Origin of the sequence: Sphingobacterium thermophilum, from assembly GCF_039541675.1 — a bacterium.
Lineage (GTDB): Bacteria > Bacteroidota > Bacteroidia > Sphingobacteriales > Sphingobacteriaceae > Sphingobacterium > Sphingobacterium thermophilum.
This window is the reverse complement of the sequence record NZ_BAABGR010000015.1, coordinates 403701-634386: the sequence shown is the minus strand read 5'-3', so window position 1 is coordinate 634386 and position 230686 is coordinate 403701. Positions and strand designations below refer to the sequence as shown.

197 protein-coding genes, 10 tRNA genes and 1 other RNA gene (2 of these 208 only partly in view) are annotated in these 230686 nt (G+C 41.8%); 107 read left to right on the top strand and 101 right to left on the bottom strand.

Annotated elements, in window-relative coordinates; translation table 11 throughout:
• The 5 genes from pncB to ABD873_RS08690 form a co-directional block, all read left to right on the top strand.
• A protein-coding gene (gene pncB, locus ABD873_RS08710; RefSeq protein ID WP_345067360.1) for a nicotinate phosphoribosyltransferase crosses the window boundary here: on the top strand, positions 1 to 927 show its 3' portion. Its footprint begins 252 nt before the window's first position; the window shows 927 of its 1179 coding nt (coding positions 253-1179); the start codon falls outside the window, past its left edge; it ends in the stop codon at positions 925 to 927.
• Positions 920 to 1627 carry a class I SAM-dependent methyltransferase gene (locus ABD873_RS08705; RefSeq protein ID WP_039052737.1) on the top strand — a complete coding sequence of 236 codons (708 nt, stop codon included), beginning with the start codon at positions 920 to 922 and terminating at the stop codon, positions 1625 to 1627. The genes pncB and ABD873_RS08705 overlap by 8 nt, the downstream gene beginning before the upstream one ends.
• Before the next feature lie 58 nt (positions 1628 to 1685).
• The gene (locus tag ABD873_RS08700; RefSeq protein ID WP_039052733.1) at positions 1686 to 2543 is read left to right on the top strand and encodes a bifunctional transcriptional activator/DNA repair enzyme AdaA; all 858 of its coding nucleotides are present in this window, start codon (positions 1686 to 1688) and stop codon (positions 2541 to 2543) included.
• Positions 2530 to 3129, top strand: coding sequence for an alpha-ketoglutarate-dependent dioxygenase AlkB family protein (locus ABD873_RS08695; RefSeq protein WP_345067354.1), 600 nt, complete (start codon positions 2530 to 2532; stop codon positions 3127 to 3129). Before ABD873_RS08700 ends, ABD873_RS08695 begins: the two co-directional genes overlap by 14 nt.
• A gap of 93 nt (positions 3130 to 3222) precedes the next feature.
• Complete coding sequence (locus ABD873_RS08690) at positions 3223 to 5856, top strand: M14 family metallopeptidase (RefSeq protein ID WP_345067351.1); 2634 nt, start codon at positions 3223 to 3225, stop codon at positions 5854 to 5856.
• 55 nt (positions 5857 to 5911) lie between these two features.
• Here the strand turns inward: ABD873_RS08690 and ABD873_RS08685 are convergent, their stop codons facing one another.
• Positions 5912 to 6916: a D-alanine--D-alanine ligase gene (locus tag ABD873_RS08685; protein ID WP_345067348.1), complete on the bottom strand. Its 1005-nt coding sequence runs from the start codon at positions 6914 to 6916 to the stop codon at positions 5912 to 5914.
• 132 nt (positions 6917 to 7048) lie between these two features.
• Here ABD873_RS08685 and ABD873_RS08680 point away from each other — a divergent pair, with 132 nt between their 5' ends.
• From ABD873_RS08680 to ABD873_RS08640, 9 genes are all read left to right on the top strand, one after another.
• Positions 7049 to 7828: a PASTA domain-containing protein gene (locus tag ABD873_RS08680; RefSeq protein ID WP_345067345.1), complete on the top strand. Its 780-nt coding sequence runs from the start codon at positions 7049 to 7051 to the stop codon at positions 7826 to 7828.
• A 1-nt stretch (position 7829) separates the two neighbouring features.
• On the top strand, positions 7830 to 8867 hold the full coding sequence (gene mltG / locus ABD873_RS08675) for an endolytic transglycosylase MltG (protein WP_345067342.1): 1038 nt from the start codon (positions 7830 to 7832) through the stop codon (positions 8865 to 8867).
• 7 nt (positions 8868 to 8874) lie between these two features.
• On the top strand, positions 8875 to 9282 hold the full coding sequence (locus tag ABD873_RS08670; RefSeq protein ID WP_039053394.1) for an acyl-CoA thioesterase: 408 nt from the start codon (positions 8875 to 8877) through the stop codon (positions 9280 to 9282).
• Positions 9283 to 9288: 6 nt separating this feature from the next.
• The gene (locus ABD873_RS08665) at positions 9289 to 10260 is read left to right on the top strand and encodes a YihY/virulence factor BrkB family protein (protein ID WP_345067338.1); all 972 of its coding nucleotides are present in this window, start codon (positions 9289 to 9291) and stop codon (positions 10258 to 10260) included.
• A gap of 179 nt (positions 10261 to 10439) precedes the next feature.
• A complete protein-coding gene (gene rpsA / locus ABD873_RS08660) occupies positions 10440 to 12368 on the top strand; it encodes a 30S ribosomal protein S1 (RefSeq protein WP_345067335.1) in 1929 nt (642 codons plus the stop codon).
• Positions 12369 to 12459: 91 nt separating this feature from the next.
• On the top strand, positions 12460 to 13293 hold the full coding sequence (locus ABD873_RS08655; protein ID WP_345067332.1) for a sulfurtransferase: 834 nt from the start codon (positions 12460 to 12462) through the stop codon (positions 13291 to 13293).
• A 68-nt stretch (positions 13294 to 13361) separates the two neighbouring features.
• Positions 13362 to 17099 carry an ATP-binding protein gene (locus ABD873_RS08650; protein ID WP_345067329.1) on the top strand — a complete coding sequence of 1246 codons (3738 nt, stop codon included), beginning with the start codon at positions 13362 to 13364 and terminating at the stop codon, positions 17097 to 17099.
• 67 nt (positions 17100 to 17166) lie between these two features.
• Positions 17167 to 18363, top strand: a complete 1197-nt coding sequence (locus ABD873_RS08645) for a C1 family peptidase (protein ID WP_345067325.1) — start codon at positions 17167 to 17169, stop codon at positions 18361 to 18363.
• 168 nt (positions 18364 to 18531) lie between these two features.
• On the top strand, positions 18532 to 19323 hold the full coding sequence (locus ABD873_RS08640) for an META domain-containing protein (RefSeq protein ID WP_039053397.1): 792 nt from the start codon (positions 18532 to 18534) through the stop codon (positions 19321 to 19323).
• A 103-nt stretch (positions 19324 to 19426) separates the two neighbouring features.
• On the opposite strand, the gene rpoC is transcribed toward ABD873_RS08640, so the two are convergent.
• The 14 genes from rpoC to ABD873_RS08570 all read right to left on the bottom strand — a co-directional run bounded on the left by rpoC (position 19427) and on the right by ABD873_RS08570 (position 32913).
• Positions 19427 to 23701, bottom strand: a complete 4275-nt coding sequence (gene rpoC / locus ABD873_RS08635; protein WP_345067320.1) for a DNA-directed RNA polymerase subunit beta' — start codon at positions 23699 to 23701, stop codon at positions 19427 to 19429.
• Positions 23702 to 23772: 71 nt separating this feature from the next.
• Positions 23773 to 27582, bottom strand: coding sequence for a DNA-directed RNA polymerase subunit beta (rpoB, locus tag ABD873_RS08630; RefSeq protein WP_345067317.1), 3810 nt, complete (start codon positions 27580 to 27582; stop codon positions 23773 to 23775).
• A 163-nt stretch (positions 27583 to 27745) separates the two neighbouring features.
• Positions 27746 to 28123 (bottom strand): 50S ribosomal protein L7/L12, encoded by a 378-nt coding sequence (gene rplL / locus ABD873_RS08625; RefSeq protein WP_345067314.1) that lies wholly within the window; start codon positions 28121 to 28123, stop codon positions 27746 to 27748.
• An 85-nt stretch (positions 28124 to 28208) separates the two neighbouring features.
• A complete protein-coding gene (gene rplJ / locus ABD873_RS08620; RefSeq protein ID WP_345067311.1) occupies positions 28209 to 28727 on the bottom strand; it encodes a 50S ribosomal protein L10 in 519 nt (172 codons plus the stop codon).
• A 2-nt stretch (positions 28728 to 28729) separates the two neighbouring features.
• Positions 28730 to 29428, bottom strand: a complete 699-nt coding sequence (gene rplA, locus ABD873_RS08615) for a 50S ribosomal protein L1 (RefSeq protein ID WP_039052763.1) — start codon at positions 29426 to 29428, stop codon at positions 28730 to 28732.
• Between the two features lie 22 nt (positions 29429 to 29450).
• On the bottom strand, positions 29451 to 29894 hold the full coding sequence (gene rplK, locus ABD873_RS08610; RefSeq protein ID WP_345067307.1) for a 50S ribosomal protein L11: 444 nt from the start codon (positions 29892 to 29894) through the stop codon (positions 29451 to 29453).
• A 272-nt stretch (positions 29895 to 30166) separates the two neighbouring features.
• Entirely contained in the window at positions 30167 to 30712 is a 546-nt protein-coding gene (nusG, locus tag ABD873_RS08605) for a transcription termination/antitermination protein NusG (protein ID WP_345067304.1), read from the bottom strand.
• Between the two features lie 22 nt (positions 30713 to 30734).
• A complete protein-coding gene (gene secE, locus ABD873_RS08600; RefSeq protein WP_039052760.1) occupies positions 30735 to 30926 on the bottom strand; it encodes a preprotein translocase subunit SecE in 192 nt (63 codons plus the stop codon).
• A 23-nt stretch (positions 30927 to 30949) separates the two neighbouring features.
• Positions 30950 to 31020, bottom strand: a tRNA-Trp gene (locus ABD873_RS08595).
• A 168-nt stretch (positions 31021 to 31188) separates the two neighbouring features.
• Entirely contained in the window at positions 31189 to 32376 is a 1188-nt protein-coding gene (tuf, locus tag ABD873_RS08590) for an elongation factor Tu (RefSeq protein ID WP_345067302.1), read from the bottom strand.
• A 70-nt stretch (positions 32377 to 32446) separates the two neighbouring features.
• Positions 32447 to 32518: transfer RNA gene (locus tag ABD873_RS08585), tRNA-Thr, on the bottom strand.
• Between the two features lie 92 nt (positions 32519 to 32610).
• A tRNA-Gly gene (locus ABD873_RS08580) sits at positions 32611 to 32683 on the bottom strand.
• Positions 32684 to 32736: 53 nt separating this feature from the next.
• A tRNA-Tyr gene (locus tag ABD873_RS08575) sits at positions 32737 to 32817 on the bottom strand.
• A 23-nt stretch (positions 32818 to 32840) separates the two neighbouring features.
• Positions 32841 to 32913: transfer RNA gene (locus tag ABD873_RS08570), tRNA-Thr, on the bottom strand.
• A 353-nt stretch (positions 32914 to 33266) separates the two neighbouring features.
• On the opposite strand from ABD873_RS08570, the gene ABD873_RS08565 reads away from it, so the two are divergent.
• Positions 33267 to 34406, top strand: a complete 1140-nt coding sequence (locus ABD873_RS08565) for a BamA/TamA family outer membrane protein (protein ID WP_345067299.1) — start codon at positions 33267 to 33269, stop codon at positions 34404 to 34406.
• On the opposite strand, the gene ABD873_RS08560 is transcribed toward ABD873_RS08565, so the two are convergent.
• On the bottom strand, positions 34403 to 34828 hold the full coding sequence (locus ABD873_RS08560) for a hypothetical protein (RefSeq protein WP_345067296.1): 426 nt from the start codon (positions 34826 to 34828) through the stop codon (positions 34403 to 34405). The genes ABD873_RS08565 and ABD873_RS08560 overlap by 4 nt on opposite strands.
• Positions 34829 to 34920: 92 nt before the next feature.
• Here ABD873_RS08560 and ABD873_RS08555 point away from each other — a divergent pair, with 92 nt between their 5' ends.
• A complete protein-coding gene (locus tag ABD873_RS08555; protein WP_345067293.1) occupies positions 34921 to 35763 on the top strand; it encodes a transglutaminase-like domain-containing protein in 843 nt (280 codons plus the stop codon).
• Here the strand turns inward: ABD873_RS08555 and ABD873_RS08550 are convergent.
• The gene (locus tag ABD873_RS08550; RefSeq protein ID WP_156138130.1) at positions 35760 to 36851 is read right to left on the bottom strand and encodes a YncE family protein; all 1092 of its coding nucleotides are present in this window, start codon (positions 36849 to 36851) and stop codon (positions 35760 to 35762) included. The genes ABD873_RS08555 and ABD873_RS08550 overlap by 4 nt on opposite strands.
• 161 nt (positions 36852 to 37012) lie before the next feature.
• Between ABD873_RS08550 and ABD873_RS08545 the strand changes: the two genes are divergently transcribed.
• The 10 genes from ABD873_RS08545 (at position 37013) to ABD873_RS08500 (ending at position 45551) form a co-directional block, all read left to right on the top strand.
• On the top strand, positions 37013 to 37690 hold the full coding sequence (locus ABD873_RS08545; RefSeq protein WP_345067287.1) for an epoxyqueuosine reductase QueH: 678 nt from the start codon (positions 37013 to 37015) through the stop codon (positions 37688 to 37690).
• 66 nt (positions 37691 to 37756) lie between these two features.
• The gene (locus ABD873_RS08540) at positions 37757 to 38299 is read left to right on the top strand and encodes a YceD family protein (RefSeq protein ID WP_345067284.1); all 543 of its coding nucleotides are present in this window, start codon (positions 37757 to 37759) and stop codon (positions 38297 to 38299) included.
• Between the two features lie 15 nt (positions 38300 to 38314).
• Positions 38315 to 38506 carry a 50S ribosomal protein L32 gene (gene rpmF / locus ABD873_RS08535; RefSeq protein ID WP_345067281.1) on the top strand — a complete coding sequence of 64 codons (192 nt, stop codon included), beginning with the start codon at positions 38315 to 38317 and terminating at the stop codon, positions 38504 to 38506.
• A 101-nt stretch (positions 38507 to 38607) separates the two neighbouring features.
• The gene (plsX, locus tag ABD873_RS08530) at positions 38608 to 39546 is read left to right on the top strand and encodes a phosphate acyltransferase PlsX (protein ID WP_345067278.1); all 939 of its coding nucleotides are present in this window, start codon (positions 38608 to 38610) and stop codon (positions 39544 to 39546) included.
• Between the two features lie 6 nt (positions 39547 to 39552).
• On the top strand, positions 39553 to 40542 hold the full coding sequence (locus ABD873_RS08525; RefSeq protein WP_345067275.1) for a beta-ketoacyl-ACP synthase III: 990 nt from the start codon (positions 39553 to 39555) through the stop codon (positions 40540 to 40542).
• A gap of 80 nt (positions 40543 to 40622) precedes the next feature.
• Positions 40623 to 41111 carry an acetyl-CoA carboxylase biotin carboxyl carrier protein gene (gene accB / locus ABD873_RS08520; protein ID WP_039052755.1) on the top strand — a complete coding sequence of 163 codons (489 nt, stop codon included), beginning with the start codon at positions 40623 to 40625 and terminating at the stop codon, positions 41109 to 41111.
• Positions 41112 to 41197: 86 nt separating this feature from the next.
• On the top strand, positions 41198 to 42559 hold the full coding sequence (gene accC, locus ABD873_RS08515) for an acetyl-CoA carboxylase biotin carboxylase subunit (RefSeq protein WP_039052754.1): 1362 nt from the start codon (positions 41198 to 41200) through the stop codon (positions 42557 to 42559).
• A 79-nt stretch (positions 42560 to 42638) separates the two neighbouring features.
• Entirely contained in the window at positions 42639 to 43508 is an 870-nt protein-coding gene (tatC, locus tag ABD873_RS08510) for a twin-arginine translocase subunit TatC (protein ID WP_345067270.1), read from the top strand.
• 7 nt (positions 43509 to 43515) lie between these two features.
• Entirely contained in the window at positions 43516 to 43947 is a 432-nt protein-coding gene (rpiB, locus tag ABD873_RS08505) for a ribose 5-phosphate isomerase B (protein WP_345067266.1), read from the top strand.
• Between the two features lie 17 nt (positions 43948 to 43964).
• Positions 43965 to 45551 (top strand): M28 family peptidase, encoded by a 1587-nt coding sequence (locus ABD873_RS08500; protein WP_345067263.1) that lies wholly within the window; start codon positions 43965 to 43967, stop codon positions 45549 to 45551.
• A gap of 288 nt (positions 45552 to 45839) precedes the next feature.
• Here ABD873_RS08500 and ABD873_RS08495 read toward each other — a convergent pair whose 3' ends face one another.
• The gene (locus ABD873_RS08495) at positions 45840 to 46109 is read right to left on the bottom strand and encodes a hypothetical protein (protein WP_345067260.1); all 270 of its coding nucleotides are present in this window, start codon (positions 46107 to 46109) and stop codon (positions 45840 to 45842) included.
• 380 nt (positions 46110 to 46489) lie between these two features.
• On the bottom strand, positions 46490 to 46897 hold the full coding sequence (arfB, locus tag ABD873_RS08490; RefSeq protein WP_345067257.1) for an alternative ribosome rescue aminoacyl-tRNA hydrolase ArfB: 408 nt from the start codon (positions 46895 to 46897) through the stop codon (positions 46490 to 46492).
• A gap of 84 nt (positions 46898 to 46981) precedes the next feature.
• Between arfB and bshA the strand changes: the two genes are divergently transcribed.
• The 4 genes from bshA (at position 46982) to ABD873_RS08470 (ending at position 50585) form a co-directional block, all read left to right on the top strand.
• The gene (gene bshA, locus ABD873_RS08485; protein ID WP_345067253.1) at positions 46982 to 48115 is read left to right on the top strand and encodes an N-acetyl-alpha-D-glucosaminyl L-malate synthase BshA; all 1134 of its coding nucleotides are present in this window, start codon (positions 46982 to 46984) and stop codon (positions 48113 to 48115) included.
• A 78-nt stretch (positions 48116 to 48193) separates the two neighbouring features.
• Positions 48194 to 48898, top strand: a complete 705-nt coding sequence (gene pyrH, locus ABD873_RS08480; RefSeq protein WP_345067250.1) for a UMP kinase — start codon at positions 48194 to 48196, stop codon at positions 48896 to 48898.
• Positions 48899 to 48918: 20 nt separating this feature from the next.
• Positions 48919 to 49482 (top strand): ribosome recycling factor, encoded by a 564-nt coding sequence (gene frr, locus ABD873_RS08475; RefSeq protein ID WP_345067247.1) that lies wholly within the window; start codon positions 48919 to 48921, stop codon positions 49480 to 49482.
• Positions 49483 to 49601: 119 nt separating this feature from the next.
• Positions 49602 to 50585, top strand: a complete 984-nt coding sequence (locus ABD873_RS08470) for a sugar phosphate isomerase/epimerase family protein (RefSeq protein WP_345067244.1) — start codon at positions 49602 to 49604, stop codon at positions 50583 to 50585.
• A 27-nt stretch (positions 50586 to 50612) separates the two neighbouring features.
• On the opposite strand, the gene purE is transcribed toward ABD873_RS08470, so the two are convergent.
• The 9 genes from purE to ABD873_RS08425 form a co-directional block, all read right to left on the bottom strand.
• Positions 50613 to 51119, bottom strand: a complete 507-nt coding sequence (gene purE, locus ABD873_RS08465) for a 5-(carboxyamino)imidazole ribonucleotide mutase (protein ID WP_039052748.1) — start codon at positions 51117 to 51119, stop codon at positions 50613 to 50615.
• A gap of 4 nt (positions 51120 to 51123) precedes the next feature.
• Positions 51124 to 52266: a 5-(carboxyamino)imidazole ribonucleotide synthase gene (locus ABD873_RS08460; protein ID WP_345067239.1), complete on the bottom strand. Its 1143-nt coding sequence runs from the start codon at positions 52264 to 52266 to the stop codon at positions 51124 to 51126.
• Between the two features lie 15 nt (positions 52267 to 52281).
• The gene (locus ABD873_RS08455) at positions 52282 to 52788 is read right to left on the bottom strand and encodes an NADH-quinone oxidoreductase subunit B (protein WP_039052746.1); all 507 of its coding nucleotides are present in this window, start codon (positions 52786 to 52788) and stop codon (positions 52282 to 52284) included.
• The gene (locus ABD873_RS08450; protein ID WP_039052745.1) at positions 52785 to 53375 is read right to left on the bottom strand and encodes an NADH-quinone oxidoreductase subunit A; all 591 of its coding nucleotides are present in this window, start codon (positions 53373 to 53375) and stop codon (positions 52785 to 52787) included. Before ABD873_RS08450 ends, ABD873_RS08455 begins: the two co-directional genes overlap by 4 nt.
• A gap of 118 nt (positions 53376 to 53493) precedes the next feature.
• Positions 53494 to 54837, bottom strand: coding sequence for a signal recognition particle protein (gene ffh, locus ABD873_RS08445; protein WP_345067233.1), 1344 nt, complete (start codon positions 54835 to 54837; stop codon positions 53494 to 53496).
• 135 nt (positions 54838 to 54972) lie between these two features.
• Positions 54973 to 55662 (bottom strand): zinc metallopeptidase, encoded by a 690-nt coding sequence (locus ABD873_RS08440; protein ID WP_039052744.1) that lies wholly within the window; start codon positions 55660 to 55662, stop codon positions 54973 to 54975.
• A 136-nt stretch (positions 55663 to 55798) separates the two neighbouring features.
• On the bottom strand, positions 55799 to 56392 hold the full coding sequence (locus ABD873_RS08435; protein ID WP_345067228.1) for an RNA polymerase sigma factor: 594 nt from the start codon (positions 56390 to 56392) through the stop codon (positions 55799 to 55801).
• A 249-nt stretch (positions 56393 to 56641) separates the two neighbouring features.
• Positions 56642 to 57913, bottom strand: coding sequence for a serine hydroxymethyltransferase (locus tag ABD873_RS08430; protein ID WP_345067224.1), 1272 nt, complete (start codon positions 57911 to 57913; stop codon positions 56642 to 56644).
• 166 nt (positions 57914 to 58079) lie between these two features.
• Positions 58080 to 58598 (bottom strand): DUF7935 family protein, encoded by a 519-nt coding sequence (locus ABD873_RS08425; RefSeq protein ID WP_039052742.1) that lies wholly within the window; start codon positions 58596 to 58598, stop codon positions 58080 to 58082.
• A 90-nt stretch (positions 58599 to 58688) separates the two neighbouring features.
• On the opposite strand from ABD873_RS08425, the gene ABD873_RS08420 reads away from it, so the two are divergent.
• The 7 genes from ABD873_RS08420 to ABD873_RS08390 all read left to right on the top strand — a co-directional run bounded on the left by ABD873_RS08420 (position 58689) and on the right by ABD873_RS08390 (position 66495).
• The gene (locus ABD873_RS08420) at positions 58689 to 59042 is read left to right on the top strand and encodes a HesB/IscA family protein (protein ID WP_039052741.1); all 354 of its coding nucleotides are present in this window, start codon (positions 58689 to 58691) and stop codon (positions 59040 to 59042) included.
• Between the two features lie 225 nt (positions 59043 to 59267).
• Entirely contained in the window at positions 59268 to 62681 is a 3414-nt protein-coding gene (ileS, locus tag ABD873_RS08415; RefSeq protein ID WP_345067219.1) for an isoleucine--tRNA ligase, read from the top strand.
• 3 nt (positions 62682 to 62684) lie between these two features.
• Complete coding sequence (locus ABD873_RS08410) at positions 62685 to 63071, top strand: TraR/DksA family transcriptional regulator (protein WP_039054421.1); 387 nt, start codon at positions 62685 to 62687, stop codon at positions 63069 to 63071.
• Positions 63072 to 63138: 67 nt separating this feature from the next.
• Positions 63139 to 63789: a lipoprotein signal peptidase gene (locus tag ABD873_RS08405; protein ID WP_345067214.1), complete on the top strand. Its 651-nt coding sequence runs from the start codon at positions 63139 to 63141 to the stop codon at positions 63787 to 63789.
• Positions 63790 to 63855: 66 nt separating this feature from the next.
• On the top strand, positions 63856 to 64800 hold the full coding sequence (locus ABD873_RS08400) for a M20/M25/M40 family metallo-hydrolase (protein WP_345067211.1): 945 nt from the start codon (positions 63856 to 63858) through the stop codon (positions 64798 to 64800).
• A gap of 1 nt (position 64801) precedes the next feature.
• Entirely contained in the window at positions 64802 to 65713 is a 912-nt protein-coding gene (locus ABD873_RS08395; protein WP_345067208.1) for an SDR family oxidoreductase, read from the top strand.
• Positions 65714 to 65967: 254 nt separating this feature from the next.
• Complete coding sequence (locus tag ABD873_RS08390) at positions 65968 to 66495, top strand: acyl-CoA thioesterase (RefSeq protein ID WP_345067205.1); 528 nt, start codon at positions 65968 to 65970, stop codon at positions 66493 to 66495.
• A 199-nt stretch (positions 66496 to 66694) separates the two neighbouring features.
• Here ABD873_RS08390 and ABD873_RS08385 read toward each other — a convergent pair whose 3' ends face one another.
• The 4 genes from ABD873_RS08385 to ABD873_RS08370 are packed head-to-tail and all read right to left on the bottom strand — an operon-like array spanning position 66695 to position 69084.
• Complete coding sequence (locus ABD873_RS08385) at positions 66695 to 67102, bottom strand: EVE domain-containing protein (protein WP_345067202.1); 408 nt, start codon at positions 67100 to 67102, stop codon at positions 66695 to 66697.
• A 28-nt stretch (positions 67103 to 67130) separates the two neighbouring features.
• Entirely contained in the window at positions 67131 to 67481 is a 351-nt protein-coding gene (gene gldC, locus ABD873_RS08380; RefSeq protein ID WP_039054419.1) for a gliding motility protein GldC, read from the bottom strand.
• On the bottom strand, positions 67482 to 67721 hold the full coding sequence (locus ABD873_RS08375) for a hypothetical protein (protein WP_345067198.1): 240 nt from the start codon (positions 67719 to 67721) through the stop codon (positions 67482 to 67484).
• 1 nt (position 67722) lies between these two features.
• On the bottom strand, positions 67723 to 69084 hold the full coding sequence (locus tag ABD873_RS08370) for a DEAD/DEAH box helicase (RefSeq protein WP_039054417.1): 1362 nt from the start codon (positions 69082 to 69084) through the stop codon (positions 67723 to 67725).
• Between the two features lie 127 nt (positions 69085 to 69211).
• Here ABD873_RS08370 and ABD873_RS08365 point away from each other — a divergent pair, with 127 nt between their 5' ends.
• Positions 69212 to 71353 carry a S46 family peptidase gene (locus ABD873_RS08365; RefSeq protein WP_345067195.1) on the top strand — a complete coding sequence of 714 codons (2142 nt, stop codon included), beginning with the start codon at positions 69212 to 69214 and terminating at the stop codon, positions 71351 to 71353.
• A gap of 128 nt (positions 71354 to 71481) precedes the next feature.
• Positions 71482 to 71664, top strand: coding sequence for a histone H1 (locus tag ABD873_RS08360; RefSeq protein WP_345067192.1), 183 nt, complete (start codon positions 71482 to 71484; stop codon positions 71662 to 71664).
• 85 nt (positions 71665 to 71749) lie between these two features.
• On the opposite strand, the gene ABD873_RS08355 is transcribed toward ABD873_RS08360, so the two are convergent.
• Both ABD873_RS08355 and ABD873_RS08350 read right to left on the bottom strand, forming a co-directional pair.
• The gene (locus tag ABD873_RS08355; RefSeq protein ID WP_345067189.1) at positions 71750 to 72544 is read right to left on the bottom strand and encodes a GLPGLI family protein; all 795 of its coding nucleotides are present in this window, start codon (positions 72542 to 72544) and stop codon (positions 71750 to 71752) included.
• A 19-nt stretch (positions 72545 to 72563) separates the two neighbouring features.
• The gene (locus ABD873_RS08350; RefSeq protein WP_345067186.1) at positions 72564 to 75278 is read right to left on the bottom strand and encodes an outer membrane beta-barrel protein; all 2715 of its coding nucleotides are present in this window, start codon (positions 75276 to 75278) and stop codon (positions 72564 to 72566) included.
• A 241-nt stretch (positions 75279 to 75519) separates the two neighbouring features.
• On the opposite strand from ABD873_RS08350, the gene ABD873_RS08345 reads away from it, so the two are divergent.
• The 10 genes from ABD873_RS08345 to ABD873_RS08300 all read left to right on the top strand — a co-directional run bounded on the left by ABD873_RS08345 (position 75520) and on the right by ABD873_RS08300 (position 84505).
• Positions 75520 to 76890: a dipeptidase gene (locus tag ABD873_RS08345; RefSeq protein WP_345067183.1), complete on the top strand. Its 1371-nt coding sequence runs from the start codon at positions 75520 to 75522 to the stop codon at positions 76888 to 76890.
• A 96-nt stretch (positions 76891 to 76986) separates the two neighbouring features.
• Positions 76987 to 77721, top strand: coding sequence for a lysophospholipid acyltransferase family protein (locus ABD873_RS08340; RefSeq protein ID WP_345067180.1), 735 nt, complete (start codon positions 76987 to 76989; stop codon positions 77719 to 77721).
• Positions 77722 to 77840: 119 nt separating this feature from the next.
• Entirely contained in the window at positions 77841 to 78062 is a 222-nt protein-coding gene (locus ABD873_RS08335) for a DUF2795 domain-containing protein (protein ID WP_002996718.1), read from the top strand.
• Positions 78063 to 78172: 110 nt separating this feature from the next.
• A complete protein-coding gene (locus tag ABD873_RS08330) occupies positions 78173 to 79105 on the top strand; it encodes a hypothetical protein (protein ID WP_345067177.1) in 933 nt (310 codons plus the stop codon).
• A 41-nt stretch (positions 79106 to 79146) separates the two neighbouring features.
• Entirely contained in the window at positions 79147 to 79599 is a 453-nt protein-coding gene (locus ABD873_RS08325) for a hypothetical protein (protein ID WP_156138268.1), read from the top strand.
• Between the two features lie 340 nt (positions 79600 to 79939).
• Positions 79940 to 80929, top strand: a complete 990-nt coding sequence (gene trpD / locus ABD873_RS08320) for an anthranilate phosphoribosyltransferase (protein WP_039053702.1) — start codon at positions 79940 to 79942, stop codon at positions 80927 to 80929.
• A gap of 62 nt (positions 80930 to 80991) precedes the next feature.
• Positions 80992 to 81612: a phosphoribosylanthranilate isomerase gene (locus ABD873_RS08315; RefSeq protein WP_039053701.1), complete on the top strand. Its 621-nt coding sequence runs from the start codon at positions 80992 to 80994 to the stop codon at positions 81610 to 81612.
• Positions 81609 to 82793 (top strand): tryptophan synthase subunit beta, encoded by a 1185-nt coding sequence (gene trpB / locus ABD873_RS08310; RefSeq protein WP_345067169.1) that lies wholly within the window; start codon positions 81609 to 81611, stop codon positions 82791 to 82793. Before ABD873_RS08315 ends, trpB begins: the two co-directional genes overlap by 4 nt.
• An 81-nt stretch (positions 82794 to 82874) precedes the next feature.
• Positions 82875 to 83630, top strand: coding sequence for a tryptophan synthase subunit alpha (trpA, locus tag ABD873_RS08305; protein ID WP_345067166.1), 756 nt, complete (start codon positions 82875 to 82877; stop codon positions 83628 to 83630).
• 131 nt (positions 83631 to 83761) lie between these two features.
• Complete coding sequence (locus ABD873_RS08300; RefSeq protein WP_039053699.1) at positions 83762 to 84505, top strand: SDR family NAD(P)-dependent oxidoreductase; 744 nt, start codon at positions 83762 to 83764, stop codon at positions 84503 to 84505.
• 89 nt (positions 84506 to 84594) lie between these two features.
• Here the strand turns inward: ABD873_RS08300 and ABD873_RS08295 are convergent, their stop codons facing one another.
• Positions 84595 to 85662 (bottom strand): endonuclease/exonuclease/phosphatase family protein, encoded by a 1068-nt coding sequence (locus tag ABD873_RS08295; RefSeq protein WP_345067160.1) that lies wholly within the window; start codon positions 85660 to 85662, stop codon positions 84595 to 84597.
• 206 nt (positions 85663 to 85868) lie between these two features.
• On the opposite strand from ABD873_RS08295, the gene asnS reads away from it, so the two are divergent.
• Together asnS and ABD873_RS08285 are read left to right on the top strand one after the other, a co-directional pair.
• Entirely contained in the window at positions 85869 to 87314 is a 1446-nt protein-coding gene (asnS, locus tag ABD873_RS08290) for an asparagine--tRNA ligase (RefSeq protein WP_345067157.1), read from the top strand.
• A gap of 87 nt (positions 87315 to 87401) precedes the next feature.
• The gene (locus ABD873_RS08285; protein WP_039053697.1) at positions 87402 to 88022 is read left to right on the top strand and encodes an L-threonylcarbamoyladenylate synthase; all 621 of its coding nucleotides are present in this window, start codon (positions 87402 to 87404) and stop codon (positions 88020 to 88022) included.
• A gap of 29 nt (positions 88023 to 88051) precedes the next feature.
• Here ABD873_RS08285 and ABD873_RS08280 read toward each other — a convergent pair whose 3' ends face one another.
• The 7 genes from ABD873_RS08280 to tilS form a co-directional block, all read right to left on the bottom strand.
• Positions 88052 to 89173, bottom strand: a complete 1122-nt coding sequence (locus ABD873_RS08280; RefSeq protein ID WP_345067153.1) for a lipid II:glycine glycyltransferase FemX — start codon at positions 89171 to 89173, stop codon at positions 88052 to 88054.
• Between the two features lie 121 nt (positions 89174 to 89294).
• Complete coding sequence (locus ABD873_RS08275; protein ID WP_345067150.1) at positions 89295 to 90206, bottom strand: EamA family transporter; 912 nt, start codon at positions 90204 to 90206, stop codon at positions 89295 to 89297.
• A gap of 11 nt (positions 90207 to 90217) precedes the next feature.
• Positions 90218 to 90535 (bottom strand): DciA family protein, encoded by a 318-nt coding sequence (locus tag ABD873_RS08270; RefSeq protein WP_345067147.1) that lies wholly within the window; start codon positions 90533 to 90535, stop codon positions 90218 to 90220.
• Positions 90525 to 91631, bottom strand: coding sequence for a DNA replication/repair protein RecF (recF, locus tag ABD873_RS08265; protein WP_345067144.1), 1107 nt, complete (start codon positions 91629 to 91631; stop codon positions 90525 to 90527). The genes ABD873_RS08270 and recF overlap by 11 nt, the downstream gene beginning before the upstream one ends.
• 93 nt (positions 91632 to 91724) lie before the next feature.
• A complete protein-coding gene (locus ABD873_RS08260) occupies positions 91725 to 92033 on the bottom strand; it encodes a DUF4834 family protein (protein WP_345067140.1) in 309 nt (102 codons plus the stop codon).
• Between the two features lie 85 nt (positions 92034 to 92118).
• The gene (locus ABD873_RS08255; protein ID WP_345067137.1) at positions 92119 to 92598 is read right to left on the bottom strand and encodes a hypothetical protein; all 480 of its coding nucleotides are present in this window, start codon (positions 92596 to 92598) and stop codon (positions 92119 to 92121) included.
• Positions 92595 to 93932, bottom strand: a complete 1338-nt coding sequence (gene tilS, locus ABD873_RS08250; protein ID WP_345067134.1) for a tRNA lysidine(34) synthetase TilS — start codon at positions 93930 to 93932, stop codon at positions 92595 to 92597. Before tilS ends, ABD873_RS08255 begins: the two co-directional genes overlap by 4 nt.
• A 93-nt stretch (positions 93933 to 94025) precedes the next feature.
• Between tilS and ABD873_RS08245 the strand changes: the two genes are divergently transcribed.
• Positions 94026 to 96224 carry an OstA-like protein gene (locus tag ABD873_RS08245; protein ID WP_345067131.1) on the top strand — a complete coding sequence of 733 codons (2199 nt, stop codon included), beginning with the start codon at positions 94026 to 94028 and terminating at the stop codon, positions 96222 to 96224.
• A 36-nt stretch (positions 96225 to 96260) separates the two neighbouring features.
• On the opposite strand, the gene ABD873_RS08240 is transcribed toward ABD873_RS08245, so the two are convergent.
• From ABD873_RS08240 to ABD873_RS08210, 7 genes are all read right to left on the bottom strand, one after another.
• Complete coding sequence (locus ABD873_RS08240) at positions 96261 to 96842, bottom strand: non-canonical purine NTP diphosphatase (protein ID WP_345067128.1); 582 nt, start codon at positions 96840 to 96842, stop codon at positions 96261 to 96263.
• A 143-nt stretch (positions 96843 to 96985) separates the two neighbouring features.
• Entirely contained in the window at positions 96986 to 97522 is a 537-nt protein-coding gene (locus ABD873_RS08235) for a hypothetical protein (protein ID WP_345067125.1), read from the bottom strand.
• 57 nt (positions 97523 to 97579) lie between these two features.
• Positions 97580 to 98560, bottom strand: coding sequence for a deoxyhypusine synthase family protein (locus ABD873_RS08230; RefSeq protein ID WP_039053319.1), 981 nt, complete (start codon positions 98558 to 98560; stop codon positions 97580 to 97582).
• Positions 98561 to 98940: 380 nt separating this feature from the next.
• Positions 98941 to 99903 (bottom strand): cadherin repeat domain-containing protein, encoded by a 963-nt coding sequence (locus ABD873_RS08225; RefSeq protein ID WP_082021821.1) that lies wholly within the window; start codon positions 99901 to 99903, stop codon positions 98941 to 98943.
• A gap of 6 nt (positions 99904 to 99909) precedes the next feature.
• Positions 99910 to 101469 (bottom strand): RagB/SusD family nutrient uptake outer membrane protein, encoded by a 1560-nt coding sequence (locus ABD873_RS08220; RefSeq protein ID WP_345067120.1) that lies wholly within the window; start codon positions 101467 to 101469, stop codon positions 99910 to 99912.
• Positions 101470 to 101480: 11 nt separating this feature from the next.
• A complete protein-coding gene (locus ABD873_RS08215) occupies positions 101481 to 104489 on the bottom strand; it encodes a SusC/RagA family TonB-linked outer membrane protein (RefSeq protein WP_345067117.1) in 3009 nt (1002 codons plus the stop codon).
• Positions 104490 to 104700: 211 nt separating this feature from the next.
• Positions 104701 to 105798: a mandelate racemase/muconate lactonizing enzyme family protein gene (locus ABD873_RS08210; RefSeq protein ID WP_345067114.1), complete on the bottom strand. Its 1098-nt coding sequence runs from the start codon at positions 105796 to 105798 to the stop codon at positions 104701 to 104703.
• 211 nt (positions 105799 to 106009) lie between these two features.
• On the opposite strand from ABD873_RS08210, the gene gltB reads away from it, so the two are divergent.
• From gltB to ABD873_RS08145, 13 genes are all read left to right on the top strand, one after another.
• A complete protein-coding gene (gene gltB / locus ABD873_RS08205; RefSeq protein ID WP_345067111.1) occupies positions 106010 to 110509 on the top strand; it encodes a glutamate synthase large subunit in 4500 nt (1499 codons plus the stop codon).
• A 17-nt stretch (positions 110510 to 110526) separates the two neighbouring features.
• Positions 110527 to 111993, top strand: coding sequence for a glutamate synthase subunit beta (locus ABD873_RS08200; protein WP_345067108.1), 1467 nt, complete (start codon positions 110527 to 110529; stop codon positions 111991 to 111993).
• A gap of 177 nt (positions 111994 to 112170) precedes the next feature.
• Positions 112171 to 113691 (top strand): sulfatase family protein, encoded by a 1521-nt coding sequence (locus ABD873_RS08195; protein WP_345067105.1) that lies wholly within the window; start codon positions 112171 to 112173, stop codon positions 113689 to 113691.
• Positions 113692 to 113902: 211 nt separating this feature from the next.
• The gene (locus tag ABD873_RS08190) at positions 113903 to 114976 is read left to right on the top strand and encodes a complex I subunit 1/NuoH family protein (protein WP_345067102.1); all 1074 of its coding nucleotides are present in this window, start codon (positions 113903 to 113905) and stop codon (positions 114974 to 114976) included.
• Between the two features lie 4 nt (positions 114977 to 114980).
• Positions 114981 to 115541 (top strand): 4Fe-4S binding protein, encoded by a 561-nt coding sequence (locus ABD873_RS08185; RefSeq protein ID WP_345067390.1) that lies wholly within the window; start codon positions 114981 to 114983, stop codon positions 115539 to 115541.
• Positions 115542 to 115544: 3 nt separating this feature from the next.
• The gene (locus tag ABD873_RS08180; protein WP_345067099.1) at positions 115545 to 116090 is read left to right on the top strand and encodes an NADH-quinone oxidoreductase subunit J family protein; all 546 of its coding nucleotides are present in this window, start codon (positions 115545 to 115547) and stop codon (positions 116088 to 116090) included.
• Positions 116087 to 116392, top strand: coding sequence for an NADH-quinone oxidoreductase subunit NuoK (gene nuoK / locus ABD873_RS08175; RefSeq protein WP_039052782.1), 306 nt, complete (start codon positions 116087 to 116089; stop codon positions 116390 to 116392). The genes ABD873_RS08180 and nuoK overlap by 4 nt, the downstream gene beginning before the upstream one ends.
• Positions 116393 to 116406: 14 nt before the next feature.
• On the top strand, positions 116407 to 118404 hold the full coding sequence (locus ABD873_RS08170; protein ID WP_345067095.1) for an NADH-quinone oxidoreductase subunit 5 family protein: 1998 nt from the start codon (positions 116407 to 116409) through the stop codon (positions 118402 to 118404).
• Position 118405: 1 nt separating this feature from the next.
• Positions 118406 to 120010 (top strand): complex I subunit 4 family protein, encoded by a 1605-nt coding sequence (locus ABD873_RS08165; RefSeq protein ID WP_345067092.1) that lies wholly within the window; start codon positions 118406 to 118408, stop codon positions 120008 to 120010.
• Positions 120010 to 121503: an NADH-quinone oxidoreductase subunit N gene (locus tag ABD873_RS08160; RefSeq protein ID WP_345067088.1), complete on the top strand. Its 1494-nt coding sequence runs from the start codon at positions 120010 to 120012 to the stop codon at positions 121501 to 121503. Before ABD873_RS08165 ends, ABD873_RS08160 begins: the two co-directional genes overlap by 1 nt.
• A gap of 36 nt (positions 121504 to 121539) precedes the next feature.
• The gene (locus ABD873_RS08155; RefSeq protein WP_039052781.1) at positions 121540 to 122145 is read left to right on the top strand and encodes a DUF4254 domain-containing protein; all 606 of its coding nucleotides are present in this window, start codon (positions 121540 to 121542) and stop codon (positions 122143 to 122145) included.
• Positions 122146 to 122150: 5 nt separating this feature from the next.
• Positions 122151 to 123170 carry a glycosyltransferase family 9 protein gene (locus ABD873_RS08150; protein WP_345067083.1) on the top strand — a complete coding sequence of 340 codons (1020 nt, stop codon included), beginning with the start codon at positions 122151 to 122153 and terminating at the stop codon, positions 123168 to 123170.
• Positions 123161 to 124255 (top strand): glycosyltransferase family 4 protein, encoded by a 1095-nt coding sequence (locus ABD873_RS08145; RefSeq protein WP_345067080.1) that lies wholly within the window; start codon positions 123161 to 123163, stop codon positions 124253 to 124255. Before ABD873_RS08150 ends, ABD873_RS08145 begins: the two co-directional genes overlap by 10 nt.
• On the opposite strand, the gene ABD873_RS08140 is transcribed toward ABD873_RS08145, so the two are convergent.
• From ABD873_RS08140 to ABD873_RS08130, 3 genes are read right to left on the bottom strand one after another with little or no spacing between them, the layout of a single operon-like run.
• Positions 124240 to 125193, bottom strand: a complete 954-nt coding sequence (locus tag ABD873_RS08140) for a glycosyl transferase family 90 (protein ID WP_345067077.1) — start codon at positions 125191 to 125193, stop codon at positions 124240 to 124242. The genes ABD873_RS08145 and ABD873_RS08140 overlap by 16 nt on opposite strands.
• The gene (locus ABD873_RS08135) at positions 125190 to 126020 is read right to left on the bottom strand and encodes a glycosyltransferase family 2 protein (protein ID WP_345067073.1); all 831 of its coding nucleotides are present in this window, start codon (positions 126018 to 126020) and stop codon (positions 125190 to 125192) included. Before ABD873_RS08135 ends, ABD873_RS08140 begins: the two co-directional genes overlap by 4 nt.
• An 8-nt stretch (positions 126021 to 126028) precedes the next feature.
• On the bottom strand, positions 126029 to 126835 hold the full coding sequence (locus ABD873_RS08130) for a glycosyltransferase family 2 protein (protein WP_345067070.1): 807 nt from the start codon (positions 126833 to 126835) through the stop codon (positions 126029 to 126031).
• 196 nt (positions 126836 to 127031) lie between these two features.
• Here ABD873_RS08130 and ABD873_RS08125 point away from each other — a divergent pair, with 196 nt between their 5' ends.
• The 3 genes from ABD873_RS08125 to ABD873_RS08115 are packed head-to-tail and all read left to right on the top strand — an operon-like array spanning position 127032 to position 129842.
• Positions 127032 to 128042: a glycosyltransferase gene (locus tag ABD873_RS08125; protein ID WP_345067067.1), complete on the top strand. Its 1011-nt coding sequence runs from the start codon at positions 127032 to 127034 to the stop codon at positions 128040 to 128042.
• Between the two features lie 7 nt (positions 128043 to 128049).
• Positions 128050 to 128910 (top strand): alpha-1,2-fucosyltransferase, encoded by an 861-nt coding sequence (locus ABD873_RS08120; RefSeq protein ID WP_345067064.1) that lies wholly within the window; start codon positions 128050 to 128052, stop codon positions 128908 to 128910.
• The gene (locus ABD873_RS08115) at positions 128907 to 129842 is read left to right on the top strand and encodes a DUF6492 family protein (RefSeq protein WP_345067061.1); all 936 of its coding nucleotides are present in this window, start codon (positions 128907 to 128909) and stop codon (positions 129840 to 129842) included. The genes ABD873_RS08120 and ABD873_RS08115 overlap by 4 nt, the downstream gene beginning before the upstream one ends.
• 12 nt (positions 129843 to 129854) lie before the next feature.
• On the opposite strand, the gene ABD873_RS08110 is transcribed toward ABD873_RS08115, so the two are convergent.
• Both ABD873_RS08110 and ABD873_RS08105 read right to left on the bottom strand, forming a co-directional pair.
• Positions 129855 to 130328, bottom strand: coding sequence for a VOC family protein (locus ABD873_RS08110; protein ID WP_345067058.1), 474 nt, complete (start codon positions 130326 to 130328; stop codon positions 129855 to 129857).
• A 412-nt stretch (positions 130329 to 130740) separates the two neighbouring features.
• Positions 130741 to 130827: transfer RNA gene (locus ABD873_RS08105), tRNA-Ser, on the bottom strand.
• Positions 130828 to 130912: 85 nt separating this feature from the next.
• On the opposite strand from ABD873_RS08105, the gene ABD873_RS08100 reads away from it, so the two are divergent.
• The 3 genes from ABD873_RS08100 to ABD873_RS08090 are packed head-to-tail and all read left to right on the top strand — an operon-like array spanning position 130913 to position 133960.
• Entirely contained in the window at positions 130913 to 131404 is a 492-nt protein-coding gene (locus ABD873_RS08100) for a SixA phosphatase family protein (protein ID WP_345067056.1), read from the top strand.
• Positions 131405 to 131425: 21 nt separating this feature from the next.
• Complete coding sequence (locus tag ABD873_RS08095; RefSeq protein ID WP_345067053.1) at positions 131426 to 133426, top strand: thioredoxin domain-containing protein; 2001 nt, start codon at positions 131426 to 131428, stop codon at positions 133424 to 133426.
• A gap of 33 nt (positions 133427 to 133459) precedes the next feature.
• Entirely contained in the window at positions 133460 to 133960 is a 501-nt protein-coding gene (locus ABD873_RS08090) for an FKBP-type peptidyl-prolyl cis-trans isomerase (protein ID WP_039052775.1), read from the top strand.
• A gap of 38 nt (positions 133961 to 133998) precedes the next feature.
• On the opposite strand, the gene mnmC2 is transcribed toward ABD873_RS08090, so the two are convergent.
• Complete coding sequence (mnmC2, locus tag ABD873_RS08085) at positions 133999 to 134667, bottom strand: tRNA (5-methylaminomethyl-2-thiouridine)(34)-methyltransferase MnmC2 (protein WP_039052774.1); 669 nt, start codon at positions 134665 to 134667, stop codon at positions 133999 to 134001.
• Between the two features lie 64 nt (positions 134668 to 134731).
• On the opposite strand from mnmC2, the gene ABD873_RS08080 reads away from it, so the two are divergent.
• The 5 genes from ABD873_RS08080 (at position 134732) to ABD873_RS08060 (ending at position 141505) form a co-directional block, all read left to right on the top strand.
• Positions 134732 to 135970 carry a dicarboxylate/amino acid:cation symporter gene (locus tag ABD873_RS08080; protein WP_345067048.1) on the top strand — a complete coding sequence of 413 codons (1239 nt, stop codon included), beginning with the start codon at positions 134732 to 134734 and terminating at the stop codon, positions 135968 to 135970.
• 175 nt (positions 135971 to 136145) lie between these two features.
• The gene (locus tag ABD873_RS08075) at positions 136146 to 136556 is read left to right on the top strand and encodes a cytochrome c maturation protein CcmE domain-containing protein (protein ID WP_039052773.1); all 411 of its coding nucleotides are present in this window, start codon (positions 136146 to 136148) and stop codon (positions 136554 to 136556) included.
• A 22-nt stretch (positions 136557 to 136578) separates the two neighbouring features.
• Positions 136579 to 139047 (top strand): cytochrome c biogenesis protein CcsA, encoded by a 2469-nt coding sequence (ccsA, locus tag ABD873_RS08070; RefSeq protein WP_345067043.1) that lies wholly within the window; start codon positions 136579 to 136581, stop codon positions 139045 to 139047.
• 10 nt (positions 139048 to 139057) lie between these two features.
• Entirely contained in the window at positions 139058 to 139825 is a 768-nt protein-coding gene (locus tag ABD873_RS08065) for a Rossmann-like and DUF2520 domain-containing protein (protein WP_345067040.1), read from the top strand.
• A gap of 117 nt (positions 139826 to 139942) precedes the next feature.
• Positions 139943 to 141505 carry an FMN-binding glutamate synthase family protein gene (locus ABD873_RS08060; protein ID WP_052258508.1) on the top strand — a complete coding sequence of 521 codons (1563 nt, stop codon included), beginning with the start codon at positions 139943 to 139945 and terminating at the stop codon, positions 141503 to 141505.
• A gap of 38 nt (positions 141506 to 141543) precedes the next feature.
• On the opposite strand, the gene ABD873_RS08055 is transcribed toward ABD873_RS08060, so the two are convergent.
• Entirely contained in the window at positions 141544 to 141984 is a 441-nt protein-coding gene (locus tag ABD873_RS08055) for a MarR family winged helix-turn-helix transcriptional regulator (RefSeq protein WP_039052772.1), read from the bottom strand.
• Positions 141985 to 142082: 98 nt separating this feature from the next.
• Here ABD873_RS08055 and ABD873_RS08050 point away from each other — a divergent pair, with 98 nt between their 5' ends.
• Positions 142083 to 142487, top strand: a complete 405-nt coding sequence (locus tag ABD873_RS08050) for a hypothetical protein (protein WP_345067035.1) — start codon at positions 142083 to 142085, stop codon at positions 142485 to 142487.
• A 7-nt stretch (positions 142488 to 142494) separates the two neighbouring features.
• Here ABD873_RS08050 and ABD873_RS08045 read toward each other — a convergent pair whose 3' ends face one another.
• Positions 142495 to 143271 (bottom strand): amidohydrolase, encoded by a 777-nt coding sequence (locus tag ABD873_RS08045; protein WP_345067032.1) that lies wholly within the window; start codon positions 143269 to 143271, stop codon positions 142495 to 142497.
• A gap of 76 nt (positions 143272 to 143347) precedes the next feature.
• Positions 143348 to 144346, bottom strand: coding sequence for a polyprenyl synthetase family protein (locus ABD873_RS08040; protein WP_345067029.1), 999 nt, complete (start codon positions 144344 to 144346; stop codon positions 143348 to 143350).
• Positions 144347 to 144435: 89 nt separating this feature from the next.
• On the opposite strand from ABD873_RS08040, the gene ABD873_RS08035 reads away from it, so the two are divergent.
• Together ABD873_RS08035 and ABD873_RS08030 are read left to right on the top strand one after the other, a co-directional pair.
• Positions 144436 to 145599 carry a glycosyltransferase family 4 protein gene (locus ABD873_RS08035; protein WP_345067027.1) on the top strand — a complete coding sequence of 388 codons (1164 nt, stop codon included), beginning with the start codon at positions 144436 to 144438 and terminating at the stop codon, positions 145597 to 145599.
• Positions 145600 to 145610: 11 nt separating this feature from the next.
• Entirely contained in the window at positions 145611 to 145943 is a 333-nt protein-coding gene (locus ABD873_RS08030) for a metal-sulfur cluster assembly factor (protein WP_052258504.1), read from the top strand.
• Here the strand turns inward: ABD873_RS08030 and ABD873_RS08025 are convergent.
• The 3 genes from ABD873_RS08025 to ABD873_RS08015 are packed head-to-tail and all read right to left on the bottom strand — an operon-like array spanning position 145935 to position 148578.
• Positions 145935 to 147245 (bottom strand): cation:proton antiporter, encoded by a 1311-nt coding sequence (locus ABD873_RS08025; protein WP_345067024.1) that lies wholly within the window; start codon positions 147243 to 147245, stop codon positions 145935 to 145937. The genes ABD873_RS08030 and ABD873_RS08025 overlap by 9 nt on opposite strands.
• 9 nt (positions 147246 to 147254) lie before the next feature.
• Positions 147255 to 147734, bottom strand: a complete 480-nt coding sequence (locus tag ABD873_RS08020) for a cation:proton antiporter regulatory subunit (protein ID WP_345067021.1) — start codon at positions 147732 to 147734, stop codon at positions 147255 to 147257.
• Positions 147735 to 147792: 58 nt separating this feature from the next.
• A complete protein-coding gene (locus tag ABD873_RS08015; protein WP_345067018.1) occupies positions 147793 to 148578 on the bottom strand; it encodes an MBL fold metallo-hydrolase in 786 nt (261 codons plus the stop codon).
• Positions 148579 to 148694: 116 nt separating this feature from the next.
• Here ABD873_RS08015 and recJ point away from each other — a divergent pair, with 116 nt between their 5' ends.
• From recJ to ABD873_RS08000, 3 genes are read left to right on the top strand one after another with little or no spacing between them, the layout of a single operon-like run.
• Positions 148695 to 150395 (top strand): single-stranded-DNA-specific exonuclease RecJ, encoded by a 1701-nt coding sequence (recJ, locus tag ABD873_RS08010; RefSeq protein WP_345067015.1) that lies wholly within the window; start codon positions 148695 to 148697, stop codon positions 150393 to 150395.
• Positions 150396 to 150426: 31 nt separating this feature from the next.
• Complete coding sequence (gene lptB, locus ABD873_RS08005) at positions 150427 to 151161, top strand: LPS export ABC transporter ATP-binding protein (protein WP_039053724.1); 735 nt, start codon at positions 150427 to 150429, stop codon at positions 151159 to 151161.
• Positions 151162 to 151186: 25 nt separating this feature from the next.
• Positions 151187 to 152704, top strand: a complete 1518-nt coding sequence (locus ABD873_RS08000) for a GH3 auxin-responsive promoter family protein (RefSeq protein ID WP_345067010.1) — start codon at positions 151187 to 151189, stop codon at positions 152702 to 152704.
• On the opposite strand, the gene ABD873_RS07995 is transcribed toward ABD873_RS08000, so the two are convergent.
• Positions 152701 to 153420: a hypothetical protein gene (locus ABD873_RS07995; RefSeq protein ID WP_345067007.1), complete on the bottom strand. Its 720-nt coding sequence runs from the start codon at positions 153418 to 153420 to the stop codon at positions 152701 to 152703. The genes ABD873_RS08000 and ABD873_RS07995 overlap by 4 nt on opposite strands.
• An 11-nt stretch (positions 153421 to 153431) precedes the next feature.
• Entirely contained in the window at positions 153432 to 153986 is a 555-nt protein-coding gene (locus ABD873_RS07990; protein WP_039053727.1) for an RNA polymerase sigma factor, read from the bottom strand.
• Positions 153987 to 154057: 71 nt separating this feature from the next.
• Between ABD873_RS07990 and ABD873_RS07985 the strand changes: the two genes are divergently transcribed.
• Together ABD873_RS07985 and ABD873_RS07980 are read left to right on the top strand one after the other, a co-directional pair.
• Positions 154058 to 156070: a DUF7849 domain-containing protein gene (locus tag ABD873_RS07985; RefSeq protein WP_345067003.1), complete on the top strand. Its 2013-nt coding sequence runs from the start codon at positions 154058 to 154060 to the stop codon at positions 156068 to 156070.
• Positions 156071 to 156076: 6 nt separating this feature from the next.
• Complete coding sequence (locus ABD873_RS07980) at positions 156077 to 158611, top strand: CHAT domain-containing protein (protein WP_345067000.1); 2535 nt, start codon at positions 156077 to 156079, stop codon at positions 158609 to 158611.
• A gap of 134 nt (positions 158612 to 158745) precedes the next feature.
• Here ABD873_RS07980 and ABD873_RS07975 read toward each other — a convergent pair whose 3' ends face one another.
• Entirely contained in the window at positions 158746 to 160500 is a 1755-nt protein-coding gene (locus tag ABD873_RS07975) for an OmpA family protein (protein ID WP_345066997.1), read from the bottom strand.
• A gap of 145 nt (positions 160501 to 160645) precedes the next feature.
• On the opposite strand from ABD873_RS07975, the gene ABD873_RS07970 reads away from it, so the two are divergent.
• Entirely contained in the window at positions 160646 to 161713 is a 1068-nt protein-coding gene (locus tag ABD873_RS07970; protein WP_345066994.1) for a branched-chain amino acid aminotransferase, read from the top strand.
• Between the two features lie 28 nt (positions 161714 to 161741).
• Here the strand turns inward: ABD873_RS07970 and miaA are convergent, their stop codons facing one another.
• From miaA to pdxA, 4 genes are all read right to left on the bottom strand, one after another.
• Complete coding sequence (gene miaA / locus ABD873_RS07965; protein ID WP_345066991.1) at positions 161742 to 162677, bottom strand: tRNA (adenosine(37)-N6)-dimethylallyltransferase MiaA; 936 nt, start codon at positions 162675 to 162677, stop codon at positions 161742 to 161744.
• Between the two features lie 6 nt (positions 162678 to 162683).
• The gene (locus ABD873_RS07960) at positions 162684 to 163265 is read right to left on the bottom strand and encodes an IS1096 element passenger TnpR family protein (RefSeq protein WP_345066989.1); all 582 of its coding nucleotides are present in this window, start codon (positions 163263 to 163265) and stop codon (positions 162684 to 162686) included.
• 51 nt (positions 163266 to 163316) lie between these two features.
• Positions 163317 to 164747 carry a CCA tRNA nucleotidyltransferase gene (locus ABD873_RS07955; protein WP_039052666.1) on the bottom strand — a complete coding sequence of 477 codons (1431 nt, stop codon included), beginning with the start codon at positions 164745 to 164747 and terminating at the stop codon, positions 163317 to 163319.
• Positions 164748 to 164840: 93 nt separating this feature from the next.
• Positions 164841 to 165896: a 4-hydroxythreonine-4-phosphate dehydrogenase PdxA gene (pdxA, locus tag ABD873_RS07950; RefSeq protein ID WP_039052665.1), complete on the bottom strand. Its 1056-nt coding sequence runs from the start codon at positions 165894 to 165896 to the stop codon at positions 164841 to 164843.
• 149 nt (positions 165897 to 166045) lie between these two features.
• On the opposite strand from pdxA, the gene rsmA reads away from it, so the two are divergent.
• A complete protein-coding gene (gene rsmA / locus ABD873_RS07945; protein ID WP_345066984.1) occupies positions 166046 to 166825 on the top strand; it encodes a 16S rRNA (adenine(1518)-N(6)/adenine(1519)-N(6))-dimethyltransferase RsmA in 780 nt (259 codons plus the stop codon).
• A gap of 22 nt (positions 166826 to 166847) precedes the next feature.
• Entirely contained in the window at positions 166848 to 167777 is a 930-nt protein-coding gene (locus tag ABD873_RS07940) for an NAD(P)-dependent oxidoreductase (protein WP_345066981.1), read from the top strand.
• Here the strand turns inward: ABD873_RS07940 and ABD873_RS07935 are convergent.
• Complete coding sequence (locus ABD873_RS07935) at positions 167739 to 168623, bottom strand: UbiA prenyltransferase family protein (protein WP_345066978.1); 885 nt, start codon at positions 168621 to 168623, stop codon at positions 167739 to 167741. The two genes, ABD873_RS07940 and ABD873_RS07935, sit on opposite strands and share 39 nt — an antisense overlap.
• A 178-nt stretch (positions 168624 to 168801) precedes the next feature.
• Here ABD873_RS07935 and acs point away from each other — a divergent pair, with 178 nt between their 5' ends.
• The 8 genes from acs (at position 168802) to mnhG (ending at position 176659) form a co-directional block, all read left to right on the top strand.
• Positions 168802 to 170718, top strand: coding sequence for an acetate--CoA ligase (gene acs / locus ABD873_RS07930; RefSeq protein WP_345066975.1), 1917 nt, complete (start codon positions 168802 to 168804; stop codon positions 170716 to 170718).
• A 181-nt stretch (positions 170719 to 170899) separates the two neighbouring features.
• Positions 170900 to 173215, top strand: coding sequence for a hydrogen gas-evolving membrane-bound hydrogenase subunit E (mbhE, locus tag ABD873_RS07925; protein WP_345066972.1), 2316 nt, complete (start codon positions 170900 to 170902; stop codon positions 173213 to 173215).
• A 1-nt stretch (position 173216) separates the two neighbouring features.
• On the top strand, positions 173217 to 173642 hold the full coding sequence (locus ABD873_RS07920; protein ID WP_345066969.1) for a Na+/H+ antiporter subunit B: 426 nt from the start codon (positions 173217 to 173219) through the stop codon (positions 173640 to 173642).
• On the top strand, positions 173642 to 173998 hold the full coding sequence (locus ABD873_RS07915) for an NADH-quinone oxidoreductase subunit K (protein ID WP_345066966.1): 357 nt from the start codon (positions 173642 to 173644) through the stop codon (positions 173996 to 173998). The genes ABD873_RS07920 and ABD873_RS07915 overlap by 1 nt, the downstream gene beginning before the upstream one ends.
• Positions 173995 to 175500 carry a proton-conducting transporter transmembrane domain-containing protein gene (locus ABD873_RS07910; RefSeq protein WP_345066963.1) on the top strand — a complete coding sequence of 502 codons (1506 nt, stop codon included), beginning with the start codon at positions 173995 to 173997 and terminating at the stop codon, positions 175498 to 175500. The genes ABD873_RS07915 and ABD873_RS07910 overlap by 4 nt, the downstream gene beginning before the upstream one ends.
• Before the next feature lie 4 nt (positions 175501 to 175504).
• A complete protein-coding gene (locus ABD873_RS07905; RefSeq protein ID WP_345066960.1) occupies positions 175505 to 175981 on the top strand; it encodes a Na+/H+ antiporter subunit E in 477 nt (158 codons plus the stop codon).
• Positions 175978 to 176250 carry a monovalent cation/H+ antiporter complex subunit F gene (locus ABD873_RS07900; RefSeq protein WP_345066957.1) on the top strand — a complete coding sequence of 91 codons (273 nt, stop codon included), beginning with the start codon at positions 175978 to 175980 and terminating at the stop codon, positions 176248 to 176250. The genes ABD873_RS07905 and ABD873_RS07900 overlap by 4 nt, the downstream gene beginning before the upstream one ends.
• The gene (gene mnhG, locus ABD873_RS07895) at positions 176243 to 176659 is read left to right on the top strand and encodes a monovalent cation/H(+) antiporter subunit G (protein WP_345066954.1); all 417 of its coding nucleotides are present in this window, start codon (positions 176243 to 176245) and stop codon (positions 176657 to 176659) included. Before ABD873_RS07900 ends, mnhG begins: the two co-directional genes overlap by 8 nt.
• 6 nt (positions 176660 to 176665) lie before the next feature.
• On the opposite strand, the gene ABD873_RS07890 is transcribed toward mnhG, so the two are convergent.
• The 3 genes from ABD873_RS07890 to tgt are packed head-to-tail and all read right to left on the bottom strand — an operon-like array spanning position 176666 to position 179803.
• Positions 176666 to 177544: a DMT family transporter gene (locus ABD873_RS07890; RefSeq protein WP_345066951.1), complete on the bottom strand. Its 879-nt coding sequence runs from the start codon at positions 177542 to 177544 to the stop codon at positions 176666 to 176668.
• Between the two features lie 7 nt (positions 177545 to 177551).
• Positions 177552 to 178634 (bottom strand): LptF/LptG family permease, encoded by a 1083-nt coding sequence (locus ABD873_RS07885; RefSeq protein WP_039052657.1) that lies wholly within the window; start codon positions 178632 to 178634, stop codon positions 177552 to 177554.
• Between the two features lie 38 nt (positions 178635 to 178672).
• On the bottom strand, positions 178673 to 179803 hold the full coding sequence (gene tgt, locus ABD873_RS07880) for a tRNA guanosine(34) transglycosylase Tgt (RefSeq protein WP_345066946.1): 1131 nt from the start codon (positions 179801 to 179803) through the stop codon (positions 178673 to 178675).
• Between the two features lie 129 nt (positions 179804 to 179932).
• On the opposite strand from tgt, the gene ABD873_RS07875 reads away from it, so the two are divergent.
• Complete coding sequence (locus ABD873_RS07875) at positions 179933 to 181075, top strand: glycosyltransferase (protein ID WP_345066941.1); 1143 nt, start codon at positions 179933 to 179935, stop codon at positions 181073 to 181075.
• Positions 181076 to 181118: 43 nt separating this feature from the next.
• Entirely contained in the window at positions 181119 to 181754 is a 636-nt protein-coding gene (gene rsmG, locus ABD873_RS07870) for a 16S rRNA (guanine(527)-N(7))-methyltransferase RsmG (protein ID WP_345066938.1), read from the top strand.
• 71 nt (positions 181755 to 181825) lie between these two features.
• Here rsmG and ABD873_RS07865 read toward each other — a convergent pair whose 3' ends face one another.
• The 6 genes from ABD873_RS07865 to ABD873_RS07840 all read right to left on the bottom strand — a co-directional run bounded on the left by ABD873_RS07865 (position 181826) and on the right by ABD873_RS07840 (position 194526).
• Positions 181826 to 184531 (bottom strand): M14 family metallopeptidase, encoded by a 2706-nt coding sequence (locus ABD873_RS07865; RefSeq protein WP_345066935.1) that lies wholly within the window; start codon positions 184529 to 184531, stop codon positions 181826 to 181828.
• A gap of 130 nt (positions 184532 to 184661) precedes the next feature.
• Positions 184662 to 187082 carry an alpha/beta hydrolase family protein gene (locus tag ABD873_RS07860; protein ID WP_345066932.1) on the bottom strand — a complete coding sequence of 807 codons (2421 nt, stop codon included), beginning with the start codon at positions 187080 to 187082 and terminating at the stop codon, positions 184662 to 184664.
• Positions 187060 to 188610, bottom strand: a complete 1551-nt coding sequence (locus ABD873_RS07855) for a S10 family peptidase (RefSeq protein WP_345066929.1) — start codon at positions 188608 to 188610, stop codon at positions 187060 to 187062. Before ABD873_RS07855 ends, ABD873_RS07860 begins: the two co-directional genes overlap by 23 nt.
• 11 nt (positions 188611 to 188621) lie before the next feature.
• Positions 188622 to 190109, bottom strand: a complete 1488-nt coding sequence (locus ABD873_RS07850; protein ID WP_345066926.1) for a RagB/SusD family nutrient uptake outer membrane protein — start codon at positions 190107 to 190109, stop codon at positions 188622 to 188624.
• Positions 190110 to 190134: 25 nt separating this feature from the next.
• Positions 190135 to 193407, bottom strand: a complete 3273-nt coding sequence (locus ABD873_RS07845; protein WP_345066923.1) for a SusC/RagA family TonB-linked outer membrane protein — start codon at positions 193405 to 193407, stop codon at positions 190135 to 190137.
• A gap of 855 nt (positions 193408 to 194262) precedes the next feature.
• Positions 194263 to 194526: a hypothetical protein gene (locus tag ABD873_RS07840; protein WP_345066920.1), complete on the bottom strand. Its 264-nt coding sequence runs from the start codon at positions 194524 to 194526 to the stop codon at positions 194263 to 194265.
• A gap of 102 nt (positions 194527 to 194628) precedes the next feature.
• Between ABD873_RS07840 and dprA the strand changes: the two genes are divergently transcribed.
• The 5 genes from dprA to accD all read left to right on the top strand — a co-directional run bounded on the left by dprA (position 194629) and on the right by accD (position 198632).
• Positions 194629 to 195729 (top strand): DNA-processing protein DprA, encoded by a 1101-nt coding sequence (gene dprA, locus ABD873_RS07835; RefSeq protein ID WP_039054318.1) that lies wholly within the window; start codon positions 194629 to 194631, stop codon positions 195727 to 195729.
• Positions 195730 to 195747: 18 nt separating this feature from the next.
• Positions 195748 to 197265 carry an MFS transporter gene (locus ABD873_RS07830; RefSeq protein WP_345066916.1) on the top strand — a complete coding sequence of 506 codons (1518 nt, stop codon included), beginning with the start codon at positions 195748 to 195750 and terminating at the stop codon, positions 197263 to 197265.
• Between the two features lie 2 nt (positions 197266 to 197267).
• Positions 197268 to 197495 (top strand): DUF6814 family protein, encoded by a 228-nt coding sequence (locus ABD873_RS07825; RefSeq protein ID WP_197053691.1) that lies wholly within the window; start codon positions 197268 to 197270, stop codon positions 197493 to 197495.
• An 83-nt stretch (positions 197496 to 197578) separates the two neighbouring features.
• Positions 197579 to 197676: signal recognition particle sRNA small type (ffs, locus tag ABD873_RS07820), an RNA gene on the top strand.
• Between the two features lie 113 nt (positions 197677 to 197789).
• A complete protein-coding gene (gene accD / locus ABD873_RS07815; RefSeq protein WP_039054319.1) occupies positions 197790 to 198632 on the top strand; it encodes an acetyl-CoA carboxylase, carboxyltransferase subunit beta in 843 nt (280 codons plus the stop codon).
• A gap of 40 nt (positions 198633 to 198672) precedes the next feature.
• On the opposite strand, the gene ABD873_RS07810 is transcribed toward accD, so the two are convergent.
• Positions 198673 to 199017, bottom strand: coding sequence for a hypothetical protein (locus ABD873_RS07810; RefSeq protein WP_345066910.1), 345 nt, complete (start codon positions 199015 to 199017; stop codon positions 198673 to 198675).
• Between the two features lie 101 nt (positions 199018 to 199118).
• Here ABD873_RS07810 and ABD873_RS07805 point away from each other — a divergent pair, with 101 nt between their 5' ends.
• The gene (locus ABD873_RS07805; RefSeq protein WP_039054321.1) at positions 199119 to 199454 is read left to right on the top strand and encodes a MerR family transcriptional regulator; all 336 of its coding nucleotides are present in this window, start codon (positions 199119 to 199121) and stop codon (positions 199452 to 199454) included.
• 1 nt (position 199455) lies between these two features.
• Here the strand turns inward: ABD873_RS07805 and fbp are convergent, their stop codons facing one another.
• The 3 genes from fbp to ABD873_RS07790 are packed head-to-tail and all read right to left on the bottom strand — an operon-like array spanning position 199456 to position 201709.
• A complete protein-coding gene (fbp, locus tag ABD873_RS07800) occupies positions 199456 to 200457 on the bottom strand; it encodes a class 1 fructose-bisphosphatase (RefSeq protein ID WP_039054322.1) in 1002 nt (333 codons plus the stop codon).
• A 37-nt stretch (positions 200458 to 200494) separates the two neighbouring features.
• The gene (locus tag ABD873_RS07795) at positions 200495 to 200989 is read right to left on the bottom strand and encodes a metallophosphoesterase family protein (RefSeq protein ID WP_039054323.1); all 495 of its coding nucleotides are present in this window, start codon (positions 200987 to 200989) and stop codon (positions 200495 to 200497) included.
• Positions 200990 to 200992: 3 nt separating this feature from the next.
• A complete protein-coding gene (locus tag ABD873_RS07790) occupies positions 200993 to 201709 on the bottom strand; it encodes a tRNA1(Val) (adenine(37)-N6)-methyltransferase (protein WP_345066903.1) in 717 nt (238 codons plus the stop codon).
• A 70-nt stretch (positions 201710 to 201779) separates the two neighbouring features.
• Here ABD873_RS07790 and ABD873_RS07785 point away from each other — a divergent pair, with 70 nt between their 5' ends.
• Entirely contained in the window at positions 201780 to 202898 is a 1119-nt protein-coding gene (locus ABD873_RS07785) for a hypothetical protein (protein WP_345066900.1), read from the top strand.
• Here ABD873_RS07785 and mutS read toward each other — a convergent pair.
• Positions 202888 to 205464 (bottom strand): DNA mismatch repair protein MutS, encoded by a 2577-nt coding sequence (mutS, locus tag ABD873_RS07780; protein ID WP_345066897.1) that lies wholly within the window; start codon positions 205462 to 205464, stop codon positions 202888 to 202890. The genes ABD873_RS07785 and mutS overlap by 11 nt on opposite strands.
• 135 nt (positions 205465 to 205599) lie before the next feature.
• Positions 205600 to 205974 (bottom strand): DUF2200 domain-containing protein, encoded by a 375-nt coding sequence (locus tag ABD873_RS07775; protein ID WP_345066894.1) that lies wholly within the window; start codon positions 205972 to 205974, stop codon positions 205600 to 205602.
• A gap of 127 nt (positions 205975 to 206101) precedes the next feature.
• Here ABD873_RS07775 and mtgA point away from each other — a divergent pair, with 127 nt between their 5' ends.
• Positions 206102 to 206848 carry a monofunctional biosynthetic peptidoglycan transglycosylase gene (gene mtgA / locus ABD873_RS07770; RefSeq protein WP_345066891.1) on the top strand — a complete coding sequence of 249 codons (747 nt, stop codon included), beginning with the start codon at positions 206102 to 206104 and terminating at the stop codon, positions 206846 to 206848.
• A 42-nt stretch (positions 206849 to 206890) separates the two neighbouring features.
• Here mtgA and ABD873_RS07765 read toward each other — a convergent pair whose 3' ends face one another.
• The 7 genes from ABD873_RS07765 to ABD873_RS07735 all read right to left on the bottom strand — a co-directional run bounded on the left by ABD873_RS07765 (position 206891) and on the right by ABD873_RS07735 (position 217889).
• The gene (locus ABD873_RS07765; protein WP_345066887.1) at positions 206891 to 208207 is read right to left on the bottom strand and encodes a DUF4302 domain-containing protein; all 1317 of its coding nucleotides are present in this window, start codon (positions 208205 to 208207) and stop codon (positions 206891 to 206893) included.
• Positions 208208 to 208218: 11 nt separating this feature from the next.
• Entirely contained in the window at positions 208219 to 209607 is a 1389-nt protein-coding gene (locus ABD873_RS07760) for a substrate import-associated zinc metallohydrolase lipoprotein (RefSeq protein ID WP_345066884.1), read from the bottom strand.
• Positions 209608 to 209614: 7 nt separating this feature from the next.
• Positions 209615 to 211096, bottom strand: coding sequence for a RagB/SusD family nutrient uptake outer membrane protein (locus ABD873_RS07755; RefSeq protein WP_345066882.1), 1482 nt, complete (start codon positions 211094 to 211096; stop codon positions 209615 to 209617).
• Between the two features lie 11 nt (positions 211097 to 211107).
• The gene (locus ABD873_RS07750) at positions 211108 to 214794 is read right to left on the bottom strand and encodes a SusC/RagA family TonB-linked outer membrane protein (protein WP_345066880.1); all 3687 of its coding nucleotides are present in this window, start codon (positions 214792 to 214794) and stop codon (positions 211108 to 211110) included.
• Between the two features lie 175 nt (positions 214795 to 214969).
• Positions 214970 to 216142 carry a FecR family protein gene (locus ABD873_RS07745; protein ID WP_345066878.1) on the bottom strand — a complete coding sequence of 391 codons (1173 nt, stop codon included), beginning with the start codon at positions 216140 to 216142 and terminating at the stop codon, positions 214970 to 214972.
• Positions 216143 to 216191: 49 nt separating this feature from the next.
• Positions 216192 to 216731 (bottom strand): RNA polymerase sigma factor, encoded by a 540-nt coding sequence (locus ABD873_RS07740; protein WP_345066876.1) that lies wholly within the window; start codon positions 216729 to 216731, stop codon positions 216192 to 216194.
• 69 nt (positions 216732 to 216800) lie between these two features.
• Entirely contained in the window at positions 216801 to 217889 is a 1089-nt protein-coding gene (locus tag ABD873_RS07735) for a lactonase family protein (protein ID WP_345066873.1), read from the bottom strand.
• A 175-nt stretch (positions 217890 to 218064) separates the two neighbouring features.
• Here ABD873_RS07735 and ABD873_RS07730 point away from each other — a divergent pair, with 175 nt between their 5' ends.
• Positions 218065 to 219420 carry a peptidylprolyl isomerase gene (locus tag ABD873_RS07730; protein ID WP_345066868.1) on the top strand — a complete coding sequence of 452 codons (1356 nt, stop codon included), beginning with the start codon at positions 218065 to 218067 and terminating at the stop codon, positions 219418 to 219420.
• Between the two features lie 80 nt (positions 219421 to 219500).
• Here ABD873_RS07730 and ABD873_RS07725 read toward each other — a convergent pair whose 3' ends face one another.
• The 9 genes from ABD873_RS07725 to ABD873_RS07685 all read right to left on the bottom strand — a co-directional run bounded on the left by ABD873_RS07725 (position 219501) and on the right by ABD873_RS07685 (position 228838).
• A complete protein-coding gene (locus ABD873_RS07725; protein ID WP_039053714.1) occupies positions 219501 to 220370 on the bottom strand; it encodes a nuclear transport factor 2 family protein in 870 nt (289 codons plus the stop codon).
• Between the two features lie 24 nt (positions 220371 to 220394).
• Positions 220395 to 221867 (bottom strand): cysteine--tRNA ligase, encoded by a 1473-nt coding sequence (cysS, locus tag ABD873_RS07720; RefSeq protein WP_345066865.1) that lies wholly within the window; start codon positions 221865 to 221867, stop codon positions 220395 to 220397.
• Positions 221868 to 221897: 30 nt separating this feature from the next.
• Positions 221898 to 223205, bottom strand: a complete 1308-nt coding sequence (der, locus tag ABD873_RS07715) for a ribosome biogenesis GTPase Der (RefSeq protein WP_345066862.1) — start codon at positions 223203 to 223205, stop codon at positions 221898 to 221900.
• 321 nt (positions 223206 to 223526) lie between these two features.
• Entirely contained in the window at positions 223527 to 225167 is a 1641-nt protein-coding gene (locus ABD873_RS07710) for a RagB/SusD family nutrient uptake outer membrane protein (protein ID WP_039054579.1), read from the bottom strand.
• A 5-nt stretch (positions 225168 to 225172) separates the two neighbouring features.
• Positions 225173 to 228199 (bottom strand): SusC/RagA family TonB-linked outer membrane protein, encoded by a 3027-nt coding sequence (locus ABD873_RS07705; protein ID WP_345066858.1) that lies wholly within the window; start codon positions 228197 to 228199, stop codon positions 225173 to 225175.
• A gap of 210 nt (positions 228200 to 228409) precedes the next feature.
• Positions 228410 to 228481: transfer RNA gene (locus ABD873_RS07700), tRNA-Met, on the bottom strand.
• 47 nt (positions 228482 to 228528) lie between these two features.
• Positions 228529 to 228600 (bottom strand) — tRNA-Met (locus tag ABD873_RS07695).
• A gap of 47 nt (positions 228601 to 228647) precedes the next feature.
• Positions 228648 to 228719, bottom strand: a tRNA-Met gene (locus tag ABD873_RS07690).
• 47 nt (positions 228720 to 228766) lie between these two features.
• A tRNA-Met gene (locus ABD873_RS07685) sits at positions 228767 to 228838 on the bottom strand.
• A gap of 115 nt (positions 228839 to 228953) precedes the next feature.
• On the opposite strand from ABD873_RS07685, the gene era reads away from it, so the two are divergent.
• On the top strand, positions 228954 to 229832 hold the full coding sequence (gene era, locus ABD873_RS07680; protein ID WP_345066855.1) for a GTPase Era: 879 nt from the start codon (positions 228954 to 228956) through the stop codon (positions 229830 to 229832).
• Positions 229833 to 229855: 23 nt separating this feature from the next.
• On the opposite strand, the gene uvrC is transcribed toward era, so the two are convergent.
• Positions 229856 to 230686, bottom strand: partial view of an excinuclease ABC subunit UvrC gene (uvrC, locus tag ABD873_RS07675; protein WP_345066852.1) — the end only. 969 nt of this gene lie beyond the right edge of the window; only the last 831 of its 1800 coding nucleotides appear in the window; its start codon lies off the right edge, out of view; the stop codon is at positions 229856 to 229858.

Sequence of the window (230686 nt, the reverse complement as noted above, 5' to 3'; positions counted from 1 at the left end):
CTACAGGGTTATCAATACGATCCAGAAGAAGTGACGATAAAACAAGACGGGACCGACTTATCTGTAACCGTGGAAGGCTACTGGTACCGCACCATTCTATGGGAAGTACCCATCATGTCATTGATATGCGAATTGTATTATGAGGTTACAGGACAGCATCGCTTCGCCGACGAGAAAGTTGTTCAGATCGTAGAGGATAAGATGCAGAAATACGACAAGCTGGACATCACCATTGCCGATTTCGGCACGAGAAGGCGCCATTCGTTCAAAGTTCATGACCTTGTAATACGCACACTGAAGAACCATCAATCCCCCACATTCATCGGCACGAGCAACGTCTATTTGGCCATGAAATACCAAACCAAACCTATCGGCACACATGCACACGAATGGTTTATGTTCCACGCCGCAAAATACGGTTACAAAATGGCCAACCTTCTAGGATTGGAAAATTGGGCCAATGTGTATCGCGGAGATTTGGGAATAGCCCTTTCGGACACCTATACAACCGAGGCTTTCTTCCAACAGTTTGATAAAAAACTTTCTAAGCTCTTCGACGGCGTACGTCATGACTCCGGGGACGCCATAGAGTTTGCCCAGAAAACCATCAACCACTACAAAAACAAAGGGATAGACCCTCTCTCCAAGACCATTATCTTCTCCGACGGATTGGATTATGCAAAAGTGGAGAAGATAACCAACTTTTGTAAAGGGAAAATAGGTACATCCTTTGGCATTGGAACGGACTTCACCAACGATGTGGGGCTGGAACGCATGAATATCGTCATCAAGATGTTCGAAGCATTGCCGGACGAAGGGGAGTGGACTCCTGTCATTAAGCTTTCCGATGAGGCGATGAAACATACCGGAGATCCACAAGAAATCGAAATGGCCATAAGATATTTACAACTAGATGAACATGCATAGAGACGTTTACGGTGAAGCGCTGGTAGAGTATTTTGAGAAACAGCAGCTTGCTTCCCCCTTATATTTACATAGCAGTTACGGTGATATTGAAGAAATGCCCGTTGAGGTGTTTTTTCGAGATGAAGAAGACTTTCCTGAACTTGAATTTATCGCCTTGTCACTCTGCGACGGCAAGGTGCTGGATGTAGGTGCGGGCGTAGGCTCTCACGTCTTATACCTACAACAAAGAGATTTTGATGTTACGGCTTTGGAGAAGTCCGAAACGGCCTGCAGGATTATGCAGCAACGGGGCGTCCAAAAGATTATTACCGAAGATTTTTTCAATCTGAAAAACCAACAGTTCGACACCCTTCTCTTCTTGATGAACGGCATAGGTCTGGCCGGAACCCTTGAAGGCTTTCGCAAGCTGCTAGCTCATAGCAAGACCTTACTGACAGACAGAGGACAACTCCTGTTTGACAGCTCGGACATATCCTACCTTTACGAACAATACCGCATACCCAGACCAGACCATTATTTTGGAGAGATAGGCTATCAATACGAGTTCAAAGGCGCCAAAGGTGAACCTTTCAAATGGTTATATATCGATCAAGACACCCTAATAAAAATCGGACGTGAAGAAGGATGGGTCGTTCAGATACTTTTTGAAGACGACAATGACCAGTATCTTGTACGTATGGAGCCGAGGAAATCTTTTTAATCTGCAAGTCCGCAATTTTCGGATTGTATTCTTCCCAAAATAGAGGGACTTTTGTAATATGAAGACCTCAGAGATGTATTTGAACTACAATCGAATAGAAAAAGCTATTGCTTTCATTCAAGCTAACTTCAAAAAACAACCTAGCTTGGAGGAGATTGCTGCTCACGTACACCTGAGTCCTTTTCATTTTCAGCGTCTTTTCCAAGAGTGGGCAGGCACTACTCCCAAAAAATTCCTTCAATACATCAGTCTGCAACATGCTAAGCACCTCCTCAAAGAAACTCAATCCATTGCTGAGGCTACTTATATGACAGGGCTTAGCAGCTCAAGTAGGCTGCACGACCTTTTCGTTAAGGTGGAAAGCATGACCCCGGCAGAGTATAAAAATGGAGGAGCTAAACTTACAATCTATTACAGTACACACCTCTCTCCTTTTGGTCCTATCTGTATTGCTTCCACCGAAAAAGGAATCTGTCATATCGCCTTTGTAGATCCTCAAAAGGCTTTGTCAAACATTCGTGAACAATATCCACTGGCGAATGTTATTCGCAAGGAGCTACCACGCCACATTGAGGTACTCCACATTTTCGATGACAGTGCTCAGCTAAAGAATCCTTTGCATCTGCATCTAAAAGGAACACCTTTCCAGCTTAAAGTGTGGGAGGCTTTATTGAAAGTTCCCAAAGGTTGCTTGACAACCTATGCGCATCTTGCAGAAGCCATAGGACATCCGAAAGCTTCCCGTGCTGTGGGCACAGCCATTGGCAGCAACCCCATAGCTTACCTTATTCCCTGCCATAGGGTGATACAATCTTCCGGCATTTTCGGCGGCTATATGTGGGGACCTATCCGTAAAGCTGCAATAATAGGATGGGAACAAGCTCAGGTAAAAGACATAACAGATGAAACTTTTTGAATTAGCTGATCCACAAAAGAACCTACTCCCCTATGATGGAGAGGTAAACTACTATGGTACTGTGCTACAGAATCCACAAAGCTATTATGAGCGGCTTATGGAAGAAGTGGCGTGGCAAAATGACCAGACCTTAATCTTCGGAAGGCTCATCACCACCAAAAGAATGGTAGCTTGGTATGGAGATGAAGCCTTGGAATACACCTATTCGGGGATGAAGAAGGTGGCTTCCCCGTGGAACACTACCCTGCTAGAGCTCAAGCGGATTGTAGAACATCTAACTCACGAAACATTCAACTCCTGTCTCCTCAACCTCTACCACGATGGTAATGAAGGTATGGGCTGGCATAGCGATGCTGAAAAGGATCTAAAAGAAAATGGCACTATAGCCTCGTTAAGTCTAGGTGCCGAACGCAAATTCTCTTTCCGACATAAACAGAGTAAAGAAAGAATAGACCTGACGCTGGAAAATGGTTCCCTTCTACTAATGCGCGGCACCACTCAAAAATACTGGCTTCACCAACTACCCAAAAGCAAGAAAATCACCAGAGGAAGGATAAACCTGACCTTCCGAACCATAGTATTCTAAAGCATATTGTAACAATTCTATCAACTACTGTTATACTCGATATTAAAACCAGCTTTCTTCATTATATTTATTGCAACAACCAAAACTAAATTAATGAAGAAGCTATTCGCATCCATCCTACTTTTTGTGTCTTTTCTGGGGGTAAAGGCACAAATTACCACACCCAAAGAGCATTTCGGATTTAACATTGGCGACGACTACCATTTGGCGAACTTCTCCCAAACGGAAGCCTATTTCAAAAAGCTCGCCCAGCAGTCCGACAGAATCCTATATCAGGTTATCGGCAAGACCGAAGAAGGTAGAGATCAGCCTATGCTTATCGTATCCTCTCCGGAAAATCTCGCTAAGCTGAGTCATTACAAGAACATTTCACAAAGACTGGCGAGAGCAGAACTCGCAGAACAGGAAGCCAAGCAACTGGCTAAAGAAGGTAAATCCGTAGTGTGGATTGACGGAGGCTTACACGCCACCGAAACCGTAGGCATGCATCAGCTTATAGAAATAGCATACCTTCTTGCAAGCCGCAACGATGAGGAGACCCTGAACATCCTCAATAATTGTATAGTCCTTCTTACTCATGCTAATCCCGACGGCCAAGAATTAGTAAGTAACTGGTATATGAGGGAATCCACACCGGAAAAACGGTCCCTAAGCTACCTGCCAAAACTTTACCAAAAATATGCCGGCCATGACAACAACAGGGACTTTTTCATGCTCAACCTCAAAGAATCCCAAAACATAGCGAGACAGCTTTTCATCGAATGGAACCCACAGATTATGTATAACCACCACCAGACGGCACCAGCAGGTGCCGTAGTAGCCGGAGCTCCATACCGCGATCCATTTAACTATGTTTTCGATCCGCTAGTCATCACCGGTATCGAATCCATAGGAGCTGCCATGGCCACTCGCCTTTATGCGGAAAATAAACCAGGCTATACACAACGGGGAGGTTCTGTATTCTCAACCTGGTACAACGGAGGCCTTCGCACCACAACTTACTTTCACAATACCATAGGACTTCTTACCGAAATTATCGGAGGTCCAAATCCTTTTGAAATACCACTAGTACCTTCTAGACTTTTACCTAACAGTAATACCCACTATCCGGTTATACCACAAACTTGGCATTTCAAACAGTCTATAGACTATTCCACATCACTGAACTATGCTGTGCTGAACTATGCCGCTAAATATAAAGATGAGGTGTTGTTCAATATTTACCGAATGGGAAGAAATTCCATAGAAAAAGGAAGCAAGGACACTTGGTCATTATCTCCAAGCAAAGTAGCTGTGGTAGAACAGGCCATAGAAAACTTAAAGAAACAAAATAAAGAGTTGAGAAATCAACGTCAAAATCCTAAACAAGCACTAGATTCACTTCTTAAAAATCCTAAGTACCGTGATCCGCGAGTATATATCATCTCGGCACATCAAGACAACCCAGTTACTACGGTGAAATTTTTGAATGCTTTATCAGCTAATGGAATCCGCATCGAACAGGCAAAAGAAGCATTCACACATAACGGCAAGCAATATCCTGCCAAAAGCTTTATCATACGCACAAACCAAGCTTTCCGCCCTCATATCTTGGATATGTTCGAAGCACAAGATCATCCCAACGACTTCGAATATGCGGGAGGTCCTCCAATTCCACCTTACGATGCTGCCGGCTGGACATTGGCTTATCTGATGCACATCAATTTCGATAGAGCCTATGATGATGTAAAAGGTAATTTCGAAACACTCCCTTATGGTGAGCCGGTAAACGTTATTGTACAGACCTTACCTAATAACAAGTTTTTCCTGCTTAGCAATAAAGAAAACGAAGCTTTCCGACTGGTAAATGAACTTCTAAGCAAGAAAGAGAAGGTGTACCGCACCGTCGAGGGTAATTTTATAATAGCCAACAATTCCGTTTCCAAACAAATACTATCTGCATCAGGTGTTGTCGTAGCGGGAGTAGACAAGCTTCCTAAAGAAACGAAAGTACTAAAACCTCTACGCATAGCACTTTGGGACACCTACGGAGGCAGCATGCCTTCAGGTTGGACACGCTTCCTCTTTGAGAAGTATGGATTCAATTTCGAATTGGTTTTCGCTCCAGACTTGGACAAAGGAAATCTCAATGCGAAATATGATGTCATCGTATTGCCTAGCAATGCTATAATCCGTCCAGAAAGTAACTTACCAAACAACAAGCCGAACAATATTCCAGAGCCTTACGCTTCACAGTGGGGAAGTATGACTATAGAAAAGACCCTTCCACAACTGGAACAGTTCATCAAAAACGGTGGACATATTATTGCGGTGGGCAACAGCGCCAAAATTGCCGAGGATCTGAAAATAGGCGTGACAAACCACCTTGTAGATGCCCAAGGCAAACCGTTGAAACGTGAAATATTCTATACTCCAGGTTCTGTGCTTACGGCAGCTATAGACATCAATACAGTATCTGGCAAAGGTTACCCTCAACAAATAGACCTATACTTCAGTAACAATAACGTCTATAAAATCAACGACCCACATATCAAACCTATACTTTGGTTCTCTTCGGAAAAAGTATTGAAGAGTGGCTGGTCATGGGGTGAAAAATACCTCAAAGATGGCGTCATAGGTTTTGAGAAACAGATCGAAAAAGGAAAGTTGACGATTTTCACGCCGGACATCACCTTCCGGGCTCAGACACATGGCACATTTAAGCTGCTTTTCAACAATCTATATTAACACAAAAAAGAGCAAGTCTTTCGACTTGCTCTTTTATTAATAGAAAAATTAATTCCTATTTCACTAACGCTGCTTCAATCAATTCAGCATAGAAATCAGTTTCTTTCATACCATAAGCCCGTACTTGCTGAGGGATGAAACTTTGTGCAGTTTGCCCAGGAATAGTGTTGATTTCTATGAAGAAGAACTTGTCAGTGCCGTTTTCCAAGAAGAAATCTACACGGACCATCCCCTTACAATTCAGCCGAATATAGATTTCCTTGATGATTCGTGCTGCACGTTCTTTCTGCTCTTGCGTAAGATCTGCAGGGGTGATTTCCTCGGTAAGGCCAGGTACATATTTAGCTTCAAAGTCGAAAAACTCACGTGTTGTTTTTACCTCAGTGGCAGGCAATACGATAAGCTCGCCTTTGGCGTTACGGAAAATCCCTTGCGAGAATTCCCTCCCCGAAACAAATTCTTCCACTAACACTTGAGCTCCTGTATTTTCGGCAGCATAGGCTTTATCTAAAGCTTCCTGCAACGCATCCTTTGTCTTCACCTTACTCATGCCGATGCTGGAACCTCCTGCATTTGGCTTCACAAAGTAAGGAAGCTGCAGCTTCGATTGAACAATCTCTGCTGCCTCAGCTCGATGATTTTCAAACAAAAGCACAGACTTAGCCACATTAAGCTCCGGGATATCTGCAAGAATAGCTTTCGTGTATCCCTTATTCATAGTCAGCGCCGATGTCAAGGCATTGCATGAGGTGTAAGGCAGTCCTATCATGTCAAAATAGCCCTGTAACCTTCCATCTTCTCCCGGCGTACCATGAAGAATGATGAAAGCCACGTCAAACTTAATTTTAACATTATTTAACGATACCGAAAAATCGTCCTTATCGATGGCATACTTATTGCCCTGTTCATCTTTATAATACCACCCGTCAGTAGTGATATCAATAAGGTAGACATCATATTTTTCTTTGTCTAACTGACTGTAAACGAATGCAGAACTTTTATAAGAAACTTCAGCTTCTCCCGTATATCCACCTGTGACTAATGCTACTTTTGTTTTCATACTGATTATTTAAGTAGCACAAATATAATTTGTGAACCACGGAAAAACGAATATTTTTGTTGAATATTAAATTGTAATTATCGTGCAGCTTTATCGTAAATTTGCACTTAAGGAAAACTAATACATTTCAGAATGTCCAAATTGTTATTATATCTTAAAACCCAAGAATTTAGAAAAAATCTTATCTATGCCCTTATCACACTTGCTGTGTTCTTCTTAGCGGTGTATATCGGCTTGAGAATATATACCAAACATGGCGACGCACAGGAGGTGCCTTTGCTGAAAGGCTTAACCATCAGTGAAGCCAAAGCAATTTTGGACAAAGCGGGATTGGAATATCAAATCGATTCGGTATATCAGATGGATGCTCAGCCGGGATTGGTTATCGAACAAGACCCTTCTCCAAAAGCTTTGGTGAAAAGCGGTCGTACGATTTACCTGACCATCATCACCGAGGTAGCTCCAGACGTAGAATTTCCGAACATCATTGATAAAAACCTCATCGAAGCTAGCGCAATATTGAACAATTATTCCTTAAAAATCGGAGACACAGTATACGTTAACGATATAGCGCGGGATGTGGTATTAGATGCAAAATTTGCTGGACAATCCATTAAGCCCGGGCGCATCATCACCAAAGGTTCTAGGATCACGCTGGTACTCGGTAATGGTCAGGGAGCTAATGAAGTGGAAATCCCTACGTTGACCAACCTCACCTTGGCGGAAGCCAAATTTGCCCTGAAAGGATTAGGCCTTACCGTAGGTAAAATAACAGGAGATATCACGGATTCGGCTACGGCAAGAGTCATCAAGCAGTATCCTGACTCTACCGCACGCTTCATCAGTATAGGATCTCCTATCGATCTAACCTTATCCAACGGTACTGCGGAAAACAACATTCCAATTCAATAACATGACTAGAAGAAAATTACCAAAATGGTTGCTATACACCTTAGGTGCGATTATCCTTGTCGGCCTAGGGATTGCTGTTTATGTTTACAAAATATTTTTAGGGCCTTCCGTAACAGATTCGCAGCCTTATTTTTACGTATATACCAACGATACCTACGAAAATGTGCTGCGCCGCATCCGTACCGACAATATCGTTTCGGATGTGAAAGCCTTCGACTATGCCGCCAAGGCCATGAAATATCCTAATAGCGTGAAGGCCGGCCGTTATAAACTCGAAAAGGGCATGAGTAACAGAAGGTTTATAGGCAATCTTCGCGGCGGCTATCAAGAACCAGTAAAGCTGCAATTTGCCAACATACGCCTGAAAGAAGATTTCGCCGGCTTCCTAGGAAGAAATTTCGAAGCTGACTCTCTACAGTTTATCTCCATCCTCAACAATGAAGCTATAGCCGAAAAATATGGTTTCACCACAGAAAATTTCTATACGATGTTTATCCCCAACACGTATCAGTTTTATTGGAATACATCGGCAGATAAAGTTATAGACCGTTTTTACGAAGAATACAAAAAATTCTGGAACGAAGAGCGCCTAGCGAAAGCCAAACAACTCAACCTATCTCCTATTGAAGTGTCTATACTCGCTTCTATCGTGCGGGGTGAAGCATTGCATAACGATGAGATGCCTATGATTGCAGGTCTTTATCTTAACAGACTGAAGAAAGGTATACTTTTGCAGGCCGACCCAACGGTAATCTTTGCGCATCAGGATTTCACCATACGTAGAGTATTAAACCGTCATCTTAACATAGACAATCCGTATAATACATACCGATACAAAGGTCTCCCTCCAGGACCTATCAACATGCCGCCTATCGTAGCTATCGACGCGGTACTGAATCCGGCACAACACAACTATATCTACATGTGTGCCAAAGACGACTTTTCAGGATATCACGCCTTTGCCGAAACGGTAGCCGAACATCAAATCAACGCTCGCAAATTCCAAAAAGCCTTAGACGAAAGAAACATCAAAAAATAGAATTCCCATGTTTGTACACGAAGAAAAAGTAAGAGTGAGATATGCCGAGACGGATCAGATGGGATACGTTTATTATGGAAATTACGCCACTTATTACGAAGTAGCTCGTACCGAGATGCTCCGCAAGACAGGTTTTTCCTACAAAGAGCTCGAAGAAATGGGAGTCATGATGCCTGTGCTGGAAATGAACATCAAATATCACCAACCGGCAAAGTACGACGATCTGCTGACCATTCGCGTCATCATCAAAGAAAAACCTTCCGTGCGTATAAAATTCGATTATGAAGTGTACAACGAACAGGGAGTGCTGTTAAATACAGGCATGACACAACTCGTCTTTGTGGACATGAAACGTAACCGTCCTTGCCGCGCGCCGGAAGTCTTCATGAAAAAGATGGAACCCTACTTCGATTAACGAAGGATGAAAAAACTTCACCACAGACTACTGTTGCTGAAACCTTATGATAATATGGTCGAATGGAGTAAGTCGGCCATCATTCCGGGTTTGGGAAAGCTCCCGCTGTATACCGTAATGAAATTTTTCGTACAGGAAATAAGTCGTGAATCCATCTTAAATAAAGCATCTAGCCTAGCGTACAACTTCATGTTGGCAATATTTCCGGGAATCATCTTCCTTTTCACCTTGATCCCTTACATTCCGGTAGAGAATTTTCAAGACAAGCTGTTGGGATTCTTAGAACTTGTAATCCCTGCCGACGCATTTAAAGTGGCAAAAAATACATTGGAAGATATCATCCAAAACCAAAATGGGGGACTGCTTTCTTTTGGATTTCTCTTGGCAGCCTTCTTCGCCACCAACGGCATGACCAGTCTGATGATGGCCTTTAATAAATCTTCCCTGACACGAGAAAACAGAAAGTGGATTGTAAGAAGGTTGGTAGCCTTAGCCTTATCTTTTGCCATCATCACTGCCTTAGTCTTAGGGATAGCAGTCTTTACGGGTGTGGGTATAGCCATCAACTATCTCAAAAAAAGTATTGACTATGACCTTGCTTGGCTTTGGACATTACTCCTTAAAATATCGAGATGGCTAATCCTCTTTTTCATCTATTTCATTACGGTAGGTATGCTCTACAAATATGGGCCCTCTCAATCCAAATACTGGAAAATCTTTAGTCCCGGCGCCATGCTTGCCACCATCCTTGCCATATTAGCATTTTCCGGCTTTGCTTTCTATATCAACAATTTCAATGCCTACAACAAGCTGTATGGCTCCATTGGTACTATGATCGTCATCATGATATGGATGTATCTCAACTCACTCATTCTGTTGGTAGGATTTGAGCTGAACACCAGCATTGCCCTGTCCAAGCAGAGCATCAAGATTGTCAAGCCGAAAAAGAAAAATACCTTTCGCCCAACGAGCACGTAACTTTTGAGCTCTTTCGGAACGTGGGAAATTCAAAATAATCTTTTTCCGTCCTGATGTAAAAGTATTTTTCGACAATAAAATCATTTTTTTCGATATTTTTTTCTGATAAAATGTTGTAAATAAAAGTTTTTCGTATCTTTGCACTTCCTGCAATGCAGGAAAAAGGAGAAAATTAATTAATGGCAAAAAAACAAGAAGCAGAAAAAGAGTTAGCGGCGAAAAACGCAGAGCTACAAGGTGCTGACACTAAAGTAGTGAAAGACACCGAGAAAATTGAATCTGAAGCAGATTCAACTTTAATCGACCAAATCAAATCTAGCGCTTGGAGTACTCCAGAAGAAGATTTCGACTGGGATGCTGACGAAAAAGCTTTCGGTAACTACAGCGAAGCTGAACGTGCTAAATTTGAAGAGCTTTATGCTGGCACTTTCAACCAAATCAACCAAGGTGAGATCGTGCAAGCTACAGTTGTTTCTATCAACAACAAAGATGTTGTTCTTAACGTTGGTTTCAAATCTGACGGTCTTGTAGCAAAAACTGAGTTTCGTGACATGCCTGACTTAAAAGTTGGGGACGTTGTTGACGTGTTTGTGGAATCACAAGAAGACGCAAACGGTCAATTAGTGTTGTCACGTAAGCGTGCAAAAACTCAAAAATCGTGGGAAGCTATCAACGAAGCTTTAGAAAACGATACTATCATCGCTGGTTACGTTAAATCACGTACTAAAGGTGGTTTGATCGTAGACATCCAAGGTGTAGAAGCTTTCTTACCAGGATCTCAAATCGACATCAAACCTATCCGTGACTACGATGTTTACGTAGGTAAAACTATGGAATTCAAAGTGGTAAAAATCAACCACGAATTCAAAAACGTTGTAGTATCTCACAAAGTGTTGATTGAAGACGATTTAGAAAACCAAAAATCTGAAATCGTTGCTAAACTAGAAAAAGGACAAGTATTAGAAGGTACTGTTAAAAATATCACTGACTTCGGTGTATTCATCGACTTAGGTGGTGTTGACGGTTTACTTCACATTACAGATATTTCCTGGGGCCGTATCGAGCATCCAAAAGAAGTATTATCATTAGATCAAACAATCAACGTGGTTGTTTTGGACTTCGACGACGAGAAAAAACGTATCGCTCTAGGTTTGAAACAATTAACTCCACACCCTTGGGAATCTTTAGATCCAGCTTTACAAGTAGGTTCTAAAGTGAAAGGTAAAATCGTAACAGTTGCTGATTACGGTGCTTTCTTAGAAATCATCCCTGGTGTTGAAGGATTGATCCACGTTTCAGAAATGTCTTGGTCTCAAAACTTACGTTCTCCACAAGAGTTCTTGAAAGTAGGTGACGAAGTTGAGGCTGTTATCTTGACTTTGGACCGCGAAGAGCGTAAGATGAGCTTAGGTATCAAACAATTGACACCTGACCCATGGAAAAACATCACTGAGCGCTACCCTGTAGGTTCAAAACAAAAAGCTGTAGTTAAAAACATGACTAACTTCGGTGTTTTTGTTGAACTAGAAGACGGTGTAGACGGTTTGATCCACATCTCAGACTTATCTTGGTCTAAGAAAATCAACCACCCTAATGAATTCACTAAAATCGGTGAAACATTAGAAGTAGTAGTATTGGAATTAGACGAAGAAAACCGCAAATTATCTTTAGGTCACAAACAACTTGAAGAAAACCCTTGGGATACTTTCGAAACAATCTTCACTGAAGGTTCTATCCACGAAGGTACTGTAATCAAAGTTGGTGACAAAGGTGATATCGTAGCATTACAATACGGTGTTGAGGGTTTCTGCCCTTCTAAACACTCTGTAAAAGAAGATGGTACTTCGTTGAAAGTTGATGATACTGCTCAATTCAAAATCATCGAGTTCAACAAAGAAAACAAACGTTTAGTAATCTCTCACTCTCGCATCTGGGAAGACGCGAAAGAAGAAGCTCGCAAAGAAGAAGTTAGCGCTCGTAAAAAAGAAGCTAAATTAACTTCTAGCGCAGTGAAAAAAGTGAAAGATTCTGTAGAGAAATCTACATTAGGTGATCTAGACGTTTTAGCTCAATTGAAAGAGCAAATGGAAGGTGGCGACAAAAAATAATTGTCTCCCCCTAACCATTTAACATATAAAAGCCCTAATCATTCGATTAGGGCTTTTTGTTTTTGTAGCGCAGCATTCGTAATTTTAAGCTATGGAATTTTCTTCTTCTCTCATAGAACCTCAAGAATTGTATGAAGCACTCCAAGATGAGGCTTTGATAATATTGGACTGTACTATCGATAAAGTAGGCAAATCGCTCAAAGGAACACCCTTGGAACTTATCCCTAATTCCTTATTTTTTGATATAGAGGGTAAACTCTCCGATCCAAAATCCAAACTGCCGCACACGCTGATAAAGCCTCAACAATATGAGGAAGAAATGCAACAACTAGGCATTAACCAAGACAGCACGGTGGTATTGTACGACCGGTGGGGCGTGTATTCCAGCCCTCGCGCATGGTGGATGTTTAAGGTAATGGGCTTCGATAGCGTATATATCCTCAATGGAGGATTGCCCCTATGGAAGAAAAATAAATATCCTCTTGTCAAAGAATATGCTCATGCAAAAGTCAAAGGCAACTTCATGGCTACCTTTAGAGAAGAATATTATGCCGACAAGGAGTATGTGTTGGCACATTACAAAAACAAAGAAGTAGATATCTTCGACGCAAGAAGCAAAGGTAGATTTACCGGCCTTGTGCCTGAGCCGCGCAAAGGCCTCAAAGGTGGCCACATTCCACATTCTAAAAATATTCCATTCGAAGAGGTACTGGATGGTGAAACATATAAAAGCAAAGAAGAGATTGCTTCTATTTTCCAACACCACCTGAATGGAAATGAACAAATATTCACTTGTGGGTCAGGAATAACGGCTTCGATATTGGCATTTGCCAGTCACCTTATAGGACAGCAGAAACTTCGTGTATATGATGGCTCTTGGGCCGAATGGGGTATAGAAGAGTTAAATCTTCCTACAGAATTATAATCGGCAGCAAAATTGCACGTAACTTAAAACATATTATATTGAATCATTGATTGCTTAAGTCGTAAAATATGAACAACAAGCTCCGGATACTTTTATTTGTCCTCACTCTACTCTTTTTTGCGACTGCCTTCTCCGTTAAGAAAGCAATTAATGACATAGATATTCTCGAACTAGAAAGCAAATCTTTGGGAGAAAAGCTGCAACGCAAAGAGCAGCTTATTGACGAACTTTTCAGTGATTCCTTAGTCATCAAAACCTTTATCAACAGCGAAAGATATCCTTTGCAGGTTCGGGAAATCTCAAACTCATATCAGCATCATCAGATATACATCTATATCTATAAAGATAATAAGCCGATATTCTGGTCTACTAACGTGTACGTCCCAGAAACGGATGCAGGCATTAAACCGGAAGCATCTTTTATCAATGCAGAAAATTACTCTTTCTTTGTCAAGAAAAAACAAATTACCGGTAGCCTAAATATCCTTGCATTAATTCCTATACAACGGAACTTTAACCCCAACTATCAAGCTCGTGGCAACCCTTCATTCCGCACATTAATTAGTAACACTCAACTTCAGGTGGCGGACTTCGGTGACAACGACAATATCAAGAATATTTACACGAAGGACAAGGTATATCTCTTTTCCGTAAAGCTCAAAAGTAGCAAGTACAGCAATATCTATTTAAATATACAACTTCTCTGCTGGGGACTGGGGACACTTTGTAGTGTCGTCCTTATCACTACCATCTGTTTCGGCATGGCCAAGGCAGGGAGAGCACTATGGTCTATACTTCTGCTCATCGCTACCTTCGTCGTGGTACGCTATATCGATCTAGAAACAAACTGGCTCTCACAAATTTCCAACTATAAGTTATTTTCACCTAAAGTATATGCATATAACTACATCTCTCCTAACCTTTGGTCTTTCCTCATAAACTCCATCGTTCTACTATGGATACTTTGCTATATTCTTTCCATACGGAAATATATAGTCATTCCCGAGTTTTTCTTACGTCAGAAACACCGCCCTATATGCTATTATCTGGTCCTACTATGTACATACTTCCTTTATAGTGAAATTCTCAACCAGCTTTCGACACTGATTACACATTCCTCATTCGAAAACGAAGAGCTCATCACCCTATTCTTCTCTTACGACTTCACAATATACCATATACTGATTTTTACGATAAATATAGTTTCCATCATACTGATAGCCAACATAGTAGTTATATTGGGAAGAAAGCTATCGCCAAAGATCATCAACAACATCAACCTTCAGCTAATGGCGTTAGTCACTGTACTTATCATCAGTGGCTTTTACCAGGATTTTACGGTCATCTATATCCTTCTAGGGCTATTAATCTTGACAAGTTCATTCGAAAAATCTTTATTGAAAAACGATATATATACCCAGGTTATCACCTTCATTACACTTTCCATTCTTTCGACAATTCTTTACGCCGAGGCAATAAAGGTTAATACGAAAGAGCACATGAAGATGATCTTGCTTAACTTGGAGTCGGATGACGATGTGCAGGCGGTATCCTTGTTCTCAAAAATAGAACACGACATCTCCAAAGATGCACAACTCAAAAGATTGATTCAGATTGCTAGTACTAATCCCAACCCGGAAATCATCAACTTTTACATACAGAAAAATTATCTTTCGGGCTATCTCTCGAATTACAACTTCACGGCATATTATTACTTCAACGGCATGCCGATCAATAATTACAGCAGAGACCAACTACAGGTGTACCGCGAAAAGGTCATTAACCATTCGTCCAAAGTCAATCACACACAGAATTTCTATAAGCTTAAAACAGAAATCGGTCATTACGATTATTTTGCGTTGATCAACAGCTCGGATGTTAGTGGTAACGACTATTCTATTATCCTTAATCTGAAGAAAAATATCAACTCGCTGACTGCCGGAATTCCTTTCCTGAGTGGAAATATCAACAGTCAAAACTTCAACCATTTTAGTCTCAAGAACTTCAATTTCGCTATTTACAAAAAGGGAGTGCTTATCAGCCAAAACGGCAAATACACATATCCCAATACGGACAAATATGTAGATAAACCTATAGATGAATTTATCGCTATCGACGATGTCAACGAACACAATCATCTTATTCTACGTCCTAATAACGAAACTACGCTGATAGTCAGCACCCCTACTCAATCCTATTGGCAGTACTTGACCGTAATTTCTGTCACTTTCCTTTATCTATACATCACTTTGGGACTGTTACAGCTGCTATTTCAGTTTATCCCCATCTACATCAAACGCAAATTCACGCTGAAGAACCTTTACCAGCAGCTACGCTATATCTTTAGCCGCATACGATACAGTACACGCATACAAACTCTTGTTATCGCATCGGTATTGATAGCTATAGTCATATCCGGTATCATCAGCTTCTTCAGCATCAAAATACAGACCGAAAAAAGCCGTAAAGACCAGAAGCTGGAATATATCGCCAGCGTAGTTCACAACCTAGAACAGATCAGTTCCTTAGACTCTACCAATAACCTGATTGAAGCCTTGTACACGAAGATGTCAAACCTCAACGATGTGATGGTCACCAACTTCAATCTGTACGACAAAAATGGAAAGCTGTTTTTCACTACTCAGCCTAGTATCTATAACCATAATCTGATATCTTCTTATATCAATCCAAATGCTTATCTAGAGCTGAATGTGTTGAAGAAAAACGAATCACTGATATACGAGCAGATTGTAGACTTCAAGTATGAAAGTGCTTATGCTGCTATCAAAGATTCTAACTATAAGACTATAGCTTACCTGGGAATTCCTTACTTCGATTACGAAATCGCTGAATCAGAGAATATCAACATACTCTTAAAAACGATTTTAAATATCTATACAATCATTCTGATCATTTTCGCCTTCTTGGCTGTGTATATTTCCAACAAGATTACAGAACCTTTGCAGATTATACGTAAGAAACTATCTCAAACTAATCTTTCTGACAAGCCTAACGAATCCTTATATTGGGAAAAAGATGATGAAATAGGGCTTTTGGTGAAAGAATATAACTACATGCTTGTGAAACTGGAAGAAAATGCCAAACAACTTCGTAATGCAGAGAGGGAAAGTGTATGGCGGGAGATGGCCCAACAGGTAGCTCATGAGATCAAAAATCCGTTGACGCCGATGAAGCTAGGCATACAGCAGCTTACCCGATCTTTCAGAGATCAGGATGAACGCTTCCCGGAACGCTTTGAGAAGATCTCCAACTCCTTCATCGAACAGATAGAAACGCTATCGCGTATAGCCTCCGAATTTTCGGCCTTCGCCAAACTGCCAGAAGCCAAATTTGAGGCTATTGAGCTTATACCTAAAATCAACAAGTCCATTCATGTATATAACAACACGCCTAACGTAAAAATTGAACTTATCAATGAGAATACTTCGGAAGACAATATTAAGGTTTACGGCGACAGAGGTCAGATGATAAGAACTTTCAACAACCTCCTGAAAAATGCTATAGAAGCTACCACTGGGCGGCGTAAACCACATGTCACCATCACAATAAAAAATAAGGACCAAGACAATATCCTTATCGAAATATCAGACAACGGCTACGGAATACCGGAACATGTAATTCCGAAAATCTTTAAGCCTAACTTCACGACCAAAAGTTCAGGCACAGGACTAGGTTTGGCTTTCGTCAAGCAGAGTATTACCGGAATGGGAGGCTCCATAGATTTCAAGACCAAACTCAATCACGGAACCACATTCTTCATCACATTGCCAATCTATAAAGGCTAATACTATATAATTTTTACAATTTTAAAGAGTACAAACTGCTATATTCGCATAGTAAAAATTAAATCAAATGAACTGGAGAAAATCTCTTTTTATAGCTGCCGCCCTCTTGGCGACTACTACAACTCAAACCTTCGCACAAGATAATCTTATTAATGCACTGAAAGATAATGTAAGTGACAAGAGCAAAGAAGGTTTTGTCTTCACACCTATTATTAATTTAGGAACTACTTCCATTAAAGATCAGGGCTCATCAGGAACTTGCTGGTCGTATTCCGGCAACTCATTCCTTGAATCCGAAATGATCCGCATGGGTAAGCAACCGGTAGAAATTTCTCAAATCTTCACCGCCTACTATACTTACCTCGAAAAAGCAAAAACATATGTTCAACTTCATGGCGGACAAAGTCAAGGTCAAGGTGGACAGCTTCACGATGTGCTGACCATCTTCCGTAAGTACGGTGCCGTACCGCGTGAAGCATATACAGGTCTTATCAATGGCAAGACAAGAAATGACTTCTCTCAGATGAGCAAGACCATTGAGAAAATGAATGCTGACCTAGTAAAAAATAGAAAGATCGATCCGAATTGGCAACAAGCTCTATTGAACACCATGAACGAACATCTTGGCGTTCCTCCTCAATCGTTCCAATACAACGGCAAAACGTACACACCACGCACCTGGGCTGATGAGGTGGTAGGTATCAATCCTGATGACTACGTAGCTATATCATCCTTCAAAGCTCATCCTTACTACAAGCCTTTCATCCTTTTGATTCCAGACAACTGGTCATATGAAAGCTTTTACAACGTACGCATGGATGACATGATCGACATTATCGACAATGCACTTAAAAAAGGATTTACCGTAGCATGGGCTGCCGATGTTTCGGAAAAATATTTCTCTTGGAAAAACGGTGTAGCTTTCGTGCCGGAAAATGAAAAAGAAATTGACTCCATGACAGCAGAACAACGCGCTACCCTTTTCAATGGACCAAAACCGGAAGCTAAAATTACAGAAGAAATCCGTCAAGCAGCGTACGATGACTACTCCACTACGGATGATCATGGTATGCATATTGTAGGTTTGGCCAAAGACCAAAACGGTAAAGAATATTATATCGTAAAAAATTCTTGGGGCGAGTCTAACGACTATAAAGGATATATCTACGTAACTAAAGAATACGTAAAATATAAAACTATTTCCCTATTACTTCATAAAAAAGCCTTACCAAAGAACATCAAGTCTAAGCTTCGCATAAAATAATCTTAGCAGTAGTATATTAATATTTACAAAAATCCGAAGAATGTGCTTTCTTCGGATTTTTGTATTTTAAAAACAAAGCATTAAACCGTTTGTCAATAATTATATCTAATATTTTATCAGACAAAGAATAAATAATATATTTACCCGAACAATTCAGACCTATTGACAATGAAAAATAAACTTATCCTCGCTGGGATGTTTACACTGCTGTTTGGCAGCTGCAGCCTGCTTGAAAAAAAACATACTGCTCAACATAACCCCGTGGAATTGAACGGAAAATGGCATATTCTAGAACTAGATAAAAAGCGTATTCCGACAAGTGTCAACGGCAAGGAACCATTATTGGTTGTCAACCATTCGGAAAACACATATACAGTCTTTACAGGTTGTAACAACCTAGGAGGGGAACTTATCTTCGGTAAAGGCAATAGTATCCAATTCGAGCGAGGAATCTCGACCATGATGGCTTGTGACAATATGGAGGTGGAACACACCTTTGCTTCCCTTATTCCCTCCATCAATAAATACGCTTTAGTAAAGGATACGCTAGTATTACTAAGCGCTAAGAATCAAGTGTTGGGCAAGTTTCTTGCAAAAAAAGAAGATATAAATGCAGCAAAACAGCTTTCTGGAAAATGGCAGCTGAATAAAGTGTTTGGTCCAGACAGCCCAGCAAAAGAGATATTTGCCAATGATATTCCTACAATAGAATTTAATACAGAAGAAGAAACCGTAAGCGGAAAAGGTACTTGCAACCATTATTCGGGAACATACTCTACCGAAGGTCAGAAGATCAAATTTGGCGCTTTAGCCTCCACAAAGATGGGATGTGCCAAACTTAAAGAAGAAGCTCTATATTTTCAAAAATTGGAAAAAACAAACTCTTTTATAGTAGATGCTAATAAGCTGACATTCTATTCTGAAGGACAGAAACAACTTCAGTTTACTAAAATTAAATAATCACTTTGCGGCTTATTGAAAATAAAGGTTAGCTTATTATTATATACAACAAAAGCCTCCGTAGGGAGGCTTTTGTTGTATATAGGCTATCTTGCGATAGCTATTAATCTTCTTCTTTCGAAGCAAGCAATTGATCGTACTCTTCACGAGACCCCACGATGATGTTGCTGTATTCACGTAAACCGGTACCTGAAGGAATCAAGTGACCAACGATAACGTTTTCTTTCAAGCCTAACAAGTCATCACGTTTACCTGCGATAGCTGCCTCATTCAATACTTTAGTAGTTTCCTGGAAGGAAGCTGCCGAGATGAATGACTTAGTACCCAATGAAGCTCTTGTGATACCTTGTAATAGAGGACTTGAAGTAGCAGGGACAGCATCGCGCACCTGAACAAGTTTCAAATCTTGACGTTTCAAGGCAGAGTTCTCTTCACGTAATCTACGCAAAGTAACGATCTGACCTGGACGCAATGTTTTCGAGTCTCCTGCATCTACAACAACCTTCTTGTCGTACAAAGAGTCGTTTTCTTCTATGAAGTCCCATTTGTTTACAGCTTCTTTCTCTAAGAAACGTGTATCTCCTGGATCTTCGATGGTAACTTTTTGCATCATTTGGTGTACGATAACTTCAAAGTGTTTATCGTTGATTTTCACACCTTGTAGACGATACACCTCTTGGATACCGTTAACGATATACTCTTGTACGGCTGCAGGACCTTTAATCGACAAGATGTCGCTTGGTGAAATCTGACCGTCTGACAATGGCACACCAGCTTTCACGAAGTCGTTGTCCTGTACAAGGATGTGTTTTGAAAGAGGTACAAGATATTTCTTGATTGTACCGTCACGACCTTCGATAGTGATTTCTCTGTTACCACGTTTCACACCTCCCAAGGTCACCACACCATCGATTTCAGTTACTACAGCAGGGTTCGACGGGTTACGAGCCTCGAACAACTCTGTTACACGAGGAAGACCACCCGTAATGTCTCGGGTCTTACCTGTAGAACGAGGAATCTTAGCTAATACCGCACCTTCTTTCAATTTCTGACCATCAGAAACAGCAACGTGAGCACCTACTGGAATGTTGTACGAACGGATAACTTCGCCTTTGTTATCAACAATCTTGATAGTAGGGTTTTTCGTCTTGTCACGTGTTTCGATAATAACTTTTTCTTTGTGACCAGTCTGCTCATCTGATTCTTCACGGTAAGTAACCCCTTCGATGATGGCATCAAATTCTACTTTACCCGCAAATTCAGAGATGATCACGGCGTTATATGGATCCCACTCAACAAGCTTAGCACCTTTTTCTACCTTATCTCCTTCCTTCACATATAAGTTTGATCCGTAAGGAATGATTTGTTGGTAAAGCACTTTGCCGTTATTTACGATCTTAATCTCTCCCGAACGACCTATAACTACTTGGTATGGTCCTTCTTCCCCTTCTTTCTCAACAGCACGAACATTTTCGAATTCTATAGTACCTTCGTATTTGGCTATGATAGATGAGTCGGAAGCAATATTTGATGCCGTACCACCGACGTGGAACGTACGAAGTGTCAACTGAGTACCTGGCTCACCAATAGACTGTGCCGCAATAACTCCGACAGCTTCACCTAGCTGAACACGCTTACCAGAAGCTAAGTTACGGCCGTAACAGCAAGCACATACCCCACGACGAGATTCACAAGTCAATACCGAACGGATTTCAATACCTTCGATACCAGCCTTTTCGATGGCTACTGCAATCTCTTCTGTGATATCTTCGTTCGCTTTAACGATAAGTTCGTTAGTCTCAGGGTGATAAACATCGTTCAATGGTGTACGACCTAAAATACGATCATATAGTGGTTCCACAATATCGTCGTTGTCTTTCAAGGCTGTAGTGTAGATACCTCTCAAAGTACCACAATCTTCCTCTACAACAACCATATCTTGGGCCACATCATGTAGACGACGTGTCAGATAACCTGCGTCAGCAGTTTTCAACGCTGTATCGGCAAGACCTTTACGAGCACCGTGGGTAGAGATAAAGTATTCCAATACCGAAAGTCCTTCTTTAAAGTTTGACAAGATAGGGTTTTCGATAATCTCACCACCCGAAGTACCGGACTTCTGAGGTTTAGCCATCAAACCACGCATACCACACAACTGACGGATCTGCTCTTTAGAACCACGTGCTCCTGAATCCAACATCATGTACACAGAGTTGAATCCTTGATTGTCGTTCGAAAGGATATCCATCACGTGTGCTGTCAAGCGGTTATTGATACGTGTCCAAATATCGATGATCTGGTTGTAACGCTCGTTGTTGGTAATGAAACCCATGTTATAGTTGTTCATCACCTCTTCTACTTCTTTAGTAGCTTGAGCGATTAAGTCTGCCTTAGCGGCAGGAATGTTCAAGTCTTGAAGGTTGAACGAAAGACCACCCTTGAATGCGGTTTGGAAACCTAATTCTTTAATATCATCCAAGAATTTTGCGGCGCGAGCCATACCGGTCTTCTTCACTACATCACCAATGATGTTACGTAATGACTTTTTAGTCAACAACTCATTGATAAATCCTACTTCTTCCGGTACAACTTGGTTGAAAATCACACGACCTACTGTAGTGTCGATAATCTTTGTTACCAATTCGCCTTTTTCGTTCAAATCTTTGGTACGTACTTTTATCCACGCGTGAACATCTATCTTACCTTCGTTCAAGGCGATGATTACTTCTTCTGGTGAATAGAAAATACTACCTTCCCCTCTCATCTTACGGTTTTCATCCGATTTGCGGCCTTTAGTCAAGTAGTAAAGACCCAATACCATGTCTTGCGAAGGCACGGTAATCGGAGAACCGTTGGCAGGGTTAAGAATGTTATGTGAAGCCAACATCAAAATCTGAGCTTCCAAGATTGCGGCATTACCTAGTGGTAAGTGTACCGCCATCTGGTCACCGTCGAAGTCGGCGTTGAACGCTGTACACACTAATGGGTGCAACTGAATCGCTTTACCCTCTACCAATGTAGGTTGGAAAGCTTGGATACCCAAACGGTGAAGTGTAGGAGCACGGTTTAACAATACCGGGTGACCTTTCAACACGTTTTCCAGGATATCCCACACAATAGGGTCTTTACGATCTACGATTTTTTTCGCTGACTTAACAGTCTTTACTACACCGCGCTCGATCATCTTACGGATGATGAACGGTTTGTATAGCTCTGCAGCCATGTCTTTTGGAAGACCACACTCGTGCAATTTCAAGTGAGGACCTACCACAATTACCGAACGTGCAGAGTAGTCAACACGCTTACCCAATAAGTTTTGACGGAAACGTCCCTGCTTACCTTTAAGGATATCCGACAACGATTTCAACGCGCGGTTACCTTCTGTTTTCACAGCGTTAACCTTACGTGAGTTGTCGAACAACGAGTCAACAGCCTCCTGAAGCATGCGTTTTTCGTTACGTAAAATCACTTCCGGCGCTTTGATCTCGATAAGACGTTTCAAACGGTTGTTACGGATAATCACACGACGGTAAAGGTCATTCAAGTCTGAGGTAGCGAAACGACCACCGTCCAATGGTACCAAAGGACGTAACTCAGGCGGAATGATAGGCACAATCTTGATGATCATCCATTCCGGTCTGTTTTCGATACGCTCATTGGCACTACGGAAAGCTTCTACTACATGAAGACGTTTCAAAGCTTCATTTTTACGTTGTTGAGAAGTTTCGTTAGCCGCTTGGTGACGCAAGTCGTATGATAATTGGTCTAAGTCAAGACGTTTTAACAAGTCTTCCAACGCCTCAGCACCCATCTTAGCGATGAACTTGCGAGGATCGCTGTCGTCTAAATATTGGTTTTCTTTCGGTAAGGTATCTAAAATGTCAAGATACTCTTCTTCTGTCAAGAAATCCATGTAAGATATGCCATCTTCTTCTTTGATACCTGGTTGGATAACCACATATCTTTCATAGTAGATGATCATATCCAATTTCTTGGTAGGAAGACCTAAAAGGTAACCTATTTTATTTGGAAGAGAACGGAAGTACCAGATGTGAGCTACCGGAACAACAAGGTTGATGTGTCCCATACGCTCACGACGTACTTTCTTCTCCGTAACTTCAACACCACAACGGTCGCAGACAATACCTTTGTAACGAATACGTTTGTATTTACCACAGTGACATTCATAATCCTTTACAGGACCGAAGATACGCTCACAGAACAGACCGTCACGCTCAGGTTTGTACGTACGATAGTTGATAGTTTCCGGCTTAGTAACTTCACCGCTTGAGCGCTCCAAAATTGTTTCCGGAGAAGCTAAGCTAATCGTAATGGAAGTAAAGTTACTTTTAATTTTATTATCTTTTTTGTAAGACATACTTTGTATAACTTAAAGATGTATGTTATAGCATAAGAGGCTTAACACCTCTTATGCTTGAATTTACTGGATTAATCTAATGTGATATCTAAACCTAAACCACGCAATTCGTGAACTAATACGTTGAATGATTCAGGTACTGATGGTGTAGGTAAGTTGTTACCTTTTACGATAGCTTCATAAGTCTTCGCACGACCTACCACATCATCCGATTTCACAGTTAAGATCTCTTGTAAGATGTTTGCTGCACCAAATGCTTCAAGTGCCCATACCTCCATCTCTCCGAAACGCTGACCACCAAACTGAGCTTTACCTCCTAATGGCTGTTGCGTGATCAAGGAGTAAGGACCTATAGAACGAGCGTGCATTTTGTCATCCACCATGTGTCCTAATTTCAACATGTAGATTACCCCTACTGTTGTAGGCTGGTCGAAACGCTCTCCCGTCAAACCGTTATACAAGTAGGTACGACCTGACTTAGGTAATCCAGCTTTGGCAACCCATTCTTCTACCTGATCCATCTCTGCACCATCGAAGATTGGTGTTGCGAATTTAACACCTAACTTCTGGCCTGCCCATCCAAGAACGGTTTCGTAGATCTGTCCCAAGTTCATACGTGAAGGCACCCCTAGAGGGTTCAACACGATATCTACAGGAGTACCATCTTCCAAGAACGGCATATCTTCGTCACGAACGATCTTAGCCACAATACCTTTGTTACCGTGACGTCCTGCCATCTTATCCCCTACTCTCAACTTACGCTTCTTAGCGATGTAAACTTTAGCCATCTGTACGATACCAGATGGAAGTTCATCACCCACAGAAATCGCAAATTTCTCACGCTTGAACGCACCTAACTCCTCGTTAAGCTTAATATTGTAGTTGTGAAGAGCTAATTTGATAAGTTCATTTTTATCCTCATCTGTAGTCCATCCTAATGGGTTAACATTAGTATAGTCTAGATCAGACAAGATTTTTTGAGTGAACTTAGCACCTTTTGGTACTAACAGCTCTTTATATACGTTGTAAACACCTTGGCTTGTTTTTCCGTTCACGATAGTGAATAACTTCTCTACCAAACGGTCTTTCAACGCCTTTTTGTTTTTCTCGTGCTCTAATTCTAACTTCTCTAAAGCTTTTCTTTCCGCTTCTTTAGACATTTTCTTCGCACGAGAGAACAGTTTAGTATCGATAACCACACCGCTTATTGAAGGAGGAGTTTTCAATGAAGCATCCTTAACATCTCCAGCTTTATCACCGAAAATCGCACGTAACAATTTTTCTTCTGGAGAAGGATCAGACTCTCCTTTTGGAGTAATCTTACCAATCAAGATATCTCCTTCTTTAACTTCAGCACCTACACGGATAATACCGTTTTCGTCCAAGTCTTTAGTAGCCTCTTCCGAAACGTTTGGAATATCCGCAGTAAGCTCTTCCTCTCCACGTTTTGTATCTCTCACTTCCAATTCGAACTCTTCAATGTGTATCGAAGTAAAGATATCTTGAGATACTACACGTTCAGAGATTACGATCGCATCCTCAAAGTTGTATCCTTGCCATGGCATGAACGCTACTTTCAAGTTGCGACCTAATGCTAACTCACCATTTTGAGTAGCGTAACCTTCACACAATACCTGTCCTTTTGACACTCGTTGCCCTTTCTTAACGATAGGCTTCAAGTTGATACAAGTATTCTGGTTGGTTTTCTTAAACTTGATTAATTTATATGTTTTTACCTCGTCATCGAAAGATACAAGACGTTCTTCCTCCGTACGATCGTAACGGATTTTAATCACCTCAGCATCAACATATTCAACTACGCCATCACCTTCCGCATTAATCAAGGCACGAGAGTCTGATGCTACGCGCGCTTCAAGACCTGTACCTACGATAGGTGCTTCAGGACGCAATAGAGGAACAGCTTGACGTTGCATGTTCGATCCCATCAACGCACGGTTCGCATCGTCGTGCTCCAAGAAAGGAATCAATGAAGCCGCGATAGAAGTAATCTGGTTTGGCGCAACGTCCATATAGTCCAATTTCTCAGGCTCGATAATAGGGAAGTCACCCTCAAATCTGGCCTTTACTTTTTCATCCAAGAAGTTTCCTTCATCGTCGTACTGCGCATTAGCTTGAGCGATAGTTTTACCATCTTCATCTTCTGCTGACAAGTAAACTACAGGCTCATCTACTACTACTTTTCCGTTTTTAACCTTACGATAAGGGGTTTCGATGAAGCCTAAACTGTTGATCTTAGCATGAACAGACAATGAAGAAATCAAACCGATGTTCGGACCTTCCGGTGTTTCGATGGTACACAAACGACCGTAGTGCGTATAGTGAACGTCACGCACCTCGAAACCGGCACGCTCACGAGAAAGACCACCAGGACCTAACGCCGAAAGACGACGCTTGTGCGTAATCTCAGCCAATGGGTTGGTTTGATCCATGAACTGAGAAAGCTGGTTGGTTCCGAAGAAGGAATTGATCACTGAAGAAAGTGTACGTGCATTGATCAAATCAGTTGGTGTAAACACTTCGTTGTCGCGGATATTCATACGCTCACGAATAGTACGTGCCATACGAGCCAAACCAACACCGAACTGTGCATACAACTGCTCACCTACAGTACGTACACGACGGTTTGACAAGTGGTCAATATCATCTACTTCCGCTTTTGAGTTGATCAAGTCGATCAAGTACTTCACGATAGCGATGATATCTTCACGTGTCAACACACGAATATCAGGATCAATATCCAAGTTTAATTTGCGGTTGATACGGTAACGACCTACATCACCCAAATCGTAACGCTTATCTGAGAAGAACAAACGGTCGATAATACCGCGTGCAGTTTCTTCATCAGGTGGTTCGGCGTTACGCAACTGGCGATAGATGTGTTCTACCGCTTCTTTTTCCGAGTTAGAAGTATCCTTCTGTAATGTGTTATATATAATCGAATAGTCCACATCGTTGTTGTCATCTTCCTTCGCTAAGATGATAGACTTAACGCCGGCTTCAAGAATCAAATCGATGTGATCTTCTTCTAGTATAGTCTCACGCTCAAGGATAATTTCGTTACGGTCGATAGATACTACCTCCCCTGTATCTTCGTCCACGAAATCTTCCGTCCATTTGTTTAATACTCTGGCCGCAAGACGACGACCTACGTATTTCTTAAGACCGGTTTTACTAACTTTAACTTCATCTGCTAAGCCGAATAATTCTAAGATATCTTTATCTGAGTCGTATCCGATAGCACGCAATAAAGTAGTAACCGGGAATTTTTTCTTACGATCGATATATGCGTACATCACGTTGTTAACGTCTGTAGCAAACTCGATCCAAGATCCTTTAAAAGGAATTACCCTTGCCGAATAAAGTTTTGTACCGTTTGTGTGTCTACTCTGACCGAAGAAAACACCAGGAGAACGATGCAACTGAGATACAATTACACGCTCGGCACCATTGATAACGAAAGTACCTTTTGGTGTCATGTATGGAATTGTACCTAAATAAACATCCTGTACTATGGTTTCGAAATCTTCGTGTTCTTCGTCATTACAAGACAACTTCAATTTTGCTTTTAAAGGCACGCTATAAGTTAACCCACGCTCAATACACTCTTGTATGTCATAACGTGGTGGATCAATATAATAATCCAAAAACTCTAGCACGAATATGTTTCTTGAATCAGTAATAGGGAAGTTTTCAGCGAAAACCTTGTACAACCCTTCCTGATGGCGGTTATCAGAAGTAGTTTCTAATTGAAAAAACTCCTTGAAAGATTGCAATTGCACATCCAAGAAATCAGGATAATCGATAACCTTCTTACTTGTTGCAAAATTTATTCTTTCGTTTTGAATATTATTGTTTGCCAAGGGAATAAGATTTTTAGTTTAAAAAAACTGAACTTTATTTTGCTGTTTAAGCATGACAAAAAGACGCCAGCAAACGTCTGTCCTGTCGGATTTAATGTATTAAAACGGGAATAGACTCTGATAAAACTATCAGAGTCTAACCTCGTTTTGACGATATTTGAAATTACTTAATTTCAACTACAGCACCAGCTTCTTCTAATTGTTTTTTCAAAGCTTCAGCTTCGTCTTTAGAAACGCCAGTTTTTAATTCTTTAGGAGCACCGTCAACTAAATCTTTAGCTTCTTTTAAGCCTAAACCAGCTAAGTCTTTAACTAATTTAACTACAGCTAATTTTTGGCCACCAGCGTCTTTCAAGATAACGTCGAATGAAGTTTTCTCCTCAGCAGCACCAGCGCCACCGTCAGCTGGAGCAGCAGCAACTGCAACTGCAGCAGCAGCAGGCTCGATACCGTACTCGTCTTTTAAGATATCAGCTAATTCTTTAACTTCTTTTACTGTTAAGTTAACTAACTGTTCAGCAAGTTGTTTTAAATCTGCCATTTTATTTTGATTTTTTGAATGTTCTTAAAAAATATTGTTAATTAATCCACGAACTTAATTCAACCTTTTTGATAGAGGACGTTCGTTATCCTCTTTGTTCTAAAGCTTTAAGCACACCTGAAATGGTATTTCCACCCGATGAAAGAGCAGAGATAACATTTTTCGCTGGCGATTGAAGTGCCAAGATAATATCGCCGATAAGCTCTTCTTTCGATTTCAAGCTTACTAATGCGTCGATTTGTTTGTCGCCTACGAAAACAGTCTCTTGGATATAAGCTGCTTTCAAGATAGGTTTATCGTTCTCTTTACGCAATTGCTTGATCAATTTCGCTGGAGCATTACCAGTCGAAGAGAATAAAATAGTAGAAGCACCTTTAAGTACACCAACAAGTTCTGGTGCGTCTATTCCTGCTTCGATTAAAGCCTTCTCAAACAAAGTGTTTTTAGCCACTTGCATTTTGATGCCAGCATCGAAACATTTACGGCGTATTACGTTGACTTTTTCAACAGTTAAATCAGCAGTATCAGTAATGTAGAAGTTACCGTAAGATTTAATCTGTTCGGCCAAAGCTTGAACAATTTCTTGTTTTTCTTCTTTTCTCATGATTAAATTCCTGCTACTGATTTAGTTTCAACTGGAATACCTGGACTCATTGTTGATGAGATATGGATACTCTTGAAGTATGTTCCCTTAGCTGCTGAAGGCTTTAACTTTGCAATAGTCTGTAATACTTCTAATGCATTCTCATAAATCTTCTCTGCAGGGAAAGACACTTTTCCAATTGATGTATGGATGATACCGTTTTTGTCAACTTTAAAATCGATTTTACCACCTTTTACATCTGCTACAGCTTTTCCTACTTCAGTAGTTACTGTACCAGTTTTAGGGTTAGGCATTAAGTTTCTTGGACCTAAGATACGACCCAATTTACCAACTTTAGCCATTACCGAAGGCATAGTGATAATAATGTCAACGTCAGTCCAACCACCTTCAATTTTGCTGATATACTCATCTAGACCTACGTAGTCTGCACCGGCAGCTTTAGCTTCTTCTTCCTTATCAGGAGTTACTAAAGCCAAAACACGTACAGTTTTACCAGTTCCGTGAGGTAATGTCGCAATACCACGAACCATTTGATTCGCTTTACGTGGATCTACGCCTAAACGCACGTCGATATCCACAGAAGCATCAAACTTAGTTGTAGTAATGTCTTTAACTAAAGCCGCAGCTTCTGCTAAAGTATACGCCTTACCAGCTTCAATTTTGGATAGTGCCGCTTTTTGATTTTTTGTTAATCTAGCCACTTTCTTAAACTGATTTCGTTAATTAATTTTTCCAAGGAGCGTCACCTGTAACAGTGATACCCATACTACGAGCTGTACCAGCTACCATACGCATTGCTGATTCTAAAGTAAACGCGTTCAAGTCTGGCATTTTATCTTTGGCGATAGCCTCCACTTGCTCCCATGTAATAGAAGCAACTTTCTTACGGTTAGGCTCACCAGATCCACTCTTAATTTTAGTAACCTCTTTCAACTGAACAGCTACCGGTGGAGTTTTGATGATAAAATCAAAAGACTTGTCGGCATAAACAGTAATCACAACAGGCAATACTTGTCCTGGTTTGTCTTGCGTACGAGCGTTGAACTGTTTACAGAAATCCATAATATTCACACCCTTAGCACCCAAAGCCGGGCCCACTGGAGGTGATGGATTTGCTGCACCGCCCTTCACTTGTAATTTTACTAACGCACTGACTTCTTTTGCCATTTTTTTTGTGTTTTAATTTGTTAAATGTTTGTTAGTAAGTTGGAAGCAATAACGTAACATTTTTTATCGTATAGTGGAAAACCGAAGTTTACACATCTAAACGAGGTGCAAAGATAACAAGAAGTTCTGAATTCCAAAAGGTTTCAACGAAAAATTTTCCACATTTTGCGTCAAAAAAATTTTCATTAAACCTTTTACCCGAATACCATGTATTAAGAAAGGGCTTAATCCGAAAATTAAGCCCTTTGAATATCTTCTATGCACCTACGCTTTTATTCTTTTTCCACTTGCATATAATTCAGCTCCAAAGGAGTCTTACGACCGAATACTTTAACCATTACGGTCAATTTCTTCTTATCCTCATGAACCTCTTCGATCTCTCCGGTGAAGCCATTGAAAGGACCATCGATAACTTTCACCGATTCACCAACGTAATATGCTACATTAATCGACTCACCTTGCTCTGCCATCTCATCCACTTTACCCAAGATTCTATTTACTTCAGATGGACGCAAAGGAATCGCATTACCTTCTTTATCTCCCAAGAAACCGATTACGCTATTTAAATTTTTTATAGCGTGCTCAATCTCACCGTTCAATGCTGCTTCTATAAGCACATATCCTGGATAGTAGTTACGTTCTTTGGCAATCTTCTTGCCATCGCGCATCTGGTAATACTTTTCCATCGGAATTAAAACCTGAGGTACCAAGTGTTGGATACCCAGACGATTTACTTCCGCTTCCACGTATTGCTTCACCTTCTTCTCTTTACCACTTACAGCACGAACTACGTACCACTTTAAATTTTGATCAGCCATAATATTATCTTTTCGATAAACTTTACTTAGTACCGTACAACAACTCCAGAATATTGCTTGAAGCTTTATCCATAACCAGTACTACTAAAGCTATGATCACCGAGGCTACAAGTACCACAACCGCATGATTTTGCAATTGAGCCCAAGTAGGCCAAGTAACCTTTCCTGTCACCTCTTGATAAGACTCCTTAATAAAATCCAGTACTTTAGCCATTTGATTGTTTATTTAAGTTTTAGCACGGGCACCAGGACTCGAACCCAGACCAAAGGTTTTGGAGACCTTCGTTCTACCTTTAAACTATGCCCGTGTGTTTTGTTGTTTTGTGATGCAAATATAGCGTTCTGATAGCATTAGACCAAATATTTTTTGCTTTTTTTTGCCTTTCAGAGCACTTTTTTTAATCTGAAAAAAATAAGCTAATCAGCCTCAGCTAATTAGCTTATTTTATTATATTTCGCCAATCTATCCGAATAGATTAAGCAATGATTTCAGTTACCTGACCAGCACCTACTGTACGGCCACCTTCGCGGATCGCGAAACGTAAACCTTTTTCCATTGCGATAGCGCTAATCAATTTAACAGTGATTGTAACGTTATCACCTGGCATAACCATTTCAGTACCTTCTGGTAAAGTGATCTCACCAGTTACGTCAGTAGTACGGAAATAGAATTGAGGGCGGTATTTGTTGAAGAATGGAGTGTGACGACCACCTTCAGCTTTTGATAATACGTAAACCTCAGCTTTGAACTCAGTGTGAGGAGTTACAGTACCTGGTTTACAGATTACCATACCACGTTTGATATCAGTTTTTTCGATACCACGTAACAATAAACCTACGTTATCACCGGCTTCACCGTAATCCAAGATTTTACGGAACATTTCCACACCAGTTACAGTAGATTTTAAGTTTTCAGCACCCATACCCAAGATTTCAACTGGGTCACCAGTGTTGATTACACCTCTTTCGATACGACCTGTTGCTACTGTACCACGACCAGTGATTGAGAATACGTCCTCGATAGGCATCAAGAATGGAAGATCATTCAAACGTGGAGGAATTGGAATGTAGCTATCTACAGCAGCCATCAAGTCTACGATAGATTGTACCCATTTCTCTTCACCGTTCAACGCACCTAAAGCAGAACCACGAATTACTGGAACTTCATCACCAGGGAATTCGTAGAAGTTCAACAATTCACGAACTTCCATTTCTACTAACTCCAACAACTCAGGGTCGTCTACTAAGTCAACTTTATTTAAGAACACTACAAGAGCAGGTACACCTACTTGACGTGCTAACAAGATGTGCTCACGAGTTTGAGGCATCGGACCGTCAGTAGCAGCAACAACGATGATAGCACCGTCCATTTGCGCAGCACCAGTTACCATGTTTTTCACATAGTCGGCGTGACCTGGACAGTCAACGTGTGCATAGTGACGATTTTCTGTTTGATATTCTACGTGAGATGTATTGATAGTGATACCACGTTCTTTTTCTTCAGGAGCTGAGTCGATAGAGTCAAATGAACGAGCTTCTGATAAACCTCTATCAGCTAATACTTTAGTGATAGCTGCAGTTGTAGTAGTTTTACCGTGGTCAACGTGACCGATTGTACCTATGTTTAAGTGCGGTTTACTACGGTCAAATTTCTCTTTTGCCATGTTTATGCGAATTAGTAATTATTAAATATTTCCTATTAAATTCTTTACAAAAATAAAAAAAATTTTGTAGAGCCAAAGATGGGATTTGAACCCACGACCTCTTCCTTACCAAGGAAGTGCTCTACCCCTGAGCTACTTCGGCTTATGATCAAAAGTTTACTTACGACATAATGCCTCCACCTTACACACTATTTCTTATGAAAGATAGAGACTGAAAAACCTTTGAAAAATTAGAGCGGAAGACGAGGTTCGAACTCGCGACCTATAGCTTGGAAGGCTATCGCTCTACCAACTGAGCTACTTCCGCTTATTTTGTTTACAACCTCTAGTATCGACTAATTGTAAACTACAACTTTCGTGTGGAGGGAGAAGGATTCGAACCTTCGAAGCCGAAGCAACGGATTTACAGTCCGTCCCATTTGACCGCTCTGGAACCCCTCCAAACCAGTGATTTCTCACTTTAGAGCCTCCTATCGGGATCGAACCAATGACCTACTGATTACAAGTCAGTTGCTCTACCAGCTGAGCTAAGGAGGCTTTTATTTTAGTATTTTATCAAACTCTCGAAGAACTCCTACTCTTTCGAGTAGCTGGTGCAAAGATAGAAAAATTCATTCCAAATTTGCAAGAGAATTTTTTAAAATATTTTCTTTATTTTCTTTCTTAAAGAACTCACTCAAAAACGCCTTATTTGTATCACTTAGTTCGTTTTTGATGATGCAAAGATAGACAGCAGATTGACATTTCAAAAATTTTTGGAGTAAAAATTTTAGGCTTTAAAGCCATAATGCTGATATGCAGCACAATAATTTTTATCCGCCAAACAATTATCCGTATTTGCAAGTTTATTAATCTATATTTGCACCGTTGACTTTTGACAAATTTTACTAATGAGATTACCGGTTTTAGTTCTGTTATTTTGCTGTTTCATATCCGCACAAGCACAACAACCGAAAGGTTTAATCAAAAGACTTATTCATAAAACATTTTCCACCGAGGTAGACTCTTCCGGCAATGGCAACAGTTTTTTTGTCGTTCCGGCCTTTGGCTATGCTCAAGAAACGGGAGCCGAAATAGGCGTTGCGGCTACCTACAACTTTTTCCTAGACAAAACATCTTCCTCTCGAAAAACTTCTACCCTCACTCTGATAAGTACTTTCACTACAAAAGGACAAAAGAAAATTAACACTAACGCCGAACTGTGGACAAAAGATAATGATTATCATATCCTCTTAGAGCTACGAGCTAGAGACTGGCCATTCAACTTTTATGGCATAGGAAACAAAACCAGAAAGGCGGATGAAGACCTACTGGATCACACTTTGTACAGGGTAAAAGTAGAAGTAGAGAAAAAGATTGCAAACCACATTTACCTGGGACTCAACAGCAGCTACGACCACTTCAAATTTGCAGATCAGGAAGCTGATGGAATCTTTGACACTCTCCCACTTTACGGTAAGGATGGAGGGCAATATGTTACATTTGGCTTTTCCGCGCTTTATGACAGCAGAGACTTACCAACCTATAGTAACACAGGCATCTATCTACGCATTAAAGGAACTTATGCCCCCCGTTTCTTTACATCCAAAGATTATAAAGGAACTATGGTCGAGGCCGACCTGCGTGGATTCAAGAAATTATACCGGAATGTAAACTTAGCTGCACAAATTCTTTACAGGGGAACATACGGGCATAATTTACCTTTTTATACCCTAAGAGATTTGGGAGGAGACATGACTATGCGGGGCTATTATCTCGGAAGATACCGCGACAAAAACTATATAGCCACGCAAGCCGAAATCCGCTACCGCTTTCATCCGCGTCTTGGCATCAATGCCTTTGCCGGCACAGGAACTACCTTCTCGAAAACCTTCTCCGCACGTCTTGTTCCTTCCTACGGCATCGGGGGAAGATATTTTTATAGCTTGAAGCATGCCAGCAGTATCAGATTGGACTACGCTATCGGCGAACAAAGACATGGAGAAAAAAGACAGTCCGGCATCTATCTAAGCATTGCCGAAGCATTTTAATACAGCCAATAAGGATAGCGCAGCTTAAAATATTCTTTACGCTGCTCTTTCCTTTTGCATATTATCCCTAGCTCGAAAAGATCTATAAGCACAACAAATCGGGAGTCCCTCTGAAGCTGTTGCCACAGCGGTTCAGAGGCATGACGATGTGGCAGCTCCACGAAAAGCATAAAATATTTTTCTTGTAGCGCCACAAGCTCCTCCACCGTATAATCAATAAGAGAAAGTGTGAAGAATTGCTCTTGAGTGTAGCCTTGTTTTTCAAAGTAGCGGACAATGGCTGCCTGCAGGGATTCTTTATTTCGCTTATATTTTCTGCTATAGATTATCTGCTCCGCCAAACTATAAACGAATGGGGAGTGCGTTCCATGACGAGAATTGGAAGTGAGGAAGTGCAGGATTTTCTTAGCAAAATAAAGCATAAGCAAAAATAACAATACATTAACATTCGAATAGAGAAAATAAACTTTATTTGTACACAATAAATGTGAACGATTTTTGCTAATTTATTACCATGAATGATAGAGAACTTAGGGCATTGATCTCATTACTTGATGATCCGGATGAAGAGATTTTCAAGCAACTGGAGCAGCAGCTTATCACCTGCGGTCCAGAGGTCATCCCTTTGCTGGAAGAAAACTGGGAGTCCACATTCGATCCTTTACCACAATCAAGGATTGAAAACATCATTCATAAGATACAGTTTGACCAGATTGTCAACGACCTACAGTTATGGGATTTAAAAAATAGCGAAGACCTTTTAGAAGGATTGCTCATCGTCAACCGTTATCAATATCCCAATCTAGACGAAAGCTTGGTGAGCCTCACCATAGCCGAATTAAAAAGAAGCATATGGCTTCAGCTTATGTATGATATGAATCCTATCGAAAAGGTAAAGCTTCTCAACAATGTTATCTTCCGCGAATTCGGTCTTGCGGGCAACACCGCCAACTACCATGACCCACAAAACTCTTTTATCCATAAAGTTTTGGAAACCAAACGAGGCAATCCCATCTCATTGACCTGCATTTATTGTCTTATTGCACAACAGCTGGACATCCCTATTTATGGAGTGAACCTACCAAAACATTTTGTTGCCGCTTATATGGAAGATCCGGATAGTACCCCACTATTTTACATTAACACTTTCAATCGGGGACAAATTATGAGTCAGAACGACATCTATTTTTTCCTTCGTCAGCTCAATCTTCCCGCTAGTGACGAATACACTATGCCATGTACAAATAAAGCCATTATCAAACGCGTATTACGCAATTTAATAACGGCTTATGAGCAAGCGGGAAATCCTCAGAAAAGAGAGGAAATCACAATATTACTTCAAATTTTAGAGGGTTAACGGGCATCCAACGAAAGGCTCATCGGTGTCCTATTGTTAAAGTTCAACACACCCGTTGGTGCCACATTCCCTTGGTCGCTGATCAAAAACCTTAACACTCTTTTAGTTTCTATATCCGCCACATAAAGATATTTTCCATCTTCCCGAGGATCTATAGCGATATCCATAGGCTGCTTCAACATCGTGGCATTACCGCTGATGACACGGGTAGGTGTCAGTGTCTGAGTTGAAGTATGCGACGAGAAGTTTTCAAAAATCAACACCCTTCCCTCGAAGGTCGTACCCTGCACCACAGTATAGTCCGTCAGCACCAAAATATCCTTCGATGGTGAATAAGAAATCCCTCTCAGGTTGCGTGAGCCGTCAACCGTCAACGTAAAGGTCGGATTGACATTTAAAACAGAATCCACCCTATCGTTTAGTGCAGGCAGGAAGTTTTTATACACCACCACACCTCCCTGATCTCCCGTTTTCACGATAAACAGGTCATTCTCATGTCCTGTTATTCCCCATGGAACATAGTTGAGTGTTGTCTGGAATCGTGGCTTAGAATAAAACCCCGAGCTTGTAGGTCGCAAAAAAGCATACAAGTGTGCATCCGGAATAGTGTCCGACTTATTCAAAGCCAGTAAGAAGGCATTGCTCGTATTTGTGCCACTATTTACCACCGTATAATACATCCCCCTCACATTATCTAACTTACGGTTCGAAAGTTTGGCACGCGAGCCTATGGTACCTCGTATATCTACTGACAGCACGTTGATGGTTGTATCCATAGTGCCTGGTGTATTCATGCTAGACTGAAAAATCAGTCCATCCGAAAGGGGAGAAAAGTGAATGGTCTTACCTCCTTTAGCGGCAGAAACATATTTTTTAAAGGTGCTCTCACTAGGCAGCTGATCCTCATCCACCGGATCCACTACCCACACATTCTCGAAATTTGTAGAAGCGCCGGCCTGATAATCAGACGTAGAAACATACAAACGGGAAAAAGATTTGATATCACGTATCGGTGGTTCATCATCGTCTCTCATACACGACACTACCGTCACCAGAAGAGGAATAAGACAAATCAGGAATCTATGCATATAAAAGTTTCTTATCAACATGTTACAATTATACAAATGTATAAATTTTTTGATGTTATCTAATCAAACGAAAGCGGCCGAACAAAGGCTACATGTGTGAAGAGACTTTTAAAAGTAGGATTTATTGTGTAAAATTGCGGTGCAATACCACTTTGGGTGATATGGACAACAAGAAAGAGTTTAAACGTGAAAAACTTGTCTTACCTAACGAAGGCAAAAAATTGCTTCTTCATTCGTGCTGCGCACCTTGTTCGGGAGAAGTGATGGAAGCTTTGATTGCGTCGGATATAGACTTCACAATATATTTTTACAATCCGAATATTCATCCTCGCAAGGAATACGAAATCCGTAAGGAGGAGAACAAGCGCTTTGCGGAAAAGCACAACATTCCGTTTATTGATGCCGACTACGATGTAGACCATTGGTTTGAACTAGCCAAAGGTATGGAATTTGAACCTGAACGAGGCATACGCTGCACTATGTGCTTCGACATGCGCTTTGAAAAAACCGCCGAATACGCGGCGGCCAATGGCTTTGATGTCATCACCAGCTCCTTGGGTATTTCGCGCTGGAAAAATATGGAACAAATCAACGACTGTGGCTTGCGAGCAGCATCCCGCTATCCAGGACTGGAATACTGGACCTTCAACTGGCGCAAAAAAGGAGGTTCCGCCAGAATGCTGGAAATCAGCAAGCGAGAGAAATTCTACATGCAGGAATACTGCGGATGCGCCTATTCTCTGCGAGACACCAACAAATGGCGTGTAGCCAACGGCAGAGAAAAAATAAAAATAGGTGTCAAATATTACGGAGAAGAAGAGAAGGATGAAAACAAATAAAAATTATCAAAAATAATTGCATCCTTCATATAAAAAGATTAATTTTGCAGGCTCAAATACAAGATTGTGAACTATCTAAAACAATATAGAATCCCATTTTCAGGATTAGCCGCAGGCAATCACGATTTTGAATTTGAAATTGGTGATAAGTTCTTTGACTGCTATGAGCATTCGTTGGTGAAGAAAGGTAATCTTAACGCGCAGGTTTCTCTTCAGAAACAAGAGACCATGCTTATCGTTACCTTCCATATCCAAGGAACAATCCAGTTGACGTGTGACGTCTGCCTGAATGATTTTGACGCCCCTACCGATTTTGAGGAAAGGGTAATTGTCAAATTTGTTCAGGAGGAGTGGGCTGACGACAGTGAAGATGACGATGTCATCGTGCTGAAAAAGACCGACTACGAATTGGATATAGCAACTTTGTTGTACGATTACATCAATGTGCGTGTTCCTTATTACACCAAATGTAGCGAACAAGGATTGAACATTACGTGTGATCCAGAGATGCTGGCAAGAATCAGCAACGAAGAACAACAATCATCGGAAATTACTGAAGAAACTATAGACCCACGTTGGGCAGCATTAATGAATATTAAAAACAATTAAAAAACATAATACGAGATGGCACATCCAAAACGTAAGACTTCGAAATCAAGAAGAGACAAAAGAAGAACGCACTATAAGGCTGAAAGACCTACTTTAACAGTATGTAAAGAGACTGGGGCTGTACACGTACCTCACAGAGCGTACGAAGTTGATGGCAACTTATATTACAACGGTAAACTGATCGTTGAAAACGCTAAAGCAGTCTAAAAATATCTTTATATAAAACATCCCAAACGAAGTAAAAAAATATTTTTTTACTTTATTTTGGGATGTTTTTGCGTATTATTGAAGTAGAAAAATAATAACGGATGAAGATAGGATTAGACGTTCTTGGTGGGGATTACGCCCCAAAATCAACTATTTTAGGGGCTATTGAAGCCCAGAAAGTTCTTTCAGCGGATCAACGCATCGTGTTGATCGGTGACGAAGAAGAAACTAAAAAAAGTATAGAAGCAGCCGGAGTAGACACATCCTTATTTGACTATGTTCATGCTCCCGATGCCATATCTATGCACGAGCATCCGACAAAAGCTATTACCCAAAAGCCAAACTCCAGTATTGCAAGAGGCTTTGAGCTACTAAAAAATGGGGAAATAGACTCCTTCTCTTCAGCTGGAAACACGGGAGCCATGCTTGTTGGCGCTATGTTCAGCGTAAAACCCATCCCAGGAGTGTTACGACCAGCTATTGCCACCAATGTTCCAAAACTAAAAAGTGGATTCGGCATCCTTCTAGATGTGGGCGCCAATGCAGACTGTAAGCCCGAAATGCTAAACCAGTTCGCCATTTTAGGAAGTCTGTACGCAGAATACGTCTATGGAATCGAAAACCCTAAAGTAGGTTTGCTCAACATTGGCGAAGAAGAAGAAAAAGGAAATGCATTGACAACCTCAACCTATCCTCTACTTAAAACTAATTCCAAAATTAATTTCATAGGCAACGCCGAAGGTCGTGATTTGTTTACAGATCACGCAGATGTATATGTATGTGATGGATTTACAGGCAATGTGGTATTGAAGCTTGCTGAATCTTTTTATGTAGTTACTTTGAAAAAAGGTTTTAAGGATGATTTCTTTGATAGGTTCAACTATGAGCAATATGGAGGCAGTCCTATTTTAGGGGTGAATGCACCTGTCATCATCGGACATGGCATCTCCTCTCCTACTGCTATCAAAAACATGATATTACTATCTAAGGATATGATCGAGTCGAGATTTATCGACAAGATGAAAAATGCTTTTAACTAACATTATATGTCTAAAATTCACGCAGCTATTACGGCGGTAAACGGATATGTTCCTGATTACATTCTAACAAACAAGGAACTGGAAACAATGGTTGATACCAACGATGAATGGATTGTAACACGTACGGGTATCAAAGAACGTCGTATTCTAAAAGGAAAAGGATTAGCGACATCAGATCTTGCTGTTCCGGCAGTAAAAGGATTATTGGAAAAAAGAGGCATCTCAGCTGAAGAAATTGAGCTTATCATCTTCTGTACCAGTACTCCCGACATGCTTTTCCCTGCTACAGCAAACATCTTAGCTGACAAAATCGGAGCAAAAAATGCATGGGGTTATGACCTTCAAGCAGCATGTTCCGGATTTTTATTCGGATTGACTACAGGCGCTCAGTTCATCGAATCGGGCAAACATAAAAAAGTATTGGTAGTAGGTGCCGACAAAATGTCTTCGGTAGTGAACTACAATGACCGTAACACCTGCATCCTTTTTGGAGATGGTTGTGGCGCAGTATTGTTAGAGCCAAACACCGAAGGAATGGGTATTCTAGACTCTCTCTTAAAAACTGACGGCTCCGGTGGCCAATACCTAAATATCAAAGGTGGAGGCTCCTTGAACCCTGCCACCCACGAAACGGTAGACGCCGGCATGCACTATGCATACCAAGAAGGCCGTACCGTATTCAAGTTTGCTGTTACAAATATGGCAGAGGTTACCCATGAAATCATGGTACGTAACAACCTAACAGCAGAAAATGTGGATTGGTTAGTACCACATCAAGCCAACAAAAGGATTATCGACGCTACCGCTGAACGCGCCGGCCTTCCTGAAGAAAAGGTGATGATCAACATCCATAGATACGGTAATACAACCAGTGCAACCATTCCATTATGTCTATGGGAGTGGGAAGATAAGCTGAAAAAAGGAGACAACTTAGTGTTGGCAGCCTTTGGAGGCGGATTCACCTGGGGATCGGTATACCTAAAATGGGCTTACTAATTATTTGACTAAGACACATTTTTGCTATATTTACCGACTACTTGTAATAATTAACTTTAACTTTTAAAAAACGTACTATCATGGGTATGGACATTAAGCAAATTCAAGACTTGATTAAGTTTGTTTCAAAATCAGGTGTGAATGAAGTATCAATCGAAGAAAAAGATTTCAAAATTACCATAAAAACCAATCAAGAGCCAACTATTGTTACGGCAAATATTCCTGCTGCTCCGGTAGCGGCCGCTCCTACGCAGGCTCTTCCAGCTGCTCCTGCACCTGCACCAGCAGCTCCTACAGCACCGGCAGCACCTGTTGAGGACAGCTCAAAATACATCACCGTAAAATCACCGATGATCGGTACATTCTACCGTGCACCAGGACCAGACAAAGCTCCTTTCGTCAATGTAGGTGATGAAATTTCTGTAGGAAAAGTATTATGTATCATTGAAGCAATGAAATTGTTCAATGAGATTGAATCGGAAGTTTCTGGTAAAATTGTAAAAATCTTAGTAGACGACGCACAACCAGTTGAATACGATCAACCATTATTCTTAGTTGATCCTAGATAAGCTAAAAGCTGCTTCATAGCAGCTCTTTTTGCATTTACTACAGTGTCTATACAGAAACTGATTCAATTGGTATAATAAGTCATTTTATGTTCAAAAAAATATTAATAGCGAATAGAGGCGAAATCGCTTTACGCATCATCCGCACATGCCGTGAGATGGGCATTAAGAGTGTAGCCGTATACTCTACAGCAGATAAGGACAGTTTGCATGTACGTTTTGCTGATGAAGCGGTATGTATAGGACCTCCAGCAAGTAAAGATTCTTATCTCAATATTCCTAATATCATTGCGGCAGCAGAATTAACAAATGCTGACGCCATTCACCCGGGATATGGTTTCCTTTCCGAAAATGCTAAATTCTCGGCCATCTGTGCTGAATACGGCATCAAATTTATTGGTGCTACGGCAGAGCAGATCGAAAAAATGGGGGACAAAGCTGCGGCTAAGGAAACTATGAAAAAAGCGGGCGTACCTACCGTACCGGGATCAGACGGTATAGTTCCGAACATCAAAGAAGGTATCAAGATAGCCAACGAGATTGGATACCCTGTCATCATCAAGGCTACTGCCGGAGGTGGTGGACGTGGTATGCGTATCGTATGGAAAGACGAAGATTTCGAAGCTAACTGGGAGTCGGCACGTCAAGAAGCCGGTGCAGCATTCGGTAACGATGGTCTTTACATAGAGAAATATGTGGAAGAGCCTCGTCACATCGAAATCCAAATCATCGGAGACCAATACGGCAAAGTATGTCACCTGTCGGAACGTGACTGCTCTATCCAGCGCCGTCACCAAAAGCTTGTTGAGGAATCTCCTTCTCCGTTTATCACACCGGAGTTGCGTGCAAAGATGGGAGAAGCCGCAATACGCGGTGCAAAAGCCGTAAACTACGAAGGTGCCGGAACTATCGAATTTTTAGTAGACAAACACGGCAACTTCTACTTTATGGAAATGAACACCCGTATCCAGGTGGAGCACCCAGTGACCGAAGAGGTTATTAACTTCGACTTAATCAAAGAACAGATAAAAGTCGCTGCCGGTATTCCTATCTCGGGTAAAAACTACGAGCCAACAATGCACGCCATCGAATGTCGTATCAACGCGGAAGATCCGTTCAACAACTTCAGACCTTCTCCGGGAAAAATCACCAACTTTCATTCTCCGGGAGGCCATGGAGTACGGGTGGACACACACGTATATTCTGGATATACCATCCCGCCAAACTATGATTCTATGATTGCGAAGCTTATCTGTGTGGCACAAACACGTGAAGAAGCTATCGCGACAATGGAAAGAGCATTAAGCGAGTTCGTGATTGAAGGGGTGAAAACCACCATTCCATTGCACCGTCGTTTGATGCGCGACCCTAACTTCCGAGCAGGAAACTTTACAACAAAATTTATGGAATCTTTCGACCTTTCGGAATATCCGGAAGAGGACGAAGCGTAAAATTTTTGTTTTCATGCATAAAAAATACCATTCTTAGGGTTAAGAATGGTATTTTTGTTTTTGACACTTACAGTTTTCTATGTCTAGCAAAAAATTAATCGACTCGATAAAGAACAAAGGAAAGAATCTAGAAGCCGAAATGTCCTTCTTCGAACATTTGGAAGTTCTGAGATGGCATCTTATCCGTTCCGTAATAGCTATAGCAGTCTTTGCAATCCTAGCGTTTGCTTACAACGACTTTATTATCAACCAAGTCATATTAGGTCCCAAACGTCTTGATTTTTGGACCTACCGCATGATGTGTAAACTTGGCGAAGTCTTAAGTTTAGACGAACTGTGTGTAAAAAGAATTCCTTTTAATCTTATCAGTACGGAGTTAACTTCACAGTTCATGTTGCAAATCAATTCCAGCTTGCTGACAGCACTGGTCTTGGGATTTCCTTACCTGCTGTTCGAGATATGGTTGTTCGTTAAGCCCGCCTTAACAGAGGTAGAGCGCAAGTCGGCACAGGGATTCATCTTCTATGCCTCTGCCCTATTCCTTATCGGCGCCTTATTCGGGTACTATATCGTAGTGCCTCTGTCCATTAACTTTTTAGCCAACGTAGATCTCAGCGTCGAAATCAACAATCAAATTACCATAGACAATTACTTATCCACCATAGCCACCTTGACAATAGGATGTGGGGTTGTATTTTTATTACCTATCATCATCTTTATCTTATCGAAATTAGGATTGATGACACCAGCCTTTTTACGTGCGAGCCGTCGATATGCTACCGTAATTATCTTGGTGCTGGCGGCAGTGATTACCCCTTCGGCCGATGTCATCACCATGCTTACAGTGGCAGCTCCTATGTTTATCTTATATGAGGTGAGTATCATGGTGTCAGCACGTGTGCACAAACGTAAAGAACAACGGGAAAAAGAATTTTATAACACTAAATAATCTTATTATGAAAATAGCAATAGGTAGCGATCACGCAGGATTTGAGTACAAAGAGGAAATTATCAAGTTTCTACAAGAATTAGGACATGATGTGAAGGATTTTGGACCTGCTTCAGCGGACTCCGTAGACTATCCGGACTATGCACATCCTGTTGCTTCGGCGGTAGAGGACAAGGAGCAAGAATTGGGTATTTTGATCTGCGGCAGTGCCAACGGGGTGGCCATCACCGCTAACAAACATCAAGGCATTCGTGCTGCCATAGCATGGCAAAATGAAATAGCTGCTTTGGCACGTCAGCACAACAACGCCAACATTGTATGTATACCTGCCAGATTTATTGACTTAGATTTGGCAAAAAAAATCACACATACCTTCCTCACTACCGACTTTGAAGGAGGAAGACACGCAAACCGTGTAAATAAAATCGCTTGTTCTTAACTAATTATAAATCGATTATGAGAAAACTGTTTTCATTATTATTCATTCTGCCTTATGCATACAGCTGTTCGTTGGCACAGGCGCCATCGAAATACGCTAACTTAATTACGGAAGAATCTTCCAAGGCTCATCTGACTATCCTTGCCAGCAAAGAATTTGAGGGACGCGGCACAGGCCAAGAAGGAGGCAAAAAAACGGTAAAATATATTACCGAACAGTTCCAGTCGTATGGATTAAAGCCCATCGTGAATGGCTCCTACCACCAGCCCGTATCATTGGTACGTGTAGCCTATAATGTGGAATCTTTCCGCTTAGGTGACCAGAACTTTGTCTATGGTCAAGATTTTTTCGTACAAGGAGACAATTCCGCTCAGTCTATCCAAGCTGACGAAATCATCTTTGTAGGTTATGGCATCCAGGATGAAAAATATAATGAATTGAAAGGTGTTGATGTAACAGGAAAGGTTATTCTATTGGTAAATGAGGGAGAGCCTGTAGATGCTTCGGGCAATTCGATAATCACAGGAACCTCAACCAAATCTACATGGACGTCAAGCCGCTTCAAAAGAATTCAGGAGCTAACCAAGCTGAACCCTAAATTAATATTGGCTGCAAGTTCTCAAAATGATGAAATGATAAAAAGAATAGGCGGCCGTAGTCTGATGGGACGTGTGCAGCTAGATAAGGGTACTGCAGCAAACAACAGCACGCAAGCTGCCCCAGTAGTGCTTGTCAATACGGCTATGGCAAATCAGCTATTGGCCAAAATCGGCACCAGTCTGGAGCAGTTTAAAGCGAAAACCCTTACTTCACCAGAACCTGCCAAAACCATCAAAGTAGGTATCAACGCCGAAATGGGAGTAAAAAGAGAGAAACTGGATGATCCTAACGTATTGGGGTATCTTGAAGGTTCCGACTTGAAAGATGAAGTGATTGTCGTATGCGGACACTGGGACCACGACGGTATCCTTCCTAACGGCACTATTTTCCCTGGAGCTGACGATAACGGCTCTGGTACCGTAGCGGTTGTAGAGTTGGCAAAAGCTTTCGCTAAAGCGAAAAAAGATGGTAAAGGCCCTCGCCGCAGCATACTTTTCATCGCTTTGGCGGCAGAAGAAAAAGGTCTTTTAGGATCACAGTTCTATGTAGAGAATCCTATCATTCCTTTGGAAAAAACCGTAGCATGTATCAACATCGATATGCTAGGCCGAATTGACGATAAGCACCTGAACGGTGACCACAATTATGTGCACGTTATCGGAACAAACAAATTGAGTACCGACTTAAAACCTATCGTCGAAAAGGCTAACAAAGACATAAATCTTATCTTGGACTACGATTATGATCGTCCGGACGAGCCTATGCGCTTATATTACCGCTCAGACCACTACAACTTTGCGAAAAACGGCATCCCTTCGCTGTTCTTCTTCTCAGGATTACATCCACACTATCACACTCCGGAAGATACCGTAGATAAGATTGATTTTCCAATGATGGTAAAACGAGAAAGATTGATTTTCAATGTAGCTTGGGATCTTGCCAACAGAGATACAAAACCTGTAGTAGACCTTCCTTTGGAAGATGCTAAAGGCACAGGAAGATAATTCATTCTTCTCTGTGAATAATGAATAAATCCCGCTTTAAACTCTTAAAAAGCGGGATTTATTATTAGAAAATAAATGTTCGTTGCAAGCCAAGGTATGTAGCAAGTGCTACATCTCCAATTCATATTTTACTTGTATAGTATCTCGGTGAATAGTATTGAATTTTTTCTCAGCGAACTTTTAAGACCTGCAACCTTATTATTAGAAATAAAAGAGATCCCCTCTTCTGGCTTATATACACCTAATATATTCACTGTTTTATTTGCTTTAGAAACAGACTTGCTGCAATTAGAACCAATTGTCATTCATAATATAATAATAACTTCCTTTAGCTTTAACCGGAGAACAACTTCCTGAACCCTGATTACAAGTGCATGTTACCTCTACTTCATCTTCAGGAGGTAACATTCTAGAAGTACTCTCTTCTGATAAAATAAATTGATATCCCTCAGGCAATTTTATTGTAACACTCACATCTTTATTTTCAAATGCTTTAGAGCCCACAGGAAAAGGTATGCCTTTATCCCCAGTTTGAGTTATTATTTCAAGTAGATGCATGTATGTCATTATTTGAGTCATGTTCCTCCAATACAAAAAACACCACCAGTCTTAAAAAGATAAATTTTAAACTTTTCATATTTTTTAACTAAAACAATTAAATTAAAAAAAGTTTTATCTTCTGGAGCCTCATGAGTGTTTATGTTGCTGTGTTCGTTCTTTTTCTCTCGTTATTTTTTCATCTGCTCAAGCCGGCTTAATTTATTTACCTGTCTATCAGGGCTATTATCTATTGTAGTCATACTTTTTACAGCATTATCAATGTAATTTTCAAGCAGTCCTTTACGTTCTTGACAAGGCTCTTTTACTGGATGCTGCGTAATCCTCTTTTCTTCTCCACAAATCGGACCTCAACTCCTACACTAAATATTCGAAAAAAATTATTCGGGTCTCCATCTGCGATTGGATTTTTTTTCAGATTGTTTACGCTTTCTATCCAAGCGTTGGAGCACGACTGCACGTGGAACTTTTGTCGGAATCCGCTTTTTGGAGGGTCTTAAAGCTTCCGACACCAAGACAATAAGCTTTTGGAATGCTATTTCCTTATTTTGAAGCTGGCTTCTACTTTCACTACTTTCCACCTGAAGAAGGCCCTCACTTTGCAGTCGAGTTGCTAATTTCTCTTTAAGTATTCTTTTCTGTTCTTCTTCAAGAAGAGGGGACTGCTGAAAATCCCACAGCAACATTACTTTGGTCTCTACTTTATTGACATTCTGTCCTCCTGCTCCTGAAGAACGGGATGTTTTATACTGAAGTTCCTTTTTAAGCTGTTCCCAATCCATAATCATAACATAAAGATTACGCTTTTATTGCAAAACGAATGCAAAACCTTCCTTAACTTTGCTTGTTATAAAGATATTAATTTAAATTACATGAAGATAGGTATTGTTTGCTATCCAACGTTTGGTGGTTCGGGGGTTGTGGCTACTGAATTAGGTAAAGGTTTGGCGTCTAAAGGTCATCAAGTACATTTCATCACCTATAATAAACCTGCTCGACTAGACTTCTTCTCTGAAAATTTATTTTATCACGAGGTTGCAATTTCCCAGTATCCTTTATTCGATTTTCCTCCTTATGAATCAGCGTTGGCCAGTAAGCTGGTAGATGTAGTACGCTTTGAAGAGCTGGATATCTTACACGTACACTACGCAATACCTCACGCCTCAGCAGCCTATCTAGCCAAACAGATATTGAAAAGCTACGGCATCAACATTCCGGTCATTACGACGTTGCACGGCACGGATATCACATTGGTCGGAAGGGACAAAAGCTTTAAGCCAGTGGTAACCTTCTCCATCAACCAGTCGGACGGCGTTACTACCGTATCAGAAAGTCTAAAACAACAAACCAAAGAATATTTCGACATCCAACGCGAAATCAAAGTAATCCCAAACTTTATCGACCCTGACAGGTTTGTCAACAAAAAAAGAGAACATTTTAAAAAAGCCATTGCTCCCGGCAACGAACGTATCCTCGTCCATACCTCCAACTTCCGAAAAGTTAAGAATACAGAAGATGTAGTCCGCATTTTCCACCGTGTCATGCAGGAAGTGCCAAGCAAGCTGCTCATGGTGGGCGACGGCCCAGAAAGAAGCAATGCCGAAGAGCTGGCCAGACAGCTAGGCATAGCTAATTCGGTGCGTTTTTTAGGAAAACAGGATGCTATAGAGGAAATACTCTCTGTGTCGGATCTCTTCCTGATGCCTTCGTCTTCTGAAAGCTTCGGATTGGCGGCCTTGGAAGCTATGGCTTGTCGCGTTCCTGTCGTGTCATCCAACATCGGTGGACTTCCGGAATTAAACGTCCATGGCGAAACAGGATTTCTAAGCGATGTAGGCAACATAGAAGAAATGGCCCAACACGCAATTTATATCCTAGAAGACTGTGATCGTCTAGAGAAGTTTAAGCAGGCTGCTTATGATCACGCTAAAAATTTTGAAATTAATCAGATTTTACCACTTTATGAAGCGTACTACCAAGAAGCTATAGCTAATGCAAAAAAATAAAACAAAATATTATAGTACGTAATATAGCAGCAAAAAAATTATATCTTTGTCTTTTGGAAATCCTCCAAGAAATAATTTATGAAATATAAAAGAATCCTACTAAAACTTAGCGGCGAAGCTCTCATGGGCGAGCAGAATTACGGTATCGATATCAATCGTGTCAATCAATACGCTAACGAAATCAAAGAAATTCACGCTTTAGGCATAGAAATCGCAATCGTCATCGGCGGAGGCAACATCTACAGAGGACTTAGTGCAGAAAAAGCTGGAATGGACAGAGTTCAAGCCGACTATATGGGAATGCTTGCTACCGTCATCAACAGTATGGCACTCCAGGATGCTTTGGAGAAAGTAGGATTAAAAACAAGATTGTTGACAGCGATAAAAATGGAACAGATCTGTGAGCCATTTATCCGCAGAAGAGCTGTACGCCACCTGGAAAAAGGCCGAATAGTAATATTTGGAGCAGGAACAGGTAATCCATACTTCACTACCGATACGGCAGCCTCTCTTAGAGCGATTGAAATCAATGCTGATGCCGTACTTAAAGGAACACGTGTGGATGGTATCTATACTGCAGACCCAGAAAAAGATGCTACGGCAACAAAATACGAGCATATATCCTTCTCCGAAGTGTATGAAAAAGGACTGAACGTAATGGATATGACTGCCTTCACCTTGTGTCAAGAAAATAATCTACCCATCATTGTTTTTGATATGAACAAACCTGGAAACCTCAAAAAATTAGCATCAGGCGAACATATCGGAACAATTGTTAGTTAAGTATAAAACATTTAAAACATATGAACGAACTGATTTCAATGGAACTGGACGACTGCAAGGAAAAGATGACCAAAGCAGTTGCTCATACGGAGTCAGAACTCACAAAAATCCGCGCCGGTAAGGCCACTCCTTCCATGTTGGATGGTATCAGCGTAGATTATTACGGTTCTAGTACTCCTCTTTCACAGGTAAGCAATATTAACACTACGGACGCACGTACTTTAGTAATTCAACCATGGGAAAAATCGATGCTAAGTGTTATCGAAAAAGCTATTATCGACTCTAACATCGGTCTTAACCCACAAAACGACGGAATGGTTATCCGTCTTATCGTACCTCCGTTGACAGAAGAAAGAAGACGTGATCTTGTAAAAAAAGCTAAAGAAGAAGCTGAAAAAGGTCGCGTAGCGGTTCGCAACATCCGTAAAGAGGCTAACGAAGCTATCAAAAAACTGAAAAGCGAAGGTGTATCTGAAGATGAAATCAAAAGCGGTGAAGCTGAAGTTCAAAAACTTACTGACAAATTTATCGCTCAGGTAGACCAGCTTGCAGAAGCAAAAGAAAAAGATATCATGACTATCTAAGGATATAAAATCCAACAAGACTCAAAGGCTTTCATATTTATGAAAGCCTTTTCTTTTACCGTTAATTTATTATATTTATACAACCAATCTTTAAATCCAATTATAAAATATTTCAGCTTATGCATACTTCAAGAAGAGCTTTTATCAAGCAAGCCGGATTAGGTGCTGTGGGGGCACTGCTAAGCAATTCATTGCTGTCCGCTTGTTCAGGTTCTAAGTCCATTAAAGGTGATAACCCACTTGCCAATATAGGCCTACAACTCTTCACCCTTAGGGACCTGCTGTTTAGCGACGCCAAAACCACATTAGAAACCATATCCAAAATTGGTTATTCGCATATCGAAACTTTTGGTCTGGATCTCAACAGCAATTCGTTCTGGGGCCTAGAATTATTGGATCTGAAAAAGATCATGGACGATAATAACCTCAAAACTTATTCTGGTCATTATGACATGAGCAAATACTTAAGCAAGAACCATAGCGACAAAGAAAGCATAGAAAAATATGTGGAAGTGGCTGCAACCTTAGGACAAAAATATATTATAGCGCCTACCAATCCCATGTTTGACCTGAACGCTTTGACTTCTGACGATTATAAGTATGCAGCGGAGCAACTTAACAAGGCTGGGGAAGTCGCTAAGAAAGCCGGTATTAAAGTTGGCTATCACAACCATTTTTGGGAATTGAGACAGTTCGGCAACACGACAAGAGGGTTAGACATCCTTTTAGCCTTCACCGAAAAAGATCTTGTCGCTTTCGAATTGGATATCTTCTGGTTGGAAAAAGCTGGATTCAGTGCATTGACCTATTTTGAAAAATATCCGGGACGTTTTGAGCTTTGGCATGTAAAAGATATGGACCGCAACTTCACCAAGCCTATCGTCGGCGGTGATTATGACGACATGCCATTGGATTCCATTTTCAAGGAAGTGCGTTATACAGAAGTAGGTACAGGCACGATAGATTATTTAAATATTACGCAAGAAAAAACAAAAGCGGGACTTCAATATGCTTTTGTGGAACAGGATGATATCTATGTGGCTAATAAATTCGAAAGTGTGAAAAAGAGCTATGACTATGTGCAGAAATTTTTGACAAAATAAAAGGGGGATAAATCCCCCTTAATTTATTTAGAATGTCATATTTTCTACCTCTTTGGCCGTCTCTTCGACTTTTTCTTTAAGACCTTTCTTGAAGTTCAGAAGATTTTCAGCAACCTTAGCATCTTGAGTAGCGATAATCTGTGCGGCCAAAATTCCTGCATTCTTCGCGGCATTAAGGGCTACCGTCGCCACCGGAATACCGTTTGGCATCTGCAGAATAGACAGCACAGAATCCCATCCATCGATGGAATTGGAAGATTTCACAGGAACGCCGATCACCGGTAGATGGGTAATGGAAGCCACCATCCCAGGTAGGTGAGCAGCACCTCCGGCGCCTGCAATAATAACTTTCAATCCTCTTTCCGCAGCCTTCTCCGCATATTCAAACATACGATGAGGTGTACGGTGTGCAGACACTATCGTCACCTCAAAGGCAACACCCAATTCTTTTAATACATTTACAGCATCCTGCATCACGGGAAGATCTGACTTGCTTCCCATGATAATGCCTACCTGAGCAGTTTGTGAACTCATAAATCTATGCGATAACTTTTAATATTTTCTGAACTTTACGTGCGTTGCTTATAGCCACTTCTCTATCCGCATGGATGATACACACATGTCCCATCTTGCGGAAAGGCTTGGTGTATTTCTTTCCGTACAAATGTACATAAACCCCTTCTATGGCCAAAACTTCTTCTACTCCTTCGTATTTGGCAAGTCCTTCGTATCCTTCTTCTCCCAGCAGGTTAATCATCACAGCATTGGTACGAGCACTGGTATCTCCCAAAGGAAGATTAAAAATAGCACGCAGATGCTGACCAAACTGAGAAGTGAAATTTCCTTCTATCGTTTGATGTCCCGAATTGTGTGGTCGTGGAGCCAGCTCGTTAACCAGAATTTCGCCTTCTTTGGTCAAGAACATCTCTACAGCCAGCAGCCCTACAATCTGTAAATCGTTTGCTATCTTCTTCGTCAGTTCTTCTGCCTTCTGCTGAATCTCAAAGCTATATGTAGAAGGAGAAATTAAAAATTCTACCAAGTTGGCTTCAGGATTGAACTCCATTTCTACCATAGGGAAGGTCTTCACCTCTCCTCTGTCATTGCGGGCTACGATAACAGCAATTTCTTTCTCAAAATCAACAATCTCTTCTATGATGGAAGGTTCATTGAATGCATTATCTAAATCTGCCTCTGTGCGTATCATCTTGACGCCCTTCCCATCATACCCATCTCTACGGAGTTTCTGCACATAAGGAATAGAAAGATTTGCCGATTTTAAGGATTCCTTATTTGAAATGAACTGAAATGCCGGCGTGGGAATTCCGTTTTGCTTGAAAAACTGCTTTTGTAATCCTTTATCCTGAATAAGGCGTATCACACGCGACTGAGGATATACAAGCACTCCTTCTTCTTCCAAGGCTTCCAAAGCATCAACATTTACTTTTTCTATTTCTATAGTGATCATGTCCAACTCCTTACCGAAGTTGTAAACAGTATCATAATCACTCAATGAGCCACATTCAAAATGATTACACAATTTGCGGCACGGCGCATTTTTGTCCGGATCCAGCACATGGATGTTCACATTGAAATTTATAGCTTCTTGGATGAGCATACGTCCCAGCTGCCCGCCTCCAAGAATACCTAACTGCAACTCACCATAAAAATCTTTTACCATATATTTATAATACTATTAAACGCTCTCTTCAAAATATTTGTCGTGAAGGATTTGCTCCTTCTCTATCTTCTTTTGTAGCTCCAAAAACGCCCCTATTAATGCTTCCGGACGTGGAGGGCATCCCTGCACGTATACATCCACCGGAATAACCTTGTCCACACCTTTCACGACGTGATAGCCATGTTGCCAATATGGTCCTCCACAATTTGAACAAGACCCCATGGAGATGACATAGCGAGGCTCTGGCATCTGCTCATACAGACGCTTGATACGGTCTGCCATCTTAAAGGTTACTGTACCCGCGATTATCATCACATCGGCCTGCCGCGGCGATGGACGAGGGAACACTCCAATCCGATCCAAATCATAGGTGGAAGCCATAGCGCCCATCATCTCTATAGCACAACACGCAATACCGAAACTTACCGGCCACATGGACGAAAGACGGGCCCAATTCAGTAGGTCATCGATCTTGGCGACGATAACCCCATCTGATCTCAACTGTTGTTCTATATTTGTCATGCGTTCGGCTTTTTAAATCGAGGTTTGAAACCTAAAGAAGTCTGTGGTTTAGCTTCTTCTTGTTTTTCTTCTACCGGTTCCTGTACCGTAGCTCTATAGTCTCTTACCTCATAAGACTTATTGTTTAATGCGTTGTATGCTGATTTAGGGATAGCTACATCTACAGTAGGAGTAACATGTTGTGGTTTGACCCAGCGCAGATCCCCTCTTTTCCATACATAGATCAAGCCTAGGATAAGTATCCCCAAAAAGATGGCCATCTCGATTAAAGTAAACCATCCCCATCTGGAATCCATCTGAATAAGTTCGGCCTGTCCATAGACCGTTGCCCAAGGGAAAACAAAGATGAGCTCTACGTCAAAAAGAAGAAATATCAATGCAATGACATAGAAACGCGGATTGAACTGCACCCAAGAAGTGCCGGTCGGCTCTTCTCCACATTCATAAGTACTCAGCTTGATAGGATTAGGTTTATTGGGCGACAAGATTTTCGCCAGAAACATGGTCACACACACCAATAATATCCCTGCTAATCCTAAGAGAAGGATTGTACCGTAAGAAGATAACTGTGTGGGGTAATCGTCCATATAGTACAAAATTAACAATTAATTCTATACCTATAAAATTACATAACAAAATTGATTTTTAAAAACAAAAGCAAGCTATTAATAGCTTGCCTTGTATGCTGACTGATGTTGTACTTTCTTAAAATGGTCTACCCGGCATTTTAGGCATATTACGCATCATCTTAGCCATCATTCCTGGGTTTGACATCTGCTTCATCACTTTGCGCATGTCCATAAACTGCTTGATGAGCTTGTTTACCTCTTCGATACTTGTTCCAGAACCTTTGGCGATACGCATCCTTCTACGTTGGTCTATGATATCCGGATTCTCACGTTCTTTCGGTGTCATCGAATCAATGATAGCTTCGATAGGTTTGAAAGCATTGTCGTCGATTTCCACATCTTTCAACACTTTGGAAGCGCCTGGAATCATACCCACCAAATCTTTCATATTGCCCATCTTCTTGATTTGCTGTATCTGCGCACGGAAGTCGTTGAAATCGAACTGGTTCTTACGTATTTTCTTCTGCAATTCGGCAGCCTGCTTTTCGTCAAACTGCTGCTGAGCACGTTCTACCAAGGATACCACGTCCCCCATACCTAAGATACGGGAAGCCATACGATCCGGGTGGAACACATCCAAAGCATCCATCTTCTCTCCTGTACCTATAAATTTGATAGGCTTATTGACAACAGATTTGATAGATAAGGCTGCACCACCACGTGTATCACCATCCAATTTGGTCAATACAACGCCGGTAAAGTCAAGACGGTCGTTGAACGCTTTGGCCGTATTCACAGCATCCTGACCGGTCATGGCGTCCACGACGAATAAGATTTCATGCGGCTGCGTTGCTTCCTTTACCGCAGATATTTCCACCATCAGAGGCTCATCTACAGCTAGGCGACCTGCCGTATCGATAATGATTACGTTATTTCCGTTTTTCTTTCCTTCTTCTACCCCCGCTTTGGCAATGGCAATAGGATCCGTGGATGTTCTATCCGTATAAACCGGAACTCCTACCTGATTTCCCAACACCTCCAATTGGTCAATAGCTGCAGGACGGTAAACGTCACCCGCTACCAACAAAGGCTTTTTCCCCTTCTTCTCTTTCAGATAATTGGCCAACTTACCTGAAAAGGTAGTTTTACCGGCACCATTCAAACCTGCAATAAGGATGATAGTAGGATTTTTAGAAAGGTCTAACTCCGAAGTTGTACCTCCCATCAAGGCGGTCAACTCGTCGTTCATAATCTTAGTCAACAGCTGTCCCGGCGAAATGCTGTTGATTACATTTTGACCTAAAGCTTTTTGTTTTACTTGGTCGGTAAAAGTCTTGGCTGTTTTATAATTCACATCGGCATCCAACAATGCCTTGCGAATTTCTTTCATCGTCTCAGCGACGTTGATTTCTGTAATATTTCCTTGTCCCTTTAAGACTTTAAAGGCTCTTTCTAATTTATCCTGAAGATTTGAAAACATAGTTAATCTTTTGAAATTCTTATGCTAAACCACAAAGTTACAAAATTGCCATGAAAGGACATCTATGCTTTGTCACTAAACACAAAAAAGGGAGATAAGTCTATCTCCCTTTCACGTAGTTCCTAGCTATATCAATTAGTCATCTCTTCTTCCTGCTAGCATTTGGGCATAGTACAATAATGTCACCAGAGCCGATAATGCTGCTATCACATATGTCATAGCTGCCCATTTCAGTGCATCTTTAGCACCATCATGTTCTGTTTTACTATGTGTCACATTGGATGTATCCAACCACGCCAAGGCACGCTTGGAGGCATCAAATTCTACCGGCAGCGTGATAAAGCTGAATAATGTTGTTACAGCTAAGGCTGCCACGCCAATCTGTAGCAACAGATATACATGCGAAAATACGGCTAACATCACACCAATCATCAGTGTAAATTGGGTGATACGTGATGCCACATTTACTATAGGTACCATCGCCGAACGAAACTGCAGCCAGGAATAGGCTGTAGCGTGCTGCACGGCATGACCACATTCGTGGGCTGCTACAGCAGCGGCTGCCACACTGCGTCCGTGATAAACTTCCGGACTTAGATTTACTGTTTTATTTGTTGGATTATAATGATCTGTCAATTGTCCTTCTACCGAAATTACCTGTACATCGTAGATGCCATTCTCATGCAACATTTTTTGTGCTATTTCAGCACCTGATAATCCCGAAGACAATGGCTGTTCAGAATAAGTCGTAAACTTACTCTTGAATCTCCATTGCACCATCATACCAAGAATACCAATCGCTATTAATAAAAACCAAATTGTCATATCTTAAAATTATAGTTGTTTATGCTCACTAAGATAATTACAATTTTGATTCCAAAGCAAGACTATTTCCACATTCTTACGAAGGAAATGCCATTATGTCTTTTTCTGACGACGGGAAAGGTCAATGTTGCAGTCCTCAATAAAGCTGAAAGCTGATATTATGTTCTTCGATAAGGCGTCGCAGGTTACTTAGTGCATAGCGCATCCTGCCTAATGCCGTGTTGATACTTACATTGGTAATGTCTGCAATTTCTTTGAAGCTCATATCACAGAAATGACGCATGATGAGCACTTCCTTCTGGTCATCCGGCAGGAGCTGTATAATCTTCTGTAGGTCTGCGCTTATCTGTGAACGCACCATCTTCTTTTCGGCATCGTCTTCGGCAAACCGCAACACCTCGAAGATATCAAAGCCGTCGCTGCTCACCACATTAGGGAGGCGCTTCTCTTTGCGGAAGTGGTCAATAATCATATTGTAAGCAATGCGCAACACCCAAGGAAGAAATTTGCCTTCCTCATTATATCCTCCCGTCTTAATCGTATTGATTACCTTGATAAAGGTTTCCTGGAAAATATCTTCTGCCAGAAACTCGTCCCTCACTTTGGTATAGATGAAGGTATAAATCTTACTCTTATAGCGGTCTATCAGTTCTTTTAATCCACTTTCGTCGCCTCCTTGATACAGATGGATAAGTTCCTGATCGCTCAAGGCATTTAAAGTTGTCTTCATATAATAATATTTTATGAATCAGCAAGAATCATTTATTAAGAGTAAGCGTGTTTCTATAGGCGATGTTTTTATAGGTTTAACATTTAAGCAATATCTATTTCTCTCGAGTCAAAAATAGCTTAAAAAACTTTACTAATACAAGAAAGGAAAAGAGTTTTAACATTAATTCACATTCTATATCTATAAAACAAAAGAGGCTTCAAAAATGTTTGAAGCCTCCTCTATTTTGAATTCCTTAGGGAATAAATCTTAGCGATATAGCGGGAATTTAGCCATCATTTCTTTTACTTTCCCATGGATAGTAGCCAACTTCGCTGCATCCGATTTAGCTTTCAATGCTTCATCGATCAATTCTCCGATTTGAATCATTTCGGCTTCTTTGATACCGCGAGTAGTGATAGCTGCAGTACCGAATCTCACTCCTGAAGTTACGAAAGGTGAACGTGTATCAAAAGGAACCATATTTTTGTTGGTAGTGATACCTGCCTGACCCAACACCGCTTCAGCTTCCTTACCTGAGATATCTTTGTTGCGTAGGTCTACCAACATGAGGTGGTTGTCAGTACCTCCCGAGATGATTTTGTAGTCACGTTCCATGAAGAACTTCGCCAAGGTCTGAGCATTTGCTCTCACTTGTTTTACATACTCTAGATATTCATCAGAAAGAGCCTCTCCGAAGGCTACCGCTTTGGCCGCGATAGTATGTTCAAGAGGACCACCTTGAGTACCTGGGAATACCGCCAAATCTAACAATTGGGTAATCGTGCGCACTTCCCCCTTAGGTGTAGTGATACCCCATGGATTTTCGAAATCTTTACCTACCATGATCATACCGCCACGAGGACCACGTAATGTTTTGTGGGTAGTTGTCGTTACGATGTGACAGTGTTTTAGAGGGTCGTTCAACAAGCCTTTAGCAATAAGACCTGCAGGATGTGAGATGTCCGCCAATACAAGGGCACCGATTTCATCCGCAACCTTACGGATACGTGCATAATCCCAGTCACGTGAATATGCTGAAGCACCACAGATAATCATCTTAGGTTTTTCACGTAGTGCTGTTTCTTCTAATCCTTCGTAATCGATTAATCCGGTTTCTTCTTTTACACCGTAAAATAATGGTTGATAGATTTTTCCGGACAGGTTGGCAGGAGAACCGTGAGTCAAGTGACCACCGTGCGATAAGTCAAGACCTAAAATTTTGTCTCCCGGCTTAAGGGTAGCTAAAAATACCGCTGCATTAGCTTGCGCTCCAGAGTGAGGTTGTACGTTAACCCATTCTGCCCCGAAAAGTTTTTTCGCTCTTTCGATAGCAATAGATTCTATTTGGTCAACAACTTCACAGCCTCCGTAGTAACGCTTTCCTGGAAGTCCTTCCGCATATTTGTTGGTCAATACCGAACCTGCGGCTTCCATCACTTGTTTACTCACGAAGTTCTCCGAGGCGATTAATTCTATACCTTCTTCTTGGCGCTTTAGCTCTTCAGCGATAAGATTAAAGATGGCTTGATCTCTTTCCATTATTCTTAATTATTGAGGGATGTGGATTATTTATTTTCGTTGCAAATATACGATTCTCTAAACTTTTCGGGGCACCCTTTGCTATTTCTTTTCAAAAAGTAAGTCGGAAATAAAAATTCGTTAATTTTCACATCCCCAAAGGACGCTTACAAAAATTTTATTGGGTTTATACTTCTTTTTTTAGAATAATCTGGGCCGCCTCATAGGGATTAACCTCTAATTCCGCCACATATTTAATGACTGCAGCCACATAGTTATCTACTGTTGTAGCAGACGCCTCTTTTTGTATGTTGGTGAGCATAGTGATGGTGGTGTCTTTAAGATTTTTCACTACTGTCCATGCTGCATCCGACACATATAGCTGCTGCGTAATGTTATGCTGAAATTCTTGTTCGATATCGCTTACCAAGGCTGCCTTGAACTGCTCCACCGTCAGGCCAGCATCGTGGTTTCTTAACATCACCTGATAAGGCGAGATACGATGACAGTACAATATAAGCCGTTCGTATGCTGCCAGCCGCAGCTGAGCCTTTTCCCTTCTGTTTTCCCTGCCGGACGCTATAGTTTGCACTTTCAATACTAAACGCTCCACTTTCGGCCACAAGATATATAATACCGCCAACAAAGCCACAAATACGCCCACGCCTATGCTCAAGGTATCCAACAGAAAATTATAGATATTCATATGTTTAAAAATTGTCAAAAATTATAAGTCTAAAGATTAATGGCTAAAAATATGTAATTTTGTTAAACTATCAATTCAGTGTAGAAAACTATGAGTACAGACAATATAATCAATACGGCACCTATAACCTTTACGCCGGGAGCTGTAGCAGAATTGAAAAAACTGATAGACCAACAAGAGTTGGGACCTGAATTTGGCTTACGCATAGGTGTTCAGGGTGGTGGATGTTCAGGTTTGAGCTATGTTCTTGGCTTCGACCAAAAACAAGATGGTGACAACGAATACACCTACGAAGGAATCCGTATTTTCATGAATAAAGCTCACGGCATGTATCTTGCCGGAATGGAAGTAGACTTCAAAAACGGATTGGACGCCAGAGGATTTACATTTAACAATCCAAATGCGACTAGTACTTGTGGTTGCGGGTCAAGTTTCTCTGCATAAAAGCTGATTCAATTTTCATAAAAAAAGCACCATAAAAGGTGCTTTTTTATTTTCTATCCATTATCCATCGCTCGAGCAGGCAGCTCTTTTGGGTCGCATATTTTATTAAACAATAAATCAAAAAGAAGAAATTTGCCCCTCTCTCTTATCCTATTTTTTCACCTTCCATTTTTAAAGTTATTTCGTTAAATTAGCGACCTTTGAAATTTTGATATAAAATACGTGATGTACAAGGAATATAAGCAGTTAAATTTACCGGAGATCGGCAAGGAAGTTTTAAAACGTTGGAAAGCAGAAAACATCTTCGCAAAGAGCATTTCGAACCGTCCTTCAAGTAAACCATATACTTTTTATGAGGGGCCACCATCGGCAAACGGTATGCCGGGTATCCACCACGTTATGGCACGTACCATCAAAGATATTTTCTGCCGCTACAAAACCTTAAAAGGTTATCAGGTAAAACGTAAAGGAGGCTGGGACACTCACGGACTTCCTATAGAATTGGCTGTAGAAAAATCTTTGGGTATCACAAAAGAAGATATTGGCGTAAAAATCTCTGTGGAAGAATATAACAATGCCTGCCGCAGAGAGGTAATGAAATATACCGATGTATGGAACGACCTTACTGAAAAGATGGGTTACTGGGTTGACCTTGAAAATCCGTACATCACCTATCAAAACGAATACATAGAGACCTTATGGTTTTTGCTTAAAGATTTATATAATAAAGGACTACTATATAAAGGATATACGATTCAGCCATATTCTCCTGCTGCAGGTACAGGATTGAGCTCTCACGAGCTTAACCAACCGGGAACATACAAAAATGTTAAGGATACGACAATCGTAGCACAGTTTCGTCTGGACAAAGGTCAGATCCATCCTTTGATGAATGTATTGGTAGAATCTTCCGAAGAAGATGTAGCCTTTTTGGCATGGACGACAACCCCTTGGACCTTACCAGGAAACTCAGCCTTGGCTGTAGGACCTAAGATTGAATATGTTAAAATAAAGACCTTCAACCAATATACAGGATTACCTGTTTCAGTAATCTTAGCCAAAAATCTTGTTAATAAATATTTCAAAGCGGAAGCGGAAAACGCTTCTTTCCAAGATTATAAGTTAGGCGACAAGCTGATTCCTTGGCAGTGTGTAGCTGAATTCAAGGGAGAAGAAATGATAGGTCTTCGCTACCATCAGCTGATGCCGTATGTAACCTCAGAAGAACTGTTGGAAAAGGCATTCCGCGTAATTCCGGGCGACTACGTAAGTACAGAAGACGGTACGGGTATTGTGCACATCGCTCCTACTTACGGAGCAGACGACTTCCGTGTAGCCAAAGAGGCTGGTGTTCCGGCAATTTTGGTGAAGGATGAAAACGGAAAGGAAGTGCCTACCGTAGATCGTACAGGGCGTTTTGTGAAGGAAATCACTGATTTTGCTGGACGTTTTGTGAAAGAAGAATATTATTCTGCTGAAGAACGTGCCGATAAAGATTTCCGACCTACCGACGTTCTTATCGCCATTAAGCTGAAAGAAGAAAACAAAGCCTTTGAGGTCAAAAAATACGAGCACTCCTATCCACACTGCTGGCGTACAGACAAACCTGTATTATATTACCCATTAGACAGCTGGTTTATCCGTACCACAGCCGTTAAGGAACAGTTGGTAGAGTTAAATAAAACCATCAACTGGAAGCCGGAAACTACCGGATCGGGCCGTTTCGGTAACTGGTTGGAAAACCTTGTGGACTGGAACCTTTCCCGTTCAAGATATTGGGGGACACCTCTACCAATCTGGCGCACAGAAGATGAGTCCGAAGAGATTTGTATCGGCTCATTGCCTGAGTTGAAGAGCTATCTGGAAGCTTCTTTAGCCGCTGATGTGCTCAGCGAAGAAGAAAAAGCTACCAACAGAGCCTTTTTAGAAAAATTCGGCACAGAAAGGCTAGACCTTCACCGTCCGTACGTAGACCATATCGTTCTTGTGTCTAATTCAGGCAAAAAGATGTACCGCGAACCGGACTTAATAGATGTATGGTTTGACTCGGGTGCTATGCCTTACGCACAATGGGGATTGGATTACGATAAGCTTGCTTCCGGCGACCCTCTTCCTTTCAAAGATGAGTACAATTCATCGTTCCCGGCAGACTTCATCGCTGAAGGGGTAGATCAAACACGCGGATGGTTCTTCACACTTCACGCTATCTCTACGATGGTTCGTGGTTCTGTAGCGTTTAAAAATGTCGTATCTAATGGTCTTGTTCTCGACAAAAATGGAAACAAGATGTCCAAACGTTTGGGCAATGCCGTAGATCCATTCGATACCATAGAAAAATATTCGGCAGATGCTACACGCTGGTACATGATCAGCAATGCTTCGCCTTGGGATAACCTTAAATTCAATGAAGAAGGCTTAGATGAGGTACGACGTAAATTCTTCGGTACCTTATATAATACTTATGCTTTCTTTGCATTATATGCCAATATCGACAAATTCTCGTATGCCGAGCCTGAAATCGCTATCGAGAAACGCCCTGAGATCGACAGATGGATTATCTCGTTGTTGAACAGCTTAACCAAAGAGGTAGACTCCTACTATGAAGACTACGAGCCTACGAAAGCTGCCCGCGCTATCCAAAACTTTGTCGATGAGCACTTAAGTAACTGGTATGTACGTCTATGTCGTCGTCGTTTCTGGAAGGGTGAATACACCGAAGACAAGATTTCAGCATACCAAACTTTGTACACCTGTCTTATCACTGTAGCGAAGCTGATGTCACCTATCGCACCATTCTTCGCCGACCAGCTATACACAGACCTAAACAACGGAACGAAGAAAGAAAATTTCGAATCCGTGCATCTTGCAGACTACCCTGCCTATAATACGGCATTGGTAGACAAAGCGTTGGAAGAAAGAATGGCCTTAGCTCAAGACATCTCTTCATTAACCTTATCGCTACGTAAAAAAGTAGGTATCAATGTTCGTCAACCATTGAGCAAGATATTGGTTCCTGTATTGGATTCCACCTTCCAAGAGAAGGTAGAACGTGTTAAGGATTTGATCTTGTCGGAAACAAACATCAAAACCATAGAATTTATCACTGACACGACAGGAATTATTAAGAAGAAAATAAAACCAAACTTCAAATCCTTGGGAGCCAAAGTCGGTAAGGACATGAAGATCGTGACAGCAGCTATCCAAGCTTTGGGTGCGGAAGATATTGACACCTTAGAAAAGAACGGTACTATCGCTTTGGCTAATACCGGATATACTATTGGCTTGGAAGATGTGGAAATCATCGCTGAAGATGTGGCGGGATGGCAAGTGGCCAACTTAGGCAACCTTACCGTAGCCTTAGACATCCATATTACGGAAGAGCTGAAAAAGGAAGGTATCGCCAGAGAGCTTATCAACCGTATCCAAAATCTGCGTAAAGACAAAGATTTCGAAGTTACAGATAGAATAAAAGTTACAATAAGCCAAAATAAAGCTATCGAAGAAGCAGCCAAAGATAATTTGTCGTATATTTGCACCGAAATACTAGCTGATTCTATTGATTTTGTGGATGTTGTCCCTCACGGAGACATCGTAGAAATCAACGATAGTAAACTAGAAATATTAATCGAAAAAAACTAGGTTATGGGAGAACAAAAGGAAAAAACACGCTACAGCGACGCTGAGTTGCAAGAGTTCAAAGCTATCATACTGGAGAAGTTGAGGATTGCAAGGCAGGAGCTGGAAGAGCTTACAAAAACTTTAAGTGGAGACAATGCCAACGGCACAGACGATACTGCCGGAACATATAAAACTTTGGAAGACGGTTCTGCAACTTTGGAAAAAGAGCAAATCAACCAACTTGCTGCACGTCAGAAGAAGTTTATCGAGAATCTTGAAGCAGCTTTGGTGCGTATCGAAAACAAAACGTACGGCATCTGCAGAGAAACCGGCAAGCTTATCCAGAAAGAACGTCTGAAAGCCGTTCCTCACACAACTCTAAGTATAGAAGCGAAAAACAAACAGTACTAAAAGAACTAAACTCTAAGAAAATAGCCTTTGCAATTTTCTGTTGTAAAGGCTATTTTATAAAATACTTATGAAAGGCTATACGAAACCCATTACATTAATCGTCATTATTCTTCTCATAGATCAACTATCGAAGTTTTGGGTAAAACTGAATATGACCATAGGTCAGAGTTTCCATGTGCTGGGTGAAAAATTTCAAATCCACTTTATCGAAAATCCCGGCATGGCTTATGGCATGGAATTCGGCGGCGAATATGGAAAGCTCATACTGACCCTCTTCCGTATTATTGCCGTATGCGGGATAGGTTATGGCCTCCATTATATGATCCAAAACAAATATAATCGAGGTTTTATTCTTAACGTAGCCTTAATATTTGCTGGCGCATTGGGCAATATCCTAGACTCTGTATTTTATGGAGTTATCTTCACCGAAAGTACCATGTTTGAAACGGCGAAGCTTTTCCCTGAAGGTGGTGGCTACGCTCCTTTTCTACACGGAAAGGTGGTAGACATGCTATACTTCCCTCTTATTGAAGGGACCTTCCCTTCTTGGTTTCCCGTATGGGGAGGAGAAGAATTTCTGTTTTTCCGCCCTGTATTCAACATTGCGGACTCCGCTATCACTGTAGGAGTATTTTTAATTCTCATATTCCAAAAAAGATATTTCAAAGAAGAACATAAAGAAAAAGATACGCCACACAGCGAGATCATAGAAGACTAAAAATAAAAAGGCTGGAATCAAAATCCGGCCTTTATTTTTATCTTTACTATAAAACAAAACCATATTATGAAAAATCGTTTAACCTTAATAATTACACTACTTTTCTGTTGTGCTGGGTTCCCGCTGTCCGCACAAAACATAGAAATAAAAAAATTAAAAAAACATATCTACTTCCTTGCGGATGACAAGCTCCAAGGAAGAGCTACAGGTTCTGCAGAGTTGGAGAAAGCTGCCAAATACATAGAAAAGGAATTTAAAAAATATAAGCTGAAGCCTCTAGGTACCCAAGGCTTCCGGCAGCCGTTTGAGGCTAAGGTGCGCCGAGTGACAGTCGCAGACAGCATCCGAAAAGCTGAAAACATTATCGGCTTTCTGGACAACGGTGCACTATACACTATCGTCATTGGGGCCCACTACGACCATCTAGGATTGGGTAACTTTGGTGGTACGCGCGAGCCCGCCCACATAGGACAAATTCACAATGGTGCGGACGACAATGCTTCAGGAGTGGCGGGATTGCTGGAAATAGCAAGATATTACAGCTCTAACAAGGTAAAAGAAAAGTACAATCTACTTTTTATTGCCTTTTCGGCTGAAGAGTTGGGGCTGATAGGTTCCAAATACTGGACCGAACATCCTACTCTTCCGCTTGACAATATACATTGGATGCTCAACATGGATATGATTGGACGCTACAATCCGGAAAACGGATTGGCTGTCATAGGATACGGTACAAGTTCCAAATTCCCTACTATATTTGAGAATATCTCCACTCCTATCAAAATCAATAAAAGCCGCGACGGCAACGGTGGATCAGATCAAACCTCCTTCTACCGTAAGCATATCCCTGTTCTCTTCTTCCATACCGGAGGACATGATGACTACCACAAGGCTACCGACGATGCGGACAAAATCAATTATGAAGCGTTAAAAGCTATCTTGGAATTGGAAATTAAAGTATTAGACAATTCCATGATGCAAGAAAAAATGGATTTCATCTGGACAAATTAATATGCGTGTATTACTGACTGGTTCTAACGGTTTTCTAGGACAGAAATTTTCGGAAAAATTATCCCATTATTCATTGGTAGAAAATCTCTTAGGGATTTCAAAATCAGTAAACCGAAACCCCTACCTTAGTCCAGATCAATTCCGTCAGGTGGACCTCGAAAATACCGAAGAAATGGTCGCTACGCTGGAAGCGTTTAAGCCTACCCATATCCTACATACCGCAGCAATGACCAGTGTGGAAGCCTGTGAACAGGACAAAGAGGCGGCATACAGGATTAATGTCGGTGTCACTAAAGCATTAGCAGCCTATTGCAAGCGGAAGGGTATACATCTTACCTTCCTTTCTACGGACTTCGTATTTGACGGAAAAAATGGGCCTTATAGGGAAAGTGATCCAACAAAGGCCGTAAACTTTTATGGCCAGACCAAAATCGAAGCGGAAGAAGCCATAGTACAATCTGCAGCCGACGCCGCCATCTTACGAACTATACTAGTATACGGAGTCATTCCAGACAAGGGGCGCAGCAACCTAGTATTATGGGCAAAAAATCAACTTGAGCAAGGCAAGGAAATAACAGTCGTGGTAGATCAATGGCGTATGCCTACCTGGGTGGACGACCTAGCAGATGCCTGCTACTTAGCGATGCAGCAACGTGCAAGCGGCATATTTCATATCTCTGGAGAGGAGATGATGTCTATAATGGAGGCCGTTAAACTGGTTGCGGATACGTGGAACCTCGACACATCTAAAATACATCCTATCACTGCTGAAGCTATAGGTCAACATCGTAACAGACCTCGCACAACAGGTTTTGTCCTAGACAAAGCCAAGAGCTTTTTGAAATACCAACCCACTCCTTTTGTTGCTTCTCTACATGCCATCAAGAAACAACTGGAAGAATACAAACAGTAAGTAAAAAGCTGTTCCTTATCTGTTATGGGTCGACAAATAGGAACAGCTTAATTTACACAACTAAACAAGATGGATACTTTGATGAATAGGTATGTAAAAATAGTGTGATATCTCTACTTTTGAAATAGTGATAAATCATCAAACACCCCCTATAAGTATAACCCTCTCCTTATTTTATTTCCTAAAAGTAAACTGCACTATCTTTTATTGTATCTTTGTAGCTCTAACATATATACATATTTAAATTAAGGTAGATGGAAGCAAAAAAGGCAAGCGAATCTTACACGGAAATGAATGAGTTGGTGTTACCCAACGACACCAATACTTTTGGAAACCTTATGGGAGGCAGACTACTCTACTGGATGGATATCTGTGCCGCTATGGCTGCACAAAAACATTGCAGCAACGTCGTCGTAACTGCCTCCGTGGACAATGTATCTTTCAAAAGATCCATCAAGCTAGGAGAAGTAGTGACCATACAAGCAAAAGTGACTAGAGCCTTCAACTCTTCTGTGGAAGTCCGAATGGAAATTTTTGCTCAACATTTACCTCAAGGCACGAAAGTAAAAAGTAACGAAGCTTATTACACTTTTGTTGCCATAGATCCTGATGGCAAGCCAAAAACCGTACCTCAGCTTATTCCTGAAACAGAAGAAGAGAAGAAGTTGTATAATGAAGCACTGAAACGTAGAGAACTAAGGCTTATTCTTGCCGGCAAGCTAAAACCTGAAGATGCTACCGAAATTAAAAACTTCGTAAATCTTTTTATACACAAAGGATAAGGGAGAAGCTTTAAGTTTCTCCTTTACCTTTCATATCAGATTTTCTGCAAAAGATAATGGATATCTTTCATTTTAGGAGCCTACAAAGGGCAATAGGGTTGTCCCCTTTTGTGGTCAACGTAAGCAGCATATATTCAAAACGAGTAAAACGGTTAAGAAAAGAATAAACAAAAAACTCCTTAGCGGATTGCTAAGGAGTTTACGAGTTTCCCAATTCTACTATTCGGTCAAATTCTTCTCTTTGGAGAGGCATCACAGATAGGCGCCCCTGTCGTACCAACGCTATATTTTGCAACAGCGGATCTTGTTTGATCATCTCCAAGGTTACTGGCTTCTTCAGCGTCTCCACAGGAGCCAGATCCACCACCACCCATTTAGGATCATCCGTTGTTGGATCCTGATAATATTCTTTGACGACTTTAGCGATACCTACTACCTCTTTTCCTTCATTACTATGGTAAAAGAGAACAAGATCGCCTTTCTTCATGGCTTTGAGGTTGTTGCGTGCCTGATAGTTGCGAACGCCATCCCAAAAGGTTTGCCCATCTTTGTTGAACTGTTCCCAACTATATTTGAAAGGTTCGGACTTAACCAAAAAATAGTTCATACGCTTAATCTTTTATTGTACTACCAATTTAGCTTTTTGGCTGGACAACTTCCATTTTTTCGGCAAAATGTGCACAGTAGTCTCGCAGATCGCCAATGACTTTATCAGCCATAGGATCTCCTCCGGCCGCTCTTATGAAAGAGTCACCCAATGTCTGCAAAGTCTCATAGAAAAAACGCTTCATCTCGTCATATGGCATGTCCTTAGTCCAAAGGTCTATGCGCAACGAGTTTTTATACTGTCCATCCCATAACGCCAGGAACATAGCTTTGGCAGGGAGAGGTTCCTCATTCTGACCATCTGTTGAAGACCATTCAATAGCCTCAGGAATGTTTTTCGCGTCTAAGCTTACTTTTAATTTTATCTCTGCTGTTTTCATTTACTGTAATTTCAATAATATAATCAATATACCCACAAGTAGCATAAATACCACCTGCATAATCCACAATCTGCTTAAGTCTTCAAATACCAAGCGAAATCCCAAATCTATGAGGCTGATTACAATAATCCACACCACGAGCCATCCCCATGACACTAACATTTCCTGCCCGGATTGCCACTCGGAAATCACCCATAACAACACTACTGCCAATGTAATATTTAGCGGTGTAAGCTTCATATTATCTGCGTTTACCGGATTTGGCTTTCATCTTCGGCTTTGCTGAAGACTTTTTAGCGTTAGACTTTCTATTATATGCAAAACCTCCAGACTTTTTTCGCTCTTTCTCTTTCAGCACGTGCTTCTTCTCATGGAATGCCCCTTTAAAGTCCGGATTTTCTTTTCTCTTCTGATTGTCAATTTCCCGTGCCATTTCCTGTCTTTCGTGGAAGGAAGTTTCTTCTACGAGCACCTCATCGGGTACCGGTGCCACGGGAATCTGCTGACGGATCAGCTTTTCTATTTTTTCAATATAATACATCTCTGCCGGATTGGCAAAGGTTATGGCATCCCCCTTGTTGAAAGCCCTTCCGGTACGTCCTATGCGGTGTACATAGTCCTCAATGACGATAGGCACATCAAAATTGATGACATGACTTACGTTAGAGATGTCGAGCCCGCGGGCTGCTACATCTGTAGCCACCAAGAAGCGTATTTCTCCCGCTTTGAAAGCATTGATAGAGTTAATCCGAGTATTCTGCCCTTTGTTGGCATGTATCACCCGTACGTTTTCTATACCATATTTGCGCTCCAAGAAACTATATACATTATCTGCTGCCTCACGGGTTTTACAGAAGATGATGACTCTTCGGAAGGTCTCATCATCCTTAAAAAGATACTGGAGCAGGTTGATCTTGGTCTTCAGGTTAGGCACATGGTAAAGCACCTGCGTCACTGTCTTTGCCGGCGTAGCCTGCTCCGACACCTCTACCACTGTCGGGAACTCCAAGAAATCTCCTGCAATTTTATGCACCAGCTCACTCATCGTTGCCGAAAAGAGCAGGTTCTGACGCTTGCGTGGCACCACTTCTAAAATACGATGGATCTTAGAGATAAACCCCATGTCCATCATCTTATCGGCCTCGTCCATCACCAAGAATTTCAAGGTCTTCGTGTTGATATAGCCTTCCAGATAAAGATCCAAAAATCTTCCAGGGGTAGCGACGATGATGTCGCAGCCCTTTTCCAGCTGTTCTTTCTGCGTTTTGGGACCTATGCCGCCATACAGCACCACCGTACGTAAATCCAGATAGGTAGAGAACATACGTATATTCTCTTCGATCTGTAGTGCAAGCTCGCGCGTAGGCGTTAGGATCAGCGCCCGCGGATCATTGCCCTGTGCATATTTCAACTTCATCAAAATAGGCAGCACAAAAGCTGCTGTTTTCCCCGTACCGGTCTGAGCGATACCCATCACATCCTGTCCCGCCAGAATAGGCGTTATGGCCTTCTGTTGGATTTCTGTAGGATGCTGATAGCCTGCCTCAGCTATCGCAGTAAGGATCTGCTTGTTGAATTTGAAATCTTCGAATGATGCTTGCATTTGACAAAGATAGACAAAACTAAGGACTTATCTTGCCTGAGCTATGTCACAAAAAGCAAACTTAAATGGGCAAAATGTTGTTTTCTGTGTGAATAATATCCATTTTTGTTAGAAATAAGAAAATATAATGATGAAAAAAGTAGCGTTACTATTTGTTTTTTGTGCTGCCACCCTCTTTGCGATGGCAGACGAAGGCATGTGGTTTCTGATGCACATAAAGCGTCTTAACGAAGCCGACATGCAGAAAAAAGGACTTCAGCTCACCGCTGAAGAGATCTATAGCATCAACCATTCAAGTCTTAAGGATGCCATCGTACAATTCAACGGTGGATGCACGGCAGAGATTGTCTCTCCTAATGGACTTGTATTTACCAACCACCACTGTGGCTATGGTGCTATTGCCGAGCTGTCAACGAAAGAAAATGACTATCTGACTAACGGTTTTTGGGCTAAAAACTACAACGAAGAGCTTAAACCAAAATCCCTATATGTACGCTTTTTTGTACGTATGGACGACGTTACCAAACGTATCCTAAGCTTGGTAAACGACAAGATGTCCGAAAAAGAACGTAACGCCATTATCCAAAAGGAGATTGCTAAAATCGAAAAAGAAAATTCGGAAAACGGCAAATATGTAGTAAACGTAAAATCTTTCTACAATGGAAATGAATACTACTATTTTGTTTACCAAGATTATCACGATGTACGTCTTGTAGGCACGCCTCCAAGTAGCATCGGTAAGTTCGGAGGCGACACCGACAACTGGGAATGGCCAAGACATACGGGCGACTTCTCCATCTTCCGTGTATATGGAGATAAAGACGGTAATCCGGCTCCTTACTCCAAAGACAACGTGCCTTTAAAACCTAAACATTATTTACCTATCAGCCTTAAAGGTTTCCAAGAAGGAGACTTCTCGATGATTTTAGGTTATCCGGGCCGCACAAACCGCTGGATGCCAGCAGCAGGTATTGACCAAAACGTATTCTACGCCTACCCTGCTTGGGTGGAAGCCTCTAAAGTAGGCATGGACGCCATGAAACGTCACATGGACAAAGACCAAGAAGTGAATATCAATTACGCTTCAAAATACTCTAGCGTGGCAAACTACTGGAAAAACCGCCAAGGAATGATTGACGCCTTGACAAAACACAAAACCTCTGCTACAAAACGTAAAGCAGAGAAAAAATTCCTCAAATGGGCTTCCAAACCTGCAAACAAAGAGCAGTATGGCGATGTCATTCAAATCATCAATGACTATTATGCTTCCACAAATCTGAAGGCAAGACACGACAACTACCTTACGGGAATGTTACGTTCTTCAACCTTTGCTACCTTACCTTATTCCTTAGGTAACGGATTAAAGCAATATCCCGCCAACGAAAACAACAGAAAAGAGTTAAGACCTCGTCTAGAGGCTTTCATTGCCGACAACTATGAAAAGCTATACCTTCCACTGGAAATCGACGTCTTGGCAGAAGAACTAAACCTTTATGTAGCCAAGGCAGGTGATGACATAGCACCTTATATCGCTGATCTTGCTAAGCAAAACAAGAAGCAGTTTTCCGGCACAATCAAAGAGGCCTTCGATAAGAGTATTTTTAGCAGTAAAGAGAGACTGGAAGCTTTCTTAGCAAATCCTTCGGTAGAACAAGTCGACAATGATCCTTTGTTCAAAATATCGACAGCTATAGCCAACAAATACCGCGAAAGAACCCCTCAACAGGAAGAGGCGGAAGATAAATTCCAAGCTGCATACCGCAAATATATTGCGGGCTTCTTAGCGATGAACCCTAAAGGAAAATACTATCCTGATGCCAACAGTACCCTTCGTCTGACATATGGTACCGTACGCGCACTTCCAAAAGACAAACGCAATGACGCTAAAGTAAATTACTATACTACGTTGGATGGAACCATCGCCAAGTATAAGCCTAATGACGAGGAGTTTGACCTTCCTGCCAAATTGCTGGAATTACACAAAAACAAAGATTATGGCCGCTATGCCGACAAAAACGGCTATATGCCTGTCAACTTCTTAACCGACCAAGACATCACAGGAGGCAACTCTGGTTCACCGGTGTTGAACGGTAAAGGTGAACTTATAGGACTCGCCTTCGATGGCAACATAGAAGCAATGGCTGGTGATGTAATTTTCGATCCGAAATTACAGCGAACCATCAACGTGGATATCCGCTACGTCTTATTTATCATTGACAAATTTGCAGGAGCGCAAAACATTATAGAAGAGCTTAAAATTATAGAGTAATTAAAGACAAAATAGCACTTTTTCCTTAAAAAAAGTGCTATTTTGTTGTTTTTATGATTTTTGTTTTTGTATATTTATTACATCATAGAAATTAACTTATATAGAATAACTTAATTATAATTAATAACATGGAAAACTACACTAAATTAAAAGAACTAGTAGCTTCTATCGAAGCAGATGCGCAAAAATTTTACAACAATGGTAACTCAGCTGCGGGTACACGTGTTCGTAAAGGTTTACAAGAAATTAAAACCTTAGCACAAGAAATTCGTAATGAAATTACTGCTATAAAAAATGCAGCAAAAAAATAGTCTTTTTATATAATTTAGAAAGAGACTTTCACAAAAAAGGCTCACCATTTTTGGTGAGCCTTTTTTGTGGTATAAATGCATATCATTAAAGCAATGTAAGACGAAGGATGTAGTTCAACATATCCTCATTCAGGAAATTACCTAAATTTTGTTTTAACATTGCTTTGAGCTCATTTCTTGTCATACGTTTGGTTTTCGGATTTTCGAAAGCCTTTTTGTCCAGCTCTGTTCCTCCTGTAAGCTCCACCTTTGTAGCGAAGTAGGACACGTGCTGGCTAGGAACCACCATACCTAGAATCATTCCCGGCAGACCATGAATAGATTCAGGGCCTCCATCTACAGGAATTTCTACGGTATAATATGCCACTACATAGACTGAGTCCTGTGTCAAGCCATTGGCACGACGGCAGTTATAGCCTGCGATTTCGCGGTATTCATCGGTAATTTTCCATTTGATATTCTTTATAGAATCTTTGATGATAAACTTTTCACCAGCGAAATCATTGAAACGCTGATAATCTTTCGTCTTAAGATTAGAGTATGTTGTTGCCTCCATGTCCAGTCCAAGCTGCATGATAATCATCTTCAACTGCTGATCAATCTCTTGTTTTGGATGCACGAACATCGTCTCACTGCCGTTGAACTTAAGCTCTTTCTTCAGCACCATATTCTCCGGCAGTTGCGGCAACATAGACTCCAGATACGTTTTGAAGGTGTTGTCCGACCTTTCTATAAACTGTTTACGAACAATGTTCTTTATGTACATGGTTTTGTCGAAATACACCGTACCTGATTCTCCGAACAAGGTGTATTGAGCTTTGGCACTGCTCATACTTATTAGTAACAGTACCAAAGCACATATATATCTTAACTGTATCATACTTCTCTTTATCATTTTTTTATTTAATAAACATTTTGTTGAAGTCCCACGACAATTTCAGCATTACATAGCGACGGATGGTATCATATCTACGTTGCATGAATACGGAATTGGATTGACTTCTTGAATAGCCCACATTTTGGTTCAATAAATCATATACAGCCAAATCTAGCACCAATGACTCGTCTTTTAGGAACTTTTTACTCACTCCCGGATCGATCAACAGACGTGATAAACTTTGGTCGAACGCATCCGTAGGTGCTTCGTAAGTGTAAGAGTAGTTGGTATAAATCTTAAATCCTTTAGGGAAGAAATATTCCACTTTACCTGAAGATTTGAATACAAATCCACTGTTATCTTGATCAGGACTTAAATTGGATGTCATCTTACGATACTGCGGATTCAAGGAGATATTAAAGTTCAGACCTGTCTTTGTATCACGGCCAATATCATAAGAAAAGCTGTAGCTATCCGATTTAATAAGGTTTTCCTGACCATTGAAAAAGTTGTTGTACTGGGAGTTGAGTAATGTCAGCTGGATGGTATTGGTCAGCCCAAGTTTATTGCTTAGCTTGAAGTAACGACCTGCCCAGCCGCTAAAGGTTTTATCCGTCTTTCCATCAATGTTGGCCCAACGGTAATAGTTCACCCCATTTTCATTGGTAATATTCTGCGAAATAGGGTCATTCACAAAGCTCACATTTCCTCCTATATAAAGGTATGTTCCTGACAACGCTTGGAAAGAATAATACCCTAAAGATCCACTATTATTAAATGAAGGTTTTAGTGACTCATTTCCTTCGTAGAAATTCAACGGATCATTATTGTTACGCAACGGTTGAATCTGACTCAATGAAGGCAATTGATTTTTACCACTGTACTGGAACCACATGTGCTTGCTCTTAGTAATTGCCCAGCTTCCTGTAATCATAGGATTATACGTGAAGAAAGAGCGTTTCAAGGTCGCAGAAGTGTAGTTGTTCGTTTGGTCCAAGGCGTCATCACTTAAGATGTTATTGAATCTAACCTTTAAGCTTTCTCCAGCATAATTAAGACCTACACTTACGTTTTGGCTCAAGCGGTTGTAATCATAGTTGTTACTGAATGTCGAATCCAACATATTTCCTTGTGTATTGAAAGATTCCATCAAGGAAGTGTTGTCCACCTTTTCCACATTATATCCTACAGAAAGGTTTAACTTCTTGGTCAGTGGTTCTGTATAAGTCACCCCTGCGATAAGATTGTTAACTTTCTGATTGTGATTTTTATATTGATCGGTGATGGTATCTGCAGCATTTGCTCTGCTAAGGGTAGAGTACAGTGTTCCTCCACCTGTATTCTCTTCTCTCTTCACTTCGGCATTCAACGATATGGAGCGTCCTTTTTTCATAAATTTCTTAGTATACAGTAAGTAAGCACCATAGTTGTTGATCTCGCTGTCGCTCACCTGACGACTTACATTTTCTGCAACAGGAGAGCTCAAATCGTTTCCGAAGTTTTTAGAGTTAGTTTGATCCTCTGACCAAAGATTCTTACGCGACACATTCCCTCTCAGCAAGATACTGTTCAGTGAATCCAATTTAAGGTCGTATCGCAGATTCACCCTATGCTGATCGTTTTTGGTATCTACCATTTTACGGGTCTCACTGTTGATAATTCCGGACATGAGGGTTTCATCCACACCATCACTCTTAATGTTGCCGTACTTATAACTTAAGTTGACAGTATGCTTATCTCCGTTAAACTTGTCGTTATAATTAATACCGCTATTTATGGCACGAGGGATACCTACTACGCCCTGACCGGAGAATGGATCCACCTGGCTTTCCACAAAGGTTATACCTTCATCCGACACGGTGGAGCCGGAATCTCCTCCGTATTTTTGTGCATCTTCCCAGTTCATCGAAGTTGTAGCATTGTTACCTAACAAGCCGTAGGCCGAAATCTTTTGTGAGCCCTTGAACTTGTTAAACATCAATTGCCCCATATAGTAGCCATCTGTACCACCACCGGCCAAGGCCTTACCGAAGATACCATTCTTCGCATCTTCTTTCAATTTCAGGTTTATTGTCTGCTCTCGCACACCATCATCCACGCCCGTTCTTTCAGCTTGGTCGGACATCTTCTCATATACCTGAACTTTATCCACCATATCCGAGCGGATATTGCGCGTAGCCAGCGTAGGGTCATCCCCAAAGAATTCCTCTCCATCCACCAACACTTTTTTTACGGTCTTTCCCTGCGCGGTAATATTTCCTGAAGCGTCCACTGTAATCCCTGGCAGCACTTTCAGAAGATCTTCGACCTTCGCATTTTTCTCCATCTTAAATTGGGAGGCATCATATTCAGTAGTATCGCCCTTAATCGTGATGGCAGCACGTCGTTTTACCACCACCTCCTCAATAAGGTGGGCAACACTGGTCAACAATACTTCTCCCAGATCAGATTCAGGTTCTGTTTCTTTGATTTCTTTAAAAAAATCGGCATACTTAGGGTAAGAAACGACTACCAAAAAGTCTCCCGACTTAGGTTTGTTTAACGAAAAATCACCCTTTTCATCCGCTCTGGTGTAGCCCACAAGTATAGAATCTTGGGCCTGTAACAACATTACCGAAGCATTCTTCAAAGGGATTTTCTCAGAAAGGTCCAAAATACGACCGGAAATCTTATCCTGCGCCATACTCTGAACCACACAAAACAATAAAGCGATTAAGCTAATAAAGGTTGTTCTCATATTGGGGTTTGTTAATAAATTCCTTAAACTTAAAATATTTTTGCTAAAACAAAGAAAATAGCTTCTATATAAAATTCATAGAAGATTACCGTTAATGAAACGTTAACATCGGTAAACACCGCATTTTTGTCGGTAAAAGTCTGTCGAAAAATCTTCAAATTACGTTCTGTTATGGAGGAATGTGAAATAAACTACTATTATCCATAATAATGTCTATTTTTGTAAAAAACACATACTTAAAATGCAAAAGATCAAACAATATGTAGAAGCAAATAAAGACCGCTTCTTAGAAGAGTTATTTGAATTATTGCGCTTTCCATCAGTAAGTGCTGACCCTCAATATAAAGAAGGCGTGTTGAGTACCGCCGAATTTGTAGCTCAAAAGCTAAAGGATGCCGGAGCCGACAATGTGGAGATCTGTCCTACGGCAGGCTATCCTATCGTTTACGGCGAGAAAATCATAGACCCTTCATTACCGACAGTGTTGGTTTACGGTCACTATGACGTACAACCAGCCGATCCTTTGGAATTGTGGGAGACCCCTCCTTTTGAGCCTACCGTCCGCGATGGCAAGATTTACGCACGTGGTGCCGCTGATGACAAAGGTCAGTTCTACATGCATGTGAAAGCCTTCGAATATATGGTCAGAGAAAACGAGCTGGCATGTAACGTGAAGTTCATGATAGAAGGAGAAGAAGAAGTAGGATCAGCAAACTTGGGTACTTTCGTTAAAGAAAACAAAGAACGCCTTAAAGCAGATATCATCCTGATTTCTGACACCTCCATGATCAGCATGGAAACCCCTTCTATAGAGACAGGACTTCGTGGTCTCTCTTACGTAGAGGTGGAAGTTACAGGCCCTAACCGTGACCTGCACTCTGGTGTTTATGGAGGTGCGGTAGCTAACCCAGCGACTATATTAGCTAAAATGATTGCCTCCCTACACGATGAAAACAACCACATCACTATCCCAGGCTTCTACGATGACGTCGTAGAGCTGTCGGCAGAAGAAAGAAAAGCACTCAACGAAGCTCCTTTTGATGCTGAAGAATACAAAAAAGATCTTGGCGTGGAAGAACTTTGGGGAGAAGAAGGCTTCACCACAATAGAACGTACGGGAATCCGTCCTACATTGGAAGTTAACGGTATCTGGGGAGGATATATTGGTGAGGGCGCCAAAACCGTATTGCCTTCAAAAGCTTACGCTAAAATTTCTATGCGCCTAGTTCCGAATCAAAACTCGGACCGTATCACCGAACTGTTTAAAAAACACTTCGAATCTATCGCCCCTAAATCGGTGAAGGTAGAAGTGAAGCCACACCATGGTGGAGAACCAGTCGTAACGCCTACAGATAGCATCGCTTACAAAGCGGCAGAAAAGGCGTTGGAAGAAACTTTCAACAAAAAACCTATCCCTACACGCGGTGGCGGCTCTATTCCTATCGTAGCTTTGTTCGAAAAAGAATTGGGCATCAAGACTGTATTATTAGGTTTCGGATTGGACAGCGACAACCTTCACTCGCCAAATGAAAAATATGGCATAGAAAACTACCTCAAAGGAATCGAAACCATTCCTTTGTTCCACAAATATTACGCTGAATTAAGCAAGTAAGAAAAACAGCATATTTTTAATAATAGGTCTATAGCTTTATAGACCTATTATTTTTTTATCTTCGTACAAGCAAATCTAAACTAGATAGAACTTTTTATGATCAAACTTCTCAGGAAAATACATACTCTACTATACTTTGCCGCTGTACTTTTATTTTTCATTCCGTTCTACCCTATCCTCTATTTCTTCACCAGACAGCCTCAAAAATATTATAAGCAGATCGTATGGTGCCGCAAATGGATCAGTATCATGGCTATCCATCTGGTAGGAATACGATTTAAAGTCACCTACGAAGATAATATTGACTGGAGCAGACCTTTTGTTATTTGCCCCAACCACACATCCATTCTGGATATTACCGTATTGACCTATCTGTGTCCCCAGCCTTTCTCCTTCATGGGGAAGATTGAACTACTCAAAAATCCGGTGACACGCATCTTTTTCAAAAGCATAGATATTCCTGTGGATCGAAAGAGTAAAATGTCTTCCTTCCGTGCCTATAAGAAAGCAGATGAGTACCTTAAAGAAGGTAAATCCATTGTCATCTTCCCCGAAGGAAGAATCAACGATATCTATCCACCAAAACTTAGCGAATTCAAATCCGGATCTTTCCGACTGGCCATAGACAATAAGGTATGTATCCTTCCTATCGTCATTCAGGATGCTTGGAAGGTTCTATGGGATGACGGACAAAAGTATGGTTCCAGACCAGGCACAATACATATCAAGGTACTAAAACCTATTGACACACAAACCCTTACACAAGGAGAGTTTGATGATCTGCAAAATTACGTTTACAACAAAATGAACGAACATTGGACGCAGGAATAAAACGTTTTAACCTTATAAATAACTGTATAACAGAGAAATGTAAATTACATTTCATTTAACTTGCAATTATTAAATAATATATTATTTTTGCGAAAATTGAAAACTAAAATTGTAAGACTATGTATTGGACTCTAGAATTAGCATCGCATTTAGAAGATGCACCATGGCCTGCTACAAAAGATGAGTTAATCGATTACGCAATTCGTTCTGGTGCTCCTGTTGAAGTAATAGAGAATCTTCAAGCTTTAGAGGATGATGGTGAGCCTTACGAAAACATCGAAGAAATTTGGCCAGACTATCCAACTAAAGATGATTTCTTTTTCAATGAAGACGAATACTAATTTCAAATAAAAATCGCACTCCTACTATAGAGTGCGATTTTTATTTACAAGAAACCCTAAATTGAATTAAACGAAATTCGCTTACCTTTGTCTTTATTGAAAAGACATGTATGCGACAATTTTTCCTTATAGCATTTTTTCTGTGCTTTAGCACCAAAATTTTCGGGCAAGTCCCCTCCGTAGAGAATGAAAGCCCTACCACTCTTATCATCCAGCCCAAAATAGGATATTCTTTTTCCAAGACTACCTTTAACATTGCTGGCAACGAACGCGGCACCAGTCCCAATATACTTTCCGAACTAATATGGGATCCTACCAACCAGATAGACTTGGGCGCCGACATACGTTTGGCACATAGAAGCTTTTATCTAAGAACAAGCCTTTCGGTCAACAGCACCTTCATGGGTAACGTTGCCGATACCGACTACGATGGTGACAACAGAACCTTGGCGTATAACCAGTCACATCACAGCAACCACAAAGGTTGGGGCTATTCCCTGTGTCTCCAACCGGGTTATTTTTGGGTGAGAAACTCTACGTTGTCGCTCGCTACGTACCTTTCTGTCGACTATTCGATGAAGCAGCTTTACCTACTCAACGACAAAAATTGGACTGCTTCGCATCCTAACTATATTTCGAATCTAAATTCCTATTACAAATACCGTTTTCCGAGCTATGGTCTTGGAATAAACTTATCCTATAACCTTTCAACGCAATGGACTATGGAGGTGGATATGGAAGGATATCGGGCTAATTACAATGCGTATGGACACTGGAACTTACGGGACCTTTTCGAGCAACCTAAAAGCTATGAACACCAAGGAATCGGCACACGCCTTCTATCATCTTTGGGACTGTACTACGTGCTCTCTACGAGGACAGCAGTAGGTTTAAGTTATACATTTAATCATTACTCCATACAAGACGGCAAAGACTTTGCTTATACTACCACCCAAGGCGTTTTAAGAACAAAACTGAATGACGCTAATGAAAGCAAACATTCATTTCTTCTAAATTTGCGTTACTATCTTCCGTTACGTTAATCTTTTGTGGATTCCTACAGTCGTATATAAAAATCATAATCATGAGACTTCTATTTACTTTTCTTCTCTTCTTGCAAAGCATCACACTCTTCGGACAGGATACCGTGAGCAACAAACTGGACGACCTGCAACTTATTAAACAGTTTATTGCCGAACTGGCGAATGAAAACAAACGTGCAGACGTAGTGCTCAGTCAGTATGTACAGGTAAACAACCCTGGAGAGGAATTATACGACTATCTAGAGGCTAGCTTAGAAGAAATACGCATCAACCTTATGACCAAAAATATAGAAGACATACAATATATTCCTTACGCGCAGATGCCGCGAAAAGAAATTAAAGATATTGATCTCGAAGGCCTGAACAGCGATAATATCTATTTCTTAAAATATAGAGGGCGTCACCTATTAGCATTATACGTCGAAAAAGACAAAATAGCCTCCTTCACCCTCGTCTCCAAGGGTTATAACAAAGCACATTTCGTGTTATATTAAAAAAACTCTTCTATCCCAATCTATACCTTTTATAGAACACTAACTTGTAGTGTGATTTATTTTTCAAAAAGCAACACAACGCTATGTTGACCAAAAGAAATAAAAAATAACATCTCATTAATTTTTTATAAAAACCCTTGACATTTTTAAAAAGATAATTGATATTTGTTAACAACAATTTAGAGATGAACGCATTTGTATCAAATAACGCTTGGTGGTGGCACAACAGTTGATGTTGTGGCAATCCCTATTGCTGAGTTTGATTACAATCACAATATAAGAGGCTTGCCAATAAAATGGTGAGCCTTTTTGTTTGGCATCCTATCAATCGATTTTTATTATGAAAGAAATTCTTAGACATTTATTTGAATATAAATCCTTCAGTCGCAAGGAGGCTTATGAAATCTTGACGAATATTGCTACAGGCAAATACGATTCGCACCAGATTGCAGCCTTTATGACAGCGTATGGCATGCGCAGCATACGGGTGGAAGAGCTGGGTGGCTTTCGTGATGCCATGTACGACCTGTGCTTGAAGATGGATTTCGACGGCTACGACCTTATTGACATGTGTGGCACAGGTGGTGACGGCAAAAATACGTTTAACATATCCACTTTAGCATCATTTGTCGTGGCCGGTGCTGGATACAAGGTTGCCAAGCACGGCAATGTGGGAGTCTCTTCCGGATGTGGATCCTCAAATGTCATGGAGTACCTAGGCTATCAATTTACCAACGACAAACCAACATTACAAAGGCAGCTCGATGAAGCCAACATATGTTTCTTGCATGCTCCTCTCTTCCATCCTGCTATGAAGACCGTAGCGCCTATCCGTCGCGCTTTAGGTGTAAAGACATTCTTCAACATGCTGGGGCCGTTGACCAACCCCGCCAATCCACGCTTTCAGTCCGTAGGCGTTTTCTCTCTAGAACTTGCCCGTCTTTACGGCTATCTCTATCAGAATACTGACAAGCAATATAGCATTATACATGCATTGGATGGATATGACGAAATCTCGCTCACCGGAGATTTCAAAGTTATCACTAATCAGGGCGAACATTATTTTACCGTGGAAGATTTAGGCTTCACACCTGTACGTGCAGAAGAGTTGGCCGGCGGCGACAACGTGGAAGAGGCGGCAAAAATTTTCAAAACCATCATCGAAGGTAAGGGGAATGACACCCAAAACAACGTCGTACTCACCAATGCGGCATTTGCCATTAAGACATTCCATCTAGAGAAGTCATTTGGTGACTGTTATTACGAAGCCGAAGCCTCTCTGCTAGGGTTAAAAGCATTAGATAGTTTGAAGAAATTGATAAAAATATAACCATTTGGGTTTGCCACCTGAAGAATCAAAAATTGGAACTAGTAATGACTTTTTAACGACTGATGAATAGGAAACGCAAAATAAAGGTCTGTGGAATGCGCGAGGCTAACAACATAGAGGAGCTTGGTGCATTACCTATAGATTACGTAGGTTTTATCTTCTACCCTAAGTCGCCGCGATATGTTGCACAACGGCCAAGCTGCACCCTTCCTTCTTCTATACAAAAAGTAGGTGTATTTGTCAATGCCACCAAAGAAGAAATCCTTAATAAAGTCAAGGATTTCGACTTACAGGTAGTACAGCTTCATGGCAATGAATCGCCAGAGTTCTGTGCACAAATAGGGCAAGCGGGACTCTGCACCTTCAAAGCTTTCGGCATTGACGAAGATTTCGACTGGGCCGCCGTGGCTCCTTATATAGGCAAGGTGGATTATTTTCTTTTTGACACCAAGAGCAAGCACTACGGTGGAACAGGCCTTTCCTTCGACTGGGAGGTTCTCAAAAGCTATCCTTACCATACTCCTTATTGGCTGAGCGGAGGTCTGTCCACGGACAGCCTAGTGGAAGCCTGCCGTTTTGAAGATGAAAGATTATATGGCTTTGATTTGAATTCAAAATTTGAAATAGAGCCGGGAATTAAAAATATAGATTTGTTAACACAAGCAATCACGATCATAAAATGAGCAAGTATCAAGTAGACAGCAGAGGCTATTACGGACCATTCGGTGGAGCTTACATCCCCGAAATGCTGTACCCAAACGTTGAAGAGCTGCAAAAAAATTATTTGCAGATTATGGAAGACCCTTCTTTTAAGGAAGAGTTCGAACAACTGCTAAAAGACTATGTGGGCAGACCTTCTCCCCTGTATCATGCCAAACGTCTGTCTGAACGCTATGGCGCCAACATATATTTGAAACGTGAAGACCTCAACCATACGGGAGCACATAAAATTAACAACACTATAGGACAGATTTTATTAGCCAAACGTCTTGGTAAAAAACGTATCATCGCCGAAACGGGAGCAGGACAGCATGGTGTGGCCACAGCTACAGTATGTGCGCTGATGGGACTGGAATGTGTAGTGTATATGGGAGAAATAGATATCAAGCGGCAGGCACCCAATGTGGCACGTATGAAGATGATGGGAGCTACGGTAGTGCCAGCAACATCGGGCAGTAAAACCCTGAAAGATGCTACCAATGAGGCACTTCGCGACTGGATCAACAATCCTGTGGATACCCACTACATCATCGGCTCTGTAGTAGGCCCCCACCCATATCCGGACATGGTAGCACGTTTCCAATCCATCATCTCTGCGGAAACGAGAAAGCAACTATTGGAAAAGACCGGCAAAGAAACGCCAGATATTGTGATGGCTTGTGTAGGAGGAGGTTCCAATGCAGCAGGCATGTTCTATCATTTTTTGGATGATGAGCAGGTAAAAATCATTGCCGTAGAAGCAGCAGGATTAGGCGTACACTCAGGCAAAAGTGCCGCCACCACCGTCCTAGGCAAAGAAGGAGTGCTCCACGGAAGCCGGCAGATTGTGATGCAGACCGATGACGGACAGGTGATAGAACCATACTCCATCTCTGCAGGGCTGGATTATCCTGGCATAGGCCCACAGCACGCATGGCTGTTTAAATCGGGACGTGGAGAATATGTATCCGCCACGGACGACGAAGCTATGCAGGCAGGTCTGCGTCTTACACAGCTGGAAGGAATCATCCCGGCCATAGAAAGTTCCCACGCCTTAGCGCATCTGGAAAAGATGGAGTTTACGGGTGGAGAGACGGTAGTAATTTGTCTTTCCGGACGTGGTGACAAAGATTTGGATAATTACATGAAGTATTTTGGTCTGTAAGTGATGATGGACAAAAGTTATCAGATCAAACCTTGATACGCTCTTACCCTCATCACTGAAAACGTTTACATCTTAAAGACAATGAGAATAAATAAACATTCAAACGGATTATTGTCCATATATTTTACGGCGGGCTATCCTACACTGGACAGTACAGTACGTATTGCCAAAGCCTTGGAAGATGCTGGTGCTGATTTTTTGGAAATAGGATTTCCTTATTCTGATCCGGTGGCCGATGGCCCTACCATACAGCATGCTTCGGAAATAGCCTTGAAAAATGGAATGACACTAAAAGTTCTGTTCGAACAACTTAAAGACTTACGCAAGCAGGTAAGCATCCCTGTCTACCTGATGGGCTATGTCAATCCTGTTTTACAGTATGGCGTGGAAAACTTCTGTAAAGCCTGCAAAGAAGTAGGGGTAAACGGAACTATCATCCCCGACCTACCGATGTACGAGTACGAAGAGCTGTATAAAAACACCTTCGAGGAGTATGGCATCAGCAATATTTTCCTAGTGACACCACAAACTTCGGAAGAACGGATACGCAAGATCGACGAGCTGTCGACAAACTTCATCTACCTACTTTCGTCAAACGCTACGACGGGTAAAAACCTGGAAGTCAAAGATCAAGCAGAAGCTTATTTCAAACGTATCAAAGACATGGATTTGAAAAATCCTTTCATCATTGGATTCGGAATCTCCAACCATGAAACATTCCGCAAAGCCACGACTTATGCCAATGGAGCCATCGTTGGCTCTGCTTTCGTAAAACTCCTAGCGGAAGAAGATTATCTTGAGAAAATCCCTGCCTTCATAAAAAATATAAAAGGCTAATCTTTCTAGCAATGGGCCTTAAACTACTAAGTTTAAGGCTTCTTTTATTGTAAATCATTCTTTTTTGAAACATGGGTCACACTTTTCTTGCGCCACAAATCGTAACTTGTGCTAACTTAAAAGGATTAGTTATGAAACAATTAGAAAATAAAGTGGCCATCGTTACAGGAGGTGCTTCCGGTATCGGCAAAGCCATCGCCACCCTTTTTGTTAAAGAAGGTGCTAAAGTTGTCATCAGCGACTTAAACGAAGAATTAGGCAACAAGGTTATTAAGGAATTAGGTAGTGATGTAGCGGTATTCGTGAAGGCGGATTCTGCATCACCTGAAGATAATAAAAAACTTGTAGACACAGCCGTGGAAAAGTTCGGCGCCCTACATATTGCCGTAAATAATGCAGGCATTGGTGGTGAGGCCGCTACCGTAGGAGAGATGAAAATCGAAAGTTGGAAAAAAGTTATAGACATCAATCTTAACGGCGTATTCTACGGCATGCATTACCAGCTTCCTGAAATAGAAAAAGTCGGAGGTAGTATAATCAATATAGCTTCCATTCTAGGTCAGGTAGGCTTCGCTAATTCTTCGGCATACGTAGCAGCAAAACACGGTGTTGTAGGATTGACTAAAACTGCAGGATGGGAATATGGCACTAAAGGAGTGCGCATCAATGCCATAGGTCCTGGATTCATCTCTACACCACTAGTGGATAATGCCTTGGATAAAGATGCCTTGGCTTACTTAGAAACCCAACATGCTATGCAGCGCTTAGGTAAACCTGAAGAGGTTGCCGAATTGGCCCTTTGGTTAGCTTCCGACAAATCTTCTTTCGTCACAGGCTCCTATTATCCTGTGGACGGCGGATATTTAGCCAAATAATAAACAGTGCAATAATTGTTTGAAATTGACTTCCCTAAGAAAACATAAGATATAGAAACCATACTTTATGTCTATTAGGGAAGCAATTTTTATCGGCTGTCACTTTCTTCTTCCTTCCCTTCTGCTATCAAATCATCCACCTCTTCTTTTTCTTTCCGATCCAAATGCTTTACATCTTCCTTCTGCTCTTCATTGATTTTATCGATATAAAATGTACAACAGATAGGAAAATGATCCGAACCGATGGCGGGTAATATGCGCAACTTTTCCACAAACACCTCAGCACTGTGGAATAGCAAATCTAATGGAATACGGAAAAACCAGTATTTGGCATGAAAAGTCGCCAAATATCCACGCCCGTAGCGTGCGTCAATCAACCCGCTAGCTTTCTTGAAAAGTACCGAAATCCTTGACCAAGCCACGGTATTGAAATCACCCGTAATGATTACCGGATGCTTACTTTGCCGCACCCGCTTGGCTACACTCAGCAGGTCACCATCTCTTTCTTTGGATGTCTCTTCCTCGGTAGGACTGGGCGGAGGAGGATGCACCCCGAAAAATACAAACCTGTAGCCATCCGCTGTCTCCAGCTCCGCTTCTATACTCGGCAGGTCGTCAGAAACAAAATAATGGACCTGGAGCCGATGCACTTTCAGTTTTGTATAGAAATGCATACCGTATGTATTTTCCAACGCTACTTCCTCAAAGTACGAAAATGTATCCTTTAACTCTTGTAGGGCCTCTTCCCAGTCTTGGTTACTCTCCATAGTCAGCAGGATGTCGGGTTGCTCTCGACGTATTAGCTCTATCAGTCTGTGATACTCCTTATTATATTGATAGACATTTACAGAGATTACTTTCACATGGGCTGAGTGCTGCTTCGAAGCTTTATGTCTATTGGATCGCCAAAACTTGGTGAAACGCACAAAAACATACGCATTATAACCAAGACAAACCAACAACAATGCAGTAGTCAGAATAGGGTAGCTTATATCCTTCCAGAAATATAACACCCCAATCAAGCAGAGCAACTGAAAAAATAGTAGTTGAGGTCGGATAAAATCCGGTATACGAAAAAACCAATGCTGATTTTTAACAAAGGGAAGAAAATGAAGAAACAGAAGAATGATGGAAATTATGAATAATATGTTACTCATCTTGTTGCTGAATGAGGCTATGATATATTAATCAAACAATCAATCCGAGAATAAGTTTGACATTGCAGCAGCATTCACTCTTAACCCTCATTCTGAGAACATTTTTCTACTAAAAACAATACAATTAGGCTTTTATAAGCCAACAGAATAGCGTATTTTTGTAATCTTACAATACATAGCATTATATAAATTCCTGATACATTAAAATGGAACATACACGCATTAAAGAGCTACTAAAATCTGAAGAATTAGGAAAAGAAGTTGTTGTAAAAGGATGGGTAAAAACCTTTCGTAACAACCAATTCATAGCCATCAACGACGGTTCTTCTATCAACAATATACAAGCTGTTATTGACTACGAGAATACACCCGAACATATTCTAAAAAGAATCACTACCGGTGCGGCAGTACGTGTCAAAGGACAATTGGTAGAATCTTTGGGAAAAGGTCAGCGCGTGGAGGTTAAGGCTTCCGAAGTATCTATTCTGGGAGATTCTGATCCGGAAAAATATCCTCTACAACCTAAGAAGCACAGCTTAGAGTTCTTACGCGAAATCGCGCACCTTCGTCTTCGTACGACAACATTCAACGCTGTCTTCAAGGTACGTAATGCGTTGGCGTTCGCCATCCACAAATTCTTCCAAGACCGAGACTTCGTGTACTTCCACTCTCCTATCATTACGGGTTCAGATGCGGAAGGTGCCGGCGAGATGTTCAGAGTAACAACTCTAGATCTCAAAAATCCTCCTCTTACACCGGAAGGAGAAGTAGATTTCAAAGAAGACTTCTTCGGGCGTTCGACAAACCTTACCGTATCGGGACAGCTGGAAGGAGAACTTGCCGCTCTAGCATTCGGGAACATCTATACTTTCGGCCCTACATTCCGTGCAGAAAATTCCAATACCACACGCCACTTGGCAGAATTCTGGATGATAGAGCCGGAAATGGCATTCTATGAGTTGGAAGACAACATGGATCTGGCGGAAGACTTGTTGAAATATGTCATCAAATACGCTTTAGACACTTGCCCTGAGGAAATCGAATTCCTTAAAAACCGCCTGTTGGAAGAAGAAAAGTCTAAACCGAAAAACGAACGCTCAGAACTTAACCTCATAGAAAAGCTCAACTTTGTATTGGAAAACAAATTCGAGCGTATCACCTATACCGAAGCTATAGAGATTTTGAAAAAATCAAAACCAAATCAAAAGAAACAGTTCAAATACCTGATCGAAGGTTGGGGTGCCGACCTTCAGTCTGAACACGAAAGATATTTGGTGGAGAAACACTTCAAAAAGCCGGTAATTATCACGGACTACCCTCGTGAGATCAAGTCCTTCTATATGAAACAAAACGAAGTGGACGAAAACGGACGTCAGACCGTACGTGCTATGGACATTCTGTTCCCAGGTATTGGGGAGATGGTCGGCGGTTCACAACGTGAAGAAAACTTAGACAAGCTGTTGGCCCGCATGGCTGAAGTGGGAATTCCAGAAGAAGAAATGCAATGGTTTTTAGATACACGCCGTTTCGGTTCTGTTCCTCACTCAGGTTTTGGAGTTGGCTTCGAGCGATTGGTATTATTCACCACAGGAATGACCAACATTCGTGATGTTATTCCTTTCCCACGAACTCCGAAAAATGCAGAATTCTAAAATATACGCAACAGCCAAAACAAAATATTTTGGCTGTTGTTGTTTTCATACAACCTGTAATGAATGGTTCATCTTAATGCGTAGCCTATGTTGGTAAAAATCTATAATGAGAACCCGAATCCTAAAGCTATAGACCAAGCGGTAGAAATCCTGAAAAAAGGAGGTGTAATCATCTACCCTACCGATACGGTGTACGGTATAGGCTGTGATATAACTAACCAAAAGGCCGTAGAAAGGGTTTGTCAGATCCGTGGCATCAAAACCGATAAAACCTCGCTGTCTTTCATCTGCTACGATTTGACAGATATCTCACAATATACAAAGCCTTTTGACACTACAGTATTTAGAGTGTTGAAAAAAGCTCTTCCGGGACCTTTCACCTTTATCTTCAACGCCAGTGGCCAAGTACCTAAACTGTTGAGCTCGAAGAAAAAAACGGTAGGTATCCGTATTCCGGACAACAACATCATCCGAGAGATTGTTAAACAGTTAGGCAACCCTATTGTGACGACATCCATTCACGATGAAGATGAGATCATTGAGTACTCTACTGACCCGGAATTGATTTATGAAAAGTACAGAGATAAGGTAGACCTTGTTATCGACGGCGGCTATGGTGACAATATACCTTCTACGGTCGTGGATGTGACCTCCGGAGAGTTTGAAATTCTTCGTGAAGGCAAAGGAAATTTAGAACAATATTTATAAGTGAAAGGCTTGCCGGTGGCAAGCCTTTTTTATATATGATAACTCTGATTTTGGAACTCCATGGCGCTGTAGTAGGCGTATTTGGATTTGTCTAGCGGGTAATCCCAACATCCCGTCTGATGCGATATCCTCCCCCCAAACCCTGTCTTGAAACGATACAGCCCGTACATGGGGTGAGAAGGATCGGCATCAGGCGAGATACCGAAAAAGTCGTATTCTGTACAGCCTTTTTCTTTTGCAAACTGCATGGCTCTCCATTGCAAGGCATAGGTTCCCATAAGGTTGCGGTTTTCGGAAGACGAAGCCCCGTAAAGATAAGTAGCTCTATTGGCGGAAATCACCAAAAACATAGCGGCCAATGGTTTTTCCTCCACGGAAGCCACCAACAGATAGACATCTGCCGGCGAAGCGGTATTATTGGCCTTGGCAGATAGCACTATCCTAAAATAGTTGATATCGTGCAAGAAAAAGTTATTGCGCTTGGCCGTCTGTCGGTACAGATCGTACCACACTTCCAAACTCTCCAAGCCCAAGGACTGTATGACAACACCCTTACGGCGAGCAAGATTGATATTATAACGTGTCTTGGGTTTCATATTTCCTAACAGCACATCTTCACTTTCCCTGAGATTCATAAATAATGTATTGGATGGTAAGATGTCTGTGTTGGCCTTGTGCAGATTACCATTTTCCGTACTGAAATTTAGCCGCATCTCCTGCACCCTCTTAGATGGCAGACCTATCCAGTTTCCATGTAAATCATAACAATCATCCTCATTAGCCCATTGGGACTGCCACGACAAATCGTAACGTATCATGATACAGCTCTTTGGAAGATAGTACCGTAAAGCTTCCGACAGCTGCTCCAAAAAATATCCCTGCTGTTCTTCACAAGGTTCTATCTCAGGTCCATAAGGGACATAGGCGATACAATGTTCATCATCTAGGTGCTGGAGCATGATGAGTACATCGCCCACGATGAAGGTGTCTTCCTGTCCATGACCATAAAGATCCTTGGCCTTACTCTTAAAATTGTAGGACACAGTATCTATACCTTGCATCTTCTTAACCGTAGACCAATAAGCTGTCTGCTGGATAATTCCTGTCTTATACAGTCGGCTATTGTCTTTCGGCTCTAAATCTACAATCATGATAATATGTTTATTTCCAATATTTTAATAAAATCGTAAAAGCCACAAACATAGGCATTATGGCAATGCAAAAAAACCCCCTATTATCATAGGGAGGTAACAAGAGAATAATGGAAACATTCTAAATAACTTTTTGTGCGCTAGCTATGACCGGAGAATGCTTTATGAAATAAAAAATATTAAACAGCACTACTGCCAAAAATATCAACGCATAGGCGAGACCTTGCAATAAGGTGATATGCTCGTGGAAATAAAATACCCCTAACAGAAAAGAGATGATAGGGTTGATATAAAGCAATATACCTACCACCGAAGAGTCCAATCCCTTCAAGGCATACATGTTCAGATATAAAGGCACTATCGTAAATAAGACGGCTATGATGAGCACATTACTAAAAAATAGGGTGGAATGTGAGGTTTCTATAGCCCCCTTGTATCCTAAAGGAATGAGCATCATAGCACCGATAAGAATATGTACCGTGAGTGTAAAAAACTTATCCAGCTGCCGACTAGCCTTTTGCAGCACTAGATAGATAGCATAGGATAAAGCTATGGTAAGACTAAAGATCAAATCCATCAGATGGCCATATGCCAACATGCCGCAAGCTATCACACTTAACCCCACAGCACACCATTGTCCTGCATTCAATCTTTCACGCAAAAATATATTGGCAAGGACTGTGGTAAGAATAGGACACATCAGATACGCCAGCGAGGTAGCGTTGACACTTACAGCATTCATCACATAAATGAATAGATACCAGTTTAAGGCGAGCATAACGGCACTTATAACCAACACACCGACCATCTTCCAACGGACAGAAGGTTTCTGTGCACGGATAAGGTGTATATTTTGAAGCGTTATCCTCCTTCTGAAAGTAAGGCTGAAAAAACTTATAAGGACGGCAGCAAAAGCTACGCGATAGGTCAGAATGTCCAAGGCTGAATAATCATGCAAAGGCTTGAGCACCAAGCTAAAAATCCCCCACACGACAAAGGAAAACAATGCCGCAGCATAGTATTTAAGCTTCATACACTAACAAATTATAGAATCACGAAATCCTCGACGATGACGCGTCCGACATGTTCGTTCACTCTTCCGATAATCTGGCGGCGATTGAGTGCCAGCTCGTGCTTTACGACGGCCGACTCCACCTTGACGAAGAGTTTCTTATCTTTAATATAGATTTGCTGGGTTCTGCGAGCGATATAGGGTCCGATAATCTGTTCCCAAAAGGTAGCTACCGAGGATTCGTCAAACTTATTGCGCAGACGATACACTTCCAACCACTTCTCTATAGCCTGCTTCATACTGATATCATCACGGGTCGGTATTTCATCTACTTTTTTCTTATAGAGCATGAGCTTGTCCTCCTCTGATATCAAAGATACGTATAGGTTGCTGTATTTCATCGAAAATTTTTCGGATACGACCAGCATCTGTATCGGTGATAAATATCTGTCCGAATTCGTCATCGGACACCATCTTCATAAGCTTCTTCGTTCTTTTCTCATCCAGCTTGTCAAAGATGTCGTCCAGCAGCAGCAGTGGCTTAAACTTATTCTTCTCCTGTAAGAAAGTGTATTGTGCAAGTTTTAGCGCTATAAGAAAGGATTTCTGTTGTCCCTGCGAGCCGAACTTTTTCAATGGCATCTCACCATGTATAGTGAAAAACAGGTCATCCTTATGAATGCCTTGAGTGGTACGCTCCAGAATTCTGTCCTTTTCTATAGAATTCTGAAGTAGCTCAAAAAAATCTGCACCATGTAGCTGAGATTCATAGGTCAAAGACACTTCCTCCGCCTCCTCAGTAAGGTAGGCATAATGCTTACGGAAGTATGGGGTAAAAACTTCCATAAACTCTTTCCTTTTCTTATAGATGAGCTCCCCCACTTCTACTAGCTGCAAGTTCAACACTTCAAACAACCCTATATCAAATACGCCTTTCTCTTTGATGTTTTTCAGTAAGGTATTTCGCTGTAACAGAATTTTGTTATAAGCAATAAGCGTATCCAAATAGCGGTTATCCGTTTGTGAAATCACATTGTCCATAAACCTACGCCTTTCCTCCGAACCTTCAAGTATGATGAGCGTATCGTTTGGCGATATCATCACAAGCGGATATAAGCCTATATGGTCGGCAAGACGTTGGTAGTCTTTCTTATTCCGTTTGAACTGTTTCTTCTGATTGCGTTTCAAGCTACAGGAAACGACATCCTGCCTGTTATCTCTGTCGAACTCTCCCTGTACCATAAACCAGTCTTCCCCTTTTTTGATATGCTGTGAGTCTATGGGATTGAAATAGGACTTGCACAGCGAAAGATAATGTATGCCGTCCAACAAGTTAGTCTTACCCGCACCATTTTCTCCCGTAAAGGCATTCACCTGCGGAATAAAGGAAAGCGTAGTTTCGGCGTAATTCTTAAAATTCAAAACGGAAAGTTGTTTCAACCACATAGGTACAAAGTAAAAACTAAAAAAGTATAAGTCAAAAAAAAGGTTGATTGGCGAGATACCAATCAACCCTTCACACTGAAGTATATGTCTAAATTATTTCACCTCTTCAAAATCAATGAACTCCCCTGCATCTTTTGCTACACGGCGTTTTTCCTTACGTGGAGGGACATAGTCCACCCTCACATCACCTTTGTTGTCCTGATAATTATATTGAGATTCCCTCTGCTGAGAGAACGGATTTCCTGTGGTATAGGTAAAAGTATAACCTCCCTGAGATTGCTGTGCCTTCTTCATCAAGTGTTCGCCAAGCTTTTTCATGGCGAATGGCAACAACAGACGCATAGAAAACTTAAATACGTAATACGCTACAATAACAGCTAATATGAAATATAAAGCACTCATTGAATTTATATTGATTTAACCAAATATAATAAAATACTGCTCGGCCAAAGTCAAAGAAATGTCAGAGTCAAAAGCTTAACACTTTTTAAGATTTAGCCTTAAGAATAGCATTATACAACTCTTCTTGTCGATGGGTACCGATGATATACACCAAACCGTCCTTATCGGTAAGCCATACAGCATCTTTGCCTCCAGAATAGAATCTAATTTTTCCGTTTTTATGAAGGTTATAAACAGGATTATTGAAAATATAAGTACTGTAAGGCTTTTTCTCTACCGTAACAATGGAAGATAAGTCTATTTTAACCAACCTGGTGGACCATAGACCACTGAGAATGATGCAGTTGTTAGCAACTTCAGTCTTATAATGCACCAGATACATCATGATGATAGAAACCACAATGATGGAGCTTCCTACGATGAAGAAAAGCTGACGCGAAGCCAGATGATCCATATTGAGGTAATATACGATGAAGCAGAATAAAGCCAAAGTAAGCCTTACGCTGATCCACGTCATATCCCTTCCTAGATATTGTCTTTCTACAAAAATTTTATCTTGACTCATTGCTCTGCGAAATTGCAAACTAATTTAAACACTTTTTGTGTATTATCCTCAATTTTAAATCTATCATCTAGCTGAAAGGGTGCTACCCATATGATATCCCCGTTTCCATCGACTATTACGGGTACTCTCTCCTTATCCAGCACGTTGACTTTTTTTTGGATAAAGAAATCACTTAACTTTTTGGTTCCTTTCATCCCCAAAGGTTGAAAGGAATCACCTTCCTGCCAAGAACGAATGGTCAAAGGAAACGTTAGTTTCTCAAAATCCAACAAAGCGATGTTCTTGTCTTTGACTATGGTTTTGTCCTTCGTCACTTCGCATTGAAAAGTAAAGCTTCCCCATCTAATAAATTTTTGCGCTGATGTCAAAAGTACAGGAGCTAATGCTTCCTTTTGTCGGGATAAGATTATATATTCTCTGTCGGTAACGATGATATGCGTTTCCGAAGTAAATGTCTTGCCCGACTCCCTCCCTAAGGAGTGCAGCAGGTCAGAAAGTATATTTTTCTTAAATCCGAAAGGTTCTAGGACAAAATACAGCTCATTGAGTGTGACAGACCTTATCTTTTGCTTTTCTATAAGATAGGCTTCCGCACCTCGGGGAATAAGCAATTCCCTTCGCAGTCTTTCCGCATAAAGCTGCAGAACTTCAAGACTGTCTCTAAAGCGGCAAATATTATCTGCCATAACATCCACAAAGTCGGGATTAAGCTTTTCAAACTCCGGAATTATATCCAGTCGTATTCTGTTGCGAGCATACTTGTTGGAGAAGTTGGACTGGTCATCGCGGAAAGGAATGCGGTAGTGCTCTACCAGGTCAGTGATTTCTTCTCTTTTAAGAAAAAGCAGCGGCCTTACTATCTTGCTGTCCTCCCTCTTTGGCAGGATACCTTGTAAGCCCAACAGTCCGGTGCCACGCGACAGGTTGAACAGCACCGTTTCTACCGAATCGTTAAGGTGATGGGCTACGGCTATCGCAACACAGCCCCTCTCTTCACTCAGCTTCCCAAACCATTCGTAGCGAAGCTCTCGAGCAGCAATCTGTATGGATACTTTATTTCTTTCGGCATAATCTGTTGTATCGAAACGAATCACATGTAAAGGCAGTTCATTTTCTTCAGCAAAATGTCTCACCAGCTGTTCGTCCATTTCCGACTCTTCCCCCCTAAGCTGAAAATTACAATGTGCAAGCTCTATGGAAAAATGACACTGATACAGCAACCATGCCAATAGCATGGAATCCCTTCCTCCACTCACTGCCACCAAGATTTTGTCTTCCTTGGTAAACAGCTTATTCTCTTGCACATACCGTTCAAATCGCTGAAGTATATCCATATTTCAAAAGTAAGGATTAATAATTGATTTTATTTAGCATTAAAATTTATCTGTTAACATTTTTTTACTTTTTAATTCTCTATTTTTGCCATTGTGAAGAAGTATATATCCTTACTCTTATTGGTAGTCTTACAAGCTTTGCTAATCCAGACGGTCAGAGCACAAGACAAGATGAATATTGTCCGTTCGGACATGTCGCGCATCAATGCAAAGCTGGGGACAATGATGAACTATAATCCGCTTTACGAACACAAGGGCAATTACCTTACTGCCGACAGCGGATACCTATATAAGAATGAAATAGGTCAGGAATTTTTCGAAGCTTTCGGCAATGTGGTCATCACACAGCCATCGGGAACCTTAATATATGCAGACCATCTACACTATAATGCCAGTGCACAGCTGGCCAAGCTCACCGGCAATGTGAAGATGGAAGACCGCAACTCGGTGCTTACTACCAACTACCTTACATACAATCTACGCTCGAAAATAGGAACATATACCGGCGGTGGAAGGATTATTTCACAAAATGATACCATTACTTCCCGAAACGCGTATTATTTCGAAAACACAGGAGATGCCTATTTTCGGCATAAGGTCGTGGTACGTACCCCTTCGGTAAAAGTGTTTACAGACACTATGCGCTACAATGGTATCACAAAAAACACCTATTTTTTCGGCCCTACAAACATAAAAGGCAATAAAAACGAAAATCTTTATACCGAAAGAGGTGTATATAATACCGCTACAGGTGTTGCCTATTTCAATAAGGAAAATCTATATACCGAGGGAAGTAAGTTTCTAAAGAGCGATAGTCTCTACTACGACAGAGCTTCCGGCGTAGGACAAGCCTTCCGAAATGTTGTCTTTGTGGACACCTTGGATAAATTCTATGCTTATGGAGGCAAAGGGGTCTATAAATCCGAAGATGAGTCTATTCTGATGACGGACAAACCTTATATTGTTACCGTCATAAAAAATGAACAGGATAGCACCGCGCAAGACACCTTACAGCAAGCTAATCCCATAGAAAAACCCGTAGTAAATAAAAAGGATTCAAAAAAAGGAGATAACAAAAAAAAAAACGGCAAGGAAAAGAAAATAGAAGAGCATTCTCTAACAGAGGAAAACTCTGAAATCACAGATGAATCAAAAGAGATTAAGGTAGAAGCCAAAGTGGATTCGGCCTATCTCACTGCCGATACGCTGTTCTCTAAGATGATATTGGTCAAAGACTATAAACCTCTAAACCTTAACCTAGACAGAAATGGAGGGCAGGTCTTGGAAGATGCTGATGAAGATTATGGTGATGAGGATGACATAAACACGCCTCCTGCCACTCAAGAGGGAACTCCTATTGAGGATAAGGGCAGCGCGGCAGCAGAAGTGAAGCCTACGCAGGCGCCAGTCACAAAGACCACACCCAAACCTGTCGGCAAACCGCCTATCCTCAATCCCGATGAAGACCGTAAACATATAGCTCACACCCTGAAGGCCGACTCTATCTTACGGCAACAGGCTGAAATCCCTAAAGAGGGACATGCGGATAGCGTCATCAACGAAGCGTTGCGTGTGGCTCAGAAGGAAGACACGACCCCAAAAGTGAAGGACAGCACCTACACCGTGTCGGATACAGCCCGTACCCGTATTGTAAAAGCATACTATAATGTGCGTCTATACAAGTCAGACTTGCAGGCGGTAGCCGATTCGGCATTCTACGCTATGCAAGATTCTATGTTCCGTTTTATGGGACGTCCTATGATTTGGGCGGAAGACTCTCAGATTTCGGCAGACACCATCTATATGCAGATTGTCAATCAACAGCTGGACAACGCTGTACTTGTCAACAATGCTTTCATGGTAAATGCTGTGGCTGACTCCACCAAGTTCAACCAGCTCAAAGGACGCAGAATAACGGCATTTTTCAAAAACAACAACATAGAGAAACTGTTTGTGGATGGAAATGCAGAAAACTTGGTATTCTCAGTCAACGAAAGGACCAACCGTATCACGGAAATGTTTCATGACCGAGGCGCGCGTATTAAAGTAACGCTGGAAAACCGAAAAATCATAGACTATATAACCATAAAGAACATAGATCAGAAAGTTTATCCCGTAACCATGATAAACGCTGAAAATGAAGTTCTTCCAGGTTTTATCTGGCGTCCTCAAGACCGTCCAAAATCCAAAGAAGACCTGCTCAACAGAAAGAGGGAACTTCCTAAGGATGAAGAAAAAACGGAAACAAAAGAAAATAATATTGAAACAGAAGAAAGCAGCGATGAGGGATAAAATAAAGGAGCTCTACGAAATTGAGCTCCTTTATTTTTATATATCTTTTAAAAATTCAGCCATTTTGGAAACAGCAATAGCGCGGTGACTTATGGAATTTTTTTCCTCCGCACTCATCTCTGCAAATGTTTTGTCGTAACCATCAGGGATAAAAACAGGATCATAACCGAATCCTTTTTCTCCTTTTCTTTCATGGATGATTTTACCTTCGATAGCTCCTTCAAAAAAGTATTGCTCTCCGTCAAGGTATAAGGAGATTACCGTCCTAAAACGTGCCTTTCGGTCTTCTGAATCACCCAACTTTTCCAACAGTAAGTCGATATTCTTTTCCATATCACGCGTTCCGGAATAACGTGCCGAATACACCCCAGGCTCACCATGTAATGCATCCACCTCCAATCCCGAATCATCACCGAAACAGTTTACGCCATATTTCTGCACTAGATAATCTGTCTTCTGCCTTGCATTTTCCTGAAAAGTATCGCCAGTCTCCGGAATGTCGTCATGACAGTCAATATCCCTTAAAGACTTTATTCTAATCTTTTCACCCACAATAGCTTGTACCTCTTCCAGCTTATGGGCATTATTCGTAGCAAATACTAGTTCTATCTTTTTCAATGTATATGAATTTCGGTTATTAGAAATCTACTTAAAGTGCTCTGGCTATGACGATATGCTTTCATAGCAATATCTTCCTCGCAAAATTAAAGCTTAATTATGATAATCTGACTTTTATGAAGACATTTGACTGTTAAAAGCCATTAACTATTGATAAATGTCTTAAACTCACCCCAGAAAAGTTTCTTCTTATTGATATCGACAAACATCTCCTCGAAAGAGAAGGTGTTGAAAACCGTAGCCACTCTTCCTCTCATATAGGAGTTATGAGCAATGTCTGGAAGTTTTAACGAGGCAGGTTCTACGCCGAGAAGCGTAATCTTTTTAGGCTGAAAGAAGGCCATGATACGTTTGAAGTCGTTAGGATTTTGGGGATTGGCAAGATTCAGTACCGCCACCTGTTCGGCAGCAATATTAAGAGCCCCCAAAGTCTTGATGAAAGCTTCATCGGCTTTCGGTGAAAAATAAGGATAGTCAGGATACCGAAGAATAAACAATATCCCTGAACTTTTATCCCCCCGATAGACAAACTCTTCATTAGACGAATCCCATGCTACGGCAGAAGATGGTGATGACACCTCCGCAAGTACGACATCCTCAGCCGTGAAGCCTGCCGAAAACAAGGTTTCATTCATCAAAGCCTGAAGGGCTATAGGATTATCTGTAAGAAGATTGCTCATCGCCGATGATAAAATCAATAATCGTCATCCCCTAAAGGGATGACGACATTATATCCATTATTGACCTAATACCCAAGCGAATACAAGTGGAGCTACGATGGTAGCATCGGATTCGATGATGAATTTAGGTGTATCCACATCCAGTTTACCCCAAGTGATTTTCTCATTAGGAACAGCACCTGAGTACGATCCATACGAGGTAGTAGAATCCGAAATCTGACAGAAGTAAGACCAGAAAGGAACATCCTCCCATTCCAAATCTTGGTACATCATAGGCACCACACAGATAGGGAAGTCACCGGATATACCTCCACCTATTTGGAAGAATCCTACTCCTTTACCTCCTGAATTAGCACGATACCATTCTGTCAAGTAAATCATATATTCAATACCTGACTTCACAGTAGAAGCTTTCAAGTTACCTTTGATAACGTTAGCAGCAAAGATATTACCTGTAGTGGAGTCTTCCCATCCCGGACATACAATAGGCAGGTTTTTCTCAGCAGCAGCAACAATCCATGAGTCTTTAGGGTCAATTTCATAGTATTGCTCCAATACTCCCGATTTCACTACCTGATATAAAAACTCATGAGGGAAATAACGCTCGCCTTTTTCTTCTGCGGCATGCCATACATCTTCCAAATGTTTTTGAAGACGACGGAAAGCTTCTTCCTCAGGAATACAAGTATCCGTAACACGGTTATAATGATTATCCAACAATTCGCGTTCTTGCTCTGGAGTCAAATCACGGTAGTTAGGAATACGTTTGTAGTGCGAATGCGCTACCAAGTTCATCACATCCTCTTCCAAGTTTGCTCCTGTACAAGAGATAATATGTACTTTATCTTGGCGGATCATCTCCGCTAAAGAAACGCCTAATTCAGCAGTTGACATAGCACCTCCTAAGGATATCAACATTTTACCACCTTCTAGCAAATGTTGTTCGTATCCTTTAGCAGCATCAACTAATGCAGCAGCATTAAAGTGACGGTAGTTGTGCTCAATAAATTGACTAATTGGACCTTTTTGTGTACTCATCTTTGTCTGTTTTTAATAAGTAATAGCAAAGGTACTGAATAAAATTTATTTATGGATTTTAATACGGGGAAAGCCTGCTTAAACTCTTATTTTTTAACAAATGTTAAAGAAATACAGACTCTATATCTAGTAATCTCATGCGATCTAAAAAAACATAAAAGGGTGTTTTATCACCCTTCTATGTTTTTCTATTATTAAGTTTGATAAGCAGCTCTACAATTCATTTACGTCTCAAAAGCCTGGAAAAGAAGAAATATGCCGAAACCAGCACTACTGCAATCACTAGCAGAACAATAATTTCTTCCTTTCCTATTCCCCATGACATTGTGTTCATAGAGCTAAAATACGTAAAACAGCAGAATAAACGTTCATTTTATTTGCTATTTCTTTTCTAAGATAGCCTTGTAAGCTCCCGGAGTAAGTTGCAATGTAATATCATAAGTTCCTGCCGAAGCAATTTCTATATCCGGTCCATCCTGAGTTAGATTATTAAGATCTCCTCCAAAATTTATTGTCCATTGATCATTAGCCCTAAATTTTATTTTTCCAGGAACAAGATCTATCGTTACCTTCCAAGTATAAGATCCTTTTCCTCCCTCGAAGGCCATATCCGTATCATTGTCCCATCCTCCCGGTGTAGCGTCACCAATGACCCCCATGTTAATTTTCAGGACTTCATAGGTCAATGCCTCGGCATCCATCCTAATGCGGTAGAAACCATCTTCCGAAACCGTCAGGTTTTCTGCTTCCTCATCCTGCATAAGTGAGCCTGCAGCACTGCCTTTGCCATAACCTCCTTTCCAATCTATATTGGTAGGCAAAAATTTAAATCCTCCCTCAGCAGTAAGATATTCAAAAATTTCAAATTTTGTTTTGCTGTCAGGATCATAAACGGTCATCATAGAAGCCCGTGTAGGATCCCAGCCTGCCCCCAAAGAACCTCCTACTACATACATCACAGGATTGCTCTCCTGCAAAGTGATGGGTCTCTCTTTGGTTATGTTCTGCCCTCCGGCCGTATAAGTAACCCGCAACACTGCTTCTCCAACATATTCTTCGTTTAAAGGAATATCAAATTCCTTTTCGATAATCTTTTGATTGTCCGAAAGGATAATTTGCTCCTGCAGAATGCTAGTCCCATCTTTGACCAAACTAAAATCAAAAGATTTAACATTATTGGTCAGAAAGCCTACTTTCAACTTCTGTCCCACCTGCACAGCTGTAGGGGTAGACTCGTTAAAGGACACTATTTCATCCGGAATAGCATGTTCTACCTTTTTACAACCTACCAACACCCACAATAAGCATACACTTGCTAACAAATAGTTATATACTGTTTTCATAACATCCTAATTATAACCTGTATTCTGTGAAAGATTTGGGTTGTTGGCCAATGCCGTCGCCGGAATAGGGAAAATCCTTTTATATGTTTCTGCAGTATTGGCGGGCTTAAACAGCATAGCATCTTCCCATTTTCCAAAGCGTATCATATCCGTACGGCGCGTAACCTCAAACGTGAATTCCAACGCCCTTTCTTTATATAAGGCTTCCAAGGTCAATGTAGCAGCGGTAAAATGTTTCTCAGGGTTGTTTGGAAATGCCCTTTTTCGAACAATATTTGCTGCGTCGAGCGCTTCCGCAGTAGTGCCGTTTGTAGCACCTCGCAATATGGCTTCCGCTTTCATCAGAAGCACATCTGCCAAACGGAACACAACCACATCGTTCCCCGCATTACTACCAATATGATTTTTGTCCGGATAGTATTTGACACAGCGGGCTCCTGCAAGACGTCCTCCATCGTCCGCCCCTCCAATATCAAAATCAGAACCCGGCAGCAGCACAAAACCATCTGGATTCAAAACAATATTAACTCCGTTATATACCAAAGGCTGCCCGGAAGAGGTGTACTGCTGTCCATAGAGCCATTGTTGCTTGCGTATATCTTCGTCTTCAAACAGATGGAAATAAGCAGGCTGCGCACTCCAGCCGTTCCACGGGTTACCATTCAGATCGAAGGTCTGACGGTGAGCATAATGCAATACTTTAAAAAACAAAGCATTTCCTGTAGCTCGTGACGCATCAAAAGGAATAGAAAATATAGGTTCTGGACTGTCCGCTCCATTGTCAGGTTTAAACTGCGCAAGATAATCTGTTTCCAAGGCAAATTTTTGTGACTCTATAATTTTGTTGGCATGTTCCACCACCTTATTCCAATTCGGGGTGCTTGTATAAACCTGCGCATTGAGATATGCTTTAGCTAACAATGCATGGGCAAACCATTTTGTAGGTCTTCCATATGTTTGCAGAGACTTGTCTTCACTCAGCAGTGGTAGGTTTTCCTCCAGTTCCGAAACGATAAAATCAAATATCTGCGCGCGTGGTGTGGTGGTAGGCAGTTCGGTCCCCGTGTCAAAGGTCGTCACCAAAGGCAGGTTGCCGTAAGCATCCATCATCAGATAATAGTACCAAGCACGCATGGTCTTTATCTCAGCGATAGTCTGATCTTTCTGTTCTGAGTCCTCTGATTTCTCGATAACACTAAGCACCCTGTTGCAGGTTCCTATAGCGCTAAATCCCCAGTTCCAAGCATTACGTACCACCTCGTGCGACGAAGACCATGTATGGAAATGCATGTCGCGCCATTTTCCTCCATCGAACCAGTCTCCTCCTCTTGTAGGGATGACTACCTCATCCGCTCCTGCAGTTTGCAGATCAAAGTAATCCGCAAAATATCCTCTTGCCGAAGTATAAACAGGTCCTGTTACTGCGACAAACTGTTCAGGAGTCTTGGGAAAAGTTTCTTCGGTATAGGCCGAATACACTTCATCGTCAAATTTGAAACAACCTGTACTTAACAGTGTAAGTCCGGACAAAAGGGCTATATAGAGTTTATTTTTTGTCAGTTTCATAGCAAAATCATTTAAAAAGTAAGATTACAGCCTAAGATGAACGAGCGTGTCTTTGGATAATAGCTCCTGTTATCTATTCCCGGAGAAAGTCCTCCTAAGTTTAGTTCGGGATCCACGCCAGTATATTTGGTAATCGTAAACAAGTTTTGAGTTGTGAGATAGATGCGAGCCTGTTTTATATAACGAGACTGTGTCATCGGGAATTTGTATCCTAACGTGGCATTATCCAACCGCAAGAATGAACCGTCTTCCAAGAATCTGCTTGATGCTATCAATGGGGTTTCAAATATTCCTTCTTCTACGGCTTCCTTTACGATATTAGTTACATTGGCCTGCTGAAGGCGCGACAAGTCGGCCCTTGTAGCATTGAAAATCTGGTTACCATACATTCCTCGTAAGAACACATTCAAATCCCAATTTTTGTATTTTAAGGTATTGTTCCAAGCATAGGTGAATTTTGGCAACGCATATCCCATAATCTGATAGTCGTCAGGGGCAGAAATCTGATCTTGGGTGACCAACTCTCCCGACGGCTTCTGATAAATCGTTCGCTTGGCATCCTCATCATAACCTATATATTTAGCCACATAGAATGTTCCTATAGGTTGTCCCGGCAACACGATGGATGCCGTCTGTCCTGTCCATCCCTCCAGTCCTATTCCTCCCTCATATCTTTCGGTTACTCCAATGTTTTCTATGTTGGAAGACAAAGACCCTACCTTGTTCACATTACGAGCAAAGTTCAGCGTGGTGCTATAACGAAAATTCCCTTTGTTAATGATATGGGCATTCAATACGATTTCCACGCCTTTATTATTCATAGAAGCACCATTAGCCAGTAAGCGATCAAACTGATAAGGAGGTGAAGGAACATTATATTCGTATAGCAAATCTTTCGTCTCTTTGTCATAATATTCTATGCTACCTCCCAATCTTCCGCGCCACAACTCAAAGTCCAATCCGACGTTAAACATTGCCGTACTTTCCCATTTAAGATTAGGGTTTTCATTCTGATTGACCCCATAAGCGTTTATCCAACGACCGTTATAGAAAAATTGTCCGTCACGGGGGCCAAACATGATTATGCTTCGATATGGATCAATATTCTGGTTGCCCGAAACTCCGTATCCTACGCGCAGTTTCAACTCCGAAAAAAGTTGCTGGTCCTGCATGAACCCTTCTCTGGACAGACGCCAGGCAGCAGAAACGGAAGGGAATGTTGCCCAGCGGTTATTTTTACCGAATTTTGAAGATCCATCTCTTCTTAGAGAAGCAGAGAGCAAATACTTATCATCATAATTGTAGCCCACTCGTCCATACACGGAAATCAACAAGGATTCTTTAATCTGTGGATAACCGCTGAAAGGATTATACCCATCAGGAAGTGTTCCCAAATTAAGGTTGTTGTCTATCAAGTCATCCGACATGAATCCTACTGCTGAGGCCCAGATGCCATCATCATTTTTGGTGCGTTGATAGGAGTATCCGGCCATGGCTTCCAGATTATGTACATTACTAAAAGTATGGGAATAGTTGAGATAGGATTCCAAAATTTTATCTATATGTTTTAGACTAGTTCGCTCGGCATATCCTCTTCCCAATGCGAAGGAGTCAAAGTCCGTGCGGTGCATATAATATTTCTTGTCCCAATGCCGGCGTTGGTAGGAAAGAATATTAGACCATATTAAGCCATCCGCAATTTTCAAATCTCCTTTGAAATTTCCCAATAAGGTATTGTTGCTTCTAGATTCATCCCGCTGGTTGAGCATTGCCACAGGATTCATGTATCCTGTACGTCCCACCACCTGAAAGTAGCCGCCATATTGTGCATATTCCGGAGCATCCGACATGATCGGCGATGTAGGTACATAACGGGCAGCGCCATTAAAAATACCATAATCAATATGTTGGGAAGTGATAATGCTATTACCTATATTAAAGGAGAGCTTTAGCCTGTCATCAAAAGCATTTTGATCAATCCCTACACGGGCTACAATTTTTTCAATGCCGTTACGCTTCACTATCCCCTGATTATTGAAATAATTAAGAGAGGCATTATAACGTGTGTGCTCCGTGCCACCTCCTAATGACACATTGTGATTGTGTGAAATTCCGGTACGCGTAATCGCTTTTTGCCAATCCGTTTCATAGCCCGTTTCATTGGGAGCTACGGTAAGGCCGTGCTCTTCGACAAAGGCCTTATGTTCGGCAGCACTAAGCACATTAACTTTATTGGATATCATCTCCGTAGCTGCATAACCGCTATAATTGATGACTGGAGCGCCGGCTTTTCCTCGTCGTGTGGTTACAAAGATCACCCCATTTGCAGCTCTCGATCCATAAATAGCTGTGGAGGAAGCGTCTTTCATCACATCCATGGAAACAATGTCATCTGGCGCTACCAACTCTATATTGGCACCAACTATACCGTCGATAACATACAGAGGTGCTGAGCTTGCCGTCAAGGAAGAAGGACCTCTTAGCTGCATAGTAGCCCCTGCTGTAGGATCCCCTCCAGCTCTATTCACCACCAATCCCGCGACCTTTCCCGCCAGCAGCTGATCCGGAGAGCTTACCACACCTTTGTTAAAGTCTTCCGGCGTCACACTACTAATAGATCCCGTCACTTGCTTACGCTTGGTAACCCCATATCCAATGACCACGACCTCTTCCAGTTGATCTGCCTCCAACACCAAATCAAAATCTAACTGATTCTGACCCGATACAATTTGGATAGTTTTCTGGGCATCCCTATACCCGATAAGTTTTACTACAACTGTCTGAGATCCCAAAGGCACATTATGGATAACGTATATGCCCTGTTCACTTGTGGATGTAGCAGCACCGGTAGCCAAAAGACTTACAGTAGCACCGGCAACAGGAAGACCATCTTGGTCCACCACTTTTCCTGTGAGTGAATTTGCTTGACCATAACTTTTTGAAACTCCTGCACCAAGCAGAAAAATCAAAAAAGCAGACAAATAGCAAATCACCCTGCAACGTACAGTAGATTTTTGCATAATTCAGATTGTGTTTGTTTAGTAATTGTGTATTTAGTTTATATATTGGTTAACAGAACTTCTCTTAAAAGAAGAAGAACCATATTAAATGTTTTCGGTTTTAAATATAACAATCTGAATTTTACTTTAAAAGAAATTTTTGTTGAAAATAGGATTTTTCGAAAGAGGGCTAGGATGAAAAGATTTTATTTTACATAACAAAAATGGGTGACTAAATCACCCATTTTTCGCATTTATCCAAAAATTCTTGTTGTATGTCAGCTCCGATACCGATATCATCGCTGATAGAAATCTTATATCCGTCATATTGAATTCCTCCTATTACAGGATCTGCCAGATGTCCCACCATACAGGTATCCAAGTCATAGAATTTAACATTCGGTGCAGCATAGGCAAAATGAACCTTTGCTGCCAGTGCCAAACGAGACTCTAACATTCCACCAATCATACAAGGAATATTATATTCAGCAGCTACAGACTGAATCTTTAGTGCTTCGTATATTCCTGACGACTTCGAGAATTTGATATTGATATAGTCGCAAGCATCCGCCTTACATAATCTTTCAGCATCGTGATGATTATATACGGATTCATCAGCCATGATAGGGACAATAGTACGTGTACGCAGTTCCGGCAGCAGGTGATCATTATACGTACGCATAGGCTGCTCACAAAACTGTATTTTATACGGCTCAAGCCCTTGCAAAGCTTCTACAGCTCCTTCAAAGGACCACCCCTGGTTTGCATCCACTCGGATAGGAATATCAAATCCTACAGCCTGACGTATAGCCTTGATGCGTGCGATATCGTCCTGCGGCTTCTTTCCTAATTTTACCTTAAGAGCAAAAGCTCCACCCTCTTTCAGGCGTAGCGCCTTTTCGGCCATCTCTTCCGCAGTAGCAATACCCAACGTAATATCGGTGATAATCTCTCGGCGTTCTCCCTTAAGAAATTTGTATAGCGGCAAGCCGGCAGCCTTAGCGTTCAAATCATATAAAGCCATGTCAAACGCCGATTTGATGGTCGCATTGCCCGCAATATAAAGGTGTAGTTCTGCCAGACGATCTTCTATAGCCAAAGGATCTTTTCCTTTCCAGATTTTGGCAAAGTCCTGTGCCACGGCAATACAGGTGTTCTGCGTCTCTCCCACAATCATCGGAAAGGCTGAACATTCGCCTACACCATATAAATCAGTATCTGTAATAATCTTAATAAAAGTGTTCTGCGCATAATCCATAGTGCCCGTCGCTATAACGAAGGGTTCCATGGGAATACTTAATCGATAGATTTCTATTTCTTGAATTTTCATGTCTATTAATATGGGATTAACAAAAAAACGAATGAAATTTCATTTTACCAATGTTTTGGTGAAATAAATACAATCCTCGCTCTTCGTGTCGGAACAAATTACAAAAGCATTAAATATTCTTAAATTTTATTGAAAATTTTTCAAAGATTTAAGTTTTTGTTTTTTATATTAGCAAACTCGAATTAGTCAAATCATAATTTAGTAGAATAGAATGCAGCAAGAAGGACTTTACAACCCGGAATTTGAACACGATGCATGTGGTGTAGGCTTTGTAGCGCACATTAAGGGTAAAAAATCGCATGACCATGTTCGCGATGCCTTAGTGATGTTGGAAAACATGGAGCACCGCGGAGCCTGCGGATGTGATCCTGAAAGTGGTGATGGAGCAGGAATCATGATACAGATCCCGCATGAATTTTTTTGGGAAGAATGTATCAACTTAGACATCCAATTACCTGAACCCGGTTATTATGGGGTAGGTATGGTATTTTTACCGAAAGACGAAACATTAAACCAGATCTGCCGTCAGGTAATTCAAGAGGCGACGGAAGACCGTAAGATGGACTTTTTAGGCTTCAGAACTGTTCCGGTCAACAAAGAAGGTATAGGGCCAACAGCGTTGAGTGCCGAGCCAGAAATCGTGCAGTTTTTCGTTTCACGTCCTGTAGGGGTGACCAATACGGAAGATTTTGAACGTAAATTATATGTCCTTAGAAGACTTATCATTCAAAAGATCAAAGCCACCCAAGAATATCCGCTACCATTATATTTAGCATCGCTTTCTTGCAAAACTATAGTATATAAAGGGCAATTGACAACATATCAGGTTGGCACTTATTTCAAAGACCTTAGAGATCCTCGTGTAGTATCGGCCTTTGGCTTGGTACACTCGCGTTTCTCTACCAACACCTTCCCATCGTGGTCGTTGGCCCAGCCTTTCCGTTTTTTGGCCCATAACGGAGAGATTAATACCCTTACCGGTAACCTCAACTGGTTTTATGCAGGGGTGCGTTCTCTTTCTTCTCCTTATTTTACAGAAGAAGAAATGGAAATCCTTCTCCCTGTGGTTGATAAAGGCCAATCGGACTCAGCATGCTTGGATAATGTTGTAGAGCTATTGCTTCATAGTGGACGTAGCTTACCTCACGTCATGCTGATGTTAGTTCCCGAGGCATGGGACGGAAACCCACAGATGGATCCTTTGAAAAAAGCATTCTACGAATACCATGCTACCTTGATGGAACCATGGGACGGCCCAGCGGCATTATGTTTTACCGACGGTAAAGTAATTGGTGCGACCTTGGACCGCAACGGCCTTCGTCCATTACGCTACGCCGTAACTTCGGACGACCGTGTGATTGTTGCATCGGAAGCAGGAGCACTCCCTATAGACGAATCTACCATCATCAAAAAAGGTCGCCAACAGCCGGGAAAAATCTTCGTCGTGGATATGGAACAAGGTAAAATCCGTACCGATGAAGAGGTCAAAGGCGAGTTGGTAAGCAAGCAGCCGTACGGCGACTGGATAAACAAATACAAAATCAAGTTAGAAGAACTCGCAGAGCCTCGTGTGACATTTACTTATCTGTCCAAAGACTCTGTGTTCAAATATCAACAGGCATTCGGATACTCACGTGAAGATATAGAAACCATCCTTTCACCTATGGCAACTACAGGCTATGAGCCGGTGGGGTCTATGGGTACGGATGTGCCTCTTGCCGTATTGTCCGACCATCCTCAACATCTGACAAGCTATTTCAAACAGTTTTTTGCTCAGGTGACCAACCCACCGATAGACCCTATACGTGAGCGTCTGGTGATGAGTTTGGCAACATTCATCGGCAATTCCGGTAATATCTTGGTAGAAGATCAAAAGTCTTGTCATTGTGTAACTTTGGAACATCCCATTCTGACTTCTAGCGAATTGGAAAAACTACGCTCTATCGACACGGGAGTGTTCCAAGCAAAAACCTTACAATGCTATTTCAAGGCGGACGGCAAGCCAGGCTCATTAGAAGCCGGACTGGAGCGTCTATGCCGTTATGCAGACGATGCCGTACGTGACGGATTTGAAGTGATCATTCTTTCGGACCGCGCCATAGACTCACAACATGCCGCCATACCATCGTTGTTGGCGGTTTCTGCCGTTCACCATCACCTTATCAAAACAGGCAACCGTGGCGCTATAGGACTTGTGGTAGAAGCCGGAGACGTATGGGAGGTACACCACTTCGCCTGTCTGCTAGCCTTCGGTGCTACAGCCATAAATCCTTATCTTGCTTTAGCAAGCATACGCACGCTGAAAGAGCAAGGTTTGTTGGATACTGAGCTTGAATGGCCTCAACTACGCAAAAACTATGTAAAGGCAGTATGCAATGGTTTACTCAAAATCTTCTCGAAGATGGGTATCTCCACACTTCAATCATATCACGGAGCACAAATCTTCGAAGTGTTGGGTATAGACAAATCTGTTGTTGACAAATACTTCTGTGGAGCGGTTTCTCGCATCGGAGGCCTGACGCTTGACGATATCGCTCAAGAAGCACTGAAGAAACACTGGAGAGCCTTTGCCCCTACCCGCAACGTAAAACCTATCTTGCCGGAAGGCGGTATCTACCAATGGAAACGTCGCGGAGAAGGACATCTTTGGAATCCACAGACAGTACACCTGCTACAACAAGCCTGCCGCAATAACGACTATCAAGCGTATAAGAAATATTCGGCATTGATTAATAACCAAAAAGAGCGTATGTTCACCTTACGCGGCTTATTGGACTTTGCCAAACATAGAAATCCTATCCCTCTGGAGGAGGTAGAACCTGCCACAGAAATTATGAAGCGCTTTGCTACAGGAGCTATGTCTTTCGGTTCTATCTCACATGAGGCACACTCTACCCTGGCTATTGCTATGAACCGTATCGGTGCCAAATCCAACACGGGAGAAGGAGGGGAAGACGAAATCCGCTATCAAAAATTGCCTAATGGAGATTCTATGCGATCGGCTATCAAGCAGGTGGCATCAGCACGCTTCGGAGTTACATCAAACTATCTCACTCAGGCTGACGAAATCCAGATCAAGATGGCACAAGGGGCTAAACCTGGAGAGGGCGGGCAGCTTCCTGGCCATAAAGTGGATGAGTGGATTGCTAAAGTACGTCACTCTACACCTGGTGTAGGCTTGATTTCTCCTCCACCACATCATGACATCTATTCTATCGAAGATTTGGCACAGCTGATTTTCGACCTGAAAAATGCCAACAGGGAGGCTCGTATCAATGTGAAATTGGTGTCTAAGGCGGGTGTAGGAACCATTGCCGCCGGTGTTGCCAAAGCCCATGCCGACGTCATCCTCATCGCGGGATATGATGGAGGTACGGGAGCTTCTCCTATAAGCTCTATCAAACATGCCGGACTACCATGGGAGCTAGGGCTCGCAGAAGCACACCAAACCTTGGTGAAAAACAAACTGCGCAGCCGTGTAGTGCTACAAGCCGATGGACAGATGAAGACAGGCCGTGACCTTGTCATAGCAACCCTCTTAGGAGCAGAAGAATGGGGCGTAGCTACAGCTGCCCTCGTCGCCGGAGGATGTATCATGATGCGCAAATGTCATCTGAACACCTGTCCTGTAGGCGTGGCCACTCAAGATCCTGAATTACGTAAGCTATTCTCTGGAAAACCAGAAGATATTATCAACCTGTTCCGCTTCTTGGCAGAAGAGATACGCGAAATCATGGCAGAATTAGGCTTCCGATCAATCAATGAGATGGTAGGTCGAGCTCAATTCTTGAAAAAACGTGAAGATATCAATCACTGGAAAGCCAGCAAAGTAGACTTCTCCAGCATTCTGTACGTGCCGCGCAATGAAATAGGACAGACCTTATATAATACCGAAGAACAAGACCATGGCTTAAGCATGATTTTGGATTGGGGGCTGATAAAGCAGGCAAAAGAAGCTTTGGAAAACAAAACCCCTGTGTTCGGAACTTTCAAGGTAAAAAATACAGACCGTACCATAGGAACGATGCTGTCAAACGAAATTTCGAAACGCTACGGTTCCGAAGGTCTGCCAGACAACACCATCAACTTTAAGTTCGAAGGGTCGGCGGGTCAGTCTTTCGGAGCATTCAACACCAAAGGTATTTCGTTTGAATTGGAAGGTGAAGCCAACGACTACGTCGCCAAAGGTTTGTCGGGAGCTCAGATCGCAATCTACCCATCTAAGGACAGCAAGCTTGTTCCTCACGAAAACATCATCATCGGCAACGTAGCCTTGTACGGCGCCACCTCCGGACACCTTTTCGTCAACGGTATGGCGGGAGAGCGTTTTGCCGTACGTAACTCAGGAGCTACAGCAGTAGTAGAAGGTGTGGGAGACCACGGCTGTGAGTATATGACAGGAGGACGTGCCCTGATTTTAGGAGAGACGGGAAGAAACTTCGCAGCAGGGATGAGCGGCGGTATAGCTTGGGTATATGATATTAAAGGCAATTTCAGAATCAACTGCAACCAAGAAATGGTGGACCTAGACCCACTTGAACCAGAAGATGAAACAGCCATCATATCCTTACTGAAACGTCATATCCACCTCACTCGAAGTGAGAGGGCAACATATATCTTAGAAAATTGGGCTACAGAAAAGAACAAATTCATTAAGGTGTTCCCTCGCGAATACAAAGCGGTGTTAAGAAAAAAAATGGTTGTAGCTTAATTAAAGGGAATTAAATCATGGGAAAAGCAACTGGATTTTTAGAATTTGACAGAGTACTTCCGCCAAAAGAGGCTGTAGAAAATAGAAAACAACACTATAAAGAGTTTGTACACACCTACACAGACGAACAACTCAACACACAAGCTGCCCGCTGTATGAACTGTGGCATTCCGTTTTGTCACTCGGGTTGTCCATTAGGCAATGTCATCCCCGAATTCAACGACGCTGTCTACGATGGAAGATGGGAAGACGCCTACAACATCTTGAGCTCGACAAATAACTTTCCTGAATTCACAGGACGTATATGCCCTGCTCCATGCGAATCGGCATGTGTGTTGGGCATAAACAAAAACCCTGTAGCCATTGAGGAAATAGAAAAACATATCATAGAAATTGCCTATAAAAAAGGCTATGTTAAACCCGCTACGCCAGTATTAAAGACAGGCAAAAAAGTGGCAGTAGTAGGCAGCGGTCCCTCAGGTTTGGCTGCCGCAGCCCAGCTCAACAAGGCTGGACACGATGTAGTGGTTTACGAACGTGACGATAAAGTAGGGGGCCTTCTTCGCTATGGCATTCCTGACTTCAAGTTGGACAAGTCCGTAGTGGACCGCCGTATTGAAATCATGAAGGCATCCGGCATAGAGTTTCGCACCAACGCCGAAGTAGGAAAGAATGTTCCCGTCTCTGAGCTGGATCAATACGATGCGGTGGTGCTAGCCGGCGGTTCTACTATTCCGCGTAACCTCAATATTCCGGGCCGTGAGCTTAAAGGCGTCCATTTTGCCATGGAATTCCTAAAACAACAGAACAAGCGTATAGGCAACTCTCCAATAGAGGTAGAAGAAATTCTGGCTACAGGAAAAAATGTATTGGTCATCGGCGGTGGCGACACCGGATCAGACTGTGTAGGAACAGCCAACAGACAAGGCGCCAAGTCAGTAACGCAATTCGAGCTTATGCCTCAACCACCGAAAGCCCGTACAGCAGCTATGCCATGGCCAACCTACCCTATGCTCCTGAAAACTACAACATCGCATGAGGAAGGCTGTCAACGATTCTGGAGTGTAAGCACAAAAGAATTCTTAGGAGATGACAAAGGACATGTGCGCGCCGCTCTTGTTGTAGACTTAGAATGGGAAACCGACGCCAACGGCCGTCCCGTGAAATTCAAGGAAGTAGAAGGCTCACAGCGTGAAATCCCATGCGAGCTGGTAACACTGGCTATGGGCTTCCTGCACCCTCAACACGAAGGCCTACTGCAGCAGCTGGGTATCGCCCTAGACGAAAGAGGCAACGTCAAAGCAGCTGAAGGTTCTTATCAAACCAACATTCAGAAGTACTTCACTGCTGGCGACATGCGCCGCGGACAGTCACTGGTAGTATGGGCTATCTCCGAAGGCCGCGAATGTGCCCGTAAAGTTGATGAATACTTGATGGGACAGACCGCACTCGAAAGTAAAGAGGCCGTATTCGATTACGCTTAAGCAGCTACTAATCATCATCTATATTTCAATCTAAACCTTCTCGCACGTCTGAGAAGGTTTTCTTTTTATTTCTGCCTATGACAATTTTATAATTGAGAAAAATACATTAACTTTAGCTGAAATTCTCTTAGAGAATCACAAGGTTTGCTACTACAAAACCATCGACCTATTTAAATTATGAGATTTATCAAGATTACGTTATTTTTTATTTTAACATTCCTTTCTCATTCTCTTTTTTCTCAGAAAAAGCCCAACATCGTTATCATAATTTCAGATGATCATTCGTATCAGAGTATAGGCGCTTATGGGTCTCCCTACGGACATACTCCCAACATAGATCGTATTGCGAATGAGGGGGCTATCTTTCATCGCTCCTATGTAGTTAACTCCATCTGCGGTCCCAGTCGTGCTGCCCTCCTTACCGGGAAGTACAGCCACAAAAATGGATTTAAAGACAATGAAACATCTAACTTTGACCACAGCCAAAACACGTTTGTCAAACATCTAACAGCCGGAGGATATAAGACAGCTTGGATAGGCAAAATTCATCTTGGACACGACCTGCAAGGCTTTAGCGACTACGATATTCTGGTAGGACAAGGGCAATATTTCAATTCTGACTTCATTAGTCCAGAAGGAAAAAAGCAGAGTTTTGGATATGTCACCGATGTCATTACCGACAAAGCTTTGGAATGGATCAAAAAAAACCAAGAAGAACCTTTCTGTATCGTGATCGGACATAAAGCTACACACCGTACTTGGATGGCCGATCCTCAGGATTTTGGTAAAAACGACCATAAAGAATTTCCTCTTCCTTCTACTTTCTATGACGACTACCGAGGACGCCCTGCCGCTGCCCTCCAAGAGATGAGCATAGACAAAGACATGCAGCTGCCTTACGACCTGAAGATGTATGAAACGTTGGAAGATATGCGCAACCAGCATTGGAGCTTCAAACGTATGACGGACGAACAGTTTCAAGCTTATGTAAACTATTATCGTCCTATCTACGAAGACTTCAAAAAGCAGAACCTTAGAGGCAAAGCACTCGCCGAATGGAAGTTCCGCCGTTACATGATAGACTATCTAAATACGGCAGAATCGCTGGACCGTAATATTGGTCGCGTATTAGATTATTTGGAACAAAATAAACTGGACGACAATACGCTGGTCATTTACCTTTCTGACCAAGGATTTTATATGGGTGAACATGGATGGTTTGATAAACGCTGGATGTACGAAGAGTCTTTCCGTACGCCTATGGTAGCCAAAATGCCCGGCCTAATCAAGCCGGGAAGCAAAATTGACGGCATCGTAATGAACGTGGATATTGCTCCTACCCTCTTGGAGCTTGCAGGCATCTCCACCCCTAAAGACATGCAAGGGACATCTATTCTTCCGCTGCTGACGGGAAAGAAGAAAAGCATTCAAGATGAAGCATATTATCACTATTACGAAAATGGAGAACATGCCGTATCCCCTCATTTCGGAGTGTTCGATGGTCGTTATAAGCTTATCCGCTTCTACAAAAGGGTGGAAAGCTGGGAATTTTATGATTTGAAAAACGACCCTTCGGAAATGAACAACATCTACAACGACAAAAAATATAAGGCCCAGATCAACAGGATGAAAAAGCTACTCCAAAGAAAAGCGGCAGAACTGGAAGATGAGGAGGCCTTGCAAATATTGAAGCAATAATAACCACTAATCATCATCTATATTTTCAACCGGAACCTCCTTGTCTCTGCTGCAAGGAGGTTTTCTTTTCCATAAAGAAATCAGCTTTTTATAGTTGAAAATTATTGCACAAATTTTACTCTACCGGACAGGTATAATTTGAAAAATTGTCGTCCATTTCCCACCTTTTGCTTATGTTTGTACTGAGTTAAGAATTAATCTAAAGGGCATCTTGAGCGATATAATTCTCCATATTATTGTAGCAGTTGTACTGTTTGGATTCATTGCAATGTTTGCACTTTTTGCGGTATATGCAGAGCGTAAGATTGCTGGTTTTGTTCAAGACAGGCTCGGCCCTATGGAAACCGGTAAATACGGATTGCTGCAGACCATTGCCGATATCCTCAAACTTCTACAGAAAGAGCTCATAAATCCTTCGGCTACAGATAAAATTCTATTTATCGTGGCTCCCGTGATTATTTTCGGAGCCGTATTTTTAGGTTATACCGTACTGCCGTGGGGACCAGATTTCATCCCTGCCAGCACGTATACAGGACTTTATTTCATCATGGCTGTAGTATCTATCGACGCCATAGGCATACTCATGGCCGGCTGGGGTTCCAACAACAAATATTCTTTGTTAGGTTCTATCCGCGCGATCGCGCAGATGGTATCTTACGAAATTCCGGTAGGGCTGTCGCTGATTGCTGCCGTGATGATTACCCAAACCCTGAATCTCAACGAGATTGCCCTCCAGCAGGGAATACTAAGTGCTACACCTATTAAATTTTTAGGCGTTTGGGAGGTTACCGACATCGGTGGAATTTTGGCATGGAACATTTTTCAAGCCCCCCATCTTTTGGTAGTGTATATCATATTTTTCGTAGCCACCTTGGCAGAATGTAACCGCGCTCCTTTCGACATTCCGGAAGCGGAATCCGAACTTATCGGAGGTTTTCACACCGAATATGGTGGTATCCGTTTTGCTTTTATCTTCTTAGCAGAATATGCTATGATGTTTCTGGTAGCGATGCTGGGTGCTGTAATCTTCCTAGGAGGATGGAATACCCCCCTACCCAATATTGGAGTGCTAAGACTTGCTGACTGGACAACAGGAATAGCATGGGGCATTTTCTGGACATTAGCAAAGACATTAACCTTAGTTGGTATACAGATGTGGATACGCTGGACCTTGCCACGTTTTAGAGCCGACCAGTTAATGAGTTTATGTTGGAAAATCATGATTCCTATAGCTTTCGCTTGTCTGGCGATATCGGGATTGTGGAGAATATTAGTAATGAATTAACGTGATTTTAAAGACAACCATACAAGGCTTTGTGACAGCGGTAAAAGGATTACTTTTGACCGTAAGGCACCTTTTTGGCGCAAAAAAATCACGTCAGTCGTTCGATATACGTAAGGCAGACTATTTCGACAAGCAGGAAGGTGTCACTACGGTTCAGTTTCCCAAAGAGAAAATGCCTATTCCTGAAGTGGCACGTTACCAGCTACATGTGGAAATTGACGATTGTATTGTATGTGATTTGTGTGCCAAAGCTTGTCCGGTAGATTGTATTACTATAGAGTCCATTAAGTCGCCCGTGCCTATCGGCAACACGTCGGACGGCAGTGTCAAACGACTTTACGCTGCACAGTTTGACATAGATATGGCCAAATGTATGTATTGTGGTTTGTGTACAGTGGTATGCCCTACGGAATGCATTACGATGACCAATCAGTATGACCGAAGCAGTACCAAGCTGACGGACTTGATATATAGCTTTGCAGAGATGACAGAAGAAGAAATAGCACAACGCAAAGCCGAATGGACACGTTTTCAAGCTGAGAAGGAGGCAGCAAAACAGAAATAGCTTATGGAAGTATTTCTTTTTTATGCCTTCGCGATTTTGGCAATATCTTCGGCTTTATTGGTCGTAAGTCTAAAAAATACGGCACGAGCATTATTTCTTTTTTTCATAACTCTCTTCTCTATGGCGGGGTTATTCCTCTTTGCCTTAGCTGATTTTGTTGCCATCACACAGATAATGGTCTATGTGGGAGGCGTTCTCATACTTATGATTTTTGCTTTCATGTTATCCAATAAGGAGCTGTTGAAGGACCTGCAGCAGATTTCAGGTTCTCTTTTCAGCTTTCCAAGCTGGCAGTCCTTAACGTTGGCCTTAGCCTTTTTTGGAGTGATGGTTTTAGGGATCAGAGAATGGAATAGTATGGAACTACCTCAATGGATGCTTAACAACATACAATCCGGTGACGTCATTGCTCCTACGGACAATAACATCCAACAGCTGGGTATTAAGTTTATGACACAATACGTACTGCCTTTTGAGGTAATATCCATTTTCTTGCTCATGGCTCTCATAGGAGCGGCACACCTATCGAGAAAGGAGGAAAGAGCATGATTACGTTAACCCATTTTTTGGTGGTCAGCGCCTGTATCTTTTGTATCGGGCTATATACTGTTATTGCCAAACGCAATGCAATCATGATTTTGGTGGGTATAGAGCTGATGATCAATTCCGCTATTCTCAACCTTGTCGCTTTCGGAAAATATGACAAAGTCAACTACGGCGGACAGGTATTTGCACTTTTCGCTATAGTGCTCGCGGCGGCGGCTGTAGCTGTAGGATTGGCCATCATTCTCAATGTTTACAGACATTACAAGACAATAAACCCTGATCATATTACGGATTTAAGAGATTGATGAACACCCCTATTATGAACATATCACCTTTAGTTGCTAGTACGCTCGTCGTACTGCTACCTTTTATTGCCTTCCTTATTCAGGCGATAGCGGGTCGAAGGTCCACATCGGGGATATTTTCCATTATTTCAATAGTATTAAGCACCCTTATTTCTGCTGTATTCGTATTTCCCGTAATCTGGAACCAAGAGATCCAATACAGCAATTATGAGTGGTTTACTATAGGGGAACAAAGGTTTGCGGTAGGTATTCTTCTCAACAACCTCTCCGTATTGATGCAGCTCATCGTCTGTCTGATAGCTTTACCGGTTCATATTTATTCCAAATCCTACATGAAGGGCGATTCCGGCATCCACCGTTATTGGATGTATCTTAGCCTATTCTGTTTTGCCATGTTGGGCCTTACCATTTCCAAAAGCCTGCTGATGATGTACATTTTTTGGGAGCTGGTAGGTTTTGCCTCTTACTTGCTAATAGGCTTTTGGTTTACAAAAGACGCTGCCGTACAAGCCAATAAGAAGGCATTTCTGATGAACCGCATCGGCGACCTAGGCTTTTTAATAGGACTTGCTATTCTGTTTACGACCTTCGGTACTTTGGATATTGTAGATCTGTTTGGTGATGGCGGTCTTATGCATCAGTCTATCGTCGACAAGAATATGGGATGGATTACCGCTGCGGGTATTTGTTTTTTCCTAGGTGCCATGGCCAAGTCTGCTCAGTTTCCACTACATCTGTGGCTACCCGATGCTATGGAAGGTCCCACTTCCGTTTCATCGCTCATACATGCGGCTACTATGGTGGCTGCCGGCGTGTTTTTGTTAAGCACCATCTTTCCACTATTTAATGATGTAGTACTGCTCATCATCGCGCTGGTAGGAACTATTACCGCTACTTTTGCTGCCATTTTTGCTTTAGCACAATACGACATCAAAAAGATATTGGCATTTTCTACCATCTCACAGCTAGGCTACATGATGGTAGGTGTTGGCATTGGCGCGTGGGATGCAGCTATGTTTCATTTGACCACACATGCTTTCTTCAAATGTCTGCTCTTCCTCAGTGCTGGTGCTGTCATCCATGAGATGACACATCTGAAACAGCATCATAATTTAGATATTGACCCGCAAGACCTACGAAATATGGGAGGTCTCAAACAATATATGCCGAAAACATTTATCATGATGAGCATAGCGTCTTTAGCTCTTGCTGGATTTCCACTGACTTCTGGCTTTCTTTCTAAAGATGCCATAGTGATCTCATCCTTCGAGTGGGCACTCGAAAAAGGAGGTGTTTATCTGGTAATTCCTATTCTGTTAAGTGTGGTAAGTATCCTTACAGCCTTTTATATAGGAAGGTTGATTTTTAAAGCTTTCTTTGGTAAGTTGCGAACAGAAATAGCAGATCTCCATACTATGCATGAGGCACCTAGCACTATGCTTCTGCCTATGGCCTTTTTGACAGTGGGAGCTTTATTTTTAGTCTTTTCTGTACATCCGTTCTCGTATGCTCATGCACCGATTATGAATGGGTTGGCCGTACAACGCCTCTTCCCTTCCGTTCACATCTTACACAGCATAGTCCCTTTGACCTTGACACTTACCGCATTGATAAGTTGGTGGGTGGGATACAGCTGGTATGTTCAAGGCAGGTATCCACTAAACGATAAGAGCCGATGGATTCTTTACACCCAAAATCAATTCAATTTAAATCATTGGCTTATGCGGATATGGGTTAACCCTACTCTTGGCCTAGGAAAAGTAAGCTACTGGTTCGATAAGTATATCATAGACGGTATTATCAATGCTTTCTCACCACTTGTCCGTATGTTGGGACAGGCTATAGCATGGATAGACAAACATATTGTAGATGGCATTGTCAACGGTATTGCCGCTCTAGCCTATATTATAGGAAATATCTTTCGTTTTGTGCAGAACGGAAGGCTACAGAACTATCTTGGCTTTGCCTTGACAGTAATTTTGGTTGGAATAATTTATTTGATATTACGATAAAATGGGATTACTCTCTCTACTCATATTCTTACCCTTGGTAGCATCAGCTTTGATCTTGGTGCTTCCTTCTATATGGCGTCAAAGCTACAAATTCATCGCCTTAGCCTTCACGGTTATACAGCTTTTTTTGTCAGCATGGCTGTATGGGCAGTTTGATAGCAGCTTGAATGGCATAAACCATCTCCAAGGATTTCAATTTATCGAGCAGCTTCCATGGATACGTTTGGATTTGGGAAGCTTAGGTAAATTGGAGATAGATTATTTCCTTGGCGTGGATGGCATATCCCTTCCTTTACTTATCCTCAGTGCTTTTGTCATGTTGATGGCCATAGGAGCATCGTGGAATATCACCAAAAATGCTAAAGGTTATTTCGCCTTGCTGATGTTGCTCAACACAGCTGTAATGGGCATTTTCTGCGCACTGGACTTTTTCTTATTCTACATTTTTTACGAAGTGATGCTGCTACCACTATACTTCCTTATCGGGATATGGGGAGGAGCAAACCGTGAATATGCAGCGATAAAATTCTTTATCTACACTTTGTTCGGGTCAGTATTTATGCTATTGGTTATCGTTGGTCTTTATTTCTCGGTGACCAATCCGGCGACGGGAGCGCATACGTTCAACATGCTGCATATGATGAACCCCGAAAACTATGTTGACGGTTCATTTTTCGCATATCTTAACAACTACTATGAAGTGCAAGGCATTCCTGCACGGATGTTAGGATTTATAGTTTTGTTCGTTGCTTTCGCCATCAAGGTGCCTGTAGTTCCTTTCCACACTTGGCTACCGGATACCCACGTAGAGGCTCCAACACCGGTTTCTATTATTCTAGCAGGGGTACTGCTCAAGGTGGGAGGATATGGCATCATCAGGGTATGCTATAGCATCTTTCCTGACGCTGCTGCACAAGCCAACTGGTGGCTCGCCCTCTTAGGAATAATATCCATCCTTTATGGGGCGCTGAACGCCCTAGCGCAAAAAGATTTAAAGCGAATGATAGCCTATTCTTCTGTCTCACACATGGGATTCGTGCTGCTAGGCGTGGCGGCACTGACGGCAGAAGGTATCTCCGGCGCCATGTTCCAGATGCTGTCACATGGTTTTCTTTCGGCAGCCCTATTCTTCCTTGTAGGAGTCATTTATGATCGCGTGCACGACCGCTATATATACAATTTCCGAGGTTTGGCAACACATATGCCGGCATATACGGGATTTGTTGCTGTGGCATTCTTCGCATCGCTAGGCTTACCCGGCTTTTCAGCCTTTATTGGAGAAGCATTTGTCATCATCGGAACTTTCAATGCAGAGTCGGTAGGCACAGGCATTCCACGTTGGATGGCTATAGCAGGTTCTGTAGGTATCCTACTCAGTGCCTCTTATTTTCTGTGGACCTTACAGCGTATGTTTTTCGGACAGACACGCTTCAAAGGTGGTGAAGCATGGGCTATAGCATTGACCGACGTTACACTCCGGGAGCGCATCATCCTTTTCCCTACCTTAGCATTAGCTTTGGTGTTGGGTATTATGCCTTCCCTAGTATTTGACAAAATGAACGCTACGGTACTTAATTTGGTCACTTTGGTTTCACAATATCTATAATGCAAGATATCAACTTACAATTACCTCATATTTTAGATCAGATCATCGCTTCTCTTCCTTTCCTGAAGGCAGAGTTGGCTTTGGCTGTTGCCTTCTTGGGAAGTATTGTGGCTACCCTGTTTTTGGATAAACATTGGAAGTATTGTTCTTTCGTAGTCACAGTCTTAGGTATTGTAGTTTCTTTTTTATGTGTTACTTCTCAGTACGAGCAGTCTCAGCAAGGTATCTTCGGTATGCTCACCGTCGATAACTTTTCCGTCTTTGCAAGAGGTATACAGCTTGTAGCACTGCTTTTTTCGGTAGTTTTTGTACAACAGCATTTCCAACATAAAAAGCTGGACAAAAAATTAGGTGATGCATATAGCATATTGCTTACTGCGGGCTTAGGATTGAACATCCTGACGATGACTACCAACTGGCTCATGGCTTTCATCGCTATTGAGACTGTTTCGATAAGTTCTTACGTTCTGGTAGGATTTTTTTCCGAAAGCAAAAAGCAATCGGAGGCCGCCATGAAATATGTTCTTTTCGGATCGGTTTCTGCGGCCGTCATGCTTTACGGGTTGTCGTTGCTCTATGGTTTCACGGGGAATCTTGATTTTACGGCATTCGAACATATACAAGGACTTATCGAAGCGCCAAAGATTCTTTTGACCGTTGCACTGCTATTTATGTTTGCCGGAATAGGGTTCAAGCTGAGTTTCGTGCCTTTCCATGTGTGGTCTCCAGATGTGTACGAAGGAGCGCCCACTCCTATTACCGCATTTTTAAGCACCGTACCTAAAGTAGGAGTGCTAGTGCTGTTAGCTCGCCTTTTCGAAGAATGGACTTCCTCTTCTTTTTATTTCTCCGAACTGGTACTTATCCTAATCAGTGTTGCTGCCATAGTGACAATGTTAGCAGGAAATCTGATCGCCTTACGTCAAACCAACATCAAGCGTATGATGGCCTACTCATCGATAGGGCATACCGGATTTCTATTGATGGCCATAGTAGGTAACCTAGCGTCCGAACCTCAGGTTCTTCTTTACTATATTGCTGTCTATACGCTTATGAATCTCGGAGTCTTCGGTTTCATCGATGTGTTGGAAAGACGAATAGGAAGTGTACAGCTGGAAGATTACAAAGGTTTAGGGAAAAATTATCCTCTTCTCTTTTCGGCATTCACCGTATTGGGTATATCTTTGGTGGGACTGCCTCCTACGGCAGGATTCGTAGGTAAACTTTTTGTCTTCACCTCCATTTTCGACTTATTCCAGTTTAACAACAATCCGTATTATCTCATTCTTTTGATTACAGGAGCGTTGACATCGGTGATATCTTTATTCTACTATTTTAAAATTCCTTTGTTTGCTTTCTTGCGCAAAGGTGAGGAGAAAGAAACATCTTCAGTTGCTGACACAAAAGTAGTTTATGTCCTTTCGATTATATTGGGCATAGCTATTCTGATGCTAGGAATTTTCCCTGGAATATTATTATCATTATTCAAATAAGCTCCATAGGCTCATCATAATTTTTATATTTGCACTATGATTAGTACTACAGCAAATTCCATATTCCAACGTGCTATCGAAGATTACCACGTTCACGACGCTATTGATCATCCGATTTCCAATCCTTACCCGTCGGACAGCTTAGAACATCTATTGTATCTGAAATGCTGGATTGACACCGTACAATGGCACATGGAAGATGTAGTACGTAATCCGGAGATTGACCCTAAAGAAGGACTCTATTGGAAAAGACGTATTGACAAGCAAAATCAGGTGCGCACCGATACGGTAGAATATATTGACAGCTACTATCTGCAAAAGTTTGCCGATGTAAAACCTCTTGCTGACGCCAAAATCAATACCGAAAGTCCTGCTTGGGCCATAGACAGATTATCCATACTAGCCTTAAAAATCTATCACATGCGCCTAGAGACATTGCGCACTGACGTGGACCAAGCGCATATCGATGCCTGCCGGGAAAAACTGGATGTCTTATTGGAACAGCAGAAAGACCTATCACAAAGCATAGACGAACTTTTGGAAGATATTGCTGCGGGACGTAAGTACATGAAAGTCTATAAACAGATGAAGATGTATAACGACCCAAACCTTAACCCTGTCCTTTACGGGGCGAAAAAATAAAAATCATGAAGCGGATCATCGTAACACGTTTTTCGGCAATGGGCGACGTTGCTATGGTCGCTTCTGTTCTCAAAGAATTTCAACAACAACATGAGGATACCGAAATTATTATCGTATCCCGCAAATTGTTTTCAGCATTCTTCGAGCGTATTCCACGTGTCAGATTCCATATCTTGGACCCCAACTACAAACATAGGGGGCTTACCGGACTTTACCTTCTCTTCAAGGAATTGAAAGAATATAAGCCGGACTACATTGCTGACCTACACAACAACCTCCGTAGTAGAGTTGTAGGCTTTTTCTTTAAACTTGCAGGCTTCAAAGTACAGGTGTTGGACAAAGGCCGCCAGGAAAAGACTGCCCTCACGCGTCCAAAAAACAAGATAAAATCACCACTGACCCCTACCACAGAAAGGTATGCCGAAGTCTTCCGACAGTTGGGCTTTCCCCTTATCTTAAGCCACAAGCTGCAAAAAGATTATAGATTGATACCGACTAAACTTTTAGGCCCACTGAGCTCCGATCAGAAGAAAATAGGTATCGCTCCTTTCGCACAGCACCGCTACAAAGTCCTCTCATTGGAAAAGATGGAAAAGATAATAGCCTATCTTGCCTCAAGGGACATATACGAAGTCTTTATCTTTGGGGGTGGGGAAAAGGAGAAAGCTGTTGCCGAAGGTTGGTCCAGCAAGTATCCACATGTATATAACACTATCGGCAGCTTCAACCTATCTCAAGAGCTGGATATTATCTCACACCTAGATCTGATGATAAGCATGGACAGCTCGGGAATGCATATGGCTTCGCTCGTAGGCACACGCTGCCTCTCTATATGGGGAGCAACACATCCTTATGCAGGATTCTTGGGATACGGACAGCAATACGAAGACTGTATTCAGGTAGAACATCCAAATCGGCCTTCATCAGTATATGGCAATAAACCCTGTGACTGCGATGGCGTGGAAGCCATAGACCTCATTTCGGCGGAAGCTGTCATAGAAAAAATTAAAAAGGTATGCGAATAGGATTTGATGCTAAACGATATTTTCTGAATAAATCAGGTCTTGGCAACTACAGCCGCGACCTTATTCGTATACTGGAAACCTATTATCCTCAAAACGAATACATAAAATACACCCCTAAATTCATAGGTTTGGGTGACGACACCGTAAAAACACCTTCAGGAATACTTGCCAGCACTTTTCCTAGCCTGTGGCGCAATAAATGGATAGTGAGCGATTTGGTCAAAGACCAAATAGACATTTACCACGGACTATCAGGAGAAATTCCAGTAGGATTAGACCACACGAACATCAAGTCTGTGGTGACCATTCACGATTTGATTTTCTTAAAGTTGCCTCATCTTTACAAACCTATTGACCGGGCAATTTATAATAAGAAATTTAGATATGCAGTAAACCATGCCGACAAGGTGGTTGCCATAAGTCAGCAGACAAAACAGGATATCGTAGAATACTACAACGTAGAGGATGGCCGGATAGAAGTCATATATCAGGGCTGTCACCCTGCGTTCAAAATCCCCAAAAGCCAAGAGGCTAAGGACCAGCTTCGCAGACAATATAACCTGCCACAAAATTTCATCCTGAATGTAGGATCTATTGAGCCTCGAAAGAATGCCTTTCAGATTGTCAAAGCTATAGAAACGTTAGACATCCCCTTGATTGTCATCGGCAAGGAGACCAAATATTCGGACAGTATCAAAAAATATATTGAAGAGCGAGGCCTTCAGGGTAGGATACAGCTTTTGCAGGGATTTACCATGGAAGAGCTTTCTACGATATACGCTATGGCAGAGGCTTTTGTCTACCCTTCCATGTACGAAGGGTTCGGCATACCTATCATTGAGGCACTATACAGTGGTACGCCCGTCATTACCACCCGTTCCGGTGTGTTTCCCGAAGCAGGAGGTCCTTCATCCCTCTATGTCGATCCTCAGAATATCGAAGAGCTACGACACGCCATAGAAAAGGTATTGCAAGATAGCAGCCTACGCCAAAAAATGATTCACGACGCATTAGAATATGTGCAGCAATTCAATGATGACAAGATTGCTGCTCAATGGAACGCACTTTATCACACTTTGTCCTGATCGGTGAATTTGAAATATTTTTCCAACACCAGCAAAGAGATAATATCTTCCTGCTTCTTGTCTTTAAACTGGTCTACATAGCTGTGTGCATTTTCCACGATGCGCAATGCCTCTGCTGGATGTTCTATGTAGTAATTCAACTTCTCCTCCAGATCCGAATAATCATGTTTGATACAGATAAAATGATAATCCGGTATTAATGTACCTTCCATAAACCAGGTTTCGTAGGTAGGCATGGGCATCACCGCAATGGAATTGGACGACATTATCCACTTCAAGTTTGTTGCCACGTCGTTACCTTCTAAGGCTAAGATAAACTTATAGTTCAAATGCTGAGGGATAGATAAGAAGTCTGGATCAGATTTGCGGGCAGCCTTCTTTATGTCACATAATGGATGCTGAGCATACATGTCGAAAAAACGGGCCCTATGAGGTTGTGAAAAACCACTACGCCCTACCAAAAGATTTTTCTTTTTCTCAAAAGGAATGTCATCCCGTATAAAGTTAAAATGTCGTGCCTTATCCAGATTTAGCAGCACTGAGTTGACATTGTCACCATGAATAGGTCTGCTTTTCACAATGGCAGGGCACGAAGGCACATGAATGACATCGCCGGGAATAATCTCAAACTTGAAATGCCTATCGAAATACCGCAGGTATTCTATACTATCGAAGTAATAGACTCTGATTTTATCGGGAATTTTGTAGTCTTTAACAGCAATAGCATCTGCACTTAAGGAAGTAATGGTATCCAGCTTATTGTAATAGTCCACCCTGGATTGGATATAAGCCTTGTCCAGCTTGTCATAGTATCTGATGAGCCTGTCTTTTCTCCACCGGCAATACGGATAAGGCAACACACTTTTGAGTATAGTCTTTACATAATAAGCCAGTTTATTATTTCTGTCTTTTAAAAATACCTTCTTGAAATTGATCATCTTCCGCCGACAAAAGCACCTTCCGTAAGAAATCGCGACAAGCCGTCTTCACAATAGGTCAGTTTTTGGGTAATGGTATTTCGAAGAATAGCGTCATTACGCTCCAAAGACTGCCTCGACTCTTCCTTGTGGTAAAGGTGATATCCCATAGCCACAAACTTAATAATTCTTCCTTTAACTCCGGCATTAAGCAGACGTTCTACGAGCTCACTATCCTCCCTTCCCCATCCAAATATAAGATTATTGAAGCCATTCACCTTCACCAAATCCTCATAATAAAAGGACATGTTGCATGAGCGGACCTTATTTTTGTTTCTAAGCTCTTTGAGGGTCAGCTTTCCCAACAGCATAGAGCGGAAAGAGGTAATCCTCTTCTCCAGACGACTTTCTAACCCTTTGTCGAAAATATTAGTTTTCAAAGGAGAGGTTGGGTTCTGAACAACCTGCTCTGTCTTCTCCTGCGTCATCATGACCCTTCCGCCCTGAAGGAAATAACCTCTTTGGGCAAACCGCAGATGGTCTTCCACGAAATGTTCATCAAGAATCATATCGCCATCAATGAGGATTACGTAGTCCGACTGCACCTTAGACAACGCTAGATTGCGGGCTTCGGCAGCGCGAAATCCCCTATCCTCGTGCCATGAATGAATCAAAGTCGTAGGAAAGGATTTCTGAAACTCTTGGATCAGGACTTTTGTTTCCAGCGTTGAACCATCATCAGCGACAATAACGTTAAGCGGTAAAACGGTCTGACGTCTCACCGAGTGTAACACACAGGATAAGGCGTCAGGCCTATTGTAAGTGGTGATAATTAAATCTGCAGTCATTACAATCTTTAGCAGTTGGACAAATACTTATTGATGCCGTTAGCACAAAAGTACACTTTACTTTCCTTGGTTCGTCTAAAAATCTCTTCATTCAGGGAAAGATTTTCTCTGCTGTTGAGCTTATGCCACAAGTGATATACTATAGCGCCAAACTTCAGAAATCGTTTCTCCAATCCTAAATTCAACAGACGGGCGACAAATTCCTTATCCTCAGGGCCCCACCCCACAAAATCTTCATTATACCCGTTGACTTTTATGGCATCTTCACGCCAAAAAGCCATATTACAACCATGAATTTCCCACTTCTCATCGCCCTTCACCTTATAGTTTTTTTCAAAAAACTTACGCAAAAAAGGCATCCTGAACTGGCTGAAGAAATTCGAAATACCTTTTTCAAAATAATTGACCTTTATATCATCCTTAGACAGCTTTAGCTCCGTAAGCTCTCGGTTCAGATAAATACGACTTGCCCTAACCAAAGAGCCTGGCTTAGCAAAATCTACATGGTCCCTCACAAAAGAGGGGTGCAAAATCACATCTCCATCAACCTGAATAATATAGTCTGCCGTACACTTCGCTATAGTCTTGTTAAGTATTAAAGATTTTCTAAATCCTTTATCTTCATGCCACACATGTATCAGAGGTACCTCCATTAATGATCTATGATAATCAATGAGCTGCTTCGTCCTTCTATCCGAGCCATCATCAGCAATCAATATTTCATCCGGAAGAAGATCCTGCTGCTGAACACTTTTAAGACATAGATTTAACTTTTCTGGACTGTTGTAAGTAGAAATAATTAATGCAACTTTCATATTATATCACAAACCTACTATAATTAAAACGATATTAGCGTACGATAGCTACATTTTTATATGTTAATAAATGTAAAATGTCACTATAAAGTGTATCATTTCGTTGTTTTTTTCGTTTTATAGTAAAACAACAATTAAACTAAGCTCAAAAAACAAACCAAAATAATACGTACAAGCAAAAAAATTAATTTTTAGGATGAAAACCACTAACAGAACGGAAGGAATTTCCGTCATAATTTGTTCTTATAACGGAGAAAAAAAGATAAAAGCTACATTATCAGCTATTTTAGAACAAAAAATCCCCTCTTTTCTTTCTTGGGAAGTGATTTTCATAGACAACAACTCTTCAGACAACACTCTTTCCAACGTAAAAAACTATTCTTCCCTCTTCGAAAGCAAAAAAATACCTTTATCTTTTTACAGTGAGCCTAAAAAAGGAAAATTTCACGCCTTAAATAGAGGAATTAGCCACGCAAATTATCAATACTTCATTGTGGTAGATGATGATAACTGGTTATATCCGAATTATGTAGCAAAAGCTTTCGAACTAATCCATAATAAACCTTATATCGGTGCTATAGGAAGTTATAGCGAGCCTGTCTTTGAACATACCCCAGAGAAGCTACCGAAATGGTTCAAAAATAATCAAGGATGCTATGCCATAGGCAGTCAGGGAAAAGACGGCGACGTTACGGAAAGAAAACATCTATGGGGAGCCGGAATGGTTTCCCAAACGGAATTATACGAAAAGATGTACGCGGAACACCCTAGCCTGCTATTCGACAACGGCATCGAAGATATTTATATCGCTGAAGACACAGAATACTGCTTGCGCTTAATATTAAAGGGATATCAACTGTATTATTCTTCCGACTTAAAACTTAAGCATTATGTACCACAGGAACGGCTCTCCTACGACTATTGGGAAAAGCTCAACAGCAATATACGCAACTCATATAAGATTATAGACTACTATAACGCCTTATGGAAGCTGAAAAATCCCAAATACAAAAGCAAAATAAGACGTTTAAGGCTGAAACTAGCCTCCAAGTACCGGTATCTCGTAACGTCAGACCCTACTAAAAAGCAACGCCACGGCATCATCTTAGAGCTTCTTTCATCGTCCCGCGAAAGGTCACGCTTGCTGCAAAGATTAAATCGATTTATGAGCGACCGCACACTGCAGAATCCTTATACCACTTCATGATATCACTATGAAAATTGTTAAAATCCACGCCGGATTAGGTAATCAGATTTTCCAATATGCCCTATTTCTCGGGCTTAAAAAATACGGGCATAAGGTCAAAGTAGACTATTCTGAATTTGAATTATATAACATACACCATGGCTACGAACTGCAACGGGCTTTTAATATTAATTTACCGCATATCACCTCTTTCGAGAAAAAGCTGTATGCCCCAAGAAGACCACGCTTTATCTATCGAGTCTTACGCAAATGCTTCAATACGGACGCTTGCTACATGATAGAACAGCCAGAATTCTGTTTCTCCGAGGAAGTTCTTCTTTCCCCAAAAACTAAATATCTCAATGGCTACTGGCAACACCACCGCTATGTAGATCTCGTAGAGGAGGAACTTCGTCAGAATTTGAAATTTCCTAAAATCAACGATCCCCAAAACGAGAAGCTACTGAAGAAAATCCAGCATCACAACAGCGTCGCCAGCATTCATGTACGAAGAGGTGACTATCTCAATCATCCGACATTGGGGGGGCTATGTGACCTTAACTATTATAGAAAAGCTATAGACTACATCAAATTTATTATGCCTAATCCTCTGTTTGTCTTCTTTTCAAATGATATTGCATGGTGTCGGCAAAATTTCAACTCAGAAGAAGCCTTATATGTGGACTGGAACAGAGGAGAAGACAGTTTTCGTGACATGCAGCTGATGAGCCTCTGCCATCATCATATTATCGCGAATAGTAGCTTCAGTTGGTGGGCTGCTTGGCTCAACAGCCGACCCGATAAAATCGTGATAGCTCCGAAAAAATGGATCAACCTTCCGGAAGCAGATCCTAAAGCTCTACTGTTGGATCACTTTATCCTGTTATGAAAGAAACACCATTAGATATTGTAATATGCATTGGCGACAATCATCTTAAGATTGCAGAGAAGACAATTGCTTGTCTTATCAAACACTTTGAGTTCCACAGAATTCTTATAATTTCTTCATCGTCACTTATAAACGTCCTTAGAGAAAAGCTGCTTACGCAGGACAATATTATTTTTATAGACGAGGACACCCTCATTCCTGAGATTTCTCTTTCGACTTTAGAACAATATTTTATCCGTCATAATGCCCAGAGGAAAAGAGCCGGATGGTATTATCAGCAATTCCTCAAGATGCAGGCAGCCTATTATTGTCAGACACCGCACTATCTGATTTGGGATGCGGACACTGTACCGCTACGGACAATCCATTTTTTTGAAGAAGAAAAGGTTTTAATTCATCACAGTAAAGAATATCACCCTCCCTATTTTGACACTTTATACAGACTTCTGGGGATAAAAAAGCAAATTTCACCGTCTTTCATCACCGAACATATGGTAATCAATACTGCTGTCATGCAAAGCCTCATCCACACCATCCAAGAAAAAAATAGAGAGCAATCATGGTGTTTCACAGTATTAGATCATATCGAAAAACAACATCTATCCCATTCTGGCTTTTCCGAATACGAAACCTATGGTTCGTACGTCGTGCAACAGCAGGCAAAAGATTTTATCCTAAGGTCGGACTCATATTCCTTAAAAACACTTAGACATGGAAGTCGATTATTTTCTGCTCATCCTACAACCATAGATTTAAATATCTTAAAAGCCCTCGATTACGACTATGTTACTTTTGAAGTTTGGGACCAACAACGCCCAAAGAAAATATTCAAAAACAAGATATTGAGTTGGGGATTTTATCTATCTTCCTTACTGAAATTAAAAGCGCTATCGGCTGCTATTTTAAAACAGTTTCAAAAAAGAATAAGGTAACGAATTTACCATTTATTCCACTATATCATTCGTCGTCAAGTCACCAAGCTGCTCTGCCAATCCGATCAACAATCCTTCTACCCCACGTATATAACACAGTTTATAAACATTTTCAAAATTCACGACCTCTCCTACCATTTCGGCCTCCTGCTTTAATAAACGGTCCAGCAACTCTTCAAGATTATCCACACGAAACATAAGGCGCAGATAGCCAAGTGAATTTACCGGCGCCATTCTATAATCTGCAACCACTTGAGGCGATATAAATTGAGAAAGTTCTAGTCTACTATGTCCATCAGAAGTCACCATCATAGCTACTTCAACTTTCTGATCTCCAAGACCTGTTACCCGTCCAGGCCATTCTCCCTCTACCATGGTTCTTCTCTCCAACTGAAGTCCAATTTCTTCAAAAAACGAGATGGCTTTGTCCAATGAAGCTACAACAATGCCCATATTATTCATCTCGATTAAATTACTTTTGGTCATAGCAGCATGATTTAATTGTGTCCATAAATAAACTCTCACGAAATCATCCGACCAAAACCTGTGATAATTAATCGATCATCCGACAGTTCTAAAACAGCATATTGAGGGGGCAGCAATCAAGCCAATCTTTATACTTTTCTTATTACTTTGACCCACGGTGTTACTGATCAAAGCAATAATTAAGAACAGTATATTAAAAATACTCCTTGCCATAAGAGGTAGATTCTAATATAAGTGTACAGGTAAGATTCGGAGCAATTTACATTTAATAAAAAGTAAAACACTGTATTTCAACCACTAAAAGTAAAGAATAATTTAAACTTATGTTTCTTTTTAGTGAAATTGTTTTTTATGGCTGGGCATAAAAACAACAAAACCAACTGAAAAATCAGTTGGTTTTGTATTGTTTAAGCAGAGAGGAAGGGATTCGAACCCTCGATACGGTTGCCCGTATACTACCTTTCCAGGGTAGCTCCTTCAACCACTCGGACACCTCTCTGTAATATTTGTTCGCAAAAATAATGATTTCCTCGAGAGAAGCAAGAACTTACTTACACTTACTGTAAAAATAGTATCTTTATATAATGGGAACAAAGACATTATATCTTATCAGACATGCCAAAGCTGAAGAGCATTCCTTTTTAAAGAAAGATTTTGATCGCAACCTCGTAGATGAAGGCGTTCAGCGTGCCAACACGGTAGCTGTCAAACTCCAAGGCCATCTGAAGGAAGGTTCTATCCGAGTTATAAGCTCCACTGCATCACGTGCCAAACAAACAGCAGAAATATTCTGCAATCATATAGGCTATCCGATAGGGAATATTCAGCTGGAAGAGTCGCTTTACGAAGCATATCACCGAGACATTTTAGACGTCATCAACCGAGTGTCTGCCGCTGTGGATACCCTTTTGGTTTTCGGTCACAATCCAGGATTGTCCGAACTAACCAACTACCTCTGCAATAGTTACATAGAGCTTAAAACGGCACATGCGGCAAAAATTATCTTACCTGAAGGATTTGACTTCGATACACTATCAGGAGGAACTGCAGACTTAGAAACTATTATCACAGAATAAATTTCAGTACCTTCGTAGCTTATGGCAAACAGACTTCAACACGAACATTCACCTTATCTTAGGCAGCATGCCCATAATCCTGTGGACTGGTTCCCCTGGGGCAAGGAGGCTTTAGAGAGGGCACAAAAAGAAAATAAGCTCATCATCGTAAGTATTGGCTATTCAGCTTGCCATTGGTGTCATGTCATGGAAAGGGAAAGTTTTGAAAACCATGCCATCGCCGAGACGATGAACCGTTTTTTTATATCCGTGAAGGTGGATCGTGAAGAACGTCCCGACATCGATCAAATCTATATGATTGCCGTTCAGCTGATGACCAACTCCGGCGGATGGCCATTAAATGTCATCTGTCTTCCTGACGGCAGGCCAATCTATGGAGGCACCTATTTTAAGCCACATGACTGGCAAAATGTGCTCTTGCAAATCGCCAAAATGTGGGAAGAAACCCCGGAAATAGCAATAGATTATGCGGAGCGTCTTACCGCAGGAATACACAAAGCAGAAAGGCTACCTATAGCCCCTATTCCCGAACAATATACATTTGCTAATATAGAAGCTGTTGTTAAGCCGTGGAAAGCTCAATTTGACACGCAACACGGTGGCTATCGACGAGCACCAAAGTTTCCCTTACCCAACAACTGGCTCTTTCTCCTTAGATATGCTGTGTTAGCCAAAGATGAAGAAACATTGCAGCATGTACATTTCACCCTAGAAAAGATTGCCAATGGTGGTATTTACGACCATATTGGAGGAGGTTTTGCCCGCTATTCTGTAGATGGGAGATGGCACGTCCCGCACTTCGAAAAGATGCTGTACGACAACGGACAGCTTATCAGCCTTTATAGTGAGGCTTACCAGCAAAGCCCTAACTTACTTTACAAAAATGTGGTCTTTGAAACCATAGAATGGGCAAAAAGAGAAATGCTAGCTGATAATGGAGGCTTCTATTCAGCCCTAGATGCCGACAGCGAAGGTGTAGAAGGTAAATTTTATACCTTCGACTACGACGAATTTGACATCCTTGCAGAGGATGCCGAACTGGCAAGACATTATTTTAATGTGACCAAAGACGGCAATTGGTCAGAAGAACAGGTAAATGTACTGTTCGTGCGGGGCGAAGACCGCCGGCTCATCCATGAAGCCGGCTTTACGGAGGAAGAATGGGACGCCCACCTCAAAGACATAAAAAGTAGGCTGCTGGACTATCGCTGCCGTAGGGCACGCCCCGGACTGGATCATAAGCAGCTTACCTCTTGGAATGCCCTCATGTTGAAAGGCCTCACAGATGCTTACCGTACCTTCGGAGAAGAAGAACATCTGCTTTTGGCAAAAAACACGGCCCGCTTCATAGAGGATTATTGCTCTGTCGGTGATGAACTACTGCATCAGCCACAGGACAGCAACCGCAGCATCAGCGGCTTCCTTGACGACTACGCCTGCACTATAGAAGCATTTGTCGCACTCTATGAAACTACCTTCGACGAAGAATGGATACTCAAAGCCAAAGTTCTTGCGGAAAAAGCTATTACTCTCTTCTATGATGAGGAAGGTAAAACTTTCTACTATACCGCCAACAACACCGAGGAGCTCATCACTCGTAAGTCCGAAATCATGGATAACGTCATTCCTTCCTCCTCGTCTACCATGGTAAGACAGCTCTACCGTTTAGGACTGTTGTTTGATGAAGAAAACTTTACCGCTATTGCCGACCAAATCTTCGCCAATGTATTTCCATACATAAAAAGCTATGGTTCGGCCTATTCAAACTGGGCTATACAGCTGTTGGAACATCATTATGGCGTCCACGAGATTGCCCTGACAGGCCCCACAGCCCAAGCATGGCGCAAAGAGCTTGACAACAAGAAGTATATTCCCAACAAAATTTATCTCGGAGGAACAAAAAGTACACTTCCGTTGTTAGTAAATAGAGAACTATTGAAATCAAAAGCATACCTTTGTCGAAATAAAACATGTAGTCTACCGCAGTCGTCGATTACAGATTTGTTAGAATTAATTAAATAATAAACGAGAGGAAGCTCTCACAAACATTAAACAATGATTATAGAAAACAACAACGTAGTAACGTTGAATTACATTCTTCACACAATCGAAGAAAACGGTGAAAAACAGTTTGTTGAACAGACAACAACAGAAAATCCATTGACATTCTTATTTGGTGTTGGAATGATGTTGCCAAAATTCGAAGAAAACATCGCCGGTCTTCAACAAGGCGATAAGATTTCTTTCGACTTGGCGGCGGCTGATGCTTACGGCGAAAGAGATGATAGAGCTATCGCTCAATTGCCGGCAGATATGTTTAAAGATTTAGGATTACCTTCGTTGGGCGATGTATTGCCACTTCAAGACAACCAAGGTAACCAATTCCGCGCTGTAGTAGTGGATGTCACTCCTGAAGCGGTTATCGCTGACTTAAACCACCCAATGGCAGGCAAAACTTTAAGTTTCGACATCGAAATCTTAAACGTTCGTCCAGCAACTCAAGAAGAGTTAGCACATGGACATGCACACGGCATTGACGGTACTCACGGTCACTAATCGCTGACAAAAGATAAAAGGGGAATTTTTTCCCCTTTCTAGCTATTTTTTACCGCTCTCAGCATTTCTCTTTTTCCGGGAGCTCCAGGTGCTTTTTCTATGGAGAAGCCTAAAGCTCTCATACTGCGCTTCAGATTTCCCGTTATAGCATAGGTTACAAATACGCCTCCAGGCTTTAAAAACTGTGACACATGTGCCAACGTCTCTTCTGTCCACATTTCAGGCTGATGTACTGCCGCAAAGGCATCGAAATATACAACATCAAACATCTTCTCGGAAGTGAATTCCATCACCTTAGTATGGGCGATTTCGAGTAGTATATTAGCATCCATGGCCACGGAATGCCGCAAGGCCTCCTCATAATTTTCAATATAACTCTCCCATATTGCAGCATCCACATAATCGGCATAACCGATTTGCGCAATGACTTCCTTGCCCAAAGGAAAAGCTTCAATGCCGCAATAGTACAAATCAATACCATTGGAACGACAGAAATCCGCCGTAAGGATAAAATTAAGTCCCGTACCGAAACCTATTTCTAGCACTGACGCTCTTTTACTCTGCTCTTGATCCAGAAAAAACTGCAATCCCGACTTTAAAAACACATGCTTACTTTCCTGTAAAGCGCCGTGCTTGGAATGATAATGTTCTCCTACTTCTGCATTATATAGGGTCCTCGACCCATCTCCTGTCGTCACAAAATCCATAATCCTTATTTTTTCTGTCAAATCTAAAACAAAAAAACTATTTTAGCTGTAGAGAATCTCCAGTATGAAAGCTATTCTGAAAAATTATAACAGCATCATCCTCTTATTGATAGGTATTACCGTAGGAAGTTTGATAGGATTATTGTTTCCGGATTGGGTGACATATATCAAACCTATTGGAGATATTTTCCTAAATCTATTGTTTGTAGCAGTGATTCCATTGCTCTTTTTTGCGATTGCCTCCGCTATTGCCAACATAGAAAGCAACAACAAGCTAGGGAAAATTCTGGGTGTGATGTCTTTCGTTTTCATAAGTACCATAGCCATTGCCGCCATACTCACAATAGCAGGGTTGTGGGTCTTTCCCGTGACCGCGGTAAAGGAGAGTGCTGACGTCGCAGAAACGCTGAGTACGAATGCCAATGACACCTGGGGAGATAAAATCGTCCGCTTTCTCAGCGTCGGGGAATTTGTCAACCTTCTTTCACGTCAAAATATACTAGCATTCGTGATTTTTTCTTTCCTTGTAGGACTGTCGGTAAGAAAAAGTGGAGAAGCCGGGAAACCCTTTCTTTCCTTCCTTATCGCCGGAAATGAGGTTATGAAAAACCTCCTAACTATCATTATGCAGCTGGGTCCTATAGGCCTTGGTGCCTATTTTGCCTATCAGGTACAATCTCTGGGACCGGAGCTATTCGGCTTCTACGCCAAACCACTGGCTTTCTATTACATTTTCGGATTAGTCTTTTTCTTTGTGGTATTTAGCTTCTATGCCTTGTTAGCCAATGGTAGAAAAGGCATGAAAGACTATTGGAGAGCTAACATCACGCCATCACTGACCGCACTGAGCACATGTAGCAGCCTAGCCACCCTACCGGCAAACCTCCTTGCAGCAGGAAAAATGGGTATACCCAACTACATCAGCAGTGTCGTTATCCCCTTAGGCAACACACTCTACAAAAATGGTTCTTCCATATCTTCTATTTTGAAAATTTATGTGGCTTTTGCCATTTTGGAGTGGAACTTCTTCGAGCCTTCTACCCTCATCCTCGCGGTAGGCATTACGCTTTTGGTAAGCATCGTAGCCGGAGGAATCCCTAACGGCGGCTTTATCGGTGAAATGCTTATGATTTCCATCTACGGCATACCCAACGAAGCAGTACCTGCCATCATGATTATCGGTGCATTGGTAGACCCTCTAGCCACAGTACTAAATGCTACTGGCGACACCGTGGCCGCCATGCTCGTTACAAAACTTTCCAAAGAAAAATTTATTCTTTCCGAGGAAGAGCAGGCTGTCTGAATACTGTAAAATTTAAACAAAGAACTATTTCTTTTTACAACAAGAAAACTTACTGCTGATTATCAGTTATTTAAATTCTATTTAGAATAATTCTAAATACCCTGGTATTCTTGCTAAATTCACTCTTTCGCTTAGCTTTTCGTAATTTTGCAGTTGGTTTAGTTAAAAAATTGGCATGAAAAAAAGTTCAATCATTCTGATTGTAGTCATAGCTATTGCAATTGCTATGATTTTGGTGATTTACACGGATTCAAGTACTTATTCTACCTTTAGCGAAGCGAAAGAAAAGAAGACAGAGCTTTATGTTGTAGGGGTGTTGAATAAGGAAAAAGATTTGGTTTACGATCCGGTAAAAGATCCGAACCACTTCTCTTTCTATATGTACGACAAAGACAGTACAGAGTGTAAGGTAGTATTCAACGGTTCTAAACCACAAGATATAGAACGTTCGGAACAGATTGTGTTGACAGGAAAAATGGAAGGGGATGTTTTTCTTGCTTCCAAAATATTGATGAAATGTCCTTCAAAGTACAATAAAACGGAAATGGAAGTGAAAGAGGCTTCCGCTGTTCAGGCTTCTTTGTAATATAAAAAAACAGATATTTTCGATGGATATAAACTACGTAGGTGAAAACCTTTTGCCTGGTAAGATAGGACAGTTTTTTGTAGTGCTATCTTTTGGGGCAGCCTTATTTTCTTTTATCAGTTACTTTTTTGCGACAAAATCACCGGAAGAGAAGGGTTGGAAAACCATGGGCCGCATAGGCTTTATGATTAATGCCCTGTCGGTGGTGACCATAGGTACTCTGCTATTCTACATGATTTACAATCACATGTTCGAATACTACTATGTGTGGTCACACTCTGACACTTCTCTTCCAACACATTATATTATTTCATCATTCTGGGAAGGTCAAGAGGGTAGCTTCTGGCTATGGATGTTCTGGCAAGTTGTTATCGGCACTGTACTGCTTTTCCGTGCCAAGTCATGGGAGTCGCCGGTGATGACCTTTGTCATGTTGTGTCAGACTTTTTTAGGCAGCATGCTGTTGGGAGTAGAAATTTTGGGTAGCCGTATCGGCAGTTCTCCGTTCATCTTGTTGCGTGAAGCTATGGATGCCCCTATTTTCAAAGATCCTAACTATCTTTCCATGATTGATGGTAAAGGTCTTAACGCTTTATTGCAAAACTATTGGATGGTGATTCACCCTCCTACCTTGTTTTTAGGATTTGCATCCATGATAGTACCTTTTGCCTATGCGGCAGCAGGGCTATGGAAAAGACAATACAAAGAATGGCTGAAGCCCGGTCTACCATGGGCTCTCTTTGCTGTTATGATATTGGGTGCCGGAATCATTATGGGTTCATTCTGGGCCTATGAAGCCCTCAACTTTGGGGGTTTTTGGGCATGGGACCCTGTCGAAAACGTTTCTATCATCCCATGGTTGACATTAATAGCAGCCGTACACGTCATCTTGGCATACAATCATTCCGGACATGGTTATTTTACGGCTACTTTGCTTTCCTTGATAAGTTTTGTGTTGGTAATCTATGCCTCATACCTTACTCGTTCCGGTATCTTGGGAGAAACTTCCGTACACTCGTTTACCAGCTTGGGTATGTCAGGTCAGCTTATTGCCTTCAACCTTGTTTTTCTACTTATCATGATAGGCTTGTTGGTATGGTGCCGCAAAGAGCTGCCTCGTACACCAAAAGAGGAAGAAATCTATTCCCGAGAATTCTGGCTGTTTATCGGAGCACTTGTGCTAACCGTAGCCTGTGTGCAGATGATTGCGACGACGTCGATTCCTGTCTTCAACGCCCTGTTTGGCACAAAAGTAGCCCCTCCCATAGACCCTATAGCACATTATAACAAGTGGCAAGGTGCTTTCGCCGTAGTAGTATTACTGTTGACTGCTGTAACACAATTCCTAAAATATAAACGTACGGATGCAAGCAAGTTTTGGGCTTCGACACTTGCTTCCCTCATCGTTTCCATCTTCTTGGCTGCAGGGGCAATATACTTGACGAAAACGTACACCAATGTCATGTACATCCTGTTGATGTTTACAGGAATTTTCTGTGTGGTGGCCAACGTTCGTATCCTTGGAGATGCCATCAAAGGAAAGTGGAAGCTTACCGGCTCTGCCGTATCTCATATAGGTTTTGGATTCTTGGTATTGGGGGCTTTGGTAGCCGCTGCGACCAACGAAGTGATTTCTATCAACCAAAGTGGATATATAGGGGTAAAAAACTTCGGTAAAGAGGGCGACAAATTTACTGATCCTGGAGAAAACCTCTTCCTAACCGAAGGAGAGCCTATCCAAATGGGTGAATATCGCATCACCTACATTGGAGATAGCGTTGCTGCTCCGAATGTTTTCTATCATATCAAGTACGAAAAGATAGATGAGGAAACCGGCAAAGTTAAGGAGTCGTTTGTCCTTAGCCCTTTTGCTCAGAACAACCCGGAAATGGGAGGACTGATAGGAACACCTGACACACGTCATTACCTCACTCACGACATATACACCCTGATCACAGCTGCAGCAGCAGATTCACACGCCCCTCTATCCAAAGTCAATGCCGATGAGCAGACCGGCTTTGAAGATTATGAGGAGCCTGCAACATTCTTGGTAAACATTGGAGACACCTTGCGCTACCGAAATGGTATCTTCGTCATTGAAGGGGTAAACAAAAGTGCAAAACTGCAGAATATTCCGCTTAAGGAAAATGACGTCATCCTAGGATTGAAAATCAAAGTTATCGCAGCAGACCAAAAGGAATATCATGCGGAGCCTATTTTCCTACTAAAAGATGGCCATGCTTACGACTTCAACAAAGATGTGGAAGAGCAGGGACTCAAATTCCGATTCACCAATATTCTTCCGGACAAAGACAAGCTGGAAATCATGCTTTACCAAAAGCCTCTTCCAGAGAAAAAATGGATAGTATTCAAAGCTATAAAATTCCCATATATCAATTTCTTCTGGGCAGGAACGGTCATCATGACCATAGGTTTTATTATGGCCATTATTCGCCGTATTCAGGAGAATAAATCAAAAGCGAACGCATAAGAAATGTAGGATGGAAATCGTTTTCATTGGCAGCGGCAATATAGCATCACACCTTGCTAAAGCATTTCATGCTAATGGAAATATTATCCGTCAGATATATAGCCGTACCCTAGCCCATGCCCAAACATTGGCTAGGGACGTTAATGCCGCACCGACGGATAGCTTAAAACATCTTGTTCCCGATGCCGACCTATACATCATCGCGGTAGCAGATGATGCCATCCCTTCCGTCATACGTCAGCTCCCCAAAACTTTGAAAGGTATTGTAGTACATACCTCAGGAGCTACTTCCTTAGATATTTTACAGGAATTCCAACATTTTGGGGTTATCTATCCTCCTCAAAGTATTAACAAACATATTGATACCGATTTTTCAAAGATTTCTTTTGGTGTAGAAGCCAATACCGAAGAAAACTTACGGCTGCTCTTCAATACGTTGAAGTCTATAGCTCCCAAGACCTTTGCCTGCAACAGCCAGCAACGGTTGGCTTTACATGTCGCTGCAGTGATAGCCAATAACTTTAGCAATGCTCTCTTTCAGATGGCATACGACATCCTGCAACACGAACAGTTGGACTTCGAGCTGCTCAAACCTATAATTTTGGAAACGGCTCATAAGGTGCAGTACCACCCACCTTACGAAACCCAGACAGGTCCCGCCCGCAGAGGTGATTATAAAGTGATTGATAAGCATTTAGAATTCTTAAGCCAACAGCCTGAGGAACGCAAAATATATCAATTATTGACCGATTTTATTATTAAAAGATACCAGAAATAAGCCTTTAATTATAAAAAAAGTAAAAATTCACCTACCTATCCGAATCCTCAAATTACTTTCTAATTTTGTCAAACAAATTCGGATATTTAAAGTATATATTAATATATAAACTATATCATGGCAGTAAGAAAACTGATTCTTATAATCATCACGGCGATAAACCTTGTTATTATATCTTTTGGTATAATATTCACGCCGAGATGGTTTTGGTTATTGCTTATCCCTATTCCTTTATTGATTGTAGCAATCTACCACAGTTTACAGACGAAACATGCAATCTTACGTAACTATCCTTTGGTAGGTGCATTCCGTTATTTCTTTGAATCTTTCCGTCCCGAGCTGAGACAATATTTCTGGGAGTCAGATACAGACGGAAGACCTTTTAACCGTAGACAACGTTCTATTGTATACCAAAGAGCGAAAAACCAGCGAGAGACGGTAGCTTTCGGTATGCAACAAGACCCTCAGGCGGTAGGCAACGAATGGGTAGCGCATTCAATATTCCCTACACATATAGAAAACCATGACCTTCGCGTCCTTGTAGGAAACAAAGCTTGTAAGCAACCTTACAACATGAGTATCTTCAACATTTCGGCGATGAGTTATGGTGCCTTGAGTAAAACCGCCATCGAAGCCTTAAACAAAGGTGCCGCATTGCAAGGTTTTGCTCACAACACCGGAGAGGGTGGTATTAGTGATTATCATATCAATGGCGGGGACCTTATCTGGCAGATAGGTACCGGATATTTTGGATGTCGCGACGAGAATGGATACTTCAATGCCGAGTTGTTCACGGAAAAGGCCAACAGACCCTACGTAAAGATGATCGAATTGAAAATCTCACAAGGGGCAAAACCAGGCCACGGCGGTATCTTACCTGCGGCAAAAAACACACCTGAAGTGGCTAGAATCCGTCACGTCGTGCCGGGTACCGACGTGCTTTCTCCTCCGGCACACAGCGCATTTTCCAACCCCGTAGAGATGATGCACTTCATACAGAAGCTGCGTGAACTGTCAGGCTATAAGCCTGTAGGTTTCAAAATCTGTATCGGCGACAGACAGGAGTTTTTGGATATCTGTAAAGCTATGCAAGACACGCAGATATTCCCTGATTTCATCGCCATAGACGGTGCTGAAGGAGGTACAGGAGCTGCACCTCTGGAATTTACGGACAACCTAGGTATGCCGCTGTATGATGCCTTGGCCTTCGCTACCAAAACATTAATCAGCTACGGGCTGAAGAAACATATCAAAATCATTGCCTCCGGCAAAATCATCACCGGCTTCGACTTATTGAAAGTCTTGGCCTTAGGAGCTGATGCTTGCTATAGCGCCCGCGGAATGATGTTTGCCTTAGGATGTATCCAAGCACTCAAATGTAATGAAGACGTCTGTCCGGTAGGTGTAGCAACACAGCGACCTCACCTATACAAAGGACTAGACGTTCAGGATAAACATGTGCGTGTAGCACAATTCCACCGCAATACCTTGCGTGCTACCGTAGAAATCATGGAAGCCTGTGGATTCAAGACCGTAGACGACATTACGGCAGACAAATTCTACAGAAAAGTAGATGCTATCACCACGTTAAGCTTCCACGAAATTTACTTCAAAGACACAGGAAGGTATATTAAAAAAGAAAACACCTTTGAAAAGGAAGACTTCTTGAAAGATGATTGATTAGGGTAACAAAAAAAGGTCGACGAAAGTTGACCTTTTTATTTTATATTATGAAAAACTTTATCCAAGATACGTTGCGCGGCCTGTAACTCCTGCAAATCCAGACCTTCCGTAGCTTCTTTCAATGTCAAGGCGGACTGCCGCATGCCCTCCTCCTTCAAGCGACGCCCCTCCTTAGTAAGATATATAAGATTAGAACGACGATCTTTCTTATCGTTGACACGGATTACTAAAGACATTTTCTCCAAATTGTTAATCAATCGCGTAATACTAGGTTTATCTCTATAGGTCAGATTAGCAAGTTCCTGCTGCGTCAAGCCTTCCTCTCTCCACAAATGATATAATATAGTCCATTGCTCGGCAGTAATGTTCAACTTAGCCGCTTTCAGATTACGCTGTAATCTCCTTGAGATTGCAGTCGAAACTTTCCCCGTCAAGAAAGAATAAAATTCTTCCGATAAAACTAGTGTTTCGTTCATGATTAGCTTATAATTTAGGTTGTTTATGCAATTAAGCAAGATTATTTTAATAATACAAATTTTTTATAAAAATTGTATATAATGCGTATATTTAAATTATGGAAAACTATTGGGTCATAATCTTTTTTGTAATAGCTTTTGTCATAAATGTTTCTAGAAATTATCAGAAAGAACAGGAAAAAGCCAAAAGGAGAATGTCCCAACAAAGGCCTGTCCGCCCTAAGTCTTCACCACTCCCACAATCACAGCCTGAGCTCAAACCAGCTCCCCCAATAGTGGAAAAGTCTGTCTATACCAAATTGGAGAAAACCGCTCTGATCGAAGAGTCTATGCCCGAAGAGGTATTGGCACTGAAGCGCAGTAGAGAATTGAAGGAAAAAGAAAAGGCCATCAAGCTACATAAAGCGCAGCAAGCCCAAAAGGAAACTGTAGAAAAGGAGAAAATATTCGACTTACGTACAGCAATAATACAGTCTGCTATATTAGAAAGACCTTACCAGTAAGATTTACCTACAGTAATGAGAATTTATCAGCATCCTTAAGAAAAGGGAACTGCTCTCTCGCTTTAATGAGATCCTTAGGATTTAACGTGAAGGTATAAAGGTCCTCATCTTCCGGCTTATAATATACCACATCTCCCAGAGGAGAAATACACATCGAACCGCCCGAATAGTACACTTCGTTGCCGTCGTGTCCTACGCGGTTTACACCTATCACATAAGCTTGGTTTTCTATTGCCCTTGCCGGAATCAAAGCTCTCCAATGTGCTGAACGCTTATCCGGCCAACTAGCGATATATACCAAGAGATCATAACCATTCTCCACATTGCGGGACCATACCGGAAAACGTAAATCATAGCATATCATTGGACATATCTTCCACCCTTTCAGCTCGAAAATGATACGTGAATTGCCGGGGGTAAAATCTTTGTCCTCTTGTGCCAAGGCAAAGAGATGTCTCTTGTCATAATACACATAGCTACCATCGGCCGACATCCACACAAAGCGGTTAAAGTATTGGTCGTTCTCTTTAATGATTAAGGAGCCTGCTACTACACAGTCAAAAGTTTTAGCCGTATTGTACAACCAGCGCATAGTCATGCCGTCCATAGCCTCAGCACATTTCTCCACATTGGTCGTAAATCCTGTATTAAACATTTCAGGAAGGAGGATTAAATCTGTTTTCTCACGTAAAGCGGATAATCTCAAACTTAGATTTTGAAGATTCTTCTCTACGTTTTCCCAGAATAGGTAAGCTTGAAATATTGTTATTTTAATAGGCTCCATCAAGTAACTTTCCTTATACAAAATGTTTATTACAAATACTTTAAAAATATAAGACTTTTTTATGATTCACACAAAATTATTTGGTGCGGTGCAATAAGTTGTCTGCTAAAACGTATAAATCCTCTTTATTTTCACGAGGGACCGAAATGCTGTCTAGGTTTTTCAAAGCTTTGCTTGAATACTCTTCCTTTAACGTATTAGCCTGCTCAAATATTTTATACTTGTCGTATAATTTTTTCATACGCCTTACCTTTTCTACACTATCCTGACCGTTTAGCTGTAGAATGGCGTCAAATTCTGTTTTGTCCCCTTCCGTAAGAGCTCTCTTCAGGAGAATATGCAAAATGGTTTTCTTATTAGCAATAATATCGCCTCCCACTTGTTTTCCGAAGGTTTCAGGATCTCCGAAAGTATCCAAGATATCGTCCTGCAGTTGAAAAGCTATGCCTAGATTTTCACCAAAATCATACAGACGTTGAATGTTATCCACATCCGCTTCCGCGATAATCGCGCCCATCTCTAAAGCTCCCCCCAACAATACGGATGTTTTCAGGCGTATCATCTCTATATACTCGTCTTGCGAAACATCGTTACGCTGCTCAAAATCCATATCATGCTGCTGTCCCTCACACACTTCCAGTGCTACACGGTTAAAGGTCTTCAACAGGGCCGGAACACTTTTCGAAGGGCACTTGGACAATTCCTCATAAGACTTCACCAGCAAGGCATCCCCCGACAGGATAGCCGTATTGTCATCCCACTTTTGATGAACAGTCTGCTTACCTCTACGCAGTGGAGCCTTATCCATGATATCATCGTGCATCAACGAAAAGTTGTGGAAATATTCCACCGCAATAGAGGCTGGAAGTACGTCATCCAGCTCCTTATATCCAAACAAGCTAGCCCCCATAAACACCAACTGCGGACGTATTCTCTTTCCGGAAAGCGATAAGATGTACTCTATAGGTTCGTATAAGTTTGTCGGTGACTCAGGAAGATTGAGATTTGCTAAAGCATGGCTGATCTTCTCAGCATAATACGGATTTCCAAACATATCTGATATTAGAATAACCATACGAAGATACACATATATTTTTTAAGGCTTTTACATTTCCTTGCAAATTGCCTCTAGTATTAGTATTATATTTGTACAAATTACCATGCATGCGAATACTAGTAGTCCATAATTACTATCAGCATAAAGGCGGTGAAGATGTAGTCTTTCGTCAAGAAGTGGAAGCCCTCCAACAGATAATGCCGATAGAAACCCTAACCTTCCAAAACAGGAAAGGTTTTGCAGGGCTACTTCAGTTTGCATTATATCCTTGGAACCCCTTTGCTGCACGCAAGATTGTTCGGAAAGCCAAAGAATGTGGAGCTGATATCGTACACTTTCATAACCTACATTATGCTATAGGCCCCTTGGCTATACGTCACCTGCATAAGGCTGGTTTTAAAACCATACAGACCTTACACAACCATCGACTTTTGGACCCTTCCGCAACCTTATTTGTGCGCAATAAAGTCTTTTTGGATACTATAGATAGGGTATTTCCGTGGAAGTCTGTATGGCAAAAGTCATTGGATAACTCTCTGCTAAAAACATTCTGGACAGCGTGGACCTATTATATCCACCATAAACTAAATACGTGGAAGATGGTAGACCGCTATCTGGTATTCTCACAGTTTATGAAAAGCCTGATTCTCAGATCTCCAAAAAACATTCAAGAAGCGCGAATAACTGTAAAAACGAATGCGGTAGAAAAACCTTCTTCCGCTGCATTAACCCCTCGGGAAGATTTTTTTCTCTACATAGGCAGGTTGTCGCAGGAAAAAGGTGTGGAATCTCTGCTGGAGGCTTTCAAGACGTACAGTCAACAGCGGCTGGTCATCTATGGCGATGGACCGCTACGAGCAGCGGTAGAGCTAGCATCCAAACAACACCACAATATCATCTATAAAGGTTTTCAACCCAAAGAGGTTTTGGCCTCTGCCCTAGCATCATGTCAAGCGCTCATCGTTCCTTCCATCTGTCTTGAAGGTATGCCGATGACACTATTGGAAGCCTATGCCTTGGGAACACCGGTTCTAGCCAGCAATCTAGGCGTATTAAGCGAAATAGTCATCAACGGCAAAACAGGTTTGCATGTTGAAGCCAACAACCCGAAAGACCTAGGTGAAACAGTGAAACAGTTCGCCCTTCTGGACAAAGAAGAAAAACAATTTATGAGCGATAATTGTCTTAAGGAGTACGAGGAGAAGTACACTCTGGACAAAAACGTTCAACAGCTTATCCAGGTTTATAAAGAAATTATAGCATCAGCATAAAAACGAATACTATGAATAGCATCATAATAATGGACCCATTGGGGTTAGCTCCCCAAATCAAAGAAGTACTAGCGACAGTTTACGATCCGGAACTTAGACCTGCTAATATCCTAGATTTGGGATTGGTATACGAAATCATCACCAAAGAAGGAGGAATTGCCAAAGTGGTGATGACCTTAACTGCTCCCGGATGCCCTGTTGCCGGAGACATCATTGACGAAGTACAACGTAAGGTAGCTGCTATCCCCGGCGTAACGGAAGCTTTGGTGGAACTAACATTCGATCCACCATGGACTAAGGATATGATGAGTGAAGAAGCTAAGCTGGAACTAGGACTACTCTAGTTCCTTTTCCTGCACAGAAGCTTCCAGCTCCTCTAAAGTCTTTCGAGCTTTGGAAGCTTTCTGCTCCTTCCCAAAAAGAGCGTTCCATATATTTCGCGACTCCTTGGTCAATAATGGGGAAATAACAGATAAAAGAAGAACATATACCACCACAAAGGATTGAAGCACCGGTAATAGTCCTCCCGCCTTGCCGATATTGGCCATAATGATGGAAAACTCTCCTCTAGCAGATAAGGTAAAGCCTATATCAAAGGAGCTACGCGGCTTAAGTTTAGAAAAATACGCCGCAAAATAGCCGGAGGCAATATTACCCAGTACGGTGACAAATGCCGCTAAAGCACCCCATCCCACAGCTCCTCCCAACGAATAGATATCTATTGAAAGGCCAAAGCTGAAGAAAAACATAGCTCCGAAGAAGTCCTTATATGGCAATACCATGCTTTCTATCTTCTTAAGATATTTGGAGTCCGCAAAGACAAGCCCTGCCATCAGTGCCCCTATAGCTTCCGCCACATGTATGGTCTCCGAAAAGCCGGCAATCACAAACAACAGACTGAAGATAATAAGAATAAAAAGTTCTGAAGACTTGTCGTGAAGAATCTTATCTATGGAAGGAACCAACTTGCGTCCGAAAATAAGAAAGGCAAGAATAAAACCCAAAGCCAAAAGGGAGGTGCCCAACACAGACCAAAAGGAAGTTCCCCCCGTCAATATCAATCCGGAAAGGAAGGAAATATGCATCGCAATAAACAAATCGTCGAACATGATCATGCCCATGATGACCTCCGTCTCGGGATTCGCCGTACGCTTCAAGTCTGTCAGCACCTTGGCCACAATAGCTGTAGATGAACTTGTCATCAAACCGCAGAGCACCATCATCTCTTTGAATGGAAGATTCATCAACCACCCTATCAACAAGCCGGAAACAAAATTAAGAAAGACATATAAAGTCCCTCCCGTGACTATAGACTTCCCAGATTTAAGTAGACGGCTAACAGAGAACTCCAACCCCAAATAAAAAAGAAGAAACAGGACCCCCAGCCGCCCCATAAAGTCTATAAAAGGCTTGCTCTCTGAAAAAGTAAAAAAAGCCCACACCTTATCCACCCACGAGGTAATATCCGGATTATTGACGTATGCAAGAAAATCAGCAACAAAAGAAGGGTATTCCTTATTGCCCAATATCATACCTATAATTATAAAAAAGGGGATAACAGAAAAGCGAAGTCTGTTTGCCAACAGCCCCACCAACGCGACTAAGAAAACAGCTATTCCTATTTCTAAAATTATGATATGCGACATAAATACGTATTAAACTAATAACTCTTTCAGCAACTTAATATGTTTGGCTTTTCCTGCAATGACAAGTGTATCTCCCGGTTCGATGACATAATCCGGTCCAGGATTTATTTTGGTTTCTTTGTCTTTGATCGCAGCAATGATGGATGCTCCCGTCTTTTGACGCACGTTAAGCTCACCTATACTTTTGTTTACCCCGTCACTTGAAGGCCCTACTTTATACCATTCTATTCGAAGGTCGTCCAAGGCTACCTCTATAGTCTCCAAAGCCTTAGGCTTATAAGATAGGCCTCCTATTATCCCTGCCAGCTGACGGGATTCTTCGTCCGATAATGTCATCACACAACGCGTTTCATTATCTTCTTCATCATGACGGTATAATTCACGACGACCGTCATCATGAATCACCACGACCATATTGTCTCCGGCATCCGTTTCTATCTGAAACTTCTTGCCAATACCAATAAGATCACTTTCTCGAACTACTGACATAGCAATATATATTAGTTTATATCTAAATTTTGATTACCTCTAATTTAGTAAAAGTCGACTATTCTTCGTTAGGGTCCACCAACATGTAAGAACCATCTTCTTTCCATTTTGGCTTCCCCATAGCCAATGACTTTCCATGGTAGAATAGGTATATCCAGCCCTCCGGAGCTCCTTGCTTCCAATACTCCTTACGTTTGTCACGAGAAGCACGCCCATCAAAATCGTACTTAGCAATAAAATTTTTGAACAGCTCCTCCGGCTCCGGCAACACATCTCCACCGAAGAAGAAATGCTCTCCTCCCGTCTCGATATGGAAGGCCTGATGAAATTCGGTATGTCCGCCGTTAAGTTCATATCGGATCTCATAATTCACCATGCCGTCACCTTCCACCAAATTCAAATTGCCGCTACGCTGAATGACATCAAAAACTTCCGTCCTATAGGACGGAGAATCTGACGCATAGGCATTTTCCCACTCACCACGCTGAATAACATATTCAGCCTCTGGAAACGCTATTCGCCCTACTCCGTTTTTGAAATCCACCAGTCCTCCCGTATGATCTTTATGAAGATGCGACATAAGCACATATTTCACATCCTCAGGCTCATATCCCAATTTACGAATATTATGGTGTATTAACAATTCGTCGTTTTCCGTACGAAAACCCAATCCTGCATCACATAGTATCAATCCGTTACTCGACTCTATCAAAAATGGATGCACATGAACAAAGAGCGACCCAGGTCGGCTTTTCGGATCATCCACCTTAGGATCAAAAGGAACAAATTTTTTTGATGCATCAACGGAAAAGGAACCTTCAAATAAAGAGTAAGCTTGAATCATTCTTTTAAATAATTGTAAATATGATAGTTAGAAAAGACCTAACTAATTATCGATTGAGAGTATTAGGTTACTACACCTATAAAATGTATATTTACATACAAATATTGTGCAAAGATATGCAAAAAAGGTGGGTCCTAAAACCAAAAAATAATAGCGACAAAGTAGAGCGTTTGAAGGCGGAATTAGGTGTAAATGACATTGTTGCAAATCTTTTGGTGAGCCGCCAGATTGAAACCTTTGATCAGGCAAAACAATTTTTCAGACCTTCTTTGGAGCATCTGCACAACCCTTTCCTCATGAAGGATATGGACATCGCCATATCCCGCATCGAAAAAGCTATCGGCAACAAAGAAAAAATACTCATCTACGGAGACTATGACGTAGATGGCACCACAGCAGTATCTGTCGTTTATAGTTTTTTTCGTGCTTTCCACTCCGGCATTGAATTTTATATTCCGGACCGCTACGCGGAAGGTTATGGCATTTCTACACAAGGTATTGACTATGCTGCTGCCAAAGGCTTTTCACTTGTCATCGCCTTGGACTGTGGCATCAAAGCCATAGATAAAATAGAATACGCCAACAGTAAGGGCATAGACTTTATCATAGGAGACCATCACCTGCCCGGAGACTCCATACCTAAAGCCGTGGCTGTCCTTGACCCTAAAAGACCGGACTGCAATTATCCTTACAAAGAACTCTCCGGATGTGGTATAGGGTTTAAAATTATTCAAGCCTTCATCCTGAAAAACAATATGAATATGGAGGTGGCTTACCAATATCTGGACTTGGTAGCCGTAAGTATAGCTTCCGATATTGTCCCTATCACAGGAGAAAACAGAACCTTAACGTACTTTGGATTAAAGAAACTGAACAATAATCCTTGTATAGGTCTTAAAGCGTTGATTGATCTATCTTCCCAAAAATCAAAAAACTTCAGCGTCAATGACATAGTATTCCAGATAGGGCCACGCATCAATGCCGCAGGAAGAATAGAGCACGCTAAAGACGCTGTACACCTTCTCCTTTCCAAATCAGAAGAAGAAGCAAAGAACTACTCTTCGGCCGTAGACGATCAGAACAACCAACGTAAAGATCTTGATCTTACCATCACGAAGGAGGCCTTGCAGATTATAGAATCCTCCCATCAGAACCTTTCCCGCAAATCGACGGTGCTTTATAAGGCCGACTGGCATAAGGGCGTTATAGGTATCGTAGCATCCCGACTTACGGAAAAATACTATCGGCCTACCGTAATCCTGACAAGGACAAACGGACATATTGCTGGATCTGCCCGCTCGGTACTGGGTTTTGACTTATATGAGGCTTTGAGCGAATGCAGCGATCTCCTCGAACAGTTCGGTGGTCACAAGTATGCCGCAGGGCTTACCATGCGGGAGGAAAATATAACCCTCTTTCAAGAGCGCTTTGAGGCTGTGGTGCAACGCACCATTAAACCCGAAATGCTACAACAGGAAGTAAGCATTGATCTTGAAATACAGCTTCAAGACATTGATGCCAAACTGTTCCGCATTCTCAAACAGTTCGAACCTTTCGGCCCTCAGAATGAAGCCCCTATCTTCATGACTACCAATGTCCGTGTGTTGGGCACACCATACGTCGTAGGCAACAATCATCTTAAACTCTGTATTACACAGCATAACTCTCCAAGTTTTGACTGTATCGCTTTTGGACTGGCCGAACATTTCGACCATATAGCGATGCAAAAACCTTTCGACATCTGCTATACCATAGAAGAAAACAACTGGAGAGGTAAAAAGAATTTACAATTAAATATTAAAGCTATACGATATTAGATATATTTGCATTTAGCGGAAATATTAGTTCATGATACTTAGAGCAGAAAATCTCGTCAAGATATATAAGCAACGTACTGTTGTGAACGACGTGTCGTTTCATGTCGAACAGGGAGAAATTGTTGGGCTGCTGGGCCCCAATGGTGCCGGTAAGACCACCTCGTTCTATATGATTGTAGGCCTGATAAAGCCTAACTCGGGGCACGTATATCTCAATGACGAGGAAATTACTAAAGACGCCATGTTCAAACGTGCTCAGAAAGGTATAGGCTATCTAGCACAAGAAGCATCGGTGTTCCGCAAGCTATCGGTGGAGAACAATATTTTAGCTGTTCTGGAAATACATTATCCCAACAAGGAAGAGCGCATGGCAAAGCTGGAGGAGTTACTGACGGAATTCAGCCTCCATAGAGTAAGAAAAAATCGGGGTGACCTTCTTTCCGGGGGAGAACGCCGTCGTACGGAAATCGCCAGAGCCCTTGCCGCCAATCCTAAGTTTATCCTTCTGGACGAACCTTTCGCCGGCGTTGACCCTATCGCCGTAGAAGAAATACAGTCTATCGTTTCTAAGCTGAAAGCCAAAAATATCGGTGTGCTTATCACAGATCACAACGTGCAAGAAACCTTATCCATTACCGACAGAGCATACCTTCTTACAGAAGGTAAAATTATGCTCACCGGTAGTCCCGAAGAGATCGCAGAAAATGAAATGGCCCGTAAATTTTACTTGGGTCAGAATTTTGTATTACGTAGGAAAAAACTTTAATTTAAAGCAGTATTACAATTAAGTTATGGCCATACTCAATTCGATCTTTACTTGGATAATGCAAAAGAGAATTCATCAGATTGAACTCTTTATCAAATATCCGCATGACGTACAAGAAGAATGGTTCCAAAACTTAATTTCTGCTGCAGAAGCAACTGAGTGGGGCAAAAAATACGACTACAAAAGTATTTTTACACCCGAAGAATATAAAAACCGCGTTCCCATAAGTGACTACGACGACATCAAAGGATACGTTGACCGTATGATTAAAGGAGAGCAAAATTTGCTATGGCCTTCAGACATCAAATGGTTTGCCAAGTCGTCCGGAACAACTTCAGACCGCAGCAAATTCATCCCTGTCAGTATTGAAGCCTTGGAAGAATGCCACTACCAAGGAGGGAAAGATATGCTTACTATCTATTGCCACAACAGACCTAACAATAAGGTTTTTACGGGCAAGTCGGTGGTCATTGGAGGCTCTTCACAGATCAACAACTTCAGCCCCGACTCTTATTATGGAGACCTTTCATCTATCCTGATACGCAACCTGCCTTTCTGGGCCGAATTTCTGCGTACCCCGAACTTGGAAGTTACGCTAAATCCTAATTTCGAAGAAAAGATAGAACAGATCGCACAGCTCACCATTAAAGAAAATGTCACCAGCTTGGCGGGTGTACCAACGTGGAACATCGTCATGGCAAAACGTATCCTCGAAATCACAGGGAAAGACAATCTCTTGGAAGTGTGGCCTAATTTGGAATTCTATGGCCATGGTGGTGTGAGCTTCAAACCGTACCGTGAGCAGTTCAAACGCTTAATACCTTCCGACAACATGTATTATTTGGAAAATTATAACGCTTCGGAAGGATACTTTGGCCTGCAGGATCAGTCGGATTCGGAAGATCTGTTGCTTATGTTGGATTACGGCATATATTACGAATTCTTACCCATAGAAAACTTAAACGATGAACATCCGAAGACGTTAAGCTTAAGTGAAGTGGAAATAGGGAAAAATTATGCGTTAATCATATCCACTAATGCGGGACTATGGCGCTATAAAATCGGTGACACCATACGGTTCACCTCGCTATCGCCATACAGATTTCAAATCTCTGGACGTACAAAGCAATTCATCAACACCTTCGGAGAAGAAGTCATCGTAGATAATGCCGAGCAGGCTCTCAAGGCCGCATGTGAAGTCACTGATGCCATCATCCGTGACTATACCGCCGGTCCTGTATATTTTGGAGATAACGAGGCCGGTGCCCACGAATGGATTATAGAGTTCGAAAAACAACCGACAGATTTTAACAAATTCTGTGAGACCTTAGACAGCAAGCTTAGAGAGATAAATTCCGATTACGACGCTAAACGTTTCAAAGACCTTGCTCTTCGTAAGCCGGTAATCCACAACGCACCAGACAACACTTTCTACCTATGGATGAAATCTCGTGGCAAGTTGGGCGGACAAAACAAAGTACCTCGCCTAGCTAATGACCGTCAGTATTTGGACTCTCTGCTGAAAATCATCAACAGACCTTAATCGATTTTTTTCAACAGCTTCTTTGCCTTCTCTCCTATTTTACCTTGAGAAGAGATGGTCTGAAGAAGTCTTTTAGCCTCGGCATCATTACCTTCCTTATGGTGGCATACCGCCATATAGTAGGTTGCTTCCTCCTGAAAGATAGAGGTCCCAAAAGCTACGGGCTCTAAAGCTTTCAGCGCCTCCTTCCATTTCTTCTCTCCCACATAGGTCAAGGCTGCATAATATTGATATTGTACTACTTCGGGCTCTTCTTGAATAAGCTGATTCAACATTTTACGGGATTCCTTATAGGACTTGGCATTATATAGACGAACGGCCTCCTCGTATCGCGCTACAGCTTCCTCTCCACGCACCACCTCTGACTGCATGGCAGGAAGTTCATATAGAGAGCTATTGCTGTTCGTAAAGAAAAGGTAACCTACGACAAACAGACAGGCAGCACTCACCACAGCAATCAGCGGTTTTATCTTCTTGATAAGTGGGGTAGCCCCATCATGCGACCTTATCTCTTGTTCGGCAGCACGCAAGGAGATTCTCAAATCCTGTTCGCCCGAATTCACCCGCTTATGGATAATATCATTTACTTCACGCTGCAGATAGACCAGATTTCTGAAATCTTCATCCTCCCGCAGTTTCTGTTCAAAGGCTTGAAGTTCGTCGCCATCCAACAAACCGTCAATATAATCCTGAATCTTGTCTGTTAACTTTTCCATTGCATAAAGTCTTAAAATAAACCGCTTTCTTTTACCTTTCTGATGAGTGTAGCCATACATTCACTTTTCTTCTTCCGCAAATAGGCATAACTTATTCCCAACGCTTCCGCAATCTTTTCCTGATGTTTTTCCGTCATACATCGCTTGATAATCTGCTGACAGCTCTCACCCATTGTGTTGAGTAAAGCCATTACCCTATTCTCTTTATCCACCTTTTCCAGCATATCATCCCACTGTTTGGAGGAATCATCTTCAACATATAATACACTTTGTTCGAGATTTGTTACCGGCATACGTTGATTTTTTTTCAACGCGTTAAGCCATTTTCTTTTGCATACTATACTCAGAAAGGCCCCAAAGCTGGTCGTTAGCACGAAATCTTTCTCTTGAGCCATATGGTAAATATCTACCAAGGCCTCCTGAAAAATGTCGTAACCATCGTCTTCGGTCCCACTATTTTTCACAATGAGGGTAACAATTTGCTTAGCATATTTATTATATATTAATTGAATGCCTTTGCTGTTGTTTTCTTTTAGGTATTGTATATAAATTTGGTCTATATGCATTTAAATTGGCAATTACTTAGTAAATTTAATAATATTTCTCGTTAAACAATTATGTTAACGAACCTAAAGCCATGATAAGACTGTTACTATCACTAATATTTACCTTACTGTGCGGGCTATGTATAGCGCAGGAAAACAACCTTATTGTACAGGTAGACACCTTCGAAAGCCGTATTGAAGTGCATGAACAGGACGGCGTTTTCCAGTTTAAGCCTATTTTACGGCCACTCGTACAGATTCCAGGAGGACGGACACCCTACTATAAATATCTGTGGGACTTCGGTGACGGTCATTTCAGCACCCAGGCAGAACCCACGCATGTATATGCCAAGCCGGGACAGTATGAGGTTTCAGTATACGCCGTAAACAACTACGACTATGGTCCCAAACCCAAAAGACCAAAAAAGACTATTCAAATTAAAAGCGGCAGCTCGGCCATCGCCAAGGTATCCCCCAACTATTTCGAAGAAAATTTCTTCTCCTCGAATGGCATATTTCAGATCTACAAACTTTCCGATGCTAAACCCGGCGAAGATATGCAGTTGGTCGTGGGAATAAATACCGAAGGCCGAAAAGGGAAAATATTTATCCTCTCCAACGAAAAAGTCGCAGGGCTGGATGGCTTCAGATATGCATACCAAAGTCAATACTATAAGGAAACGATAGACTCTCTGGTACAGAAAGAGAGCCTCAACAGTATGTGGGCAAACGTAAAGCAGTCTACCTTCACCAAAACCGGAAGTCCAGACTACGGGATTAAAGAGGTCTCTACCTTCAGCTCATCCCAACAGGCTATAAACTATTTTAAAAACCTATATGGAGCCTACAACTCCATTGCTGCTTACGACGTGGATCCTTCACAAAGCGAGAAGCAGTTTTCGCTCATCAATCTAGATGTGACAGAAAATATGCTGGTAGATACCAACGCCATTGTGACGATTACAGGAGTGTTCCTTCCAGAAGACGGAATCGCCAATGTCCATCAGGTAGATATCCCTGTCGTAAAATCGCATGACCCTAACAAGATGTCGGTGCGGCCGGCACGGATGAGCTACCGCTTCCAATCTAAAAACAAAACCTTAACCTACAAGGTTCAGTTTCAAAACGATGGAGAAGGTGATGCACGCCATGTAAGGTTAGAAATGTTTCTTCCTCCCGAAGTGCGGAAAGAAACATTCCGGCTTAAATCTCTTTATCCTAAGTGTGACACCTGTGCCACCCTCAACGCCATGGGATGCTATCAATATTACATCAAAGACAATGGAACGCTGGTGTTTCATTTCAAAGATATAGCCTTGCCAGGAACAGCCTCCAAAACATTGACTGACCCGGACAGCTCCAAAGGTTTTATTCTCTTTGAAATAGACATGGAAAAGAAGAAATTCAAAAACAAATCGTTCCAGTCTTATACGGACATCTATTTTGACAACAATCCACCTATTACTACTAATATTTCGACGTCTAGATTCCGCCAGATTTGGTCACCCATAGTGACCATAGGGTCTTCAGCCACATTTGGAACGCCCAAAGAGCATACCTTAAAACACCAATTCAAGCCGGGAATTCAGCTAGGATTCGGCCTTGCTCCTATGGCTCCTTACAAGAAGCCTTTCTGGCAAGTAGAAATATATTCTTCATTCTATAATAGGGAAAGCAACACCGACCTCATCAACGAACAGGGGGTGATTGAAGTCCAAGAAAATGGAAGATATATGAAATACGAATATAGAGCTATGGACAGCACCGAAAGCAGGACCTTTGTGTCTTTTCAATTGCCTGTACAACTGCGCTATAACATAAATTCTTTTATTTCTATAGGAGGTGGAGTTTCCATACGCAAAGACATAAATACTCAAGCATCAAGCACTAAAAATTATTATTATCTTACAGCCCAAGGTACGGAAGAAAATGTGTTTACTGTAGAAAATCCAACGCTTCTAAAAGAGAACAGCTCCTGGAAATGCAATCCTTTTTTCGATATCAATGTAGGAAAAGTTTATATGGGGCCTGCTTTGGGATTCCGTGTAGCCTACGACAAAAATCAAAAAACCTATAGCGGCATTTACGGAATTTGGAGGTTTTAAAAGCTGATGTTGAGAGCTAGAGTAGCGACATTACTAACCTTACTAATATGTTTGGTTTCTTGCGAGCAGAATAAGCCCTCATCTGCTGCGCCAGAAAATGCCAAACAAAAGATTTCTTTTGAAAAATTTGAAGATATCACGGAAAACCATCCCGAACTCTATATCTCCAACCCGGATTCTTTTCTGAATAGTCTTCATCTACAGCCTCAAACGGATGAAGAAAAGGAAATCTATGCCTACGGACTGCTATACATGGCTTATAGCCTCCGCGAACAGGGAAACCATTTCAAAAGCATACAATATTACGAACGTGCGCTCAACTTTGTAAAGGAACATAGCATCCAAAACCTGGATTTTGCATTGTATATCATTAAACCTCTAGCTACCCTGTATATCCACGTAGACGACCATCAAAAAGCTATTTCCTTACTTGAAAATCTCCTGGCTGACTATCCTCCTACAGCCTATGAACAAAAAGCAGGCCTCGTCAACAATTTAGCTAATGCGTATCTGTATAACATGGATTTCGAGAAGGCCGATAGTCTGGTAACCGACATTTTACCTCATCTCAACGAATCTTTGACAAAAGCTTTGCTATACAATACTGCTTCGCAAATAAAAGAGCAGCAACAAGACACCGCCACAAGCTCTCGTTTCAACACTTTGGCAATCCGTGCTTTCGAAAAGCATAAACTATACGGAGACACATTGGTATGGTACTGCTCTGCACTGACACAAGCTGCCGAACTAAACAACAATATATCCCAAGCACAAAAATCTATAGATATTCTGGAGAGACACTTTCCTCACTCACAATATCGTACAAAGGGCAATGCCTGCCTCAGCCTTGCCAACATTTATCTCGCGCTAAAGAATTGGGGAAATGCCCTTCAGCAGTATAAACTTTCCGCAGCACATTTCCGAAAAAGTGGTGAAAAATATGTATTGGATTACAAATACACTTATGCTCTGCTGGGACAGGCAAGATGCTTCGCTCGGCAAAAAATACTGGACTCAGCCTTCTACTATTACGAGTGGGCAATAGAAAACGATTTCCGTACACAGCAGCTGATTACAAGTGCACAGGATCAGATACGCAACAACAGATGGAATAAAGATATTCTCGAAGAGCTTATTGCCTTATATCTAAGCGCTCCTTCGTTACCACAACAAACGTATGTCGAAACCCTATTATGGTGTATTGAGCTGAGCAAGGCACGTCTCCTCATCAACGAGATTCACCGCTCCGACCAATGGACAGCTGCAGATGATAAACTGAAAGAGGCTCTACAGCAAATCAGACTGCTCTACCAACAGTACGACGCGACGGTAGACCCTAAATTGCGAAATGCCTACCTCGTGGAAATAGAGAAACTAAAGACGGACTTTCAGCTGTCGGAACGCTACTTCGAAAAAATTCATTTCAACCCTAAAAAAGAAGACTTTCTACAAAGGGTTCAGCAAACCGACAACAGCTATTATGCTTACTATATCCATAAAGACAACAAAATAAGCATCCTTAATTCGTCGAGAAAAAAGATATCTTTCTATCAAGTGAATGACACCTCCTTTCTCTCTAAAATCGAACTTTTAAAGAAAGAATATTTCGGTGACTCTCCTAATTCCTACAATAACAACCCTACCAAATACAGAGAAGAAAGCAGTAGCATAGCCAAGCGTTTGTTGCCCAACCTGCCAGAAACAGAATGCAATATTTTCCTATCATTGGACGGCTCTCTTTATGGCCTACCTTTCGATGCTTTATATCACCACAACAGCTTTCTGGTGCAACAATACAACATGGCTTATCTCAATTCCTTCTTACTTTTCGATTTCCTGCACCATAGGGAAGAAGCACAAAAAGCTGCCGTAGCAGTATTCTATAGGTCGGATTACCCTTCTCCGCTGCCTAAGCTTCCTTTTGTAAATCAAGAGGTCAAAAATCTGAAAAAGACATTCAAAACGGAGTCTTACTCCCCTTTGCAACAAAACGACAAGTCGTTAAAACAGGCCTTCAACAGGTCCAACCTTATTCATATTGCAGCACACACCATTTTGGATAGCACCGAAGCTCCTTACCTCTATCTACATCAACCTATTTCCATCAATCAGCTACGATTCTACGAGATAAAGACACCATTGGTATTTCTTTCGGCATGTAATACGGGAAGCGGCAAGCCTTTACCGTCAGAAGGCACAGCTAGCATACAGCGTGTTTTTTTAAGCAAAAATGTTCCCTCGGTTATATCTACCTATTGGTTTGCCAACGATGAAGCAATGCTGCAGCTGACGGCTAAATTCTATGATCAGCTAAAAAAATGTCCTTACCCCATGGAAGCATTGGCCGAAGCCAAAAGGCAGTATCTTAAGGAGGGCGGTGTGCTACAGGCCAATCCATGGTATTGGGCTAATATCAATTATACCGGCATAAATAACGAAGTAGGCTTGAAAGAAACTTCAAACCTACTTCCGCTAGCTTGTGTGATTTCTATGACCTTACTTGGTCTGTTTTTCCTTCGTCGCAAACTCACAAAGGTTTGATGGCTCTATCATAGAGATAGACAAAGAATCCCAAAATAAACTTCCCTATCACAATCCATTTTCTTTTAAGCTTGCGATACCCTTTCCCTCTATACATGTTTTTCATAATTAGGTAGTTAGATAATTATAATTGATTAATGATATTCTAAGATTTTAATTTCTGTACGGCGATTAATCTGATGTTCTTGTTCCGAACATTGTACCCCATTACCACATCTATTTAAAAGGCGCTTCTCTCCATACCCTTTAGCAACTACACGAGAAGCAGATATTCCTTTCGACACAATATATTTTACTGCTGCATCGGCACGGCGTTGTGACAGCTTGAGGTTATAGTCGTCGTTACCACGGCTATCTGTATGCGAAGATAGTTCTATTTTCAAAGTAGGATTCTGCTTCAGGATAGCGACAACATTATCCAATACCAAGGCCGCATCCGGACGTATGTCACTCTTGTCGAAATCATAGAATATATTTTTTAGTACGAATTCTGCATCGTTTTTCAATTCACATACGCCTAATTTCAGGGTTACGTATAGTGTCTGACTACGATCAAGTCCTTTAGTACTTACAAATTCAGTCTGCGAATAACGTCCTTGTTGGTTAGCCACGACGCTATAGTCGCTATTCTGCTCCAATTGATAGATAAATTTACCTTCAGCGTCTGAAATTTGACTTACATTCATCTTAGTTTCTGTATTGGTCAAAACGGTAGATATGTTAGGCAAATTACGTTGAAGATCGCAATCGAAAGTTTCTCCGATCAGCGTAAATCTAGGGTCATCGTGGTATATCTCTCGGAGAATGGTGCCTGCAGAGCCCTGAAAATCTTCGGCACTAAGATATAAAATTGGAGTCTTAATTCCATTCTTTTCCCCTATCACTTCATAATTTCCAGGTTTGATAGCAACAACCTTATTGGCCTGACCATTAGCATCAGTAATAGAGCGCTCTTCTATTCCCTCTCCCACAATACTTACTGTCACTCCACTTAACGCGAGTTGTGTCTGCTTATCTTTAACCACGATTTGCAAATCTTTATTTTGGATGACAGGTTTTACCTCATCATATTTTAGCGGTCTTGAAGGCACTGCTTCCCACTGTCCTTTGCCGAAAGCATATTTCAGTCCTACTCCTGCATTCAACGTCTGATGTACGGTATACTCTACCGTTTTGGCATCCAAAAAGTAATGATTACCATGATGTATCACTTCGGTAGTAGCTGTTATAGGGTTTTCCGCATCAGCTTTGAACTCTTCGGTAGTAAAGCGGCTTTCTTTACTACCAAACTTGGATCCCAATGCCTGCACATAGTCTACATGGACATAAGCACCAAACTGAGGTGTAAACATGTAATTGAAACGCAATCCCGCCAATGCTGCCCATGAATTAGCTTTGTTGGAAGCGTCATTTACTGTCTTCAGCACATCCACGCTGGTCACTCCACGTGTATCCTTATAAGTCAGGGTGGTCACAAATTCTGGAAAAGACTGCAGCATAACACCTCCACGGAGGTAAGCTTCCACATGAAAACGGTTGTCCGTAAAACGATAGGTAGGCCCTAACGAAAACACGAAATCTTCAAACCGCTTTTTACTCGCATAGTGTGTGGATATCATACCATTAAGGAAGGCCACGCTTTCGTTTTTGGCAACCCTATTATAGATGTATCGAGCATCTATACCCAATCCTAAGCGGTTACCCGAGAAATATTTGTCCATAAATATTCCACCGTGATACCCCATCTTGGTGTCGACTATATTTTTATATTTATTTAAAGGGCTGGAAGCTCCTCCAAAGATTCCCACTTGGAAATCTCCTTTACTTTGCTGAGCTAACGCATAAAATGCAAATCCTATTAACATTAATGCAAGTAGATATTTTTTCATAGTCATAGATTTTAGTTAGCAATCTGTTTTCTTTACCTATATATCAACGGCTATGAGAAAATGTTACCCACATATTTAAAATTTAAATAAGTAGCTCTAAATCTTTTTTTTTAACTTGCATTCCAATTAAAAACAAATAAGAGAAATGAGCGCGACAGAACAGTTTTCAATTCGCGTAGAGCCAACACAATCTTCAAGACTCTCGCAAGTAGACTTCAACAACTTAAAATTCGGACAAATCATGTCAGACCACATGCTGGTCGCAGAATATGACAACGGTAGATGGGAAGACGTCAGCATCGTCCCTTACGGTGACCTGACTATTAGTCCGTCGATGTCTGCCTTGCACTATGGTCAAGCTATCTTCGAAGGTATAAAAGCATATAAATTTGAAGATGGAACGGTCAGCATCTTCCGCCCGGACAAAAACTGGGAGCGTTTCAACCGCTCTGCAGCACGTCTTCAGATGCCGGAAGTTCCGGAAGAAATCTTCCTAGGAGGACTTAAAAAACTGTTGGACATAGACCGTGATTGGGTACCTTCAAAGGAAGGAACATCGCTATATATCCGCCCGTTTATGTTTGCTACAGAAGCTGCATTAGGAGTACATCCTTCGGCATCTTACAAGTTTGTCATTATCACATGTCCTGTAGGAGCGTACTACAGTAAGCCAATATCATTGAAAGTAGAGACGCATTATACACGCGCGGCAGAAGGTGGTGTAGGTTTCTCAAAAAATGCAGGGAACTATGCTCTTTCATTATATCCTACGCAGATTGCCAACGACGAAGGATATGACCAAATCATGTGGACCGACGCAAAAGAACATAAATACATTGAAGAGGCAGGCACAGCCAACCTTATCTTCCGTATCGGTGATGCCATCATAACCCCTCATGGAGACACCATTCTTCACGGTGTGACCAGAAGAACTATCATGGAACTTGCCGAAAAATGGGGATACAAAGCCGAGCAACGCAAAGTGTCCGTGAAAGAGCTTATTGATGGCATAGAAGCCGGCGTGGTGTCAGAAGCTTTTGCGGCAGGAACTGCAGCTACCATCACCCACATCGACCGTATAGGATTTGAAGGCAAAGATTACACACTACCGCCTGTAGAAGGCCGTGAGTTCTCTAATAAGGTGTTAGATTACCTTAATCAGCTTCGTTACGGAAAAATTGAGGATCCTTTCGGATGGAATTTCATTGTTTAATTTAGTATATATCAACAAAAAGACCTTCTTAATCCGGAAGGTCTTTTTTTATGCTTTGCTCTAGAAAATCAATTATCCTATTGAGGTCTTTTGGCTCAAACCAAGTTGTATTACCATACTTCTTAAACCACGTTATCTGCCTTTTGGCATAACGGCGTGAGTTCTGCTTGATTTTATCCACTGCTTCTTCCAAAGATATCTTTCCATCTAGATAGTCAAAAAGCTCACAATAGCCTACCGTCAGCAGTGCCGGCTTATGACGATAAGGCCTGAGCGCAGTTACTTCATCCAACAGCCCTGCCTTCATCATCTTATCTACCCTTTGATTAATTCGTTCATAGAGCTTTTCTCTGTCCATATTTAATCCTACGGTGATGATGCGGAAAGGTCTTGCTTGGGTCTGTCTCCTCTGGAAGAAGGAAATGGGATGGCCCGTAGCTTCATAGACCTCCAAAGCTCGGATGACGCGCTGAGGGTTATCTGTATCTGCTACGGCATAATATTCAGGATCTATCTCTTTGAGCTTCTTTTTCAGGGGTTCCAAGCCATGCTCTTCAAAAGTGCGGTTCAGCGCCTCTCGGATACCTTCGGGAGCTTTCGGAAGGTCGTCCAGCCCTTCGCATACCGCACGTACAAAAAGCCCCGACCCTCCCACCATGACCACCACATCTTTGGTTTGGAAAAGTTTATCCAGAAGTGTGAGGGCATCACGTTCGAAATCTCCTGCAGAATAGTCTTGCTCTATGGAGTGAGAATCAATAAAATGATGCTTGACAGCTTTCAACTCTTCGGTATCCGGCTTTGCTGTACCTATGCTCATCTCCCGATAGAACTGCCGTGAGTCTGCCGAAACAATTTCTGTCCGGAAATGCTGGGCCAATAAAATAGCCGTAGCTGTTTTGCCTACAGCTGTAGGCCCCACCACTACGACTAAAGTTTTCTTATTTTCTGTAGAAGATAACATCAACGATTAATAGTCGTCCTCTCCAAAGCCGAATTCCTGCTGTTCGTCTTCTCCTTCTTCCTCTTCATCTTCCATTACATCGTAATCGTCTTCTTCATCCACCCCATATTGTTCGGCCGATTCTTCTTCAATATAATCTTCGTCCTCTAAATCTTCCGATAGCGGGAAATTAGCCGCAGGAGCCAACTTTGGTGCCTGTCCTACAGAACGGAACACCGAAGGGTATTCTTTTCCTTCTTCCTCTTTAAGAATCTTGATTAATTCCACGTGGAAATCATATGGCCTGTCAAAATTGTAGATATAATAAAACTTCTGATGTGGGTCTTCGATAAACTTACTCAGACGGATATCTTCCATAATCAATACACCTGCTTCCTTTTTACGTTCGGCAGGAAGGTGAGCGATTTCCGTTCCTTTTTTCCACTGATCATTACTCACATAAAATGATGACGGTACCTCCGGATTATATCCAGTAGTTTTGTGTATCTGTCGGTGTAAATCCAAGAATGTACCTTTAGCAGGCATATCTATATCGCGATACACGTCTTCGTAATCTTCGAATGCTACTCTAAATCTGTAAACTGCCATATGCTATCAATAGACGTAAGTCTGTTTTGGTTTGTTGTATAAAATTATAAATTATTTCGTTGTCTCTAAAGACAATATTTGCTTGGGCTCTATATTCATGGACTTGGCCTTTTCCAACATAAACTCGTAGGCCGCTTTACGTTCGTTAGGGATTTCCCCTTCGAGGATAGCCTCCCGGATAGCATTCTTGATGATACCCACCTGTCTGCTTGGTCCCAATCCAAAAACATGCATAATATCCTCTCCACTTACTGGCGGTTGCCAGTTGCGTAGGTGGTCACGTTCTTCCACATCTTTGAGCTTCTGCTTTACCAACTCAAAGTTTTCGCGGTATTTTTTCTTCTTATACTCATTTTTTGTAGTCACGTCTGCATGACATAGCAACATCAATGCATCAATGTCGTCTCCGGCCTCAAAAAGCAACCTACGTACAGCCGAGTCAGTCACAATATCTTGTGCCAGCACGATAGGTCTTAAATGCAGCTGTACCAGCTTCTGTACAAACTTCATCTTCTCATTAAGAGGTAACTTCATTTCGGCAAAAAGCTTGGGCACCATACGTGCTCCTTTCTCCTCATGGCCATGGAATGTCCATCCTATACGTTTGTCAAAACGTTTGGTGACCGGTTTGGCAATATCGTGCATGATAGCCGCCCAACGCAACCACAAATCGTCCGACATCTCGGCTACATTATCCAATACTTCCAATGTATGATAGAAATTATCCTTATGCCCTTTGCCGTCGATATATTCCACCCCGTGGAGATTGGCCATGGCTGGAAATATATAATGCAAAAGCCCCGTATCGAAAAGATATCTAAATCCTATAGAAGGCTTAGGCGCTAAAATAATTTTATTAAGTTCGTCGGTGATACGTTCCTTAGAGATAATCTTGATGCGCTCCTTATTATACACAATAGCTTGGATAGCCTTCATGTCGATTTTGAAGTTGAGCTGTGTGGCAAAGCGTATGGCGCGCATCATGCGCAAAGGATCATCAGAGAAGGTTTGGTTAGGATCTAACGGTGTACGAATAATTCTATTTTCGATGTCCGAAAGACCTCCAAATGGATCTAATAACTGGCCGTAGGTGGCGCTGTTCAAAGAATAAGCCATAGCATTGATGGTGAAGTCCCGGCGATTTTGATCATCCTGCAAGGTGCCATCCTCCACGATAGGCTTTCGCGAATCCCTACGGTAAGACTCTTTACGTGCTCCTACGAACTCAACATCCAATCCTTCGTACACTAACATGGCTGTCCCAAAAGATTTGTAGACGGCAACCTTCGTGTGTAATTGTTCGCCCAATTTGGTAGCAAACTCGATACCCGAACCGATTACCAAAATGTCTATATCATTCTTAAAGGGACGCCCCATAATTCTATCGCGCACATATCCTCCAATCACATATACTTCTGTGTTTGTTTTATCTGCTAAATCTCGGATGATAGAAAATATCGGATGTTGTAATTCTTCACTCATAACGCACGTATAGGTCCTGCCAACCTATTTCCATTGGCAAAAATACTTAAATAAAAAGAGATACCGAAAATAAACGGGCTTCTGCCTTACCTGTTAATCTTTATCCTTAGAAAGTTTGTGGAAAGACAACGGGTTCTCTAACAGTTCGCTAAGTTCGCGTCTGTTTCGTACAATATGTATAGCGGCAAAAATAGCTTCCAAGAAAGACTCATGAGACGCCATGTTCTTCCCTGCGATATCATATCCTGTGCCGTGGTCCGGCGACGTACGTACAATAGGTAGCCCCGCAGTAAAGTTTACTCCTTTTCTGTTGGCAATATGCTTAAATGGGATTAACCCCTGATCATGGTACATGGCCAATACCCCATCAAACTTCTTGTAGGTGCTTCCAGCAAAGAATCCGTCGGCAGGGTAAGGCCCCATACATAGAATTCCCTCTTCTCTCGCCTTCTCTATAGCCGGAACAATAATGTCATTGTCTTCATGACCGATAACGCCGTTGTCTCCGGCATGAGGGTTAAGCCCTAACACGGCAATCTTAGGCTTTTGGATCCAGAAGTCTTTCTTCAGCGAGTCGTTCATAAGACGTAGCTTCTTAAGGATTGCCTCTTCCGTAATGTTTGTTGCCACTTCCTTCACCGGAATATGTCCTGTCACCACGCCGATACGTAGGTCTTCACACAGCATGAACATCAACACGTCATCCGCATTGGTACGGCTCTGAAGGTACTCGGTATGTCCAGGAAAATTGAAGCTCTCGCTCTGAATATTATGTTTATTAATAGGAGCTGTCACCAGCGCATCTATCTTGCCTGCCAAAAGATCGTCTACCGCTCTCTCCAAAGAGATGAAAGCATACTTGCCACCAATCTCATTTTCCTCTCCCAGCGTAATTTTGACATCTTCCTGCCAGCAGTTTATCAAATTAGGACGTTTAGGATTAGCTTGATCCACATCGTTAATAACGTTGAAGCTAAAGTCCGTAATATTATTTGCTTTACGATGAAATGAAGCATTCTTGGTATTACCATAGACTATGGGTGTAAAATAATCCAACACACGATTGTCCAACAGGGATTTGATAATCACTTCGAACCCTATACCGTTTAAGTCTCCTACGCTAATACCAATTTTATATTTTTCACTCATCTTTATGGCAATTTTTAGTAACCAAAAATAGGAAAAAATAAATAAAGTAGAAGCTCCTTAGCCAAGTATAGTTTATCAGACTTTCATATAAAAAATCTTTTTACACTATTCTGCTTTTTACTTAGTAATTTTGGCCTATAGAAATTAGCATGAGTACAGTACGCGCAAAAAAACATTTAGGGCAACACTTTTTGAATGACAAAAATGCTGCTAAACGCATAGCCGATGCGTTAGACCCTTCCTTAGGTTTCACCCAAGTATTAGAAGTAGGGCCCGGCATGGGCGTGCTGTCCGACTTTCTTTTAGAGAAAGAAGAGTTTGAAACGTTTTTGATAGATATAGACGACGAATCCATCACTTACCTACAGGATAAATATCCCCAATTGGGAGACAGACTTATCCATGGCGACTTCCTAACATTGGATTTCAACCAATACTTCGGGGAGAAGATGGCCGTTATCGGTAACTATCCTTACAACATCTCGTCACAGATTCTATTCAAAATATTGGAAGAAAGAGACCGGGTGATGCAGATGGCGGGCATGTTCCAGAAAGAGGTAGCCCAACGTTGCGTAGCACAGCCCGGCACCAAAGAGTATGGCATCATTTCGGTATTTTTACAGGCCTATTATGATGTGGAATATTTGTTTACGGTAAAGGCGGGAGCGTTCAATCCTCCTCCTAAAGTACTTTCGGGCGTAATGCGCATGACACGCAACAACGTCACCGACTTGGGATGCGACGAAGCCCTCTTCTGGAAGGTGGTGAAAGCAGGCTTCAACCAGCGTCGCAAAACATTGCGCAATGCGTTGTCCTCCATCATCACCAAAGATAAAATGAGCAACAACCCGTTATACGACCTTAGAGCTGAACGATTGACAGTACAGGATTTTGTTGATTTGACCAACGATATCGCACAGACTAAATAAAATAATAAACCACCGAGAAGGCATGAATATCCTTATAGTTGACTATGTACATTCCATCCTTTTGGACAAGTTTGATCAAGCAGGAATAGCCTATAGCTACCGGCCCGAAATCACACGCAAAGAGGCTGAAGAAATTATTGAAGATTATTCAGGCCTTATCATCCGTTCCAAATTTCAAGTCGATGAAGCCTTCATCAACCGTGGTAAAACACTGAAACTTATCGGAAGGGCTGGCGCGGGAATGGACAACATAGACGAAGAATATGCTGCAGCAAAGGGAATTCAACTTTTTCCAGCCAATGAAGGTAACTGTGACGCCGTAGGAGAACATATGATAGGCATGCTACTGAGTTTGATGAACAACCTCTTCCGTAGCAATACCGAAATACGGCAAGGGCTGTGGCGCCGCGAAGAAAATAGAGGTTACGAACTTAAAGGAAGAACCGTAGGTCTTATAGGTTATGGCCACAATGGCAGAGCCATGGCCAAGAAACTTTCCGGCTTTGACGTGAAGGTTTTGGCATACGACAAATATAAGACAGCATTTTCCGATGCCTATGCTCAGGAAGCAACCATGGAGCTTATTGCTTCTGAAGCAGACATTATAAGTTTTCATATCCCTTTGACCAAAGAAACAAAAGGAATGGTGGATGACAGCTATTTGGAACAGTTTCGGAAGCCTATTTTCTTCCTTATGGGTGCCCGAGGCCCTATAGTGGATATTCCTTCTATTCTAAGAGCTTTGGATAAAGGAAAAATCTTAGGTGCTGCCTTCGACGTGCTGCCCGTAGAAAAATTCCCTAAACTTGCAGAACAAGAATGGTATCAGGATTTGATTTCCAGAGACAATGTCTTATTGAGTCCTCATGTTGCAGGGTGGACCTTCGAAAGCTATTTCAAACTATCGGATATCCTAGCCGACAAGATTATTGCTTACCTGAACAGCCAATAGACAAATAAGATATTGTAAGACCAGAATGAGATCCAAGAGATAGACTCTCAAAAAAGACGCTCCTTCTTTGAAAATGACGGTTCTGAAGAGAATCAAAACCAATACGTCACATCCAATCAGGCTAAGACGTACCGAAAGCATAGTAGGCATGAACCACACAGCCCAAAGGTGCAATAAAGCTAAGGCATAACACAAACCTATAGCACGCTCCTTGCCCAAAGCTAGAGGAACAGTCTTCAGATGATAATATGAGTCCTGCGACATATCGCGTATATCAAAAGGTAAAGTAACCAACAACATAAATAGAAACTTGCTGGCCAGCAAAAATGTCAATAGAGAACCATCCAACGTTTCAGAACCTGACTTAGCCTCTACAAAAACCAATCCTACGGTGCTCAGCGTCCATATCAGTGCAATATGAAATATCTTCAGGTAAGCCATATGCCTAAAACCTTTGCGAACTCCATTGATATTAAAAACAGGAAGCACATACGCCAAACTTAGCATGCCGATAAAGAGGAGGAAAAGAAAGGTCATCCCATGTACCTGCAAAAGAGCATAGCCCATCGAAAGGGCAGCTACCAAAGATAAAATCCAAAATACCGGCATATTTCCAAACACCCATCTGGTCCTCTCGTACGGAGACTCTTTATAGCGTTGAGGTTTGGAAAGCCAAAGACTCAAATTATATAGCAAAAGAGTAGATGAAAACTCCAAAATAACCACATGAATATTGTATGGGACACCAAAAATCTGATAGCTTAACAGCACCTGTGAGGCGGCAGCCATAGCTATCAAAAGATTAGTAAAAATCAAAAATTTCCATACTCTTTTTACAATATTCATAACAAAAGGGTGTTTCCGCAGAACAAATATTACAAATTATACATACTTACTATTAGCATATATTCACAAAAAAAATTAAATTAGTCACTCAGTAAGCCATTTTTTCTTAATGAAATAAATTAATGGCAGGATTAGATAACTATTTTATATAAACCTATAGAAATTTTTAAATAAAGCGATGAGTTTTCAGATTAAAACTTTTGAAGAGTATCAAGATGCTTATAAAAGAAGTGTCGAAAATCCGGAAGAATTTTGGGGAGATATAGCTAATCACTTCTTTTGGAAAAGAAAATGGACTAAAGTTCTAGAATGGAACTTTACCGAACCCAACATCAAATGGTTTATTGGTGGTAGATTAAACATTACAGAAAACTGTCTTGACAGACATATCTATAAAAACGGCGATACTCCTGCTATCATCTGGGAGCCTAATGATCCTAGTGAGGCTCACCGTATCCTGACGTATCGTCAATTGCTTGACAAGGTAGAGCAATTTGCCAACGTACTGAAAAACAACAACATCAAAAAAGGCGACCGTGTATGTATTTATCTACCGATGGTTCCTGAATTGGTTATTGCCGTATTAGCTTGTGCTCGCATAGGCGCTATCCATTCGGTAGTATTCGGTGGATTTTCAGCTCAATCTATCGCGGATCGCATCAACGACGCACAATGCAAATTGGTCATCACTTCAGATGGAGGATATCGTGGTGCTAAAGTATTGGAATTAAAATCCATCGTGGACGATGCCTTGATGCAATGTAATTCGGTAGAACGCGTAATAGTACTGACTCGAACACGTACTCCGGTATCTATGATCAAAGGCCGAGATGTGTGGTGGGAAGATGAAATCAAGAAGGTAGAGACGCAAGGTAACCCTCCTTGTCCTGCAGAAGAGATGGATGCGGAAGACACCTTGTTCATACTTTATACATCAGGTTCTACCGGTAAGCCTAAAGGTGTAGTACATACCACTGGTGGCTATATGGTATATACAGGCTATACTTTTGCTAACACCTTCCAATATCAGCCAGGCGAAGTGTACTTCTGTACAGCTGATATCGGGTGGATTACAGGACACAGCTACATCATCTACGGGCCGCTATCGCAAGGCGCTACCTCTCTCATGTTTGAAGGTATCCCTACTTACCCTGATGCAGGCAGATATTGGGATATTGTAGATAAGTATAAAGTAAACATTCTCTACACTGCTCCTACAGCCATACGCTCACTTATGGCTTTTGGTGACGAGTTTGTAGAATCCAAAGACCTTTCTTCATTACGTGTATTAGGCTCGGTAGGAGAACCTATCAATGAAGAAGCTTGGCACTGGTATAAAGAAAAAGTGGGTAAAGGCAAATGTCCTATTGTCGACACATGGTGGCAGACAGAAAACGGAGGACACCTTATTACCTCTATTGCAGGAGTAACACCTGAAAAACCAGGATACGCCTTACTACCTCTTCCTGGTATACAGCCATGCCTTATGGACGAAAACGGCAATGAAATTCAAGGCAACGACGTTTCGGGCAACCTTTGTATCAAATTTCCATGGCCAGGCATGTTGCGCTCAACATGGGGTGACCACCAACGTTGTAAGCAGACATACTTCTCCACTTATGAAAACATGTACTTTACAGGTGACGGCTGCTACCGCAGTCCGGAAGGCTACTACCGCATCACCGGTCGGGTAGACGATGTATTAAACGTATCCGGACACCGTATCGGTACCGCGGAGGTAGAAAATGCTATCAACATGCACTCGGATGTGGTAGAATCCGCTATAGTAGGTTACCCGCACCCGGTAAAAGGTCAAGGTATCTATGCTTATGTCATTGCCAACCACCATATCAATCCGGACCAAACACGTCAAGATATCCTTCAAACGGTGACCCGCCTTATCGGCGCTATCGCAAAACCGGACATCATACAGTTTGTGACGGATCTTCCAAAAACCCGTTCCGGAAAAATCATGCGTAGAATCTTACGCAAAATCGCCGAAAACGAATTAGATAATCTGGGAGATACCACAACACTTCAAGATCCAGCCGTTGTGGAAAAAATCATCGAAGGTGCTAAACAATTAAGAAAATAAATTCTTATAAATAGAACACCGGGGAGAATAAAATTCCCCGGTGTTTTTCTTTACCTGTCTTTTAAAGGAACTAATAAAATTTTATTAAATCCCCCATAAGCAACATAAAATTGGATTAATAGCACAGAAAAACGGTATTTTTTATTATTTTTAGGAAGTCAAAAATTCTAAAAAAGAGTAAATGCTATTAACTGTATTATCCGGACTTATATTATCTGTTGTACTTATTTTCTTTGGAAAAGCATTCACCAAGAAGCTTGGCATTCTTTTGCCTTTACTTCCTACTCTGCTTTTCGGATATTATATTCAACTATTTCCCGTCATTTCTTCGGGAAAGTCCTTAATACAAAATATCAGTTGGGTTCCTTCATTGGGTGTGAATTTCGACTTCCATTTGGATGGACTTTCGTTACTCTTTAGCCTTCTCATTACAGGAATAGGAAGCTGTATTTTCTTTTATGGCAGAACCTATCTCAAAGGACACCCCTATTTTGACCGCTTTTTTGGCTATTTGCTGCTTTTCATGTCGGCCATGCTGGGGGTAGTGCTATCGGACAACCTATTGCTATTATTTATATTCTGGGAGTTGACCAGTATCAGTTCCTTTTTCCTGATTGGCTTTAATAATCAAAATCAGGACTCTCGCAAAAGTGCCATCACAGCATTGAGTATTACCGGATTAGGAGGATTATTCCTATTCGCGGGGTTAGTACTCATAGCACACATTGGTAACACTTATTCTATTTCGGAACTTATAAGCAGAAAGGATATATTACTGAATCATAATTTATATCCTCTTATCGTAAGCTTGTTATTCATAGGTGCCTTTACAAAGTCGGCCCAGTTTCCTTTTCATTTTTGGCTTCCCGGCGCGATGAAGGCTCCCACACCGGTATCGGCCTATCTGCATTCGGCTACTATGGTCAAAGCAGGGATATATCTCTTGGCTCGCTTCACCCCTATACTTGGAGGAACTACATATTGGAGCTATACATTGATAGCCGTGGGAGGTATCACCATGCTATACGCGGCAATTCATTCCTTATTCAGAGTGGACATGAAGTCTATCTTGGCTTATACTACCATCTCTGCCTTAGGAGTACTGACCTTCCTCTTAGGATTAGGGACCAAGGAAGCTTTAATAGCAGTCTCGGTATTCATTGTAGCCCATGCTCTATATAAGGCTACACTTTTCATGGTAACAGGAATTGTGGATCACGAAACACATACCCGCGATATCACCCAACTGAGTGGTCTACGTAAGGTATTATTCCCAGTGGCTATAGCCGCATTTTTGGCGGCACTTTCCAGTGCGGGATTTCCTTTCCTCACGATAGGATTCATTGGTAAAGATCTTATCTATGAAGCTACCTTACATTATGGCATAAAAGAATGGATTTGGATATTAACAGGTTTATCCATTATCACAAATATAGGTCTTGTTGCCGCGGGATTCATGGCGGGTATAAAACCTTTTATGGGCCCCCTACCGTCGCAATACGCATCTATCCATCTTCCATACAAAAGTATGTGGATACCTCCTCTCCTTTTAGCCTTAGGAGGAGTATTTTTCGGGCTTTTCCCAAATTTATTGGCGGAAAGCATTACTAATGCAACTGCCTCTGCCATGTGGGGAGAAGTTCTAACATCTCACCTACACTCGTGGCATGGCTTCACACTCATCTTCGGGTTAAGTTTAGCTACCCTCGCTGTAGGTACACTTGTATATCTTGTCAATAAGCCGAGTCATGCTAAACTTAATGCCATGGAGAAACTAAACCGCATATCTCCGCAAAATATTATTACTGGCTTTGCAAACACAATCCTACACTTTGCATCCTCATTCACAAACCTGTTTCATAATGGTTATCTACGCTCGTACCATCTAAAGATCATCCTTTTTGCTGAGTTGCTGTTAGGATATAGATTATGGATGAGCGGCCCTATTACGGTGTCGTTCTGGGATTTGACATATCCCGATCTTTATGAGATAGCGATAATTTTCATTCTCATTGGGGCGACATATATTGTGTTGACAACCCCATCACGTCTTACGGCTGTCGTCGCCATGAGTGTAATCGGATACTGTATTTGTTTGATTTTTGTAATCTACAGTGCTCCCGACTTGGCGATGACACAGTTTACCATAGACACTTTGACGACAGTACTGTTTGTTTTGGTGTTGTATAAGCTTCCTCCTTTCATCAACTTAACGAGGAGTTCCATTTTGGTGAGGGATGCTATTGTAGCTCTAAGCTTTGGCGTCATCCTTTCTTTAGTGGCATTAAAAGTTTGGTCTGAGCCTATTTCGGCAGAAATATCGAAGTTTTATGGTGAGAACGCTTATCTATTAGCCAAGGGAAAAAACGTGGTAAACGTCATATTGGTGGATTTCCGCGGTATAGATACCATGTTTGAGACGGTAGTGTTAAGTATTGCCGCATTGGGTGTGTATAGTTTGATACGTTTACGTTTAAAATCATCAGAAAAAGAATAGCATGAAAAGTCCTATATTATTAACGGCTTCTAAATATTTACTTCCCATACTTTTATTGTTCTCTTTTTTCTTACTATTGAGAGGGCACTATTATCCTGGAGGCGGTTTTGTTGGAGGTTTAGTAGCATCCATTGCTTTTGTCCTTCACAGCTTTGCCTTTGGCACGGAAGCCACGATGAAAATCCTTAAGAGAAAACCTCTTTCACTAATTCCTACGGGTCTAGCTATTTCAGCCCTTAGCGTAACCATCCCTATACTCTTTGGACTACCTCCGATGACAGGTTTGTGGCTGGAAGAACCTATTCCATTTATCGGCATGATAGGATCAGCCCTCTTCTTTGATCTGGGGGTTTATCTGGTAGTGATTGGAGTAGTGTTGACCATTCTGTTTACCATTTCACTCAACAATCTGGAGGAAAAGAATTAATGGAGTTCTTTTTAGTCATATTAATAGGATTATTTTACGGAGCGGGAGTGTACCTTATTCTCCGTCGCAGCATGGTAAAATTACTGTTGGGAATCATGTTTTTAGGTACCGGAGCGAATATTTTGATTTTTCTGTTAGGAGGAATCATAAAAGGGAAACCTCCAGTTATCGACGAGACAGCAAAGATGTTTCAGGATATATATGCCGACCCTATACCACAGTCGCTGATCCTAACCGCCATCGTGATTAGCTTTGCGTTGACGGCATTTGCCATTGTGTTGCTGAAGCGGTTTTACGCTTTAGCAAATACCGACGATTTGGATGATCTTAACACACCGGAGGAGGAGGATATATGATTGATAATAATATCTTAGGACCGGTATTTATCCATTTGTTTACGGGAATTCTTCAGCTTATAGCATGGAGGAAGACCGTCACGCAACGGTTTATTAGCGGCATAGGCTCCTTCTTAGGGCTACTGATAGCAATCCGTCTTTTTACGAAAGTAAATAGTGACGGCATACTTACCCTTAATGCCGCCAATTGGGATGCTCCTTTCGGCATTGTGTTTGTTGCGGACCTATTGAGTAGTACATTAGTGCTCATCACCTCTATTGCGGCTTTTGCCGTATCTCTTTTCTCTTCTACAGGTATAAGCCGCCAGCGCATGCTGTACGGATATTTTCCTATATTCCATTTTCTCGTCATGGGTCTTAACGGGGCCTTCCTTACGGGAGATATCTTCAACCTGTATGTATGGTTTGAGGTCATCATCATCTCTTCGTTTGTGCTGATGACTTTGGGAGGAAGGAAGACACAGCTGGAAGGAGCCGTAAAATATATGGCGTTGAATATCTTGGCTTCCACCTTCTTTCTGACAGGAGTAGGTATTCTTTACGGCATCACCGGCTCGTTGAATATGGCGGACCTTTCGGAAAAAATAAAAATGGTCAACAACCAGTTTCTTGTGGGCATCACGTCTGCTTTCTTCCTTTTAGGGTTCGGCATCAAGTCGGCCGTATTCCCGCTGTATTATTGGTTGCCATCCTCGTACCATACACCTCCTTCGGCGGTGGCTGCTACCTTCGGAGGACTACTCACAAAAGTGGGTATATATGCGATGTTGCGTGTTTTCAGCCTCATATTCATTCCGGACGATTTTACCAAGCAACTTTTGATGGTGCTGGCTGTGCTGACAATCTTTACAGGAAGCATGGGAGCACTTATCAAGCTCAACATACGCCGCCTCTTTTCCTACCTTATTGTCTGCCACATAGGTTTTATGATTGGCGGAATAGGCATGTTTACCAAAGTCGCATTAATTGGAACGCTGTTCTATCTTTTCCACGACATTCTGGTGAAAACCAATATGTTCTTAATTGCTGGACTAATACGTCAGATGCGCGGTACTATGGACCTCAAATCATTAGGTGGATTATATGCACAATATCCGAAAATATCTTTACTCATCGTGCTGGTCTTATTCTCTTTGGTGGGCATCCCTCCTTTATCCGGCTTTTGGCCTAAGGTATTTTTGATAAAAGACGCTTACGTCCATGGTGAATACGCCTATATCTTTGCACTTATATTAGGTAGCTTTGTTACCCTATTCGTCATTGCGCGCATGTGGTCTGAGGCTTTCTGGAAAAATGTTCCCGAAGGAAATGAATTGGAAGACAAGTTCGAGCCCATGCCTTTGGCACGCAAAATCCTATTGGTACTTCCTATAGGAATTTTAGCGTTGGTGACCATTTATATAGGGTTGAACGCAAACTTTGTAATTACGTTGGCCGATAACATCGCTGACCAATTGATTGACACGAAGCCTTATATTGAGGCTGTACTTAAACAAAATTAAAGGTATGATTAAACAGTTTTTGATGAATCTCTTGCTGTCCTTCATCTGGGTGGCGCTTACAGGTTCGATGTATTATACCAATTTTGTATTCGGATTCATGCTCGGGTTCGGCATACTATGGATCATGAACCGCAACGAAGGAGACCGCAGCTATTTCTATAAGGTTCCTCGTATCATAAGCTTTGTCTTTTATTTTATTTGGCAGATGATAAAAGCCAACTTTCAGGTTGCGTACGATGTGATTACGCCACGTTATTTTATGCGTCCGGGAATAGTAAAATTTCCTTTAAATGCCAGGACAGAAACAGAAATAAACCTACTTTCAATGATGATATCCCTCACACCAGGAACATTGATATTGGATATAAGTGAAGACCGAAAAACTATGTACATTCATGTCATGTATCTGGATAATCCGGAAAAATTTGTGAGACAGATGAAAACAGGGTTAGAACGACGATTATTGGAGGCATTACGATGACATTAGAAACATATTTTGACTATTTTATCCTGCCGATTCTGACCATATCGGTGATATTGGTATTCATCAGGCTTATAAAGGGTCCTAAAGTGGTAGACCGTGTTATAGCCTTGGATCTTATTATCACCATAGGTATTGGCATCATTACTATTTTTACGATACGTTCCAATCAGAAAGTCCTGTTGGATGTAGCCATCATGTTGGCTCTTATAGCCTTTTTAGGAACTGTAGCCTTTTCATTTTACATAGAAAAAAAAGAAGATGATTGATATTCTAATAGCTATATTAAGTACGATAGGAGCATTTGCTATTTTCTTTGCTTCTTTGGGTATACTGCGTATGCCGGACTTTTATTTACGTTTGTCGGTGACCGTAAAAGCAGCCACCATGGGGGTTGGCTTGCTGCTGTTGTGTGCCGCTATTATCTTTCCTGACATTTCGGTGAGTACTAAGGCTTTGGCCATCACATTTTTCCTAATCATCACCTCTCCTATTGCGGCACATATGATTGGCAGAGCAGCCTATTTTACAGACACCCCACTATGGAAAAATACGATCATCGATGAGCTGGCAGGTATGTACGACAAAGAGAACCATAGGCTGAAAAACAGTGACGAAATGCCGGAACCGCAGGGAGAAGAAGATCAAATCGCCGACACCGAAGAGGAAACTAAATAAGTATCCTTACGCGTTAATCTTCTTCCTTATCAAAGGATAGATAAAAACGGCGCCTAAGACAATAATTGCACCAGCATAGAAGCCTAGACTCATCTTTTCGGTACTACCTAGGATGAAGAAAGCCAAGATAATGCCGTATACCGGTTCTAAGTTATTTACCAAGGCTACGGTGAAAGCACCCAGATTTTTCATCACGGCAACGCCCATCACATAGGCTAACGCCGTACAGATACTTCCCAAGATAAAGACAAAGACAAAGTCACTGACATTCAGAGCCATGTCAGCATTAAAACCACCGGAAAATAGCATAACTATAGACAATCCTATCAGGGCTCCAAACATTTCATATTGCGTAATGATACTGGGCTCAGTAGTCTTCACGAGCTTGCTATTTAAGATGGAAAAAATACTGGCACAGGCTGCTGCCGCCAACCCCAGCAATATCCCTAACCAATATTGAAATTCAAATTTGAAGATAAGATATATCCCCAAAATGATGATAAGCCCTACTATGATGTCTCCTATTGAAAGCTTTCGCCTATAATAAATAGGTTCTAAAATAGCAGTAAAAAGTGTCATGGAAGAAAGTGAGACCAATGTCACAGATACTGTAGACACCTTGATAGCTTCAAAAAACAAATACCAATGCAAGCCTACAAGCACTCCAATACCCATAAACTTAAGCATCTGGCTAGCTGGTACCCCTACACTTTTCTTGGCTATCCAATGATAAACTGCCAAAGTCGCTCCCGCAATCAACACCCTATACCAAACCAGCTGCAAGGCGGGAATAGAAATCAGCGATCCCAAAATTCCGGTAAATCCCCAGATAAGCACCGTAAAGTGAAGCGTTAGTAAACTACGGTGACGTTCAAAAAAATTCATAAGTAAACTATTTCGGTGCTTTTTTAAGTAGAACCAAGGCTAAGACTAAAAATATTATACTCGGCGTAAGCACTGCCAGCAACGGAGGAAATCCGGCCTTCAACGAAAACATTGTAGTAAACTGATTGAGTACCAAATAGGTAAAACTCAATCCTATACCTATTCCCAAACTCAATCCTATACCTCCTCTAACCTTCTTCGAAGAAAGGGCTACCCCCATTAAGGTAAGGATAAATGCAGCAAATGGCGTTACCCAACGCCTGTATCTTTCCAGCAGAAGGTCCGTCATCATCCCTGTTCCACGGATTTCCTCCTTGCGTATACGTTCGTTGAGCTCCTTCGTCGTCATTGCCGTAAAAACATTCTCATACACTTCAAAATCGCGTGGACGCATATCCAAAGTAGTATCACGACGATCGCCTTTTTCCATCTTCTCTTTCAAGCCGTCAATGATACGATTGGTATAGTTTTCTATCCTCCACTTATTGGTTGTGGAATCCCACACCACACGGTCAGCCATCAGTTTTTCCTTCAGCTCCAGACCATCAAATTTTTCCAACACGAAATTATAACCAATAGATAGACGTGTATCAAAGTTGTCGATATACACATAGGTAGCACTATCAATCTGCATATGTGTCGATGCAGTGTTATGACTCACCTTATGCGGCTTGACATATACATTTTCGAAATTGACCTTTATACGATTGGTAGCGGGAAGAATCCACAGGTTTGAAATCAAGGTGAAAGCAAAAATGAGGAAGGCTCCAATCATGTAAGGACGTAACATACGGTTGAAGCTCATCCCCCCACTCAAGATAGGAACTATCTCTGTTTGGTCTGCCATCTTCGACGTGAAGAATATCACCGCAATAAAGTTTATCAGCGGGGTCAACATGTTTAAGAAGAAAGGAACAGAGCCCAAAGCGTAGTATCTGAAAAGCACATCGGAGAAGGATGCCTTATTCTTCAAAAAGTCATCCAGCTTTTCCGAAACATCAAAAATCACTATGACAACAATAAATATGGCCACCGTAAAGATAAAGGTGCTCATATATTTCTTGAAGATATAGCGATCAATGATATTCATTGCTCCAAAATAAATAGTTATGATGAAAGTAAAAAACTTTAGAGCCTTTGGTCTAAAATTTTAACCATTTTTTCTTTCCAGTCGTAGAAGGAGCCTTCAACGATTTTCTCTCTAGCCTGCTTTACTAACCACAGATAGAAATGCAGGTTGTGCAACGACGCTATCTGAGCTCCTAGAATTTCCTGCGACTTGATCAGATGGCGCAAGTAAGCTTTGGAATAGACACGGTCTGCCAAGAGATCACTTTCGGCATCTATAGGTGAAAAGTCGTCTTTCCACTTCTCATTTTTGATATTTATAATACCATTTCTTGTGAAAAGCATGCCATTACGTGCATTACGTGTAGGCATCACACAGTCAAACATATCCACGCCCAAGGCTATATTTTCCAGAATGTTCACCGGTGTACCTACTCCCATAAGGTAGCGGGGTTTATCCTCCGGCAAGATGCTGTTTACCACTTCTGTCATGGCATACATCTCTTCCGCTGGTTCTCCCACAGAAAGACCTCCTATAGCATTCCCTTCCCTATTGAAGGAAGCAATGACTTCTGCCGACTTTATACGCAGGTCCTTATACACAGATCCCTGAACTATAGGAAATAAGGTCTGCTCATAACCGTACAGGGGTTCTGTGCTGTCAAAACGGTCACAACAACGCTTCAGCCAACGATGGGTCATATCCAATGAGCGCTTAGCATAGTTATAGTCACAAGGATATGGCGTACATTCATCAAAGGCCATGATGATGTCTGCGCCAATGATTCGCTGGGTGTCCATGACATTTTCAGGGGTAAAGAGGTGTTTTGATCCGTCTATATGTGAACGAAATGTCACTCCCTCCTCTTTGATTTTACGTACTTCGGTAAGCGAATACACTTGATAGCCTCCCGAATCCGTAAGAATAGGCCTCTCCCATCCATTAAACTTATGTAGTCCTCCGGCTTTCTGGAGCACCTCCAAGCCTGGCCTTAGATACAGGTGATACGTATTTCCCAAGATGATCTGTGCTTGAATATCGTTGACAAGCTCATGCTGGTGCACAGCCTTCACCGTCCCTGCCGTTCCTACGGGCATGAAGATAGGAGTCTCTATCTTTCCATGCGCTGTCTCTATTACCCCTGCCCTTGCTTTGGAGAGTTTATCTTTAGCCTGAAGCGTAAATTTCATATAGTTGTTTAAATTCGTCTGCAAAAATACTATAAATATTTTACCCTACCTCATTTGGTTGATTTTATTAGGAATTCTTGACGTTTTCACTGAATATTAGAAAATATCATTCTATCTTTGAATCTTCGTATGGAATGGGATCTTAACATAGTTATCAAAATATCGTACGTCCTTTACGGCATATTAGGGTTATTTTTACTAATCCAGCTGTATTATATCCTTTTTGTGTACAGCAAGTTGGCTGCCTATAAGGTAAAGTCTTATAAGGATTCCGAGCATCAGCCTCCCGTTTCCGTCATCATTTGTGCGTACAACGAAGAAGAAAATCTTAAGCAGTTTCTACCTTCCGTTTTGGAGCAAGATTACCCTCAATTTGAAGTTATCGTCGTCAACGACTGTTCACAGGACGACACCAAATGGGTATTGAAAGAATTTTCTGCCCAATATCCGCACCTTCGTGTAGTAGATATCAAAGAGAATATACGTCTCAAAAATTCAAAGAAGTTTGCTCTCACTCTAGGTATTAAAGCTGCCAAGTACGAACATCTGATTATGACCGATGCGGACTGTCAACCCAATAGCAACCAATGGCTAAGAGAAATGGCCGGAGCCTACAGCGAAGGTAAAGAAATCGTTTTAGGATATTCGCCATACTTCCGTCGCGCGGGATTCTTGAACAAGCTTATACGCTTTGAAACCACCCATACGGCTATGAGTTATCTTTCCTACGCTCTTAAGCGCAATGCTTATATGGGAGTGGGAAGAAATCTTTCTTACCTGAAATCCCTCTTTTTCCGAGGAAAGGGCTTCAACGCTCATATGCACATCAAATCGGGTGATGATGACCTTTTTGTCAACCACAATGCCAACAAGACAAACGTCAATATTGCCATCCATCCGGATGCGCACGTATATTCCGTACCGAAAGATAGCTGGAGAAGTTACTACAAACAAAAGGGTCGTCATGCTGGAGCTTCCGTCTTATACAAAAGACAACATAAACGCATGCTGGCAAGACAGTTGCTCAGTGCTCTACTCTTTTATATTATGCTTATAATCTGCCTCAGCATCTATCCTAATCTATGGTTTGTAGGTGCAGGTATGTTTGTCTTCCGATACATCTGCCAGTTATTCGTTTTTGTACCTATATACAAGAAGCTTGCTGTCAAGGATTTGATTTGGTGGCTGCTCATTTTGGATGTGTTTTATTATTTTTACATCTGCATTAACGGCATATTCAACCGTAAGAAAACTCAAAAAACATGGAAATAGCATATAGCTTTTCCGAATACGTCAAATCATAAAATAAAATACCGTGGATCCTACAGTAGATATCATTTATAAATATTTTCCTAAACTCACAGAAAGACAGAAAGAACAATTTGCACAGCTTGAAGAAGTATATCCTTTTTGGAACGACCAAATTAACGTCATTTCCAGAAAAGATATAGGAAGTCTTTATCTAAAACATGTATTGCATTCTTTGGGAATCGCCAAGTTTGTTACTGAGTTGAAACCAGGTACTCGCATCTTGGATGTAGGTACAGGCGGAGGCTTCCCCGGCATTCCGTTGGCTATACTTTTTCCGGAAGTGCAATTCCATTTGGTAGACTCTATAGGCAAAAAGATTAAGGTTGTCCGTGAGGTGGCTGCAGCTATAGGACTTACCAATGTGGAAGCCGACCATATACGCGCCGAACAATTGGACTACAAATATGATTATGTGGTTTCAAGGGCTGTAACAAGGCTGGCCGAATTTCTTCCTTGGGTAAGGAACAAATTTGAAAAGAAAGATAAAAATGGCATTCCTAACGGAATTCTATACCTTAAAGGAGGCGATCTCACAGAAGAAATCAAAGAAGCCAAAGTCAAAGCCGAACTTCATGCCCTCTCAGATTATTTTGAGGAGGATTTCTTCGATACCAAATATGTGGTTTATATTCCGATGTAAAATATTACTTATAAGAAATAAAAAATTGGGGCTGCATCAAAAGGTGCAGCCCTAACTTTTTAGCTTCAAGCTTATTTATATAGCTGATTGAACAGCATTTTGAAGGTGGCATGCGCCTGTGCTCTGTTGGTGATCTCCGGGCCTATCGCCACAACCTTCCCCTTGCCCAATGTCGCCACTACACCTATATGGGTATCCTTCAGATAATGCTGACCGTGAGCCCAACCACTCAACAAAGGCTTATCCGTACTGATCTTGCCCAATGAATAAACCTGTCCCGATTCTCCAATCCTGAAAACCGGACTGTTGTTGAAGACAATGTTTATCTGTGCAGGCATACCGTAGTTCTCAGGCTTTGACACATCTATATCTGCTCGAAGGATACTGGTAGGTATATAGTATTTGTTGCTCGGAAGAGGCACTTCCTTTCCTTCTTCATTACGCTCTACCAACGGATTCGTAACACCAATATTCAGTCCGTAAACCCATGCACTGGACGATCCTATCGTGATAATCTTGCCGCCCTTCTCTACATATTCTTTCAAAACCCCAACTGACTTATCCCTGCTCAGTTCCCCTAACATATGTCTGTAGGCTTCCGGCACCAATGATGCTTCAGGCAGTCTACTACGATAGCCGCTCCCATCTCCCGTAGGGATACCTTGACCCACGAATATCAACACGTCGAAATCATCAATCTTTCGGCTGTCGACATCCTGTGGAAAAAACTGACGGTACTCAAAACCGTACTGCTCGAAAATCCACCGTACCCAACCCGAAGGCATAGAGCCTCCATAATAGTCGTAAAGACCTATCTTAAGCTTCTCTATAGGCTTCAGACGTGATGACTTTACCGTGGCACCCCTAGCACGAACACCGTACTCTCGGGCTACCTGCACAACGATATCTCGCCCCCTAGGTTCCACAAAAAAGTCCTTGCTCTGCTCATCTCGATAAACTCTATGGCCCGACTTCAAAAGACGATTGATTGCAAGAAAGCTATCGTTGGACTGCGCAGGAAGAATATAGCCTACCTTTGAAACCGAAACTTCTACCGAAGGGGCTTTCAGCAGCTCTCCATATGGCTTACGCTCCAACGGCGCCGTAATATCCTCGTATATACGGTCATACTCTACACCCATTTGCATGGCCAGCGTCCAGCCAGCAGCATCGTAGGGACGTACAGGAGGACCACCCGGATATTGGACATCATGAGGGTGATCCTGCGGCTCGAACATATCCAGTATCTGAGGACGAAATGCTTGGTTCGTCTTCACCACAATACTGTTCTTAGGATATCTCTTTCCTCCGTAGGTGAAGTCTGAAGTACTCTGGTATACATAAACCCCTCCCTTAATCAGCGCATTCACAAATTTAATCGCCGTGCCAAAGTCAGGCTGGTCGGCAGAGATGATATAACCCCGTGGGTCGCGATTCGACGGATTCTTGTACACCGACTCGTAGTAGCTGTCCGGGATAATCTTCGAACGGTAATAGCCTGTAGGCTCTTTCTTAGCCTCTTTCCCAGACTTGACCGCCTCATCATAGCTACGCTCCATGGCCTCCGCAAACTTAGGATATTTGGTCCAATGGTCGCGGCTGCCACGCTCGATGGAGTTCTTGCCCATCTTGTAGAAATTGTACAACAGCTGATCTCCATTGCGTGCAGCGTAATCCAGAATAGCAAAGTTCAACGACACCGAATAATCGATGGACTGCCTGAAGTGCCATTTCTGTGGATCTACAGGGTTGGGTAGTCCGTTCCGGGGAATCTGACGCTCCGCAACGGCCGGAATCACCGAAGGGGTAGGGTTGCCCGTGATCTCTGTCAGAATACCAATCATATTACGGAAATAGGGTGCAGTACGCAAGCCGCCGTTCCACCACGTCGAAAATGTCGACTGGTCTAGACGTACATATCCCGGCTTGTCCTCCACGTTAAGACGATTGATCATCGCTGCCCCTACCCCGTCGATGCCCGTTATCAGGAGGGGATCGAAAACGTGGTTGAATGGATCCCGGTATGGAGGACCTGCCACTATCGTCCCATCAGGAGAGGTCTGGTGGTGGTTATAGATAATTTGCGGTAGCCAGTCTATATACATCACTTTCGCCAAGTTCTCCGTCTCCTTCAGGTTGAACATGAAGTAATCTCGGTTGTTGTCATGTCCTACGTACTTGTGGTACAGCACCGGGATGTGCATATTACGCTTCTCCTTATCCTCATACTGCATGTACCAGTCTGCAATAAGATCCTGACCATCAGGGTTTACGTGCCACATCAGGATGATAACCTTGTCTAGATAACGCAAGATCTCCTCATCATTGCGACTGGTCAGCTGGTAAAGGGTTTCTATCAGCTGATGCGACCCTACAGTCTCATTGGAGTGCATCCCGCCATCAATCCATACTACTGGCTTGCCTTCTTTGGCCAGTTGTAAGGCCTCCGAATCCGTAAGACCTTCCGCGCGGCCTAGACGCTGCGAAATGCCGCGGTATTTCTCGATATGTTTCAAATTCTCAGGTGAAGAGACAATCAACAGATACTGCTTACGTCCCTCTTCGGTAAGGCCCGCCTCTCGGATGAGAACACGGTCAGACTCTTGCGCTACCTTAAGAAAGTAGCTCTCCATCTGCTTGTAATTGGCCAGCATATAATCATCACCTATCCGGAATCCGAAATGGCGCTTAGGACTCGTAACCTGCTGTGCAAATGTAGCCTCGCCATACGTCGCCAAAAAAAGAGTAATCAGAGGCACTAATATTTTTCTTCTCATAAGCTTTTGTTATAGGATGGTCACTCCCCCGAAGGGAGACCACAACAAACTTTAATTATTTCCCTTCAATAGGCCGTTTGTTGGATATTTTCATACTAAAAATCACCCAGCAAACAGCCATGGATATTACCTATTTCTTATTTTTTACATATTTCTCTAGCCACTGGTGTTGTTCCCAAAATGTATGAAGAACACCTTCACGACTTCTATAACCATGGAATTCTTTAGGCAACATCACTAAGCGTACTATACCTCCATGACCTTTAATCGCCGCATACAGACGTTCACTCTGTATTGGAAAGGTTCCTGAGTTCTCATCGTCCATACCATGTGTAAGCAACAAAGGTCTCTTGATCTTAGGAGCATAATTAAACGGGGACATCTTATCATAGGTTTCTTTTGCTTCCCAATAGGTACGTGCCTCTCCTTGGAAACCAAAAGGGGTGAGCGTACGGTTGTAGGCACCACTACGTGCTATACCTGCAGCAAAAAGATCCGTATGTGCCAGTAGGTTAGCCGTCATAAAAGCACCATAAGAGTGTCCTCCCACACCTATCCTATCGCGGTCTACGACTCCCATCTCCGCCACATAATCAATCAATGCTTCCGCATTATCTTTGATTTGTTCTACGAAAGTATCATTTGGTTCGGCTGATCCCTCACCTACAATAGGCATATCGGCCTGATCGATTACCGCATAACCTTGCGTCACCCAATATACCGGTGAACGAAAAGCTAAACGCGGGAATTTATGAGGGGAGCCTTTCACCTGACCTGCCGCTTCCTTAGTTTTGAATTCTCGAGGATATGCCCAGATGAATGCAGGTAGGGGCGTATCGCCTTTTTTGAAGTTTTCAGGAAGATATAGTACTGCTGAGAGGGTGAGGCCGTCCTTCCTCTTGTACGACAGCAGCTGCTTCTTAACATTTGCAAGGCTTGGATATGGATCTGCAAAGTCGGTAATCTTCTGCTCTTTCTTATTCTTCAGGTTGATGGCAAAAACATTAGGAGCATCTTTGGCCGACTCTCTAGACACATACACCACTCCCGTATTGTTAAAAAAGAGCGGCTCCTCATAATATCCTCTTTTTGACTTATATAAAGTATCCTGACGTCCGTTGTTGACATTCCACTTCATCACAAAAGGTCTATCACCTTCGGGAGATGCCCCTTGGCCTTTTGTGAAGACAGCTCCCTTGCCATCTGTTAATAAGAATCCTTTTTCATTCTTGATGAATGTTCCCGGATCGGTATAGGTATCTTCGGACTTGCGTGTTGATAAGACTCGAATCACTTGGTTTGTTGTCGTATTCAACAAAGTAAGTTTTGACGATCTGTCCTTTCTCCAGTTTTCTCCCACAATGGCAAATCCATCACCCCATTCAATACTACGGATGCGGTAGTTGCCCGAATAGATTTTCTGTGCACCGGAAAGGTCGAAGGGTGCAGCAAGCTCAAACAGTTCATCACGAACATCCGATTTCACATTAGGATTACCCTTATCCAAGGCCTGCACAAAAATCAATGAAGCGCCCTTATCTTTACGCCATTGAAAATCACGAGGGCCATCCAATACCGCATCAAAACTGCTTGGCAGTTTGTCCGCCAACGGAAGCGTATAAATATCTTTCACCTTCGAGCCAGTAGAGGAATAAACCGAAACTTCCGAAGGGAATAGATGTATAGGAACTAAATATGAGTAAGGCCTTACCACTTTCTGTATCAGCAGATATTGTCCGTCAGGAGAATAAGATACTGATTTGAACATACCTTTGACACCTAAAGGTCTAGCATTGCCGGACAGGTCAACCAGAACCAACTCGGAGCTAAGATAATATTCCATTACCCTTTCGTCATAAGCGTTGGAAAGCAAATTCTGGTATGTCCTGGAAGGAGTAATACCTCCTAGGTTTTCCTGCACCACAGGACCTGTGGGTACTGGGTTTTGTACCGGCACCTCTCCTCTGCTGGTCACTACCTGCTGCACGAGCAGTGTATTACCATCCTTTGTCCATTGGAAAGTTGTTCCATAAGTATCATTTACTTTACTAAGGATTTTTTTTGCTGTCTTGCTGTTTAGGTCCGCTATCCAAAGTTCGGTATCCTGTAAGGATTTATTTAAGAAAGCAAACACGCCGGGCTGTGACGACCATTTGATGTCGGCCATACCTAACACTTGTGGTAGTCCTGCAATAGAGAATTCAGCTTCTGTCTTCAAATCACGTACTTTTATTCCTTTATATGTTCCAGGATTTTCCGCTACCGTCGTGTTCGTTAGAGGATTTATCCTTAATCCTGCTACACCTAATACCGGCTGCGATATCTGCTCTATTGTTTGGAACCCTGGCACATCAAGCACCAGCATATAACGGCCGTCCGGACTGAAATTTTCCTCCGGGATCTGCGGCGCATCTACCAAATCTACTATAGACTGAGGAGGCAGCTGATATTTGATAGCCTCCTGTGCATAGCCTAAAGAAGAGGTGCATAAGAAAGCCAGGACAAAGCCTGCCTTCCAATAGTTCTGTTTAGTTTTTCTTATAAAATTCATCTGCATCTTTATTTAACTGTATCATACAATCCTTCGGCATATATACCATATGTCCTGCTTTATAATAGGTGAAAGATACCTTTTCTTTTTGTTCTGGACGAAGGTTCATATGTTTCACCACGTATTCCGCAGCATGGTAAGGTGTAGCTAGGTCATAATATCCTGCGATAACCCACACTTTTAGGTTTGGATTTTTTGACATAGCTTGTCTTAGCAACTCCGAAGCATTCAGATATTTGTTCTGTACATTGTTATAATTCCACTGCCCTACGCCGCCTGAAAAATCATAAGGAAGATCGTTTTTATATTTCAATTCCGTACGGACGAAGTGGTTGAAGGCAGAAGCAAAGGTTCCTGCAGTATTTCCTGCCGGGTCGAATTCCATTCGTTCGCCGCTATCATCATAGTCACGTCCCACGGCACGACTATCCAACCGCCCCACGGTATACCCCTCATCTCTTCTCAATTCTTTACAGAACTTATGGATATTGATACGAAGGTTTGTTTCCAAAATATATTTTTTGGACAGACCGGTGTAACGTGCTAATTTGGTAGCTATCTGATCTTTTTCTTGGTCTGTAAGATCTGAACCTTTGTTCAATGCAAGAATATATTCGGTATTTGCAAATTTTTCCACTTCATCCAATGTTTTGCGCAGGTTACCCATCAGACTAGGTTCAAGCTTTTTGTGATAAAATGCTGTAGCTGTATAGGTAGGCAAAAATAGATGGTACGGCAAATCGTTGCCGATTTCAAACCTAGCTGTCTGCATATTCAAAATAGAGCTCAGCATAATCACACCGTCGAAGTACATGCTGTAGCGGTTTTGAAGGTATTGCACTAGTCCTGCTGCACGCGGGGTACCATAACTCTCTCCCATAATATATTTTTTGGAAGCCCAGCGTTCATATTTTGTCACATAAAGACGTATGAAGTCTGCCACGGAATGGACATCTTCGATATAACCGTGAAACTGCTTAGGGTCTTCCCCTTTTACCGCTCTACTATATCCTGTAGATATGGGGTCTATGAATACCAGGTCAGTCTTGTCTAGCCATGTTTCCGGATTGTCGCCATAGCTATAAGGATATACAGCATCTCCTTCATCTGTCAGGGTAGGACGCTTCGGTCCCATAAAACCCATATGTACCCATACCGAGGCAGAGCCTGGTCCACCATTAAAGGCAAAAGTTATAGGTCTGTCCTTTTTGTTGGTCGCTACATAAGCGACAAAGAACACGTTTCCTTTAGGGTTACCATCCTCATCTTTAAGCTGAATATATCCTGCCTGAGCTTTATATTCAATAGTTCCCGTGCGTAGCTTGGCAGTATGCTTGGTTTCAACAACCCCTGGAATTATGGCTGAATTGGACGTAACCACAGTAGTGTCGTGTTTAAGTGTTTCGACAGCTTTGTTTTTACTGTACTGAGGTCCTCTCGGAATGGTGGGCGCCAAACTTTGCGCCACACCTTTTCCAAGAAATATATTAGCAATAATGAAACTTAACAATAGAATGTTTTTCTTCATGGCAGATATTTTTAGTTGTTTTCCATTAAACTATTCAGTATCAATTCGGCAGCAGGAATAGGAAGAATATATTCCGGCGCGCTCGGTGCTACTGCGGAGATAGCATGCTGTGACTTGGCGGGAATGGTTAATCCTAAGCGCATGATATCGCCGTTACGAAGCCCTTCGCCCAAGAACTCTATACGTCTTTCTTCAATGATTCTGTCCAGATATTGCGAAACATTCGCAAAGGAAGCTGCAGAAAGTGATGCTCCTTGGTTAGATCGGCCATAGACAGCGTTGAACAAGGCCAATGAACGTACATCGATGGAGTTGGTATTGCGTGCTAATGCCTCCGCCAAATTCAACAACACTTCCGAATAACGTATGACAGGTACATAGTCCGTATACGGTGAAGCCTGCGTAAACTTGGTCAACCAAGCTTTTCCTGTGGAAGTTCCTATTTTGGTAAGCCCTCTTCTGTCATCCGTACTCGCCCATACCGAAGAGGCATATATCCCTTCTACCTTATTCAAAGAATATTCTCCCGCTCCGTTGCTACTTGCCGTACCGCCATCACCTGTCCCTGGAAGATAATATCTAGAAAGGGCATTACCTGGCGCATCCCCATTGGTGAACGGCATAGAAAAGATAGACTCCGTCGTGGTGTACGGCGGTTTAAACACATCCGCAATATTAGCTTCCAACTTGTGCGCAACACCAGAACTAGCAGTGAAAGGAGCTGAACTCGAAACTATCTTATTGGCTTCTGCGATAACTTTAGGATAGTCGCGCATGCTCAGATAAACGCGTGTCTTTAAAGCTATTGCAGTATTTTTATGCGCTCTGACCGTATTTAAAAATGCTGAAGAATAGCTTGCAGGCAGATTTTGCTCTGCAAAGTCCAGATCTTCCAACACTTGCTTGTAGGTGTCTGCCACCGAACTTCTTGCCAGATCATAATTTCCGGACGCTGTATTTCCTGTTAGACGCAAGGGTAATCCTGGTTTACTCCCGTTGCCATCCCAGTAGGGTCTGGCATATAGCTGCAATAGGTTATAATACGTAATGGCGCGGATTAGGCGAGCTTCGGCTCTATAACTTGTAGCGGTGTTAGCATCTAGCACAGCATCGCCACCTTTGTCCATATTGTCCAGAAAAACATTCACTTTATTAATACACGCATACATGGCCTCCCATATATCTCCCACATCCGATGTGGTAGTCTGTGGAAGCATAGAATACATGGTAGAACCCGTAGCGGCATTCATGTTGCTACAGTGAAACTCTCCAGTACGTATGTCCGAAACAATCAAAAACCAGCTTCCATAATAGCGGCTTGCTTTCATGCTGGCATACAATCCATTTATCTGGTTTTGAATACGCTCAGGCGTACTAAAGGCCGTAGCATCCGTAATCAACGTAGAGGGCTGTGGATTCAGCCATTCTTCTTTTCTACAACTGCTGAACAATAAAGCTAGTCCAGCAGTATATAATAGGATAGATTTACTTGATCTCATGTTTTAGTTCTTTTATTGATAGCTCTTAAAACCCAATATTTAACCCAAAAGTGTATGTTCTAGCATTTGGCGCTTGGTTTTTATCTATACCTTGACGTATGGCGTTATTACCGTTGGTGGTCACATCAGGGTCATATCCTGTATATTTAGTCCAGATAGCTAAGTTCTGACCGCTCACAAAAACACGTGCCGTATTTAACTTCATCTTGCTTACCATACCTCTAGGAAGGTTATATGAAAGCATGATGTTTTTCAGGCGCAAATAGTCTGTAGAAGCGACATTATGTGTAAGAGGCAAAGTGTTGCCGTTAGACACGTTATCTTCTTTCACCACTCTTGGAATATCTGTCTGGTCACCAGGCTTTTGCCATCTACGCAAGATATCTGCCGAATTGTTCCAGAAACGTAAATCCCGCATAGTAGCCTGTGTACCATTCATCATATATCCGCCTAACTGATAGGTAAGCAATACATTCAAATCAATACCTTTGTAGCTGAAGGTGTTAGACCATCCTCCGAACACTTTCGGAGAAGTAGGTTTATAAGGTTTGGCATCATCCGAGGGGGTAATAGCTCTGGCACGTGTTCCGTCTTCGTACTCCCATTGGTATTGTACGCTATTCGTACCATTGATGCTGTGTTGGTAAAACACTTTACGTCCTTCTCCGTCGATGAAGATTCTTCTTCCTGTGGCTGGATCTACGCCAGCCGTCTCAATGGCGTACAACATACCGGCAGGCTTACCAAGCGTAGTAATGGTCATTCCGTCCAAGGTACCCAAAATAATACTTGACACACCGTTGGCCAACGATACTACCTCATTATGATTCGTGGTAAGGTTGAAAGAGCTATTCCATTTGAAATCTCCTTTATTGACAGGAGCGCCACTGATGGTAAACTCCACCCCTTCATTATACATTTCCCCTACGTTCTGAAGAATACTGTTTGCCGTACTGTTCGGAATACCAACAGAAGGAGGAAGCGGCACAGCCAAAATCAATCCATCTATCGAATTTTTGTAGTAACCAATCTCTCCTGTGATAGCCGAGCCGAATAAGCCAAAATCCAAACCTAAATCAAATTTCTTACTCGTCTCCCATTTAAGATTCGGATTTCCTGTGACCGAATATGTTAAGCCGGCTTGCCCTCCGTACAGCACTGCCGAGTAGGTGTTCAAAGCTCCAAAATCGCTTAACCCTCCTACATTACCCACTTTGCCATAACTGCTGCGCAGCTTGAACACATTGAAAGTTTCCCCGATCGAGCTTTCTTTCCAGAAAGATTCTTTGGCTACATCCCATCCTCCTGAGAAGCCCCAGAAGACACCTTTCTTGTTGTTAAGTCCCAAAGCGGAATATTCATCTTGTCTCAGGTTAGCTGTGATATAATATTTTTTCTGATAATCATATTGCAAACGAGAGAATAAGGAATGTAGGTAGTTGTTAATTTCCTGATTGTTAGTTCGGTAATCGAAAACATTCTGCCATCCCCCTTGGATATTGGAATAATAAGGGTCTGTCTGGCCCCTACGTTCCAAACCGAACATAGAACCTGTGGTTCGCTGCTGTTCCTGCCCCAACAACAGGTTAAAGGTATGTGAATCAAAAGAATAATCGAAAGTCAATGTATTGGTCCACACCCATCTTTGACGTCTTGAGCTTACGCTGGAAGCAGAACCGTTGTTGGCCAGCCCCTCACCCGATATTGGAGAATAGTAGTTAGAATAATCTACATTACGGTAGTCGATACCATAAACTGACTTGAAGGTTATCCATTTTAGCGGTTTCAGTTGCAGGTAAGCGCTCGACTGCACATTATTGCCGTAGTTGTTTGAATAGTTGTTTTCCAATGAGATGACAGGGTTATAAAAACCGAGTCTTGATTCATTGAGATGCCCTACATTATCCATTAACCCGACAAAACCATTCGACGTCACGTTGAAAGTGCCATCGTTGTTATAAGGACCGACGATAGGAGCTGTCATCAGTGCCAGACGAGCCATGGCTCCCGAAGAAGATGATGACTGGAAAGAACCACTACTGCCCGCTCCGGTAGACATGGCGGCCTTATTGTTTTCGTTGACATAGTTCAACTTAACCCCCACCTTCATCCAATCCGTAGTGGTATTGTCAATGTTGAACATGACAGACTTTCTGTCAAAACCATTTTTTTGGAATATACCCTCTTGGTTGGTATAAGACGCCGAACCAAAATAGTTCGTTTTATCCGTAGCACCGGAAATGTTCACATTGTGACTGTGTGACATTCCCGTCTGATAGATATAATCATACCATCTTGTGTCGATGATATTTCCGTTAGCATCTCTGCTGAAACCGAAATAGTTTGTATTCTCATTATATGTTCCAGCATTTTTCAAGGCCTCATTTTTGATTTCTATATATTGTTCTGCATTCAATAGTTTAGGAAGCCTATTAGCCATAGTGTAGCCTAGCCATCCTTCGTAATTCACACGCGTAGCTCCCCTCTTACCTTTTTTGGTGGTTACGAAGACCACACCATTGGCTGCGCGCGAACCGTAAATACTTGTCGCGGCAGCATCCTTGGCAATATCTATACTTTCAATATCTGCTGGATTGATTGCCGACAAAGGATTGGCCGACGCATAGCTAGGGCCTGAGTCGTCATTATCGTTAAATGCCGGAACACCATCTATCACGACCAAAGGATATGTGCTTAAAGACAGAGAGTTAGTCCCTCTAATCTTAAAAACTGGTGCCTGGTTCAATACCCCCGCACTTGTGTTCACCTGAACTCCCGACGATCTTCCACCCAACGCTGCATCGAAACTTTGAACAGGCGTCTTGGCCACATCATCTCCCTTCACTGAAGTCAAACTTCCCGTAGTCTCCTTTCTACTCTGCGTACCATAACCTATTACCACGACCTCTTCCAAATCTCTGCCACTTGCATTTAACTGGATTCTGAGATTTTGCTGATCACGTACAAATACTTCCTGCGTCTCATATCCCACGTGACTGATGATAAGAACACACTCCCGCGGCACACGGATAGTAAATTCTCCCAATCCATTTGTGGATGTGGCTTGTCTGCCATTTTTTACTTTGATAGAAGCTCCGTCAACAGGCTTGCCGGACTCATCGAGAACCGTACCTTTCAACTCTCTTTCATTTTGGATAGAATAATTATACAGTGGAGTGGCCTGCATAACTTCCGGGCTGAGAAAAAGAGACATCGCTATGAGCGAAAATTTGCTAAGACTACTGCGTTTTTTAGCACGTACGTATCTCAGCCACAATAATTTAGAACATTGTTTCATAATTGGGTGATTGTTAGTTAGGTGTAGTAATTAAGCTGATGTTACTAAAAAAGACAGAAAAATAATCGGAGGTCTGATCTTATGGGCTCATTTCTCTCATAATTTAAAGTTATATATGGGTTAGTTATGATTAAATATATGGATTTCTTAAAAAAATCAATCATTTTTTTTAAGAAAATAGCATATACAACAAAAAAGATACAAAAATTTTAAAATCTACAACATCACACCCCTCTTTTTTACCAAAAACATATACAAAACAACATAACAAGAGCCAAAAAACACTCAAATAGAGCTCAAAACAATCCAAAAACAGCAATAAATAAACTTTAAACACCCCAAAAACACTTTTATATATCATTTGATTGCTAAAACAACAACTTTATTATAAAATCCTTTTAGCATATTTATTATAAAACAAAATCCCATAAGCCGCTTCTTTATCTCAATACCCTTCTCTCTTTTGAATCGTTATGATTGTATAAGTCGCGTGCAGAGTATTGCCAAATAAAAAAAATCCTATGCATTTATACGCTCAGTTGCATTAGAACTCCATAGGTATACGAAATGGGAGAGATTCTAAGAGTTCGGAAAAAGAGGGAATGCCGGAGGAAGAACCGGCTACTATACCTCTCAGAATATGTTTTTCAACTATGGAGCGCTGAAAGATGAGAATGATACAACAACACCACGCTCTTCGGGTCTCATCAAACTTCAAAGTGTGAATTATAGTTGTACAGAGATTCAGAAGTATTCATGCTATCATCCTTCAGGGATGATTGGTCGGCTTACGAGCCGAAAATTTTGGACAAGGATTTTGATACGACAAACTTCAGATAGTAAGGTATCATATGCCTACTCTTCCGTGTCCGAGCCAGCTTGCCCGCGGCCCTCTATTTCTTTCAAAATTTCAGCTCCGATAAGGTTGACCTCTTCATCCATTCCAAACATTGGTAATCCCGTTTCAGGATTTAGCTTAAGCCAGTTTGTGTCGGTATCTTTCACAATTTGTACGTATTCTTTTCCGTCCTTGAAGATAGTGTAGGTATCTTTTTCTTCTGGAAAAACAGAATACACGACATTATAGATTTCTATATCAAAAGGTTCTTGAAAGCTCATCTTATTTCTATTTGTTTGTACAAAGGTACTATTCTCTTGTAAGAAAAAAGACCAAAGTTTTGCAATAAAAAATAAGGATTCCTTATATTTATTTGACCAATTATGAACATCCTCGACAAAATTGCATTGACCAAGATAAAAGGTATTGGTCCTAAACTGAGCCGAACATTGTTGGCTTACTGCGGTTCTGTTGATGAAATTTTTTCTTGTTCAAAAAAGCAGCTGATGGCAATTCCCGGCATCGGCGAAGCGGTGGCAAGTACCATACTTTCAAAATCCTATCTCAAAGAAGCGGAGGAAGAGTATCACTTCATCCAAAAGCATAATATACAGGCCTTATGGATAGAAGACAAAGAATACCCCAAACGATTGAAAAATTGTGAAGACGCTCCCCTTCTGCTGTATTTCAAAGGTAATACCTCCCTCAACCCTTTTCGTAGTATCAGCATTGTAGGCACCAGAAATGCTACTTCCTACGGCAAGAAGATTTGTGAAGAGTTTATTCGTGAGATAAAGGATTACGATGTACTAATCATTAGCGGCTTAGCCTATGGTATCGACGGCGCTGCCCACCGTGAAGCACTAAAAAATCATATTCCCACCGTTGGGGTATTAGGACACGGTTTGGACCGCATCTATCCCTTGGCACACCGAGATCTAGCTACAAAGATGTTGGACAATGGCGGACTGCTCACCGAATTTCCGTCAGGAACAAGTCCCGACAGACAGAATTTTCCTATGCGCAACCGCATCATCGCAGGACTAGCCGATGTTACCATAATCGTAGAAGCTGCACTCCAAGGGGGAGCCCTGATCACCGCAGAAATTGCCAACACCTACAACAGAGATGTATGTGCCTTCCCCGGCGCCATAGATCAACATTTTTCTGCCGGATGCAACTATCTGATAAAAACACACCGCGCTCACCTTATACGCAATGCTGAAGATCTGGCCTACCTCATGAACTGGGAAAAGAGAGAGGACAGAAAACCTCTGTCCAAACAGCTTCCTCTTATCCCGGAAGATATGACTAAAGACGAGAAGAAAGTTTTTGACTTCATCCGAGAAAGCGAACAGGCCTCCATAGACGACATAGCCCTGCATTGCGATTGGCCACAAAGTAAGCTGGCTATAGTTCTTCTGGAAATGGAGATGAAAGGCATTCTGATATCTTTACCCGGAAAAACATATAAATTAATCTAAACCATTATAAACGAATCTATGACTACAGAAAAACATCAAACCAAAGGAATCTGGAAAGTAATCGGAGCTTCCTCCTTGGGAACACTTATCGAATGGTACGACTTCTTCATCTTTGGTAGTCTCTCCATTGTGATTTCGACAAAATTTTTTCCATCAGACAACCCTACGGCAGCCTTTCTTTCGACACTTGCCACCTTTGCGGCAGGATTTGTCGTAAGACCTTTCGGAGCTCTATTTTTCGGACGTCTGGGAGACCTGATAGGACGAAAATACACTTTCATGGTCACCCTGTTGCTGATGGGAGGAGCTACCTTCCTTATCGGATGTATTCCTAGCTACGAGACCATAGGCTTTTGGGCTCCTTTTATCGTACTTATCCTGCGTCTATTGCAGGGCCTAGCTCTAGGTGGAGAATATGGAGGTGCAGCCACTTATGTGGCCGAGCATAGCCCTAACGGACAGCGTGGTTACTGGACCTCTTGGATACAGACTACAGCAACTTTCGGGCTTTTTATCTCCCTAATAGTTATCCTTGCCACTCGTTCGCTGATGAGTGAAGAACAGTTTGAATTGTGGGGATGGCGTGTTCCTTTTCTTTTATCTATACTTATGGTATACGTTTCCTATCTGATTCGAAAAAATATGGATGAGTCTCCGGAATTCAAACAAGCTAAATCAGAAGGCAAGACTTCAAAAAATCCGCTGAAGGAGAGCTTTGCCAATAAATACAATCTCAAGTTTGTGTTGCTGGCGCTCTTCGGGGCAGCGATGGGACAAGGAGTAGTCTGGTATACTGGACAATTTTACTCTATGAGCTTCATGAAGACGGTCATGCACCTGCATACAGATCAGGCAGACACCATCCTAGGTATAGCTCTTCTCATCGGAACACCTTTCTTCATCGTTTTCGGATGGCTATCCGACAAAGTTGGAAGAAAATGGGTGATGCTCGCCGGCATGGCCTTAGCCATTCTCACCTACCGTCCCATCTACGAAAAGATGTATCAGCTGACTAACGTTGAAAACAAACAAGAGATCACGGACAAGAAAGAAGAATTCTTTGAAGTAGTACATACCGAAAAAGGCAAAGATGAAATAGTGACTGAAAAGGTGTACTATACTGACCGCTCTGTCCTTACCACGACAAAAACCAAACATATAGTGGACAACACCACCCAAATCATCAGCAAACAGACAATAACCATCGCAGGATGGAATTACATCAAGCTAATCCTACTGATTTTTATTCAGGTCATCTACATAACACTGGTGTATGGACCTATAGCCGCCTTCCTTGTGGAACTATTTCCAGTAAAGATTCGTTACACTTCGATGTCTCTGCCTTACCACATAGGCAATGGCGTCTTCGGAGGATTGCTTCCTGCTGTATCGACTTATCTAGCAAGCAATGCCCAAGCCTCTCAAGATAGTGAATTCTATCTGGCCGGACTGTGGTACCCTATTATCATTTCAGCCGTATGTTTTGTCATCGGCTCCCTATACATTACTAAAAACATGTATTCAAAAAATCTATAACCATGGAACTGATAAAAAGATTATTAGGAATAGCTTGGATAATATTGGCACTGTTGGCTGCCTACTTCTGCATCGTGAAATTTGGTTTTCCAAAGCTGCAAACAGGCCATCAGGAAGATCTGGTCTTCGGGCTAATTATCGTCTTCATCCTTACGCCGATTATCTCGATAGGACTTGGAGTATTCGGATATTTTGCGTTGAAAGGAGAATTCCACGAGGACAAAATGTAATTTTTCAGGCTGAACTTCAACAGGATAGAGCATTCTTTATATTTTAAATTTTGTCTATCTCAAAAATTTCCTATTTTTGCGGTGGGTAAGTCCTTTACGACCAGCTCCCTATGACTCCCCCAGGATGGGAACATAGCAAGGGTATTAGGTTGAGCGGTGCGATAAAGGGAGCTTGCCCACTTTTTGTTTTATACCTATCCATCTTTCCTGCACTATCCTTTACTACTTTTGACCTTTAAGTTTTTCTTTTAGCATATCTTTTCGTTTATTTGTAGCTAGAACAAACACGATTATATGAGTTGGTTTAAAAGAAATAAAGCAGGGATCAGAACTGCAACACAAGACAAAAAAGAGGCTCCAGACGGTATGTGGGACAAGTGTCCTTCGTGTAAAAAACCTCTTTTGAACATTGAACAAATCGAGAACAAATACGTTTGTCAATATTGTGGTTATCACATTCGTATAGGTTCGGCAGCATATTTCTCTATCTTATTTGACGACAATCAATTTACAGAACTATTCCCTAATCTTACTGCAGGCGACCCTCTAAATTTTGTTGACAGCAAACCCTATCATGAAAGATTAGCCGAAAGCCAAGTGAAGACCGGTCTTAAAGACGCTTTACGTTCGGCTCATGGCAAGCTTGACGGCCACGAAATCGTCATCGCCTGCATGGACTTCAACTTTATCGGTGGATCCATGGGCTCGGTAGTAGGTGAAAAAATCGCCCGTTCGATAGATTATTGTATAGAACACAAACTTCCTTTCATGATGATCTCCAAGTCAGGAGGCGCCCGCATGATGGAAGCAGCTTTCTCCCTGATGCAGATGGCCAAAACATCCGCCAAATTGGCTTTGTTGAGCCAAGCCAAATTGCCATACATCTGTCTGTTGACAGACCCTACCACAGGAGGTGTGACAGCTTCTTATGCCATGCTGGGCGATATCAATATAGCTGAACCGGGAGCACTCATAGGCTTCGCAGGACCGCGCGTAATCAAAGAAACAATCAAAAAAGACCTTCCTAAAGGTTTTCAAACATCGGAATTCGTCCTTGAACACGGATTCTTGGACTTCATCGTAGACCGAAGAGAATTGAAACAAAAGATTTCAACATTCCTAAAATTAGTAAAATAAAAAAGTAAGAGCCTTTATCGTTGACAAAGGCTCTTACTTTTTACAGATATTTTCTAAAAGCCCACCTCTTACGCTGCTTTAGATACCCTATATTGGATTCATGCGCGAAAGCTTCCCGTTCAAAGGAAATGTTACGGTATGCTTTGTCGAAATTTTTATGCCGGAGAAAGCGGAAAAGAAACTCCAATACATACCATAGATAAAAACCTACGACAAAAAGTTCCAAAGCCTGACAAATATGTATACGTTCGTGATTCAACAGTATAATATCCTTCTTCAATCCCTTTTTATAGATAAAAATAAAAGGGAACAAGGTAATGGCCTCGGCCTTTCCCAAAGAAAAAAAACGGGTCCAGAATCTACTTACAATGACCTTACCTTTCATAAAACTCTTATTGCTCAAACAAACGTATAAATTTTAGCCGACTTTCTTAATTCATTCCTAGATTGTATATTTGTTTTCAGTATCAAAAACACGTGAAGCTTATGCCTTACAAAGAACGAGAAATCAACAAGTTGTACTACACAATGGGAGAAGTAACCAAAATGTTTGGCGTTAACGCTTCTCAGATTCGTTTCTACGAACGTGAATTTGACATTTTACAGCCCAAAAAAAATAAAAAAGGAAACCGTCTCTTCACCCAAGAAGATATAGCCAACCTGAAAATTATCTTCAACCTCGTTAAGGAGAAAGGCTATACCCTCCAAGGTGCCCGCGAGTATCTGAAAGCCAACAAAACAGAAGCAAAAGAGAACCAACGTGTCATTGATTCTCTGGAGCGTCTTAAATCTTTTTTGATAGAAGTTCGGGACAGCCTGTAAGCTATTTCAAAAATTCGAGGACTTTGTCCACCATTTCGGTACTGCCTATGATGGCCGGTACACGCTGATGTAGTTCCTTTGGCTTAATGTCGAGTATACGTTCCGTTCCTGTGGTAGCCTTGCCTCCGGCCTGTTCGACGATGAAAGCAATAGGGTTACATTCGTACATCAGCCTCAGCTTTCCATTAGGCTGCGCAGAAGTCTGTGGATAGATAAATACTCCCCCCAACAGCAGATTACGGTGTATATCGGCGACCATAGAACCGATATAACGTGACGTATAAGGTCTGTTGGTCGCTTTGTCCTCTTCCTGACAGTATTTGATAAACTGTTTAATACCTTGCGGAAACTTGACATAATTGCCTTCGTTGATGGAATATATCTTTCCACTGGAAGGGATTTTCATGTTGGGATGTGAAAGACAGAATTCGCCGATGGAAGGGTCTAGTGTAAAACCATTAACCCCTTTTCCCGTAGTATATACCAGCATAGTAGAAGAACCATAAATGATGTAACCAGCGGCAACCTGCTCTACCCCTCTTTGTAGAAAATCCTCTTCAGTCACCTTATGTCCAACCTCACTCTTACGTCTGTAGATGGAGAAAATCGTCCCTACAGATACATTGACTTCAATATTGGAGCTTCCGTCCAACGGATCTATGCAGACTATATACTTGGCGTTTTTGGAGATTCCTTCATCCACCAATACCACTCCCTCCTCGTGCTCTTCGGAAGCCACAAAACAACATTCTCCTCCACTTTTCAAGGCAGAAATAAACTGTTCGTCGGCATATACATCCAGTTTCTTCTGACTTTCACCAAAAACATTTTGGTTTCCATGGTCGCCTAAGATGTCTACAAGTCCTGCTTTATTGACTTCTCGGTGTACTATTTTGGCTGCAATACCTATATCTCTTAACAAACGAGATAACTCTCCTTTGGCATAAGGAAAATCAGCCTGCTTCTCGATAATAAATTGGCCTAGTGTTTTTATAGAACTCATAATCACATGGTTATCGCGATAAAAATAGAGAAGTTTTTTATCTTCTCTTGAGCTCTATAATTTCCAAATTTTCAATTTTACCTGCTACCAAATCAAATCTCATCAACGTTCTGACTTTATGCCAACCATGATAACCGGCAGCCCCCGGATTTAAATGCAATAATTGTAATTTTTCATCAAATTGAACTTTCAAAATATGGGAATGTCCACAGATGAAAAGCTTTGGGGGATTACGTTGTAGTTCTGCTCTGACCTGTGAGGCATAGCGTCCCGGATAACCTCCTATATGTGTCATCCATACATCCACACCCTCACATTCAAAACGCAAATGCTCAGGACATACCTGCTGTATATCTTTTGTATCAATATTACCATATACCCCTCGGAAAGGCTTGAAAGCCTGCAGCTTCCTTACTACATCTATTGAGCCGAAATCCCCGGCATGCCACACCTCGTCGCATTCTTCAAAATATTTAAACACCGCCTCATCCAAGTAACTGTGAGTATCCGAAAGCAGACCAATTTTCTTCATACGCTAGAAAGCCAAAAAGTAAGGTTTCAACACTTCTCGATATCTATCCGAATAGATACCCTTTTCCTTATAAATGATAAACTCTTCTTCACTAAGGAGTCCTCCCTCCTTACGAGAGAGCGTGATGATACATCGTATTGTCTCTGTATGCTCGAAGGATTTTATATTTATCTTTCTGTGCAAAACAAATTTATATGTGTGGGATTGGAATATAACCTCTTTTGCAAGTTCTGTAGGCAGTATCAAAGACAAAGATCCTTCTGACCTAAGATTATTTGCCGCAAACCGCAATAGCCCGTCAAAAAAATCAAAATCCGTATGGCGAGCAATTTTTTTCCGCGCATTGGGATTGTGAAGGGAATTGGTATAAAAAGGAGGATTGCTTACTATGAGATCATACGTATTGGCGCCATCCAAGAGGTGAAACGTACCGGACGCAGCTTTCAGCCTCTCATGAAAGACAGAACGACTAAAATTTTCCATGGCGCGCAAGTATGCCGTTTCGTCGATATCTACCCCTATCACCTGTGCCGTAGGATAGCGTTGAGCCAACATCAAGGCTATGACCCCTGTCCCGGTCCCTATGTCCAATATCTGCGGCTCAGCTGCCGAGGTGTCCATCTCCAATAAGGCACCCAACAACACCCCGTCGGTATTGATTTTCATCGCGCAGTCACGCTGTTCTACATCAAATTGCTTAAATTTAAAAACGGAACCCATCGCTACAAAGGTAGCTTTTTTATAGATGAGGAAATTATTTTAAATCAATATATTGAATAAAGTAGCTAACATGAAAACCATCCTGCTCACTCTCCTTATGGTATTCTTTCATTTCTTCACCGTTTATGCACAGAATTCCTGCGAAAGAATGACCTCATCCTTACTACCAAATTTCAGGGATAACCTTATCAAAAATGACTATAACAGAATACAAAATTTCCTAAATACTTGGCAAGCAGCTTGCGGAGAACAAGAAATCATATTGCGTACCAAAATTATTTATGCTATCATACAGCATAACAACACTGCCGAATTCGTAGAGCGCTATGTAAACCTGCTATACGACAGAAGGCTCATGCAGCGCTTCGATGATGCCGCTACCCACGATTACCAAGTTCGTTATGCCAGTAACCCCGCAGCTTACGATTTCGTTCCACTGCGCCACCCCATAGATTCCCTCCTTAAAATAAAAGCACATGCTCTATTACATTCCACAAGCTACAACCATATTTCAGACCAGGAACGTAATATGTTGTATCTTTTTGCCGACAGGTTTGAAAATTACACCTCCACCTCCGAAAAGATACCTCCAGCTACCTCTACCCCTAAGCATGGTACCCCTATAGACCGTTCTTCGCATACCTTCGGTGTACATGTGGGAGCCTTTTCTCCTCTGGGGAAAAACAATATTTTCCGTACCTCCCCAACCTTAGGAATTTCTTTTATGCGAGGATTAGATTATACCTTTATCTACGAAATAGCCTATAAGCTGACCATCCAATCCTCTCCTGAGAATATAGAAGTGGATTTAAATGATGAAGTGAGAATCATTTCTCCTACGACTACCCATTTCTTAGGAGTAGGAGGAGGTTTCAAAGTCTTTGACGATGGTAAGTTTACTGTTTTGCCCAAACTGAAATTGGGGTTAGGGATTATCTATACAGGACTTACAGAGACAGAATCATATTTCGATGACAATGGCTTCGAAAATACACGTGAGGCCATGCGCAATATCAACACGCTACAAACTTCTGTAGGTTGCTCTTTGGTTTGGCATCTGCGGAAAAAGATGTTTATAGGCGTGGAAGGCAACTATCATTATGTGCCCTATGGGTGGGATAGCAAGCTGCTATCCCCTATTTCATCGCATTACGGCAGTGTAGAGCTTTTTTCCGTTTTTAGTTTTTAAGCAAGCGCTGGATTTCGTCCAATTTCATCAGAGCTTCCACAGGCGTAAGCGTATTGACATCCAAGTTGTTGAGCATATCTCTGATTTTCTCAAGTATTGGATCGTTGATAGAAAACATTTGGAGCTGGTAAGCCTGTTTTTGTAGCTTACGCATGCTGTTTTTGATCTGTTCCCCTCCTGTACGTTCCTGTTCCAGACGTTTAAGGATTTCAGTAGCTCGCGCCACCAACTTCGGCGGCATGCCGGCCATCTTAGCCACATGTATCCCAAAGCTGTGTTCAGAACCTCCCGGCATCAGTTTGCGCAGGAAGATCACTTTATTGTTGACCTCTTTTACCGTGACATTGTAGTTTTTGATACGCGGCATGGAAGTGTTAAGTTCGTTAAGCTCATGGTAGTGCGTAGCAAAAAGAGTCTTAGCCCGTGCGGAAGGATGATTATGTAAGAATTCCGCTATCGCCCACGCGATGGAAATACCGTCATAGGTGCTGGTACCTCGACCTATCTCATCCAGAAGTATCAATGACCTGTCAGACAGGTTGTTCATGATACTTGCCGTTTCGTTCATTTCCACCATAAATGTCGATTCACCCGAAGAAAGGTTGTCCGACGCCCCCACGCGAGTGAAGATCTTGTCCACATAACCTATGTGCGCTTCTTTTGCTGGCACAAAACATCCTATCTGTGCCATAAGAACTATAAGTCCTGTCTGACGCAATAGCGCCGACTTACCGGCCATGTTAGGTCCGGTGATGATAATAATCTGCTGGGTGTCTGGATCCAGATAGGTGTCGTTCGTAATATAATCTTCACCGACAGGAAGATTTTTTTCTATCACAGGATGGCGACCTCCCTTGATATCGATGATCTTGGAGTCGGTCACTTCAGGCTTTACATAGTAATTCTTCTTGGCTATGTTGGCGAAATTCAGAAGCACGTCCAGCTTTGCCACTAGCTGAGCGTTCAGCTGGATAGGTTTGATATATTCAGCAATGGCCAACAGAAGCTCCGAATAAATGCGGTTTTCGATAAGCTGTATCTTCTCTTCGGCTCCTAAAATCTGTTCTTCGTATTCTTTAAGTTCTTCGGTGATATAGCGTTCGGCATTAACGAGGGTCTGCTTGCGAATCCAAGTGTCCGGAACTTTATCTTTGTGCGTGTTAGTCACTTCCAAATAGTAACCGAAAACGTTGTTGAAAGCTATTTTCAACGAAGGAATTCCCGTAGCTTCCGACTCGCGGCGTTGGATTTCCAAAAGATAATCTTTACCGCCAAAGGCCACCTTACGCAGCTTGTCCAGCTCCTCATCCACTCCTTCGGCAATGACATTTCCCTTGTTCAACGCTACAGGAGGTTCGGGCTGAAGGGTATTCTCTATTTTTTCACGGATGATATGGCAAGGGTTCAGTTGTTCGGAGATAATACGCAACGCCTCAGACTGCTGCACATTCGTCAGCACCTTCAGCTTCTCTATGGCGTAAAGCGAACGCTTAAGCTGTGTAATTTCGCGAGGATTGGCTTTCTGTAGTCCTATTTTAGAGATTAGGCGCTCTAAATCTCCTACCTGCTTGATCTCTTTTATTAGCTCTTCACGTAGTTCTTCATGCTGATACAGGTACTCCACCACATTCAAACGCTCCTGAATGGCTTTGACATCTTTCAATGGCATGACTATCCAGCGTTTAAGGAGCCTCGCTCCCATAGGAGAAGAGGTTTCGTCCAGCACGTCTGCCAAGGTTGTAGCGTTTTCATTGTTAGACCCGATGAGCTCTAGATTGCGGATGGTAAACCGGTCCAGCCACATATACTTATCTTCCTCTATACGAGAAATTGTAGAAATATGCTGAAGGTTACGATGTTCCGTCTCATTAAGATAATGAAGGGCTACACCTGCCGCCACAATGCCTACCGACATACGGTCTATACCGAATCCTTTTAGGGATTTAACCTCAAAATGCCGTAAAAGTGTCTCCGTAGCATAATCGCCACTGTAAGGCCAATCTTCTAGATAATAGGTATAATATGATGAGCCGAACTGCTCCAAAAATTCTTTAGATTGTCGTCGTGGCATGATCACCTCATTAGGCTTGAAGCTCTGCAACAGCTTATCCACATAAGAGGCATTACCTTGGGCCACCAAAAACTCCCCTGTGGAAATATCCAAAAAAGAAATCCCCACGGTATTCTTTTCAGTATAGATGGAAGCCAGATAGTTGTTAGACTTCTGCTGCACTATATTTTCACCATAGGACACGCCCGGCGTTACCAGCTCGGTTACGCCACGCTTCACTATAGTCTTTGTCTGTTTAGGATCTTCCAGCTGGTCACATATGGCTACACGGCAACCGGCACGTACCAGTTTTGGCAAATAGGTTTCCAAAGAATGGTGAGGAAAGCCGGCGAGGGCTGTTTCCGACTCTGAGCCGTTGCCTCTCTTAGTCAACACAATACCTAAAATATTGGCTGTCTTGACAGCATCTTCGCCAAAAGTCTCATAAAAATCACCTACACGAAACAGCAATAATGCGCCAGGATACTTAGCTTTAATGCTATTATATTGCTGCATTAAAGGGGTTTCTTTCTTTGCCTTTGCCAATGGAAATCTAATTTTGTTGAAGCGTAAAATTAAGACAAATGACCTGATTTGACAAATCTGTTGCCCCTTATTAACAGGAATTAGGGGAAGGAATCTAAAACAAAGCTATGCCTCTTTGGGTTTACGCAGAATCTTACCCATAGCTTTGCCTTTGGCCAGCTCATCTACCAGCTTATCGAGATAACGCACATTCAGTGTCAAAGGATTGGTTATGCCTTCCACACGGTAGCCACAGATAACTCCCGTAATGAGATGGGCATATTCATTCATCTTGGCCTCTGCAAAAAACTGCTCAAAAGTTGTCTTACCTTCAATATGCCGTTGTATTTCTTCGGACGAATAGCCTGTAAGCCACGATATGACCTCGAGGAGTTCATCTTCCGTGCGGCCTTTCTTCACCACCTTAGTGACATAATGAGGATAGACAGAGGCAAAAGACATGCGTGCTATACGCTCATCGTGATGTGCTGTATCTTTCATAATCTAAAATTACGTCAAAATAAAAACTTATAAAACTCTTTCACCCAGAAAATTACCTTTTCAAAAGCATATATGTCCATAAAACTTGTTCAATTTTTAGTTAGGTTTGCATCCAAATAGGGTTAGAATGGCTATCAAAAGAACACGAACTTCTAATAATCGTCAAAAAACGAACAGCAGAAAAACATCGTCTTCATATCTTTCCTTGCTCAAAAGATGGACACTACGCATCGTCATCGGCTTTTTTGCCATAACAATCTTTTGGGTTATAGCCCTACGCTTCGTCAATCCGCCAATTACTTATCTGATGATTAAGAGAGGTTTCGAGTGGAAGGCTGCAGGCAAAGGTTTCAAAATAGAAAAAAAATGGTTGGACTACGACGATATGTCCAACAACTTGAAACGAGCGGCCATCGCCGGAGAAGATGCGCATTTTATGACCCATAATGGATTCGATACAAAAGCTATTATGGAAGCTTTTGAAAAGAACAAGAGCGGCAAGCCCTTACGGGGGGGATCTACTATCTCCCAGCAGACGGCGAAAAATGTCTTTCTTTGGCCACAACGTTCGTGGGTACGTAAAGGCCTAGAAACTTACTTCACCTTTCTCATAGAGCTCTTTTGGTCCAAAAAAAGAATTTTGGAAGTGTACCTCAATGTCATTGAAATGGGACAAGGTGTATACGGCGCAGAAGCTGCTGCCCAATATTATTTTGACAAGTCGGCACGTAGCTTAACGAAAAAAGAAGCAGCACTAATCATCGCTATCCTTCCCAACCCAAGAAAGTGGGATGCCCGTCGCCCTTCGCGCTATGTAAACTCTCGCGCCAACAGCATAGTAAGGTATATGAATCATTACACCATACCAGAATAAAAAAGGGAGCTATTAGGCTCCCTTTTCTTATGATAGCTAATCTTAATTACCTATTTTTCCATATAACATATCCATTGGATTTGTCACAGATCTTATAGCGGCAATAGGATAAACAACCGACGGATCACTACTAGCCACCCATTCTATGGTAAATTCTTTCTCTTCTCCTGCACCAAAAAGATTATTCACCGGAGCAACTTGATTAGCACGTGTATTCCAGTTGTTACCACCATCAATACCTATACGTTTCAAAAATATTCTATTGCCTTCCATTCTATAGCTGTAGCTAGCTGAAGCCACATAATTCGTTCCACTAGCAGTGTAACCGATATAGAAAATAGCCGTTGTACTATTGGTCAACTGGAAATACATAGTACTAATTGAACGACCGGAGGCAACGAATAATTCCCGCACCTTATTGAAAATATGTTCATTAGCTGTTACACCTGGTACCGGGTCGGAAAGAATACGCTTGTTGGCCTTATTGTACCCAAAGGTACTTAGGATTGAAAGAATAGGCACGTCATTGCTTTTCAACTCATACTTATTTCCATTATTGTCCAAAATCCATACCTTACCTTCCTCTTTTTTTGCCGAAGTAAGAACGGTTTGTCCAATCGACATTGCATAAGGAAACAATAATCCATCTATGTCAAATCCAAATTTACCGGTAACAGAATTAATTTCCTCCTCATTTATCATGTACTCGGCACTGATTTTCTTTGAGGAATTATCTATTACAAAACTTATCTTATTGTTTATTCCCGGCAAATTAATATACGGAAATTTCAATCCTGAGATAAGACTTTTTGTATCATTAATGTTAGAGGTATAAGACGTTTTGAAAGCATTGCTTTGAGAACTGTTCAGGCGAATCAGCGTAAAGTTGTTTTTATATCTTTTACCTCTTAGGAATACCGAGTCTTGACTTGAACGTATATATTCAAATTCTACGTCACTCTGCAAGCCGTTGGCTGATGTTGCTCCAGGTACTTTAGCTCCTGGGTCATGCAAGAGAGAAATATAATTATACGTATCAAAGATCAAGGAAGCATCCATCACCCATTTCACTCGAAAAGTCGAGTTTTTCAACTCTGAGGATGTCTGATCATTGATATCTGATAACATCTCTACGGTATTATTGTTATTGAACTTCACATAGAAGGCATATCCTCCTCCCAAAGAGGTGGAGAGCACACCTTTCCATCCATTGGGTTCTCCTATAAGGATTTCTTGAAGTTCTGTCAATCTTTTACCTGCTCTCTCCTCAGGAGCTTCTTCGAAAATCTTCGCTACTTCTGTTTTTCGACAAGAAGCTAAAGAAAGAACAGCTAACCCCAATATCAAATATCTTCTCATAATATAGTGTCTTATTGTTTTATAATATTACCAAAAACATAATTGCTTGGATCTCCTTTTACATAAAATCCACCAACGTTAGTAAAGTCGATAGCTTCTACATCATGAATCCAATCCAATACAAAGGTATTGCTGGTTAGATAGGTTTGTAAAGCTGTCACTCCTGAACCAATTGTTGATGCGTTAGCATATGCACCGGAAGTGCCGCGTTGCTCAACTTTGGTGAAGGTTATTTCATTTTCTGCATTTATCGAATAGTTGTAAGAATAGTTAGCCAAATACGTAGTTCCAGCAGTATTGGTATAGGTTACTACCACTTCCAGCTGGTTATTAGGACCGAATTGGAACTCAATATTGTCCAATCTCCGGTTGGCATTTCCAACGGCAGCAATGCCGGCTCTAACATTTTCGTACACCGCATTGAAAGCTTCTGATGTAGGATATTTAGAGTTATAGACAGCTAAAGGATCTATCTTAATACCAGAGATAAGTGTTCCTTGACGCAACCAATATCCCAAGGAGAAAGCTTGATTTTCATTATAACGCTCTACAACAACCTTGGCGAATTCTTTTTGAAGCTCTCTGAAATCGATATTAAAGTATTGCTTAAAGTAATCAACCACCAGGGCTTCTTTGCGTTTTAGCTTGGAGTAGGCATCAGCACCCGATGCTTTTGCATAATTATCATAATACAGTTGCCCCTCCACAATAAGATGGGCTACCACCTCTGCAAAATCTTCTCCCGGAGCACTCCTAGCGTATCTTGAAATAAATCCTAAAGACCTTGAAACAGACTCAGGGTTAGAGGTATTATTGGTCCAGTCCGCCTCGTAGTCTCCTTTAGTCACTTGCTCAAATGCCGGTGGAATAGCGATCATTTGGTTTATGATATGTGTAAACTCATGGTGAATAGTTCGCATTTTTCTTCTCACCTGAGCCGCATTAGAGAAATTAAGCTCATTAAGCTCATATAAAACCACCTTTCTACCCCCTTCTGCTGTACCTAAGGTAATACTTCCATTAGTATTGTATGAGGGAGAACCGTATAATACAAACTGTTTAGGCGTATATTGTTTAATAAACGCTTTTCCTGCTACGCTCTCATACACTTTCAGATAAGTATATAAGATGGCTTCTACCGTAGGCTTTACGCGTTCCAGTTCTATAGGCGAGATATTACGTTCTGGATCTGTTTCGTTTCGGTCGAAACGATAAATCAGCTCAATATTATAAGGGTCCGTAAGTGTAGATTTAATCCAATTATCCAACTCGGACTTAACGGGTGCATCAATATTATATTGCGTAATATCGACATCAAGCTTCTCCTCTTTAGAGCAAGAGAAAAAGATTAATGCACCTACGAATACGCTATATCGGAATAATACATTCAACTTTTTCATAATCTGACTATCTAGGGTTTAGCTCAATACCAGCCAAGGCTGCTTCTTGAGGTATTTGAAACATTCTTCTATTGTCTTCAGGAGTAAGCTCTTCAAAAGTTTCTGTACCATCTGCGGCAATGAAATTGTGTTTTACCGTAATTCTATGACGCAAAATATCCATCCATCGAATACCTTCCAACAAGAAAACTTTTTTCTTTATATCTAGAAGAGCTTTTATCATTGCTTCCTTATCATCCTGCTCACCAGTAAATGCACGGGCCTTTTCTACGGTCAAACCATGGGTATTGATATTAAAATTGGTAATTCTTGAACGCGCAATAACATTCAAATCATCAATAGCTTTTTGATATTGACCTAGCTGAATGTACGCTTCGGCCCTGTTTATTAAGGCTTCATCCATGGTGAACAAAGGCATCATAATATATGGATAACCGATACCCGCGGCCACGTTTGTATAGTGGAAATATTCGTTGTATTTATTTGGTGTATAATGTGGCGCTCCCCAACTTCCTAACCGATTTTTGAAAGATGCACCAAACACTGTAGTTGCTGCCCATTCATTTTTCTTTGTCTCTCCAAAGCCATACAAACAGGTGCCATATCCTGAGCTTCGGTGATAAGTAGAATAACAGTTCGCCAACAACAGGTTGAAAGGTCTCTCCGCTTTAGTATATTCCTGACTGTGTTCAGCATATGTCAATGAGGCAAGATTACCTGTGTACTGTCTGATATTGTCGTAAAAATTGTTGTCAGGCAAAATAGCTGACACGTGAGATATCACCTTATCCCATTCTCCCGTAAACAGATAGAAGCGTGCAGCAAAGGCATGTGCTGCCTGCGGGTTGAAATGATATTTTGGTACTCTCCAAACTCCGCCCATCAACATTGGTAAACCTTCTTCCAGATCTTGACGAATTTTCTGGTAAGTAATATCTACGGTTTCACGGTCATATTTCGCCATTACCACTGTTTCAGGCTCTGTCACATAAGGGATACCAGGAGAGGTGTTCTGTTTTCCTATTTCATAAGCTTTCGAGAAAAGTGTCACCAACATAAAGTGGGCATAGGCGCGAGCTACTAATGCCTCTCCCTTATATTGGCGGATTTCACTCTCTTTGAAGTTTCCTAATTCAATAGCTTCCAATGCTTGGTTTGCAGCAGCAATAGCGGTATAACATCCATTCCAATATTGTACCGGCGTACTGTTTCCTGACCCTGTAGGATCTTTCCAAAAGTATAAATCAACCATAGGTTGGTTAACATGGCCTCCCTGTCCCGGACCCTTATCCTCAAAATTATCCGTATATGATTCCGTAAATATGTATGAATAGCCAGGATATGCCGAAACAAGAAGCTGTGCTACCTTATCCACCGTATTGATTTCGGTTCGCATATCCGGGTTTTTATCCAAAAACTTATCACATGAGCTAAATAGCGCCAAACTACATAGTGCTATAGCTCCCTTTATAAATATATTCTTCTTCATTGCTACCTTCATTAAAAACCTAACTTAAGTGAAAATGTATACTGCTTAGGAATAGGCATTGCTACCCCTCCATTGTTGAAAAACTCCGGATCTGCACCATTCAGTCTCTTATCCGCATAGATCAAAGCGATATTATTACCTACTAGGGATACCTGAGCACTGTTAAATCCGAAGCGACTCACTACTTTTTTAGGCAACATATAAGCCAAGGAGATGTTCTTCAGTCGGATAAAGTCCCCTTTTGCCACATTCTCGGTAGAATAGTTGTACGCGTTATATGGATAAATTGCATTTACAGTTCCACCATTTTCATCTTTAACCCCTGTACTTATACTCAAAGGATCCAAAAGTGATGGTATATTGGTATATTTTTCATCTCCAGGGACCATCCATCTATTGAACATATCTTTAGACATGGTGTACATATCAGAGTATGCTGAGGAGAAAGTCGGCTGTTTACGCACATAGTTACCCTGTGCAAAAGTGAACAGCACTGAAAGGCTCAAGTTTTTATAGCTAAACTTATTATAGAAACCTCCCGTCAAAAGTGGGTCTACAGGACCATGATATGTCAGATAATCAATAGTCTCGTCCTGCAATCTGATATAGGTGGTTTTCTTACCTGAGGTTCCAATAAATGTAGGGAATCCATACATAGGATCCAATCCATCAAAAGTTATAGAATATAATCCACGTTGAGGACCACCTTTTTTGATACCTCCTTCGGCTCTTACCATGGTCCAAATATTTGGATTAACTTCTAAGTTGGTAACCTCATTCTTGTTATATCCAAAGTTGAAAGAAGTTCTCCATGAGAAACCATCTGTATTTCTGAAAAGATTTCCTGCTACGGTGAGTTCCAATCCGCGCGCCTTCATGTCGGCATAGTTGGCACTCTTACGATATTGACCTCCAATACCGGAAGTAAGTATTGTACCTATAAGGTCAAACTGGTTTCTCTTATACCAATCTAGGGTTACATCAATCTTATTGAAAAGAGCCAAGTCTGTACCGATATTCAATTCATACATCTTCTCCCAAGTCAGCTCTGAGTTTGCTAGACTGGAAATGAAAATTCCCGGCTCCTTCTCGTTTTCATAAGGTCTATAAGTTATCTGGTTGTAGAATACGGCTGAAGAGTTTGTTGCATTCCCCATACTTGCCGTAAGTCCATAAGTAGCACGTATTGTAGCACCACTAATTACATTGCTTACCGACTCAAAGAATTTCTCTTGATCTATATGCCAAGCTCCAGACACGTTCCAAGTAGGCAACCATCTTGCCACTCTTGATCTACCCATCTTATTGGAGCCATCGTAACGACCTGTGACATTGACACTATATTTGTCGTTATACGAGTAGGCAGCTCTCAGCATCAAAGCTGCAAAGCGGTCATAGTTATACCCCATGCCGAAGTAAGGATCTCCTCCTTCTACCATTTTCTTGAAGAATCGATAGTTCGGGTTTACCAGACCTCCATTTTGATATTGATAGCCTATACCTTCGTATTCCGAATTTTGTCTATCTGTGTACCTTACTTCCACCGAACCGAACACATTTATTCTATGCTTTTCGCTATAGGTATCATCATATTCAAGATTTTGACGGAAGTAATAGTTTTTAATAGTATTATAATTAGTGTTAAAGAAACCTCCATCGTTCAACACGACTTGCGGAAGGCTATTTGGATCGTCCGGATCTTTATACAAGAAAATATTTCCATTGGCAATGGTAGCATCATAGTCGGCACGGAAAGCCTCCGCCATATTGGACCCTTCCAAAATATAATGTTGACGTGTGGTATTGGCATATCGATATGCCCCATCCACGGAATAAGTCAATTTATTCGGAAGAATTTTAAACTTAAATCCACCTTGCACTTTCAAATCCAACATATTTAATGTGAGATAATTTTTCTCCAATTCATTAAAGATATTGAAAGGTGCATAGTTACGGACAAAGTATTCTAGCTCTCCATTTTCATCATATGCCGTCATCATACGGCTGGTATTAAGAGCATATGAATAAGGGTTAATGTCGAAATCTCTTGAATAAGAGCCATATACTGGATCAGATTGGCGGGTTAGTGTACCTGGAGCTCTTTGATCACGGATAGAGCTATTTACCAACACTTCAGCCGACAATCTGTCGTTTATCTTGAAGTTATTTCTAAAGTTTCCAGTATATCTTTTCACATTATCTCCCAACGTCATTCCGTTATCTTTCATCAAAGACGTAGAGAAGTAAGACTGCGATCGGTCTGTACCGGACGTGATACTCAAAGAATGCTCCTGCAACAATGAGTTTTTAAACAACAAATCGAACCAGTCTGTGTTCGCATTAGCATATCTGGACAGGAAGTTCAGTTTATCTTCCTGTGTATTTTTCAACGAGAAAGTGTCGCTTGTAGGATCATAGTCATACAAAAGATTATACATCTTATAGAACACGCCACCATCTTTAGCTCTTGAAGCACCACTGTGTGTATAGTATCCCTTGTTTTGAAGTTCCAACAATACGGACATCTGCTCTGCCGAGTTCATGATGTCGAATTGGGAATACGTAGGTTTCAGATAGGTGGTTGCTGTTCCCGAATAATTAATATTAGGTCTACCTTCGGTATTGCGACCTCTTTTAGTATTTACTACGATAACGCCATTCATGGCACGAGCACCATACATGGCCGTTGCGGCAGCATCTTTCAAGATTGTGAAAGACTCGATATCATCAGGGTTTAAACCCGCTACCGACGAGCCAATCAAGGTGTTAGCATCTCCTGTTGAAAGAGCTTCATTTGATATGTTAACTACATCTTCTAGAATAATACCGTCAACAACCCATAATGGCTTGTTATCTCCGGACAACGATGTAGCTCCACGAACTCTCACTTTAGGAGCAGCACCAAACGTACCTGAAACGTTCTGAATGGATACACCTGCCACCTGTCCTTCCAGCATCCTAGTAATGTCCGGTACTCCTGAGCGCTCCGCATCTTTGGCATTCACCTTCGTAGCCGCTCCAGTAAACAGTTTTCTGTCCAGATTTTGATAACCTGTCGCCACTACCTGAACTTCCTCAATGCTAGCTTCTTCCGGAGAGAGTGCAATGCGGATATTATTTAAGTTAGAAATAGTGATACGTGCAGTTTTGAAACCCACGTGTCTAACTTCTAAAGTATTTCCTACGCTAGCTTGAATTTGGAACTTACCCTCTCTGTCGGTCATCGTGGCGTGTGATGTTCCTACAACGATTACCGAAGCATTCGACAGAGGAGCTCCTTTGTCATCCAATACTATCCCTGAAGCTCTGGTTTGCAGTGCCGTAACAGACGTATTGGAGGTTGGCAAACTGACAAGGATAGTGTTTGCCATGATTTTATAGTCAAATCCATGTTCTGCCACTAACTTTTTTAGGACATCCTCTAGTGGAGCATCTTTTACCACCACCGAGACACGTTGCACCTTAGCCAATACATCGTCGTTATACAAAAACTTGTATTGACTTTGTGCCGCTATGGATTTGAATACATCTTCTAGCTTAGCATTCTTGAAGTTTAGTGTAATCTGCTGGGCTAATGTATTTGCAAATACAAATTGCAAACCTGCCAACAGAACTAAAAAGACCATTTTCATAAGGATTAGAGCTTTTTTGAGACTGATGAACTTACCGTTCCGTTCTCGTAAAGAATTGCTTTTCATACATTCTTAAAGGTTTTGTAGTTAATTAGTTAGTAAAAATTAAGTTAATAACTCAAAAAAAGTACTAATAGGGGTCAGGTAGAGTTTTTTTTCATAATTCCATCATTTTAAGGTTAATAATTCTTTTAATAGTTATTAATAAAAAACAAATTGGCTGGGTTCATTATTATCCCATCTATTGGATGTTCAGCTGTTCGCCGATGATTTTGACATCCAACCCGGAAATGTATTCCAACATTTTGCGGACTTCCCGCAGCGGCACATCCCTTCTCAGTTCTCCTGAATAGGTGCTTCTTGACTTTGCCACTTCTTCTCCTATGATTACTTTCACGCCATACCAGTCTTCAATTTGTCTGGCAATACGCTGAATTGAATAGTTGTTGAAATAGAAAATATTGTTTTTCCACGCCAGATCTGCATCTAGGTTAGTCTTGGAGACCACAAACTCATTTTCATACCAAATCCCTGCAGTGTTAGGAGAAATTATTTTTTCTTGGTTAGCATTTTTCAATTTTACGCTTCCTTCGACAAGGGTTGTTTTGAACCTGTTGCCATAAGCATATACGTTGAACTTTGTTCCCAATACTTCCACTGTCCCGCTTTCACATTCGACATAGAATTTACTATCCTTATATTTGGCTACTTCAAGATATACCTCTCCGGACAGCAGCACAATCTTACGTTCGTTATTAGCCATATTTGTAGGAATTTTCAGGCGGGAGTTAGCATTCACCCACACTTTTGTTCCATCAAACATGGTAAACTGTATAATCTTCGCTTTAGGAACGATAAGCTCATAATAATCGGATTCTTCGGCCAGAACAGGAGCGGCTACGGCACTATCCTGTCCCGACACTATCTCTCCCTTGAGGTTGATTTTGAAGGAATCATCTAGGGATACCTTTTCTCCCGAAGAAGTGATGATGATAGCTCCCGTGGTTGCAGGCAGTATTTCACCTACTGCATCTTTAAGAATTTTACCCTCCACCAAGACGGCAACCTCCTGCTCTCTGATTTCGGACTGATAGCTTTTATAAAAATAAAAGGTGAGAGACGACAACAAAATAATCACACATGCTGCTGCGTACCACCATTTGCTGAAAGAAAATTTTCGGATTTTTCCCGTAAGAGAAGATTCAAAGCGATGCCATGCCTTGTCTGAGTCAAAGCTATTATATGACAGCAGTTCTTTCGTTAAATTTTCAGAAGAAGCAAGCTGCTCGAACAAAGCCTGATTTTTCACATCTTCGTTCATCCACTCTTCCAAAAATTTTTTCTCTTCTGCGGTATATGTCCCCTTGATATAGTTGGCTATAGCTTTAGCTATACGGCTATGATTTTGTTTCATTCAATAGTTAGAAACATTAAGGTTAGAAAAGGGTGACAAAAATTTCAAATTATTTTGAAAGGTATATCCAGAGCAAGAAGAAAAACAACTCAGGGTTTAGCTTGGATTTAAGGAAACGAAGTCCTCTCAATTTTTGGGTTTTTACGGTATTGATGCTCACCTGAAGCGTTTCGGCTATTTCTTTTAAGGACATTTCTTCTAAATAATGCATACGAAAAATCTGCTGGCATGCATCAGGCAGCTGATTAATCATAGCATTAATCTGAGAGAGCGCTTCCGCCTTAATCAGTGCGTTATCAAAATCTATTTCTACTAACTCGTTGAAAGGTTCCTTCTCATGATATTTCCTTTCAATATTATTTCGTCTATGCCAGTTATATATACTATTACGTACCGAAGAATACAAAAACGATTTTAGAACCTTCTCCTCTTGTACTACCGTGCCGTAATTTTTGTATAAAGCGATGAATGCATCTTGCACAAAATCCTCTGCCAGATTCTTATCACCGATTAAGGTGTAAGCAAAGTAGCATAAGTTTTTATAATATAATTCAAACAAAACCTTTACTTTTTCTCGTGTAGAGGACATTCCGCAGCCATATAATATTCTTGTGTCACAATTTCATTATAAAATTAGGCAAAAATCCGGCGAAAAGCACTAAAAAATTACACATACAGGCTTTGGAATTTCGATTTCTTGTAGTTTTTCTCCGACTTTCCCTTGCTGAAAAGGTAAAATAATCAGATTATTGGTATTTTGATTGGTGATAAAAACATGATTGCTACTAGGAGAAACATTCAAATTCCGAGGTGAGTCCCCCAAAACGGAAGTAATCTGACGTTTTTTGAGCTTACCGTCTTTCAATATTTCATATATACAAAGCACATTGGCTGTACCGCGATTGGTTGCCAGTACATAGCTACCGTCTTCAGTTATTTTGATGTCAGCGCCACCATGCTCTCCATCAAAGCCTGGACTATACAAGGGCAGAATTTGAACAGACTTCCATTCGTTTGCAGATTTTCGGAAGACCTGCACCTCCCCTGTCAATTCTAAGATGCTATAAAAAGTTTGCTGGTCTTTGGAAAAGGCCAGATGACGAGGCCCTCCACCGGCCTTAGTCGGTATTTCATGCCTTTTGACAAACTTATATTTTCCATCTCTCTGTTCTATCGAAAACACATAAATCTTGTCCGTCCCCAAGTCCGACACATATACTTCACTTCCATCCTTGGTGAAAAAGGCAGAGTGGATATGTGGGCCTTCTTGTCTTTTCTTGTCCGGTCCGGAGCCTTTAAACTGAAGGAAGTCATCCATGTGTGCTATACTTCCATCTTCATTCAATGAATAAAGACATAAAGAACCGCTGGAATAGTTGGAAACGACAGCAACCGGAATGACCGGACTTAAAGCCACATGACAGGGATGCATACCTTCTGTACTATATTGGTTTAGCAAAATTCCTTTTTCCAAATCATAGGCACTTAGCTGACCTTGTGTATCCTCATTAACCGCGTAAAGAATGTTACCCTTCCTTGCCAGAAAGGAAGGATTACTCATCACTATGGTAGAAGACAGAATGGCTTGTCCCGTCTTTTCATCGAAATCGAAAATATAAACGCCTTTGCTATCGCTATTAGACGTATAGGTTCCTACATACATTTTGGTATGCTGCGCATAGGTAGCATAAGGTGATCCCCCTAACATTAGGGATAACAATACGAAAAAATTGGCTATGGTTTTCATAAACTCGTTAAAAATCGTTAAATGCCTAATTAGGTTAAAGCAAAACATTATATTAGCGGGTGAATGCGTACAACATTCATACCGCAAAAATTATCTGACTGCATTATTCGTTGAAAAATAATGCTTTTATGAATTATTCTGATATTTTTGTACCATAAATTTGACAGATAAGTTGATGAAAAAATTTTTAGGAATACTGTTTATTCTTACTGCATACCTTAATACATTATCGGCACAGGAGAAGTTGGTGGATCGCGTCATTGCTACTGTAGGCAATGCGCATATTTTACAGTCTGACTTAGAAATAGAATACACCCAGTATCTTGCTTATGGCAACAAGCCTGACGACAAAGTGAAGTGTTATATCCTTCAACAGTTATTGACACAGAAGCTTTTAGCACAACAGGCAGCCATAGACTCCATAGAAGTTTCGGAAAGTGAGATAGACGACCAGCTGAACTACCGTATCCGCACCATGATACAACGTGCAGGAGGTAAGGAACGTCTGGAAGAGTTCCTCAACCGTTCTATTCTTCAGCACAAGGAGGAGATGCGTCCTATGGTGGCCGAACAGATGCGAGGCAATAAGATGCAACAGCAGATCATCTCAAAAGTGGACGTAACACCGGAAGAGGTGAAACGCTATTTCAACAGTCTAAATCCGGACAGTCTTCCTTACTTCAATACCGAAATTGAGTATGCACAGCTTGTCATCAACCCTGTATTGACTAAAGAGGAGAAAGAACAGTTTAGAAAAAGAGCCGAAACTTATCGCCAGCAGGTACTCAACGGATCCGACTTCGGCACTATAGCCCGTCTGTATTCTGAAGATCCGGGATCATCACCACATGGAGGTGAACTAGGTTTCGGAACACGTGAAACATGGGTGAAAGAATTCTCCGCACAGGCTTTCCGCCTGAAAAAAGGAGAAATATCTCCTGTCTTTGAAACACAGTTCGGATTTCACTTCTTACAGGTCTTAGAGAGACGTGGTGAAGAAGTCAATGTTCGACATGTATTGATCAAAAAACAACCTACATACGAGTCGTTGAACAGAGCAAAGGCCAAAATAGACAGTATTGCTAACCTTATTAAGACAAAGAAACTTACCTTCAATCAGGCAGCATCCATCTATTCGGATGACCAAAACACAAAATACAATGGCGGGGTTGTAACCAACGAAGATCGTTCAACGCTGATACCTATGGATCAGCTCGACGATGTTGCTGTCTTCAATGCCATAGACAAACTAAAAGAAGGAGAGATCTCTGAGCCTGTGCTATACACAGACAAAAGATTAGGTGAACAATCCTACCGTATCTATTACCTACGCTCTAGAATTCCTCCTCATAAGGCTAGCTTGGAACAGGATTTCGCCAAAATTAAAGAGGCGGCACGCCAAGATAAAGTCAACAGAACGTTGAACAAATGGTTTGAAAGTCGTAGGGAAACCACCTATATCGATATCAATCCTGACTTCCTATCCTGTGATGAGCTGAAGATCTGGACAAAACCGATGAAAGACAATTAATACTCAAACTGTAACTCCTATACACGAAAAAGGGCTTGAAAATTTCAAGCCCTTTTTATGCTATTGGTCGACGTGATATCTTATCTTTCAAACAGCATTTCTAAGATAATACGCCATTGATAATCTTCTTTCAATTCCCAGATGCGGATATAATTAAATTTTAAGGCTTTATCCTTAGTGTAAACCGTTGCCATTCCTTGAGAATAAGCAAATTCGCCACTGTAGGCTCTCCCTACGGTTACAGGCTCGGTAACGATATCTATGCGTTGCTTTTTGATAAAGTTCAACACATTGTTTTTTCCTTCGATTTCGGCTTGCCAAGGGTAGTAGAATCGCACCTCATCGGCGAGGAATTCGCGATAAGCAGCTTCGGTATCAGACTTTGTCACCGTACCCATGAGCTTGTCCGTAGACATGACAATATCCTCACGCTGTTTAAGCCTTGCTTCCGAACGATGCTTCAGATAATTTGAGTTGTCAGGTTCGTGGAAATACAGTTCCTTAGGCTTATGTTTTCCATAGTTTTCTACTTCTGCACGCAAGTCCACTTTCCATTCTCCTTTTTTGCCTCTTTTCCAGACGATAAGGTACTGACCATTACGTTTGACAGCCCCCACCTTCTGGAACTGCATGCTTCCCGAAGTTACTCCGAAATCCAGACTTTTGGAGACTATGGCGAAATTAGGCTCCCAAGTCATCACATCTGCCAAGTTCGGGCGGTTGTTAAGATAATTATATGCATTTACCGCTGAAGGGACATAGAATGTCGAGGTTTTATCTATAATAGATAGCAATGCAGCATGTGGCGATTGTGTTTTAGATAGGGTTGCTGCAGCACGGTCGGCCATGATAAGCCCCCCAACCTTTTCAGGTAGCTGTGCGAAAGTGACTTGTGAAACCAACAAGCCGCAAGCAAGAGATACATGTTTTAGAATAGTTGAATACTCCATTTAATTCCGTTTGCTATCTTCTAATCAAATCTTATTCCAAATCGTCCCTTCTTTGCTATCCTTTAACTGAATTCCTATTGCCGCCAGCTCGTTACGTATTCTATCTGAAGTGGCGTAATCTTTATTTTGTTTTGCTTCGTTTCGCAGTTTGATAATTAAGTCCATGAGTTTTTCCACACTTTCGCTATCCGCCCCTAACTGGTCGTCACGCAACCCAAGAATATCGAACACGAAATCATTCATCAACTGTTTAATGCTGTTCAATGTATTTTCATCAGCCTGCTGTTTACCATCATAAATGGAATTGATTAATCGTACCACTTCAAACAGTTCCGCAATCAGTACAGGAGAGTTAAAATCATCATCCATGGCGGCATAGCAGCGTGTTCTGAGCTCTTCAAGATTTATATCTATGTTAGACTGTTTTGCAGGCACTATCTTATCCAGCAAAGCTATAGCATTCATCAGTCGTCTGTAACCCTTCTCAGCGGCATCCAACGCCTCGTTGGAGAAGTCTAACGTGCTTCTGTAATGGGCCTGCAGCATGAAAAAGCGTACAGCCATCGGTGAGTAACCTTTCTTCAGCAGAGGATGATCTCCGGTGAAAAGCTCTCTTGGCAGGAAGCCATTTCCGGCGGACTTAGACATACGGGCCCCATTTACGGTAAGCATATTAGTATGCATCCAGTATTTGGCCGGCGTAGTGTGGTTACATGCTTGCGACTGAGCGATCTCATTAGTATGATGTGTGGCGGCAAGGTCCATACCACCGCCATGAATATCAAACTGGTCACCTAAATATTTACGACTCATCGCCGAACATTCAATATGCCACCCCGGAAAACCTACACTCCATGGTGAAGGCCAACGCATGATATGCTCCGGCTTAGCCTTGATCCACAACGCAAAATCCAGTCGTCCTCTCTTCTCATCCTGCCCGCCAAGCTCACGTGTATTGTTGAGGAGTTCTTCCAGATTGCGATTGGTAAGAATAGTATAGTTGTGCTCTTTAGTGTATTTCTCTACATCAAAATACACGGTACCGTTTACCTCATAGGCATAGCCGTTGGCAATGATCTGCTTCACCATCTCTATCTGTTCGATGATGTGTCCCGTAGCAGTAGGCTCTATACTTGGTGGTAAGGTATTGAAAAGGCGCAACACATCATGGAATCCTATGGTGTACTTCTGCACGATCTCCATAGGCTCCAACTGCTCCAGCTTTGCCTTTTTGGCAAATTTGTCGTCGCCCTCATCATTATCTCCCTCTAAGTGTCCTGCATCGGTGATATTACGCACATAACGTACCTTATATCCCAGATGACGAAGATACCTGAATATCAAATCAAACGAAACAAAAGTTCTACAGTTTCCAAGATGTACATCACTATAAACAGTGGGACCACACACATACATCCCCACCATGTTGGGATGTATAGGTTCAAATTTTTCTTTCTTACGGGTGAGTGTATTGTAAACTACTAAATTATGTTGCATATAGAACTTTAGTTAATTTGACCGCGGAAATTATTTTTGTCTGAAATAAATCTGAATAGGAACCCCTGTAAAACCAAAGTTTTCGCGCAATTTATTTTCAATAAAACGCTTATAAGGATCCTTGATATACTGAGGCAAGTTACAGAAAAAGGCGAACATAGGCGTCTTTCCTGGCAACTGCGTAGCATACTTAATCTTTATATATTTTCCTTTCAATGCCGGTGGCGGATAATTTTCGATAATATCCAGCATCACTTCATTGAGTTTGGAAGTAGGGATTTTCTTCGTTTTATTTCTATACACCTCCATCGCGGTTTCTACCACTTTGAAGATACGTTGTTTTTCTACCACAGATGTGAAGATAATAGGCACGTCGGTGAAAGGAGCTATCCTTTCTCTGATTTGTGCTTCGAAAGCCTTCATTGTCTTATGGTCTTTCTCGATAAGGTCCCACTTGTTGACAACGATCATCACTCCTTTTCTGTTTTTCTCAGCAAGATGGAAAATATTAATATCCTGCGCTTCCACCCCTTCCTGTGCATCCAGCATCAAAATCACCACATCCGAATCTTCTAACGCCCGGATGGTACGCATCACCGAATAGAATTCGATATCCTCACTCACCTTTTTCTTACGACGAAGTCCTGCGGTATCGATAAGAATAAATTCATGACCAAACTTATTGTAGTGAATCTTGATCGTATCACGTGTAGTACCGGCAATATCCGTAACAATGTTACGCTCTTCTCCTAGCAGGGCATTGGTCATAGATGACTTGCCCACGTTAGGTCTTCCGACGATGGTGATTTTCGGAAGCGGGTCTTCCTCTTCATCTTCTATAGGCTCCGGAAAGTGCGACACTACCGTATCCAACAGTTCTCCCGTTCCCGAACCGGTGACAGAAGAAACATTATACACCTCTCCCAAACCAAAAGCATAAAACTCCGAAGAGTCGTAATGCAGCTTTGCATGGTCTACCTTGTTGGCTACCACATATACAGGCTTAGAAGTGCGTCGCAACAAATCTGCGATTTCCATATCCAAATCTGTAATGCCGGTCAATACATCGACCATAAAAATTATTACTGAAGCCTCTTCGATTGCGATAAGAACCTGATCACGGATGGCTTTTTCGAAAATATCATCCGAGCCGTGCACAAAACCGCCCGTATCTACTACGGTGAACTTTTTACCCACCCACTCGGCGGTTTCATAATGACGATCTCTTGTTACGCCACTAAAATCATCTACGATAGCTTTTCTACTTTCTGTAAGACGATTGAATAAAGTCGATTTACCTACGTTAGGACGACCTACAATTGCAACTATGTTTGCCATACTTAAATATAAAATTTTAACTCGCGCGTTACCCTCTCGGCAACTTATTTCAAAAATGAAATATAGGTCACAAAGTTACATAAAATACGCGGCATTCTATGGACAGAATTTTACGTAGAACAAAAAGGGCGCCACTGGCGCCCTAAACTTTACTTTAATCAAACACAACAACAAACGGAGTTTATCCGTCTAAATTTTACTGATAAGACTGCCCATACGCTCTTTACAGAATGCTTCGCCAGCTTTATGTGAAAAACTACAACAAATCTTCAAAATAAAGGCAAGATGATTATCTTGCCTTTTGGGATTATGCGAAAGGAGTTAATCGTTCTGCTTCAAAACTCCATTACTCAATGTAATCTGTTGTTCCGGAATATATTCCACAATAACATTGGATGTGGCCGGAATGGTTAAGTAAGAGTTTTGATTGGCTATATGGGTTCCGGGATACATTCTGTTCAACGTCTTTCCATTACGGAACACATCAAACTTGCGATGACCTTCCCATGCCAATTCTAATTTTCTTTCTTCCAGCACCACATCCAATGCTGACTTGCCACTTAGGTTAGCTGTTGTCCATAATCCTGCTGTAGGGATGCCTGCTCTTTTGCGGATGATATTGACGTCATCCAAAGCTTCTTGGATTTTGTTCAATTTGGCATTTGCCTCAGCACGTATTAAATACAGCTCTGCCAACCTCGAAATTACAGGGGACCACAGGTGAGCCTGACCTTCCTGTCCCGAACATTTCAAGATATAATATTTCGGATATCCGTTGCGGGCATCCAGCTTCTTATCTATCAATACTGTACGTTCTTTCCCTCCTATATTGATGAAATACTCAAAACTTCCAGCGCCGTTAGACCTCTTGATCAAAGTCTTTGACGTTCCATTCTCTGTATAGGTATAATCTGTACCGGACTGGCTTACGACAATACTTTCATATTTATAGTCGTCGTTGACATAATAAGCATGAAGTTCGTTCTCATTAACTACCACCGGCTTGATGAAAGAATAGCGTACATCTTCTGGATATTTGCGCACCTCTTCTAAATAGGAACGCGAAGCATACATCTCTCCCCACCCTGAGCCATCGATATTAGCATACATAGACCCAATAGTGTACCAACCATCAGAAGCATAGTCTACGTCTTTCACAAATTTGATGGCAAATATTGTTTCCGGATTATTTTCTGGTGCTGCTGTCGCAATTTTGGTATAATCAGCCGTAGAAAGCAAAGCAAATTTTCCGGAATTGATTACCTTATTGGCATATTCTATAGCCTTTTCATTATCACCCTTATACAGATAGAGTCGGGCTAATAATGCCTGAGCAGCATACACATTACCATAGATGTTACCTTTATAGGCTGTGAAAAGCTTTTCGGCGCGTAAGAGATCCTGTTCTATAGCGTCATACACTTCCTTAACGGTATTTCTGGCCTTTATCTCAAAAGGATTGTCTTGCGGCTGAAGAGGCACTGCCAAGTTAGTTTCCGGATTTTGATTATATGGTCTTCCGAAAACATTTGCCAGATAGAAATACATCAAGCTGCGCAAATACAGATTTTCGGCAATAATCTGGTCGGTGGCAGCGTCCGTTCCTTCTTTCACTACCTCCAACACAGCATTTGTCCCTGCAATAATCTTGTAGGAATTAGACCAATAGTTGTTTACACGGGAATTGGTCACCAAACGTTGATAGTTGTAGTTATAAAAGAGGTTATCCGTAGTAGATCCACTCAACGATACGTTGTCCGAAGGATATTCAGTAACACGGTGCCAGTTTTCCACCCAACTTTTCAGGGTGTGATAATTTCCTAGGCTGAGTGCTTCCAACGCTCCCGGAGTATTTTCTATTGACTCATTGGTCAAGGCCGTATAAGGAGCTCTATCCAACGAACAGGCGTTCAACGTAAAGGCTCCAAGAATACCATATATTGCAATTTTCGATAATTTCATAGGACTTAGAATGATAAGTTAATACCAAAAGTAACTCGCTTAGGTGAAGGATATTGTGACGTTGCATCTCCTTCTTCGGACTCTCCTGGGCTGCCGTTCGCTGCCGACAAGGCTGTCTCTGGATCCAAACTAGAGAATTTAGTTCCTGTCCATAGGTTGTCTCCCGATAAGAAGATATTCAATCCTTTAAGCTTATACTTGCTCAATAGGGCTGACTTAAATGTATAGCCTAAAGTCACATTCCTCAGGCGGATGAAAGAAGCATCCTCCAAATAACGGGAAGAAGTTTTATTAGAGCTACTGTTGTTGTTATACATTGCTACAGGATGTGTAGCATGAGGGTTATCCACGCTCCATCGTGACCATCCCTTTTGTAACACCATATTATTGTAGGTTGGATATGCACCGTCGGAGTCAAACAATTCTCGGGAAGCATTGTAAGCATAAGCTCCTTTTAGGAAAGCCAACGATGTGGTAAGCGTGAAGTTTTTATATTCCATCGTCGAAAGCAAGCCCCCTTGGTATTTAGGTGTAGAAGTACCCACAAACTGTAAGGTAGCTTCATTATAGTTGGAAGTGGTGGTGACTTCTCCTGTCTGTGGGTCAATCTTTTCCCACAATGGAGCTCCATTATCAGGATTTACGCCGGCCCATCTACGCATATACCAAGAGTCTATGTCTCTACCTACAGAAAAGCGCTTATTGCCGCTATTGATATCGGTATTATCTTTCAGCCCCTTAATTTTGTTGCTGTTGGTTGCAATATTAAATCCTAAATTCCATTGAAAAGGATTGTCCGCATTAAAGACATCAACATTGAGAGCCAGTTCCACACCTTTATTACGGATAGCACCTATATTCATCCACTGGTTGCTCCATCCGGCAGTAGCAGGGAACGCTACGCTATACAACAATCCATTCGTATTTTTATAGTATGCTTCTGCCGTAAAATTTACTCGATTAAATAGGCCTAATTCAACCCCTACGTTGGCATCCCGCGAACGCTCCCAGCTTACATCCAGATTCTGATATTGTCCCGGGATGGCCGCCGGCTGTCCGTTGTACTGACCGTCCAGATTGTAGAACGAATACGAAGCATATAGGGAGTTAGGCACATTACCTACCTGTCCGAAAGAGGCCTTAAGACGTAACTGGTTAATCTTGTCCGTATTGAAAAACGCTTCATTATGAACGTTCCATGCACCGCTTAAAGAATAGAAGCTACCATATTGATTGTTCTTTCCGAATCGGGAAGAACCATCTATCCGGTAGGAAGCCTGTACGTTATAACGGTTGTCATAGTTGTATGAAGCCTGCACCAATACCGACTGGAAAGCATAATCGTTTTTCGTCCCTTGCATCGAAAGAAAATCCGCTGCATTGTCGATAATTTGGGATCCTGGAGCTATACCTTTGCCTCCCGCCCCCACACTGCTGTAAACATAGTCGGAATACTCATAGGCCGCATAAGCAGCAACATTATGCTTCTCGCCGAAAGTATCATTATATTTCAACATTTGGTTGAAAAAGCGAGTAATACGTTTGTCTGCAAACTGAGACACAGAACCCTGATTTCCCAATCCTGAGTTGGAGTTAGGATCCACATACGAAAGGGTGGTTTGATTGTAGTAAGTCAGGTTATTCATCGACTCGAAAGTGAATTTATCGTTGATACGATAAGAAAAGTCCAAATTCGAGAGTATATTGAATGTCTGTCCCTGACCGTAGTTGAACTGTAGATCGTACAAGTAGTTGCGATTATCCCTACCATACCAAGTTATACCTCCTGCCTGTGGATTTTTTATAGTTCCATCAGCATTGTAAGGTTGATCCCACGGCATATAAAGATACATATCGTACAAAGAATGCTGCCTACTGTCATAGGTGGTGTAAGAAGCATTCAGCTTAGGCTTGAAAGTTATCTTATCCGTAAGTTTATGATCAATATTGATTCTTCCGGAAATACGCTCATAATCGTATCCTTTTACCGATCCTTCTTCCGCATAATAGTTGGCGCCTAAGGCTACAGAAGTGCGGTCCGTTCTACCCAAATAAGAAGCATTTAAGTCGTTTAGCTTACCTGCTTGCGTACCGTTCTTCACCCAATCGTAGTCTGTCTTCAGCACCTCTTCGGTCACGTTACTAGGAATTGCAGATTGGTTGCTGTAGCTTTGATAGAGATCCCATAGTTCTGCCGAATTCATCAGCTTAAATTTGCCCGGATTAAAACGGCTAGTGCCGGTAATCCAATTTACGGAAAATGTGCCTGCTCCCGAATTTGCTGCCGTCTTTGTTGTCACGACGATAACCCCGTTCGTACCTCTTGAACCGTACTGTGCTGTTGCCGCTGCATCCTTAAGCACCGAAAGTGATGCAATATCATTAGGGCTGATATTCGGCACGCCGTGCATTACTACACCATCCACTACCCATAGAGGAGATGTTTTGGACGAAATAGAATTACGACCACGTATGCGGATGTTGCCCTGTGCTCCGGGACGTCCTGAGCCATTAACCACATTGATACCGGCAACCTTTCCCTGCAACAAATTGGAAATATTTGGAGACTTAGTATCCTGCAGTTCTTTAGGAGAAATGGTAGCTATAGATGCGGAAATATTCTCTCTCCGTTGACTGGAATACCCTGTCACCACCACTTCTTCAATATCCTGGCTTTCATAATTTAACACAACAGAAACATAATTAGTTGAAATCACAACTTCTTTAGTTTCATATCCCACACTCTTAAATTCCAATATGTCTCCCACACTGGCGGAAATGGAGAATGAGCCTGTATTGTCAGTGGAAGACACGGTACTTTTTCCTTTCACCGCTACGGTAACCCCTGAAAGTACTTCGCCGTTACTTCCTTTCACTTCTCCACGTATGGTCTGTTGAACAACCGCATTAATATTGATTGAACGCCATGATTCCGCCCTTGACGGATACGGAAGAAATGAAGAAACCAGCATGCCCGACATCATCCATATCAAGGAACTTCTCCTTCCTTTTCGAAAATTTGTTACTGCCATATAATTTAGATTTATAATGCAACGAAATAGATCATTAGATGAATCTTTTGAACTAAATCCCACCAATAATAGGATTTTTGATCTGAAATACCATAGCAGCAACAAACGAAATCGTTTGCGTAACAATCACTTTTAATAAATCAATTTTCTGGAAAAGAAAAGCGGAAGACAAAAAAAGCCTTACATCATCATGTAAGGCTTTTTGATTAGTAGCGGGGGCCAGACTCGAACTGACGACCTTCGGGTTATGAGCCCGACGAGCTACCACTGCTCCACCCCGCATTGTATTTTTATTCTTTCTGCCGGACATTGCGTCCGACGACTTTCGGTAGCGGGAGCCAGACTCGAACTGACGACCTTCGGGTTATGAGCCCGACGAGCTACCACTGCTCCATCCCGCACTGTATTTTCATGCTTTCTGCCGGACATCGTGTCCGACGACTTTCGGTAGCGGGGGCCAGACTCGAACTGACGACCTTCGGGTTATGAGCCCGACGAGCTACCACTGCTCCACCCCGCACTGTATTTATATTCTTTCTGCCGGACATCGCGTCCGACGACTTTCGGTAGCGGGGGCCAGACTCGAACTGACGACCTTCGGGTTATGAGCCCGACGAGCTACCACTGCTCCACCCCGCACTATATTTTCATGCTAAAATCTTTGATTTTGTTATCAAAAACAAAGATTATTTACCTTTCAAATTGGAGTACAAAGATATTATTTGTTTCTTTGTAAAACAAATAAAAATTAAAAATGTCGCATAAAGCTGGATTCGTAAGCCTTATCGGTAAACCAAACGCAGGTAAGTCTACACTAATGAACGCTTTAGTGGGTGAAAAAATGTCTATCATCACCCCTAAAGCACAAACAACACGCCATCGCATCATCGGAATAGTCAACGACGAAAACCATCAGATTGTTTTCTCTGATACTCCCGGCATCATAAAACCGAAATATACTTTGCAGGAATCCATGATGAACTTCGTGGAAGACTCTCTTGTAGATGCCGATCTGATACTTTTTGTTACAGACATTCACGAAAGATATGACGAACAAGACGTGTTGGAAAAATTGCGCAAAGCCTCCTCTCCAGTAGCGGTATTGATCAACAAAGTTGATCTCTCTAACGAAGAAGAAGTAAAACAAAAAATCAAGTTTTGGGAAGAAACCTTAAATCCCGACGCAGTATTCCCTATGTCCGCACTCTTGGGATTTAACGTACAAACCATCCTTGAATACATTAAAGAAAAACTTCCGGAACATCCTCCCTACTATGACAAAGAAGAGCTGACAGACCGGACCATGCGATTTTTTGTTTCCGAAATAATCCGCGAAAAAATCTTTATGCTCTATGACAAAGAGATTCCATATAGCACGGAAGTAGGCGTAGTTTCGTATAAGGAAGAACCTAACATCACCAGAATTTCCGCAGAGATCTACGTAGAAAGAGATTCGCAGAAAAACATTATCATCGGCAAAGGTGGTGAAATGATCAAAAAAGTAGGCACCTACGCTCGAAAAGATATCGAAGAGTTCATTGGAAATAAAGTTTTCTTGGAGCTGTATGTCAAAGTAGTGCCTGATTGGCGTACAAAGAAGAACATTCTAAAACGTTTCGGTTATGATAATTAAAAAGCAGTGTAAACACTGCTTTTTTATTGAAAATACTCTCTTAATGCTTTTATCTGCCTTTTATTCAGCACCTTCGCTAAATCATCATCTGTTGCCTCTTTCACCTTTTTCACCGATTTAAACTCCCTCAACAGCTTCTCTACCGATGTTTTTCCTATTCCAGGGATATTTTCCAGCTCAGAGACGAAGGTCTTGCGGCTACGTTGGTAGCGGTGAAATGTGATGCCGAAGCGGTGTGCCTCATCCCGCAGATGCTGGATAACCTTTAAGGTTTCAGATTTCTTATCCAGATAAAGCGGATATTGATCTCCCGGATAGAAGAGCTCCTCCAGACGTTTGGCAATGCCTATCACGGTGACCTGCTTTTCTATACCCAACAGTTTAAGGCTTTTCAAGGCGGCGCCCAGCTGTCCTTTACCACCGTCGATAACGATAAGCTGTGGCAGAGGTTGCCCCTCATCCAACAAGCGTTTGTAACGACGGTAAACGGCCTCCTCCATCGTTGCAAAATCGTTAGGACCTTCCACGGTCTTCACGTTGAAATGTCTGTAATCTTTTTTCGAAGGCTTGCCGTCTTTGAATACCACTATCGCCGACACCGGGTAGTTTCCTTGAATATTGGAATTATCAAAACATTCTATATGTCGTGGTAGCACGTTTAGCCTCAAATCTTTCTGCATCTGCGTCAAAAGACGTTCGGTCTTAATCTCCGGGTTCAGCTTTTCATATTGGAGCATGCGCTCTTTCTTGAAATATGCTACGTTATTCAACGAAAGCTCCAACAGCTTCTTCTTATCTCCCAGTTTCGGGACGGTAAACTTCACATAATCCGGCAGTCCTTCTACCTCTATCTC

What these genes read in the sequence shown, in the direction of transcription:
- ABD873_RS07750 (WP_345066880.1), bottom strand. Translation starts at nt 214,794, where the DNA reads ATGAAAAGCAATTCTTTACGAGAACGGAACGGTAAGTTCATCAGTCTC.
- ABD873_RS08450 (WP_039052745.1), bottom strand. Translation starts at nt 53,375, where the DNA reads ATGGACGATTACCCCACACAGTTATCTTCTTACGGTACAATCCTTCTC.
- ABD873_RS07845 (WP_345066923.1), bottom strand. Translation starts at nt 193,407, where the DNA reads ATGAAACAATGTTCTAAATTATTGTGGCTGAGATACGTACGTGCTAAA.
- ABD873_RS07740 (WP_345066876.1), bottom strand. Translation starts at nt 216,731, where the DNA reads ATGTCCTCTACACGAGAAAAAGTAAAGGTTTTGTTTGAATTATATTAT.
- rpiB (WP_345067266.1), top strand. Translation starts at nt 43,516, where the DNA reads ATGAAAATAGCAATAGGTAGCGATCACGCAGGATTTGAGTACAAAGAG.
- mbhE (WP_345066972.1), top strand. Translation starts at nt 170,900, where the DNA reads ATGCTATTAACTGTATTATCCGGACTTATATTATCTGTTGTACTTATT.
- ABD873_RS08095 (WP_345067053.1), top strand. Translation starts at nt 131,426, where the DNA reads ATGGCAAACAGACTTCAACACGAACATTCACCTTATCTTAGGCAGCAT.
- ABD873_RS08100 (WP_345067056.1), top strand. Translation starts at nt 130,913, where the DNA reads ATGGGAACAAAGACATTATATCTTATCAGACATGCCAAAGCTGAAGAG.
- ABD873_RS07735 (WP_345066873.1), bottom strand. Translation starts at nt 217,889, where the DNA reads ATGAAAACCATAGCCAATTTTTTCGTATTGTTATCCCTAATGTTAGGG.
- ABD873_RS08060 (WP_052258508.1), top strand. Translation starts at nt 139,943, where the DNA reads ATGGCAGTAAGAAAACTGATTCTTATAATCATCACGGCGATAAACCTT.
- ABD873_RS08110 (WP_345067058.1), bottom strand. Translation starts at nt 130,328, where the DNA reads ATGACCAAAAGTAATTTAATCGAGATGAATAATATGGGCATTGTTGTA.
- ABD873_RS08215 (WP_345067117.1), bottom strand. Translation starts at nt 104,489, where the DNA reads ATGCAAAAATCTACTGTACGTTGCAGGGTGATTTGCTATTTGTCTGCT.
- recF (WP_345067144.1), bottom strand. Translation starts at nt 91,631, where the DNA reads ATGTGGTTGAAACAACTTTCCGTTTTGAATTTTAAGAATTACGCCGAA.
- ABD873_RS08395 (WP_345067208.1), top strand. Translation starts at nt 64,802, where the DNA reads ATGCGTGTATTACTGACTGGTTCTAACGGTTTTCTAGGACAGAAATTT.
- ABD873_RS08015 (WP_345067018.1), bottom strand. Translation starts at nt 148,578, where the DNA reads ATGATTCAAGCTTACTCTTTATTTGAAGGTTCCTTTTCCGTTGATGCA.
- ABD873_RS08650 (WP_345067329.1), top strand. Translation starts at nt 13,362, where the DNA reads ATGAACAACAAGCTCCGGATACTTTTATTTGTCCTCACTCTACTCTTT.
- ABD873_RS07710 (WP_039054579.1), bottom strand. Translation starts at nt 225,167, where the DNA reads ATGAAATTATCGAAAATTGCAATATATGGTATTCTTGGAGCCTTTACG.
- ABD873_RS08355 (WP_345067189.1), bottom strand. Translation starts at nt 72,544, where the DNA reads ATGATACAGTTAAGATATATATGTGCTTTGGTACTGTTACTAATAAGT.
- ABD873_RS07975 (WP_345066997.1), bottom strand. Translation starts at nt 160,500, where the DNA reads ATGAAAAAATATCTACTTGCATTAATGTTAATAGGATTTGCATTTTAT.
- fbp (WP_039054322.1), bottom strand. Translation starts at nt 200,457, where the DNA reads ATGAGTTCTATAAAAACACTAGGCCAATTTATTATCGAGAAGCAGGCT.
- rplJ (WP_345067311.1), bottom strand. Translation starts at nt 28,727, where the DNA reads ATGAGAAAAGAAGAAAAACAAGAAATTGTTCAAGCTTTGGCCGAACAG.
- accD (WP_039054319.1), top strand. Translation starts at nt 197,790, where the DNA reads ATGAGTTGGTTTAAAAGAAATAAAGCAGGGATCAGAACTGCAACACAA.
- ABD873_RS08700 (WP_039052733.1), top strand. Translation starts at nt 1,686, where the DNA reads ATGAAGACCTCAGAGATGTATTTGAACTACAATCGAATAGAAAAAGCT.
- ABD873_RS08350 (WP_345067186.1), bottom strand. Translation starts at nt 75,278, where the DNA reads ATGAGAACAACCTTTATTAGCTTAATCGCTTTATTGTTTTGTGTGGTT.
- tatC (WP_345067270.1), top strand. Translation starts at nt 42,639, where the DNA reads ATGTCTAGCAAAAAATTAATCGACTCGATAAAGAACAAAGGAAAGAAT.
- ABD873_RS08460 (WP_345067239.1), bottom strand. Translation starts at nt 52,266, where the DNA reads ATGGTAAAAGATTTTTATGGTGAGTTGCAGTTAGGTATTCTTGGAGGC.
- ABD873_RS08170 (WP_345067095.1), top strand. Translation starts at nt 116,407, where the DNA reads ATGAACATATCACCTTTAGTTGCTAGTACGCTCGTCGTACTGCTACCT.
- ABD873_RS08000 (WP_345067010.1), top strand. Translation starts at nt 151,187, where the DNA reads ATGGCCATACTCAATTCGATCTTTACTTGGATAATGCAAAAGAGAATT.
- ABD873_RS08400 (WP_345067211.1), top strand. Translation starts at nt 63,856, where the DNA reads ATGAAAAATCGTTTAACCTTAATAATTACACTACTTTTCTGTTGTGCT.
- ABD873_RS07745 (WP_345066878.1), bottom strand. Translation starts at nt 216,142, where the DNA reads ATGAAACAAAATCATAGCCGTATAGCTAAAGCTATAGCCAACTATATC.
- ABD873_RS08640 (WP_039053397.1), top strand. Translation starts at nt 18,532, where the DNA reads ATGAAAAATAAACTTATCCTCGCTGGGATGTTTACACTGCTGTTTGGC.
- ABD873_RS08430 (WP_345067224.1), bottom strand. Translation starts at nt 57,913, where the DNA reads ATGGAAAGAGATCAAGCCATCTTTAATCTTATCGCTGAAGAGCTAAAG.
- ABD873_RS07910 (WP_345066963.1), top strand. Translation starts at nt 173,995, where the DNA reads ATGATTGATAATAATATCTTAGGACCGGTATTTATCCATTTGTTTACG.
- ABD873_RS08550 (WP_156138130.1), bottom strand. Translation starts at nt 36,851, where the DNA reads ATGCATAGATTCCTGATTTGTCTTATTCCTCTTCTGGTGACGGTAGTG.
- ABD873_RS08435 (WP_345067228.1), bottom strand. Translation starts at nt 56,392, where the DNA reads ATGAAGACAACTTTAAATGCCTTGAGCGATCAGGAACTTATCCATCTG.
- tgt (WP_345066946.1), bottom strand. Translation starts at nt 179,803, where the DNA reads ATGAAATTTACGCTTCAGGCTAAAGATAAACTCTCCAAAGCAAGGGCA.
- ABD873_RS08120 (WP_345067064.1), top strand. Translation starts at nt 128,050, where the DNA reads ATGAAAATTGTTAAAATCCACGCCGGATTAGGTAATCAGATTTTCCAA.
- ABD873_RS08080 (WP_345067048.1), top strand. Translation starts at nt 134,732, where the DNA reads ATGAAAGCTATTCTGAAAAATTATAACAGCATCATCCTCTTATTGATA.
- ABD873_RS08065 (WP_345067040.1), top strand. Translation starts at nt 139,058, where the DNA reads ATGGAAATCGTTTTCATTGGCAGCGGCAATATAGCATCACACCTTGCT.
- accC (WP_039052754.1), top strand. Translation starts at nt 41,198, where the DNA reads ATGTTCAAAAAAATATTAATAGCGAATAGAGGCGAAATCGCTTTACGC.
- accB (WP_039052755.1), top strand. Translation starts at nt 40,623, where the DNA reads ATGGGTATGGACATTAAGCAAATTCAAGACTTGATTAAGTTTGTTTCA.
- rsmA (WP_345066984.1), top strand. Translation starts at nt 166,046, where the DNA reads ATGAGTACAGTACGCGCAAAAAAACATTTAGGGCAACACTTTTTGAAT.
- ABD873_RS08410 (WP_039054421.1), top strand. Translation starts at nt 62,685, where the DNA reads ATGGGAGAACAAAAGGAAAAAACACGCTACAGCGACGCTGAGTTGCAA.
- nusG (WP_345067304.1), bottom strand. Translation starts at nt 30,712, where the DNA reads ATGGCTGATCAAAATTTAAAGTGGTACGTAGTTCGTGCTGTAAGTGGT.
- ABD873_RS08375 (WP_345067198.1), bottom strand. Translation starts at nt 67,721, where the DNA reads ATGAAGCTTACACCGCTAAATATTACATTGGCAGTAGTGTTGTTATGG.
- pyrH (WP_345067250.1), top strand. Translation starts at nt 48,194, where the DNA reads ATGAAATATAAAAGAATCCTACTAAAACTTAGCGGCGAAGCTCTCATG.
- ABD873_RS08300 (WP_039053699.1), top strand. Translation starts at nt 83,762, where the DNA reads ATGAAACAATTAGAAAATAAAGTGGCCATCGTTACAGGAGGTGCTTCC.
- tuf (WP_345067302.1), bottom strand. Translation starts at nt 32,376, where the DNA reads ATGGCAAAAGAGAAATTTGACCGTAGTAAACCGCACTTAAACATAGGT.
- ABD873_RS08150 (WP_345067083.1), top strand. Translation starts at nt 122,151, where the DNA reads ATGAAGCGGATCATCGTAACACGTTTTTCGGCAATGGGCGACGTTGCT.
- miaA (WP_345066991.1), bottom strand. Translation starts at nt 162,677, where the DNA reads ATGTTATCTTCTACAGAAAATAAGAAAACTTTAGTCGTAGTGGTGGGG.
- ABD873_RS08295 (WP_345067160.1), bottom strand. Translation starts at nt 85,662, where the DNA reads ATGAGTAACATATTATTCATAATTTCCATCATTCTTCTGTTTCTTCAT.
- ABD873_RS07940 (WP_345066981.1), top strand. Translation starts at nt 166,848, where the DNA reads ATGAATATCCTTATAGTTGACTATGTACATTCCATCCTTTTGGACAAG.
- ABD873_RS07920 (WP_345066969.1), top strand. Translation starts at nt 173,217, where the DNA reads ATGAAAAGTCCTATATTATTAACGGCTTCTAAATATTTACTTCCCATA.
- ABD873_RS07760 (WP_345066884.1), bottom strand. Translation starts at nt 209,607, where the DNA reads ATGAAAAAGTTGAATGTATTATTCCGATATAGCGTATTCGTAGGTGCA.
- rplL (WP_345067314.1), bottom strand. Translation starts at nt 28,123, where the DNA reads ATGGCAGATTTAAAACAACTTGCTGAACAGTTAGTTAACTTAACAGTA.
- ABD873_RS08470 (WP_345067244.1), top strand. Translation starts at nt 49,602, where the DNA reads ATGCATACTTCAAGAAGAGCTTTTATCAAGCAAGCCGGATTAGGTGCT.
- ileS (WP_345067219.1), top strand. Translation starts at nt 59,268, where the DNA reads ATGTACAAGGAATATAAGCAGTTAAATTTACCGGAGATCGGCAAGGAA.
- ABD873_RS08280 (WP_345067153.1), bottom strand. Translation starts at nt 89,173, where the DNA reads ATGATTGTAGATTTAGAGCCGAAAGACAATAGCCGACTGTATAAGACA.
- rpsA (WP_345067335.1), top strand. Translation starts at nt 10,440, where the DNA reads ATGGCAAAAAAACAAGAAGCAGAAAAAGAGTTAGCGGCGAAAAACGCA.
- ABD873_RS07865 (WP_345066935.1), bottom strand. Translation starts at nt 184,531, where the DNA reads ATGAGAAGAAAAATATTAGTGCCTCTGATTACTCTTTTTTTGGCGACG.
- ABD873_RS08210 (WP_345067114.1), bottom strand. Translation starts at nt 105,798, where the DNA reads ATGAAAATTCAAGAAATAGAAATCTATCGATTAAGTATTCCCATGGAA.
- asnS (WP_345067157.1), top strand. Translation starts at nt 85,869, where the DNA reads ATGGAACATACACGCATTAAAGAGCTACTAAAATCTGAAGAATTAGGA.
- ABD873_RS08325 (WP_156138268.1), top strand. Translation starts at nt 79,147, where the DNA reads ATGAGACTTCTATTTACTTTTCTTCTCTTCTTGCAAAGCATCACACTC.
- ABD873_RS08500 (WP_345067263.1), top strand. Translation starts at nt 43,965, where the DNA reads ATGAGAAAACTGTTTTCATTATTATTCATTCTGCCTTATGCATACAGC.
- ABD873_RS07830 (WP_345066916.1), top strand. Translation starts at nt 195,748, where the DNA reads ATGACTACAGAAAAACATCAAACCAAAGGAATCTGGAAAGTAATCGGA.
- ABD873_RS08140 (WP_345067077.1), bottom strand. Translation starts at nt 125,193, where the DNA reads ATGATCAATTTCAAGAAGGTATTTTTAAAAGACAGAAATAATAAACTG.
- gltB (WP_345067111.1), top strand. Translation starts at nt 106,010, where the DNA reads ATGCAGCAAGAAGGACTTTACAACCCGGAATTTGAACACGATGCATGT.
- ABD873_RS08025 (WP_345067024.1), bottom strand. Translation starts at nt 147,245, where the DNA reads ATGTCGCATATCATAATTTTAGAAATAGGAATAGCTGTTTTCTTAGTC.
- ABD873_RS07990 (WP_039053727.1), bottom strand. Translation starts at nt 153,986, where the DNA reads ATGCATATAGACCAAATTTATATACAATACCTAAAAGAAAACAACAGC.
- ABD873_RS07960 (WP_345066989.1), bottom strand. Translation starts at nt 163,265, where the DNA reads ATGGCAGTTTACAGATTTAGAGTAGCATTCGAAGATTACGAAGACGTG.
- trpD (WP_039053702.1), top strand. Translation starts at nt 79,940, where the DNA reads ATGAAAGAAATTCTTAGACATTTATTTGAATATAAATCCTTCAGTCGC.
- ABD873_RS08220 (WP_345067120.1), bottom strand. Translation starts at nt 101,469, where the DNA reads ATGAAACTGACAAAAAATAAACTCTATATAGCCCTTTTGTCCGGACTT.
- ABD873_RS08130 (WP_345067070.1), bottom strand. Translation starts at nt 126,835, where the DNA reads ATGAAAGTTGCATTAATTATTTCTACTTACAACAGTCCAGAAAAGTTA.
- ABD873_RS08255 (WP_345067137.1), bottom strand. Translation starts at nt 92,598, where the DNA reads ATGAGTCAAGATAAAATTTTTGTAGAAAGACAATATCTAGGAAGGGAT.
- ABD873_RS08315 (WP_039053701.1), top strand. Translation starts at nt 80,992, where the DNA reads ATGAATAGGAAACGCAAAATAAAGGTCTGTGGAATGCGCGAGGCTAAC.
- pdxA (WP_039052665.1), bottom strand. Translation starts at nt 165,896, where the DNA reads ATGAGTGAAAAATATAAAATTGGTATTAGCGTAGGAGACTTAAACGGT.
- ABD873_RS07785 (WP_345066900.1), top strand. Translation starts at nt 201,780, where the DNA reads ATGAAAACCATCCTGCTCACTCTCCTTATGGTATTCTTTCATTTCTTC.
- lptB (WP_039053724.1), top strand. Translation starts at nt 150,427, where the DNA reads ATGATACTTAGAGCAGAAAATCTCGTCAAGATATATAAGCAACGTACT.
- ABD873_RS08135 (WP_345067073.1), bottom strand. Translation starts at nt 126,020, where the DNA reads ATGACTGCAGATTTAATTATCACCACTTACAATAGGCCTGACGCCTTA.
- ABD873_RS07810 (WP_345066910.1), bottom strand. Translation starts at nt 199,017, where the DNA reads ATGAAAGGTAAGGTCATTGTAAGTAGATTCTGGACCCGTTTTTTTTCT.
- ABD873_RS07890 (WP_345066951.1), bottom strand. Translation starts at nt 177,544, where the DNA reads ATGAATTTTTTTGAACGTCACCGTAGTTTACTAACGCTTCACTTTACG.
- ABD873_RS08525 (WP_345067275.1), top strand. Translation starts at nt 39,553, where the DNA reads ATGTCTAAAATTCACGCAGCTATTACGGCGGTAAACGGATATGTTCCT.
- frr (WP_345067247.1), top strand. Translation starts at nt 48,919, where the DNA reads ATGAACGAACTGATTTCAATGGAACTGGACGACTGCAAGGAAAAGATG.
- rpmF (WP_345067281.1), top strand. Translation starts at nt 38,315, where the DNA reads ATGGCACATCCAAAACGTAAGACTTCGAAATCAAGAAGAGACAAAAGA.
- ABD873_RS08270 (WP_345067147.1), bottom strand. Translation starts at nt 90,535, where the DNA reads ATGCTCTATAAGAAAAAAGTAGATGAAATACCGACCCGTGATGATATC.
- ABD873_RS08225 (WP_082021821.1), bottom strand. Translation starts at nt 99,903, where the DNA reads ATGAAAACAGTATATAACTATTTGTTAGCAAGTGTATGCTTATTGTGG.
- ABD873_RS08040 (WP_345067029.1), bottom strand. Translation starts at nt 144,346, where the DNA reads ATGGTTATTCTAATATCAGATATGTTTGGAAATCCGTATTATGCTGAG.
- ABD873_RS08115 (WP_345067061.1), top strand. Translation starts at nt 128,907, where the DNA reads ATGAAAGAAACACCATTAGATATTGTAATATGCATTGGCGACAATCAT.
- ABD873_RS08045 (WP_345067032.1), bottom strand. Translation starts at nt 143,271, where the DNA reads ATGGAGCCTATTAAAATAACAATATTTCAAGCTTACCTATTCTGGGAA.
- ABD873_RS08145 (WP_345067080.1), top strand. Translation starts at nt 123,161, where the DNA reads ATGCGAATAGGATTTGATGCTAAACGATATTTTCTGAATAAATCAGGT.
- ABD873_RS08195 (WP_345067105.1), top strand. Translation starts at nt 112,171, where the DNA reads ATGAGATTTATCAAGATTACGTTATTTTTTATTTTAACATTCCTTTCT.
- mutS (WP_345066897.1), bottom strand. Translation starts at nt 205,464, where the DNA reads ATGCAGCAATATAATAGCATTAAAGCTAAGTATCCTGGCGCATTATTG.
- ABD873_RS08230 (WP_039053319.1), bottom strand. Translation starts at nt 98,560, where the DNA reads ATGAGTACACAAAAAGGTCCAATTAGTCAATTTATTGAGCACAACTAC.
- trpA (WP_345067166.1), top strand. Translation starts at nt 82,875, where the DNA reads ATGAGAATAAATAAACATTCAAACGGATTATTGTCCATATATTTTACG.
- ABD873_RS08020 (WP_345067021.1), bottom strand. Translation starts at nt 147,734, where the DNA reads ATGTCAGTAGTTCGAGAAAGTGATCTTATTGGTATTGGCAAGAAGTTT.
- ABD873_RS07955 (WP_039052666.1), bottom strand. Translation starts at nt 164,747, where the DNA reads ATGAGTGAAGAATTACAACATCCGATATTTTCTATCATCCGAGATTTA.
- ABD873_RS07875 (WP_345066941.1), top strand. Translation starts at nt 179,933, where the DNA reads ATGGAATGGGATCTTAACATAGTTATCAAAATATCGTACGTCCTTTAC.
- ABD873_RS08425 (WP_039052742.1), bottom strand. Translation starts at nt 58,598, where the DNA reads ATGAATATCTATAATTTTCTGTTGGATACCTTGAGCATAGGCGTGGGC.
- ccsA (WP_345067043.1), top strand. Translation starts at nt 136,579, where the DNA reads ATGGATATAAACTACGTAGGTGAAAACCTTTTGCCTGGTAAGATAGGA.
- ABD873_RS08075 (WP_039052773.1), top strand. Translation starts at nt 136,146, where the DNA reads ATGAAAAAAAGTTCAATCATTCTGATTGTAGTCATAGCTATTGCAATT.
- ABD873_RS08495 (WP_345067260.1), bottom strand. Translation starts at nt 46,109, where the DNA reads ATGCATCTACTTGAAATAATAACTCAAACTGGGGATAAAGGCATACCT.
- ABD873_RS07970 (WP_345066994.1), top strand. Translation starts at nt 160,646, where the DNA reads ATGAGCGCGACAGAACAGTTTTCAATTCGCGTAGAGCCAACACAATCT.
- ABD873_RS08155 (WP_039052781.1), top strand. Translation starts at nt 121,540, where the DNA reads ATGATTAGTACTACAGCAAATTCCATATTCCAACGTGCTATCGAAGAT.
- ABD873_RS08035 (WP_345067027.1), top strand. Translation starts at nt 144,436, where the DNA reads ATGCGAATACTAGTAGTCCATAATTACTATCAGCATAAAGGCGGTGAA.
- ABD873_RS08335 (WP_002996718.1), top strand. Translation starts at nt 77,841, where the DNA reads ATGTATTGGACTCTAGAATTAGCATCGCATTTAGAAGATGCACCATGG.
- plsX (WP_345067278.1), top strand. Translation starts at nt 38,608, where the DNA reads ATGAAGATAGGATTAGACGTTCTTGGTGGGGATTACGCCCCAAAATCA.
- ABD873_RS08275 (WP_345067150.1), bottom strand. Translation starts at nt 90,206, where the DNA reads ATGAAGCTTAAATACTATGCTGCGGCATTGTTTTCCTTTGTCGTGTGG.
- ABD873_RS08360 (WP_345067192.1), top strand. Translation starts at nt 71,482, where the DNA reads ATGGAAAACTACACTAAATTAAAAGAACTAGTAGCTTCTATCGAAGCA.
- mltG (WP_345067342.1), top strand. Translation starts at nt 7,830, where the DNA reads ATGACTAGAAGAAAATTACCAAAATGGTTGCTATACACCTTAGGTGCG.
- ABD873_RS08555 (WP_345067293.1), top strand. Translation starts at nt 34,921, where the DNA reads ATGAATGATAGAGAACTTAGGGCATTGATCTCATTACTTGATGATCCG.
- ABD873_RS07885 (WP_039052657.1), bottom strand. Translation starts at nt 178,634, where the DNA reads ATGAATATCATTGATCGCTATATCTTCAAGAAATATATGAGCACCTTT.
- ABD873_RS07935 (WP_345066978.1), bottom strand. Translation starts at nt 168,623, where the DNA reads ATGAATATTGTAAAAAGAGTATGGAAATTTTTGATTTTTACTAATCTT.
- ABD873_RS07995 (WP_345067007.1), bottom strand. Translation starts at nt 153,420, where the DNA reads ATGGAAAAGTTAACAGACAAGATTCAGGATTATATTGACGGTTTGTTG.
- ABD873_RS07980 (WP_345067000.1), top strand. Translation starts at nt 156,077, where the DNA reads ATGTTGAGAGCTAGAGTAGCGACATTACTAACCTTACTAATATGTTTG.
- ABD873_RS07775 (WP_345066894.1), bottom strand. Translation starts at nt 205,974, where the DNA reads ATGAAAGATACAGCACATCACGATGAGCGTATAGCACGCATGTCTTTT.
- ABD873_RS08655 (WP_345067332.1), top strand. Translation starts at nt 12,460, where the DNA reads ATGGAATTTTCTTCTTCTCTCATAGAACCTCAAGAATTGTATGAAGCA.
- ABD873_RS08385 (WP_345067202.1), bottom strand. Translation starts at nt 67,102, where the DNA reads ATGAACTATTTTTTGGTTAAGTCCGAACCTTTCAAATATAGTTGGGAA.
- ABD873_RS08340 (WP_345067180.1), top strand. Translation starts at nt 76,987, where the DNA reads ATGATCAAACTTCTCAGGAAAATACATACTCTACTATACTTTGCCGCT.
- ABD873_RS07795 (WP_039054323.1), bottom strand. Translation starts at nt 200,989, where the DNA reads ATGAAGAAAATTGGTCTGCTTTCGGATACTCACAGTTACTTGGATGAG.
- ABD873_RS08705 (WP_039052737.1), top strand. Translation starts at nt 920, where the DNA reads ATGCATAGAGACGTTTACGGTGAAGCGCTGGTAGAGTATTTTGAGAAA.
- ABD873_RS08565 (WP_345067299.1), top strand. Translation starts at nt 33,267, where the DNA reads ATGAGATTACCGGTTTTAGTTCTGTTATTTTGCTGTTTCATATCCGCA.
- dprA (WP_039054318.1), top strand. Translation starts at nt 194,629, where the DNA reads ATGAACATCCTCGACAAAATTGCATTGACCAAGATAAAAGGTATTGGT.
- ABD873_RS07730 (WP_345066868.1), top strand. Translation starts at nt 218,065, where the DNA reads ATGAAAAAATTTTTAGGAATACTGTTTATTCTTACTGCATACCTTAAT.
- ABD873_RS08670 (WP_039053394.1), top strand. Translation starts at nt 8,875, where the DNA reads ATGTTTGTACACGAAGAAAAAGTAAGAGTGAGATATGCCGAGACGGAT.
- trpB (WP_345067169.1), top strand. Translation starts at nt 81,609, where the DNA reads ATGAGCAAGTATCAAGTAGACAGCAGAGGCTATTACGGACCATTCGGT.
- rpoC (WP_345067320.1), bottom strand. Translation starts at nt 23,701, where the DNA reads ATGTCTTACAAAAAAGATAATAAAATTAAAAGTAACTTTACTTCCATT.
- der (WP_345066862.1), bottom strand. Translation starts at nt 223,205, where the DNA reads ATGGCAAACATAGTTGCAATTGTAGGTCGTCCTAACGTAGGTAAATCG.
- ABD873_RS07765 (WP_345066887.1), bottom strand. Translation starts at nt 208,207, where the DNA reads ATGAGAAGATATTTGATATTGGGGTTAGCTGTTCTTTCTTTAGCTTCT.
- mnmC2 (WP_039052774.1), bottom strand. Translation starts at nt 134,667, where the DNA reads ATGGATTTTGTGACGACAGGAGATGGGTCGAGGACCCTATATAATGCA.
- rplK (WP_345067307.1), bottom strand. Translation starts at nt 29,894, where the DNA reads ATGGCAAAAGAAGTCAGTGCGTTAGTAAAATTACAAGTGAAGGGCGGT.
- ABD873_RS08160 (WP_345067088.1), top strand. Translation starts at nt 120,010, where the DNA reads ATGCAAGATATCAACTTACAATTACCTCATATTTTAGATCAGATCATC.
- ABD873_RS08090 (WP_039052775.1), top strand. Translation starts at nt 133,460, where the DNA reads ATGATTATAGAAAACAACAACGTAGTAACGTTGAATTACATTCTTCAC.
- ABD873_RS07825 (WP_197053691.1), top strand. Translation starts at nt 197,268, where the DNA reads ATGGAACTGATAAAAAGATTATTAGGAATAGCTTGGATAATATTGGCA.
- ABD873_RS08200 (WP_345067108.1), top strand. Translation starts at nt 110,527, where the DNA reads ATGGGAAAAGCAACTGGATTTTTAGAATTTGACAGAGTACTTCCGCCA.
- ABD873_RS08050 (WP_345067035.1), top strand. Translation starts at nt 142,083, where the DNA reads ATGGAAAACTATTGGGTCATAATCTTTTTTGTAATAGCTTTTGTCATA.
- ABD873_RS08690 (WP_345067351.1), top strand. Translation starts at nt 3,223, where the DNA reads ATGAAGAAGCTATTCGCATCCATCCTACTTTTTGTGTCTTTTCTGGGG.
- ABD873_RS08235 (WP_345067125.1), bottom strand. Translation starts at nt 97,522, where the DNA reads ATGAGCAATCTTCTTACAGATAATCCTATAGCCCTTCAGGCTTTGATG.
- ABD873_RS08125 (WP_345067067.1), top strand. Translation starts at nt 127,032, where the DNA reads ATGAAAACCACTAACAGAACGGAAGGAATTTCCGTCATAATTTGTTCT.
- ABD873_RS07725 (WP_039053714.1), bottom strand. Translation starts at nt 220,370, where the DNA reads ATGGAGTATTCAACTATTCTAAAACATGTATCTCTTGCTTGCGGCTTG.
- ABD873_RS07985 (WP_345067003.1), top strand. Translation starts at nt 154,058, where the DNA reads ATGATAAGACTGTTACTATCACTAATATTTACCTTACTGTGCGGGCTA.
- ABD873_RS08345 (WP_345067183.1), top strand. Translation starts at nt 75,520, where the DNA reads ATGCAAAAGATCAAACAATATGTAGAAGCAAATAAAGACCGCTTCTTA.
- ABD873_RS07855 (WP_345066929.1), bottom strand. Translation starts at nt 188,610, where the DNA reads ATGAAGAAAAACATTCTATTGTTAAGTTTCATTATTGCTAATATATTT.
- secE (WP_039052760.1), bottom strand. Translation starts at nt 30,926, where the DNA reads ATGGCTAAAGTACTGGATTTTATTAAGGAGTCTTATCAAGAGGTGACA.
- ABD873_RS08695 (WP_345067354.1), top strand. Translation starts at nt 2,530, where the DNA reads ATGAAACTTTTTGAATTAGCTGATCCACAAAAGAACCTACTCCCCTAT.
- ABD873_RS08285 (WP_039053697.1), top strand. Translation starts at nt 87,402, where the DNA reads ATGTTGGTAAAAATCTATAATGAGAACCCGAATCCTAAAGCTATAGAC.
- ABD873_RS08055 (WP_039052772.1), bottom strand. Translation starts at nt 141,984, where the DNA reads ATGAACGAAACACTAGTTTTATCGGAAGAATTTTATTCTTTCTTGACG.
- ABD873_RS07850 (WP_345066926.1), bottom strand. Translation starts at nt 190,109, where the DNA reads ATGAGATCAAGTAAATCTATCCTATTATATACTGCTGGACTAGCTTTA.
- ABD873_RS08365 (WP_345067195.1), top strand. Translation starts at nt 69,212, where the DNA reads ATGATGAAAAAAGTAGCGTTACTATTTGTTTTTTGTGCTGCCACCCTC.
- bshA (WP_345067253.1), top strand. Translation starts at nt 46,982, where the DNA reads ATGAAGATAGGTATTGTTTGCTATCCAACGTTTGGTGGTTCGGGGGTT.
- ABD873_RS07840 (WP_345066920.1), bottom strand. Translation starts at nt 194,526, where the DNA reads ATGAGCTTTCAAGAACCTTTTGATATAGAAATCTATAATGTCGTGTAT.
- ffh (WP_345067233.1), bottom strand. Translation starts at nt 54,837, where the DNA reads ATGTTTTCAAATCTTCAGGATAAATTAGAAAGAGCCTTTAAAGTCTTA.
- ABD873_RS08330 (WP_345067177.1), top strand. Translation starts at nt 78,173, where the DNA reads ATGCGACAATTTTTCCTTATAGCATTTTTTCTGTGCTTTAGCACCAAA.
- gldC (WP_039054419.1), bottom strand. Translation starts at nt 67,481, where the DNA reads ATGAAAACAGCAGAGATAAAATTAAAAGTAAGCTTAGACGCGAAAAAC.
- purE (WP_039052748.1), bottom strand. Translation starts at nt 51,119, where the DNA reads ATGAGTTCACAAACTGCTCAGGTAGGCATTATCATGGGAAGCAAGTCA.
- ABD873_RS08370 (WP_039054417.1), bottom strand. Translation starts at nt 69,084, where the DNA reads ATGCAAGCATCATTCGAAGATTTCAAATTCAACAAGCAGATCCTTACT.
- ABD873_RS08545 (WP_345067287.1), top strand. Translation starts at nt 37,013, where the DNA reads ATGGACAACAAGAAAGAGTTTAAACGTGAAAAACTTGTCTTACCTAAC.
- ABD873_RS08440 (WP_039052744.1), bottom strand. Translation starts at nt 55,662, where the DNA reads ATGACAATTTGGTTTTTATTAATAGCGATTGGTATTCTTGGTATGATG.
- ABD873_RS08180 (WP_345067099.1), top strand. Translation starts at nt 115,545, where the DNA reads ATGGAAGTATTTCTTTTTTATGCCTTCGCGATTTTGGCAATATCTTCG.
- ABD873_RS07860 (WP_345066932.1), bottom strand. Translation starts at nt 187,082, where the DNA reads ATGAATTTTATAAGAAAAACTAAACAGAACTATTGGAAGGCAGGCTTT.
- ABD873_RS07900 (WP_345066957.1), top strand. Translation starts at nt 175,978, where the DNA reads ATGACATTAGAAACATATTTTGACTATTTTATCCTGCCGATTCTGACC.
- ABD873_RS08665 (WP_345067338.1), top strand. Translation starts at nt 9,289, where the DNA reads ATGAAAAAACTTCACCACAGACTACTGTTGCTGAAACCTTATGATAAT.
- ABD873_RS08030 (WP_052258504.1), top strand. Translation starts at nt 145,611, where the DNA reads ATGAATAGCATCATAATAATGGACCCATTGGGGTTAGCTCCCCAAATC.
- ABD873_RS07790 (WP_345066903.1), bottom strand. Translation starts at nt 201,709, where the DNA reads ATGGGTTCCGTTTTTAAATTTAAGCAATTTGATGTAGAACAGCGTGAC.
- ABD873_RS08560 (WP_345067296.1), bottom strand. Translation starts at nt 34,828, where the DNA reads ATGCTTTATTTTGCTAAGAAAATCCTGCACTTCCTCACTTCCAATTCT.
- ABD873_RS07705 (WP_345066858.1), bottom strand. Translation starts at nt 228,199, where the DNA reads ATGGCAGTAACAAATTTTCGAAAAGGAAGGAGAAGTTCCTTGATATGG.
- tilS (WP_345067134.1), bottom strand. Translation starts at nt 93,932, where the DNA reads ATGGATATACTTCAGCGATTTGAACGGTATGTGCAAGAGAATAAGCTG.
- ABD873_RS08455 (WP_039052746.1), bottom strand. Translation starts at nt 52,788, where the DNA reads ATGACAAATATAGAACAACAGTTGAGATCAGATGGGGTTATCGTCGCC.
- ABD873_RS08680 (WP_345067345.1), top strand. Translation starts at nt 7,049, where the DNA reads ATGTCCAAATTGTTATTATATCTTAAAACCCAAGAATTTAGAAAAAAT.
- ABD873_RS08165 (WP_345067092.1), top strand. Translation starts at nt 118,406, where the DNA reads ATGGGATTACTCTCTCTACTCATATTCTTACCCTTGGTAGCATCAGCT.
- era (WP_345066855.1), top strand. Translation starts at nt 228,954, where the DNA reads ATGTCGCATAAAGCTGGATTCGTAAGCCTTATCGGTAAACCAAACGCA.
- ABD873_RS08685 (WP_345067348.1), bottom strand. Translation starts at nt 6,916, where the DNA reads ATGAAAACAAAAGTAGCATTAGTCACAGGTGGATATACGGGAGAAGCT.
- acs (WP_345066975.1), top strand. Translation starts at nt 168,802, where the DNA reads ATGAGTTTTCAGATTAAAACTTTTGAAGAGTATCAAGATGCTTATAAA.
- ABD873_RS08405 (WP_345067214.1), top strand. Translation starts at nt 63,139, where the DNA reads ATGAAAGGCTATACGAAACCCATTACATTAATCGTCATTATTCTTCTC.
- recJ (WP_345067015.1), top strand. Translation starts at nt 148,695, where the DNA reads ATGCAAAAAAGGTGGGTCCTAAAACCAAAAAATAATAGCGACAAAGTA.
- cysS (WP_345066865.1), bottom strand. Translation starts at nt 221,867, where the DNA reads ATGCAACATAATTTAGTAGTTTACAATACACTCACCCGTAAGAAAGAA.
- ABD873_RS07755 (WP_345066882.1), bottom strand. Translation starts at nt 211,096, where the DNA reads ATGAAGAAGAATATATTTATAAAGGGAGCTATAGCACTATGTAGTTTG.
- ABD873_RS08260 (WP_345067140.1), bottom strand. Translation starts at nt 92,033, where the DNA reads ATGAGTGCTTTATATTTCATATTAGCTGTTATTGTAGCGTATTACGTA.
- arfB (WP_345067257.1), bottom strand. Translation starts at nt 46,897, where the DNA reads ATGATTATGGATTGGGAACAGCTTAAAAAGGAACTTCAGTATAAAACA.
- ABD873_RS08420 (WP_039052741.1), top strand. Translation starts at nt 58,689, where the DNA reads ATGAGTACAGACAATATAATCAATACGGCACCTATAACCTTTACGCCG.
- ABD873_RS07915 (WP_345066966.1), top strand. Translation starts at nt 173,642, where the DNA reads ATGGAGTTCTTTTTAGTCATATTAATAGGATTATTTTACGGAGCGGGA.
- mtgA (WP_345066891.1), top strand. Translation starts at nt 206,102, where the DNA reads ATGGCTATCAAAAGAACACGAACTTCTAATAATCGTCAAAAAACGAAC.
- ABD873_RS07905 (WP_345066960.1), top strand. Translation starts at nt 175,505, where the DNA reads ATGATTAAACAGTTTTTGATGAATCTCTTGCTGTCCTTCATCTGGGTG.
- ABD873_RS08390 (WP_345067205.1), top strand. Translation starts at nt 65,968, where the DNA reads ATGGAAGCAAAAAAGGCAAGCGAATCTTACACGGAAATGAATGAGTTG.
- ABD873_RS07805 (WP_039054321.1), top strand. Translation starts at nt 199,119, where the DNA reads ATGCCTTACAAAGAACGAGAAATCAACAAGTTGTACTACACAATGGGA.
- ABD873_RS08645 (WP_345067325.1), top strand. Translation starts at nt 17,167, where the DNA reads ATGAACTGGAGAAAATCTCTTTTTATAGCTGCCGCCCTCTTGGCGACT.
- nuoK (WP_039052782.1), top strand. Translation starts at nt 116,087, where the DNA reads ATGATTACGTTAACCCATTTTTTGGTGGTCAGCGCCTGTATCTTTTGT.
- mnhG (WP_345066954.1), top strand. Translation starts at nt 176,243, where the DNA reads ATGATTGATATTCTAATAGCTATATTAAGTACGATAGGAGCATTTGCT.